Genomic DNA, 230,686 nt, shown 5'->3' on the forward strand with positions numbered 1-230,686 from the left:
GGTCCGGGCCGCCGCGGGACTCCGGCCGCCGTACTCAGCGGCGGCGGCGCATCAGCTCGGGCAGCGGCCAGCGGCGGTTGATCACGAAGACGCCGGCCGCCAGCAGCACCAGCACGGCGCCGGTGACGGCCAGGGCGACGCCGATGCCGCTCGAACCGTCCTGGTGCGTGGAGGCTGCCACCGGGCGGGAGGATGCCTTGTCCTTGTCCTTGCCCTTGTCCTTGCCCGAACCGCCCGCCTCGCCCGAAGCGTTCGCGCCCGGCTGGGCGCTCGTGTCCGCGCTCCTCGGCGGCACCAGCTCTCCCACCGGCTGGACCTTGCCGGACGCCTTGAAGCCCCAGTCGAGCAGCTTGGCGGTCTCCTTGTAGACCTGGTCGTGCTCGTTCTTCTCCGGGTTCATGACGGTGACGAGCAGCACCTTGCCGTCCCGTTCGGCGACACCCGTGAAGGTCGCGCCCGCGTTCGTGGTGTTGCCGTTCTTCACACCCGCGATGCCCTTGTAGGAGTCGAGGCCGTAGTCGCCCGTCAGCAGCCGGTTGGTGTTCTGGATCTCGAAGGACGGGCGGACCTTCTTGCCCTTCTTGTTCTTCCTGGTCTCGCCGGGGAACTGCGCGCGGACGGTCGAGCAGTACTCGCGGAAGTCCTTCTTCTGCAGGCCGGAACGGGCGAACAGGGTCAGGTCGTACGCGGACGACACCTGGCCCTTCTCGTCGTAGCCGTCGGGGCTGACGACCGTCGTGTCGAGGGCCTGGAGCTCCTCGGCGTGGTCGTTCATGTCCTGGACCGTCCGGTCGACGCCCTGGTTCATCGCGGACAGCACGTGGACCGCGTCGTTGCCGGAGCGAAGGAAGACGCCGAGCCACAGGTCGTGGACCGAGTACGTCTCGTCCTCCTTGATGCCCACCATGCTGGAGCCCGCGCCGATGCCCGCCAGGTCGGACGGAACCACCTTGTGCTCCGTCGACTTCGGGAACTTGGGCAGCAGGGTGTCGGCGAACAGCATCTTCAGGGTGCTCGCCGGGGGCAGCCGCCAGTGCGCGTTGTGGGCGGCGAGGACGTCACCGGACTCGGCGTCCGCGACGATCCACGAGCGGGCGCTGAGCCCCTTCGGGAGCACCGGGGCCCCGGCTCCCAGGTCCGCCTGGGTCCCGGGCTGTCCGAGCCGGGCGCCACCCACGGTCGACATCTCCGGAGGCGGCGTGGCCGAGGGCTCGGCGGTCGCCTTCGGACCGTCGGCCGCGGCGGCGGGCGCCACCGCTGAGGCCGCGAGTGCGAGCGACAGCGAAAGGGACAGAACAGTGGCTGAGGCGACCAACAAGGACGACTTGGCGGTCTTCTTCATGGCGGGCACGGTCGAGAACGTACAGGGCGTCGCACGGGAAGTCCCGCGCCCCCTCTCCCCACCCCGGGCGCGGGTCCCGCGGGGCGGCGGCGATACTGAACCCATGAAGCTCAGCCGTCCCGTCTCCTGGTTCCTGCTCGCCTTCGGAGTGTGGAGCTGGGTCATCTGGATCACTTTCGTCAAGAACCTGTGGAAGGACGGCAGCGGACTCGCCTTCGACGACGCGGGCGATCCGACCGGGTACTTCTGGGTGCACCTGACGCTCGCCGTCGTCTCCTTTGTCTTGGGGACGGTCGTCGGGGCCATCGGGTTGCGCGGTGTTCGAGCCATGCGTCACACGTCATCGTCATAACGGGAGAACCGCCGCGTGGTCATCGTGTTCCTGCTCCTGGCCCTGGCCGTCTTCGGCGGGCTGCACTGGTACGTGTGGCGCCGGACCGTGCGCGACACGACGGCGCGGCCGGGCAGGGCCCGCCGGCTGGGCACGGCCGCGATCGTCGGCGGTCCCGTGCTCATGTTCGCCGCGGTCACCGCCGAGCGGGCCGGCGCGCCCTTCCTGCTCCAGCAGGTGCTGGCCTGGCCGGGCTTCCTGTGGATGGCGCTGTCGCTCTACCTCCTGCTGGGCCTGCTGGCCGGTGAGTTCGTACGGCCGCTGCTGCGGCGGTTCCTGGAGCGCCGGGACGCGCGCAGCGCCGAGGCGGAGCCGGCCGGTGTCGGCGCCTCTCCCGAGGTCGTCGCCGCGGGGACCGGGCACCCCGCCCGCCCGCGCCCGGAGACGGCCGCTCCGACGCCCCCGGAAACCGCCGGCGACGCGTCGGCCCCCACGGATGCCACCCCGGCGCCCGGGGCCGCCCGCGGACCCTCGCGGCGCCTGTTCGTCTCCCGCGTGGTCGGCGGGGCCGCGGCGGCCGCCGCCGTGGGCACGGTCGGCTACGGCACGTACGACGTGCTGCGCGGTCCGGCGGTCAAGCGGGTGACGGTTCCGCTGGCCCGGCTGCCGCGTGCCGCCCACGGATACCGCATCGCCGTCGTCAGCGACATCCACCTGGGCCCCGTCCTCGGCCGCGGGTTCGCCGAGCGGGTCGTCGACACGATCAACTCGACCCAGCCGGACCTCATCGCGGTCGTCGGCGACCTGGTCGACGGCAGCGTCAAGGACCTCGGGCCCGCCGCGGCGCCGCTCGCCCGGCTGCGGGCGCGGCACGGCGCGTACTTCGTCACCGGCAACCACGAGTACTTCTCCGGTGCCGAGCAGTGGGTCGAGCACGTACGCGAACTGGGGCTGCGGCCGTTGGAGAACGCGCGCACGGAACTCGCCCACTTCGACCTGGCCGGGGTCAACGACGTGGCGGGTGAGGAGGAGGGGCAGGGCCCCGACTTCGTGAAGGCGCTGGGCGACCGGGACCGGGAGCGCGCGTGCGTGCTGCTGGCCCATCAGCCCGTCCAGATCCACGAGGCGGTGGAGCACGGGGTCGACCTCCAGCTCTCCGGGCACACTCACGGGGGCCAGTTGTGGCCCGGCAACCTCGTGGCGGAACTCGCCAACCCCACGCTCGCGGGACTGGAGCGCTACGGGGACACGCAGTTGTACGTCTCCCGGGGCGCGGGCGCCTGGGGCCCGCCGACCAGGGTGGGCGCGCCGTCCGACATCACCGTCGTCGAGCTCGCCTCGAAGCGGGCCTGACGCCGCCGCGAGCCTGCCGTCCGCCCGTACGGGGTCGAGAGCGGCGCCCTCCACGCGGCGCCCTCCACGCGACGGGCTCACCGAGGTCGCGGTGACCGTGCTCGCCGACGGGTCCCGCCTCGTCGGGGCCTCCGACGACACCCCCGTGCGGCGGCGCGGCAGGACGGTCCGGGCGCTGGTCCCCACGTTCTGAGCGCGTCCCGGGCACGCGACCCGGCGCGGGCGGTCCCGTGCGGCCGGACCGGCCCGCGGGTCACTGCCCGCTCGACCCGGCCGGCAGCGTCACCGTCACCGCGAGGCCCTCGCCCGGCGCCGTCCGCACCGTCACCTCGCCGCCGTGGGCCGAGGCCAGGCCCTGGACGATGGCCATGCCCAGGCCGCTGCCCGCTCCGCCGCCCGCCCGGAAGAAGCGGTCGAATATCCGGGCGGCGTCCTCCGCGTCGAGTCCGGGACCCTCGTCCGCCACACACAGGCGCACGAACCCGTCCTCGCGCTCCAGGCCGAGGGCGACCGGGACACCGGGCGGTGTGTGCGTGCGGACGTTCGCCACGAGGTTGCCGAGGATCTGGCGCAGGCCCGACTCGTCGGCGTGCACGAGCAGGGCGCCCTCGGCACCCACCGACACGGGCCGCCCGGGCTGCTGGGCCCGCAGGTCCTCGGCCGCGTCCCGGACGAGCCGGCTCAGGTCCACGTTCCTGAAGCGCAGTTCGGGCCGCTGGTCCAGCCGGGCCAGCATCAGCAGCTCGTCCACCAGGCGGGCCATGCGGTCCGCCTCGCCGTTCATCCGGTCCCAGGCCCGCTTCCGCTCGCCGGGCTCGGACAGCATGCCCTTGTCGTAGAGCTGGAGGTAGCCGCGGATCGCCGACAGCGGGGTGCGCAGTTCGTGCGAGGCGTCCGCGACGAACCGGCGCAGCTGGGCGGCGCTGCGCTCCCGGGTGCGGTACGCCGACTCCACCTGGTGGAGCATCGAGTTGAGGGCGAGCCGCAACTGCTCCACCTCGTGCGTCGGATGGTGGCTGGACGGCACGCGGCGGGTCAGGTCCCCCTCGGCGATGGCCGACGAGGTCTCCACCATGTCCTCCAGCGGGCGCATCCGGCGGCTCACGCTGAGCATGGTCAGCACGGCCAGGAGCCCCAGCAGCAGCACACCGGAGGTCAGGTCGAGCTTGAGGGCCTTCGCCATGCCCTTGTGCAGGGCGTCGGTGGACGTGGCCATCAGGATCGTCGTGCCGTCCGGGAGGGCGACACCCACGACCCGGAACGGGGTGCCCGAGACGCTGACGTCCCGCGGATCGGCGTCGCCGGTGAGCGAGCGCGGCTCGTCCACGGCGGCGGCCAGCGCGAGCTGGGTGCTTGTCGGCTCGAAGCCGCCGATGGTGATGGCCCTGCCCCGCGCGTCGACCGCCACGAACAGCGAGTCCGAGTTCGGCGGGCCCTGCGCCTCGGGGAACGTTCCCTCCCGGACGAGGACGAGCGCGCCCAGCGAGTCGATCTGCCGGGCGGTGAGCCGCGTACTCCCCAACGAGTCGCGGGTCTCGATCAGTTCGCTGTCGATCTGGTCGAGGAGGTAGTACCGCATGCCCATCAGGCTCACCGCCGTCGCCACGGCGATGCCGAGTGCCAGCAGGGCCACGTTGGCCAGTGTCAGTTTTCCGCGCAGTGAATGGATGCCCCGGGCCCGGCAGTTGCGCAGGATCATGCGAGCCCGTATCCGACACCCCGGCGGGTCGTGATCACCGGGTCCCCGAGGACGTCGAGCTTGCGCCGCAGATAGCTGATGTACGTCTCCACGACGGTCGACTCCGCCGGGTGCTCGTACTGCCATACGTGCCGCAGCAGTTGCTCCTTCGGCACGACGCGCCCGCCGTTGCGCACCAGGAAGCGCAGCAGCGCGTACTCGGTGGGGGTGAGTTCGACCGTGCGGCCCGCGCGGTGCACCGAGTACGTCGTCTCGTCCAGCTCCAGGTCGCCGTAGCGCAGCGGCGGGCGCTCGGGCAGGACGTCGGCCGGGCGGACGCGGCGCAGCACGGCGGTGATCCGGGCGACCACCTCGTCGATGTTGAAGGGCTTGGTGATGTAGTCGTCGCCGAAGGCGAGCGCGCCGACGACCTCCGCGGGCGCGTCCCGGGCGGTCAGGAACACCAGCGCCAGGTCCGGCCGCTGCGCGCGCAGTTCGCGGCCGAGCGCCCGCCCGTCGCCGTCCGGGAGCATGACGTCGAGGAGCGCGGCGTCCGGGCGCGTGCGCTCGCACAGCGCCAGCGCCTCCCGGACGCCTCCCGCCGTCATCACCTCGAACCGGTGGTAGCGCAGGGCGATGGCCAGCACGTCGGCGATGCTCGGCTCGTCCTCGACGACCAGGACGGTGGCCCCCTCTTGAGCGGTCATGCACCCAGTATCGGCGCGGGGGCCCGGCGGGGGGCCGGGTCGTCCTTGGGAGTTCCTTGTGAGTCATGGCCGGGTCGTGTCCGCGCGCGCCCGCCGCCCCCGATGCTGAGCCGCAGGACCCGGGGGACCGAGCGATGGACCGACTAAGGAGCGTTGAGGCGTGACGGCATTGGCACGGTGGTGCTATCGGCACCGGCTGGTGGTCCTGCTGCTGTGGCTGGGGGCCGTGTTCGGGCTGGGCTTCGCGGGCTCGGCCGCGGGCACGGACTACGCGAACACCTTCTCCCTTCCGAACACGGACTCCACCCGCGCGTACGACCTGATGGAGAAGGCCTTCCCGGAGAGTTCGGGGGACACCGACACGGTGGTGTGGAAGGTCGACGGGGGAACGGTGCGGGACGAGTCCGTACGCTCGCGGATCGAGCCGGCGCTCGACGAGATCGGGCGCATGAAGGGCGTCGGAGGGGTCAGCGGCCCGTACGGTGCCGAAGGGGCCGCGCAGATCAGCGAGGACGGGCGGATCGCCTACGCCCAGGTCACCTTCACGGAACAGGCGAACGGCGTGCCCAAGGGGCTTGTGGAGGACGTCGTCGACACCGCCCGGGGCGCCGAACGCGCAGGTCTCCAGGTGGAACTGGGCGGGCAGGCGATCACCCGCACCCAGGAACCGCCCACCGGCATCGCCGAGATGGTCGGCATCGTGGCCGCGGCGGTCGTCCTGTTCCTCGCCTTCGGCTCGCTGTTCGCCATGCTGCTGCCGCTCGTCGTCGCGGTCGCGGCCCTCGGTACCGGGCTGATGGCGACCTCCCTGCTCAGCCATGTCACCGACGTGCCCGAAGTGGCGCCGCTGCTCGGCTCGTTGATCGGGCTCGGCGTCGGCATCGACTACGCGCTGTTCATCGTCACGCGGCACCGCCGAGGCATCCTGCGCGGCATGGAGCCCGAGGAGTCGGCGGTGACCGCGCTCAACACCTCGGGCCGGGCCGTGCTGTTCGCGGGCGGGACGGTGTGCATCGCGCTCGCCGGCATGCTCGTGATGAACATGCGCTTCCTGGACGGTGTGGTCGTCGCGACCTCGCTGACCGTCGTGCTGAGCGTGCTGGCCGCGATCACCCTGCTGCCCGCGCTCCTCGGACTGCTCGGACCGCGCGTGCTGAGCCGCAGGCAGCGCCGCCGGCTCGCCGTCACGGGGCCCGAGTCCGAGGAGGCGAGCGGGCTCGCGGCGCGCTGGTCCTCGTACGTGCAGAGGCGTCCCCGGTCGGTGGCCGCCGGTGCGCTGGTCGTGATGGCCGTGCTGGCGCTGCCCGTGCTGTCGATCCGCCTCGGCGCCACCGACCAGGGCAACCACCAGGAGTCGACGACCACCCGGCAGGCGTACGACCTGCTGGCCGAGGGGTTCGGGCCGGGCTTCAACGGCCCGCTCCAGGTCGTCGTGGAGGGCGGCGACACCGACGCGCTGGTGTCCGCCATCCGCTCCACCGAGGGCGTCGCGCAGGCCGCCGCCGCACCCCCGTCCCGGGGCGTCACCGTCATCCAGGTCGTACCGACCACGTCCCCGCAGTCCGAGAGGACGGACCGGCTGATCGACCGGCTGCGGGACGACGTCATCCCGGAGTCCGGCACGGAGGCCCATGTCGGCGGTGTGACGGCCGTCTTCAAGGACTTCGCGGCCGTCACCGGTGAACGGCTGCCCTACTTCGTCGCGGCGATCATCACGCTCGGCTTCCTGCTGCTGATGGTGGCCTTCCGCTCGCTGGTGGTGCCCCTGACCGCGGCCCTGATGAACCTGATCGCGGCCGCCGCCTCCTTCGGCGTGCTGGTCGCGATCTTCCAGTGGGGCTGGGGCACGGAACTCCTCGGTGTCGGCAAGGAGGGACCGATCACGGCCTTCCTCCCGGTCATCATGCTGTCGCTGCTCTTCGGGCTCTCGATGGACTACCAGGTCTTCCTGGTCAGCCGGATGCACGAGGAGTGGGTGCACACCAAGGACAACGCGCGCGCGGTCCGGGTCGGCCTCGCCGAGACCAGCCGGGTCATCAACTGCGCCGCCCTGATCATGATCTGCGTCTTCTCGGCGTTCGTCCTCAGCGGCGACATGGAGGGCGCGATGGCCGGCATCGGGCTCGCGGCCGCGGTCGCGCTCGACGCGTTCATCCTGCGTACGGCTCTGGTGCCGGCCGCGATGCACCTGCTCGGCAACTCCAACTGGTGGCTGCCCGCGGGCCTGGAGAAGCGGCTGCCCCATCTGGCGGTCGAACCCCGGGAGGAGGCTCCCGCCGCTCCGCCCGCGGACGTGCCCGCCGCCGCCCCCGCCGGTGCCACCGTGATCCACGGCTTCGTGCGCGACGCCGCGGGCGAGCCCGTCGGGGGAGCCGTGCTGGCCCTGCTCTCCACGGGCGGCCGTCAGCTCGACCGTGTCACGTCCCTCGCCGACGGCTCGTACATCGTCGCGGCGCCCTCCGCGGGGACGTACCTGCTGGCCGTCACCGCGTCCGGCCGTCCCTCGGACGCCCGGCAGGTGACCGCCGGGCCCGAACCACTGGTGTACGACGTGGAGCTGGCCGGGGACGGGGTCGACGCCGTCGGCTGACCGCGACCCGGGCCGCACCCGGTGCCGGGTGGTTCATCCCGGTGGCACCTGATGTCACCCGTCTCCACCCGGCCTCCGCCCCGGACCGTCCGGGGCGGAGCGCTGCCCCGTCCGCCTTCTGCCGGGGTCGGGCAGCGAGCCGGTCATTCCGGGCAGGAAGTCCGTGAACAGTTCGTGCACTTCGCGGACCAGGGGGCGCAGGACCCGGAAGCGGGCCAGGGAGACGCCGAGCGAGGTGAGGCGGGCGCCGCGCTCCGCGAGCCGGTAGCTGCGCTCGCGGCCCTCGGTACGGTCGAAGATCCAGTACAGGACGAGCCCCATCTGGGAGAGCCACAGCAACTCCGGGAGCACCTCCCGCAGTTCCTCCGGGACCTTGGCCTTCGACCCCGCGAGCACCTCTCGGCAGACCGCGATGGCCTCCAGCCGGGCGTGCTCCGACTCCGCGGAGAACGGGCTGAGCGGGCTGTCCGGATCGGCGGCGTTCTTGAAGAACTGGACCGCGAACTCGTGGTACGGCGTCGCCACGTCGAGCCAGGTCTTCAGCACCCCGGCGATCCGGGCCTCCAGGTCCCCCTCCTGGTCCAGCACCTCGCGGACGGCCGCCCGGTGCTCGGCGGCCAGCCGGTCGTAGAAGCCCTGGATCAGGTGTTCCTTGCCGGCGAAGTAGTAGTAGGCGTTGCCCACGGAGACCCCGGCCTCCTGGGCGATCGCCCGCATCGTCGTCCTGTCGTAGCCCCGCTCCTGGAACAGGCGCATCGCCGTCTCCAGGATCAGGGCCCGGGTCTGCTCGCTCTTGGCGGGCGTGCGCGACCGGCCCGGCCCCCCGGGCTCCGAGGGGCTGTCCGGGCTGGGGTCGCTGTCATTCGATGCTGGCACGGACAAGAGCCTAACCAGGCCCGCAGGCGCCGCTGTCACAGGCGGGCGGCCGGTGGGTCCAGCCCGAGGCCGGGTCGTAGGTCCATCCGTCGCCCGCGGGGTACGTGCCCCCGCCCCAGGACACCTGCCCGCGCGTCCGCTGCGCCTCCCGCCACTTGGCGGCGGCCAGCACCGCGCCGCGGGCGAGACGCGACCCGGTGGGGCCGCTGAGGCGGTGGGCCGTCGCGCGGTGGTCGGCGAGCGCCCACAGGGTGACGATCCAGGCGTCGGGCCCCCGGTAGACCTGCCCCGAGTCGCCGACCACGGTGATCTCGTCCAGGGTCGCCCCGTGGTCGAGCCCGGGGAAGCGCTCCCGGGCCGCCGGTGAACCGGCGGGCACCAGGTCGAGCGGGACGAGCTGCCGCTGGCGGGCGAGCCAGTCGCGCAGGAACGCGCACAGGGAGCATCCGGCGTCGTACAGGACCGTCAGCCCGCGGACCGGGACGCGCGAGGCGTCCCGGTCCGCGGTGCCGGTTCCGGCCGTCACGGCCGAGCCCCGGTTGCCGGGGCGACCCAGCCCTGCGGCCGCACCGGCGGCTGCTCCTCGCGCTCCATGACGCTCCGCCGGCGGATCTTGTTGAGCACGTACACGTTGCCCAGGTGCATCACACCGAGCACCAGCAGCACCACGCCGAGCTTCGTCGACAGGGCCTCGAAGACGCCCCGCGCGTCGGCGATCTCGTCGTCCTGGCTCAGGTACAGGGCCACGAAGCCGAGGTTCACCAGGTAGAAGCCCACCACGAGCAGGTGGTTGACGGCGTCGGCGAGCTTCTCGTTGCCCTGGAGCACGTCCGACAGGAAGATGCGCCCGTTCGTGCTGAGCGTGCGCGCCACCCAGATCGTCAGCGCCACGCTGACCAGCAGATAGATGACATACGCGACGACCGTGAGATCCATGTCCCCACCCCATTCTCGACTGCTCGAACGTTCTTGAACACGTTCAAAAGGCTGTTGATGGAGAATGTAGACCTGTTTTTGAACACGTTCAAGCAGAGGGTGCGGGTCGGGTGTGTGACCTACGGCTCAGGGCGCGCGCGGAGGGGTCGGGCCCGGCGGGGTCGGGTCCTGGAGGGTGGAGGTGCCGCCCGGGCGTCGGCGGGGCGCCCCGCTCCGGGCGCGCCCGGAGCGGGGCGCGCGGGGGCGTGGGCGGCGCGACGCGCGGGGTCGGGCGGGGCCTCGCGGGGCCTCGCGGGGTGCGCGCCGGGGTGACGTGCCGTGGGGCGTCCCGGGGCGCGGGGTGCCGGCCTCCGAGGAGGGGGCCGGACGGTGGCGCCGCTCAGGAACTGCGCGCCAGCTCGGGCCGCTTGCTGTAGTCCGTGAACCCCATGATGTTGCCCCAGGGGTCGGCGAACTCGACGGTCCAGCCGGTGGACACGGAGGCGGGGGCGTCGAGGGGCTCGATGCCCGCCGCGGCGAGGGCCCGGGCCGTGGCCCGGGCGTCCCGGACCTCCAGCCAGACCCGGGGTGTGCCCCAGGGCGGCGTCCGGTGCCCGAGCGCCTCCTCCAGCCGCAGCAGCACGCCGGGCGTCTCGGCTCCGACCTTCAGGAGCGCGATCCCCGCGTCGTCTAGCCGGAAGCCGAGGGCGAAGCCCGCCCGCCGGTAGAAGGCCACGGCCTCGTCGAGGTCCCCGACGGGCAGGAGCACATGGTCGAAGCCCAGCAGTTCGAACGACTCTTGGTCTGACATGCCGTCAGATTAGGCCGGGGTCCGGGGAGGCCGGGGGAGGCGCCCGCCGCCCCCGGCGAATGTCACCCGGTGGCAGGGCGGGCCGCCGCCCGGCCGCCCCGGCGGTCCGGAGCGCTCAGTGGCCGAGCCCGTCCCGGACGATGCGCCGTGCCAGTACGTCCCGGGCCCCGGCCAGTTCGGCGTCCACGCGGGCAGCACGGCCGGCGTCCGCCACCACGGCCGCGGGCAGGGGCGCGCCGGTGAGCAGGCACCGGCGTCGCAGGTGGGTCGGGGGGTGCGTGGAGTCGACGCTGTGGCCCCGGGCCGCTCCCGCGCGCCGCTGGCGCTCGTACTCGCCCGGCGGGATCGACTCCATGTGGGCCCGCAGGCGCTCCCACAGCCCGTCGCCGCTCGCCCTGCCCGCCGAGCCGGGGCGTACGACCTGCCGGGCGTTGGCCTCACGGCGCAGCATGACGGTGGCGGAGTCGGAGACGAGGAAGCAGTCCATGACCGCCGCGGCGGCCCCGGTGGAGCCGGCGCGGGCGGCCATCGCGTCCGCGAGGTACTCGGCGCGCTGCGTGGCACGCAGCGTGAGCCGGTCGAGCAGCGCCGAGGTGCCCTCGATGAGCAGCCGCGGGACCAGCAGGAGCAGGTTGACCGCCCACTCGACCAGCGTGGGGTCGGCGGGCGGGGCGACGTAGTAGCGCCAGGTCGTGAGCGAGTGGAGGGCGTTGCCGACGAGCAGTCCGTGCCGGGTGTCCCCGTTGCTGTAGTGGCCGAGTTCGTGGCCCAGCAGGGCGATCCGCTGCTGCGGGGTGAGGATCTCCCAGAGCGGGAGCCCGAGGGTCAGCAGACGCCGCCCGCGCAGGTCGTACGTGGTCACGCTCGCGTTGACCTCGTCGTCGACCGCGATCACGTCGACGCCCCGGGTGCCGACCACCGCGGCCACCTCGTCCACCAGCGCGAAGAGTTCGGGCGCGTCCGCCCGGCGCAGGACGGGGCCGTCGTCCGGCAGCCCGGGGAACCGCGGCCGCAGCGTCCACGCGAGGACTCCGAGGAACACGGCGGCCACGGTTCCCGCGCCGCCCCACCCGGTCACGAGGAACCAGAGGGCGCCCGCGGCCAGCGCCACCGTCACGCCGTGCACCGCCAGGGCCAGTCCCTGGGCCGCGACGGACGCGGTGTCGCGCCGCGGCCGCAGTGATCCGCCCGCCGCCACCTCGGCGAGCAGCCTCTCGCCGTGCCGTGCCGCGAGGGACCGCTGCCACCGCTCGACCCGTCCCGGCGTCCCCTCAGGCTTCTCCGGGTCCACGTTCCAGTCGCAGGCGGCGCACCACGTGGTGAACCGGCTGTCCGTACGGATCTCGGCCCCGCACTGCGGGCACGGCCGGACCTTCTCCTCGACGGCAGCGCTCATCGGCGCGCCTCCCTTCCCCCGGCCCCTCCCCAGGGGCCGCTTCGTACGCGATCCGGCACAGCTGATCACCCCGGCGCCTCCGTGGGAAGCCCCGTGAGGAGATCGATACGCGCCGAGCCCCCAGGGCCGCGGTCGCGGGGGACCCGGAGGTCGGCGCAGGTCAGCGCCGGTGGAGTCCGGGAGCGGGGGGACGGCCCGCAGGGCTTCGGGGCCACTGGACTGCCGGGCCGCCGGGCCGCGGGGCATGCGGGCATGCGGGCATGCGAAGGGCCCCGCCCCCGGTACGTGACCGGGGGCGGGGCCCGTGCGCGGTGCGAGCCGGCCGAGCCGCACGAACCGTGCGGGCCGAACGGCGGGAGGGGTCAGAAGCGGCGCGTGATCAGCGCCCGCTTGACCTCCTGGATCGCCTTCGTGACCTCGATGCCGCGAGGGCAGGCGTCCGTGCAGTTGAACGTCGTGCGGCAGCGCCACACGCCGTCCTTGTCGTTCAGGATCTCCAGGCGCTGCTCGCCCGCCTCGTCGCGCGAGTCGAAGATGAAGCGGTGCGCGTTGACGATCGCGGCCGGACCGAAGTACTGGCCGTCGTTCCAGAACACCGGGCACGAGGAGGTGCACGCGGCGCAGAGGATGCACTTCGTCGTGTCGTCGAAGCGCTCGCGGTCCTCGGCCGTCTGGAGACGCTCGCGCGTCGGCTCGTTGGTGTCCTTCGTGATCAGGAAGGGCATCACGTCGCGGTACGCCTGGAAGAACGGCTCCATGTCCACCACGAGGTCCTTCAGGACCGTGAGGCCCTTGATGGGCTCGACCGTGATGGGCTTCTCGGGACTGAGGTCCTTGATCAGCGTCTTGCAGGCGAGGCGGTTCTTGCCGTTGATCCGCATGGCGTCGGAGCCGCAGATGCCGTGCGCGCAGGACCGGCGGAACGTCAGCGTGCCGTCCTGGTCCCACTTGATCTTGTGCAGCGCGTCGAGGACACGCTCCTTGGGGTCGATCTCCAGCTGGAAGTCTTCCCAGACCGCCTCGGCCGAGACCTCGGAGTTGAAGCGGCGGATGCGGAACGTGGCGGTGATGTACGGGGAGTCGGCGAAGCCGGCCTCCGGCGCGCCCGCGCCGTCCGCCTTGTCCAGGGTGGGGGTAGCCATCAGTACTTACGCTCCATCGGCTGGTAGCGGGTCTGGACGACCGGCTTGTAGTCGAGACGGATGGACTCGGTGCCGTCGTCGCCGACCTCGCGGTACGCCATGGTGTGGCGCATGAAGTTGACGTCGTCGCGGTTCGGGTAGTCCTCGCGGTAGTGACCGCCGCGGGACTCCTTGCGGGCGAGCGCGGAGACGGCCATGACCTCGGCGAGGTCGAGCAGGTTGCCCAGCTCGACGGCCTCCAGGAGGTCGGTGTTGAACCGCTTGCCCTTGTCCTGGACGGACACGTGCCGGTAGCGCTCGCGCAGTTCGGCGATCTTCTCGACGGCCGTCTTGATCGTCTGCTCGGTGCGGAACACCATGACGTTGGCGTCCATGGTCTCCTGCAGCTCGCGGCGGATGTCCGCCACGCGCTCGCTGCCCGTGGACGAGCGCAGTCGCTCGATCTGCGCGACGACCAGCGAGGCGGGGTCCTCGGGCAGTTCGACGTGCGCGGCGACGGTGGCCGAGTACTCGGCGGCCGCGATGCCGGCGCGCTTGCCGAACACGTTGATGTCCAGCAGCGAGTTGGTGCCGAGCCGGTTCGCGCCGTGCACGGACACGCACGCGACCTCGCCGGCCGCGTACAGGCCCGGGACCACGGTGGTGTTGTCGCTCAGCACCTCGCCCCGGACGTTCGTCGGGATGCCGCCCATCGCGTAGTGCGCGGTGGGCTGGATCGGGATCGGGTCCGTGTAGGGCTCGATGCCGAGGTAGGTGCGCGCGAACTCCGTGATGTCCGGCAGCTTGGCGTCGAGCTGCTCCGGCGGGAGGTGCGTCAGGTCGAGGTAGACGTGGTCGCCCTCGGGACCGCAGCCGCGGCCCTCGCGGATCTCCGTGTAGATGGAGCGCGAGACGACGTCACGGGACGCGAGGTCCTTCATGACCGGCGCGTACTTCTCCATGAAGCGCTCGCCGTCCTTGTTGCGGAGGATGCCGCCCTCACCGCGGGCGCCCTCCGTCAGCAGGATGCCCATGCGCCAGATGCCGGTCGGGTGGAACTGGAAGAACTCCATGTCCTCCAGCGGCAGTCCGCGACGGTAGACGGCGGCCTGGCCGTCGCCGGTCAGCGTGTGCGCGTTGGAGGTCACCTTGAAGAACTTGCCGGTGCCGCCGGACGCGTAGATCACGGCCTTCGCCTGGAAGACGTGGATCTCACCGGTGGCCAGCTCGTACGCCACGACACCGGCGGAGTGCTTGACGCCGTCGATCTCGGTGATCAGCTGGTCGAGGACGTAGAACTCGTTGAAGAACTCCACGCCTTCCTTGACGCAGTTCTGGTACAGCGTCTGGAGGATCATGTGGCCGGTGCGGTCCGCGGCGTAGCAGGACCGGCGGACCGGGGCCTCGCCGTGGTTGCGGCTGTGACCGCCGAAGCGGCGCTGGTCGATCGTCCCGTCGGGCGTCCGGTTGAAGGGCAGGCCCATCTTCTCCAGGTCGAGGACCGAGTCGATGGCCTCCTTCGCCAGGATCTCGGCGGCGTCCTGGTCGACCAGGTAGTCGCCGCCCTTGACCGTGTCGAAGGTGTGCCACTCCCAGTTGTCCTCCTCCACGTTGGCCAGCGCGGCGGCCATGCCGCCCTGCGCGGCGCCCGTGTGGGAGCGGGTGGGGTAGAGCTTCGTCAGCACGGCGGTCCGGCTGCGCTTCGTCGACTCGATGGCGGCGCGCATACCGGCGCCGCCGGCGCCGACGATGACGGTGTCGTACTTGTGGATCTTCATGATTCTCGCAGCCCCGTGCCTAGCGGATGTTCGGGTCGAAGGTGAAGATCACCAGCGTGCCCAGCAGGATGGTGAACACCGTGGCGGTGTAGAGCAGGCCCTTGAGCCACAGCCGGGTGTTCGCGCGCTCCGCGTAGTCGTTGATGACCGTGCGCAGGCCGTTGGCGCCGTGGAGCATCGCGAGCCACAGCATCAGCAGGTCCCAGACCTGCCAGAACGGGGAGGCCCAGCGGCCGGCCACGAAGGCGAAGCCGATCTTGGACACACCGCCGTCCAGGACGAGCTGGATGAGCAGGTGGCCGATGACCAGGACGACCAGCACGACGCCGGACAGGCGCATGAAGAGCCAGCCGTACATCTCGAAGTTGCCGCGGGTGGACTTCGGGGTCTTCTTCGTCCGCTTGCGCGGGGCCTCGATGAGGGGCGCCGGGTGGTCGACGTCGTAGAGGGACGCGCCCTCGACGGGGCCGATGCCGGACGTGGCCGTCTCAGTGGTGACTGTGTTTTTCGACATGCTTGCGCGTCAGCTCCCGAAGACTTCACGAGCGGCGTGACCGAGGACGGGGTACAGCGCCCCGATCATCAGGACGACCCAGATGCCGACCACGGTCCAGAGCATCTGCTTCTGGAAGCGCGGCCCCTTCGACCAGAAGTCGACGGCGATCACGCGGAGGCCGTTGAGCGCGTGGAAGAGGATGGCGGCCACGAGGCCGTACTCCAGCAGCGCGACGACCGGCGTCTTGTAGGTGGCTACGACCCTGTCGTAGTCCTCGGGGGAGACACGTACGAGAGAGGTGTCCAGGACGTGTACGAACAGGAAGAAGAAGATGAGGACGCCGGTGACTCGATGAGCCACCCAGGACCACATTCCTTCCCGGCCGCGGTACAGCGTTCCAGCCGGCACGGAAGAACCCTCCGGGAGCGGGGATTGGGGCCTGCCGGCTTCGATGTCGGTCGGCCCGGCCGGGTACGGTCCACCGGCCCTGGCCATCGTAGCGACGTGTTGTCGGAACGTTTACGGCGGGCCTACCGATGTGATCGAACTGGCAATCAAAGAGGCACGGACGGGCTATTACGGACGCCACCGACCCGGACGTCTGCTCGATCGGTCGCAAGGGCAGCCGAGGGCGCCGACCCCGGGGCCGCCGGGCGTCCCCGGCGCGCCGCCGCCTCCGGTCACGGGCGTGCGGTCGGCCCGGCCGTCCGTTCCGCCCGGTCGCGGCGGTGGTTCAGCGGGCCCGCGCGGGGCAGAGCGGGTGCCGCACCAGGCGGGACAGCCGCCCCCTGGCCAGGCGGCGCAGCTCGTCCGCGGTGACCGCGCGCTCCTCGTCGGGATCGTTCGCCAATCGTGACCGGATGCCGGCGAGGACCCGGTCGAGCGCCTCCCCCGGGGCCGCGTCGTCCAGGCAGATCACGAACACATGCCCGAAACGGCTCTCGTACGCGGCGTGCGCGGCGCTCAGGGCGGTGTGCGCCGCGGAGTACGCGCCGTCCGGCAGGACCGTGAGGGACTCGCAGGCCAGGGCCTCGGCGACGTCGGGCGGGGTGAGGTCGTACGACGCCTCGTCGGCGGCGGCCAGCAGCGCGTCCAGGTCGGGGTACGGGCGGTGGTCGGCGACACGGCGGGCCCAGCGGTGGCTGCCGCAGCAGTGCAGGAGGTCGCGCTCGGCCTCGTCGTCGGGCGTGTCGTTGAACCGCTCCAGGCCTGTCGGGCGGGGCGCGGCGGGTCCGGAGGCCGACCGGGGCTGCGCGGGCAGCTCCGGGGTGCCGGACAACTCCGGGAGGGTGACGGCCTGACCGGTGAGGCGGGACGGACGGTGCGCGGGCAGCGTGGGTTCCTCGGCGGTTCGGTGACGCTCGGACGTGCGTCACGCGTGGGTCGGCAGGGGGTCAAGTGAGAGTTGTGACACCACGCTATCGAGGTGTGGCGGGAGCTGTCCGTCGGATGCCCGATTTTCACCCGCAAGGGAGAGTTTCAGAACGGGGGGTGGACAGAGGCGCAGGACACGGGGGCTTAGGTTCGCAGCGGAGGTACAGCGTGATGAGGGTGGGCCGTACGAGCGTGGGAGGTACCCGGTGACCGGGCACAGGCGCAGGACCCCGGCGGCGAACCGCAGAAGGCCCCTGCTGATCGGCGCGGGCGCGGCGGTCGCGGCGGGCGCGGCGCTGGGCGTCGGGCTCTGGGCGAGCGGCGACTCGGACACGCCCTCGGGGCAGCGGCCCTCCGGCGGGAAGGAGGCCGTGGCGCCCGAGGCGACCCCGACCCCGTCACCCGATCGGACGTACGCGCTGTCGCGGACTCCCCGGACCATCCCGGCCGTGCGCGAGCACACCCCCGCGCGGGGGCCCGGCTGGCGGCCCGCGAAGGGCGGGCGGGTCGTCGTCGACGACAAGGAGCTGGCGGACGAGGGACGGCTGCTCGCCGGAGAGCTGGGGCTGTCCTACGCGGGCTCCGGCGCGGCGCGTGCCGGGGACGTACGGCTGGGCCTGACCGACGAGGACGCGAACCCGGAGTCGTACACGCTGACCGTGAAGGACGGGCGGGTGCGGATCACCGGCACGGCCGAGGCCGGCGTGTTCTACGGGACCCGCACGCTCAAGCAGCAGGTGCGCTCGGGCGGCACGGCCTCCGAGGGGGTCGTGCGCGACTCGCCGGCCAAGCCGCAGCGCGCCTTCATGCTGGACATCGCGCGCAAGCACTTCACCGCGGGCTGGATCGAGGACCGGATCCGGGAGATGGGGGACCTGAAGTACAACCAGTTCGGGCTGCACTTCTCCGACGACCAGGGCTTCCGCATCGCCTCGGACTCGCATCCCGAGATCGTCTCGAAGGTCCACCTGTCGAAGGCGGAGGTGCGCAGGATCATCGACCTCGCGGCGAGCCGGCACATCACGGTCGTGCCCGAGATCGACTCGCCCGGCCACCTCGGCGCGGTGCTCGCCGCCCACCCGGAACTCCAGCTCCGCAATACCCAGGGGGTCGCCACCAAGGGCGCGATCGACATCTCCAAGCCCGCGTCGGCGGAGCTGCTGGACGACCTGCTGAACGAGTACTCCGGGCTGTTCCCCGGCCGGTTCTGGCACCTCGGCGCCGACGAGTACCAGGCGCTGACCGTGGCGAACCCGGCCGCCTCGTTCCCGCAGCTGGCCGCCGCCGCGACGAGGAAGTACGGGCCGGGCGCCGGCATCGAGGACCTCGCGACCGGCTGGCTGAACGACCGGACGGCCGTGGTGCGCGGCCACGACCGGGTGCCGCGGGCGTGGAACGACGGGTTCTTCCCCGGAGGGGTCGTCAAGGCCGACAAGTCCCTCCAGGTCGCCTACTGGACCGGCAAGGAGATCGGGGCGCGCGAGCCCGTCGAGTACCTGCGGGAGGGGCGCGAGGTCATCAACTACAACGACGAGTTCCTGTACTACGTGCTCGGGCAGCCCAACGCGTTCGTCTATCCGACCGGGCAGCGCATCTACGAGCAGTGGACCCCGCTCGTGCTGCGGGGCACGGCCCCGGTCTCCCGGGAGTACGGCGACCAGATCCTCGGCGCGTCCTTCGCCGTCTGGTGCGACCTGTCGGGGTCGCAGACCCAGGACCAGGTGGCGGCGGGCGTCAGGATGCCGCTGCGGGCGATGGTGCAGAAGCTGTGGGACCCGCGCGCCCCGCAGCTGTCCTGGACGGAGTTCAAGGACCTCGCGGCGAAGCTGGGCTGAGCCGGCCCGCGGTCCGGCGGGCCCCTCGCGCGGATTGCCCGCGCCGCCCGCGCGCGGCGCGGGGAGCCCCGCGGGAGGGACCCCGGCCGCCGTGGCGCGCGAGGGGCGACTTGTCCGTTCCGGTGGCGGACAGGCGTGCCTTTGTGGTGTATTCGGCCTGGCCGAACCGATACACCGGGGGGAGCGGGATGGGCTACTGGGGGTATTTCGTCGTGGGCAGGAGCGAACTGCCGCTGGCGGAACTGGGCGCGCTGTCGGGCGCCCCGGGCATGACGCTGCATCAGACGGCGGACGGCGGCTGGCAGGTGTGGGAGTGCCCGAACGCCCCGGACGGGGCGTCCACCGGCGACGTGGGCAACATGAACGACCTGGCGGCGGAGACGGGCGCGCCGGCGCTGTTCGGGTACGTCATGGACAGCGACTGCGTGGTCGTGGAGGCGGCCGCGCCCGAGAGCGGCGCGTGGACGACGTGCCTGGCCCGGGACGCGATGGCGGGGTACCTCGGTGGGAACGAGGACGGGCTCACCGTCGACGACTTCTTCCTGGAACCGCGCGACGCCGTCGAGCGGGCCGTCGCCTGGGCCGCGGAATCCGGCCGCTCGGTGCCCGACGAACCGGTGCTGGACGTACTCACCGCGGACGCCGATCCGTCCGCGGAAATGCTTTTCTTCCGCTTCCTCGATCGACTCGGCGTCATCCCGATGTAGATTTCGGCCATCTCGCAGTGTGACGTTCCGGCCACAGTGCACGCAGTAAGGGGAAGTGCGGGCTCCGTGACCGGCGGCGGCCCCACCGAGGGAGGCGTGATGAGCCTGGTGGAACTGATCGCTCAGGCCGACGAGCGTGGTCTGGCGACCAGCGGTCTGGCGTGCCTGGACAGGTGTGTGCCCCTGTCGGGCGGTGACGACGACATGCTGCGGCCGCTGTGGGCGAGCCTCGCCGAGGGCGGTGACCAGTGGCGCCGCGACTGGGGCGAACGCGTCGAGCAGGCGCGTGCCGGGTTCGACGCCACCGGCCTCCCGGAGGGCGACGCCTCCGCCGAGGGCGAGGCCGCCGTGCTCGCGCACCGCATGCTGCTGGCCGCCCCCGCCGAGTGCACCGCGGACACCCTCCGCACCTGGGCGGACGCCTGCTCGGTCGCCGCGCTCCAGATCCACCGGCTGCTCGACGCCTCGGACGACGGGGCGTCCTCGATGACGGCCCACCGCGAGGGCGGCACGCAGGACATCCCGCCGCTCGTGGCCGCCGAACTGCGCCGCCAGATCGCCATCCTGGAACTGCTGTCGGCGCACGGCCCCACCGGGCTGCGGCAGGCCCTGGACCTCTCCACCGAGGGCCGGCGCGTGCTGCGCGCGGTGGTGTCCCGCAGGGCCCGCGGACGGGTCTGAGCGCGCCCCGCGGCCGCAGTCTCCCCACGCGGCGCGCCGAGGACCGCCGATGCGCGCCGAGAAGCACCGAGAAGCACAGACAAGCACCGAGAAGCACGGACAAGCACCGACGTACGGCAGAGGCCGGGCGCCCCGTTCGAACGGGGCGCCCGGCCTCTGCCGTGAAGCGGCGGGTCCTACGGGGTCAGGGTCTGCCCCAGACGCCCGGCCGCCGGCGTGCCGAGCTGGGTGACGCCGTAGTACACCGACGTCGCCAGGGAGACGCCCGAGGCCGTGGCCGGCAGGTACAGCAGCGTGCCGTTGCCCGCGTCCTCGCCCTCGACGCCGATCAGCAGGTCGGCGCGGCCGCGGCCGGAGAAGTCCGTCAGGGAGACGGACGAGCCCAGCTTGTCCTCCTTCTCCGTGGAGCCGGCGATGCCCGCCGTGTCCTGGGAGTAGGAGAGGGAACCCGTGCCGGTGAGGCCGGTCGAGGCGCCCTTGAAGAGCCAGACGGCTCCCGCGTTGGACTGGTTGGCGCCGCTGCGCGTGATGTCCTCGTTCGGCGCGCCGGTGAGGACGTCCGCGTAGCCGTCGGCGTTGAGGTCGCCCACGGAGACGGACCAGCCCAGCCCGTCGCCGGACTCGGCGGCGCCCGGGACACCCGCGGTGTCCTGGTGGATGGTCGTCAGGCCGGCGGTCGTGAAGCCCGTGGCGGTGCCCGGGACCATCGTGACCTGGCCGCCCGCCTTGGCGCCGGACTCCGCGGTGTACGGCTGGCCGATGACGATGTCGTCGTAGCCGTTGCCGTTCACGTCGCCCGCGGCGATGGAACGGCCGCCCTTCACGGTGAGCGTGGACACCTTCGCCAGGCCGAGGGACTTCGACCCCTTGAACCAGGTGACCCTGCCGACGCCGGACTGGTCACGGTAGTTGAGGGCCACGTCGGCGTAGCCGTCCCGGTTGAAGTCGCCGCTCGCGGCGTCCGCGTACGCGAGGTCGCCGTCCTTGCCCGTGAGGTCGCCGGCCACCTCGTGGCCGTCGCCGAAGCGGGCCGCCCAGTTGCCGCCGGTGCCGGTGGCCGCGGTGAAGACGTCCGCCCTGCCGTCGGCGTTGAAGTCGCCGACCGCGACGGCCGCGCCGAACTTCGCGGAGGCCGGCTCGAAGTCGTCGCCGAGCGCCATCGTGTCGGCGCCGGTGTCGAACTTCGGGCCGTACAGGATCGTCACCGCGCCGCGGTCCTTGTGACCGGTGCTGTCGTCCTCGCCGGGCGCTCCGATCGCGAGGTCGGCGTCGCCGTCACCGTCGATGTCGCCCGAGGCGGTGGCCGCGCCCCACAGGTCGCCCGTCTCGGACGCGCCGGGGACACCCGCGCTGGACTGGGTGAGCCGCACCTTCGCCGCGGCGACCGGGCCGGTCAGGCCGCCGGGCACGACGACCACGTTGCCGGTGTCGCCGGACGCCTTGGGCACGCCCGCGACGACGTCGTTGATGCCGTCACGGTTGAAGTCGGACGTGGGGACCGCGGAGTTCCTCGCGGGGCTGGAGGCGTACCGGCGGATCTCGCTCAGCTTCGAGTACAGGTTCTTGCCGGGGCAGGCGGTGGCGAAGCCGTCGCGGTGGCCGGAGATCGTGTTCAGCGTGGCCTGCTCGCCGGCGTCCCACACCTCCGTGTCGGCGGCGGCGGTCAGCGTGACCTGGCCGCTCGGGTTGCCGCCGTACTGGCCGAGCTTCCACGCGGCGACGCGCGCCACGGACTCCAGGGCCGCCCTGGTCGGCCTGCCGGCCGACTTGGCGGGAGTGGTGGCTGTGGCCTCCGCGCCCTCGAAGTCGCCGAGGACCGCGATGCCCGCCGAGTCGCCGTTGAAGCCGAAGGTGTGGGCGCCGCGCACCGGCAGGTCGACACCGCCGCCGCGGCCCTCGAAGATCCGGCCGCACTTGTCGACCAGGAAGTTGTAGCCGAGGTCGTTCCATTTCTCGGCCTGGACGTGGAACGCCATGATGCCGCGCACCAGCGCGGGGGACTCGGCGCAGCTGTAGTCGTTCGTGCCGACCGTGTGGTGGACGAAGACGGCGCTGACCTTCTCGATGTACTCCGGCGGGTCCTTGACCGTCGACTCGTCGGCGCCCCACTGGGCCCGGGAGATGATCGGCGGCTGCGCCACGGTGGACGGCGGCGGTGAGGGGACCGGGTCCGGGGTCTCGGACGCGGAGGCCGAGGCCGACGCGGGGGCCGACGCGCTCTCCGAGCTGTCCCCGGAGGGCGAGGCGGTGTCCTCGGCGGTGGGCTCGGCGCCGGCGGACCCGGTCGGCGCGACGGACGCCGAGGCCGCGTCGGTGGGCACCGCGGGCGCGGTCGGGTCCTCGGCGGCGAACGCGGCGTTGTCCAGGGCGATGCCCTCGGTCGTGCCGAGCGCCTTGTTCCTCGCCTCGGCGGAGGTCACTCCCGGGTCGACGAGGCTGACCTCCAGCCCCTTCGGCAGCCCGGCGCTCTCGGTGCCGTCCGCGGCCACCACGCGTGCCTCGACACCGTCGCTCGGGCCGACCCACAGCGGGTCGGAGGCGCCGCGCGCCTCCTTGGCGCCCGGCTCGGACCGGTCGACCGGGTGGAGTTCGACGTCCAGGTTCTGCCAGCCGGTCCACTCACCGGTCCCGGTGCTGCGGGTGCGGACCTGGGCCGTGCCGTCCAACTCGGTCCGCGCGCCGGTCCAGGTGACACCGAGGAGCGAGAACGGCCGGGTGTCCGTGCGCTCGACCTCGCGCCGGTCCGCGCCGTCGCTCCGCATCGCGAGTTCCTGCACGCGCACGGGCCGCTTGGTGCGCACGGCGTCGTCGGACGGGTCGGCGGCCGGGTTCGCGACGGCGTACGTCACCGCACCCGCCCCGCCCAGCACGACGGCCCCGATCGTCAGCCACGCTCTCCGTTTCAGACTCAGCGGTCTGTACGCATGCGTCGTCCGGCGACTCAATTACCCCACCCCTAGAAAGGCCTCATAAAAAACCCACCCGTCACGGGGTGGCTCATCAATTCAGCGCTACCGCAGAGCCAAACATCACCCAACTTCGGTGTGGCGTACGTCACTTCGAGGCTCCAGGACGCTCGGGGGAGGGTGATGGTTGCCCGGGTGTCCAGTGGGTTCGCGGTGACCTCCGTCACTCTGGTGGCGAGGCGATTCCGGCGGCACGCCGCCCGCTCGGTCCGGTGGGCCGGCCCCGCGTGGCACGGAGCCGGGTGGGGGATGCCCGTACGAATGGCCGGCACGCACCGGACCGCTGGGTTCCGCGGGGGTGGGCCGTGCGGCTGACGGGCTGTGACATTTCCGTGGCGCCCGACGCTGATGACCGTGGGGGCGCGTGGGCACGGCGATCCGTGGCGCGTGGCGGAAATCCGGTACGAACGCGGTACGAACTCGGTGCCGACGAGGACAGTGTTGGACCAGGGAGGGGAATCCCGCCGCGGGCGGGCGGCCGACGGGGACCTGGGCGCGGCCGTCGCGAAGGCGCAGGAGGGGGACGAGGTCGCCTTCGCCGTGGCGTACCGGATCGTGCAGCCCGCGCTCCTGGCCTACCTGCGGGGGCTGGTCGGGGACGACGCGGAGGACGTGGCGTCGGACGCGTGGCTGGAGATCGCCCGCGACCTGGGACGGTTCCGCGGGGACGGGACGGGCTTCCGCGGCTGGACCGCGACCATCGCGAGGCACCGGGCGCTCGACCACCTCAGGCGTAGACGGGTGCGTCCGCAGGCGTCCGCGCTCGAACGGGACATGCTCGAACTGCCCGGCGCGCACAGCACGCACGACCAGGCACTGGAGTCCCTCTCGACCGAGTACGCCCTCGGGCTCGTCGCGGGCCTGCCGCGCGAGCAGGCGGAGGCCGTACTGCTGCGGGTCGTCCTCGGTCTCGACGGGCCGACCGCGGCCCGGGTGCTGGGCAAGCGGCCCGGCGCGGTGCGCACCGCCGCGCACCGGGGCCTGAAGCGGCTGGCCCGCCGGCTCGGGACCGAGGGTGTGACGGATGAGGGCCCCCGGACGCTGGGGGATGCGGGACGAACGGCGGACGGGGCGGGGCCGGGGGAGGGGGAGGGGATGCGGACATGAGCGGACGACAGGCCGGTGACGGCCGTCCGGACCGCCCCGCCCGGCATCCGGCGGAAGGGGCCGGCGCGTCCGGCTCCCCGGCCGGCGGGGGCGGTTCCCGAGGTCGGGTCGCCCCGACCGGCGCCCCCTCGCGCGGGGCCGTCCTTGACCCGGAGGCCGAGGGCAGGGCGCTCGCGGCGTTCCGGTCGGCGCGGGACGCGGGCGCGCACCGGGCGGCCCGCACCCGGCGGCGGGACGACTGGCGGCCCGCGGGGGAGCGGCGGAGCCGTTGGTCGCTGCGGGCCGCCCTGGTCACGCTCGCCGCGGGCGCGACGCTCGGCGGTGTCGCGTTCGCGTCCATCGGTCCGGGCGGTGCGGCGGCCGGCGACACGCGGGAGCGAGGCGCGGATCGCGACACGCGGCGGCCGTCGAGCAGTGCCCCCGCGCAGGCCGGGCCCACCTCGGTGCCCGCCCCTCTGACGGCCTCCCCCTCCGGCGCCCCGGACGAACGGCGCCCGACGGCCGGGGACACGGCGGCCCACTGCCGCGCGTACTCCTCCGTCGAGGGGCGCGGCAGGGCCCTGGACTCCACGGCCTGGCGGCGTCTCGTGCGGGCCGCGGGCGGGGAGGAGCACGTCGAGGAGTTCTGCGCGGGCCTGCCGGCCGCGGCCGGGGGGAAGCGCGACTCGGGCGGCGGGGCGCCCGGCGAACCGTCGTCGAGCCCGGGCGGGAAACCGGCGAAGGGCGGGAAGGGTGCGAAAGGCGCTAAAGGCGTGAAAGGAATGGAAGGCGCGAAGGGTGCCGGGAGCCCGAAGGGCGCGAAAGGCACTTAGAACGCGCCGGACTTGCCAGGCGCGCGGGGCGGAACGGCCGGCGGCACAGGCCGTGCCGCGGCACCGGGCGGGCCGATGGCAACGGCCGGGGCCGCCACCCCCCACAGGAGAGGCCCCGGCCGTCGCGCGGCACGGGCCGCGCGGCGGCCCGTACTCTCTTCAGCGTCGGGGGTGCGTTTTGTGTCACACCCCACGCCGAATCGAGTTGGTTGCACGTTGTACAGACATGGACGGGCCCCGGTTTCAAGCCGTAACGTGCATTTCGCGCCGGATGCGGGGCAGGACCGCCACCATCAGGTGAGGACCACGACGGCGGGGACCCGGTCCGCGAGAGCGGCGCCGGCTTGGGCGCAAAAGGGGCGCGGTGCTGGGGGACGACGCGGAGCTGACCACCGCGGTGCTTGCGGCACAGGACGGAAACGAGACCGCGTTCCGGACTGTGTACCGAGCCGTGCATCCACGGCTCCTGGGATACGTGAGGACGCTGGTCGGCGACCCGGACGCCGAGGACGTCACGTCCGAGGCCTGGCTGCAGATAGCCCGCGACCTCGAACGGTTCAGCGGTGACGCCGACCGGTTCCGCGGCTGGGCCGCCCGGATAGCCCGCAACCGCGCGCTCGACCACATGCGCATGCGCGGCCGCCGTCCCTCGATAGGCGGCGACGAGACCGAACTGACCGGCCGGGCCGCCGAGTCCGACACCGCCGGCGAGGCCATCGAGGCACTGGCCACCGGCCGCACCCTCTCGCTCATAGCCCAGCTCCCGCAGGACCAGGCCGAGGCCGTCGTGCTGCGGGTCGTCGTCGGCCTCGACGCCAAGACCGCGGCCGAGACCCTGGGCAAGCGGCCGGGGGCCGTCCGCACCGCCGCGCACCGGGGTCTGAAACGGCTCGCGGAGCTGCTCGGCGCCGATCCGGAATCCGTCGGCTCGCTCAGTTCCGTACCCCCGCAGAGACCCCCGCACAGAGAGCCGCGTACCCGCGCGGTGACGTCCGCCGGTGTGACGCATACGCGTTCGCGGACGCAGAAGGACATGTGATGGCCGACGAGCAGTACAGGTGGCTGGACCGCGACACCGCGGAGCGACTGCTGCGAGGAGAGCCGCTCGACGGTGTCGGCAACGACTTCCGGGACCAGGCCGACCGGCTCGCCGAAGCACTCGGCGCCCTGGGTGCGCAGAGCACCGGACGGACCGCCGCGGGAGCCGAACTTCCGGGTGAGGAAGCCGCGTTGGCCGCGTTCCGGGTCGCGCGCACGGGCCCCGGCGGTGAGCCCGCCGCCCGAGCCGCACGACCGGTCCCGCGCTCGGCGGCCGTCTCGGCCGCCGTCTCCTCCGACGCCGGGCTCGTCCGCCTCGGCCGCTCGCCGGGACACCGCCGCCCGCCGTCCCGTCCGCGACGCCCCGTGCGCTACGGACTCGCCGCCGCCCTGGCCGCCGGGATGCTCGGCGGCGGGGCGATGGCCGCCGTCTCCGGCGAACTGCCGTTCGGCGGGGGCGATCCGGAACCCACGGTCTCCGTGACGGCCGCCGTCACACCTGAGCGCCCCCTCGTGTCGCCGTCACCCGACGAGACGCCCGACGGAGGCGCGGGGACCCCGCGCTCCGAGGGCGGCGCGAGCACCCCGGACGACGGGAGCCGGGACCGGCGCGACGAGGCCGGGGACCGCCAGGACGAGGACACGCCGGACGGGTCGGACGGCGACAACCGCGAGGACCGGTTCGGGCGCCTGTGGGCGGGGGCCCGTTCGGCCTGCCGCGACTACCGCGAGGGCAAGCTCCTCGACTTCGACCGCAGGCGCAGCCTGGAGGACGCGGCGAGGGGCGCCGAGCGCGTGCGGAAGTACTGCCGGGTCCTGCTGGAGGGGCGCGACGGCCGGGACGGCCGGGACGGCCGCGACGGCCACGACTCCACCGACGACTGGGACGGCCGGGGTTCGGACGGCGACGGCTCGGACGGCGACGGCGGTCACGTACGCCCGCGGCTGTTCCGGGGCGACGCCGGCCCCACGGTCTCCGCGCCGGCCCGGCCTCCCGCGACCCGGGCCCCCGACCCGGCCCCCGACGCCGGAGCGCTGCCGGCGGACCCCCTGTCGCCCGCGTACTCCTGAGTACTCCTGCGAGCACTTCTCGGGCGCGGCGGCGTACTCACGAGTACGTCCTCCCGCGGTCCCCGGCGGCCGGTGTGACATTTTCAGCCGCCCCGACGCAGTAGTAAGCGAGCCGACTGGTCATCGGCTGTCGCACGAGCCGGGGTTCCCCCCGTACCCACGGCTCTGTGCACAGAGGCGCGGGGGGGACACGTTCCCCCGGTCCCGCCCGCGCCCGCACAACCTTCCCGCCTCCCGCGTCACCAGTACACGACGACCTTGTCGCCGTTCCTCACCTGCGCGAACAGTGCGGCGATCCGGCCCTCGTCCCGTACGTTCACGCAGCCGTGCGAGGCCCCGTAGTAGCCCGTCGCCGCGAAGTTCGCGGAGTAGTGGACCGCCTGGCCGCCGCTGAAGAACATGGCGTACGGCATGGGCGAGTCGTAGAGCGTCGACACGTGGTGGCGCGACTTGAAGTAGACGTTGAAGACACCTTCCCGGGTGGGCGTGTACTGCGAGCCGAAGCGCACGGCCATCGTCGAGACGGTGCGGCCGTCGACCATCCAGCGCAGGGTGCGGCTGGTCTTGCTGATGCACAGCACCCGGCCCCTCATGCAGCGCGGGTCCGGCTTCGCGGCCGGCTGGCCGCCCGACGCGTACAGCTCCCACTTGCCCGGTTCGTGGGTCATCGCCAGCAGCCGCCGCCAGGTGACCGCGTCGGTGCTGCCGGTCCTCGGCAGGCCCCGCTTGCCCTGGAAGCCCCTGACCGCGGCGGCCGTCGTGACGTCGTACGTCCCGGTCGGGCCCTGGTAGAGCCACTGCACCTGGCGCAGCCGGGCCTGGAGTTCGCGCACCTCCCCGCCCCGGTCGCCCGGTGACCAGAGGACCTCGGGCGCCCGCGTGGGCGTGGGCGCGGGTGCCGCGGACGACCGGGTGGGGGACGGCCGGGCGGGTCTGCCGTCGTCGGGCGAGGGGTCCGGCGACGCGGGCGTGCCGGCGCGCGGCCGTCCCGTCTCCGGGTCGACCGTCTGGATCGTGCAGGCACCCGCCGCCGTGAGCGCCACCACCGCGGCCACCGCCGCCACTGAACTCCGCATGACTGGTGTACGCACCAGAACACCCCCGCCACTCACCGGTCCCGGCCGTCGCCGCACGGTCGACGTACCGTCGTGCCACCAGACATGGTGCCCGCGGGTGCCCGGTCGCGAACTACGCGGCATTGTTGTGAGCGGGGTCTCCCCCCGCCTGTGAGGAAACTCCCGGGCGGGGCCGCTCCACCGCCCGCGCGGGCGCCACTACAGTCCGTGAGAGGGCCGGTAACCACTGGCGAGCAGCACTGCACCGGGAGGCAGCACACCATGGCGCGCGAGTCGGAGTCCGGACTGCCCATCGACCCGGTCTACGGTCCTGCGGCCCTGGAGGGCTGGGACCCCGGGGAGCGCCTCGGGGAGCCGGGGGAGTACCCGTTCACCCGCGGTGTCTACCCGTCGATGTACACCGGCCGGCCCTGGACGATGCGCCAGTACGCGGGCTTCGGGACGGCCGTGGAGTCGAACGCCCGCTACAAGCAGCTCATCGCGAACGGCACGATGGGCCTGTCGGTCGCCTTCGACCTGCCCACCCAGATGGGCCACGACTCGGACGCGCCGATCGCGCACGGCGAGGTCGGCAAGGTCGGGGTGGCCGTCGACTCGGTGGACGACATGCGCGTCCTGTTCGACGGCATCCCGCTGGACAAGGTCTCCACGTCGATGACGATCAACGCCCCGGCGGCCCTCCTGCTGCTGATGTACCAGCTCGTCGGCGAGGAACAGGGCGTCCCCGCGGACCGGCTGACGGGCACGATCCAGAACGACGTGCTCAAGGAGTACATCGCGCGCGGCACGTACATCTTCCCGCCGAAGCCGTCGCTGCGGCTGATCGCGGACATCTTCAAGTACTGCCGGGCCGAGATCCCGAAGTGGAACACGATCTCGATCTCGGGCTACCACATGGCGGAGGCGGGGGCCTCGCCCGCGCAGGAGATCGCCTTCACGCTGGCCGACGGCATCGAGTACGTGCGCACGGCGGTCGCGGCGGGCATGGACGTCGACGACTTCGCGCCGCGCCTGTCCTTCTTCTTCGTCTCCCGCACGACGATCCTGGAGGAAGTGGCCAAGTTCCGCGCCGCGCGCCGGATCTGGGCCAGGGTGATGCGCGAGGAGTTCGGCGCGGAGAACCCGAAGTCGCTGATGCTGCGCTTCCACACGCAGACGGCCGGCGTGCAGCTGACGGCCCAGCAGCCGGAGGTGAACCTGGTCCGCGTCGCGGTGCAGGGGCTCGCGGCGGTGCTGGGCGGCACCCAGTCGCTGCACACGAACTCCTTCGACGAGGCCATCGCCCTGCCCACCGACAAGAGCGCCCGGCTCGCCCTGCGCACCCAGCAGGTGCTGGCCCACGAGACGGACGTGACGGCGACGGTCGACCCGTTCGCGGGCTCGTACGTCATCGAGAGCATGACCGACGAGGTCGAGGCCGCCGCCGTCGCCCTGATGCAGCGGGTCGAGGACCTGGGCGGGGCGGTGAGCGCGATCGAGCAGGGCTTCCAGAAGGGCGAGATCGAGCGCTCGGCGTACCGGATCGCGCAGGAGACCGACTCCGGCGAACGCGTCGTGGTCGGTGTGAACCGCTTCCAGCTCGACGCGGAGGAGCCGTACGAGCCGCTGCGCGTCGACCCCGCCATCGAGGCCCAGCAGGCCGAACGGCTCGCCGCGCTGCGGGCCGGACGCGACCAGCCCGCGGTGGACGCGGCGCTGGCCGCGCTGAAGAAGGCGGCCGAGGGCGAGGACAACGTCCTCCACCCGATGAAGGACGCCCTGCGTGCCCGGGCGACCGTGGGCGAGGTCTGCAACGCCCTGCGCGAGGTCTGGGGGACGTACGTGCCCAGCGACGCGTTCTGAGCCCGGCCCGTCCGGGTCCGGCTCGGCACGCGGGTCGCGCCGTCCGGTTCCGCCCGTGCGGGCCGGGGTCGCCGTGCGGGTCCTGCCGTCCGGTTCCGGCGTCCCGGCCCGTCGCGGGCGGGCGGCCGGGCCCCGCGTCTCGCACCGCGAAACCCCGAGGTGAGGTGTCGTGGCCGCGTGCGACACTCGGTCCATGCTTGGCGTAACCGACCCCCCACCTACCTCGCGGGACTTGTGCTGATCGTCCTGCTCCCCGGACCCAACTCCCTCTACGTGCTCTCCGTAGCGGCACGGCGGGGCGTGCGGACCGGATACCGGGCCGCCGCGGGCGTCTGGTGCGGGGACACCGTGCTGATGACACTCTCCGCGGCCGGCGTCGCCTCGCTGCTCCAGGCCAACGAACTGCTGTTCTCGATCGTCAAGTACGCGGGCGCCGGATACCTGACCTGGCTGGCCGTCGGGATGCTGCGGGCCGCGTGGAGCATGTGGCGCACCCGGCGGGAGCGGGTCGCCGAGGACACCGGGGCGGTCCCGGCCGGCGACGAGAGGCCCTTCCGCCGGGCCCTGGTCATCAGCCTGTTCAACCCGAAGGCCATCCTGTTCTTCGTCGCCTTCTTCGTGCAGTTCGTGGACCCGGGGTACGCCTACCCGGCGCTCTCCTTCGTCGTCCTCGGCGCGTTCGCCCAGCTCGCCAGCTTCCTCTACCTCAGCGCGCTGATCTTCAGCGGGACCCGGCTGGCGGCGGCGTTCCGGCAGCGCAGGCGGCTGTCGGCGGGCGCGACCTCCGCCGCCGGCGCCCTCTTCCTCGGCTTCGCGGTGAAGCTCTCCCTGGCGGGCTCCGCCTAGGCGGACAGCCCGGGCGCGGCGCCCACGGCCGCCGCGTAGGGCGTGAGCCCCTCGGCCGTCGCCCCCGCCCAGCCGACGTGGCCGTCCGGGCGCACCAGGAACACCCCCGTGCCGTACGCCTCGTAGGCCGGGATGCGCACCGGGCGGACGCCCGGCAGTTCGGGCAGCGGGGTGTCCGTACCGACGGCGAGCAGCGTCCAGTGCGGGCCCCGGAACGCGTCGAAGAGGCGGACGCCGCCGCGGCTGCCGTCGGGCGCGCGGTCCCCCGCGCGCAGTGCCTCCTCCGGCAGGCCGGCGCGGGTCTCGGCGGAGAGCGGCGAGTCCCGGTAACCGAGGCCGAGCTGCTGGGTGGCCGCGCCGCGCCGGACCTCGCCGCGGTGGACGCCGGTGGAGAGGCCGAGCATCCGCGCGGCGACCGGCCGCCGCTCCGCCTCGTACGAGTCGAGGAGTGAGGCGTCCGCCCCGCCGCGCAGGACCGCTCCGAGCTTCCAGCCGAGGTTGTACGCGTCCTGGACGCTGGTGTTGAGGCCCTGGCCGCCCGCCGGGGAGTGGATGTGCGCCGCGTCGCCCGCGAGGAACACGCGGCCCTCCCGGAACCGGTCCGCCAGCGCGGCCCGCGGCCGGAAGTCGGAGGCCCAGCGGACCTCGCGCACGTCGTCGGGCGACAGGTGGGTACGGGCGGCGACGAGCTTGCGGACACCCTCCGGGGAGAGGTCGGGGACGGCTTCCGGATCCGGGAAGCCGGCCACGAGCTGGAAGTCCTCGGTGTGCGGCAGGGGGCAGATGGCCAGGAAGCCCTGTCCGTCCGAGGGCGGGAACACATGCCAGTTGTCGCGGTCGAGCCCGCCGATCCGCACGTCGGCGACCAGCGTCGGACCCGGGTCCACGGTCTCCCCGGTCATCCCGACGCCGAGCGCGCGCCGCACGGCCGAGCGGCCTCCGTCGGCCGCGACGGCGTACCGCGCCCGGACCGGGGGGCCCGAGGCGAAGGACGCGGTCACCCCGTCGGAGTCCTGGGAGAGGCCCACCAGTTCACGTCCGAACGAGACGCTTTCGCCGAGCTCCGCCAGCCGGGCGAGCAGGATCTCCTGGGTCCGCCACTGCGGGACCATCCACGGACCGCCCGCGTAGGGCGCGGCCTCCGTGGCGTCCGTCTCGTCGAACATCCGGTGCTCGCCCTGCCGTTCACCGTCCTGCCAGACCATGCCGACGGGATAGGGGCCGCCCGCCGCCCGGACCGCGTCCAGCACGCCCAGGTCGTCCATGACCTCCAGGGTCCGGGGCTGGATGCCCTTGCCCCGCGAGCCCGGGAAGAGCGCGTCGGAGCGCTCGACGACGAGGGCGCGTACACCGCGGCGGGCCAGATCGAGGGCCGCGGTGAGCCCGGTGGGCCCGGCGCCGACCACCAGCACGTCCACGGACATGTCCTTAACGCTGTTAAGTTCCATGTCGCGAGAATCTCCTTAACGTCGTTAAGTTGTCAAGGGGGAAACGCCGGATAGGGTGCGGACGTGGCTGTGGGGAAGATCGACCGGACGCTGGTGGCCGACACCGCGCTGCGTCTGCTGAACGACGTCGGCCTGGACGGCCTCAGCCTGCGTGCCATCGCCAAGGAGCTGGACGTCAAGGCGCCCGCCCTGTACTGGCACTTCAAGGACAAGCAGGCGCTGCTCGACGAGATGGCGACGCGGATGTACCTGCGGATGGTCGCCGGCACCCCGCTGCCGCCCGGCACCGGCTGGCGGGAGCGCGTGCTGATCTCCAACCGCGGACTGCGCTCCGCCCTGCTGGGCTACCGCGACGGCGCCAAGGTGTTCAGCGGCTCCCGCTTCACCGGCGTCGAGCACGCCGTGCAGATGGAGGAGAACCTGCGCGTCTTCGTGGACGCGGGGTTCACCCTCAGTCAGGCGGTGCGTGCCATGACGACCGCCTACCTGTACACGCTGGGCTTCGTCACGGAGGAGCAGGGCGTACGGCCCATGCCGGGGGAGCGCCGCGAGGGCTTCGACGTCGGCGAGCGCGCCGAACGGCTCGCCGGGTACCCGCTGACGGCGGCCGCGGGTCCGGCGATCTTCGAGGAGTACGACGAGCAGTTCGAGGAAGGACTGCAGATGCTGCTGGCCGGAATCGAGGCGCGCTATGGAATCACCTGACCCGACGGCCGCCGCCCGGCCGGCCGGGACGGACCCCGCGGCGACCGTCCGGCCGGTGACGGACCCGACGGCCGCCGACGGCGCCGTGCCGGTCCCGGAGGCGGGCGGCCCGGCCGGGCCGCGGCCGCTCGACTTCGTCGACGACCCCGCGGTCCGCGCCGAACTCGCCCGCCGGATGGCGGAACTGGCCGAACTCCTCGACGAGGCGGGCGAGGCGCTGGGCGGGATCCTTCAGGACGTCCGGCGCGGCTTCGACAGCGCCGCCCGCAGCCGCGGTGCCGACGGGCCCTCGACGTAGCGGTTCAGCAGCCACGCCAGCAGCAGCATCGTCGCGACGGTCAGCAGCAGCGTCGCGTACGACGGCAGCCCCAGCCCCCGGTGGTACGCCGCGATGGCGACCCAGCCCAGATGCTCGTGGAGCAGGTAGAAGGGGTACGTCAGGGCCCCCGCGACCGTCAGCCAGCGCCAGTCGACCCTGTTCAGCGCGCCCAGGGCGATCGCGGCGACCGCGAGGAACCCCAGGGTGACGACGAGGACGATCCCGACCGAGCTGCGGTACGAGAAGTGCGCGGGGTCCTGCGCATGCCACAGCCCCTCGACCGCGCGGTTCTGCCCGATCAGCCAGCTCACCCCCACGATGCCCCAGGCGAACGCGTCCCGTGGGTCGCGGTGCACGAGGTAGAGGCCGATGCCGCCGATGAAGAACGGCGCGTGGTCGGGCATCAGGACGAGGTCGAGCAGGGGCTCCTTCGCCGCCACGGCGATCGCCGCGGCCAGTGTCCAGGACGCGCAGAACAGGATGACGCGGCGGCGGGTGGCACCCGGCAGGACGACACACAGTGCGAACAGCGCGTAGAAGCGGATCTCCGCCCACAGGGTCCAGCAGACCCCGAGCACCCGGTCGGCGCCCAGCGGCTCCTGCATGAGCGTCAGGTTGACCAGCGCGTCGCTCGGCGAGACCGCGTGGTACGCGACGGCGGGCAGCGCGAAGACCGCCGTGACGAGGACGACCGCCGCCCAGTACGACGGCAGCAGGCGTGAGGCCCGCGACGCGAAGAACGAGCGCGGTCTGCGCCCCCAGCCGCTCAGGCAGATCACGAAGCCGCTGATCACGAAGAACACCTGGACGCCCAGGCAGCCGTAGGCGAGCCACGGGTGCAGGGTGGGGAACTGCGACTGCGGCGAGGTGCCCCAGGCCAGCGAGACCTCGCCGTCCCGGCCGCCGTAGTGGTAACCGGCGACCATCAGGGCGGCCACCAGCCGCAGGGCGTCCAGCGCGCGCAGCCGCGGTACGTGGCTGCGCCCGGCCGCCGGGGGAGCGGCGTCGCCCGGCGGGACGGCGGCGGCGCGGGGGCCCGCCTCCGGCGGGAGGGCCGGGGCGGTGGAGGACTTCGGCGGGCTCATCCCAGCGCGGCCTTCTTGAAGGACCGGGCCCGGCGGGCCACCCGGCGGACCGTGGCGTTGCGCGGGATGAACGCGAGCTGCGAGGGCACCGCGCCCGGCAGCGCGAGCGAGGTGAGGCGCCGCCGTTTGAAGTAGCGCCAGGTGCTTCCGTCCAGGTGCCGGGTCAGATAGCGCTCGGCCTCCGGCCGCAGCTCCGGGTAGATCCTGGGCTGCATGGCGTAGCCCACGGCCCGTACCAGCTCGGTGAGTTCGTCCGTGCCCGTCCCCCGGTCCTGCCCGGCGACCGCCGCGTGGTCGGACAGCTCGGGGAGCAGGGCGTCCACGACGGTGACCGGGACGCGGTTGCTGTTCTCGTAGGGCGTGAGGCGTTCGAGGAGCGGCTCGGTGCCGACGCGGGCGACCGGCAGGCCGTACAGCGCCGAGGCGGTGATCAGCGCCGTGGAGAAGCAGCCGACGACCAGGGCGGGCCGCATCCGCTGGAAGAGCACCTCGGCGAGGACCGGTGTGTCCAGCACCGTGAGGTCGGCGCCGATCCTGCCCGCCTCCTTCTCCAGGGCGCGCGACCAGCGGGCCGGCGCGCTGGGGTGCGGCTTGAACACCACGCGGTGGTGGCCGAGCGCGACGGCGCCCTTGAGCATGCGGACGTGCAGGTCCTCCTCCTCCTCGGCGGTGACGATGCCGAGCGCGGAGAGGTACTGGCCGAGCAGCAGCGCCGGGGCCTCGACGGCGGGCAGGCCGTCGCCCGTGTCCACCAGGGCGGCGAGCACCTCGCGGAACGCGTCCGTCGGCACGATCTCCGGCTCCACGCCGAACTCGGTGAGCAGCAGGGGCGTCAGCCCCGGCACCAGGTCGAGGTGGAGGAGCCGGTCGACTCGGGTGCCGACCAGCGGGTCGATCTTGCTGCGGGTGGGCCCGTAGCTCATCAGGCCGTCCGCGTAGACGGTCAGGGGCGCGCCCGTGAAGATCTGCGCGACGCCGAGGGCCGGGTTGACCTGGATCGACTCGACGACCAGCTCCACGTCGTCGTCGCCGAGGTCCCAGGCGAGCCGCAGATGCCGCTCCCACAGCGGCACGTCGTCCGGCCGGGGGGCCCAACCGCCCGGGTGGAAGGGCGAGATGGTCTCGTTCCAGGAGATCACGTCGTCGAACCGGCCGCGCAGCCGCTCGAAGCCGGGCATCTCGTCGATGCCGGGTGTCGTCTCCGGCGTCGTCGAGTTGTTGGAGACGAGCAGGACGCGCCGGCCGGCGGGCCCGAAGCAGCCGGAGTCGACGGCCGCGGCCAGTGTCGCCGTGCCGTACAGCGTCGACGCCATGAAGATCTGGGTGGTCACGCGGTCACCCCCGCGGCGGCCGGACGGCGGCGCAGCCGGCGCAGCCGCGTCGCCCGCTGCACGTCCATGGAGTCGAGCGCGTCGTCGAGGACGTCCTGCGGCATGCTCCGCAGTGCCACGGCACTCATCGACTTCAATTTCCGGGCCACGGGTGCCTCGAACCTTTCGATGGATCCCAGATGATGGGAAATAATCGCGCAGTAGGTCCGCACGGCTTTCGGGAGGAGTTTGTGGGCGTCCCGGTCCTCCGCGGTTTCCCTCACCACCTGGTCGAACGCGCGAATGAAATCAAGTTGCCGCACATCGCCGATCTGGGTCAGTGAGGACGCGACCCCGCGCCGGTAGAACACACCGAGCAGTCCCACGGTGGCGAACGATTCCGCCTCGCGGTGCAGTCTCCAGATCCACGGCCGGTCCTCCGCGGTGCGCAGTCCGTCGGTGAAGTGCAGCAGGCCGCGGTCGACCAGCCGGCGGTGGTAGATGCCCGCCCAGGCGTAGGCGTAGTCGACCGAGGTCGAGCGGTCGGCGGGCAGGATCGCGTCGCGCGGATTCAGCACGACACCCCTCCTGCCGTGCGGCACCCGGTGCAGGACACGGGCCCGCGCGGTGCACTGGACATGGTCGGTACGGACGAAGTCGCAGCCCAGCCCCTCTATCGCGGCGAGCAGTTGCTCGTAGTACCCGGGGGCGAGCCAGTCGTCCCCGTCCAGGAACGTGAGGTACTCGCCGCGTGCCGCGTCGATGCCCGTGTTGCGCGCGGTGGCCAGTCCCCCGTTCCTCTCGTGTCTGACATGCACCGCGCCCGGGAGCTCGCGCTCGGCGCGCGCGAGGATGTCCGGTGTCTCGTCGCGGGAGCAGTCGTCGACCAGAATGAATTCGACGTCCGGGCCCGCGTTCGCACGGAGACTCCTCAGGGTGTCGGGCGCGTATTGCTGCACGTTGTAGAACGGCACGATGACGGAGAGCTTGACCACCCACGTGACGTTAGGCGGCGGCCCGTCATTCGTCTTGACCGCCGGTGGGATTGCAGGTGAACGACGCGTGGCGGAATGGTGAACCCAGCTTTTTAGGGGGCCGGTCCGGGGTGGACACCCCATTCGGCGATGTGCTGTTAACCCTTTGTTGCATTCCGGTTGGGTCGGCGATCGAATTGCCTTCCTAGCGTCTTGGACGTGCCAGCAAGTACCACGAAGTCCCTGCGAGTGGCCGTCCTCGCCGATTCCGACACCCGGTGGAAATGGGGCGCGCTCACCGCGAACCGCATCGCACCGGCCGATGCGGACATCAGGCTCGACGGCCACCTCCTGAGGGGCCGTGCGACCCCCACCGCCCGCCAGCTCGAAGAGGTCGGCGTGCGGGCGGACTCCCTCCGGGAGGTCACCGCCGCCGAGTTCCTGCGCGCGATGGACCCGCAGGAGTACGACGTCGTCGTCCTCGCCCTGGTCGGCGGCGCCGTCCAGGCGATGCTGCACGGGCTCTCGTACGCCTGGCAGGGGTGCGCGAGGCGGCCCGTGGTCGTCACCGGCTATGTCGGCGTCGTCTACGAGAAGCTCGCCGACGGGCTGCTGCTGCGGCACGGCGCGGACCTCGTGCTCGCCAACTCCCGCCAGGACGCCGAGCGGTTCACCGCGGTGTACGAGGGAGTCGGCGCCGACGCCTCGTCGGTGACCGAGGTGGCGCTGCCGTTCCTGGGCGGCGCCGTGCGCACGCAGGACGGCGACCCGTACACGGTCGTCTTCGCCGCGCAGCCCTCCGTGCCGGAGAGCCGCACGGACCGCGCGTACCTGCTCGACCGGCTGGTGCGGCACGCCAGGCTGCACCCCGAGCGCGAGGTGCTGCTGAAGCTGCGCTCCAGGCCGGGCGAGCACACCACGCACATCGAGGAGCAGCCCTACCAGCGGCTCGCGGAGCGCGTCCCGGGCGGCACGCCGGCCAACTTCCGTCTCGTCTACGGGCACATGGGGGAGGTGCTCGACCGCACGGACCTGCTGGTCACCGTCAGCTCCACGGCGGCCCTGGAGTCCCTGCACCGGCGCATCCCGACGGTGCTCCTCACCGACCTCGGGGTGCGCGAGTCGCTCGGCAACCACCACTTCGTGGGCTCCGGCTGCCTCGCCTCCTGGAACCAGCTCGACGACGGGCACCTGCCCGCACCCGACGAGGACTGGGTGGCACGGCAGGGCGTCGCCCCCGGCGGCACCTCCCCGACGGGGGCGGGCAACGGCTCCTACGAGACGGCGTTCGACACGGCACGTGCCCGTATCGCCGCACTGCGCGGACAGGACGAACTCCCCGCCCTCGCCCCCTACTACACCCCCGTCACCGCGCCCGGCTACCTGCCCGGCATCCTCGCCCGCCACCACCTCGGCCCGGACGGCGGGCCGCTGCCCGGCGCCCCCGCGGCCGACAGGACGCCGGGCCCGGTCCGCCAGATCGTGCGCCGCGCCGCACGCGGGGCCTACCGGCACGGCGTGCAGCGCGTGGCCCCCGTCATCCGGCGGATGGGCGAGCTGTGAGCGCCCCGCCGGCGCACCCGCGGTCCGCGGACGCCCAGAACCCTCGTCAAGGAGTACAGCGATGAACAGCTCGGAAGCGGGCCAGGCGCCACCGGTGCGCCGGGTGCTCGCCGTGATCCCCGCACGGGGCGGCTCCAAGGGCGTCCCCGCCAAGAACCTGCTGCCCGTCGGCGGAGTGCCGCTGGTGGCCCGCGCGGTGCGCGAGTGCCGGGCCGCCCGGCTCGTCACCGACGTCGTGGTCTCCACGGACGACCGTGCGATCGCGGCGGCGGCCCGCGAGGCCGGCGCCGAGGTGGTGCTGCGGCCCGCCGCCATCGCCGGCGACACCGCCACCTCCGAGGCGGCCGTCCTGCACGCCCTCGACGCCCACGAGGCGCTGCACGGGGTGCCCGTGGACGCGGTCCTCCTCGTGCAGTGCACCAGCCCCTTCCTCGTCCGCGAGGACATCGACGGGGTGGCCGGCGCGGTCGTGGAGAACGGCGCGGACACCGCCCTGACCGTGGCGCCCTTCCACGGCTTCGTCTGGCGCGACGCCGAGGACGGGCCGGCGGCCGGCGGGGGTCCCCGCGCCGAGGCCGTGGGCCCCGCCGGGGCGGACGCCACCGGCGGACACGGCGTCAACCACGACAAGTCCTTCCGCCCGCGCCGCCAGGACCGCCCCCAGGACCTCCTGGAGACGGGCGCCGCCTACGCCATGGACGCGGCGGGCCTGCGTGAGCACGGGCACCGCTTCTTCGGCCGCACCGAACTCGTGCGCACCGACCCCGCGCGGGTCCTGGAGATCGACGACCCGCACGACCTCGCCCGCGCCCGTGCCCTCGCGCCGCTCTTCGACGCGAGCAGGCCGGGCGCCCTCCCCACCGCCGACGACATCGACGCGGTGGTCCTCGACTTCGACGGCACCCAGACCGACGACCGGGTGCTGATCGACTCCGACGGACGGGAGTTCGTCTCCGTGCACCGCGGGGACGGACTCGGCATCGCCGCCCTCCGCAGGAGCGGCCTGACGATGCTGATCCTGTCCACGGAGCAGAACCCGGTCGTCGCCGCCCGGGCCCGGAAGCTCAAGATCCCGGTCCTGCACGGCATCGACCGGAAGGACCTCGCACTGAAGCAGTGGTGCGGGGAGCAGGGCATCGCGCCCGAGCGCGTGCTCTACGTCGGCAACGACGTCAACGACCTCCCGTGCTTCGCCCTCGTGGGCTGGCCCGTGGCGGTCGCCGGCGCCCACGACGTCGTACGTGGCGCCGCACGCGCGGTCACCACCGTCCCCGGTGGCGACGGCGCGATCCGGGAGATCGCCAGCTGGATCCTCGGCCCCTCTCTCGACTCCCTCGACAACTAAGGAACTTCACCACCATGAGCACCAACTCCCGTCTGCGCACGTTCGGTTCGAAGACCGCCGGCCCGGGTCACCCCGTCTACGTCGTCGGTGAGATCGGCATCAACCACAACGGCGAGCTCGAGAACGCCTTCAAGCTGATCGACGCCGCCGCCGAAGCCGGCTGCGACGCCGTCAAGTTCCAGAAGCGCACCCCGGAGATCTGCACCCCGCGCGACCAGTGGGACATCGAGCGCGACACCCCCTGGGGCCGCATGACCTACATCGACTACCGCCACCGCGTGGAGTTCGGCGAGGACGAGTACCGGCAGATCGACGAGTACTCCAAGGAGCGCGGCATCGACTGGTTCGCCTCCCCGTGGGACACCGAGGCCGTCGCCTTCCTGGAGAAGTTCGACGTGCCGGCCCACAAGGTCGCCTCCGCCTCCCTGACCGACGACGAGCTGCTGCGCGAACTGCGTGCCACCGGCCGCACGGTCATCCTCTCCACCGGCATGTCGACGCCGAAGCAGATCCGGCACGCGGTCGAGGTCCTCGGCAGCGACAACATCCTGATGTGCCACGCCACGTCGACCTACCCGGCCCAGGCCGAGGAGCTCAACCTGCGCGTCATCAACACCCTCCAGGCCGAGTACCCGAACGTCCCGATCGGCTACTCCGGCCACGAGACCGGCCTGCAGACCACGCTCGCCGCGGTCGCGCTCGGCGCCGCCTTCGTCGAGCGCCACATCACCCTGGACCGCGCGATGTGGGGCTCCGACCAGGCCGCCTCGGTCGAGCCGCAGGGCCTCACCCGCCTCGTCCGCGACATCCGCACCATCGAGGCCTCCCTCGGCGACGGCGTCAAGAAGGTCTACGAGTCCGAGCTGGGCCCGATGAAGAAGCTGCGCCGCGTCCCGGGCGTCGTCGCCGAGGCCGAGATCGCCGCGGCGGCGGGCGAGCCGGTCGCGGTCTGAGCCTCCTCCCACCGATCCGATCCAGGGAAGCGACGGTCGTACGTCGATGAGCCCCCGCGCCGGGTCCCCCGGCCCCCAGTCACCCACCACGCTGGCCTTCGTCGAGAGCCCGGTGCAGCTCCTCAACGTCCTGGAGTGGGCGCACGTCCACGGCCTCGGGGCGACGGGCGGGCGGCCCGGACCGCCGGGCACGGAGCCGGCGGCAGGGCGGCCGGGACCCGGCGCGGGGCTCGTGCTCGTCGTGCTGTCGCCGACCGACCCGATGACCCGGGGGCAGCTGCGGCGCATGTCCGAGCTGGCCCGGGACGAGGGCCACGAGGTGCGCTGGGAGGAGGCGCGGGGCGGGACCACGGCGCCCTTCCACACGGTCGGCGGCCTCGCGCCGCTGCTCCGGCGCGCCGAGCGGATCGTGATGGGCGACCCGTTCTCCCGCTACGTGCAGCTGCTGCTCACCATCACCCGGGCGCGCGACCTGGTCGTCGTGGACGACGGCACCGCGACGATGGAGTTCGTCTCCCAGCTCGCCCGGGGGGAGCGGCTGGTGCGCTGGCACCGGCGCGGCGGCCGTCCCGGGCTCCGGGACCTGGTCTTCGCCCCGGTCTCGGCACGGGCCCGCCGCCGGCTCACCCCCGGCGCCGGACGGCGCGTGGAGATCTTCTCCGCCATGCCGATCGGCGAGCGGCCCGAGGGGGTGCTCGTCACGGCCAACGAGTTCGGCTGGACCCGCGCCCGCTTCGGGCCGCCCCGGCTCACCAGGGGCGCGGACCTGGTGGGGACGTCCCTCGTCGAGACGGGTGTCGTCGACCCCGACCGGTACGTGGAGGCGGTACGGCGGCTCGCCGCGGCCCATGGCGCCACGCGGTACTTCGCCCACCGCCGCGAGAGCGCGGAGAAGCTGCACCGGCTGGCCGTCGAGACCGGGCTGGAGATCGTCCGCCCGGACCTGCCGCTCGAACTCATCGCCCGCCGCGGCCCGACCGGCCGGACGATCCTCAGCTTCCCGTCCACGGTCGTGCACACGCTGCCGCTGGCACTCGCCGGTACGGAGGTCAGGGTCGCCGTGTTCGACATCGACCCGGCCTGGCTCACGGAGACCGCCTCGCCGCGGGCGCAGGGCTTCCTTTCCGGCGTCACAGGAACCGCCAGGGACGTGCACCGGCTGCCCGCGGTCACCGCCGGCTAGATCCCCGGACCGCACGGGACGCAAGAGGGCGCGCGGGCGGCCCCGCGCGCGGACCCGCGGGGCCGGTGCGTACGCGTGTGCCCCCGGTGACCGTCCGTGGCGACACCGGTCCGCGGGATGAACAGAACCGGCCCGGGGCCCGTATGCGTGGTATGCGTAGAGAACCTGTTCCGGGAGACCCGGGAATGGGTGCCGCCGCACGGAGGTTCTCCCACGAGGAACGGCGGATCCCGGCCCGGCCGGACCGGCGCAAGATCCCCGCGCCGGAAAGGTGGGTGAGTTTACCCACGCACGTCCATGCCTATGCGCCACGCGGCCAGATTTTCTTCCCCGAATGGGTTGAACTTTTGTTGATCGTGGGTCAGTTGACCGCCGTGTCGCCCTACCCTTCAGAGGGTGAACCAACTGATGTCCCGAGAGTCCGAGGCCGTCACGCCCGGGGGAGCCGCGCTCCCCGGCACGCTGCCCGAGGCGCTGCGCGCCGAACTCGTCGCCTTCCGGCGTGACTTGCACATGCACCCGGAGCTCGGTTTCCAGGAGTTCCGTACCACCGCGGCGATCAAGGCGCGGCTGGAGCAGGCCGGTCTGCGGCCCCGTGTGCTCGCCGGCGGCACCGGGCTGACCTGCGACATCGGTGAGCCGGACCCCGCGCGGCCGATGCTCGCCCTGCGCGCCGACATCGACGCGCTGCCCATCCCGGACACGAAGACCGGGTGCGCCTACCGGTCGACCGTCCCGGACCGGGCGCACGCGTGCGGGCACGACGTGCACACGACCGTGGTGCTCGGGGCCGGCCTCGTCCTCGCCGACCTGCACGCGAAGGGCCTGCTCGGGCGGGCCGTACGGCTGGTCTTCCAGCCCGCCGAGGAGGTGCTGCCCGGCGGTGCCTCCGACGCGATCGGGTCGGGGGCGCTGGACGGCGTCGGACGGATCGTCGCCGTGCACTGCGACCCGAGGGTCGACGCGGGACGCATCGGACTGCGGCAGGGCCCCATCACCTCGGCCTGCGACCGGCTGGAGGTCTCCCTCGACGGCGCCGGCGGACACACCGCGAGGCCGCATCTGACCACCGACCTCGTGACCGCCGCGGCCCGTGTCGCCGTGGACGTGCCCGCGCTGGTCGCGAGGCGTGTCGACGCTCGGTCGGGGCTCTCCGTCACCTGGGGGCGGATCGAGTCGGGCCACGCCTGCAACGTGATCCCGCAGCACGCCGAACTCTCGGGGACCGTGCGCTGCCTGGACCTGGACGCCTGGCGGGCCGCGCCCGACGTGGTGCACGCGGCCATCGACGAGGTCGCGACCATGCACCGGGCCAAGTCCCAGATCAACTACGTGCGCGGGGTGCCGCCGGTCGTCAACGACCCGGCCGTCACCGACCTGCTGCGCGACGCCATGACGGCACGCCGGGGAGCGGAGTCGGTGGAGGGCACCGAGCAGAGCCTGGGCGGCGAGGACTTCTCCTGGTACCTGGAGCACGTACCCGGCGCCATGGCCAGGCTGGGGGTCCGCAAGCCCGGCGAGCGGACCGTGCGCGATCTGCACCAGGGCGACTTCGACGCGGACGAGTCCGCGATCGCGGTGGGCGTCGAGCTGTTCACCGCGACGGCGCTCCTCGACTCCGGACGGTGACGGACGGGGCGCGGCGAACGCTCCGCTCGCGCGCTCCGACCCTCCGCAGTAGCTTGGAGGCGAACGTCATCCGCACACGCACGACCGATCACTCAGGAGTACGCCCCGACTACGGAACGTGGCGCCCACTGTCGGGTGCTCCATCCGCAAGTGCACCTTTCGGGCCCATGGTTCACCAGGACGTAACCGGCCATCGGCACGAATGGATAACGGCCAGGCGGAACCCCGTTCCCTGAACGGTCTACGCGCGTTAATGTGCGCCGGAATCAGCACCCACTGCGGGGCTTGGAGAATGGGGAACTTCAGATGCGTCGGATATCCAGCCTGACCCGCGTCGCGGTGGGGGTCGCGTCGCTCGCGCTCGCGGCCACGGCCTGTGGCGGTACCAGCAGCGACGACAGCAGCGACACCGCCAGCGAGAGCAAGGGCGGCAAGGGTCTCGCCATCGCCTACGACGTCGGCGGCAAGGGCGACCAGTCCTTCAACGACGCCGCGTACGCGGGCCTGGAGAAGGCGAAGAAGGAGTTCGGCTACCAGACGGCCGACATCGAGCCGACCGACGGCGAGACGGACGCCGACAAGGAGCAGCGCCTGGCCTCCCTGGCCAAGCAGGGCTACAACCCGGTGATCGGCGTCGGCTTCGCCTACGGCCCGGCGCTGGAGGCCGCCTCGAAGAAGTACCCGAAGACCACCTTCGGCATCGTCGACTCCGTGGTCGAGGGCGACAACGTGGCGTCCCTGGTCTTCGCCGAGCAGGAGGCCTCGTACCTCGCCGGTGTCGCGGCCGCCAAGGCGACCAAGACCGACACGGTCGGCTTCGTGGGCGGTGTGGACATCCCGCTCATCCACAAGTTCGAGGCGGGCTTCGAGCAGGGTGTCAAGGACACCAAGCCCGACGTCAAGGTGCTCTCGCAGTACCTGACGCAGACCGCCGAGGAGGGCGGCTTCTCCAGCCCCGACAAGGGCAAGGCGGCCGCCGAGGGCCAGCTCGAGAAGAACGCGGACGTCATCTACCAGGCGGCCGGCCTCTCCGGCCAGGGCGTCATCGAGGCCGCGGCCAAGAAGAAGGCCTGGGCGATCGGTGTCGACTCCGACCAGTACAACCAGGAAGCGCTGTCGGCCTACAAGGGCTACATCCTGACCTCGGCGCTCAAGGACGTCGGCGGTGCGGTGTTCTCGCTCGCCGAGTCGGTCGAGGACGGCAAGCCGCTGTCCGGCGTGCAGACCTTCGACCTGAAGGTGGACGGCGTCGGCCTGGCGGACAGCAACCCGAAGATGGCGGAGATCCCGGGCCTCAGCGACGCGGTCGCCAAGGCGAAGGAAGGCATCATCGACGGCAGCATCAAGGTCAAGACCGAGTAGTCGGGTGACGGGCCGCCGAGGCCCGGCACCGCCCTGAAAGGGCGAGAGCGGTCGGCACCACGAAGAGCGGGCGGGCGTCCACGGACGCCCGCCCGCTCTTCGTGCTCCCCGGAACGGGCGCCGGGCCTCCCGTTCCAGGTCACCCGCCGTCGGGGGGCGTTTGCGGTCGGCAACTTCCGCACCCGGTCGAAGGGGGCGTCGGGCACAGGCGGATAACAAGGTGGACAGAAGGGTTTCTTCAGGAGGTCTACGCGCGTTAATCTGCGGCGAAGCCAGCGCCGATGCTGTTCTGCCCGGCGCTTGTACGACAGGAGCACATCTCATGCGCCGGGTTCCCCGCATCGCGCTCGCAGGCGCAGCGACCGCCTCTCTCGCCCTCGTTCTCTCCGCCTGCGGCGGGACGTCGACCTCCTCCGACTCCGGTTCGTCGGAGTCGAAGGGCGACAAGGGCCTCGCCATCGCCTACGACGTCGGCGGCAAGGGCGACCAGTCCTTCAACGACGCCGCGTTCGCGGGTCTGGAGAAGGCGAAGAAGGAGTTCGGCTACGAGACGGCCGACATCGAGCCGACCGACGGTGAGACGGACGCCGACAAGGAGCAGCGCCTGGCCTCCCTGGCCAAGCAGGGCTACAACCCGGTCGTCGGCGTGGGCTACGCCTACGCGCCCGCGGTGAAGGCCGCCGCGGAGAAGTACCCCGACACCACCTTCGGCATCGTGGACGACTCCACGATCGAGGCGAAGAACGTCGCGGACCTGGTCTTCTCCGAGCAGGAGGCCTCCTACCTCGCCGGTGTCGCGGCCGCCAAGGCGACCAAGACCGGCACGGTCGGCTTCGTGGGCGGTGTGGACATCCCGCTCATCCACAAGTTCGAGGCCGGTTTCGCGCAGGGCGCCAAGGACACCAAGCCCGGTGTCAAGGTGCTGTCCCAGTACCTGACGCAGACCGCCGAGGAGGGCGGCTTCTCCAGCCCCGACAAGGGCAAGACGGCCGCCGAGGGCCAGATCGAGAAGAAGGCCGACGTCGTCTACGCGGCGGCCGGCCTCTCCGGCCAGGGCGTCATCGAGGCCGCGGCCGCCAACAAGGTGTGGGCGATCGGTGTCGACTCCGACCAGTACCTCCAGGAAGCGCTCGGCAAGTACAAGGGCTCCATCCTGACCTCGGCGACCAAGGATGTCGCCAAGGCGGTCTACAACCTCGCGAAGTCGGTCGAGGACGGACAGCCCGAGAGCGGTATCGTCAGGGGCGATCTGAAGTCCGGCGAGGTCGGCCTCGCCGATTCCAACCCCGAGTTCAAGAGCAACACCGCGATCCAGGAGGCCGTCGAGGCCGCCAAGAAGAAGATCATCAGCGGCGAGATCAAGGTCGAGGCCAGCTGACGAGCAGTACCTCAAGAGCAGCCAGTAACCGCGGGGTTACGTCCGCTCAACGGGGTGCAGGGAGCCCGGCTCCCTGCGCCCCGTTCTCGCGACCCGTAGCCCCTTATGTTGCCGTAGGGGCGCTACGCGCGTAGACGACCCCCTTTCCTCAGGAGAGTGCGCCATCAACGCGTCCAGCAGCCCTCCGGCCGACGCGGTCGACGGTCAGGTGACCGCAGTCGAACTCGCCGGGATCACCAAGCGATTCCCGGGCGTCGTGGCCAACCACGACATCCATCTCAGCGTACGCAAGGGCACCGTGCACGCCCTCGTCGGCGAGAACGGTGCCGGCAAGTCGACACTGATGAAGATCCTCTACGGCATGCAGAAGCCGGACGAGGGCACCATCGCGGTCAACGGCGAGCAGGTCACCTTCTCGTCGCCCGCCGACGCGATCGTGCGCGGCATCGGCATGGTCCACCAGCACTTCATGCTGGCCGACAACCTCACCGTCCTGGAGAACGTCGTCCTGGGCAGCGAGAAGCTCCACGGCATCGGGTCCAAGGCGCGCCGCACGATCCTGGACCTCTCCAAGCGCTACGGCCTCGGCGTCCGCCCCGACGTCCTGGTCGAGGAGCTCGGTGTCGCCGACCGGCAGCGCGTGGAGATCCTCAAGGTCCTCTACCGCGGCGCCCGCATCCTGATCCTCGACGAGCCCACCGCGGTCCTCGTCCCGCAGGAGGTCGACGCACTCTTCGACAACCTGCGCGAGCTCAAGGCCGAGGGCCTGTCGGTCATCTTCATCTCGCACAAGCTGGGCGAGGTCCTCTCCGTCGCGGACGACATCACGGTCATCCGCCGCGGCACGACGGTCGGCACGGCCGTTCCGTCCGAGACCACCCCGCGCCAGCTCGCCGAGCTGATGGTCGGCAGCGAGCTGCCCACGCCGGAGACCTCCGAGTCGACGGTCACCGACAAGCCCGTGATCGAGGTGGAGGACCTGACGGTCCTCTCCGCGGACTCGGTCTCGACGGGCAAGGGCTCGGCGAGCCTGCTCATGGACCAGGTCGAGCGCGGCGCGGTGCGCCTCGTCCTCGACCACGTCTCCTTCACCATCCACGCCGGCGAGGTCATGGGCATCGCCGGCGTCGAGGGCAACGGCCAGACCGAGCTGATCGACGCGCTGATCGGCCTCAAGAACGCCGACGCCGGCGTCATCCGCTTCACCGGCGACGACATCACCTCCTGGTCGACCCGCAAGCGCCGCGAGCAGGGCATCGGCTACATCCCCGAGGACCGCCACCGGCACGGCCTGCTCCTGGAGTCCCCGCTCTGGGAGAACCGCATCCTCGGCCACGTCACCGAGCGCCCCAACGCGAAGGGCATCTGGCTCGACATCAAGGGCGCGCAGGAGGACACGCGCCGGATCGTCGAGGCGTACGACGTCCGTACGCCGAGCATCGACGTCACCGCAGCCTCGCTGTCCGGCGGCAACCAGCAGAAGCTGATCGTCGGCCGCGAGATGAGCCACAAGCCGCGGTTCCTGATCGCCGCCCACCCCACCCGCGGTGTGGACGTCGGCGCGCAGGCCGCGATCTGGGACCTCATCCGCGCGGCCCGGCGCGAGGGCCTGGCCGTCCTGCTGATCTCCGCCGACCTGGACGAGCTGATCGGCCTGTCCGACACGCTCCGGGTGATCTACAACGGCAAGCTGGTCGCGGACGCGGACCCCGCGACCATCACTCCGGAGGAACTCGGCTCGGCCATGACCGGCGCCGCCTCGGGACACCTCGAGAACGAAGAGCTCGCCGAGCAGGTCGAGCTCGCAGAGCAGGCAGAGAGCCCGGCACAGACCCCGGCAGACGCCCCGGAAGACGAGGCCCGCTGATGAAGAAGTTCGACAAGGAGCGTCTGCTCCTCGCGGTGGCCGGGCCGGTCATCGCGCTCGTCGTGGCCGTGGCGCTGACCTCGGTCGTGCTGCTCGCCTCGGGCAAGAACCCGTTCGAGCCGTACACGCTCATGTTCGAGCAGGCCACGTTCTCGGACATCCAGGTCCTGATCATCAACCAGGCCTCGCTGTACTACATCGCGGCGCTCGCGGTGGCCGTCGGCTTCCGGATGAACCTGTTCAACATCGGTGTGGACGGGCAGTACCAGCTCGCCGCGATGATGGCCGCGATCGTGGGCGCGCACGCCGCCCTGCCGGCCGTGCTCCAGGTCCCCCTGCTCATCCTGACCGCGGTCCTCACCGGCGCCTTCTGGGCGGGCATCGCGGGTGTCCTCAAGGTCACCCGGGGCGTCAGCGAGGTCGTCGCGACGATCATGCTCAACGCCATCGCGACCTCGGTCATCGCCTACCTGTGGCTGCCCAGCGTCTTCGGCGTCAAGGTCGGCAACAACAACACCACCGGCGAGATGCACAAGTCCGGCTGGGTGCCCGGCATCGACGTGGGCGACGCCGGTGAGATCTACGGCCTCGTGATCCTCGCCGTGCTCCTCGGCATCGGCTACTGGGTCGTCCTCAACCGCACCCGCTTCGGCTTCGACCTGCGCGCCTCGGGCGCCTCGGAGAGCGCCGCCGCGGCCAGCGGGGTGAACCCCAAGCGCATGGTGCTCACCGCCATGCTCGTCTCCGGCGGCATGGCGGGCCTCGCGGGCCTGCCGATCCTGCTCGGCGACACGCACACGTACAGCCTGAACTTCCCCACCGGCATCGGCTTCCTCGGCATCGGCATCGCGCTGCTCGGGCGCAACAGCCCGACCGGCATCGCCTTCGCGGCCCTGCTGTGGGCCTGGCTCGACAAGGCCTCGCCCGAGCTCGACTTCCACGGCTACGACAAAGAGATCGCGGTCATCATGCAGGGCCTGATCGTGATCGCGGTCGTCGTCTCGTACGAGGCCGTGCGCGAGTGGGGCCTGCGCCGCCAGCAGCGCCGCGTGGGCGCGGAGCTCGCCGCGGGCAACGTCCTGGGCGCCACCTCTGACAACAACACCACGAAGGAGGTGGCGGGCCGATGACCACCGCAACCGACGTCAACCAGCCCACGCTGGAGCCCGCGGCGCCCCGCGGCCGCAGGCTGACGCTCCCCGTCCTCCTGCTGATCATCGCGGGCGGGCTCGCGCTGACCTCGATCGTCCGGATCATCACGGGCGCCGACGGCATCACCAACGTCAGCCAGATGTCGACCGCGCTCCAGCTCGCCGTGCCGATCGGTCTCGCCGGCCTCGGCGGCCTGTGGGCCGAGCGCGCGGGCGTCGTCAACATCGGCCTCGAAGGCATGATGATCCTGGGCACCTGGTTCGGGGCCTGGGCCGGCTACCAGTGGGGCCCGTGGAACGGTGTCCTGATCGGCATCGTCGGCGGCGCCATCGGCGGTCTGGTGCACGCCGTCGTCACGGTCACCTTCAACGTCAACCACATCGTCTCCGGTGTGGCGATCAACATCCTGGCCCTGGGCGCCACCCGCTACCTGGCCCCCCTCGCCTTCGAGGGCGTCCCGGGCGGTACGGCCAAGCAGTCCCCGCCCGTCGAGTCCCTCGGCCACTTCACCGTGCCCGGACTCTCCGACTGGCTCAGCACGCTCAACGCCAAGGGCTGGTTCTTCGTCTCGGACATCGCGGGCCTGCTCGGCGGCCTGGTCACCAACGTCTCCTGGCTGACCCTGATCGCCATCGCGCTGATCCCCGCCACCTGGTGGATCCTGTGGCGCACGCCCTTCGGCCTGCGCCTGCGGTCCTGCGGCGAGAACCCCGTCGCGGCCGAGTCGCTGGGCGTCAACGTCTACAAGTACAAGTACCTGGCCGTGATCATCTCCGGCGGTCTGGCCGGCCTCGGCGGCGCCTTCCTGTCGATCGTCGCCAACCCCTTCTACCTGGAGGGCCAGACCAGCGGCCGCGGTTACATCGGTCTCGCCGCGATGATCTTCGGCAACTGGATGCCGGGCGGACTCGCCCTCGGCGCGGGCCTGTTCGGCTACACCGACAGCCTCAACCTGCGCGGCGGCTCCGAGAACGTCCACGCGCTGCTGCTGCTCGGGGCGATCCTCCTGGTGATCGGCGCGATCTGGCTGGTGATCAAGAAGAAGTACGTGTCGGCCGGCATCACCCTGGTCGTCGGCGTGCTGGTGTTCGCCTGGTACGCCTTCACCAACGAGGTCCCGAACCAGGTCGTCTCCGCCACCCCGTACGTCATCACGCTGCTCGTCCTGTCGCTCTCCGCGCAGCGTCTGCGCATGCCCAAGGCGGACGGCATGCCGTACCGGCGCGGGCAGGGCAAGTGACCTCCGCCCGGGCGGTCGACTGGGACGCGCTGCGGGAGGTGGCCCGCGAGGCCATGTCCCGTGCGTACGCCCCGTACTCGGGCTTCCCGGTCGGCGCGGCGGCGCTCGTCGACGACGGCCGGGTGGTCTCCGGGTGCAACGTGGAGAACGCCTCGTACGGACTCGGCCTCTGCGCCGAGTGCGGCCTGGTCTCCCAGCTGCAGAGCACCGGGGGCGGACGGCTGACGTACTTCACCTGTGTCGACGGCCGCGGCGAGGTCCTCGTGCCGTGCGGGCGCTGCCGGCAGCTGCTGTACGAGTTCGGCGGCCCCGACCTGCTCCTGGAGACGCCGGCCGGAGTCCTGCCGCTCTCGGAGATGCTGCCCCAGGCCTTCGGGCCCGAGCATCTCGCCAAGTAATCGTCGTGCGGCCCCCGCGTCCCGGCACGCCGGGAAGCGGGGGCCGCCGCACTTTCGGAAGGAAATCCATGGCCATGGACGCCATCTCCGTCATCCGCACCAAGCGGGACCGCGGCGAGTTCAGCGACGACCAGATCGACTGGGTCATCGACGCGTACACCCGCGGCGAGGTCGCCGACTACCAGATGGCCGCCCTCAACATGGCGATCCTGCTCAACGGCATGAACCGCCGCGAGATCGCCCGCTGGACGGCCGCGATGATCGCCTCCGGCGAGCGCATGGACTTCTCCTCGCTCTCCCGCCCGACCGCCGACAAGCACTCGACCGGCGGCGTCGGCGACAAGATCACCCTTCCGCTGGCGCCCCTGGTGGCCGCGTGCGGCGCCGCCGTACCGCAGCTCTCCGGACGCGGCCTCGGCCACACCGGCGGCACCCTGGACAAGCTGGAGTCGATCCCGGGCTGGCGCGCCCTCCTCTCGAACGAGGAGATGCTCTCCGTCCTGGACGAGGTCGGCGCGGTCATCTGCGCGGCCGGCGACGGACTGGCCCCGGCCGACAAGAAGCTGTACGCGCTCCGCGACGTCACCGGCACCGTCGAGGCGATCCCCCTGATCGCCTCGTCGATCATGTCGAAGAAGATCGCGGAGGGCACCGGGTCGCTCGTCCTGGACGTCAAGGTCGGCACGGGCGCCTTCATGAAGACGATCGAGGACGCCCGCGAGCTCGCCTCGACGATGGTCGGCCTCGGCACGGACCACGGCGTGCGCACGGTCGCCCTGCTGACCGACATGTCCACCCCGCTGGGCCTGACCGCGGGCAACGCCCTCGAAGTCCGCGAATCCGTCGAGGTGCTCGCCGGTGGCGGCCCCTCCGACGTCGTCCAGCTCACCCTCGCCCTCGCCCGCGAGATGCTCGACGCCGCGGGCGTGAAGGACGCCGACCCCGAGAAGGCCCTCGCGGACGGCTCCGCGATGGACGCCTGGCGCCGCATGATCGCCGCGCAGGGCGGCGACCCGGACGCGCCGCTGCCCACCTCGCGCGAGCAGCACGTCGTCACGGCCCCGTCGACGGGCGTCCTGACCCGCCTCGACGCGTACGACATCGGCATCGCGGCCTGGCGCCTGGGCGCCGGGCGCGCCCGCAAGGAGGACCCGGTGCAGGCCGCGGCGGGCGTCGAGCTCCACGCCAAGCCCGGCGACCGGGTGACCGCGGGCCAGCCGCTGCTGACGCTCCACACGGACACCCCGGAGCGCTTCGCGGGCGCCCTGGAGGCCGTCGAGGGCTCGTACGACGTCTCGGAGCCGGGCACGCGGTACCCGGTGAACCCGATCGTGCTGGACCGGATCGCCTGATCCGGTGGCCTGACCCGATCACGGGACGAGGGGGGACCGGCGGAGGCCGCCGGTCCCCCCTCGCGCGTGTGTGCACCGGCGGGCGCCCGCCGGTGCAGCCGAGGGTCGCCGCGTGTCGTGCGCGGGGCGCCCGCCCGTGTCACCCGAGGGTCGCCGCGACCACCACGAGCACGGGGACCGCGAGCATCGTCGAGAGCAGGATCGACTCACGGGCCAGGACCTCGCCGACCCGGTAGCGGGAGGCGTACGTGAACAGGTTCTGCGCGGCCGGCAGCGCCGCGGTGACCACGACGTCGAGCAGCGGCGCGCCGCGCAGTCCGAGGACGCCGGACGCCAGGGCCCAGGCCGCCAGCGGCTGGCCCACCGACTTCAGGGCCACGGAGAGCAGGACGGGCGCCCGCTCCGGGCCGCGGCCCGGCAGGGTGCTGCCGCACAGCGAGATGCCGAAGGCCAGCAGGACGGCCGGCACCGACATGTTCCCGATCAGCGTCAGCGGGTCGAGGACCGGGCCCGGCACCGTCAGGCCGCTCGCCGAGACGGCCACCCCGCACAGCGAGCCGACGCCGATCGGGTTGCGGACGGGGGCCGTCACCCGCTGCCACAGCGGAGCCCGCTCGCCCGGCCGGGACAGGTCGAGGACGGTCAGCGCCACGGGCGTCATCACGAGCTGCTGGAAGAGCAGTACGGGAGCGACGAGCGAGGCGTCGCCCAGGACGTACACGGCGATCGGGATGCCGAGGTTGCCCGCGTTGACGTAACCGGAGCACAGGGCGCCGATCGTCGTGCGGCCCACTCCCCACCGGCGGACCGCCCCGATCGCGACGAAGACCCCGGTCACCGCGAACGTACTGGCCGCCGTGACCAGCAGCCGACCGGAGAGGATCACCGACAGGTCGGCCTGCGCGAGCGTGGTGAACAGGAGCGCGGGCGTCGCCACGTGGAACGCGAGCCGGGTCAGCACCTCCCGGCCGTTCTCCCCCAGGTGGCCGCGGCGTCCGATCAGGAAGCCGACGCCGATGACGACCGCGATGACCGCGAAGCCGCTCAGCACCCCCTCCACGGCACCCCCTCGGGCTTCCGGACCGGTCCGACGGAGGGGCGGCCGGGGCCGGGGAGGCGCGCGGCGGGCGGTGATTCATGGGGCATACACGCAACCCTCCGGGGTGGGGCATGCCCAGGTCAATGTGACCTTTCGCGACGAGGCGTCGCGGCCCGCCGCGGGCCGGCGATGAGTTCCGCGCCGCCGCCCGGTCTACCGCACGTGGACGCCATGACACCTGCCGTACTCGTACTGCCCGGACCCGTCGCCCGCGACGAGATACCGAGGCTGTGCGAAGCCGTGCGCGCACGCCTCCGAAGCACCGGGGCCGGTGTCGTGATCTGCGACGTGGCCGGGCTGGGGCCACCGGGGCTGACCACTGTCGACGCGCTGGCGAGACTGGAGCTGACCGCCCGCCGGGCCGGCGGGCACATCAGGCTGCGCGGCCCCGACCCCGCCCTGCGCGCGCTACTTGCCCTGGTCGGCCTCCGCTTCGAGCTCGAGGGGCAGCCCGAACAGCGGGAACCACCGCTTCGTGTCGAGGAAGCAGTGGAATCCCGTGATCCGCCCTTCTGAGATCTCCAGCACCTGCACCGCCCACGCCGTGTGGCCGCCCGTCTCCGGCTCCGGCTTGTACTGGGCGAAGCCCGGCAGGCCGTTCACCGCGACCGGGACCAGACGGGAGTGCGCGCAGGCGGCGCCGAGCGTCGCCATGAAGCCCGTGATGTCCTCGGGGCCGGTCAGCCACAGGTCGAACGGCGGCATGGTCATCACGGCGTCCTCGTGCAGCAGGGCCGTCAGCGCCGTCATGTCGTACCCCTCGAACGCGGCCACATAGCGCTCCAGGAGCTTCTGCTGGTCCTCGTCCAGAGGGTCGGAGGTGGCCGCGCGGGCCGCGGCGCCGTCGCTGTCGGCGAGCGTCGCACGGGCCCGCTGGAGCGCGCTGTTCACCGAGGCGACCGTGGTGCCGAGCAGCTCGGCCACCTCGCTCGCCCTCCACGCGAGGACCTCGCGCAGGATCAGCACGGCCCGCTGCTTGGGCGGCAGTTGCTGCAGGGCGGCCATGAAGGCGAGGCGGACCGACTCCTTGGCCACCGCGGCCTCGGCCGGGTCGTCGACGGTGGGCAGCACGCGCGCGTCCGGCATCGGCTCCAGCCAGGTGTTGTCCGGGCGCGGCGTCAGCGCGGCCCGCGCGAGCGGTGTCGAGTCCGTCAGGTCCACGGGACGGGCCCGCTTGTTGCCCGCCGTGAGCATGTCCAGGCAGACGTTCGTCGCGATCCGGTAGAGCCACGAGCGCAGCGAGGAGCGGCCCTCGAACTTGTCGTAGCTGCGCCAGGCGCGCACCAGCGTGTCCTGGACCGCGTCCTCCGCCTCGAAGGACGAGCCGAGCATCCGGTAGCAGTACCCCGTCAGCTCGACCCGGTGCCTCTCCAGCCGGACGTCGAGGTCTTCCGCCGTCGCCGTGCCGTCGCTCATGAGCCAACCCACCCCTGTGGCCTTGTCCGTCACCGTCGGCACCGCCCCATTGCGGCGCCAGCACTTCGGAAGCTACCGCAGCCCACTGACAATGGCGCCCGGAGCCGGAAAAGGCGCAGGTCAGACAGGTGGTCGTGGCGCCTGGCGCCCGGGTCGTCCGGGTCCCGGGGCCGCCTCCGCGCCCGGCCCGAACCGCGATCCCACGCCCCGCCGGGCCCCGGCCCGAGCCGCGCCCGGTCCGAGCCGCGCCCGGTCCGAGCCGCGATCGGCCCGGGCCGCGATCCCGCGCCCCGCCGGACCCCGGCCCGAGCCGCGCCCCGGCGGGTGCGCGGGGCCGCCCGGGGCCGCCCGTCCCGGGGCTGGATCACCCGGGGCCGTGCGGGGCCCGGCGCCGCCGCCTCAGTGCTGAACGGCCAGCGGCCGTCGCGCGCGGGCCGCGTGCGAGCCGAGGACCGTGACGGCCACGACACCGAGCACCGCCAGCAGGCCCAGCGACACCGTTCCGGCCCAGCCGCCGGAGTGGAAGGCCACCGCGCCGAGCGTGCCGCCCGCGCTGGAGCCCATGTAGTAGGCCGACTGGTAGAGCGCGGAGGCCTGGGCGCGCCCCTGCTGCGCGGTGTGGCTGACCGACGAGGACGCGACGGCGTGGCCCGTGAAGAAGCCCGCGGTGATCAGGACCAGGCCGAGCAGCACCAGGGGCAGAGAGTCGGAGAGCGACAGCAGCAGACCGGAGGCCGCCGTCCCGCCCGCCAGGTAGAGCGCGCCGCGCCGGCCCAGACGGGCCACCACCCGGCCGGCCGTGGAGGCGGAGACCGTGCCCACCAGGTAGACGAGGAAGACCGACCCGACCACGCCCTGCGGCAGCGAGAACGGGGCCTCGGAGAGGCGGTACCCGATCACCGTGTAGACCGCGCCGAACACCGTCATGAACAGCGCGCCGATCGCGTACAGCCGGCACAGCAGCGGGTTCGACAGGTGCGCGCGGACCGTGCGGACCAGCGCGGCCGGCCGCGGCGAGGCGGCCGTGAAGTGGCGGGGCGCCGGGAGCAGCAGCCGGAAGGCCACCGCGCAGCCCACCGCGAGCAGCCCGATCGCCGCGACGGCCGCCCGCCAGCCCCACTCCTGCGCGACCCAGCCGCTGATGACCCGGCCGCTCATGCCGCCGACGCTGTTGCCCGCCACGAACAGTCCGATCGCGGTGATCAGCGCCTTCGGCCGGACCTCCTCCGCCAGGTACGCCGTGGCCGAGGCGGGCAGCCCGGCGAGCGCGGCCCCCTGCACGGCACGCAGCGCGATCAGCGCGCCGACCGAGGGGGCGAAGGGGACCAGCAGCCCGACCCCCACCGCAATCACCAGCGACGCCGTCATCAACGTACGCCGTCCGAACCGCTCCGACAGCGCGCTCAGCGGCAGCACGAACAGCGCCAGCGCGCCCGTGGCGGCCGAGACCGTCCAGCTCGCCGTGCCGGCGGTCACCCCGAAGTCCCGGGAGATCAGCGGCAGCAGCGCCTGCGTGGAGTAGAGGAGCGCGAAGGTGGCGACCCCCGCGAGGAAGAGGGCGAGGCTCATCCGGCGGTAGCCGGGCGCGCCCGGGGCCATACGGGATTCGGAGGGGACGGCTGCGGCGGGGGCACCCGCGGTGACGGGCGCCCCGGTACTGGCGGAAGGCATGCTTCGAACCTAGGCACGTGTCCTTGATCCGTCCAATGCATGGAATGCCCATAATCGTTCCTGTGATGCATGAGCAGAGGTCAGAGAAGCGACTGTCACCGTCCAGTGACACAGAAGACAGCGGGGACATGTCGAGGCTGCTCGCCCCGCGCCTCGCGTACTTCGCCGGGGTCGCCCGCACCGAACACGTCACCCGGGCCGCGCAGGAGATGCACGTGCCCCAGTCGACCCTGTCCCGGGCGATGGTCCGCCTCGAACAGGACCTCGGCATCGACCTGTTCGCGCGGCGCGGCCGCACGGTCTCCCTCACCCCGGCCGGCCGCACGTTCCTCGCCTCCGTGGAGCGCGCCCTCGCCGAGATCGAGCGGGCCGCCGACGAGGTGCGGGCCGACGCCGACCCCGCCACCGGCAAGGTGGCCTTCGGATTCCTGCACACCCTGGGCTCCGAGACGGTCCCCGGCCTGATCCGCGCCTTCCGCGCCGACCACCCGCGTGTCCGGTTCAGCCTCGTCCAGAACTACGGCGAGGCGATGATCGAGCGCCTGCGCTCCGGCGAACTGGACCTCTGCCTCACCTCGCCCGTGCCGGACGCGCCCGACCTGGTGGCCCGCCGCCTCGACGAGCAGAAGCTGCGCCTGGTCGTCCCGGCCGACCACCGGCTCGCCGGCCGCCGCCGCATCCGGCTCGCCGAGGCCGCCGACGAGACGTTCGTGACCCTCGAACCCGGTTACGGGCTGCGCCGGATCACCGACGACCTGTGCGGCAGGGCGGGGTTCCGCCCCCGTGTGGCGTTCGAGGGCGAGGAGGCCGAGACCCTGCGCGGCCTGGTGGCGGCGGGGCTCGGGGTCGCCCTGCTGCCGCCGCCGGCGGTGGCGCGGCCCGGGGTGGTGGAGCTGACCGTCACGGCACCGCGGGCGGCCCGTGAGATCGGGGTGGCCTGGCTGGACGGCCATCCCGACACGCCACCGGTGGCGGCCTTCAAGAGGTTCCTGCTGTCGAAGCGGGGCACGCTGCTGCCGAACTGAGGCCGTCAGCCGCCTCCCGCCCGCCCGCGCGGCCGGCTCCCGCCCGCGCCGCGACCGGCTCCCGCCCGCGCCGCGACCGGCGGCGCGGCAGCTCCCGCCGGCGCGGGGCCGCCCACCCGGCGTCTCAGCGGCGGAGCGAGCGTCCGAAGCCGGAGGCCAGGGGCATCCGCAGGCCCAGCGGCGGGGGAGCGGCGAGCGCGTCCTCCACGGGCCGCGAGAACGCCCGCCCGAACAGCACGCCCATCACGAAGTCCTCCGCGAGCGCGTGCACCTCGTCCCGGTGCTGGTGGAGCCCGTGCCCGTCGGAGTGGACCTCGAACCGGCAGATGTCCCGGTTGGCCTTCTTGACCCGGGCGGCCAGCCGGAACGACAACTCCGGGTCGGTGCGCTCGTCGTTGGTCCCGTGCACGATCATCACGCGCCGCCCGACGAGCTGCTTCACCGGCTCGGCCGCGATCGCGACGTCGTCCTCGGGGAGCCAGGGGGCCAGCGCCAGCACGGAGTTGACGGCGGAGTGGCCGCCGGCGCGCAGTGCGGCCCGCCCGCCCATGTCCACGCCGGCGAGGCACACGGGAACGTCCCCGTACCGGCGTACGACCTCGTCCGCGGCCCACATCGTGTCGCGGGCGAGATGCGCCTCGTCCCCGTTCCACCCCCGGAAGCGGTAGTGCACCACGTGCGCCACGAGTCCCTCGGCCCGTCCGGCGCGGGTGAGCCGGCGCCCCAACGCCCTTACGGACGCGGCCGCCAGCAGGGGTGAGGGCCTGCGCGCGGAGGTCTCGTCACCGCCCGGCAGCAGCAGCACCACGCCGCTCACCGCCGCGGGTTCCGTGCCGACCGTCCGACCCAGCCGGGCTCTGCGAACCGGCGTCGCTTGCTGTGCCATGACAGAACAGTGTCAGAAGCGATGGTGTACGCCATCCGTCCGCACGGTCACCGTTACGTATCGACGGATTCGTACAACAGGAGATCTACGCGCGTAGGCGTTAGAGTGCGCAAATGACGAGCCAGACCAGGAACACCCCGAGCTCGGACCAGATCCGCCGGGCGCCGAAGGTTCTGCTTCACGATCACCTCGACGGCGGCCTGCGCCCCGGGACGATCGTCGACCTCGCCCGTGACGCGGGCTATGCCGGCCTTCCGGAGGCCGATCCCGACAAGCTCGGCGTGTGGTTCCGTGAAGCCGCCGACTCCGGTTCCCTGGAACGGTACTTGGAGACCTTCGCGCACACCTGTGCCGTCATGCAGACCCGCGAGGCGCTGGTGCGCGTCGCCGCGGAGTGCGCGGAGGACCTCGCCGAGGACGGGGTCGTCTACGCCGAGGTGCGCTACGCGCCCGAACAGCACCTCGAGGCCGGGCTGACCCTCGAAGAGGTCGTGGAAGCGGTCAACGAGGGCTTCCGGGAGGGTGAGCGGCGGGCCCGCGAGAACGGCCACCGGATCAGGGTCGGCGCGCTGCTGACCGCCATGCGGCACGCGGCCCGGGCCCTGGAGATCGCCGAACTCGCCAACCGCTACCGGGACCTGTCGGGCGGCGGAGTGGTCGGCTTCGACATCGCGGGCGCCGAGGCCGGGTTCCCGCCCACCCGCCACCTGGACGCCTTCGAGTACCTGAAGCGCGAGAACAACCACTTCACGATCCACGCGGGCGAGGCCTTCGGGCTGCCGTCCATCTGGCAGGCCCTGCAGTGGTGCGGCGCCGACCGGCTCGGCCACGGCGTGCGCATCATCGACGACATCCACGTGGGCGAGGACGGCACCGTGAAGCTCGGCCGCCTCGCCGCCTACGTGCGCGACAAGCGCGTCCCGCTGGAGCTGTGCCCCAGCTCCAACCTCCAGACGGGCGCCGCCGACTCGTACGCCGGGCACCCCATCGGCCTGCTGCGCAGGCTGCACTTCAGGGCCACCGTGAACACCGACAACCGCCTGATGTCCGGCACCAGCATGAGCCGCGAATTCGAGCACCTTGTCGACGCGTTCGGCTATTCGCTCGACGACATGCAGTGGTTCACAGTCAATGCGATGAAATCAGCATTCATTCCTTTCGATGAACGACTGGCGATGATCAATGACGTCATCAAGCCCGGATATGCCGAGCTGAAGTCCGAATGGCTGTTCCAGCAGACCGCCTCCACCAGCGGTTCTGCGTCCTCGCGGGACTGAACGAGACCGACGGGAGGCGGCCGGGTGAGGGCGACCCGGCCGCTTTTCGATGTTTGCGGGGCGTGCTCGCACGTGATTACCGTTTCGGACCGCTCGAATCCCCGTCACAGCATGCAAGGACGAAGATGAAGCAGTCTGCTGCCAAGACCCTCGGTGTCGCCGCTCTCGGCGCCGCCTTCGCCGCCGCGGGCGTCGGCGCCGCCGACGCGGCCCCCGCGGTCCCGGACGCCACCGCGGCGCTCGGCACCGTGTCCGGTGCGCTGCCGGTGGACGGGGTCACCAAGACCCTTCCGGCGGGCGAGTCGCTGGCCCAGGGGCAGAACGCGCTCGGCGGCGGACTCGCCGCCGCCCAGCCTGCCGTCTCGAAGGTCCTCGCCGACGGCCCGACCGCCCCGGTCGCCGGCCTGCTCGGCGGCCTGCCGCTCCAGGGCCTGCCCACCAAGGGCCTGCCGGTGAACGGGATTCCGCTCGGCTGAGCCGCACCCCCGTACCCCGCACGCGCCAAAGGGGCGCACCCTCTGCCGGGTGCGCCCCTTCGGTGTGCGTGCGGTCACCAGGCCGTGCGGGCCGCCTTGCCCTCGGAGGGGAACAGGATCCACAGGGCTATGTAGAGCAGGAACTGCGGACCCGGCAGCAGGCAGGACACCAGGAAGAGCACTCGCATCGTGGTCGCGGACGTGCCGAAGCGCCGAGCCAGCGCTGCGCACACTCCGCCGATCATCCGGCCGTCGGTGGGGCGGGCAAGGCGGTTCATGTTCGGCTCCTTCACGGGCGTCGTGGTGGGTGCGGGGCTTCCGGAGCGGTTGCCTCGACTGGTTTCCACGATAGGAGCGCGAACCGGGACGAGCGTCGCTCTACGGGGCGATACCGACCCTGGGAATCGTCGGGGTCAGACCCTGAGCCGTGTCCTCCCGGGGCAGGGCGGCCCGGTGCCGGGTCTCCACCCTGCGGCGCAGCGCGGACCGGCACGCGGGCACGACGGCCGCGTGCGCCAGCGCGACACCGAGCGTGTTCAGCAGCAGCGAGTCGACGTCCACGACCTGCCCCGGCACCCCGGTCTGGAGCAGTTCGATGCCCAGCGAGAGCAGGGCGCCGGCGGCGACCGTGCGCAGCAGCGACAGCAGCGGGGAGGCGGCGAGCCTGCCGCCCGCCAGCGGCAGCAGCACACCGAGCGGCGCGAGCAGCAGCAGGCCCTTCCCGAAGGCCAGGGCCGCCGCCTCGGGGCCGAGCGCCAGATCGGCCCGGATGCTGGCGAACGGCCGCAGGTTCGCGGCGCTCACCCAGGGCACGTCGAGGGGCCGCAGCGTCACCCAGGCGACAAGCGCGAGATGCACGACGAGGAGGACACCTCCCGCCGCACGGAAGCGGATCACGGCGCTGCCGCCGTTAGAGCCTTGACGCTGCACGCCACCGAAGACGCGGGCATCGGCCGGATCGGTTCCGTATGACGGCGGTCCGTGGTCCGCACGGGTGAGGCGTGCGCCACAGGCGGGGTCCCGCGGCGGGGCTCAGGCCCCCTCGGCCTCCGTCGACGGCGGGGTGGCCGTGCCCGGACGGGACCGGACGTCCTCCGTGCACTCGTAGCGGCGGGGGGTGTCCGAGCCGGGCCCGCCCAGGGTCACCGTGCCGTCGTCGGAGGCGGCCTCCGAGTTGCTGAACGTGCAGATGATCTGGGCCAGCGTGTACGGCGTCAGATCCGCGGGCGGGGTGCTCAGCCGCAGGGTGTCGGCGGGGTCGGCGGGGTCCGGGCCCCGCGCCGTGAGTCCGCCGGGCACGTCCGTCGTGTAGTTCGCCTGCTGCTCGGCCTCGGGCGGCGGCTCGGACAGTTCGTCGAGGAGCGCCTGCGCGGCCCGTACCCGGTCCGTGTCGGCCGGTCCGGTCTCGATGCGCACGGTCCGGTCGACCGGTGCCAGCTGGGAGGAGCACAGCAGGTAGATCTGGACGAGTATGCCGCGCGAGGACTGCGTCCCGATGTCGGTCCCGGTCAGCGCGCACGGCACCCGGGAGGGCGCGGGCCCGAAGTCGGTCGGCACCTCCGTCGCCCGGATGCCGCACCCGGCCAGCGCCACCGCGAGCAGCGGCACGGCGAGCACGGCGGCCCGCAGCCGGTGTCCGGTGCCGGTCGCCCCCGGCGTACGGGCCCCGCGGGTCCCCCTCGGGCGGCGTACGGGCATCACGCGTCTCCCTCGGGGCGGGTGCCCCCGTCGTCGGGCTTGCCGGGGCCGCCGGCGGGTTCCGCGTCCGCGAGCTCCGAGGAGCCGCGGGGCAGTCGCAGGGTGAAGACGGCGCCGCCCTCGGGGGAGTTCGCGGCGGTGATCCCGCCGCCGTGGATGTGGGCGTTCTCCAGGGCGATCGACAGGCCGAGGCCGCTGCCCTCGGAGCGCGGCCGGGAGGCGCTCGCCTTGTAGAAGCGGTCGAAGACGTGCGGCAGGACGTCCTCGGGGATGCCCGGCCCGTGGTCCCGGACCTCGATGACCAGTTCGTCGCCCTCGTCGCGCACACGGACCCGCACGGGGGAGCCGCCGTGCTTGAGGGCGTTGCCGATCAGGTTCGCCAGGATGACGTCCAGGCGGCGCGGGTCCAGGTGCGCCATGATGCCGCGCGGCGCGTCCAGGTCCACCGCGTCCAGCCAGGCGCGCGCGTCGATGCACGCGGTGATCTGGTCGGCGATGTCCACGGTGTCGAGGACGAGGCGGGCCGTGCCCGCGTCGAAGCGGGTGACCTCCATGAGGTTCTCCACGAGGTTGTTCAGCCGCCTGGTCTCGCTCACCACGAGCCGCACGGCGGACTCGATCATCGGGTCGACGCTGCCGGACTCGGCGTCGAGCTCCTCCTCCAGCACCTCGCTCACCGCGGTGATCGCGGTCAGCGGTGTGCGCAGTTCGTGTGACATGTCCGCCACGAACCGCCGGGACGCCTCGTCGCGGGCGCTCATGTCCGCGACACGTTTCTCCAGCGACTCGGCGGTGCGGTTGAACGTGCGTGACAGATCCGCGAGTTCGTCCGTGCCCGACACCCGCAGCCGGGTGTCCAGCTTCCCCTCGCCGAGCCGCCGGGCGGCGATGCCCAGCCGGTGCACGGGCTTGAGGACGGTCGTCGCGGCGGCCTGCGCGAGGAGCGCCGAACCGATCAGCGCGAGCCCGGTGGCGATGCCCAGCGACCAGGCGAGCGAGTTGAGGTCCTTCGCCTCCGGCTCCAGCGACTTGAGCATGTAGCCGGTCGGCCCGCCGCCGATCACCTTGGCGCCGCCCACGAGGTACGGCTTGTCGTCCTGCACGATCCGCTGCCAGTACAGGTGGTACGTGTACTTGTTGTTCGAGGTGATCTCCTGCTCCCTGTTCACCGCCTTCCGGAGGGACGCGGGTACGTCCTCCAGCGTGAAGGTGTCCAGGTCGGAGTTGCCGCGGACCGTGTCGCCGTCGCCGTCCTCGGCGAGCAGCAGCACGCTGAAGCGCTGGCTGCTGTTGGCCATCTGCCCGGCCGCGCGCTGGAGTTCGTCCTGCGTCGGATGCGGCGGAAGGGTGCTGGCCCGGGTCTGCATCGCCTGCTGGAAGTCCCCGAGCACCGCGTCCTGGGTGCGGGTGAGCACCGCCTCGCGGTTGAGCCAGTACGCGATCCCCGACGCCGACACGGCGGCGGTCAGCGCGACGAGGCCGAACACGACGACCAGGCGCAGCCGCAGGCTCGTGAAGCGCAGGCCGGCCAGTATCGTCCGGCGTGCCGCGGCCCAGCCGCGCACCCTGCCCCGCGGTGCCGTCACCGCGTCCCGCCGTCCGTCACGGGGCACAGGGGGGCGGGTCCCCGGGCCGGACACGGCCCGGTGACCGCGTGCGCGTCGTTCACGAGGGGCTGTCCAGCCGGTAGCCGACGCCGCGCACGGTACGGATCAGCGTCGGCGAGGACGGCACGTCCTCCACCTTCGCGCGCAGCCGCTGCACGCACGCGTCGACGAGCCGCGAGTCGCCCAGGTAGTCGTGCTCCCACACCAGGCGCAGCAACTGCTGGCGGGACAGCGCCTGACCGGGACGCCGGCTCAGCTCCAGGAGCAACCGCAGTTCCGTGGGCGTCAGTTGCAGGTCCTCGCCGTTCTTCGTCACGGTCATCGCCGCGCGGTCGATCACGAGGGAGCCGAAGGCCGCGGAGTCGTTGGCCTCGCGTTCCCCGCGTCGCAGCACGGCCCGGATGCGGGCGTCCAGGACACGCCCCTGCACGGGTTTGACGACATAGTCGTCGGCGCCGGACTCCAGTCCGACCACCACGTCGATGTCGTCACTGCGCGCGGTGAGCAGGATGATCGGCAGCTGGTCCGTGCGCCGGATGCGCCGGCACACCTCGAAGCCGTCGATGCCGGGCAGCATCACGTCGAGGACGATCAGATCCGGCCGCTGCTCGCGCAGCAGCTTCAGACCGTCCTCGCCGGTGGCAGCGGTGGCGACCCGGTGTCCCTGGCGCGTCAGAGAGAGCTCCAGGGCCGTCCGGATGGCGTCGTCGTCCTCGATCAGCAACAGGGAAGGCACGGACGTCATTCTGTCCCATGACGTGGGCGGGTATCGACTGTTGGAGCGCTCCCACACATGTCCCGCATACGAGTACGTGGCCGGTGTGCCGGATGAGTAGTCGTCCGACGCTTCTGCGTGATCGTCCGGCGCCCCCGGAGGGGCCGACCCCTGTGACAGGTCTGTGACAGTCGGCGGACACCGTCATGAAGTGCTCCGGGCAAGCTTTTCGGCACAGGCAGGGAAATACCGCAGAACCGGAACTCCACGACGGGGGGCGCGAGATGAACACGCTGCACAGCACCAGCACTGGCGCAGTTGTCACGCGTCTCCACGACGTCACGAGGAGCGCGGAGAAGTCCGGTGCCGTGAGCGGGCGGGGGTGCGCTCGCGGCACCGGGCGTCAGCACACCGGGTCGTACATGACGGTGGTTGACGCACGCGGGGCGGGGGGAGCCGGCGGGGGGACGCCGGGGGGACCTCACGGGGGAGCGTCGTACGGGGAGGGCTCGGGGGAGCGTCGCCCGGAGACGGGGACGGGGGACGCCGAAGCGGCGTTCACCGCCTACGTCCAGGAGCGCCGTGCCTCCCTGTACGCGACCGCCTACCACCTGACCGGTGACCGCTTCGAGGCCGAGGACCTGCTGCAGAGCGCGCTGTTCTCGACCTACCGGGCCTGGGACCGGATCAGTGACAAGGCCGCGGTCGGCGGCTACCTCCGCCGCACCATGACCAACCTGCACATCAGCGCGTGGCGCCGCCGCAAGCTGAACGAATACCCGACCGAGGAGCTGCCGGAGACGGCCGGCGACACGGACGCGATGCGCGGCACCGAACTGCGCGCCGTCCTGTGGCAGGCGCTCGCCAGGCTTCCCGAACTCCAGCGCACCATGCTGGTCCTGCGGTACTACGAGGGCCGCACGGACCCGGAGATCGCGGAGATCCTCGACATCAGTGTCGGCACGGTGAAGTCCAGCATCTGGCGGTCCCTCCGCCGGCTGCGCGAGGACGAGGTCCTCAGCTTCGGCCGTGACGAGGAGGAGTCCTTCGGGGAGCTCGTCGCCTGAAGGCTGTGGGGGGCGTCCGTCACTCCGGGGGGAGGCGGCGGACGGCACGGGGGAAGCGGTACCGGGGGGAACCAACGGGGTCGGGGGACCGCGGGGGAACGCCGTACGGGGGAGCACGAGGAGAGCGGGACCGGAGGGCCGGGGGGTCCGTCCTGTCCCGCTCTTCGTGCTGCCCGCCTGCTTCAGGGGCGCCCGGCGCCGTGCTGAGGTCCGCCGGTCACCCGTGCGCCCTCGCCGACGGAGTCCCGGCCGGAGAGCTCCGCCGCGGCCAGCCGCTCCAGCGCCTCGTCCCGGTCGCACGCGTGGGCGCCCAGCGCGGTCTGCCGCGCCACGATCGAGCGCTCGGCGCGCATCAGCCGCCAGCCGCGCCGCAGCAGGAACGGCACCGACTTGCGGCCCTCGCGCAGATCGCGCAGGAACCGGCGGCGGAACGTGGTCGCCGCTCCGCGGCTCAGGCACAGCGCGTCCGCGAGCAGCCCGGCCTCGCGGCAGCGCCCGACGATCTCGGCGGCGAAGATGCCCTCGGCGATGAAGACCGGCGCCCCGTCGAAGTCGACGGTCTCCGAACCCGTGCGCGCGCTGAGCGAGATATCGTACACCGGAACGCTCGTACGGCCCGTCGCGCACAGTTGCGAGATCGCCGCGAGGGCCACGTCCGCGTCCCAGGACAGCGGGTGGTCCCAGTCGATGTCGGCGCTGCCCTCGACCTGCGGCAGCGTCGGGTCGTCACCCTCCTTGTAGAAGTCGTCGAGCCGCAGCACCGGAAGGCCGGAGCGGGCCGCGAGGAGGGACTTGCCGGAGCCGGAGGGGCCGCACAGCAGGACGACCCGGCAGGGGCGGGAGGCTATCGGGGGAGGGGGACTCACGAGACACCAGTGTGAGGCATCGCGGGCCCCCGGCCGAGCCCGCGGGTCGGCTTTGGAGCGCGCATCACACCTCAACTACCCTTTGCGCCGTCCCGATTACTTTGCGCAGCAGAAGGTGGCAGCAGTCATGGCACGACACTCGGCCTCCCAGAACCCGACAGCCCGGCGCGCGTTGCTGGCCCTCACGACTGCGGGGATCGCGGTGGGCGCGGGTGCCACCACGGCCGCCGCCGACACCGGCGCCCTCGGCGACGTGGTGCGCGCCCGGCCCGCCTCGACGGGCAACCTCGACCCGCAGGCCGGCCTCCAGGCCCTCACCGGGACCGTCGGGTACGTGACCGGTCCGGTGCGCGGACTCAAGCCCAACCCCCTGGCGGGCACGGGCGTCGACCCGCTCGACAACGGCCTCGGTACGCAGGTGGCCGACTTCAAGCCCGTGTCGACGCGGATGCTGACGGCGCCCCTGGCGCAGGCCGACTCCCTGGGCGGCGTCCCGGTCGTGGGGCAGGTGACCGGGCTGCTCGGCTGAGCCCCGCACGGGGCGCCGCGGACGGCGGGCGGCGCCCACGGCGCAGGAGAGAGCCGCGCCTCCCCCGGACGGAGGGGAGACGCGGCTCTCGGCCGGACGGGGCCCCGGGGACACGGTTCGGGGCCCCGGGTCTCAGTAGGAGGACCCCGCGGCGCCCAGCGCGCCCGTCGGGTGCCAGACCGTCTTCGTCTCCAGGAAGGCCGTCAGGCGCTCGATGCCCGGGGTCTCCCAGTGATCCACAGCCTGTGGACGGACGACCCGCTTGAGGTTGTCCGCGGCCGCGACCTCCAGCTCCCTGGCCAGCTCGGCGTCGGCGCCGGCGAGGTCGATCGCGTTGACGTCCTGGTGCGAGGCCAGCGGGGCCGCGATCTCCGCGGTCCTGCCGGTGAGCACGTTGACCACACCGCCCGGCAGGTCGGAGGTGGCCAGCACCTCGCCCAGCGACAGCGCGGGCAGCGGGGACCGCTCGCTCGCGATCACGACCACCGTGTTGCCGGTCGCGATCACCGGGGCGATCACCGAGACAAGCCCGAGGAAGGACGAGTCCTGCGGCGCGAGGACCGTCACCACGCCGGTCGGCTCCGGGGTGGACAGGTTGAAGAACGGGCCCGCCACCGGGTTGGCGCCGCCGACGACCTGGGCGATCTTGTCCGTCCAGCCCGCGTACCAGACCCAGCGGTCCACGGCCGCGTCGACGACCGCGGCGGCCTTCGACTTGGACAGGCCCTCCGCGTCCGCGACCTCGCGCACGAACTGCTCGCGGCGGCCTTCCAACATCTCGGCGACGCGGTAGAGGACCTGGCCGCGGTTGTACGCCGTCGCCCCGGACCAGCCGCCGAACGCCTTGCGCGCGGCGACGACCGCGTCACGGGCGTCTTTGCGGGAGGCGAGGGGCGCGTTGGCCAGCCAGTTGCCCTTGGAGTCCGTCACCTCGTACACCCGGCCGCTCTCGGAACGCGGGAACTTTCCTCCCACGTACAGCTTGTAGGTCTTGAAGACCGACAGTCGCGCGGTCCTCTCCGACTTCTCAGACATCGAGGTACGCCTCCAGACCGTGACGGCCGCCCTCGCGGCCGAAGCCCGACTCCTTGTAGCCGCCGAACGGCGAGGTCGGGTCGAACTTGTTGAACGTGTTGGACCAGATGACGCCCGCGCGCAGCTTGCCCGCGACGGCCAGGATGCGGGAGCCCTTCTCCGACCAGATGCCGGCGGACAGCCCGTACTGGCTGTTGTTCGCCTTGGCGACGGCCTCGTCGGGGGTGCGGAAGCTGAGCACGGACAGCACCGGGCCGAAGATCTCGTCGCGGGCGATGGTGTGCGCCTGGGTGACGTTCGTGAACAGCGTCGGGGCGAACCAGTAGCCGGAGGAGGGGAGTTCGCAGGCCGGGGACCAGCGCTCGGCGCCCTCGGACTCGCCCTGCTCGACGAGCGAGGTGATGCGCGAGAGCTGCTCGGCCGAGTTGATCGCGCCGATGTCCGTGTTCTTGTCGAGCGGGTCGCCCAGCCGCAGCGTCGAGAGCCTGCGCTTGAGGGAGTCGAGCAGCTCGTCCTGGATGGACTCCTGGACCAGCAGGCGCGAGCCCGCGCAGCAGACCTGGCCCTGGTTGAAGAAGATCCCGCTGACGATGCCCTCGACGGCCTGGTCGACGGGCGCGTCGTCGAAGACGATGTTCGCGCCCTTGCCGCCCAGTTCGAGCGTGACCTTCTTGTGCGAGCCCGCGACCTGGCGCGCGATGGCCTTGCCGACGGCCGTGGAGCCGGTGAAGGCGACCTTGTTCACGTCCGGGTGCTCGACGAGGGCCGCGCCCGCGTCGCCGTACCCGGGAAGGATGTTGACGACGCCCCTGGGCAGGCCCGCCTGGCGGCAGATGTCCGCGAAGAACAGCGCCGACAGCGGCGTGGTCTCGGCGGGCTTCAGGACGACCGTGTTGCCGGTGGCGAGCGCCGGGGCGATCTTCCACGCCAGCATCAGCAGCGGGAAGTTCCAGGGGATGACCTGTCCGGCCACGCCCAGCGGCCTCGGGTCGGCGCCGAAGCCCGCGTGGTCGAGCTTGTCCGCCCAGCCCGCGTAGTAGAAGAAGTGCGCCGCGACCAGCGGGAGGTCCGCGTCGCGCGTCTCCTTGATCGGCTTTCCGTTGTCCAGCGTCTCCAGGACGGCCAGCTCGCGGCTGCGCTCCTGGATGATCCGGGCGATGCGGAACAGGTACTTGGCGCGCTCGGAGCCGGGGAGCGCGGACCACTTGACGAAGGCCGTGCGGGCCGCCCGCACCGCTCGGTCGACGTCCTCGGCGCCCGCCCGGGCCACCTCGGACAGGACCTCCTCGGTGGAGGGGCTGACGGTCTTGAAGACCCTGCCGTCGGCCGCCTCGGTGAACTCGCCGTCGATGAACAGGCCGTACGACGGCGCGATGTCGACGACGGAGCGGGACTCGGGCGCCGGCGCGTACTCGAATGCGGATGACCGCTTTTCCATGGTCATGGTGATCAGTCCACCGTCACGTAGTCGGGGCCGGAGTAGCGGCCGGTGGCCAGCTTCTGCCGCTGCATCAGCAGATCGTTCAGGAGCGAGGAGGCGCCGAACCGGAACCAGTGGTTGTCCAGCCAGTCCTCGCCGGCGGTCTCGTTGACCAGGACGAGGAACTTCACGGCGTCCTTGGTGGTGCGGATGCCGCCCGCGGGCTTCACACCGATCTGGATCCCGGTCTGCGCACGGAAGTCGCGCACCGCCTCCAGCATGAGCAGGGTGTTGGCCGGTGTCGCGTTGACGGCGACCTTGCCCGTGGAGGTCTTGATGAAGTCGGCGCCCGCCAGCATGCCGAGCCAGCTCGCGCGCCGGATGTTGTCGTACGTCGACAGCTCGCCGGTCTCGAAGATGACCTTCAGGCGCGCGTCGCCCGAGACCTCCTTCACGGCGGTGATCTCGTCGTACACCTTCATGTAGTGCCCGGCGAGGAACGCCCCGCGGTCGATGACCATGTCGATCTCGTCCGCGCCCGCGGCGACGGCGTCCCGCACGTCGGCCAGCTTCACGTCGAGCGCGGCGCGGCCCGCGGGGAAGGCGGTCGCCACGGAGGCGACCTTCACGGCGGACCCGGCGACGGCCTCCTTGGCGGTGGCCACCATGTCGGGGTAGACGCAGACGGCGGCGGTCGCCGGGGTCGTGCGGTCCGTCGGGTCGGGGCGGACGGCCTTCGCGCCGAGCGCCCGGACCTTGCCCGGGGTGTCCGCGCCCTCCAGCGTCGTCAGGTCGACCATCGAGATGGCGAGGTCGATGGCGTAGGCCTTGGCGGTCGTCTTGATGGAGCGGGTGCCGAGCGCGGCGGCGCGCGACTCCAGGCCGACCGCGTCGACCCCGGGCAGCCCGTGGAGGAAGCGGCGCAGCGTGCTGTCGGACGCGGTCACGTCCCTGAAGGCAGGTGCAGTCGTGGGCATGGTCACCAGACGAGCATATCTACGCGCGTAGCTGCTGTACAGCCCCAGGGGTCCGTGAAGACGGGGGCACCGCGCACGGGAGTCCCGGGGGCCGTCGTGCAGAATCGGGAGCATGACGACCCCGGACCACCCCTCCCCCGCACCGGACGCACCGGAACCCCGGTACAACGACCGGGCCTACCGGTCGCCCTCCGGAATCGCCGGCGGCGTACTGCTGCTCGCCATCGTGTGCTGGCTCGGCATCGACGCGCTGGTCACGGGCGAGGGCCGTACCCCGTGGCTGGCGCTGGCCACGATGATCATGCTGGTGCCGCTCGTCGCCGCCTTCACCCTGCGCCCCGCCGTCTTCGCCGACGAGCGCCGGCTGCGCGTGCGCAACCCGCTGCGCGTGGTCGTGCTGCCCTGGGGAGCCGTGGAGACGTTCCGGTCCGGCTACTCCAACGAGGTCGTCGACACGGCCGGCGCCAAGTACCAGCTCTGGGCCGTGCCCGTCTCGCTGCGCGCCCGCAAGCGGGCCGCCCGCAAGGAGGCCCGCGGCGAGGCCAAGGGCGCCGCCGCGGCCCGGCGTGGCGACCCGCACCTCGGCCGGCCGGGCGAGGCGCCGGCCGTCCCGTCGCGCGACATGGGCGCGGTGGCCACCGGACCCGTGCGCGCCCACACCGACCAGATCATGGACGAACTGCGGCAGCTCCACGAGTCACGCGCCAAGGACGCGCGGTCCCAGGGCGGGGCCACCGTGCGCTGGGCCTACGAGATCGTCGGCCCCGCGGCCGCGGGCGCCGTGCTGCTCGCGGCGCTGCTCGCGGTGGGCTGACGCGCGTCCGGGGCGCCGACGGTTCCGGGTCGCCCGCGCGTCCCGTGCCGGTCGCGGCGCCCACCCCGCGCCGCGACCGGTCGTCGCAGCCGCTCCCCGGGGGACGCGGCCCCGCGGGTGCACGGTCCCGCCGGCGTACGGGATCGTGAGCGGTCCGGTCGCCGGGGGCTGTGCCCGCGCGCTGGTTGCCCCGCCGACGGTGGCGGGCGGGCGGTTCCGGGGTGGTGCGGAGGGCCTCGGCTCGGACGAGTGCTCCGGCTCGGGCCGGACGTGTGTTCCCGCTTGAGGTGAACAGTCCTCGCGACCGTACGAGAGGGTGACACCCACATCGCGGGCGGAGGCGTCCGGCGGCCGGCCCCGGCCGTCGTCGCGGCCGCCGGTGTTCCCACATGATCCAGGAGTGCATGTGTCGTACGACGAGCCGCTGAGGCTGCCCGCGGCCGCGATACCCGACGGCTGCCGCGACTGGACGGCCGGACCCGCGGCCGCCTGGTCGGCCTCGCTGGCGCCCCGCTGGACCCTTCCCGCGGTACGCAGGTCGGTCGCCGCCGCCGCGACCACGTTCGCGCTCTGCGTCGGCGCCTGGGCCGTGATGCTCGGCGGACTGTGGCCGCTCGTGGCCGCCGGGTTCGCCGTCTACACGCTGTGGGTGCTCGCCCGCCCCGAGCTGGTCTGGGCCGGAGCCCCCGCGCTGCTCGTCGCGCTCGCCGTGGAGGCCCCTTCGCTGCCCTGGGCGGTGACCTTCGCCGGGGCCCTGGTCGTCGTGGTGTCCTGGACCGCCGTGGCCGTACGGCTGCGGGCCAGGGACACCCAGCTCGAACGGGCGCTGGAGGCCGCGGGCGACGGCACCGCCCGCGTCCCGGACGAGGACGCGCCGGTGCGGCGCGGCCGGTTCCTGCGTCCGCTCGGCCTCGTGGTGCTCGCGGTCTCCGTGCTCACCGGCGCCACCGCGGGGCTGTGGGGCACGGCCGAGGACCGCGGCGGCTCCCGTGTCGTGGCCTGCTACCTCGCGGGCCTCGCCGTCACCGCGCTGGCGTCCGCGTGGCTGGGCCGCCACCGGGCCGTCGCGCTGCGCCGGGAGCCGGCGCCGGTCCTGCGGGTCCTCGTGCGCGACGACGCCCGGGGCACCACGGAGGTCTACGCGGCCGACGACACCGCCGCCGCGCGGCCCCTGTTCACCGTGGACCTGACGTCGTACGACGGTGACACCGAGGCGGCCGACGACCCCCGAGCGGCCGACGGCGGCGCCGGTGCGGCCGACACGCACGGCGACGACGAGCGCGACGACCAGCCCGCCGACCAGCGCGACGACCAGCGCGACAAGGAGCGCGCGGAATTCGAGCGCATCCTCGACACGATCAATGACGACGTGCCGGGCCCGGTCCGCGAGGCCGTGCTCTACGGAGCGCCCTTCGACGGCGCCGAGGTCGTCCTGGTCAGCGCCGACGAGGACCCGGACCAGCCGCCGCTGACGGAGTGGTCCGCGGGACCGGTCCGCCCGCTCTCGCCGGGCGCGGGCCTGCGGAGGATCACCCGGCAGAAGGCCCGCGAGGCACGCGACCGGCAGCTCGAACGGCAGGCCAGGGAGCTCGGCGCCGGACGGCCCGCCGTGCCGGTGCGGCGCTGGAGCGCGGGCTGGCTGGACTGGCTGGCCGCGGCTCTGCTGGTGCAGTGGGGCGGCTGGATCTGCGGGGCCTGGTTCACGGAGTGGGCGATGTCCCCGTGGGAGCTGGCCCTCGCCGCGGCGATCGGCCTCTACGGGGCCGTGCGCGTCCCCCTGAAGCTCGCCTGGCGCATCACGGCCGACAGCTCCGGACTGTGGCTCACCGGGCTGCGCGCCCCCCGGCACGTCCCGTGGGACGACATCCGCTCCGTACGCCGTGAGTCCTACGAGCTGAAACTCCGCTGGCGGGACGACGACTGGGCGGTCGCCGCGCCCCGCTGGGCGTGGTTCGAGCGGCGGCGGGGCCTGACCCATCCGTACGACGCGCTCGCGGCCGAACTCACGGTCATGCGCGACGACCCCGGGCTGCGGCCCACGGGCGAGAGCAGCGGGGCCGAGCGGGGGCGTCCCCTGTGGCCGCTGGCGCTGGCGCTGGCGGTGCTGTGGGTCGGCCTGCTCGCCGTACTGTCCTGAGACCCGGCAGGGGCCGTCCGGCCGTCCCGCCTCGTGAATCGGGGCCGGACACACGGCAGTCACCCGCACCCGGGGTCCTCGCGCATCGCTGCGGGCACGCACGCGTCCCGTGGCTGATCGGCCGGCGACGGCCCCGCGCGGGGCGGTCACTCGACCGGGCCGCACCCGGGCGGTCTCCGATACCCGCTGCCCCGTACGGCCGGGCATGCGGCAGGCACCCGCCCCGGCGCGCCCGCCCGCCGCGCGGGGCGGTCACCTGCCCAGGGTCCGTACCCGGGCGCGCCGATACCCGCAGCGCCCCGTACGGCCGGGGCGCCGACGCATGCGGCACCGGTCCGGGTGGGCGGGCGGACGTGGACGGTCCGCAGCGGCGCGTCCCGCGTCGGGCGGCTGCCCGCGCGAGCCCCGTACGGCCCGTACCGACGCGTGCGGGCCCCGGGCGGGTGGGCGCGCGCCCACCCGCGCGAGGCCCGTGCGGATTCCGGTGGACGTCACCCGTACGGGTGCGTCCGGGTGGGATCAGATGCCCGCCGCCGCCGACAGGTCGCGCTTGACCGCGGCCAGCAGGTCCGCGGCCTTGGCACGTGCCACCGGGAGGCCCGCGTGCGTGCCGACCGGCACCACGACCTCCAGGTAGCACTTCAGTTTCGGCTCGGTGCCGCTGGGCCGGACGATGACGCGCGCGCCGTCCAGGGTGTAGCGCAGGCCGTCCGTCGGGGGCAGGCTCGGCGTCCCCTTCGTCAGGTCCTCGGCCGCCGTGACGGGCAGCCCCGCGAGCCGCGTGGGGGGCCGCTCGCGCAGCCGCCGCATCGCGTCGGAGATCACCGAGAGGTCGTCCACCCGGACCGACAGCTGGTCCGTCGCGTGCAGGCCGTGCCGCACCGCGAGGTCGTCGAGCAGGTCGAGGAGCGTGCGCCCCTCGGCCTTGAGCACGGAGGCCAGCTCGGTGATCAGGAGCGCCGCCGTGATGCCGTCCTTGTCCCGTACGCCCTCGGGGTCGACGCAGTAGCCCAGCGCCTCCTCGTAGCCGTACCGGAGGCCCTCCACCCGGGCGATCCACTTGAAGCCCGTCAGGGTCTCCTCGTACGGCAGGCCCGCGCCGGCCGCGATCCGGCCGAGCAGCGAGGACGAGACGATCGACTCCGCGAACGTGCCGCGCGCGCCCTGGCGGACCAGGTGCTCCGCCAGCAGCGCGCCGACCTCGTCGCCGCGCAGCATGCGCCAGTCGCCGCCGTCGGGGACGGCCACGGCGCAGCGGTCGGCGTCCGGGTCGTTGGCGATGACCAGGTCCGGCCCGGTCTCGCGGGCCTTCGCGAACGCGAGGTCCATCGCGCCCGGCTCCTCCGGGTTCGGGAACGCGACCGTGGGGAAGTCCGGGTCCGGGTCGGCCTGCTCGGCGACGAGTACCGGCGCGGGGAAGCCGGCCCGCGCGAACGCCGCCGTCAGGGTCTCCCTGCCGACGCCGTGCATCGCCGTGTAGACCGTGCGGGCGGTCCGGGGGGAGTCCGCGGCCAGCACGGCGTCCGTACGCGCCAGATAGGCGTCCAGGACGCCGTCGTCGAGGGTCTGCCAGCCGGATTCGGGGCGCGGCACGTCGGCGAGGCGCGCGATCGCGGCGATCTCCGCCGCGATCTCCGCGTCGGCCGGCGGGACGATCTGGGAGCCGTCGCCCAGGTAGACCTTGTAGCCGTTGTCGCGCGGGGGGTTGTGGCTGGCCGTCACCTCGACGCCGGCCACCGCGCCCAGATGCCTTATGGCGTACGCGAGTACGGGTGTCGGCAGCGGGCGGGGGAGGAGCGCGGCGCGCAGGCCGGCGCCCGTCATGACGGCGGCCGTGTCCCGGGCGAAGTCGGCGGACTTGTGGCGGGCGTCGTAGCCGACGACCACGAGGCCGCCGGCGTGGCCCCGGGCCTTCAGGTACGCGGCGAGACCGGCGGCCGCGCGCACGACGACCGAGCGGTTCATCCGCATCGGACCCGCGCCGAGCTCGCCCCGCAGCCCCGCCGTGCCGAACTGGAGGGTGCCGCTGAAGCGTGCGGTCAGCTCCGCGACGTCCTCGGCCTCGATGAGCTTGGCGAGTTCCTCACGGGTCTCCGCGTCGGGGTCCTCGGCCAGCCACGCCTGGGCGCGTGCGATGAGTTCGTCCTGCACGTCGGGTCAACCTCTCGTTCTGTGGTCTCGTCGTCCCGCTGTCCCGCTGTCCCGCTGTCCCGCTGTCCCGCTGTCCCGCTGTCCCGCTGTCCCGCTGTGCCGGGTACCCGGAATCCCCGCGCCCGCCGTCCCCGGCCGCCGCGTGCCGGGCGGAAGCGCCGGACGTCCTGCATTCCCCGTCCCCCGGGCCCCGGCATACGTACCCCGTCCCCCGTTGTCAGCTCGCCACTCGCCGCCACCCGTGTCGGCAGCGGTGCTTCCGTCCTCGAACGCCCGGCGGGGCGGGAGGGTTCCTGGGCCGGCGGCAGCGGAGGACGGGAGGGCGGGAGGGCGGGAGGGGGCGTGAGGGGAAGCGAGGGGAAGCGAGGGGCAGGGACGGGAGGGGGAACACGGGGAGGACGAGGGGATCGCTCGGCGGTCCAGGCGTCTCCGGGGCCCTCCCGGCACTTCCCGCCCGGTGGGAACCGCCCCGCGCTCCCTAGATCCGGTCCAGGACCTTGGTCAGGAGCGCGCCCATCCGGGTGGCCGAGTCGCGGCCCGCCTGGAGGACCTCCTCGTGGTTGAGGGGCTCCCCGGTCATGCCGGCGGCGAGGTTGGTCACCAGCGAGATGCCCAGCACCTCGGCGCCCGCCTCGCGCGCGGCGATGGCCTCCAGCGTGGTCGACATGCCGACCAGGTCCGCGCCGATCGCCCGGGCCATCCGGATCTCGGCGGGCGTCTCGTAGTGCGGGCCGGGGAACTGCGCGTAGACGCCCTCTTCGAGGGTCGCGTCGATCTCCTTGCACAGCGCGCGCAGCCGCGGCGAGTACAGGTCCGTCAGGTCGACGAAGTTCGCGCCGACGATCGGGGAGGCCGCCGTCAGGTTGAGGTGGTCGCTGATCAGCACCGGCTGGCCCGGACGCATGCCCTCGCGAAGACCGCCGCAGCCGTTGGTCAGCACGATGGTCTTGCAGCCGGCGGCCACGGCAGTGCGGACGCCGTGCGCGACGGCGGCCACGCCGCGGCCCTCGTAGTAGTGGGTGCGGCCGAGGAAGACGAGCGCGCGCTTGTCACCGATCTGGTACGAGCGGACCTTGCCGCCGTGGCCCTCGACCGCCGGCGGCGGGAAGCCGGGCAGCTCGGTGACCTCGAACTCCGCGGCGGGGTCGCCGAGGGCGTCCACGGCCGGTGCCCAGCCCGAGCCCATCACGAGGGCGACGTCGTGGCTGTCGGTGCCCGTGAGTTCCCGCAGGCGCGCGGCGGCGGCGTCGGCGGCGGCGTGGGGGTCGCCCTGGATGTCGTCCGGAAGAAGAGATGCGTTCACGCGCATGAGGGTAGCCGGTCCGGGCCTACGCGCGTAGATGGTGATGGTCACTGCTTTGCGATCGTTGTCTTGTCGTTTCCGCCGGACGAGGGCGGCCGGGGTGCGCGCGACCGGGTCCGGACCGGGCGGGACAGGGGGCCGCGCGGGTCCGGGCGGACTGTCCGCGCGAGCCGGCCGGGGGCTCGGACCGGGCGTGGCGGTCCTTGGCGGTGTTCGCCCCGCGGTGGTCCTCCGCGGTGTCCGGGATTCCCCCGGCGGTGGCGGAGGGAGCGGCGGGAGCGGTGACGGGCGGACGCGGTCGGGGCGGTGGCGGACACGGTCCGTGGAGGCCGAGGCCGAGGCCGTGGCCGTGGAGGCGCGCGGAGGCCGTCCGTGGCGTGCGGCGGGCTGGGGCGGGCAGCGGCGGTCGGGGTCGTGAGCGGGCCGCTGTCCGCCGGCTCCGGGCTGAGCGTGCCCGCGCCGGGGCACGCTCAGCAGGGGCGCTTGCGCAGCTCCATCACGTAGTCGTGCGGGGCCCCGGCCGATTCCGCCGCGTCCGCGATCTCGCCGAGGTAGCGGGCCGAGGGCAGGCCGCCCTCGTACCCGTTGAGGACGTACACCCAGGCCGGCTCCTCGCCCTCCAGGGTCTGGACCCGTACGCGCATCCGCCGGTAGATGTCGAGGCCGACACCCTCCCAGCGGTCCATGGACTCCTCGTCCGGCGGCGCGATGTCGTAGAGGGCCACGAAGACCTGCGAGCGCGGGGCCTCGACGATGGTCGCCAGCGCGCCCTCCCAGCCCATGTGCTCCCCGGCGAACGTCAGCCGCCAGCCGGTGAGCCACCCCGTGGCGCGCAGCGGCGAGTGGGGGGCGCGGCGCGTCATGAGCCGCGGGTCGAGATTGCCGGCGTACGCGGCGTAGAGCGACATGGGACCGAGGGTACGGCAGCGGACGCACGCGCCTCTCCGGCAACGGGAGCACCGCGACGGACCGTCCGCCGCACCCGCGCGCGGGCCCCGGGCTGAAGCACCTTGAAGCGTGCGGGACAATGGAGTACGTGACTCGGATCGTGATCATTGGCGGCGGACCCGGCGGATACGAGGCGGCCCTGGTGGCCGCCCAGCTCGGCGCGGAGGTGACCGTCGTCGACTGCGACGGCCTGGGCGGGGCGTCGGTGCTCACCGACTGCGTCCCGTCGAAGACCCTGATCGCGACGGCGGAGGTGATGACCACCTTCGACTCGTCCTACGAAGAGCTCGGGATCATCGTCGCCGACGACACCCCGCACCTCGACACTCCGGCGCGGGTCGTCGGCGTCGACCTCGGCAAGGTCAACCGCCGTGTGAAGCGGCTCGCGCTCGCCCAGTCGCACGACATCACGGCCTCCGTCACCCGCGCGGGCGCCCGCGTGCTGCGCGGCCGGGGACGTCTCGACGGCCGGCAGGCCATGGACGGCTCGCGCAAGGTCGTCGTGCGCGCCGCGGACGGCAGCGAGGAGACCCTCGTCGCGGACGCCGTGCTCATCGCCACCGGCGGGCACCCCCGCGAGCTGGCCGACGCGCAGCCCGACGGCGAGCGCATCCTGAACTGGACCCAGGTGTACGACCTGGACGAGCTGCCCGAGGAACTCATCGTGGTCGGCTCCGGTGTCACCGGCGCCGAGTTCGCCGGCGCCTACCAGGCGCTCGGCTCGCGGGTCACGCTCGTCTCCAGCCGCGACCGCGTGCTGCCGGGCGAGGACCCAGACGCGGCGGCCGTGCTGGAGGACGTCTTCCGGCGGCGCGGCATGAACGTCATGGCCCGCTCGCGCGCCGAGTCCGCCAAGCGCGTCGGCGACCGGGTCGAGGTGACGCTCTCGGACGGCCGCGTCATCACCGGCTCGCACTGCCTCATGGCGGTCGGCGCCATCCCGAACAGCGACGGCATGGGCCTGGAGGAGGCCGGCGTCAAGGTCCGGGACTCCGGTCACATCTGGACCGACAAGGTGTCCAGGACGACGGCCCCCGGCGTGTACGCGGCCGGTGACGTGACCGGCGTCTTCGCGCTGGCCTCGGTCGCCGCGATGCAGGGCCGCATCGCCATGTACCACTTCCTCGGCGACGCGGTCGCCCCGCTCAACCTCAAGACGGTGTCGTCGAACGTCTTCACCGACCCCGAGATCGCCACCGTCGGCTACTCCCAGGCGGACGTCGACGCGGGCAAGATCGACGCCCGGGTGGTGAAGCTGCCGCTGCTGCGCAACCCGCGCGCCAAGATGCAGGGCATCCGGGACGGCTTCGTCAAGATCTTCTGCCGGCCGGGCACGGGGATCGTCGTCGGCGGTGTCGTGGTCTCGCCGCGGGCCTCGGAACTGATCCACCCGATCTCGATCGCGGTCGACAACAACCTGACCGTCGAACAGATCGCGAACGCGTTCACCGTCTATCCGTCCCTGTCGGGGTCGATCGCCGAGGTGGCGCGGCAGCTCCACACGCGCAAGACCGCGGGCGACGCCTGACGGCGAAAGGCGATTTCCCGCTGGTCACAGGGAGTTGCTGCCCATTCGCACGGCATAGGCGGCCTGGATAGGCACGTATACCACTCCACCCCATGCCGTGCGAACAACTTCTGTTATTCGGCGCAAACTGCTGAAAGCAGACGGTCGTTGGGGTTACTGTCAGTTTCGTGTTCGCTGCAGAACGTCGCCAATTGATCCTCGAAATGGTGCGAGCCAATGGGGCCGTGTCGCTCCGTGAGCTTGCCCGCGTCGTCCAGACCTCCGAAGTGACCGTACGGCGGGACGTGCGCGCACTGGAGGCAGAAGGACTCCTCGACCGCCGACATGGCGGTGCGGTATTGCCGGGCGGGTTCACGCGGGAGTCCGGCTTTCCGCAGAAATCGCATCTCGCGACCGCCGAGAAGACGGCCATCGCCGATCTCGCCGCGGGTCTCGTCGAAGAAGGCGAGGCCATTGTGGTGGGGGCGGGGACGACCACGCAGGAGCTGGCCCGCCGGCTCGCGCGGGTACCCGGTCTGACCGTCGTCACCAACTCGCTCCTGGTCGCCCAGGCGCTGGCCCACGCCAACCGCGTCGAGGTCGTGATGACCGGAGGGACCCTGCGCGGCTCCAACTACGCCCTCGTCGGCAGCGGTGCCGAGCAGTCCCTCCAGGGGCTGCGGGTCTCGCGGGCCTTCCTGTCCGGAAGCGGGCTGACCGCGGAGCGCGGCCTGTCCACCTCCAACATGCTGTCGGCGTCCGTCGACCGCGCGCTGGTGCAGGCGGCCGGGGAGGTCGTGGTCCTCGCCGACCACACCAAGCTCGGCACCGACACGATGTTCCAGACCGTGCCGACCGACGTGATCACCCGGCTCGTGACCGACGAGCCGCCCGCCCACGACGACCGCGCCGGCACCGAACTGCAGGCCCTGGCCGACCAGGGAGTGCAGATCGCGGTGGCCGGATCGGGAGGGGACGCGGTTCCCGCGGGGCGCCAACCGCCGCGCCGGGACGTGCCGCTGCCCGGTCCGCGGCGGGGTCAGGTCCAGGGCGGCGCCCCCCAGTTGCGCAGCGCGGCCGCGGTCCTGGGGGACCAGCCCCAGAGTGAGCGCGCGCGAGTCGCCGACATGCGCAGGCGCTGACGGCGCCCGCGGACGCCCCGACTCCGACGGACGGCGATCCGGTCCGCACGCGGGACCGACACCGGGTCGCCAACGGCCGTGCGGCCGCCAGGACTTCCGTGCGCGGGAGGAAGACGGGGTCGCCGCCGGCCGCGAGGGCCGCCGGCGCGCGGGCCGTCAGGCCTTGAGGCCCCGCAGGGTCAGCGTCAGCAGACGGTCCGCCAACTCCGGTTCCTCCGGGGTCTCCTCGGCGGCCAGGGCGATGGCGTTGGTGAGCTGGAGCAGATCCCCGATGGAGACGTCCGGCCGCACCGCACCCGCGGACTGGGCCCGCGCGAGCAGCGCGCTGCCCGCCTCGTGCATCGGCCCGCTGCACCGGGCGAGGGCCGATGCGTCGTCCCGCGTGGCCGACATCAGGGCGCGAGACAGGCCGCGGTACTCACCCGCGTGAGTGATGATGGCGCGCAGCCACGTCACGAGCGCCGTGCACGGCTGCGGATCGTCGAGCAGTTCGCGCGCGCGGGCCAGCAGATCGCTCACGGCGTCCGCGAAGACCGCGCCGAGCAGCGCGTGCCGGTTCGGGAAGTGCCGGTACAGCGTGCCGATGCCGACCCCCGCGCGCCGGGCCACGTCCTCCAGGGAGGCGTCCGCCCCGTACGCCGCGAAGGCGGCCCGTGCCTCGGCGACCAGCCGCGCGTGGTTGCGGCGGGCGTCGGCGCGCATGGGACGTACCGTCGCGGGGTCCTCCGCGGTCTCCTGTGAGGTCGCGACCACCATGACGTCCACCTGCCCTCTCCCGCCGTACCGGCTGCCGTCCAGGATGCCACCGCGGACGAACGGAACGCCCGGCGGACCACTGGGGTCCACCGGGCGCTCCGGATGCCGACGGCCGCGCCGCGGCGGTGTCAGTCCTTGATCTCGCAGATGGCGGCGCCCGAGGTGATGGACGCGCCGACCTCGGCGGACAGGGCCTTGACGGTGCCGGAGCGGTGGGCGTTGAGCGGCTGCTCCATCTTCATGGCCTCCAGGACGACGATCAGATCGCCCTCCTTGACCTCCTGGCCCTCCTCGACGGCGACCTTGACGATCGTGCCCTGCATCGGCGAGGCGAGGGTGTCGCCGGAGGCGGCCGGGCCGGACTTCTTGGCGGCGCGGCGCTTGGGCTTGGCGCCGGCCGCGAGGCCGGTGCGCGCGAGGGACATGCCCAGCGAGGAGGGCAGCGAGACCTCCAGGCGCTTGCCGCCGACCTCGACGACGACCGTCTCGCGGCCGGGCTCGTCGTCGGTGTCGGTGTCCGCCGGGGCGGCGAACGGCTTGACCTCGTTGACGAACTCGGTCTCGATCCAGCGGGTGTGGACCGTGAACGGGCCGGCCGAGCCGGTCAGCTCCGGGGCGAAGGCGGGGTCGGTCACCACGGCGCGGTGGAAGGGGATGGCGGTCGCCATGCCCTCCACGGTGAACTCCTCCAGGGCGCGGGAGGCGCGCTGGAGAGCCTGCTCGCGGGTGGCGCCCGTGACGATCAGCTTGGCCAGCAGGGAGTCCCAGGCCGGGCCGATCACACTGCCGGACTCGACGCCCGCGTCCAGGCGCACGCCCGGTCCGGACGGCGCGGCGAACGTGGTCACGGTGCCGGGGGCCGGCAGGAAGCCGCGGCCCGGGTCCTCGCCGTTGATACGGAACTCGAACGAGTGACCCCGCAACTGCGGGTCGTCGTAACCCAGGGCCTCTCCGTCGGCGATGCGGAACATCTCGCGGACCAGGTCGATGCCGGAGACCTCCTCGGTCACCGGGTGCTCGACCTGGAGGCGCGTGTTGACCTCGAGGAAGGAGATCGTGCCGTCCGTGCCGACGAGGAACTCCACGGTGCCGGCGCCGACGTAGCCGGCCTCCTTGAGGATGGCCTTGGACGCGCGGTACAGCTCCGCGTTCTGCGCCTCGGACAGGAACGGGGCCGGGGCCTCCTCGACCAGCTTCTGGTGGCGGCGCTGGAGGGAGCAGTCACGGGTGGAGACGACGACCACGTTGCCGTGCGAGTCGGCCAGGCACTGGGTCTCCACGTGCCGGGGCTTGTCCAGGTAGCGCTCGACGAAGCACTCCCCGCGCCCGAAGGCGGCGACGGCCTCGCGGACCGCGGAGTCGTACAGCTCGGGGACCTCTTCGAGGGTGCGGGCGACCTTCAGGCCGCGGCCGCCACCGCCGAAGGCGGCCTTGATCGCGATCGGCAGCCCGTGCTCCCGGGCGAAGGCCACGACCTCGTCGGAGCCCGAGACCGGGTCGGGGGTGCCCGCGACCAGGGGGGCGCCGGCGCGCTGGGCGATGTGCCGGGCGGCGACCTTGTCACCCAGGTCGCGGATGGCCTGCGGCGGCGGGCCGATCCAGACCAGGCCGGCGTCGAGCACGGCCTGCGCGAACTCGGCGTTCTCCGAGAGGAAGCCGTAGCCGGGGTGGATCGCGTCCGCCCCCGAGTCCTTCGCGGCCAGCAGCACCTTGGCCATGTCGAGGTAACTGGTCGCGGGCGTGTCACCGCCCAGGGCGAACGCCTCGTCGGCGGCGCGCGCATGCAGCGCGTCCCGGTCCGGGTCGGCGTACACGGCCACGCTCGCGATTCCGGCGTCTCGGCACGCCCGGGCGACACGGACAGCGATTTCGCCACGGTTGGCGATCAGCACCTTGCGCACGTTGGCTCCCTCTCCTTGAAACAAGCTGATTTTAGGGACAGCCGACACGACGTTTCGACCCGTCCCCTGTGGTGAGCTTGCCCACACGGAGCGTGATACGAGGCCCGCTCGCCCGCGAATTCCCTTGTCGCACCGCGGTACGCAGGGGGCTTCCCCAGAACCCTAGTCCTCCGATGTGGTCAAGGTCTCTGTGAGAGCGTGCTGCGGCCCACTCCGTTTTTTTGTGGAGTCCCTACCAATGGCCCCATGCCGCATTGCCCTCGGCAGATCCCTTGTCCCGCGGTTTACCCGTTAGTAGCGTTCACCTGTCTCGAACGTACTTGAGGTAACAGCAGCTTTGCTCGGGCGGCAGTCGAAAGTGGGTGGGGACCGGTGGTGCGCAGACCGGTGGCGTGGTTGACGGCGATCGTGCTCTTCGCTGAGGCGATCGGAATCGCGCTGGTGAACTGGTACATGGGGATCGTCGTCGACCGGCAGGACATGTCCCTTGCGGGGCTGGACCCCGCCGTGATGTCGACGTCCTCGAAGGTCGCCGGGCTGGTCTTCGGCCTCTACTTCGCGTTCTGCGCGGTGGTGGCGCTGCGTGTCGGCCTGCGCGGCCGCGCCCCCTCGGGGCCCGGCCGCCTGCTGCTGCTCAGCGCGGCGGTGGTGCACGGGCTGCTCGGCGCGTTCACGGTCGGCCTGGTGGGCTGGGGCGCGTTCGCGTTCATGATGGTGGTCCTCGCGCTGATCGTCCTCGTCCTCGTGTCGTACGACCCGAGGGAGACGGCCGTGTCCGACGCGAAGGCGGACGGAGGCCCGGCGGGCGACGGTCCCGCGGACGGCGGCCCGACGGACGGTGGCCCGTCGGACGCGGCGGGCGACGAAGCGGCGGGCGGCGGGAAGGGGGCGGCCCCGGTCGGGCCCCCCGCACCCACGGCCCCCTGACCCCGGACGCCCCGCGGGATCACTTCTCGCGAGGCGTCCACAGGTCGGTGATGCCGACCCCCAGGCCGGCCAGCAGACGGCGCACCAGCGGCAGCGAGATCCCGATGACGTTCCCGTGGTCGCCGTCGATGCCGTCGATGAACGGGGCCGACCTGCCGTCCAGGGTGAACGCCCCGGCGACGTACAGGGGCTCGCCCGAGGCGACGTACGCGGCGATCTCGGCGTCGCTCGGCTCGCCGAAGCGGACCACGGTGGACGCGACGGCCGAGGCGTGGCGTCCGGAGTCCGTGTCCCAGACGCAGTGCCCGGTCTGCAGGGTGCCCACGCGGCCGCGCATCGCCTTCCAGCGCGCGGTCGCCTCCTCGGCGTCGGCGGGCTTGCCGAGTGCCTCGCCGTCCAGGTCGAGCACCGAGTCGCAGCCGATCACCAGGGCGCCCCGGACCTCCGGGCGCGCCGCGACGACCGACGCCTTCGCCTCGGCCAGCGCGAGGGCGAGTTCGGCGGGCGTCGGAGCGGTCACGGCGTCCTCGTCGACCCCGCTGACGATGACCTCGGGTGCGAGTCCGGCCTGCCGCAGCAGTCCGAGCCGGGCGGGGGACTGGGAGGCGAGGACGAGCCGGCGGCGTGGCTGATCAGTCATGCCGTCAGGGTATCGGCGGAGCCGGCGCGGCTCACATCACGCCGAGCACGATCATCGCGACCACCATCGCCAGCGCCATGAGGACACCCAGCCGCCGCAACATGTCCTGCATGTCGCGCAGTTCCTTCGGCGGCTCGTTCTCCGGGTCGGACCACAGCATGCTGACGATCGTCACTCCGGCGCGGCCCCGGGCGCCTGAGTACGCGTACTCATCTTGCCCAAACGGGCCTGGGGTTCCATTAGTAGCCGAGATCCTGCTATGGTCCTGACCTCCACTAAAGGGATCGTGGTTCCGTTAGCGTGATCCCGTCAGGAAGGGAAGAGTCGTGTTCACCACCGCATGGACCGCGTCGCCCCAGCTCCCCGCCACGGGGTTCACGCCCAACTGGTCGCAGGAGGGCTTCTGGCGGCAGTCGCTGCGGCAGGTCGTCCGGCTCGGCGCGGGCGGCGAGGGCCTGCGCGTCCGCCTCTCGAACGCGTACGGACTCTCGGAGCTGCGGGTGGCCGGGGCGACGGTCGCCCGCACGGCACGGGGCGCCGCCGTCGAACCCGGCTCGCTGCGGCGGCTCACCTTCGGCGGGGAGCCCCACGCGGTGGTCCCCGCCCGCGGGGAACTGCTCGGGGACCCCGTCGGCCTCGCCCCGGCGGCGGGGGACCGGGTCACCGTGACGCTGCACCTCGACAGGGCCACCGGGCCCGCGACCTTCCACGCGCAGGCCTTCGCGACCAGCTACCGGGGCCCGGGCGACCTGCTGACGGACCCGGCGGGCGAGGGGTTCGACGAGACGACCGAGTCCTGGTACTTCCTGGCGGGCGTCGACGTCCTCGCCGGGCGGACGGACGCGGTGGCCCTCTTCGGCGACTCCGTCACCGACGGCTTCGGCTCGACGCCCGGCGCGGACCGCCGCTGGTCCGACGCCCTCGCCGACCGCACGGGGCGGCCCGTGCTCAACGCGGGCATCGGCGGGAACCTGCTGCTCAACGACTCGGCCTGGTACGGGGAGAGGGGCGTCCACCGGCTGGAGCGGGACGTGCTCGCGCACGCGGGCGTCGGCGACCTCGTCGTCCTGCACGGCCTCAACGACATCGGCTTCGCGGAGACGGACGAGCAGCCGACGTACAAGCCCGCCCCCGTCGTCGAGGCGGACGAACTGATCGCGGGCCACCGGGAGGTGATCCGGCGGGCGCGGGCCGCGGGGCTGCGGGTCGTCGGCGCGACACTGCCCCCGTTCGGCGGCTCCGACCACTGGGGCGAGCACGCCCGCCGGGTGAGCCGCGAGCTGAACGACTGGATCCGCGCCGCGGGCGAGTACGACGCCGTGGCGGACCTGAACCGGGCCCTCGCCGGCCCCGGCGAGGCGCTGCACCCGGCGTACGACTTCGGCGACCACCTGCACCCCAACGACGCCGGGTACGAGGTGATGGCGGAGGTCGCCGCCGGGGTCCTCTAGGCGGCCCGGCCCGGCCCGGAGCGGGTCCGGCCCGGAGTGGGCCGGTGGGGGCACGGATCGCCGTGCCCCCACCGGACCGCTGTCAGACGGGCCAGTACGTGCGGCCCCACGAGGTCGGCCCCGCCGCCGGCAGCCGTCGCTGCGCGAGGCGCGCCGGGTCCGCCCACGCGTCCCGTTCCGGTGCTCCGCCGGTCGGCGCCGCGGCCGCCGCCGCGGCGCGCGCCTGGACCACCGCGAGTGCGGCGGCCAACTCCTCGGGGGTCGGATTGCCCCGTACGACCTTGATCATGACCGCTCCCAACTGGCGTCCTACAGGGGGATGTTGCCGTGCTTCTTCGGCGGCAGGGACTCCCGCTTCGTACGCAGCGCCCGCAGGCCGCGCACGATGTGGGAACGGGTGTCCGACGGCAGGATCACACCGTCGATGTACCCGCGCTCGGCCGCCGTGTACGGGTTGAGGAGCGCGTCCTCGTACTCCTGGATCAGCCGGGCCCGGGTTGCCTCCTGCTCGCTCTCGGGAGTCGCCGCGATGGTGCGCCGGTGCAGGATGTTCACCGCGCCCTGGGCGCCCATCACGGCGATCTGCGCGGTCGGCCAGGCGAGGTTGAGGTCCGCGCCCAGGTGCTTGGAGCCCATGACGTCGTACGCGCCGCCGAAGGCCTTGCGGGTGATCACCGTGATCAGCGGGACCGTCGCCTCGGCGTACGCGTAGATCAGCTTGGCGCCGCGCCGGATGATGCCCGTGTGCTCCTGGCCGACACCCGGCAGGAAGCCCGGCACGTCCACGAACGTGAGGACCGGGACGTTGAACGCGTCGCACGTGCGGACGAAGCGCGCGGCCTTCTCGCTCGCGTCGATGTCGAGGCAGCCCGCGAACTGCATCGGCTGGTTGGCCACGATGCCGACCGGGCGGCCCTCCACGCGGCCGAAGCCGGTGAGGATGTTCGGCGCGAACAGCGGCTGCGTCTCGAAGAACTCGGCGTCGTCCAGGACGTGTTCGATGACCGTGTGCATGTCGTACGGCTGGTTGGCGCTGTCCGGGATCAGCGTGTCCAGCTCGCGGTCCTCGTCGGTGAGCGCGAGGTCCGCCTCCTCCGGGAACGCGGGCGGCTCGCTGAGGTTGTTCGACGGGAGGTAGGAGAGCAGCGACTTGACGTACTCGATCGCGTCCTTCTCGTCGCCCGCCATGTGGTGGGCCACGCCCGACACCGCGTTGTGGGTGCGCGCGCCGCCCAGCTCCTCGAACCCGACGTCCTCGCCGGTGACCGTCTTGATGACGTCGGGGCCCGTGATGAACATGTGCGAGGTCTGGTCGACCATCACCGTGAAGTCGGTGATCGCGGGGGAGTAGACGGCGCCTCCGGCGCACGGTCCGACCACGAGGCTGATCTGCGGGATGACGCCCGAGGCATGGGTGTTGCGGCGGAAGATCTCGCCGTACATGCCCAGCGCCGACACACCCTCCTGGATGCGCGCGCCGCCCGAGTCGTTGATGCCGATGACCGGACAGCCGGTCTTCAGCGCGAAGTCCATCGCCTTCATGATCTTCTGCCCGAAGACCTCGCCGAGGGCGCCGCCGAACACCGTGAAGTCCTGGGAGAACACGGCCACCGGGCGGCCGTCCACCGTGCCGTAGCCGGTCACCACACCGTCCCCGTACGGGCGGTTGCTCTCCAGGCCGAAGTCCGTGGAGCGGTGCTGGGCGAACTCGTCGAACTCGACGAAGGACCCCTCGTCCAGCAGCAGCTCGATCCGCTCACGTGCCGTCAACTTGCCCTTGGCGTGCTGCTTTTCGACGGCGCGCGCCGAGCCGGCATGCGTCGCCTCGTCGATGCGGCGCCGCAGATCCGCGAGTTTGCCCGCGGTCGTGTGGATGTCGATCTCGTGCTGCTGTTCCGGCTCGGACATCGGGATGCGGCTCCCTGCCTGCTCAGTGGGGACGTGAGGGTGAAGGTGTCGATGAGGGCGGTGCTCAGAAGAGGGGGGTTGCTACTCATCCGTAGCGTAGTGGCGCGCCTACCGTTCGGCAGTGCGGCGTTTACCACACCTAGGGTGGGTTGCATGACGCCGCGAGATGACTCAGACGCGAACAGCAATCGGTGGTCCGACCTGGACCGTCCCCCGCTCAACGCCGTGGCGCTGCGCCGCGCGCTCGTACGGGACGGCGGGCTCTGGTCGGACGTCCAGGTGGTGCCCCGCACCGGGTCCACCAACTCCGATCTCGTCGCCCACGCCACCGGCGGCAAGGCGGAGGAGGGCGCGGTCCTCGTGGCCGAGGAGCAGGAGGCCGGCCGGGGGCGCCTCGACCGGCAGTGGACGGCACCCGCGCGCTCGGGCCTCTTCTTCTCCGTGCTGCTGAAGCCGGGGGTCCCCGTGGAGCGCTGGGGCTGGCTGCCGCTGCTCACCGGCGTCGCGGTCGCGACCGCGCTCTCCCGGACGGCCGGCGTCGACACGGCACTCAAGTGGCCCAACGACCTGCTGGTGACGGTGGACGGCCGGGAACGCAAGACCGGCGGCATCCTCGCCGAGCGTGCAGGGGAGGACGCGGTCGTGGTCGGCATCGGCGTCAACGTCAGCCTGCGCGCGGACGAACTGCCCGTGCCCGGCGCCGGGTCCCTGGCCCTCGCTGGAGCCGTGACCACGGACCGCGACCCGCTGCTGCGGGCCGTACTGCGCTCCCTCGAGCAGTGGTACGGGAAGTGGCGGGGCGCGGACGGCGACCCGGCGGCGTCCGGCCTCCAGGAGGCGTACGCCGCGGGGTGCGCGACCCTCGGCAGGGTGGTGCGGGCCGAGCTGCCCGGCGGGCAGTCGCTCACCGGGGAGGCGGTGGCCGTGGACGGCGACGGCAGGCTGGTGCTGGCCACCGCCGAAGGCGTCCAGAAGCCGGTGGGCGCGGGGGACATCGTCCACCTGCGCCAGGACGGGGCCTGAGACCGAAGCCCTGTGGGCCGTGGCCCGTGGGCCCGTGGCCTGGGGGCCACGGGCGGTCGGGTCCGGCGGGCCGTGTCGCGGGCGGGCCCGGGCCCCGCGGGGCGCCCGGGGCGTTCCTGGTGTTCAGTGGGCCGTGTGACGGAGGAGTCCGAGGAGGAACTTCCCGCCTGGTGGTGAGCACGGGACGCGTATCGGCCGTACGACAGGGAGCGGGCCGGGGGAAGGACGCGTGGGAGGGCGCCACGCGCCGTCCGACCTCGGCACTCGGGAGTGAGCCACAGCACACCTGCCGTAGAGTTGAGGCCGGTCGATACCTGACCGTGGCAGATCGGAAGGGCAGCAGGCGTGACCGTCGACGACACGGGCTCCGGCACAGGTGAGCCCACCTCCGGTGAGCCGGGGCGCACCGCCGGGTCGACCGCCGACACGTCCGCCGCACGGACCGACCGGGCCGAGGCGCACGCGCGGCTGGAGGAGCGGGACCGAGTGGACGCGCAGGACGGCCCGACCGGGGCCCAGGACCCGGCGGACGAGCAGGACGACTCCGGCCAGGATCCGCTGGCGCTGCGGCTCGAACAGCTCATCCTCGGCGCGGAGCGGCGCTACACCCCCTTCCAGGCCGCCCGCAGCGCCGGTGTCTCCATGGAACTGGCCTCGCGCTTCTGGCGGGCGATGGGCTTCGCGGACATCGGCCAGGCCAAGGCGCTCACCGAGGCGGACGTGCTGGCCCTGCGGCGGCTCGCCGGTCTCGTGGAGGCCGGGCTGCTCAGCGAGGCCATGGCGGTGCAGGTGGCCCGTTCGACGGGCCAGACCACCGCGCGGCTCGCCGAGTGGCAGATCGACTCCTTCCTGGAGGGCCTGACCGAGCCCCCGGAGCCCGGCATGACGCGCACCGAGGTGACGTACCCCCTCATCGAGCTGCTCCTGCCCGAGCTGGAGGAGTTCCTCGTCTACGTCTGGCGGCGCCAGCTCGCCGCCGCGACCGGGCGCGTGGTGCAGGCCGCGGACGACGAGGAGATGGTCGACCGGCGGCTCGCCGTCGGCTTCGCCGACCTCGTCGGCTTCACCCGCCTGACGCGCCGCATGGAGGAGGAGGAACTCGGCGAACTCGTCGAGGCCTTCGAGACCACGGCCGCCGACCTGGTCGCCGCGCACGGCGGGCGGCTGATCAAGACGCTGGGCGACGAGGTCCTGTACGCGGCGGACGACGCGGGCGTGGCCGCCGAGATCGCGCTGCGCCTCATCGAGACGATGGCCAACGACAACACCATGCCGGAACTGCGGGTGGGCATCGCGTTCGGAACGGTCACCACGCGCATGGGCGACGTCTTCGGCACGACCGTGAACCTCGCGTCCCGGCTCACGTCGATAGCTCCCAAGGACGCCGTCCTGGTCGACGGGGCGTTCGCCGAGGAGCTGACGCGCACCGGTGACGCGCCGGCCTCCGAGGCCGATGCCGCGGAGGCGGCGGCCGCCGCGGAGAAGGAGGGCGAGGACCCGCCCGCCTACCGCTTCGCGCTCCAGCCGATGTGGCAGCGCGCGGTGCGCGGGCTCGGCGTGGTCGAACCCTGGCTGCTTAGCCGCCGCAGCTGACCCCCGGCGCTGCGCCGCCGTCGTGACCCGGCCGTCGTGACCCGCCGGGCGGATGCGTCGGGCGGCCCCGACCGATCTGGCCGACCCGGCCCGTCCCGACCGACCCGCCTGGCCCCGCAACGGGCCCTCGGGCCGTCCCGTCCCCGCTGCGGCGGGCTCCCGGGATCTGCGGTCCCGGTGCCGGCTGCCCACGAAACTGCTGTCCCCGGAGGCCGCGGGTGCGCCCGGGAGGCGGCCGCTCGTCGTCGGCGCGGGTTCTCGGCGCCGGTGGTTCGGCGTCCCGGTCCGGTGGCCGGCACGGTGGCTCGGAGACCTGGGCCGGGGGCTGAGGCCCGGGCGCGGTGAGGATCGCCGGGCCCGGGCCCGGGCCCGGGACCTTGGGGCTGTGGGGCTCCGGGGACGGCCGAACCCGGGTCGAGGGCCGCGCCGTACGGCTCGGCCGTCCTGCCGCGCGAGCCCCTGGACTGCCGCGCGAGCCCCTGGACTACCGCCCGAGCCCTTCGACGCACAGGCCCACGAGCGGTACGCACAGGGCCGGGTTCGCCGGGCGCCGGGGCGGGTCCGTACGGCCCGGCGCGGGGACCGGCGCCTGGGACGAGGGGGCGGCCACGGGGGGTTCGGGGGCCGGGTCGCGCGGGGCGGGGGGCGGCGCGTCCTCGGTGGGCGGCGCGCCCGCGGCGCGCCCGCGCTCCGGGGCGGCGGGCCGCACGGCTCCGGGCCGGGCGCCCGGCCCGCGGTCCGCGGCCCCGGGCGCGGGGGGTCCGCCCACGTGACCCCCCGGACCCGCGGGCGGGCCCGTGCGGCCCGGTGCCGGTACGGACGTCGGTGTCGGAGCGGGCTGTCCCGGGAGCGTCGCGGCGGGCGTGGCCGAGGGCGGCGTACGGGCCACGGGCACGCTGCCCGCCACCGCCTCCGTGTCGTCCCGTGCCGGGTCCCCGGCGGTCTCCGCCGCGGTGGGGTCGAGGTCCATGGCCTCGACGCCCGGGTCGCCGCCCGCGGGTTGGGGCACCGCCCGCAGCAGGCTCAACGCGCCCGCCGCCAGGGCGAGTCCTCCGACGGCGAGGACCATGCGGCGGGGGCGTGGCTTGCGGTGACGCCCACGGGCGCGGGCCGGCGCGGGCGGCACCGCGTCCGGTGTCCGCGCGACCGTCGTCGGCCTCGTCGCTGTCGCTGTGTCTGGCATCAGATCCCTCTCCGCCACGAGGGCGCTCCCGGCGCACTGTCGCGGTGCGCAGGTTATGCCGCTCCTGGGGTGGTTCGGGGGGAATCTGTCGATGCGTCACCCGAACGTGCGGGTCTTGCCGTCGGGAGGTTTCGCCCGGCGGGGGCCGACAGGGCCGGGCCCCCGCGGTCGGCCGCGCTCCTGTGCCGGAGGGGTCGGCGCACGGAGGCGCGGCGGGTCACTCGCCCGGCCACTGCGGGGGGCGCTTCTCGTTGAAGGCGGCCACCCCCTCCGCCCGGTCGCCGGAGAAGGCGACCGAGCGCCAGGCCGCGTCCTCGACCTCCAGCCCCGCGCGCAGGTCGAGTCCCTGGCCGAGCCGCAGCGCGCGCTTGGCCGCGCGCAGTCCCACGGGGGAGTTCGCGGCGATGCGGGAGCCCAGCGCCAGCGCCTCGTCGCGGTCCCGTCCCGCGTCGACGAGTTCGTCGACCAGGCCCAACTCCCGTGCCTCCGCGGCCTCCACGCGCCGCGCGGAGAAGATCAGCTCCGCCGCGCGCGCGGCACCGACCCGGCGCGGCAGCAACTGCGTGCCGCCCCCGCCGGGGATGACGCCGACCGACACCTCGGGCAGGCCCACCACGGCCGTGCCGTCCGCCACGATCACGTCGCAGGCCAGCGCGAGTTCGAACCCGCCGCCGAGAGCGAAGCCGTGCACCGCGGCGACGGTGGGCATCGGCAGCTCCAGCACCCCGGTGTACGCGGCCCGCGCGACCGGACGCTGGCGCACCAGCTCCGCGTCGGTGAACGAGTTGCGCTCCTTGAGGTCGGCGCCGACGCAGAAGGCGCGCTCGTGCGTCGAGGTCAGCACCACCGCGCGCACCTCCCGGTCGGCGGCCAGCGCGTCGCAGGCCGCGGCGATCGAGCGGGCCATCTCCGACGACACGGCGTTCATCGCCTTGGGCCGGTCCAGGACGAGCTCCGCGACGTGACCGTGGCGCCGGACCGCCACGTACTCCCCGAACCGCCGCTCCGCGTCCTGCTCCGCCATGACACCCTCCTGGTTAACGTGGGTTAACTTCCGCCCCGATCATCGCAGCCGCCCGCGCCCGGGGAAAGGCGCCCCTCGGACCCCTGTTCGCCGCTTCGATGTCCCAAAACATTACAAAACTACCTAACCTGGAGTGATGGGCGGTGACGATGTGCGGCTGAGGGCCGTGGTGGCGCTGGCGCAGGGCATGGCCGCCGCGCACACCCCGCGGGAGTCCTGGCGGGCGGCGGCGGCGGGCACCTGCCTGGCGCTGGGCGGCAGCTTCGCCGCGCTGTCCGTGTGGGAGCGCGAGTCGGGACGGCTGCGGGTCCTCGTCAACGTGGGGGAGCGGGCGCCGGACGAGGAGGAGTTCCCCGAGGGCGAGACCTACCCGGTGCACCAGTTCCCGGAGATCACGGAGTTCCTGCACGAGCGCTGGGCGGGCGGGGGCGGACCCAACGCCTGGGTCGAGACGGCTGACGGGCAGGCGGAGGGGCGTGCGGAGTACTGCCACCAGCGGGTCGCCGCGCTGCGCAGGCGGGGCCGCGGGTGCTGCGTGGTCGCGCCGGTCGTGCTGCACGGCCGGGCCTGGGGTGAGCTGTACGCGGCCCGCCCGGCGGGGGCCCCGGTGTTCGACCGCGCGGACGCCGACTTCGCGACCGTCCTCGCCTCCGTGGTCGCGGCCGGCCTCGCGCAGACGGAACGCCTGGAGGAGGCCCGCCGGCTCGCGTACACCGACGCGCTGACGGGGCTCGCGAACCGCCGGGCCGTGGACGCGCACCTCGACGCCGCCGTCGAGCGGCACCGCGCCCACGGGGTGGTGGTGAGCCTCGTCGTGTGCGACCTCAACGGGCTCAAGCGCGTCAACGACACCCGCGGCCACGCGGTCGGCGACCGGCTCCTGGAGCGCTTCGGCTCGGTGCTCTCCCTGTGCGGCGCGATGCTCCCCGGCACCCTCGCCGCCCGCCTCGGCGGGGACGAGTTCTGTCTGCTCGCGGTCGGTCCCGCCGCCGACGAGGTCGTCAGGGTCGCCGACGAACTCTGCCGCCGGGCCGCGGAGTTGGAGTTGGGCGAGGGGGTCGCCTGCGGGGTCGCCTCGACCGAGGACCCGCTGGGCCCGGTGCGTTCGGCCCGCCGCCTGTTCCGGCTCGCCGACGCGGCCCAGTACCGCGCCAAGGCCGTACGTTCGACGAAGCCCGTGGTGGCGGGCCGCGAGGGCCCCGACGACCCCGTCGTCCGGCTCGCCGACGAGCCCCAGCCCGCGGCGTCCGAGCGCCGCAGGTTCCGCGGCCGCAGGTGAGGGCCCTCGCGCCCGCGCGGTAAGGACCCAACCCGCCGTCCACTAGTGACATCGCCGCATTCACTGCGTACGCTCCTGAATATGGATATGCACACTGTGGTGGTGGGGACGACGGGTGTCACCGCGTCCGACGTTCTCGCCGTGGCGCGCGGCGGCGCCCGCGTCGAACTCTCCGACGAGGCGCTGGCGGCGCTCGCCGCGGCCCGCGGGATCGTGGAGGCCCTCGCGGCCAAGCCGGACCCGGTCTACGGGGTCTCCACCGGCTTCGGCGCCCTCGCGACCCGGCACATCAGCCAGGAGCTGCGGGCCCAGCTCCAGCGCAACATCGTGCGCTCGCACGCCGCGGGCATGGGCCCGCGCGTCGAGCGCGAGGTGGTCCGCGCCCTGATGTTCCTGCGGCTCAAGACGGTCTGCTCGGGGCGCACCGGCGTCCGCCCGTCCGTCGCGCGGACCATGGCCGACGTCCTCAACGCCGGCATCACCCCGGTCGTCCACGAGTTCGGCTCGCTCGGCTGCTCGGGAGACCTCGCCCCGCTCTCCCACTGCGCCCTGACGCTGATGGGCGAGGGCGACGCCGAGGGCCCCGACGGCACGGTGCGGCCCGCCGGCGAACTCCTCGCCGAGCACGGCATCGAGCCCGTCGAACTGCGCGAGAAGGAGGGCCTCGCCCTCCTCAACGGCACCGACGGCATGCTCGGCATGCTGGTCATGGCTCTCGCCGACCTCGACACCCTCTACAAGTCCGCCGACATCACCGCGGCCCTCAGCCTCGAAGCGCTCCTCGGCACCGACAAGGTCCTCGCGCCCGAGCTGCACGCCATCCGCCCGCACCCCGGACAGGGCGCCAGCGCCGCCAACATGCTTGCCGTGCTCAAGGGTTCGGAGCTCACCGGGCACCACCAGGACGACGCCCCGCGCGTCCAGGACGCCTACTCCGTGCGCTGCGCCCCCCAGGTCGCCGGCGCCGGCCGCGACACCATGGCCCACGCCGGCCTGGTCGCGGACCGCGAGCTGGCCTCCGCCGTCGACAACCCCGTGGTCCTGCCCGACGGCCGCGTCGAGTCCAACGGCAACTTCCACGGCGCCCCCGTCGCGTACGTGCTCGACTTCCTCGCCATCGCCGCGGCCGACCTCGGATCGATCGCCGAGCGCCGCACCGACCGGCTCCTCGACAAGAACCGCTCGCACGGCCTGCCGCCGTTCCTCGCGGACGACCCGGGCGTCGACTCCGGCCTGATGATCGCCCAGTACACGCAGGCCGCCCTGGTCAGTGAGCTGAAGCGGCTCGCCGTCCCGGCCTCCGCGGACTCCATCCCGTCCTCCGCCATGCAGGAGGACCACGTCTCGATGGGCTGGTCGGCCGCCCGCAAGCTCCGTACGGCCGTCGACAACCTGGCCCGTGTCGTCGCCATCGAGCTGTACGCCGCCACGCGCGCCGTCGAACTGCGCGCCGGACTCACCCCCGCCCCCGCGTCGCAGGCCGCGATCAACGCCGCCAGGGCCGCCGGAGTGGGCGGCCCGGGACCCGACCGCTTCCTCGCCCCGGACCTCGCGGCGGCCGACGCCTTCGTGCGCGACGGACGCCTCCTGGCTGCCGTGGAAGCCGTCACGGGACCGCTCGCCTGACGCCTCCGCCACGCCGACGGGGGCGCCGTTTGACCCACGACGTCCCCGTTGGCAGATGTGCTAGGGTTCTTAACGAAACGTTTTTGGTACCCATTAACTTTGTGCGCCTGAAAGGAATCTCCCTCAGGCGCGTTTTGTTTTTCCGGTCATTTCCGGATGGGAGCCACCTATCCAAGGAGAAATGACATGGCTACTGGCACCGTGAAGTGGTTCAACGCTGAAAAGGGCTTCGGCTTCATCGAGCAGGACGGCGGCGGCGCCGACGTCTTCGCCCACTACTCCAACATCGCCACCTCCGGCTTCCGTGAGCTGCAGGAAGGCCAGAAGGTCTCCTTCGACGTCACGCAGGGCCAGAAGGGCCCGCAGGCGGAGAACATCGTCCCCGCCTAATTCCGGGACGCGCACCACGCGAGCCGGGGCCCGCACCTTCGGGTGCGGGCCCCGGCTTGTGCTGTCCGTGTGTCCTTGAACACGGGAAAACCGTGAGGCCCAGGAAGGAATTCCAGATCCAGCATGACTCGATCCGAACGTCCTGAACGACCCGCCGGCCAACGCCCGGCGAATTCCCGGGGTTCCCGCGGCTCTCGTGGCACGCGCGGCGGAGGCCCGGCCGCCGCCGCGAACAGCGGTGGCAGGAACGCACGCAGGAAGCCGTCCCAGCAGTCGACGGCTCCGCAGGAGTTCGCCCTCCCGCAGACGCTGACGCCCGCCCTGCCCGCCGTCGAGACCTTCGACGCGCTGGACATGCCGGCGGCGCTCACCAAGACCCTCACCGCCCAGGGGGTGACCGAGCCGTTCCCGATCCAGGGCGCGACGCTCCCCAACTCCCTCGCCGGGCGCGACATCCTCGGCCGCGGCCGGACCGGCTCGGGCAAGACCCTCGCCTTCGGACTCGCGCTGCTCGCCCGCACGGCCGGCCGCCGCTCCGAGCCCAGGGCGCCCCTCGCGCTCGTCCTGGTGCCCACCCGCGAGCTGGCGCAGCAGGTCACCGACGCCCTCACGCCCTACGCCACTGCCGTGAACCTGCGGATGGCCACCGTCGTCGGCGGTCTTTCCATCGGCAAGCAGGCGGGCACGCTGCGGCGCGGCGCCGAGGTGCTCGTGGCCACGCCCGGACGCCTCAAGGACCTCATAGACCGCGGCGACTGCACCCTCGCCGACGTGCGCACCACCGTGCTCGACGAAGCCGACCAGATGGCCGACATGGGATTCATGCCCCAGGTCACGGCCCTGCTCAACCAGGTCGAGCCGGACGGCCAGCGGATGCTGTTCTCGGCCACGCTGGACAAGAACATCGACAAGCTCGTACGGATGTTCCTCACGGACCCCGTCGTGCACTCCGTCGACCCCTCGGCCGGTGCCGTCACGACCATGGAGCACCACGTGCTGCACGTCGCCGACGAGACCGACAAGAAGGCCGTCGCGCTGCGCATCGCCGCCCGGGACGGGCGCGTGATCCTCTTCGTCGACACCAAGCGTGCGGCGGACCGTTTCGCCAAGCGCCTGCTGGCCAACGGCGTGCGGGCCTCCGCGCTGCACGGCGGGCGTTCCCAGCCGCAGCGCAACCGCACCCTCGACCAGTTCAAGACCGGTCTGGTGACCGCGCTCGTCGCGACCAACGTGGCGGCCCGCGGCATCCACGTCGACGCCCTCGACCTCGTCGTGAACGTCGACCCGCCGACCGACCACAAGGACTACCTCCACCGGGGCGGCCGGACCGCCCGCGCGGGGGAGTCCGGGAGTGTCGTCACGCTGGTCCTGCCGGAGCAGAAGCGCGAGATGACCCGTCTCATGTCCGACGCCGGGATCAGCCCGCGCACGACCCGTGTCTCGTCGAGCGACGAGGAACTCTCGCGGATCACGGGAGCGCGGGAGCCGTCCGGCGTCCCGGTCGTCATCCCCGTGCCGGAACCCGCGGTGGCGCAGCCCTCGCAGTCCAAGCCCCGCGCCCGGCGTGGCGGTGGCGGCGGCGCGGGACGCGCGGCCGGTACCGGTGCGCGGTCCGGCGCGGGCACGGCGGCCAGGGCCGGATCGGGCACGCGCTCCGGTACGGTCGGCGGCTCCAGGGCCCAGGGCGCGCGGTCGGGTGCCGCGGGCGGGAACCGGGCCGCGTCCGGTGGCGCCGGCGGCTCCAGGGCGGGTGCCGGCGGCACCCGTGGACGCGGTGGCGCGGGCGCGCGCACGCGCGGCGGACAGGCCGGCGGACGCGCGTCCGCCTGAGTGCACGAGGACGGGGCGGACCGTGCCCCGTGCAGGACCTGGCCGCGGTGAACCGTCCCGCGGCCGGTCCCGCTCGCGCGGCCGGCCGTGCCCCGCGCGGGAGCCACTCCCGGCGGGGCCCTAAAGGGCCTCGCCCATGCGCTCGCGGCGCACCGAGTAGGTGACGAAGCCCGCTCCCAGGCTCAGGAACAGCGTGCCGCCGACCACGTACGGGGTCGTGTCGAAGCTTCCCGTGTCGGCGAGCCTGGTCGTTCCGGCCGGCAGTTCCGCCGAGGCCTGCTCGGCGTTCGTCCGGGAGGTCCCCGCGCCGGAGGCGGAGACCTCGGCGCCGCTCTGCAGGACCGCGGACGTCGAGGTGTGGACGGTCTGGGTTCTGACCTCCGTCGTGTTCTCCCCGGTCGCGTTCGCGGACGGGACGAACCACAGGGCGCCCAGCAGGGTCCCCGCGGCGGTGGCGGTCAGCAACGATCGACGTGCGGACACGGAATATCGATCCCCTTGTGACGCTGGCGAATTGGCCGTGTGGCCCGATGCTAATGAAAGGCGCGGGTCGTGGGAAAGTCGCGGTGGCCACGGGCCGTACTCTCCGACGTATGAGCACTCCAGAGACATCACGTTTTGTGCGGTTGCGCGTTGAATTGGTCGTCGAGGTCGACGACCAGGACGCCCTCGTCAAGGGCGCGTTGGGCCGGATCGCGGAGGATCCCGAGATCCCGGCGGACGAGCGGGCGCACGCCGAGAGCGCGGTGGCGGAGGACGCCGCCGAGGCCCTCGCCTACCTCGTGGACCCCTTCGACCTGGTCAGTGAGGTGCCCGGGGTCGAACTCGCCCAGGCCTCCTGGAGCAGTGAACAGGTCGACTACGACCCCGATTCGCCGGATTGGGATCTCGACGAGGATGATGAGGCCGGAGACGAGGAAGAAGTGGTCGGCTGACGCGGCTCGGGAGATTCGTGACCCCGGGGGGCAACCGCCACCCGGGGTTCTTTCGTCTCATGTGGCGCAGTGACCGACACCCGCACCACCCGCACCACCCGTATCCGCGAGGAACGACGTGGTGTGCCCCACATCTTCGACGGCTGTGGAACGGGACGTAGCGGTCGTAGCGTTTGGCGTAGTACGGGGACTCTCGGGTTTTCGGGGATTCGGCGACGATGGAGAAGCGTGTGATGACGGACAGTAAGCGGCGCAGGGGCCTCATGGCCGCGTCCGCACTGCTCGGCGGGGTGCTGGTGCTCTCTGCGTGCAGCGGGGGGAACGAGAACCCCAAGGGTGAGAGCGACGGTGGCAGCACGTCGCAGGCCAAGGTCGACGAGGCCGCGGCCAAGAAGACCTCCGAGGCCCAGATCAGGATCACGCCCAAGGACGGCTCCGACAACGCCTCCATCAACAGTGCCGCGACCGTGACCGTGACCAAGGGCACGCTCACCGAGGTCGCCATGAAGACCACGACGGGGACCGTCGTGCCCGGTCAGATATCCGCGGACAAGAAGAGCTGGAAGCCGACCGGCCAGCTCGAACGCGCCACCGGCTACAAGATCGCCGCCACGGCCAAGGACTCCGCGGGCCGCGCCGCCCACGAGAACGCGTCGTTCACGACCGTCTCCCCGGCCAACAGCTTCATCGGCAACTTCACGCCCGAGGACGGCTCCACGGTCGGCGTCGGCATGCCCGTGTCGATCAACTTCGACAAGGCGATCACCAACAAGGCGGACGTCCAGAAGGCCATCACGGTGTCCTCCAGCAGCGGCCAGGAAGTCGTCGGCCACTGGTTCAACGCCAACCGTCTGGACTTCCGCCCCGAGCAGTACTGGCAGGGCAACTCCACCGTCACGCTGAAGCTGAACCTCGACGGCGTCGAGGGCGCTTCCGGCGTCTACGGCGTGCAGCAGAAGACGGTCACCTTCAAGATCGGCCGCAACCAGGTCTCGATCGTCGACGCCAAGACGAAGACGATGAAGGTCACCCAGGACGGCAAGACCGTCAAGACCATCCCGATCTCCGCGGGCGCTCCGGAGAACACCACGTACGAGGGCCAGATGGTGATCTCCGAGAAGTTCAAGGAGACCCGGATGGACGGCGCCTCCGTCGGCTTCACCAAGGAGGACGGCAAGGGCGAGTACGACATCAAGGACGTGCCGCACGCGATGCGCCTGTCGACCTCCGGCACGTTCATCCACGGCAACTACTGGGGTGCCAAGTCCATTTTCGGCAGCGTGAACACCAGCCACGGCTGTGTGGGCCTGTCGGACACGAAGGGTGCCAACGACCCGAACACCGCGGGCGCCTGGTTCTTCAACAACTCGATGGTCGGTGACGTCGTGGTGGTGCAGAACACCGGGGACAAGACCATCGCCCCGGACAACGGCCTCAACGGCTGGAACATGGACTGGACCGCCTGGAAGGCCGGTTCGTCCGCCTGACCCACCGGTCGAGCCCTTCCCGCCCCGCCCGACGCCCACGGCGGCGGCAGCCCTCAACGGCTGCCGCCGCCGTCGGCGTTCCGGGCCGCGCGCGCCGGTCCCGCGGGGCTCGGGCCCGGCGCACAGGCCGACTCGGGCGCCGGCACGGCCTTCTCATGTTTCTCTTATCCGGGCCTTACCCCGCCATCACGCGGCGTCCCTAGCTTGCGACCATGTTCTTCACCTACCTCAGGCGCGAACTGCGCCGCCGCAGAAAGGCGGCGCTCGTCGTCGCCTCCGGACTCGCCCTGGGCATCGCCCTGGTCATCGTGGTCAGTTCCGTGTCGTCCGGCATGGAGAAGGCGCAGGGCAAGGTCCTCCAGTCGCTCTACGGACTGGGTACGGACATGACGGTCACCAAGGCGGCCCAGGCGCAGTCGAGCACCGGGGAGCGCCCGCGCTTCCGGTTCGACGCCCGGGGAAGCGACTCCGACGAGGAGCAGAGCAGCGACCGCGTCATGGTGCAGGGCTTCCAGACCCTGGCCACGAGCACGGTGTCCAAGGTCGCCGGACAGCAGGGCGTCGCGGACGCCGTCGGCGGACTCAGCCTCCAAGTCATCAAGGTCAGCGGCCAGTTCAGGCGCGGCGAGTTCCAGCAGGACCAGAACGGCGGCACGTCCCAGCGGGGCGGACAGGGCGGCCCGCCGCAGGGCACGGTCGAGGGCGGCGGGGCCGACTTCGACGTCAACAACTACTCCGTCTACGGCACGGACGTCACCAAGCCCGAACTCGGCCCGCTGACCTCGTCGAAGGTCACCAAGGGGCGCACCTTCACCTCCTCCGAGGCCAACGCCCGGGTGGTGGTGGCCGACGCGTCCTACGCCAAGGAGAAGAAGCTCGCCCTCGGTGACAAGGTCACCGTCAAGGGGGTCAAGTACAAGGTCATCGGCATCGCGACACCGGAGAGCGGGGACGCGGCGGCCAACCTGTACATCCCGCTCAAGCAGGCGCAGACGCTCAGCGACTCCAAGAACAAGGTCACCACGATCTACGTCAAGGCGTCCGACTCGCAGCAGATCGACGCCGTCAAGTCGACGATCCGGAAGAACATCCCGGGGACCACCGTCACCACCTCGGCCGACCTCGCCGACACGGTCTCCGGCTCCCTGTCCACGGCCTCCGACCTCGCCTCCAACGTGGGCAAGTGGCTCTCGATCGCGGTGCTCGTGGCCGCGTTCCTGGTGGCGGGCCTGCTCACGTCGTCGGCGGTCTCCCGCCGGGTGCGGGAGTTCGGCACCCTCAAGGCGCTCGGCTGGAAGTCCGGCCGGGTCACCCGGCAGGTCGTCGGCGAGGCCGTCGTCAACGGCCTGGTCGGCGGTGCGCTGGGAATCGCCCTCGGTCTCGCGGGCGCCTACGCCGTGACCGCGGTCAGCCCGACGCTCCAGGCCGAACTGGGTTCCACGGGCGGCGGCCCCATGAGCGGTCCCGGCGGCATGGGCGGGGGCCCGGGCCGCGAGGCCGCGGGCAAGGCCCTCGAAGTGGCGCTTACCGCGCCCGTCGCCGTCGGCACCATCGTCCTCGCGGTCGGCCTCGCCGTGGCCGGCGGTCTGATCGCGGGAGCCTTCGGCGGCTGGCGCGCCTCCCGGCTGCGGCCCGCGGACGCCCTGCGCCGCGTCGAGTAGCCCGGCCGCGGGACAGGCACGCGCCAACCCCACCACGTATCCCAGGAGTTGCACCATGTACGAACTCAGAGGCGTCACCAAGCGCTACAAGCGGGGCAAGGAGACCGTCGACGCGCTCGACGGCATCGACCTGACCATCGGGGACGGGGACCGTCTCGTCATCCAGGGGCCCACCGGCGGCGGGAAGTCGACGCTGCTGCAGATGCTCGGCGGACTCGACCGGCCCACATCAGGAAGCGTCACTCTCGACGGAACGGATCTCGCCAAACTGTCCGAGAGCAAGCTCACCCGAGTGCGCAGCGAGAACATCGGCTTCGTATTCCAGAGCTTCAATCTCATTCCCACACTCACCGCGCAGGAGAATGTGGAGACCGCGCTGGTACCGCTGAAACTGAAGGTCCGCGAACGCCGTGAACGGGCCGCCGCCGCACTGGAGTCGGTGGGCCTCGCCGAGCGGTCCGGGCATCTTCCGGCCGAGCTGTCCGGCGGCCAGCAGCAGCGCGTCGCCATCGCCCGCGCGCTGGTCAAGCGGCCCAAGGTGCTCCTGGCCGACGAACCGACCGGGAATCTCGACGAGTCGATGCGCGACGAGATCATGGAGGTACTGGAAACCATGTGGAAGGAGCACGGGCTCACTTTCATCATGGTGACCCACGATTCCGCCATCGCGAGGAAGGCCCCGCGACTCGCCACGATTCGCAAGGGGCGGATCACGGTCAAGGAAAACGTCAGCTCTTAACTCCTGTCCCACTGTTGAGCACGCGTTCACCCCCCGGCATACTGAGCGGTCCGGGGGGTTACACGCGATCGTTTGTGCGATCTGTCCCTCGGCCGGATGAACGGGGGTTCATTCCGGACCTGCTCTCCAGGGGGAGACTTGCGCAGACAAGTGAAGAATGCGTGCACGGCCACGATCGCCGCGGCGGCAGCCGTGGCTCTGGCGGCGGGCATGACCAGCCCGGCGTCGGCGGAGGCGGAGCGCACCGCGGCCGACGCCCCGGCCGCACAGGCCCTCAAGGCCGCACCCAAGCACCGCATCACCCTGATCACCGGTGACCGGGTGACCGTCGACGCCAAGGGCCGCGTCCTGGGCGTCGAGCACGCCAAGGGCCGCGAGGGGATACCCGTCCAGATCCGCGAGGCCGACGGGCACATCCTCGTCGTGCCGGCGGACGCCGTGCGGCTGATCGCCACCGGCAAGCTCGACCGCCGTCTGTTCGACATCACCGAACTCTCCAAGCCGGCCAACCGCAAGGCCCAGAAGCAGGGCCTCAAGGTGATCGTCGGCTACCGCGGCGCGGCCGCGACCGCGAAGGCCGGAGTCAGGGACGCGGGGGACACCGAGGTCCGCAGGACCCTCACCTCGCTGAACGCGGACGCGGTGCTGACGCCGAAGGCCGACGCGGCCGACCTGTGGTCCGCGGTGACCGACACCCCGGGCGGCAACGCGCGGACCGCGTCCGGCATCGCCCACGTGTGGCTCGACGGCGTCCGCAGGGCCAGCCTCGACAAGTCCGTCGCGCAGATCGGCGCCGACAAGGCGTGGGCCGCCGGATTCGACGGCAAGGGCGTCAAGATCGCCGTCCTGGACACCGGCGTCGACACGACCCATCCGGACCTCAAGGACCAGGTGGTCGCCGAGAAGAACTTCTCCGCCGCGGCCGACGCGACCGACAAGTTCGGCCACGGCACCCATGTCGCGTCCATCGCGGCCGGTACGGGCGCCAAGTCCGCCGGCAAGTACAAGGGCGTCGCACCCGGCGCCCGGTTGCTCAACGGCAAGGTCCTGGACGACAACGGCTACGGCGACGACTCCGGCATCCTCGCCGGCATGGACTGGGCGGCCGAACAGGGCGCCGACGTCGTCAACCTCAGCCTGGGCGGGGGTGACACCCCCGAGATCGACCCCCTGGAGGCACAGGTCAACAAGCTCTCCAAGGAGAAGGGGATCCTCTTCGCGATCGCCGCGGGCAACTCCGGCGAGCACTCCGTCGGCTCGCCGGGCAGCGCCGAGGCCGCGCTCACCGTGGGCGCCGTCGACGACAAGGACGTGCTGGCCGAGTTCTCCAGCACGGGCCCCGGCCTCGACGGGCAGATCAAGCCCGACGTGACCGCCCCCGGCGTCGACATCACGGCCGCCTCGGCCGCGGGCAGCGTCATCGCGGGCGAGGTCGGCGAGAAGCCGGCCGGCTACCTGACCATCTCGGGCACGTCGATGGCCACCCCGCACGTCGCGGGCGCCGCGGCGATCCTGAAGCAGCAGCACCCCGACTGGACCTACACCGAGCTGAAGGGCGCGCTGACCGGTTCCACCAAGGGCGGCGCGTACACGGCGTTCCAGCAGGGCTCCGGCCGCATCCAGGTCGACAAGGCCATCAAGCAGACCGTGGTCGCCGAGCCGGTGTCCGTGAGCCTCGGCCTCCAGCAGTGGCCGCACACCGACGACACCCCGGTCACCGAGAAGGTCACGTACCGCAACCTCGGCACCGCCGACGTCACGCTGAACCTGTCGGTGGCCGGCACCAACCCGAAGGGCCAGGCCGCACCGGCCGGCTTCTTCACCCTGGGCGCCAGGACGCTGACGGTCCCGGCCGGCGGCACGGCCTCGGTGGACCTGACGGCCGACACGAGGCTCGGCGGCACGCTCGACGGCGCGTACTCGGCGTTCGTGACCGCCACCGGCGGCGGCCAGAGCGTGCGCACGGCGGCCGCGGTGGAGCGCGAGGTCCAGTCGTACGACGTCACCCTCAAGTTCGTCGACCGCGACGGCAACCCGGCGAAGAACTACAACGCCGACCTGACCGGCGTCTCCGGGCTCGCCGGCGAGACGTGGCTCGCGCCGTACGACCCGTCCGGCACCGTCAAGGTCCGCGCCCCCAAGGGCGACTACATCCTCAACTCGGCGTTCTTCGTCGACCCCGAGGACTTCACGAAGGGCGCGGACTGGGTCGCCCGGCCGAAGCTCAGCATCACCGGGAACACCACGCTGACGCTGGACGCGCGGACGGCCGAGCCGGTGGACATCACGGTGCCCGACACGGCGGCCAAGTCCGAGTTCGCCTCCCCGGGCTTCACCTTCGAGACGGCCAGCAGCAGCTACACGTTCGGCTGGTGGCTCGACACGTACGACAACTTCCGCACCGCGCACCTGGGCCCGCAGGTCACCAACGGCGCCCTGTCGCAGCAGTGGGACGGCCACTGGGCCAAGCCGGCGGAGGAGTACGACATCACCACCGGCGGCACGGTCAAGCAGCTCGCCACGGGCTACACCAAGCACTACAAGGCGAGCGACCTGGCCAAGGTGAAGGTCGGCCTGGGCGCCTCCACGAGCGGCAAGAAGGGCGCGCTCGTCGCCTGGGGCTACCTCCCCGGCAGCTCCGGCGGCTCCGCGATCGGCATCCCCCAGACCCTGCCCGGTACGCGGACCCTGCACCTGTCCACCGGCGGCGGCGTGAAGTGGACCTTCGACTTCGAGCAGCAGGGACCGCTCGACGCGGACGGCTTCCCGACCACCGAGGCCTTCTACACGCTGGGCGGCGCCCAGACCTTCGCGGGCGGCAAGAGCTACGAGAAGACGTTCAACACGGCCGTCTTCGGGCCGCGCCTCGGCTCGGGCTTCGGCATCTACCGCGAGGACAACGGCATCTACGGCTACCTGCCGCTGTTCGCCGACGGCAAGACGCACGCGGGCTCGTCGCAGTTCTCGTCGGTCGCCACGACGCTCTACCGCAACGGCACCAAGGTCGGCTCGAACGAGGACCCGATGTTCGGGGACGGGATCTTCAAGGTCCCGGCCGGTGACGCCGAGTACAGGCTGACCACCTCGGTCAAGCGCAGCGTCAAGATCGCGGCGGCCTCCACCCGGGTGGACGCGAGCTGGACGTTCCGCTCCAAGAAGGCCGACCTGGCCAAGCTGCCCGCGTCCTCGGTCCGCTTCGCCGCGCCCGTCGACCTGGACAGCAGGGCCCCGGCCGGCAAGAAGGCCTCCGTCCCGGTGACCGTGCAGGGCGCGGCGGCCGGTTCGAACCTCAAGTCGCTGTCGGTGTACGTCTCGTACGACTACGGCCAGACCTGGAAGAAGCTCACCGTCAAGAGCGGCAAGGTCGAGGTGAAGAACCCGGAGAAGGGCAAGGGCATCTCGTTCCACGCGAAGATCGCCGACAAGAAGGGCAACAAGTCGACGATCTCCATCTACAACGCGTACTACGGGAAGTGAGCCGCCCGGGCCCGGTGCTCCCGGGCCCGGGGTTCGCTGAGCGCTGACATGAGCGGACGGCCCGTCGGAAGTACAGCTTCCGGCGGGCCGTCCGTGTTTGTGTGGGGGCATGAGCGCCCACACCGTCGAGTACGTCCGGTACCGCATCCCCGAGAACCAGTCCGCGGAGTTCCTCGCCGCCTACACCCGGGCCGCCACCCGGCTCGCCGCCGCGCCGCAGTGCGTCGACTACGAGCTGACCCGCTGCGAGGAGGACTTCGAGCACTTCGTCCTGCGCATCACCTGGACCTCCACCGAGGACCACCTGGAGGGCTTCCGGCAGTCGGAGCTGTTCCCCGAGTTCCTCGCCGAGGTCCGCCCCTTCGTCCCGGCCATCGAGGAGATGCGCCACTACACGCCCACGACGGTACGGGGGACCGGTTCGGCCGTGCCGACCCTCTACACCTGGGCGGGCGGCGCCGAGGCCTTCGTACGGCTGACCGAGGTGTTCTACGACAAGGTGCTCAAGGACGACGTCCTGGCCCCCGTCTTCGCCGGGCTGGCCCCCGAGCACGCGACGCATGTGGCGCTGTGGCTCGGCGAGGTCTTCGGCGGCCCGCCGGCCTACTCCGAGACGCAGGGCGGACACGGGCACATGGTGGCCAAGCACCTGGGCAGGGGGATCACCGAGGTGCAGCGCCGCCGCTGGGTGAACCTGATCCAGGACGCGGCGGACGAGGCCGACCTGCCGACCGACGCCGAGTTCCGCTCGGCCTTCGTCGCGTACGTGGAGTGGGGGACCCGGCTCGCGGTGTACTTCTCCGGACCCGACGCGGTGCCCCCGGCGGAGCAGCCGGTACCGCGGTGGACCTGGGGGGCGGCCCAGCCGTACCAGGGGTGAGCGTCCGGGAGGCGTGACCGGGGCGTGCCGGGCGCCCGCCCGGGGTGCACGGCCGGGGTCCGAGCCGGATGCGTTGCCGGGGCGCGTGCACGGGGGAGCGGCCGGGAGAGGTGGTCGGGAGGGGGGCCGTCGGACGTGAACGGGGCTGGTGCCGACCGCGGCCGGGTGCCGGGTGGGACCGCGGGGTCCACCGGGCCCGCCAGGGGGCGCGGGCTCCGCTAGGGCGTGTCCAGGGCGCCCGCCCGGGTCGCGTCCGCGCCCCAGCTCGCCAGCAGCCGCAGCGCCTCCGCCGAGGGCGATCCCGGCTCCGCGTGATACGTCACCATCGACTGCTCCTCGTCGTCCACGAGTCTGAACGACTCGAAGGACAGGGACAGTTCACCGACCAGCGGATGCCGCATCCGCTTCACCCCGTGGGTCTTCTCCTTCACGTCGTGCGTGGCCCACAGCCGCCGGAACTCCTCGCTCTTCACCGACAGCTCGCCCACCAGCGCCGCGAGCCGCGCGTCGTCCGGATGGCACCCGGCGTCCATGCGCAGCACGCTCACGATGTCCGAGGCCTTCTGCTCCCACTCCACGTACAGCTCGCGGTAGTCGGGGTTGAGGAACACCATCCGCGCCCAGTTCCGCTCCTGGGCGGGCACCTGGGACCAGTCGCCGAAGACCGCCGCGGCCATCCGGTTCCAGGCGAGGATCTCGGAGCGCCGCCCCACGACGTACGCGGGCACCCCGTCGAAGGAGTCGATGAGCTGCCGCAGGGCCACCCGCACCTGCTGCGGCCGCGCCGACGGCTTCCTCTTGTGCTGCTTCGGCTTGGCGAGGTGCGTCAGATGCGCGTGCTCGGCACCCGTCAGCCGCAGGGCGCGCGCGATCGCGTCCAGCACCTCCGCCGACACGTTCCGCCCGTTGCCCTGTTCCAGGCGGGTGTAGTACGCCACGGACACCCCGGCGAGCTGCGCCAGCTCCTCGCGGCGCAGCCCCGGCACCCTGCGGTGCCGGCCGAAGTCCGGCAGGCCCACGTCCTCGGGCTTCAGTCGGGCCCTGCGGGTGCGCAGGAACTCGCTGAGCTCGGCACGCCGGTCCAGCGGCCGCCCCGCGTCTCCCGCGGACTCCTGAGAGGGCTGATCGTCCATGCGGCCAGTATTCCCGGTCCTACGCACACGAGCCTGCCCCCGCCAGTGGTAGGACCACGGGACGTACGCAAGGCGGTGGCCTGTGTGAACCCCGGAACATGGAGCAGGCTGTACGGGTACCCGGCCGGAAGGCAGGCCGGACGCTGGACCACTCCCGAGGAGAACCCCCGGCATGACCACTGTCGCCGCATACGCCGCTCCCGCAGCCAAGGCCCCGCTGGAGCGGACCACCATCGAGCGCCGCGCGGTCCGTGAGAACGACGTGCTCATCGAGATCAAGTTCGCCGGCATCTGCCACTCCGACATCCACCAGGCCCGTGAGGGCTGGGGCGAGGCCCTCTTCCCGATGGTCCCCGGGCACGAGATCGCGGGTGTCGTCACCGAGGTCGGCCCGGCCGTCACCAAGTTCGCCGTCGGGGACCGCGTCGGCGTCGGCTGCATGGTCGACTCCTGCCGCGTGTGCGAGAACTGCGCGGCGGGCCTGGAACAGTACTGCACCGACGGCAACACCGGCACGTACAACGCCCTCGACAGGAACGGAGAGCCCACGTACGGCGGCTACTCCACCCACATCGTCGTCGACGAGGCCTTTACCGTCCGCATCCCCGACGGCCTCGCCCTGGACGAGGCCGCGCCGCTGCTGTGCGCGGGCATCACCACGTACTCCCCGCTGCGGCACTGGAACGCGGGCCCCGGCAAGAAGGTCGCGATCCTCGGCATGGGCGGCCTCGGACACATGGGCGTCAAGATCGCGCACGCCCTCGGCGCCGAGGTGACCGTGCTGTCCCAGTCGCTCCGCAAGCGGGACGACGGCCTGAAGCTGGGCGCCGACCACTACTACGCGACCAGTGACCCGGAGACCTTCACGGAGCTGCGCGGCACGTTCGACCTGATCCTCTCGACGGTCTCGGCCCCGCTGGACCTGGACGCCCATCTGTCCCTGCTCAGGTCGGACGGCGCCTTCGTGAACGTGGGCGCGCCCGAGGAGCCGGTCTCCCTCAACCTGTTCTCCGTGATCGGCGGCCGCAAGACCCTCGCGGGCTCCGGCATCGGCGGCATCGAGGAGACCCAGGAGATGCTCGACTTCTGTGCCGCGCACGGCCTCGGCGCCGAGATCGAGCTGATCAGCGCGGCCGAGATCAACGAGGCGTACGAGCGGGTGCTGGCCAGTGACGTGCGGTACCGCTTCGTGATCGACACCGCGACGATCTAGGAGCTTCGCGGCCGCCCCCGCCCGGCCGCCGTGCCGGGAGGGCCCGGCCCGACCGGGGGCTCCGACCAGACCGGGGGGTTCCGACCAGACCGGGGGGCTCCGACCAGACCGGGGGGTTCCGACCAGACCGGGGAGCCCTCTTCCGGACCGTTTCGCCGGCCGTTGCACGACAATGGTCCGATGCGTGAGAGTGCTTCGCGGGCGACGGTCCCGCCGCGGCCCCGGCTGGTCGGGGACGACGAGCTGACGGGCCACTCGGTGGTCGCCAACAGCACGATGAACCGTGAGCGGGTGCTGACCGGCGTCAACAGCTACGCCCGTGAACTCGGCCTCGATCCGGCCGAGTTCCTGGCCGGCCGCGGACCCGCCCCGTCCTGGCTGGACCTGTGCAGCGGAGAGGGGCTCGCCCTCCGCGCGGCGGCACGGCTGCTGCCCGGGGCCGTGATCACCGGAGTGGACCTCGTCGGCCCGATGCTTCCGGCGGCGCTGCCCGAGGGCCTCGAACTGGTCACCGCCGACCTCGGCGGGTGGTCCCCGGCACGCCGCCACGACCTGATCACCTGCGTGCACGGGCTGCACTACGTGGGGGACCGGCTGGGCCTGCTGGAACGGGCCGCCTCCTGGCTCACCGGCACCGGTCTGCTGGTCGCCCACCTCGACCCCTCCTCGCTGCGGCGCGCCGACGGCACGGACGCGTCCCGCCCGGTCCTCGCGGCCCTGCGCGCCGCCGGGTTCCGGTACGAGGCCCGCCACCACCGCCTCAGCCTGCGGGGCGGCCGGGAGGTGGCCCTCCCGTTCACCTACCTCGGGGCGGACCCGCACGCAGGCCCCAACTACACGGGCCAGCCCGGCGTGGCGTCGTACTACCGCACCGCGGACCGCGAGCCCGACGACGATCGGCACCTGGACCTGGACCGGGGCCGGGATCGGGGTCGGGAGGGTCGGAGCGACCGCCGGGAGGTGTGACGGGCGCCCGACTCCCCCCGTACCCCTGTCGGCCCGTGCCCGTGTCGCCCCGTGTCCGGGTGATGACCTTCCGTTAGGCTCGCGACCCCACAAGGTCCGGTCCCGATCTCTCGGAGGGCAGCACGGCGGGGATCAATCGCGAACGCCTCGTCGGGACGCTGACGTTCTGGCTGCGTCCCGCGTTCGCGTTGCGGGTCGTCGGCCGGTTCCAGAGGGTCGTGGGCTTCGACCGTTCGATGGCCCTCGCCTCCAGCGCCCTCACGGCCCTGGTCCCCATCTCCGTCCTGCTCGGCGCCCTCCTGGGCAACCTGGTGCACTACGACGCCGCCGAGCGGATCATCAGACGGTACGAGCTCACCGGCGCGGGCGCCCAGGCCGTCGACTCCCTGTTCTCACCCGCCGAGGGCGCCGGAGCGAGCGTCGGGGTCTTCGGGGTGCTGTTCCTGACCATCTCGGTGCTGAGCTTCGCGCGCGCCACGCAACGGCTCTTCGAGCAGGCGTGGGACCTCAAGCCGCTCAGTGTGCGCAACACCCGCAACGGCCTGTACTGGATCCCCACCCTCGCCGTCTACGTCGTGTCGACCACCCTGCTCTCCACGCCCTCCCGGAGCGGCGGACTGGGCGTGGTCGCCGCGGCGGGCGAGATCGCGGTGACCGCCGTGTTCCTCGTCTGGAGCGGCTGGATCCTGTCGGCGAAGCGGATCGGCGCGCGTGAGCTGCTGCCCTTCGGCGCGACCGGTGCCGTGCTGTCGGCGGTCTACTCGCTGGGCGCGTCGATCTACCTGCCGCGCCTCTTCAACTCGTACGCCTCGCGGTACGGCGTGGTCGGTGCCGTGTTCGCCATGATCTCGGCGCTGTTCGCGGCCATGCTCGTCCTCGTGGCGTCGGCGGCCCTGGGGCGCGAGGTGGCGGACGAGCTGGACCGGATCCGCCGGGGACACCGGCCCACCGACCACGAGGTCCGCCAGGAGTGGGACAGCGTGGTCGAGCAGACCCGCTCCCGCTGGCGCTCGGTCAGGAAGCAGACGGCCCGCCGGCAGGACCGGGGCGAGGAGGGCTGAGGGCGTGGCCCCCGGTGTCCGGCGCGCCGCGGCCCGCCGGGAGCGGGGCTGCTGCCGGCGGACCGTACGGTCGGCGCCGCCGGGCATGTCAGTACCAGCGGACCTGGCCCGCTGCCCCGAGACCCGTGCGGGCGGCGTGGCGCAGAACGCGGAGCGGGCCGTCGAGCAGCTCGTCCGCGTCGTGGGCCGGGTCGTCACCCAGGCCGGTCGTCCACATGTGGATTCGCTCGACGGCGTCGCGGCGTCGGGTTCCGGTCAGGGCGAGGGTCCTCTCGACGACGGGCAGTCGCGCGCGGACCTGCCCGGCGTCGAGAAGGAAGTCCCCGAACCGGCCCGGCAGCCGCAGCGTCGCGTCGGGACCCAGCGCGTGGGCCAGGGCGGAGAACGGGTCGGCCCCGCGTGCCGCGGCCATGAACAGGCCCTCTCCCGCGTCGGGCGGAAACAGGTCCATGACCGTGTCGCGCAGCCGCTCCGCGTGCTCGGAGTCGTCGTGGCAGGCGTGGAGGAACGCGCTGAGCCGGACGGCGTCCTCACCCGCGATCCAGTCGCCGGGGCAGCTCACCGACGGGGTGAACATGGGCGCGTGGGCGCGGCCGCGCCACCAGGCCAGTTCCGCGGCCTCGTCACGGGACTCCGGTGCCGGCGGCGGGTTCCCGGCCGGAGTGCTCCGCACACGCCGTACGGCCCGGTCGGGCACCGCGCCGACGATCCACGCACCCGTGACGCTCAACTCCGCCGCCTCCGCCCGTCCGTCCGTCCGATTCCGGTCATGCCTCAGCCCTCGGCGCGCGGGTCGTCCGTGGCGCGGGTCCACAGGGAGAGGTCGCTGCTCGTCGCGACCGCGATCGTCCGGCCGGAGGGGGAGAAGCCGGCCGCGCGGAATGTCGAGTGGTCCGAGTGGAAGATGTGCCACCACCCCTCGCCGTGCGGGCCCGAGTGGGGGAGCCCGCCGTCGGTCGACAGCAGGATCCGTTCGTCGGGCCGAGCCGGGGTGACGACTTCGAGGGTCCAGCCGTCCCCGGTGGTGGTGTGCAGCCCGCCGCCGAAGAGCCCGGCGATCCGTACGCGGCTCCCGGCGAGCGGCCCCGGCCCTGGGCAGGACAGGTCGGCGGCGGCGTCGGGAGTGCCGCCCTCCGGATACGGGTCAGGGTCCCTGGCGACCTTCTCGCCGGTGACCGCGTCGAAGAGGCCGTGCCCGTCGTGCGAGACGGTCATCACCAGATCGCGGCCGGTACCGGGGTCCGTCGCGAAGCCGATCCCGAGCAGTCCGCCCACGGGGACGCCGTACCCGTGGTCGAAGACGGGCCGCCACGGTCCGGGCGCGGGCACCACCGGCGCCGCGAGAAGCCGATCACGCATCGCCCGCCGGTGGTCGGGGAGTTCCGGCGCGCGCTCCGACCGCCCGAGCGGGGGCGTCCTCTTCTTCCACTTCATCACGGGAGCCATGATCCTTGCCTCGGCGGTCTGCCGACCACGGCCCCCGGGCGGTTCGTCCATCGGCGACGCGGGTGCGCGACTGGTCGCCGGCGGGGCACGGCTCCTCCCGGGTAGGTACTCGCCGCTGCGGCCCGGCGCCGCCTGGTTACCCCTCAGTCACCTTGACCTGCGGAGATGGGCTGCCCATGCTTCCGTTGACGAGTGGACGTGCGAGACGGTGATTGCTGGCTAGAGTCGTCTCGTCACACCTGGTTGTGGGGACAGCCAGGGTGCCTTTCGGCTGTGAACGTCCTGGGGAGGGCCTGCAGCACATGAGTCGTCGATCTACTGGTTTTGTCGGTGCATGGGCAGATGTGCAACGGCAGCAGCAACGCCAGATGGAAGCCGAAGCCAGGCGGCGGAGACAGCAGGAACAGCAGGCGCGGGCCTATCAGCGGCGAGCCGCCCAGAGCCACCGCGAGTACCGGCAGGCAGAAGCTCTGCGGCGCACGGAGGAGTTGGACGCGCAGGTCGCGTCCTTGCAAGGTCTCCTTGCCTCGGGTTGCCGGGCGCCGGCCTTCAGGGCCTCCTCCCTCATACGGCCCGAGGACGTGCAGCCCTTCGCACCCGGACCGTTGGCACAGCCGGTGCCCATGCCCGATTTCAGTCATTACCAGACCCAGAGCGGTTGGACTGCGAGTCGCCGGGCCCAGGCGCAGGCCGAAGCGCGAGCGCGCTTCGAGCGGGACCGGCAGAACGCCCAGGCCGCGGAGGCCCGGAGACAGCAGCAACTGGCGTCGTACGAGCGGGAGTACCGGCGATGGGTCGATACCCGGCTCGCCGATGTGCGGCGGCACAACATGGGTGTCGCCGCGACAATCGAAGGGGTGAGGCGCCGGGATCCCGATTCCGTGATCGAGTACTTCTCCGCAGCGCTCTACGCCTCGACGGCATGGCCGGAAGGCTTCCCCCGTCAGGTGGCAGCGGCCTACGACCCGCAGGCCCGGCAACTGGTCCTGGACTGGGAGTTGCCCGCCTACGGCGTTGTACCGGAAGCCAAGGCGGTCAGGTACATGTCCGGAGTCGACCAGGACAAGGAGACGCCGCGCCCGGTGGGCCGGCGCCGCGCCCTGTACAGGGAAGTCCTGGCTCAGTGCATGCTGCTCGTCCTCCATGAGCTGTTCGCCGCGGATGAGCTGGGCGCGCTCGAATCGGTGACCTTGAACGGGTTCGTCGACGGGCACGACCCCACCACAGGCCGACCGGGCGAGATCTTCCTCGCGACTGTCATGGCCTCGGGCTCCTCGTTCCGCGACTTGCACCTTGCGCAGGTGGACGCGGGCAGTTGCCTGGCTGACGCATTGCGCGGACAGCTCTCTGCCCGGCCGGACCAGCTCACACCGGTACGGCCGAGCAGGCGGCCTCAGGACGTCGGGAACCGTGTGGTCTCCCACGGCAGCGACGAGGAACCGGACCTCCTGGCCATGGACCCGATCGCCTTCGAGAATCTCGTCGCCGATCTCTTCCGGGCCATGGGTATGCAGGCGGTGACCACCCAACGCTCCAACGACGGCGGTGTGGACGTCGACGCCCTGGACCCGACACCGATCCGAGGCGGCAAGATCGTCGTCCAGGTGAAGCGCTACCGCAACACGGTGCCGCCCACCGCCGTGCGTGACTTGTACGGAACCGTGCAGGACGCCGGGGCCAACAAGGGCGTCCTTGTGACGACGTCAGGGTTCGGTCCCGGCTCACACACCTTCGCCAACGGCAAGCCGCTCGAACTCATCTCGGGCGCCGAGCTCGTGGACCTGTTGCATCGGCACGGGCTGCGCGGGCAGCTCGGTGACGGTGGACGGCAGGCCCCAGCAGCTCCCACGCCCTCAGTGCCGGACGCTCGGCTGCCGGACGACTACAACGTCCTGGGCATGTCGTGGACCGGAGGCGTCGCCTTGGACGTGTGTGCTCTCGTGTGCCGCGGCAACCGGGTTCTCAGTGACGAACACTTCGTCTTCTTCAACAACCCCCGGACTCCGGACGGCTCGGTGCGCGCTCTCCCCGCCACCGCGCCCGACAAGGCCGCGATCTGTGTCTTCTTCGACGGACTGCCCGATGAGGCCGACCGGTTCGTGCTCGTGGCGGCCATTGACCCGGAGGTCAACCCGGACGCCGACCTCTCCGGTTTCACGGACGCGTCCATCCGCCTGCTCGACCCGGAGCTGACCGAGACGGGGCGGCTCGAGGTCTCGGACGGCCGCCCGCAGGAGACCGCCTTGGTACTCGGCTCCTTCCGCCGAAGGGCGAACGGTGACTGGGACTTCGTGCTGGGCGGCAAGGGATACACGGGCGGCCTGGGCGAACTCGTTCAGGATTTCGGCATCGAGGTGGAGTAGCCCGACCCGGGTCCTGCCGGGACGCCACATGGCCGCCTGCGTGAACTCAGGCGTCCGGGCGCAGGTGCGGCACCGACAACACGCACCGTGCTGTCGCCGGCGTGCTCGGTCGGACCGGGTGGCGGGTCGAAAATCGGTGGTCACCCGAGGCGGCCGAGCCCACGCTGTACGCCATGGAAGAACCGCTCCGCACGATCCGCGCGCTCCACACGGCGTCCACGGTCACCGTCTACCAGGCGTACCGCCCGGAGATCGGCGGACCCGCCGCCCGCAAGGGCCGCTTCCCCGTCACCTGGAAGCCCGACCGCATGACGTGGATCAAGCCCAGTTTCCTGTGGATGATGTACCGCTCCGGCTGGGGCACGAAGGAGGGCCAGGAGACCGTCCTCGCCGTCGAGATCACTCGCGACGGCTTCGACTGGGCGCTGCGCCATGCCTGCCTGTCGCACTACGTCCGCGGACTGCACCCCGATCGCAGCGCCTGGCAGCGCGACCTCAAGCGCGCGCCGGCCCGCGTCCAGTGGGATCCCGAACGCGATCTGCACCTGCGCCCCTTGCCGTACCGCTCACTGCAACTCGGGCTCTCGGGTGAGGCGTCGGCGCGGTACGCGGACGAGTGGATCGTGTCGATCAGTGACGTGACCCCGCTCGCCCACGAGATCCACGCACTCGTCAAGGACGGCGAACCGGAGTCGGCCGCCCGGCTGCTTCCCGAGGAGCCGGGCTACCCCGCCGCTGAGGAACTGCTGGCCCACCTGCGGCCCTGACCTGCAGCCCCGGGGCACGGACGCGGGGACGCGTCGCCGAACGGGGCGGGGCGAGGCGGGGCGGGACGTGGCGGAACGGGACGTGGTGGGGCGAAGCCGGCCCTGCGCCTACGCGGGCCGGTGGCGCGGGCCACTCGCGCAACCGCGGTGAGCGAGGTTCCCCCCCGGCCTCCCGGCCCCCGGCCCCCCGGCCCCCCGGCCCCCGGCCTCCCGGCCCCCGGCCTCCCGGCCCCACGGCCCCCGGCCACGCGCCGGCACAGAGCGTGACCGGGCCCCGGCCGGTGCGTACGGAATCGCCGGGAGCCCTCGCGTGTTGAGGAGAGTGGCCAGGGGATTCCGGTGGTGTGCGAGCCGAGTGGCCCAGAGTGACCGAGCTGACAGAAATTGGAGGGCCGCAATGGCTGCGCAGACGCAGAGGGCAGTGCTGGCAGGAGGATGCTTCTGGGGCATGGAGGACCTGACCCGCAAGCTCCCGGGCGTGACGGCGACACGCGTCGGGTACACCGGGGGAGACGTACCGAACGCGACGTACCGCAACCACGGCACGCACGCGGAGGCCATCGAGATCCTCTTCGACCCCGAGAAGACGGACTTCCGCGCGATCCTGGAGTTCTTCTTCCAGATCCACGACCCGAGCACCAAGAACCGCCAGGGCAACGACATCGGCCTCAGCTACCGCTCGGCGATCTACTACGTGGACGACGAGCAGAAGCGGGTGGCCGAGGACACGATCGCCGACGTGGACGCCTCCGGCCTGTGGCCGGGCAAGGTCGTCACCGAGGTGGAGCCGGTCGGCCCCTTCTGGGAGGCCGAGCCCGAGCACCAGGACTACCTGGAGCGCTACCCCGACGGCTACACCTGCCACTTCCCGCGCCCCGGCTGGCGGCTGCCCGCCCGCGCGGAGGGCTGATCGGGCGGTGGGCTGCCCGTGAGGCGGCCCACCGGGAGAAGGCGGACCCCGCCCTGCGAGGGTTCCGCCGCCGCAGGGCGCGCCGCTCCCCGGATCAGGGCCGGTGGGCGGCGCTTTCGACGACGCGACCGTTCCGCTCGGTGGTCCCGACGCCGCCGGCTCCCCACGCCCGCGGACCTACTGCTCCGCAGGCCCCGGTGGGGGCGCGACCCCCACCGGGCACGAGACCCCCGTCCCGCCGATCCCGCAGTACCCCGCCGGGTTCTTGTCCAGGTACTGCTGGTGGTGGCCCTCCGCCGGGTAGAACGGGCGGCCTTCCGCGGGGAGGATCTCCGTCGTGATCGGGCCGTGGCCGGTGCGGGTGAGCACCCTTCCGTAGGCCTCGCGCGATGCCTCGGCGGCGGCCGCCTGCGCCGGGGTGTGGGTGTGGACGGCCGAGCGGTACTGGGTGCCCACGTCATTGCCCTGGCGGAAGCCCTGCGTCGGGTTGTGGGCCTCCCAGAAGTGCTTGAGGAGGCGCTCGTACGGGAGCACGGCGGGGTCGTGGACCACGCGGACCGCCTCGGCGTGTCCCGTCAGTCCCGAGCAGACCTCCTCGTACGCGGGGTGCTCGGTGAAGCCGCCCTGGTAGCCGACCAGCGTGGTGTGGACGCCCGGCAGCCGCCAGAACGTGCGCTCGGCACCCCAGAAGCAGCCCAGGGCGAAGTCGGCGATCTCCAGGCCCTCGGGGTACGGGCCCAGCAGTCGGGTGCCGAGCACGGTGTGCCGCTCGGGGATCGAGTACATCGGCTGGGAGCGGCCGCTCAGCGCCTGTTCGGCGGTGGGCAGCCGCGGGTTGCGGCCGTACGGGAACATGCGGACTCCTCGGCTGTCGGCGCCCGTGATGCGCCGGTGGTTCGCCTTCGACCGCAACGCCCCGGCGCCCGGCGGCATTCCGCAGTCCGCCCGGGCGGCACGCGGTCAGTGCGACAGGGTCGCCGGGCTGCCGCCGTTGGCCTCGTAGCCCGCGACCGCCAGCGCGCGGTAGACCGCGTAGTCCGCTGCCGGGTCGGACGTCAGCGTCCAGGGCAGGGCACCCACATGCCCGTCGATGTGCACCAGCTGGTTCATCGCCTCGGCCCAGCGCTCGCCGCGGACCAGGAAGAAGACCAGCAGGTGGCGGACATGGGCGAGCATCGGGTCGTCGGAGCGCGCCGCGTGGACCGCGAAGAGCGCCCCGTGCACGGCCTTGGTCACGACCTCGCTCTGGTAGAAGCTGCTGACCAGGTTCACCTCGGGCAGGTGCTCGAAGACCGCGAACAGGGGCATGGCCGCCAGGAGGGAACCCCGCGGGGCACGTGCCGCCGCGGCCTCCGCGAAGGAGTACGCCGTCTCCCGCGAACCGTGCCACTTCTCGCACCAGTAGTGCAGGGCCGCCAGATGCGCTCCCATGTGGGCGGGCGCGCGGTCCAGGATCTTCAGCCAGAGCTTCTCGAACTCGGCCTGCGGATAGGCGAGTCCGCGGGCCACCGACAGCTCGGTGATGTACGGGACGGGGTCGCCGGGCGCCAGCAGTGCCGCGTCGCCGCACGCCGAGGCCGCCTCCTCCATGATGATGCGGAACTCGTCGGTGCCCGGCGTCGCCGTGCGCCACGCCTGCTGGACCAGGAACTCCGCGTGCACCGCCGCGCCGCCCGCGTCCTTGGGGTGCTCCGCCCGCCAGACCCGCAGCCACTGCCCGCCGGGGCTCTCGCCCACCCCGCCGGGACGCTGCTGCAGTTCGAGCGAGGCGGCACCCGCGAAGGCCTGGACGCGCTGCCAGCGGCGCTCGCCCTCCGTCTCGGTGCCGGCCAGGAGCTGCGACGCGGCCCGGTAGTCCTGGGTGCGCTGGACCAGGTCCAGGACCTCGAGGAGGTCCTGGTCGGGGCCGGGCATGCGGATGTCCAGCTCCTCCTGGCGGAGGAAGCCGTAGTTCGCCGGGTCGGCGCCGTCCGGGTCGCCGGGGGCGACCTGCTGGACACCGGCGCGCCTGCGCATCAGGACGGGGCCCAGCACGAACCCCAGGATGAGCAGCGCCATCAGGACCCAGAGAATCTCCATGCCTCAAGCGAACCAGACGGGTCCGACAATTGGCGAACCCGGTCGGGTGCGAACCGGTCACAGCCCCGTCACGGGCCGGGACCGGACCGTCACGGCAGCCCTCCGAGCGCCCTCGCGCGGGCCCGCCCACAGGCACTCCCGTCGCCCGGGAGGACGGCCCCCGCCGCGGCGACAGCGGCCGCCCGCGCCCCCGCCGCACGGGACACGGACCCGTGCCACCCCCGCGGGCCGCCACCGGTCCCGCGGGCGCACTACGCTCGGTGCCCATGAGCGACAGGCACATCAGCCAGCACTTCGAAACCGTGGCGATCCACGCGGGCAACACCGCCGATCCCCTCACCGGCGCGGTCGTCCCGCCGATCTACCAGGTCTCGACCTTCAAGCAGGACGGCGTGGGCGGGCTGCGCGGCGGCTACGAGTACAGCCGCAGCGCCAACCCCACCAGGACCGCCCTGGAGGAGAACCTCGCCGCCCTGGAGGGCGGCAGCCGCGGACTCGCGTTCGCGTCCGGGCTGGCGGCCGAGGACTGCCTGCTGCGTACGCTGCTGAGCCCCGGCGACCACGTGGTCATCCCGAACGACGCGTACGGCGGCACGTTCCGCCTCTTCGCGAAGGTCGTCTCGCGCTGGGGCGTGGAGTGGTCCGTCGCGGACACCAGCGACCCCGCCTCCGTACGGGCCGCGCTGACCCCGGCGACCAAGGCGATCTGGGTCGAGACCCCCTCCAACCCCCTCCTCGGCATCACCGACATCGCGGCGCTCTCGCACGTCGCGCGTGAGGCGGGCGCCAGGCTCGTCGTCGACAACACCTTCGCCAGCCCCTACCTCCAGCAGCCGCTCGCGCTCGGCGCGGACGTCGTCGTGCACTCCCTGACCAAGTACATGGGCGGCCACTCCGACGTCGTCGGCGGTGCGCTCGTGGTCGCGGACGCGGCGCTCGGCGAGGAACTGGCGTACCACCAGAACGCGATGGGCGCGGTCGCCGGGCCCATGGACTCCTGGCTGGTGCTGCGCGGCATCAAGACGCTCGCCGTCCGCATGGACCGGCACAGCGAGAACGCCACCAGGGTGGCCGAGATGCTCAGCCGCCACCCGCGCGTGACGCGCGTGCTCTACCCCGGCCTGCCCGAGCACCCCGGCCACGAGATCGCCGCCAAGCAGATGAAGGCCTTCGGCGGCATGGTCTCCTTCCAGGTCGAGGGCGGCGAGGAGGCGGCGGTCGAGGTCTGCAACCGCGCCAAGGTCTTCACCCTGGGCGAGTCGCTGGGCGGCGTCGAGTCCCTGATCGAGCACCCCGGGCGCATGACGCACGCGTCCGTGGCCGGCTCGGCGCTGGAGGTGCCGGCCGACCTCGTCCGCCTCTCCGTGGGCATCGAGAACATCGACGACCTCCTCCAGGACCTCCAGCAGGCCCTGGGCTAGCCACCCGCGGCACGCCGCGCCCCGCGGGGTCCGCGACCTCCGGGGCGGGCGGTCCTCACCAGCCGGTCAGCGGTGGAGTCGTCTCCGACGGCGGCTCCACCCACGGCTGCGCCACGGACGCCCACACGGCGAAGGCCACCAGGGCCGCGACCACCAGGAACCACATCAGGCGCCGGGCCGCGCGCCTGCGCCGGAGCATCCGGCCGCCCCGGCGCACCGCCTCCGCGTACAGGTCGGGCGGCACCGGCGGCTGCGGCTCCTCCAGGAGCCGCCGGACCTCGGCCTCCCTGCGGTTCACCGGGCTCATGAGGGCGCCACCTCCGCGATCACCGCGGGGGCCTCGCGCGGCGGATGCAGCAGCGTCGCCATCGCCCGCGCGCAGACGGCCCGTACGCGCTCCGCGGGCAGGGCCAGCATCGCCGCGGCCTGCTCCTCGGCAACGCCCTCGTACATGCGCAGGACGAGGATCAGGCGCTCGTGGGGGCTCAGGCAGGACAGGGTGCCACCGGGCTTCGGGCGGCTCCACGGGTGCGCCAGGCCGAGCCCGCCGTACTGGTGCCACGCCCCGCGCGCGAAGGCCACGGCCAGATACTGCCGGGTCCTGTCGTACGGGTCCTCGCCGCGCAGCCCGTCCCAGACGGCGTACGTGTGGGCGAGGGCGGCCGTCAGCAGCCGCCGCGCGCGCGGGTTGTCGTCCGGGAGCTCCGCCGTGAGCAGCGTGGCGGCATGCATCAGCCGCCCTGCCGCGCCCGCGACGAATGCCTCGAACTCCCGGGCACGGCGGGCGTTCCGGGACGCCTGCCGCTCTCGCACCCTGCCTCCCGACGGTGGGAAACGCGGCCCTGGTGGCGTACGCGGAGGACAGCCGCGTACGACAGGACCCGGTCTCATATGAGACCGGCGGTGTGCCCCCGGTCAAGAGCCCGGCGGCACGAGCTGCCGGACGCGGCGCGGGAAGGGCCGCGGGAAGCCGTGCGGGAGGGGCGCCGGACGCGGTCGGGTGCCGGGCGGGGACGCCTGCGCGGGTGGCGCGCCGGGATCAGGAGGAGGCCGGTGCGTCCACGGACGGCGTGGCGGCCATCCGGGTGGAGAGCGCGTCGTTGAAGCGCGTGAGGAGCGCGCAGAAGGCCCGGCGCTCCTCGGGGGCCCAATCCTGGGTCAGCTCGGCCATCAACTGCCGCCGGGAGGAACGGACTTCGTCCAGCCGGGAGAGGCCGCGGGGCGACAGCTGGAGCACCACGGCGCGCCCGTCCTCTGGGTGCGAGGTGCGCTTGACGAGCCCGGTGTCGACGAGCGGGGCCACCTGCCGGGTGACCGTCGACGAGTCGATGCCCATGCTCGCGGCGAGTGCTTTCACGCCCATCGGCCCCTCCTTGTCCAGGCGGTTGAGCAGCAGGTACGCGGCACGGTCCATCGAGTTGCGTACCTGGCCGACTCCGCCGAGCCGCGTCTGTTCGGCACGGCGGGCGAACACCGCGACCTCGTGCTGGAGCGTTTCGAGAAGACCGGTGTCACCGACGGTCGTCATGTCCATCGACATTTCAGGTGTTGTGGGCATGGCCGGGGGCTCTATTCATGCGTGGGGCTGGGTTGGGGGACAGAGTACGCGGACGGGGGGCGGGCCGTACCGGCGCTGGGCAAACCCGGTCTCGGACGTTGGTCACGCCCGCTGGGGCGCGCTGCGAACTGCGAGACTGGTGGTCATGAGCTACCGCACGGCTGACTCCTTGCCGCTGGTCACCCTCGACGACGTGCTCGGCGCGCAGAAGATGCTCTCGGGTGTCGCGCGGACCACCGCGATGGAGGGCAGCAGGCGCCTGTCCGGGCTGGTGGGGGCGCCGGTGCACCTCAAGTGCGAGAACCTCCAGCGGACGGGCTCGTTCAAACTGCGCGGCGCGTACGTGCGGATCGCCGGGCTGCTTCCCGAGGAGCGGGCCGCCGGTGTCGTCGCGGCCAGCGCGGGCAACCACGCGCAGGGCGTCGCCCTGGCCTCCTCGCTGCTCGGGGTGCGCTCCACGGTGTTCATGCCGACCGGCGCCCCGCTGCCGAAGATCGCGGCGACCCGGCACTACGGGGCCGAGGTCCGGATGCACGGCACGGTGGTGGACGAGACGCTCGCGGCGGCGCAGCGCCACGCCGCCGAGACGGGCGCGGTCTTCATCCACCCCTTCGACCACCCCGACATCATCGCCGGGCAGGGCACGGTCGGCCTGGAGATCCTGGAGCAGTGCCCCGAGGTGCGCACGATCGTCGTCGGCATCGGCGGCGGCGGTCTCGCGGCGGGCATGGCGGTCGCCGTCAAGGCGCTGCGCCCGGACGTACGGATCGTGGGGGTGCAGGCGGCGGGCGCCGCCGCGTACCCGCCCTCGCTGGCGGCCGGACGGCCGGTGTCTGTGGAGAACCCGGCGACGATGGCCGACGGAATCAGGGTGGGGCGGCCCGGCGACGTGCCGTTCCGGATCATCGAGTCCCTGGTGGACGAGGTCCGTACGGTCTCCGAGAACGACCTGTCCGGTGCGCTGCTGCTGTGCCTGGAGAGGGCCAAGCTGGTCGTCGAGCCGGCCGGCGCGAGCCCCGTCGCGGCGCTGATGAGCGCGCCGGAGGCGTTCGAGGGCCCGGTCGTGGCGGTACTGTCCGGCGGCAACGTCGACCCGCTGCTGTTGCAGCGCATCCTGCGGCACGGCATGGCCGCCGGTGGCCGCTACCTGGCGGTCACGCTGCGGCTGACGGACCGGCCGGGCGCGCTCGCGACGCTCCTCGGGGTGCTGTCCGCGGCCGACGCCAACGTCCTCGACGTGAGCCACGTGCGGACCGATCCGCGGCTCGGACTCACGGAGGTGGAGGTCGAACTGCAACTGGAGACGAAGGGCCCCGAGCACCGCGCCCACGTGAACTCGGCACTCCGGCAGGCGGGATACACGGTCATCGACTGAGCCGGGCCGACTCGGGTCCGGGCGCGTACGGTGCCCGGGTGCTGCGGTGTGAAGTGCGGCGTGCGGGATGCGGAAAAGCGGTTGAGGAGACGCGATACATCGCGTTATGGTGTGTCTCTCGTCACGGCTCTTCGTGGCGCGCTGCGAAATTCGCTCGTCCGGCGTGCCGGAACAGGCAAGGATTGACCCTTTCTCAGGATCCCCGACCCTTGGGAGAACTCTCATGCCAGGCGCCATCTACGCCGAAGGCCTGGTCAAGACCTTCGGTGACGTAAAGGCTCTGGACGGCGTCGACCTCGACGTGCCGGAAGGCACGGTCCTCGGCCTGCTCGGGCCGAACGGCGCGGGCAAGACGACCACCGTCCGCTGCCTCACCACCCTGCTCCGGCCCGACCGCGGCAAGGCATTCGTGGCGGGCATCGACGTGCTCAAGCATCCGAACGAGGTACGCCGTTCGATCGGGCTGTCCGGCCAGTTCGCCGCGGTCGACGAGTATCTGACCGGCCGCGAGAACCTCCACATGGTGGGCCAGCTCTACCAGATGCGGTCCAAGCTGGCCAAGGCCCGCGCGGTCGAGCTGCTGGAGCAGTTCCACCTCACCGAGGCGGCCGACCGCCCCGCCAAGACGTACTCGGGCGGCATGCGGCGCCGGCTCGACCTCGCGGCGGCGCTCGTCGTCTCACCGCCCGTCATGTTCATGGACGAGCCGACGACGGGCCTCGACCCGCGCAACCGGCAGCAGCTCTGGGAGGTCATCAAGCAACTGGTGTCCGGCGGCACGACTCTGCTGCTCACCACCCAGTACCTGGAGGAGGCCGACCACCTCGCCCACGACATCTGCGTCGTCGACCACGGGCGGGTCATCGCCCGGGGCACCTCCGACGAGCTCAAGGCCAGGACCGGCGGAGAGCGCGTGGAGGTCGTCGTGCACGACCGCGAGCACATCGCGACGGCGTCCGAGGTGCTGCGGGGGTTCGGCAAGGGGGAGACCACCGTCGAGGAGCACACCCGCATGCTGACCGTGCCCGTCAGCGGCGGGGCCAAGCTGCTGGCGGAGGTGATCCGCGAGCTGGACACCCGCGGCATCGAGATCGACGACATCGGCCTGCGCCGCCCCACCCTGGACGACGTCTTCCTCTCGCTGACGGGCCACCTCGCCGAGCAGCGGGACGAGGAGAACGGCACGGCCGCGGACGCCAAGGGCCACCAGAAGAAGAAAGAGGAGGAGGCCAAATGAGCGCCGTCACCGATGCCGTGCGGACCGCGGTCCCCGGCGGCTCCCTGGGGCAGTCCGTCCGGGACTCCCTCGTCGTGGCCAAGCGCAATCTGATCAGGATGAGCCGCATTCCGGAGATGGTCATCTTCGGGCTCATCCAGCCGATCATGTTCGTCGTGCTGTTCTCGTACGTGTTCGGCGGTTCCATGAACATCGGCGGGACCACGGACCCCGCCACCTACCGCGAGTTCCTGATGGCCGGCATTTTCGCGCAGACCGTCACCTTCGCGACCGCGGGTGCCGGAGCGGGTATCGCCGACGACATGCACAAGGGCCTCATCGACCGCTTCCGCTCCCTGCCGATGGCACGCGGCGCGGTCCTGACCGGCCGGACGCTCGCCGACCTGGTGCAGACGGCGCTCACGCTGTTCGTGCTGGCGATCGTGGCCCTGCTCGTCGGCTGGCGCACGCACACCAGCGCGCCCGAGGTGCTGGCCGCCTTCGGCCTGCTGCTCCTCCTCGGATACGCGTTCACCTGGGTCGGCGCGCTGATCGGCCTGTCCGTGCGCACCCCCGAGGCGGCCACCTCGGGCGGGCTGATCTGGCTCTTCCCGGTCACGTTCATCTCGAACGCGTTCGTGGACTCCAGCCGGATGACCCCCTGGCTCCAGCACGTGGCCGACTGGAACCCGTTCAGCGCCACGGTCCAGGCCTGCCGTGAGCTCTTCGGGAACCCCGGCGTCTCCCCGTCCGACGCCTGGCCCATGCAGCACGCGGTCTGGGCCTCGCTGATCTACTCGGTGGTGATCGTCGTCCTGTTCCGGACGCTGGCGGTGCGCAAGTACCGCTCGGCCTCGGCCTGACCACGGCGTGAGGCCCCCGGCGCAGCGGCGCCGGGGGCCTCATCGGGCGATGTCCCGCCGGGACGGCGGGTCGGACGGAACGCTCAGGCGGCGTACGGCTTGGCCTTGAGGATCTTCACCGAGGCGAGCTTGCCGTTCGGCAGTTCGTACTCGGCGTCCTCGCCGATCTTCTTGCCGTTCACACCGGAGCCGAGCGGGGACTGCGGCGAGTACGTCTCGATGTCGGCGCTCGCGTACTCGCGCGAGGCGAGCAGGAACGTCAGCGTGTCGTCCTCGTCGCCGTCGAAGGCGATGGTCACGACCATGCCGGGCGCCACCGCGCCGCCGGCCGCCGGGGCCTCGCCCACCTTGGCGTTCTCCAGGAGCTGGGTCAGCTGGCGCACGCGGAGCTCCTGCTTGCCCTGCTCCTCCTTGGCCGCGTGGTACCCGCCGTTCTCGCGCAGGTCCCCCTCCTCGCGCGCGGCCGCGATCTTGGCGGCGATCTCCGTGCGCGCAGGACCAGACAGGTGCTCCAGCTCGGCCTTGAGCTGGTTGTACGCCTCCTGGGTCAGCCAGGTGACGTTCTCGCTGGTCTGGGTCACAGGTGCTCCTCGTAGGTACTGGGAATACAAAGCATCGCCCTACCCAGAAGAATGTTCTTTCACGGGTGGGCGAAACCACGAGCCTAACAATTCACGGCGCGAAGGGGGAGGACATAAGCCATCAGAATTACGTAGGCGCAGGCCACGGCGTGGATGGCGGAAGTGACATCCGCCGACGTCGGGCGCGGCCTCCCCGGCCCGCGCCCGCGGGCTTCCGGTCGCGCCGGGCCCGGGGTCAGTCCGCGTGGCAGCCGAGCAGCTCCGCCGTGGTGCCGGGAGCCGTCGTACGGAGGGTGACGACCTTGTCCACACGGGTGGCGTCCTGGTCGAAGCGGAAGTCCGCGCGGCCGACCTCGGTGCCGTCCTCGGCCTGCGAGCGGAGCGTGCAGTAGCCGGTCACCCCGCTGTCCTTGCGGACCTCCAGGTGCACCTCCACCGCGCCGGCCGAGGTGTCGAACGCGATGACCTCGGCGCTGATCCTGTTGCCGCCGACGTAGTGGAAGGCGAAGTACCCGATCAGGGCGAGCAGGGCCGCACCCATGACCGCGCCGATGATCCTGAGCCCGCGGTCGGCGCGCTCGTCCGGGGAACGGCCGTACCGGCCCTCGGGCAGCTGCACCGTACTCATGATCGTCCTCTCCACCGCGCGTGTGCGGGGCCGGGTCCCGGAATTTTTCACCTTCCGGTTCGGTCACTATAGAAGCCGCCGATCGCGCCGTTTCACACAGGGGCGCCGACCTACGAGGATTGAGTCTTGACTGACCAGCTGCGACTGATGGCCGTCCACGCCCACCCCGACGACGAGTCGTCCAAGGGCGCGGCGACCATGGCCAAGTACGTGTCCGAGGGGGTGGACGTGCTGGTGGTGACCTGCACGGGCGGGGAGCGCGGCTCCATCCTCAACCCGAAGCTGCAGGGCGACAAGTACGTCGAGGAGCACATCCACGAGGTGCGCAAGAAGGAGATGGACGAGGCCCGCGAGATCCTCGGCGTCGAGCAGGAGTGGCTCGGTTTCGTGGACTCGGGCCTGCCGGAGGGCGACCCGCTGCCGCCGCTCCCCGAGGGCTGCTTCGCGCTGGAGGACGTCGACAAGGCGGCCGGCGAGCTGGTGCGCAAGATCCGCGCGTTCCGTCCCCAGGTGATCACCACCTACGACGAGAACGGCGGCTACCCGCACCCCGACCACATCATGACCCACAGGATCTCGATGGTGGCGTTCGAGGGGGCCGTGGACACCGAGAAGTACCCGGAGCAGGAATTCGGCCCGGCCTTCCGGCCGCAGAAGCTCTACTACAACCAGGGCTTCAACCGCCCGCGCACCGAGGCGCTGCACAACGCCATGCTGGAGCGGGGACTGGAGTCGCCGTACGCGGACTGGCTGAAGCGCTGGGACGAGTTCGAGCGCACCGAGCGCACCCTGACGACGCACGTGCCCTGCGCCGACTTCTACGAGATCCGCGACAAGGCCCTGATCGCCCACGCCACGCAGATCGACCCCGACGGGGGCTGGTTCCGCGTGCCGATGGACGTCCAGAAGAAGGTCTGGCCGACGGAGGAGTACGAACTCGCGAAGTCCCTCGTCGCCACCGCCCTCCCCGAGGACGACCTCTTCGCGGGCATCCGCGACAATGCCTGACATGAGCGCAAGCCTGGCACTGACGCACCTCGTCCCCCTCGCCAAGGAGGTCGACGAGAACAAGGTCACCCCCGGCGTCCTCGGCTTCATCGTCTTCGCGGTGATGGCCCTGGCCGTGTGGGGGCTGATGAAGAGCATGAACCGGCACATGGGGAAGGTCGACTTCAAGGAGGCCCCCGAGCCGGGCGCCTCCGACGAGGCGGTCCCCTCCGGCGGCAAGGCCTCGCCCGCCAAGGGCTGAACGTCCGGCCGCGGCACGGCGAAGGCGCGAGGCGCCCGGCATCGGCGGCGCCGGACGCGGCGCCTCGGTCCGCCGCCGCGGACGCACCGCTCTGCCCGCCCCGCGCCCGCCCCGCGCCCGCCCCGCCCCGCCCCGTACCGACGGCGTCCGGCGCGGGCGCGGCGGCCGTGCGGCACGCCGTCGGTCCGGGGCGCGGTCGGGACCACACGTGATCCCCGACGCGGGCGCCGGCTCCCGCCGTGCCGGTCGCGCCGCCGCCCCTGACGGTCGCGGCGCCGGGAGTCCGTCGTCCGGGCCGTGGGTCGTCCGGGCCGTGGGTCGACGGGGCCGCGGGACCGACCCGTGGGCGCCGTCCGGGGCGGCCGGACCAAGGGCGCGGCCTGACCAAGGGCGCGGCCTGACCAAAGGCGTCGACGGACCGCGCCGCCGCCCGTGCGGCCTACGCTCGCCGGGCCGTCACGGGGACGCCCATGACCTCCCGGGCGTGTCGGTTCGGGACCATGCCCAGGCGCCAGGCCTGCCAGCCCGCGTCGAGGTCGACGCCGCGCGCCAGCAGCAACTGGTACGCCTGGATGCAGTCGTCGAGCTTGCCGTCACGGGCCGGATGACCGGTGCGGGACAACTGGGACAGCTCCTCCTGGGCGACGGCCCCGCCGACCTCGGCGCCACCGGGAGAGGCGTACGGCAGGAGCGTGCAGCGCAGGAAGCGCGCCCAGTCCCCGCCGCGGCGGTCGCCGTACGAGGCGAAGAGCGAGGACGCCTCGTCGCACAGGTCCAGCGCCGACTGGGTCCGGGCGTTGCCCGCGTCCACCACCGCCAGCTCCAGACAGGTCCAGGCCTCGCCGTGGGCGACGCCGATCCGCTGGAAGTCGGCCCGCGCGTCCACCAGGAGCTGCCGGGCGAACCCCGAGTTCCGCAGCGAGCCGGTCTGCGCGGCCCGCTGGTCGCGCGTCACCCGTGCCGAGTGGTGGCGTGCGCACGCCAACCCGTACACGTCCCGGATGCGCGAGAACATCGTCCGTGAGCGCTCCAGTTCACGCACCGCGTGGTCGAGGTTGCCTGTCTCCTCCAGCGCCTGGCCCAGGTAGTAGACGGTCCACGCCTCGCCGCGGGAGTCCTCGTTCTCCCGGTGGCGCGAGGCCGCCTGGCGCAGGCCGTCCACGGCGGGCGAGGGGTCCCCGTCGACCAGCCTGGCCCTGGCCAGCTGGGTCAGGGCCCAGGCCTCGCCGCGCGGGTCGCGGGTGCGGCCGTACAGATCCAGGGCCTCCCGCAGCTCGGACTCGGCGCGCGGCACGTCCCCCATCCGCAGGCCGAGCTGCCCGAGCTGGAAGTGCGCCCAGGCCTCGCCGTGCACGGACTCGCCCTCGCGGTGCAGGACCAGCGCCCGGGTCAGCAGGTCCAGGGCCTCGCCGAGACGCGCCCGGTCCCGCTCCACGGCGGCCAGCGCGTGCATCGTCCACGCGCGGTCCGCCGCGAGGCCCGGCGAGGCCTGGAGGTCCAGGGCCTCCTGGAGCCTGGCCGCCGCCTCGGTGAGACTGCCCTGGTGGTGCAGGGTGATCCCCAGGGAGCACAGGGCCCGGGCCGCGCCCGCGTCGTGATGGGCCTCGAAGTAGAGGTCGACCACCGAGGTCAGGGTCGTCCGGGCCTTGTCGAGCTCGCCGAGCTGGCGGGCCGCGATACCGGTGCGCCACTGCACCGAGCGCATCAGCAGGCCCTGGTCGACGGCCTGCGTCAGCTCGCTGATCTCGCCGAGGCGGTAGAGGTCGCCGCGCAGCAGGCAGTAGTCGCACAGCGCGCCGAGCAGATGGAGCACCGCCCCCTGGTCGACGCCCTCCGCGTGCCGCAGCGCCGCCGTGATGAAGCTCGACTCGTCGTCCAGCCAGCGCAGGGCCGCGTCCAGCGAGGTGAAGCCGTGCGGGCCGAACTGGTCGGCGCGGGTGGACGTCTTGCCGTCGACCAGGCGGATCACCGAGTCGGCGAGTTCCGCGTAGTTCACGATGAGGCGTTCCTGCGCGGCCGTGCGCTCGGACGGCTCCTCCTCGTCCAGCAGCCGCGCCTGGGCGAACGCCCGCACCAGGTCGTGCAGGCGGTAGCGGCTGCCCCGGACATGGTCGATCAGACCGGCGCGGGACAGCGCCTCCAGATGGCGGGTCGCCTCCGGCTCGTCCGTGGCGAGCAGGGCCGCGGCGGCCGCCGCGCCCAGGGACGCCCGGCCCGCGAGAGCGAGCCGTCGCAGCAGCCGTCTCGCGGTGTCCGACTGGTCCGTGTAGCGCAGCCACAGCACCCGCTCGACCGGTTCGACCGGACCGTAGGCCGCCAGGTCGGCGGCGAGCGTGCGTGGGGTGCGCGGCCCGAGGGAGGAGCCCGCCATGCGCAGCGCCAGCGGCAGGCCGCCGCACAACTCCCGTATGCGTTCGCACGATTCGGCGTCGTACGGTGACGAGGAGTCCTGCGCCGCGGCGTTCAGCAGTTCCTCGGCGCCCGGTTCGGCGAGCGGCTCGACCGCGAGCTGGTGCACCCAGGCGGGCAGATCGGCCGGCAGGTCGAGGGGCTTGCGGGCGGTGACCACGACGAGGCTGTCGGAGCGCTCGGGCACCAGGGTGCGCACCTGCTCCACATCGCTCGCGTCGTCCAGCACGATCGTCACGGGCAGGCCCGTCAGGTGCTGGTGGTACAGCTCGGCGAGGCGCCTGACCTGCTGGTCCTGCGAGGAGCGCTCACGGAACAGCAGCTGCTCACGGGGTGCGCCGAGCCGGTTGAGCAGATGCAGCAGCGCGTCGCGGGTGGACAGGGGCGACTCCTCCGGGCTGTCGCCGCGCAGGTCCACCACGCAGGCGCCGCGGAACTGGTCCTTCAGCTCGTGGGCCGCGCGTACGGCGAGCGTGCTGCGGCCGGAGCCGGGCGCGCCGTGCAGCACGACGACCGTCGGTCTGGTCTCGGTGCTCGCGCGCGCCGCGTGCACCCACTGCGTGACCCGCTGCAGCTCCTGGCGACGGCCCGCGAACGGGCCCGCCGGCTCCGGGAGTTGGCCGAAGGACTGCTCCAGGACACTGCGCCTGCGCGCCGCCGCGCTCTTGTCCGTGCGGCGCAGCTGGGGAGCGCCCTTCTTCGCGCCGGTCGTCGCGCTGAGCACGCGCTGCTGGTCGACGAACGGGCGGACACCCCGCACCTCGAGCGCGGTCAGCCACGCGAGGCGCAGCTGCTCCGGGCCGCCCGGCCGGCTCAGGGCGCCCGCCCGGCGGCTCGCCGCCGGCAGATGGGACGCGGTCACCCGGGCCACGGTGGCGGCGGCCCCCGCGACGCCGACGACCGCCGCGGCGCCCACCGCGGTGCCGGCGCCGGTGCCGAGCGCCAGGTCCGCGACACCGGCGGCGAGCGCGGCGACGGCCGCCACCAGCAGGGGGGTTCCGGCGCCCTCGCGCGCGTAGCGCTGCCCGAAGGTCAGCCGGCTGGCCTCCGCCTCGTCCAGTGCCGCCGTATAGGCCTCGTACTCCTCCGCGGCCGTCTGCGCCATCGTGTCCAGGGAGGCCCGGGCCCGTGCCAGCAGCCCGCTTCCGTCGGTCCGCCCGCCCGACCGGCGGACCTCCTCCTCCACGGCCCGGGCCAACAGCTGTTCGGCCTCGGCCCGATGGCGCTCCCGCATCTCGCGTCCCCCTCCGACGGCAACGGCTTTCCCGGTCAAGTGTCCTGCGGACGCGGGGGGAAGGCGAGAGAGCCTCCGGCCCGCCCCGAGCCCCTCACGGCGACCGCACCGACTCCTCACCTACCCGTGCCGGGAGCCGGTGATCCGCTCCGGGGCCGGGGTGTTCCGCGCGGGTCCCGGGTGATCCACGCCGGGCAGGGGCGATCCGCGCCGCCCCGCGGGTACTGCGGCAGGATGGACCCCATGCCGAACCGACTGGCCCATGAGACGTCCCCCTACCTCCTCCAGCACGCGGACAACCCGGTGGACTGGTGGCCCTGGTCGGCCGAGGCCTTCGAGGAAGCGCGCAGGAGCGGCAGGCCGGTCCTGCTGAGCGTCGGGTACAGCAGCTGCCACTGGTGCCACGTGATGGCCCACGAGTCCTTCGAGGACGAGGAGACCGCCGCCTACCTCAACGCCCACTTCGTCAGCGTCAAGGTCGACCGGGAGGAGCGGCCGGACGTCGACGCCGTCTACATGGAGGCCGTGCAGGCGGCGACCGGGCAGGGCGGCTGGCCCATGACCGTCTTCCTGACGGCCGACGCCGAACCGTTCTACTTCGGCACCTACTTCCCGCCCGAGTCCCGGCACGGCATGCCCTCGTTCCGGCAGGTGCTGGAGGGCGTGCGGAGCGCGTGGACCGACCGGCGCGACGAGGTCGCCGAGGTGGCCGGGAAGATCGTGCGCGACCTCGCCGGACGGGAGATCGGGTTCGGCGACTCCCGGCCGCCCGGCGAGGAGGAGCTGGCGCAGGCGCTGCTCGGACTCACCCGGGACTACGACGCCACGCACGGCGGCTTCGGCGGGGCGCCCAAGTTCCCGCCGTCCATGGTCGTGGAGTTCCTGCTGCGCCACCACGCCCGCACCGGGTCGGAGGGGGCGCTGCAGATGGCGTCCGACACCTGCGAGCGGATGGCCCGCGGCGGCCTCTACGACCAGCTCGGCGGCGGCTTCGCCCGCTACTCGGTGGACCGCGAGTGGCGGGTGCCGCACTTCGAGAAGATGCTGTACGACAACGCGCTGCTGTGCCGGGTGTACGCGCACCTGTGGCGGGCCACCGGTTCGGAGCTCGCCCGCCGGGTCGCCCTGGAGACCGCCGACTTCATGGTCGGCGAACTGCGCACGGCCGAGGGCGGGTTCGCCTCCGCGCTCGACGCCGACAGCGACGACGGCTCGGGACGGCACGTCGAGGGCGCGTACTACGTCTGGACGCCCGGGCAGCTCGGCGAGGTACTGGGCGACGAGGACGGGCGGCTCGCCGCCCGGTACTACGGGGTGACCGAGGAGGGCACCTTCGAGGAGGGCGCCTCGGTCCTGCAACTCCCCCAGCAGGAAGCCGTGTTCGACGCCGCCGCGCTGGCCTCGGTGCGCGGGCGGCTGCTCGCGGCGCGGGCCGGGCGCCCGGCACCCGGCCGGGACGACAAGGTCGTGGCCGCCTGGAACGGGCTGGCCGTCGCCGCGCTGGCCGAGACCGGCGCGTACTTCGACCGGCCCGATCTGGTCGACGCGGCGCTCGGCGCGGCCGACCTCCTCGTCCGGGTCCACCTGGACGAGCACGCCCGCCTCGCCCGTACCAGCAAGGACGGCCGGGCCGGCGCCAACGCGGGGGTGCTGGAGGACTACGCGGACGTGGCGGAGGGGTTCCTCGCGCTGGCCTCGGTGACCGGCGAGGGCGTCTGGCTGGAATTCGCCGGCTTCCTGCTCGACCATGTCCTCGTCCGGTTCACCGACGGGGAGTCGGGTGCGCTGTACGACACGGCCGCCGACGCCGAGCGGCTCATCCGCCGCCCGCAGGACCCGACGGACAACGCCACGCCGTCCGGTTGGAGCGCCGCCGCCGGCGCGCTGCTGAGCTACGCGGCGCAGACCGGCTCCGAGCCCCATCGCACGGCCGCCGAAAGGGCGTTGGGGGTCGTCACGGCGCTCGCGCCGCGCGCCCCGCGCTTCGTCGGCTGGGGCCTGGCCACCGCGGAGGCGCTGCTGGACGGACCGCGCGAGGTCGCCGTCGTGGGACCGGCCGACGCACCGGCCACCCGGGAGCTCCACCGGGCGGCCCTGCTGGCCACCGCGCCCGGGGCGGTCGTCGCCGTGGGCACTCCGGAGAGTGACGAACTCCCGCTGCTCGCGGACCGGCCACTCGTGAACGGAGAACCGGCCGCGTATGTCTGCCGGAACTTCACCTGTGACGCACCCACGACCGATGTCGACCGCCTGCGGGCCGCGTTGGGGCGCTGAGCAGGTGAGACAGCCCGTGTGATGACTCATCATGTGCGCACGTGTTCGGATAAGTCCCGCAAGGCGACCGACCATTCCGAAACACGCTATTTATCAGAACAGCTCCCGGACTTCACAGTTCCCACCTAGTGTCTCCACCGGACGCGACAGGAGTGACTCACTGTCGCGACAGGGGGTTTCAGGGATCTGGGGGGATCTTTTGTGCTGACGTCTGTCTTCATCGCTGCCGTTTCACTTGCGCTCTTCTGGATGGCGGCCTTCACCCTGTGGTGGCAGATGCACGCGTGGCGTACGCCCGAAGTGCTCGCCTCCACCCGGTTCGGCAGACCGGACGGGGGCGAGCAGCTCTCGTTCTCGCTGCTGCTGCCGGCCCGTCACGAACAGGCCGTGCTCGACCACACGATCCAGCGCCTGCTGGAGTCCGGGCACGACGACTTCGAGATCATCGTGATCGTGGGACACGACGACCCGGACACCGCCGAGGTGGCCCGGAGCGCGGAGGCGCGCGACCCGCGGGTGCGGGTCGTCGTCGACACCCACGAGAGGAAGAACAAGCCCAGGGCCATGAACACGGCGCTGCCGCACTGCCGCGGTGACGTCGTCGGGGTCTTCGACGCCGAGGACCAGGTCCACCCCGAGCTGCTCGCGCACGTCGACCACGCGTTCCGGTCCACCGGCGCCGACGTCGTCCAGGGCGGCGTCCAGCTCATCAACTTCCACTCCAGCTGGTACAGCCTGCGCAACTGCCTGGAGTACTTCTTCTGGTTCCGCTCCCGGCTGCACCTGCACGCGCAGAAAGGTTTCATACCGCTGGGCGGCAACACCGTCTTCGTGCGTACCGCGGTGCTGCGGGAGGCCGGCGGCTGGGACCCCGACTGCCTCGCCGAGGACTGCGACCTGGGCGTCCGGCTCTCCAGCGTCGGCAAGAAGGTCGTCGTCGCGTACGACTCCGACATGGTGACCAGGGAGGAGACCCCCGGCAGCCTCATGTCGCTGCTCAAGCAGCGCACACGGTGGAACCAGGGCTTCCTCCAGGTCTACCGGAAGAAGGACTGGAAGCAGCTCCCGGGCTTCGGGCAGCGGCTGCTGGCCCGCTACACGCTGATGACGCCGTACCTCCAGGCCGTCTCCGGCGTCATCATCCCGCTGAACGTCGCCGTCGCGCTGTTCCTCGACGTGCCGGTCGGCATCGCCTTCATCACCTTCCTGCCGGCCGTCACGGCGTTCGTCACGTTCGTCTTCGAACTCGTCGGACTGCACGACTTCGGCAAGCAGTACGGGCTTCGTGTGCGCTTCGTCCACTACCTGAAGCTGGTCGCCGGCGGCCCCTTCTACCAGGTGCTCCTCGCCGGTGCGGCCGTCCGAGCCGTGTGGCGCGAGCAACGAGGCCGCAGGGACTGGGAGTTGACCAGTCATGTCGGCGCGCATCTCACCGAAGTGACCCGAGAGGACGTTCCTGCGTGACCTCCACCCTTCCCGCGGTGACCACGTCGAAGGTCCCCGCGCAGCGGACTCCTGCACCCAAAACCGGTTCGACCCGTCGAACGCGCCCGTCGCGGCTGCGCGCCTCCCGCCCCGACCTCGTCCTGTGCGCGGTCCTCCTGGTGGCCGTCATGACCGTGCAGGGCTGGAACATCGCCGACTATCCGGCGCTCAGCGACGACGAGGGCACCTACCTCGCCCAGGCCTGGGCCGTGCAGCAGGGCGAGGGGCTCGCCCACTACACGTACTGGTACGACCATCCGCCCCTCGGCTGGATACAGATAGCCCTGCTGACCTGGATACCGTCGCTCATCAGCCCCGAGTCGATGACGGTCGGCCCGATGCGGATCGTGATGCTCCTCGTCGGCGCCGCCAGTGCCGTGCTCGTCTACGTGCTGTCCCGCCGGCTGTCGCTGCCGCGCTGGGCGGCAGGGCTCGCGATGCTGCTCTTCGGGCTGTCGCCGCTGTCGGTGGTCCTCCAGCGGGAGATCTTCCTCGACAACATCGCGGTGATGTGGACGCTGCTCGCGTTCTGCCTCGCCGCCTCCCCGAGCCGCCACCTGTGGCACCACTTCGCGGCGGGCATCGCCGCGGCGGCCGCGGTCCTCACCAAGGAGACGATGCTCGTCGTCCTGCCCGCCCTGATGGTCACCATGTGGCGCCACAGCCACCGGGACACCCGCAAGTTCGCCCTCACCGGGGCCGTCACCGCCTGCGTGCTGATCGGCCTGTCGTACCCCCTGTTCGCGCTCCTCAAGGGCGAGTTGCTCCCCGGCGCGGGCCACGTCTCGCTCTGGGACGGGCTCGTGTACCAGATGACGAGGCCCGGTTCGGGGTTCATCCTCGACCCGGGCTCCGGCTCGCACGGGGTCCTCAGGTCCTGGCTGTACTACGACCGCGTCCTGCCGCTCGGCGGCCTCGCCGGAGCCCTGCTGCTCCTGGTCACCCGGCGCAGGTCGGTCACCGCGAAGGCCCTCGCCGGACCGGCCCTCACCGTGGCGATCCTCGCCCTGGTGGCCATGCGGCCGACCGGCTACCTGCCCGCGATGTACGTCATCCAGGCCCTGCCGTTCCTCGCGATCGTCCTCGCCGCGGGCGCGGCGAGCGTCACCCACGCGGTGCTGCGCGTGCGGGGCGGCCGTGGGGCGGAGAAGGAGTACGTCACCCGGGCGCGCTACGCGGTCCTGGCGCTGCTCGTCGCGGCCTCGGCGGCGTACGTCGTCCCCCGCTGGTACGACGGCGACCGCACCGCGGTCACCGCCGACGCCAACGCGCCCTACCGGGCGGCGTCCCGGTGGCTGGCCACCGAGGTCGAACACCCCGAGGACACCCGGGTGCTGGTCGACGACGCGCTCTGGCTGGACCTCGTGCACGCCGGATACCGGCCCGGCCTCGGCGCGATCTGGTTCTACAAGGCCGATCTCGACCCCGCGGTGACCAGGACGATGCCGCGCGGCTGGCGCGACCTCGACTACGTCGTCGCCTCCCCGACGGTCCGCCGTGACGCGGTCGACCTGCCCAACGTCCGCCGGGCGATGGAGCATTCCACGCCCGTCGCCACCTTCGGCGAGGGCGAGGACCGCATCGAGATCCGCCGGATCGACAGCACGGCGGGCACCGCGCACACGAGCACCGGAGGCAACCGATGACGTACGAGTCCACCGTCCCCGGAGAACTCGGCGACCCGGCGGTACGCGCCGTCGAGGTGCCCGAGCCCGGTGCCGTCACCGTCGTCGTGCCGACCTTCAACGAGTCGGCCAACATCCGTGAACTGCTGCGCCGCATCACGGAGTCGGTGCCCGCGCGGCTGCCCTGCGAGGTCGTCTTCGTCGACGACTCCACGGACGACACCCCCGAGGTGATCCGCGACGCCGCGCGGGACTGCCCGTACCCCGTGACGGTCCTGCACCGGGACGTCCCGACGGGCGGGCTCGGCGGCGCGGTCGTCGAGGGCATGCGGGCCGCGACGTCCGAGTGGATCGTCGTCATGGACGGCGACCTCCAGCATCCGCCCTCGCTGGTGCCCGAACTGGTCGCCGCCGGTGAACGCACCCCCGCCGGACTCGTCGTGGCCTCCCGCTACATCAAGGGCGGCAGCCGCGCCGGGCTCGCGGGCGGCTACCGCATCGCCGTCTCGCGCGGCGCGACCTGGCTGACGAAGGCGCTGTTCCCGCGCAGGCTGCGGGGCATCAGCGACCCGATGAGCGGCTTCTTCGCGATCCGCCGCAGCGCCGTCACCGCCGACGTGCTGAAGCCCCTCGGCTACAAGATCCTGCTGGAGACGGCCGTACGCGCCCGCCCCCGGCAGGTCACCGAGGTGCCGTTCGTCTTCCAGGACCGCTTCGCCGGCGAGTCCAAGTCGAGCGCCAAGGAGGGAATGCGCTTCCTGCGGCACCTCGCGGGACTGCGCACCGCCTCACCCGTCGCGCGGATGGTCGTCTTCGGGCTGATCGGCGCCACCGGGTTCCTGCCCAACCTCACCGCGCTGTGGGCCCTGACGTCCGCCGGGATGCACTACCTGCCCGCCGAGATCGTGGCCAACCAGTTCGGGGTGGCCTGGAACTTCCTGCTCATCGAGCACCTGTGCTTCAGGGACCGCAGGCGGTACCGGCACTGGTGGGACAGGGCGGGCCGGTTCGCGCTGCTCGCCAACGCCGACCTGGTCCTGCGCATCCCGCTGATCGCCCTGCTCGTCGGCCGGGCCGGCCTGGACGCGCTCACCGCCACGGCCCTCGCCCTGGTGACGACCTTCGTGCTGCGTTTCGTCAGCACGGAGGCACTGGTCTACCTGCCGCGGAAGGGAGGGCGCGCCGGACACACGGCGGCCGGGGAGGGCCGTCGCGCACGGAGCCGCAGAACTGGGAGAACGAGCTGATGTTCAGACGACACACCCGCCCCGGACGCCGGACGATCCTGCTGACGGTGGGAGCCCTCACCGCGGGACTGCTCCTCACCACCCCGCAGCCGGCCTCGGCCGCCAACCTCGTGAAGAACCCCGGATTCGAGACCGCCGGCACGGACGGCATGCCCTACTGCTGGGAGAGGTCCGGCTGGGGCGACAACGACTTCACCTTCACCACCGTCGCGGACGCCCACTCCGGTTCCAGGGCGATGAAGGTCGAGCTGACCCGCCGCGCCGACGGCGACCGCAAGGCCCTCATCACGGAGTCCGCCGCGTGCGCGCCGGTCGTCTCCGTCGGCAGGCAGTACGACCTCGGGCTCTGGTACAGGTCGACGACCCCGGACACCTCGCTCACGCTCTTCCGGCACGACACGACGGCCGGCTGGCAGTACTGGACCGACCTCAAGACCCTCCCGATCAGCGCGGGCTGGTCCGAGGCGACCGTCCGCACCCCCGAGGTGCCGGCGGGCACGGACCGCATCAGCTGGGGCGTCTCCGTCTACGGCACCGGCTCCGTGACGACGGACGACTACACGATGGACCAGGTCGCGGACCCCGTGCCCGAGCCCGTCTGCACGGGCACGGCCGAGGAGTGCGCCGACGGCCGCTGGGACGTGCTGCCCACGCAGAACCCGGTGCGGTCCATGCACTCCGTCGTCCTCAGGAACGGAAAGGTCCTGCTCATCGCGGGATCGGGGAACAGCGAGGAGATGTTCGAGGCGGGCACCTTCACCTCGGCGGTCTACGACCCGGCGAACGGCACGTACAAGCAGATCCCCACGCCCGACGACATGTTCTGCTCGGGCCATGTGCAGCTCGACGACGGGCGCGTGCTGGTGATGAGCGGCAACAAGGGCTACCCGTCCGCGGACGGCACCGTCGGCTACCAGGGCTACAAGGACTCGTACCTCTTCGACCCGGTCACCGAGACGTACAGCAGGACGAACGACATGAACGACGGGCACTGGTACCCGTCGGCGACGATCCTCGGCAACGGCGACGTCATCTCCTTCGGCGGACTGAAGGAGGACTCGACCGGGTCGGTGACGGCCGAGCTCTGGTCGGACGCCGCGAACAAGTGGCTGCCGCTGTGGCAGGTGAACCAGACCTGGTCGTACTGGGGCCTGTACCCGTCGATGATCCTCATGCAGGACGGGCGGCTCTTCTACTCGGGCAGCCACACGTTCGGCAACAACATCCCCGGCACCGGCTCCGCGGTCTACGACTACGCCGCCAACACCGTCACCGAGGTGCCCGGACTGCGCCGCAAGGACGAGCGCGACCAGTCCGCGAGCGTGCTGCTGCCGCCCGCCCAGGACCAGAAGGTGCTCACCATCGGCGGGGGCAACATCGACTCGAACCCCGACGCGAACCGGCTGACCGACATCATCGACCTCAAGCAGGCAGACCCCGCGTACACGGCGGGTCCGCCGCTCCCGCAGGGCACGGTCGACCTCGGAGGCGGCGCGGTCCCGCAGACCGGCGGCCAGGGCAAGATGTACGTGTCCGCCGTGCTGCTGCCCGACGGCAAGGTCCTGGAGACCGGCGGCGCCCTGCACAACCGGGCCGACCCGGTGTACGAGACGTCGATCTTCGACCCGGCCACGGAGACCTTCGACCCGGTGGCCGCGGACCCGGAGGCACGCGGCTACCACTCGTCGGCGTTCCTGCTGCCGGACGGCCGCGTGATGGCCACGGGCGACAACCCGGGCAACGGCTCCTGGAACCACGACGTCTCCCTCTACACCCCGCCCTACCTCCTGAAGGGCCCGCGGCCCGACATCACCTCGGTGATCGACAAGGAGTGGGTGTACGGGGACACCCAGCGCATCACGGTCGACCGGCCCATCGCGAAGGCCGAGCTGATCCGCCCGGCCGCGGTGACGCACTCGTCCGACCCCAACCAGCGCTTCGTGGACCTGCCGCTGTCGGTCGACGGCGACAACGTCGACCTCAATGTGACGAGCAACCCGAACCTCGCGCCCCCCGGCTGGTACATGCTCTTCGCCGTGGACGCGAACGGGGTGCCCTCGGTCGCCGAGTGGGTCCACCTCCAGGGTCCGTCCGCCCTCGCGGCCGCCTCCGGCGACACCGCGGCGGCGCACGTCCACTCCTTCGCCGACGCCCTGGAGGGGGATGTCGACGGGCCCGGCAGGAAGCGGGCCTCCGTCGAGGTCGATCCGGCCGTCGCGGGCTGCGACCGGCACTACGGCTCCGCCAACGTCTGCGTGCCGACGGTCTTCCCGGCCGAGGTGGGGAAGACGGCGGCGTCGCGCTGCGCCTGGCTGAAGGCGAACGACTACGGCCGCCTGAGGATCAACGGGAAGGACGACCCGCTGCGCCTGGACCGCGACAGGGACGGGGTAGCCTGCGGCAAGGGGGACACCAGGAAGCGCTAGCGCCCCGCCCCGCCGCGCCCGTTCGCGCGGCGGGGCGCGCCGGCCGGGCGAGGGGCGCGGCGCGGCTCAGCGAGGGCCGAACTCCGCGACGGCGCGCTCCACGATGACCTCCAGTTGTTCGTGGTGCGCGCCCCTCCAGTACGCGCGCCCGCACTCCACGCACTGGGCGAAGACGTCGTACGACCGGCTGGTGCCCCCTTCGAGCCGGTCGGCGACCTCCTCCTTCGAGGCCTGCCGCAGCGGCCCGTTGCAGGCCGTGCAGCGCGTCCACGGCTTGAGCGCGGGCGCGAACCTGCCCAGCACGTCGCGCAGTTGCTCCTCGGGCCGGGTGCTGTAGACGAACGCGCCGGCCCACAGCTCGCGCCGCCGCAGCAGTCCGCGGTCCCGGCTGAGCAGCACGCGCCGCTCGGCCGCCGAACGCGTCGCCAGCGCCGGGTCCCCGATGTCCGTGGACTCGTAGGCGGCGTCGACGCCCAGCAGCCGCAACCGCCGGGCCAGCGTGCCCAGGTGGACGTCCAGCAGGAACCGCAGTGGGGCGCCCGGCACCTGCTGGGGCCGGGCGACGGCCCGTACCTCGACCGACTCGCCCGCCGCCGGGATGTGCGAGACGGCCACCGTGCCGCCGTCCACGACGAGTTCCCCGACCTCCGTCAGGGGCACTCCGAGCGACTCGACGACATGGCCCAGGGTGGAGGAGCCGTCGGTGACGACCGGCGTGGCGCCCGCGCGGCGTCCGTGCGGGACGAACAGTCGCAGGCCGGGGGCGAATTCGACGTGGATCTCCGGTCCGTTCACCGGGCCAGGATGCCATGGGGCGCCGACTCGGCCACGGGGATTTCCGGCGCCCGTCCCATGGCCCGGCCGCCCCGACCGCCCTCGGGCGCCCCGGACGTCCGGGGACGCGGTCGACGGGCGGGACGGGCGCGCCCCCGCCGTGGAGCCGCACATGAGGGAGGGCCCCACCGCGTGAGCGGTGGGGCCCTCCCGTCGGACCGGTCCGGTCCTACCCGTGCTGGTAGGCCACGATCGAGATGCCGATGTAGTGCGTGATGAACGCCGCGAGGGTGAGGGAGTGGAAGACCTCGTGGAATCCGAACCAGCGCGGCGACGGATCGGGGCGCTTGAGGGCGTAGATCACGCCGCCGGCGCTGTAGAGGAGTCCGCCGACGATCACCAGGACCAGGACGGCGATGCCTCCCGCCCGCATGAAGTCCGGCAGGAAGAAGACGGCCGCCCAGCCCATCGCGATGTAGCAGGGCGTGTAGAGCCAGCGCGGGGCACCGATCCAGAACACCCGGAAGAGGATGCCCGCCGCGGCGGCGGCCCAGATGCTCCACAGCAGCCAGCGTCCCTTGGACTCGGGCAGGAGCAGCATCGTCAGCGGTGTGTACGAGCCCGCGATGATCAGGAAGATGTTCGCGTGGTCGAGTCTGCGCAGCAGGCCGTCCATGCGCGGGGTCCAGGTGCCCCGGTGGTAGATCGCGCTGACGCCGAAGAGCAGGCAGGCGGTCAGCACGAAGATCCCGCAGGCGATGCGGGCGCGCGGGGTGCCGGCGAGAGCGGTGAGGACGAGGCCGGAGACGAGCGCGGCCGGGAACATGCCTGCGTGGAGCCAGCCGCGGAGCTTCGGCTTGATCGGATCCGGCAGGGAGAGCGCCTCGGAGATGCGGTCGGCGACCGGTGTATCCGTGGGCGCATCGGGGGCGGACGCAGTCATGGGCCTCATCGTATCTACGGAACCGTAAGTTACCTATCGGGTCCGCCGCCGGGATACGCGGAGTGCGCATGGTCTCACGCGGGGGCGTCCGGCGCCCTCCCGCGGCGTGGGCGGTACGGGGCCGCCGGGAGCCGCCCGCGTAAACGGCAGGCAATAAGTGGCGATGCTCACGCTGCTCAGGTGTGAGGCCCTCTGGACATATGCGCGGACCCGTCGGATGATCAAATGAGTGCGGTCGGCACCGGATGAGCGCCAGGAAGATCGATACGTACCGGAAAGATCGAATACGTGAAGCATCCGGGTCGCAGCCCCCACGGGGCATCAACAACAAAACCCCTCGACTAGGAGCAATCGTGGCGCGCGACATCGCGGCTCCCTCCCTCACCGTCCCCACCAACCATCAGGAACTGATCTCGTGGGTCAACGAGATCGCCGAACTGACGCAGCCGGACAGTGTGGTCTGGTGTGACGGCTCAGAGGCCGAATACGAGCGACTGAGCGAGGAGCTCGTCCGCAAGGGCACGTTCAAGAAGCTCGACCCGATCAAGCGCCCCCACTCGTACTACGCGGCCTCCGACCCGACCGATGTCGCCCGGGTCGAGGACCGCACCTTCATCTGCTCCGAGCGGGAGGAGGACGCCGGCCCGACCAACCACTGGAAGGACCCCGCCGAGATGCGGGAGGTCTTCTCCGGCGAGAAGGGCGTCTTCCGCGGCTCCATGAAGGGCCGCACGATGTACGTCGTCCCCTTCTGCATGGGCCCGCTGGGCTCGGACCTCTCGGCCATCGGCGTGGAGATCACCGACTCCGCCTACGTCGCCGTGTCCATGCGCACCATGACCCGCATGGGACAGCCGGTCCTGGACGAGCTGGGCTCCGACGGGTTCTTCGTGCGTGCCGTGCACACGCTCGGGGCACCGCTGGCCGAGGGCGAGGCCGACGTCCCGTGGCCGTGCAACTCCACGAAGTACATCTCCCACTTCCCGGAGAGCCGCGAGATCTGGTCGTACGGCTCGGGCTACGGCGGCAACGCGCTGCTCGGCAAGAAGTGCTACGCCCTGCGCATCGCGTCCGTCATGGCGCGCGACGAGGGCTGGCTCGCCGAGCACATGCTGATCCTCAAGCTGACGCCCCCGCAGGGCGAGTCGAAGTACGTCGCCGCCGCCTTCCCGAGCGCCTGCGGCAAGACGAACCTCGCGATGCTGGAGCCCACGGTCCGCGGCTGGACCGTGGAGACCATCGGTGACGACATCGCGTGGATGCGCTTCGGCGAGGACGGCCGCCTCTACGCGATCAACCCGGAGGCCGGGTTCTTCGGTGTCGCGCCGGGCACCGGCGAGCACACCAACGCCAACGCGATGAAGACGCTCTGGGGCAACTCCGTCTTCACCAACGTCGCCCTCACCGACGACAACGACGTCTGGTGGGAGGGCATGACGGAGGAGACCCCGGCCCACCTGACGGACTGGAAGGGCAACGACTGGACGCCGGAGTCCGGTACGCCCGCCGCGCACCCCAACGCGCGCTTCACCGTCCCCGCCTCGCAGTGCCCGATCATCGCGCCCGAGTGGGAGGACCCGAAGGGCGTGCCGATCTCGGCGATCCTCTTCGGCGGACGCCGCGCCACGGCGGTCCCGCTGGTCACCGAGTCGTTCGACTGGAACCACGGTGTCTTCCTCGGCGCGAACGTCGCCTCCGAGAAGACCGCCGCCGCCGAGGGCAAGGTCGGCGAGCTGCGCCGCGACCCCTTCGCCATGCTGCCGTTCTGCGGCTACAACATGGGCGACTACATGGGCCACTGGGTCGACGTGGCCAAGGGCAAGGACCAGTCGAAGCTCCCGAAGATCTACTACGTCAACTGGTTCCGCAAGAACGACGAGGGCTCCTTCGTGTGGCCCGGCTTCGGCGAGAACAGCCGCGTCCTGAAGTGGATCGTCGACCGGCTGGACGGCAGGGCCGAGGGCGTCGAGACACCCATCGGAGTCCTGCCCGCCAAGGGCGCCCTGGACACCGAGGGCCTCGACCTCTCCGAGTCCGACCTCGACTTCCTGCTCACGGTCGACAAGGAGGTCTGGCGCGAGGAGGCCGCCCTGGTGCCCGAGCACCTCAACACCTTCGGCGACCACACGCCGAAGGAGCTGTGGGACGAGTACCGCGCGCTGGTGCAGCGCCTGGGCTGACGCCCGCCACCACTCCGCGGCCGGACCGGGTTGCCCTGACCTGCGACGTCGTCACGGCCGGCCGCGGTGGCAGCACCACCGAACGGCGCGGGCCCCGCACAACGGCGTGCGGGGTCCGCGCCGTTCCCGCCGCCGGCCCGGGCCGTCAGCGGGAACGGTCCTCCAGATAGCGGGTGTGCGACTCCTGGCGGCGGGCCTCGGTCTCGCGCAGCGCCGCGGCCAGCCGGTCCGCCTCCTCGTGCAGAACCGCCAACTGCCGTTCCAGATGGCGTTCCGGAGGCTCGGCGCCGGGTGCCAGCCGGGTCCACCAACGGGTCCGTACGAAGGTGTCGACGGCCTCCGGGACGTCCTGCCGGACGGCCCGGGACAGGGTGTGCACCCCGTCGGGGTCGCCGGCCAGCACCTCGGCGACCCAGCCCGGATCGAGCAGGGCGGCGAGCAGTTCCGTCAGCTCGGCCAGCCGGCCCGAGGCCGCGGGCGGCAGGTCGATCCCGCCGAGGTGGTCGCACAGGCGGGCGAAGTCCTGCCGCAGTTCGTCCAGCCGGTCGGAGGGCTCGGCGAAGTCCGGCGGCGGGCGGCGCTCCGGCGGGGCGATCAGCGCGCCCGCCCCGTACAGCCCGGCGACCACGACGGGCCAGTACGGTCCCGCCACGCCCGCGAAGGTGAGCGCGAGACCGGCGATCCCGCAGGCGCTGCCCGTGAGGTTCTTGCGGGACTCCAGGTAGCCGGTGAACCTATTGGTAGCCACGGATCTCCTCGAAGGCGCCGTCGAGCGAGCCCTTCAGGGCATCGAAGAGACGGCCGCCCGTCAGGTCGGCGATGTGCTCCAGTTCGCCGCGGTCGGACTCCCCGAAGAGGACCGGGAAGACCGGGATCTCCCGCTGAGCGCGCGGCAGCCGCGCGTGGAACCGGTCGAACTCCGCCGCGCTCGCGCCCGTCGTGTTCTCCCCGTCCGTCATCAGCACGATCGACGTGAACGCGTCCTCGTCGCTGCCCAGATGCCCGTACGCCTTCTCCAGCGAGGTGTAGACGGCGGTGTCGCCGTCCGCGGTGAGCGCCGCGGTGTCGCGGCGGATGCCGTCGAGCCCGCCCCGCGGGTTCCCGGGCCGCACCACGTGCGTCCGTACGCTCTTCACCGCCGAGCCGAACGGCATCAGCGTGACCTCCTCCCGCTCCCGGAAGCCGCCGGTCAGACCGGTCAGCGCCTTCTTCAGCCGGTCGAGCCGCCCCTCCTCGCCCATCGACCCCGAGGTGTCGAGGACGTACACCGTGCGGGACGGCCGGCGCAGCTTGTTCTCGTACGCGTCCAGCAGCCCGTCGGCCACGGACCCGGTGCCGGGGAAGGGCAGTTCGCGGCGGCGGCCCGGGTCGAGGGCCGCCGCGGGAGGCACACCCGCCACCACCGGGCGGCGCAGCGTGCTGTCCGTGATCAGCCGCTGGACGGCCGGGGACCGCAGCGCCGCGGTGAGGCGGCGGACCGTACCGCGGGTGCTCCGGTCGGCGGAGGCGAGCGCGGCCAGCGGGTAGTCGGCGGTGACCACGCCGTCCTTGGGACGGATCACGGTCAGGTCGTCCATGCCCAGCAGCACCGACTCGTAGTTGAGCAGGGCGTCGACGCTCCCTCGCCGGGTGTACGCGGAGGCCAGCCAGCCCGAGGACCCCGAGGTGAGCCGCTGGCCCGCGAAGAACTCCCGGAGCCTCGGAGCCGCCCGGTCCACGTCGGCGCGGGTCAGCGCGGACTGCGCGCCGGACAGGCCCGAGGCCACCGAGATCAGCGCGGAGAAACCGGAGTTGGAGCGGGCCGGGTCCGTCATGCCGTACGTCAGCTCACCGGCCGCCACCGCCGCGTGCACCTGCGACCAGGTGACCTCCCGGGGATTCCAGCCGAGCCGGCGCACCGTCCGCGGACGGACGCCGACGGCCACCGGGCTCGACATGACCGGGGTCTGCGACACGACCTTGCGCGCCGCCGCCGGATCGAGCCGCAGATACGCGGCCGAGGACAGCCAGACGGCGTCGTACGCCCCGTCGGCCCGGCCGGACGCCAGCCGGTCGACGGCGTCCCGGGTGCCCGTGTAGGTCGGGACGACCTCGATGCCGGTGTCCTCGCGGATCCGGTCGAGGACGGGGGCCATGTCGCCCAGTTCGCTGGAGGCGAGGACGCGCAGTCTGCCGGCACCCGGTGCGTGGGGCGCGGCCGCGCCTCCGTCGGCTCCCTCGGTGCACGCGGTGACCGCGACGGCGAGGACCGCGGCGAGGACCGCCGTGAGCGCCGTACGGCGTGCCGGGCGCCCGCGGACCCGGCCCGGCGCCGGGGCTCTCACGCGAGCCCCCCTTCGAGCGCGCCGGCGGACCGGGACCGCTCCAGGCGGGTGGTGGCCTGCTGGAGTTCGGACGTCAGGGACTCCACGGTGGCGGCCATGGTCTGGGTGGCCTGGGCCTTGAACGTGTCGATGGTGTCCAGGGTCCGGTAGATCTGCTGGAACGCCGAGCGCAGGGTCTCCGCGCCGACCGCGGGATCGGCGGCGATCCGCTGGATCTCGCCGCTCTGGGTGGCCAGCATCTCCGCGTTGCCCCTGATCAGGTCCTCCGTCGTGCCCCGCAGGGCGTCCACCTGCTCGACGACCTTGCGCTGGTTGTCCAGCGCGGCGGCGAGCATCACGGAGATGCGCAGGGCGGAGACCGTGGTGGTCGCGGCCCGGTCGACGCCCTTGATCAGTTCGTCGTTGCTGCGCCGGACCACGTCCATCGCCAGATAGCCCTGCGCGCACACGGCGAGCTGGGTCAGCAGGTCCTGGTGCTTCTGGCGGACCGGGAACAGGACGTCCGCGCGCAGGGTGTCCGCCTGCGCGGGGTCGCGGGCCTCGGTCTCGGCCACCTGCCGCTCGACCGCCGCGTCGAGGGCCTCGGTCAGCACGACGTACTCCTGGAGCTTGCCCATGGACTCCCACAGGCGGACCCGCTCGGTCTGCAACGCGGCGTTGTCGCGGCGCAGTTCGTCCTGCCCGCCGCGCAGCGAGCCGACGATCCTGTTCAGGGTGCCCTGGGCGGAGGCGTACGCGGCGACGTGGTCGCGGAGCCGGTTGCCGCCGGGCAGCCGGGACAGCAGCCTGCGGGCCCGGCCGCCGGGCACCTCGCGCGGGTCCAGGTCCTCCACCGTGCGGCGGAGTTCGAGGAGCGAGGACGAGACCCGGGACCCGGCGTCGTCGCCGTTCGCGGGCAGGCTGCGGACGGTGCGCTCCAGCATGCGGTTCGACTGGGCGGCCGCGCCCCGCATCTCTCCCGAGCCCAGGGCGACGATCTCCCCGATCCGCCCCGCGAACTCGGGGGAGCGGGCGTCCAGGGCGGCGAGTCCGCCGACGTACTCCGCGGCCCTGCGCTCCATCTCGGTGCGGACCGCGGCGTCCACCGGTACGAGTCCGCCGGCCTTCTCCCGCGGCACGGGCGCGACGGCCTCGGGCGGCGTGAGGACGAGTTCCTGTTCTGCGGCGCTCACGTGCGGTCTCCCTCTTGGTCCCGGGCCCGGCGGGCCATCTCGCGCAGTACCTCGGAGGCGGGCACGGGCACTTGCCGGACGCCGGTCAGCTTCTGGTCCAGATAGGTGGTGCGGCCGGCGGTGGCCGCCGTGAACTCGGCGGCGGCGCCCTGCGGCCGGAAACCGTGCCGTATCGCCAGCCGCCGCAACTCCTCGTCCTCGCCCAGCAGTTCGCCGAGGGCCCGGCCCTCCTCGGTGAGGGGCACCACGGTGTGGTCGCTGTTCGCGGTGGTGTCCGGGTAGAGGACCGTCAGGTCGCCGACGTCCTCGCCCCGGGTGAGCAGCGCGGCCACCTGGGACTCGTAGACGAGGACCAGCGGATTGCCGGCCCCGCTGACGAAGTCGCCGAACGCCGCGTCCGTACTGGTCTGCTGGGCGCCCTGGACGCTGATCAGCTTGCGCATCAGGGGCGCGGTGCGGTCGACCGCCGCGCGGCCGTCGGCGACCCGGCCGCCGTCGGCCACGTACGAGGCGGCGGCCAGGTAGAGAGCGCCCGAGCTCGAACTGGTGGGGTCGGTGCTGGAGATGAAGAGCGTGCCGCTCAACTCGCCGTGCCCCCGGGAGCCCTTGAGCTGCTGCCAGGTGCGGTCGTCCCCGGCCGCGTCGAGGAAGGCGGCCATGTCCAGGGTGCCGCTGCGCTTCGCCCCGAGGGCCGCGAGTCCGTTGCCCGCGAGCACCTCGGCGGCGGCGCGGTGCGCCACGACGACGAGGGGCGAGTAGAAGGGGCGGGGCAGGGGCCGGCGCACGCGGTGCGCCCTCGCCAGTTCCTCGGCGGGCGCCCGGCTGGACGGGAAGGCGAAGTCGTACCCCTTGAGGTCGAGCCCTTCCATGGCCCAGGACCCGGAGGTCTCCGTCTCCACGGTGTAGCCCCTGGCAGCCAGGGCCTCCACCACATCCGGATCCCCGAAGAACTCGGCCTTCTCGGATCCGATCACTCCTCGCACGGTCTTCGTTGCCGTGCTGCTGTCCTGCTCTTCGCGGCCCGCGACGACGGCTGCTGCCACTCCGCCGATCAGGAACACCGCCAGGACGATGGCGAATATTCGTCTCACACCCGGAGGGTGCTCCCGGAACTCCACGTTCCTGGGCCATCGGGGTGAACGGAGGGTGTCCGGACGATCCCAGTACGAAACCGGATCGGATTCCTCCGTCCGGGGCACGGCGGAGGCCGTACCCGGCAGGGCGGCGACCGCACCCGCCACGGCGAAGGCCGCACCCGGGTGGGTGCGGCCGTCCGGGACGCTGTGGCGCCCGGTCCGCACGTCGCTGCGGGTGCGCGCGGACCGGGGCCGATCGGGGGAGCCCGCAGGCTCAGCGGGAGGTGAGGGTCCGGGTCCCGGCGGCCGCGGTGTGCGCGTCCATGCGCTCGGCGGCCAGGATCGCGACGGCGGTGTCCGCGCGGGACGCCGCGACGACCAGGGCGCGGCCCGCGAGGGCGTGCGCCCGCAGGTGCAGCGTGCTGTCCCGCGGCGCGTGCTCGGTCGCCGTGACGGTCACGCGGACCGGCGGACGGCCGCCGCGCAGCCGGGTGATCTGCTCGGTCAGCCGCTCGGCGGCGGCGTCGAGGTCCGCGGACGGCTCCGGACCGCGGAGCTCGTCCGTCACGGCGAGCAGCGCGGTCAGATGGCCGGCGAGCTGGATGTCCAGCTCTTCCTCGCGCGACCGGTGGGGAAAGTCGGCGGTGCCGGCCGTCGTGTGGACCGACTTCGTGCGGATCGGTTCGTACATGGGGGACGGCCTCCAGTGCTCTGACAGGAAACCATCCTAGCTTGGATTTCGTCTAAAGTTGAGCTTGTTCGGAAAAAGCGGTGCGGGCGGGCACGGAGGGTGAGGGGCCGGCGGTCCGCCCGGGGGTCAGGGCTGGCTGTACCCGTCCAGGAAGGTGCCGATCCGAGTCACCGCGTCCCGCAGGTCCTGCTCCGAGGGCAGCGTGACCACGCGGAAGTGGTCGGGTTCCGGCCAGTTGAAGCCCGTCCCCTGCACCACCATGATCTTCTCGGCGCGCAGCAGGTCGAGCACCATCCGCCGGTCGTCCTTGATCTTGAAGACCTTCGGGTCGAGCCGCGGGAAGAGGTAGAGCGCACCCTTCGGCTTCACGCACGTCACGCCCGGGATGCCGGTCAGCAGTTCGTGCGCCACGTCCCGCTGCTCACGCAGCCGCCCGCCGGGCAGGACGAGGTCCTGGATCGTCTGGCGTCCGCTCAGCGCGGCCACCACGCCGTGCTGGCCCGGCATGTTCGCGCACAGGCGCATGTTCGCGAGGACGGTCAGTCCCTCGATGTACGAGTCCGCGTGCGCGCGCGGTCCCGAGATCGCCATCCAGCCGACCCGGTAGCCGGCCACCCGGTACGCCTTCGACATCCCGTTGAAGGTCAGGGTCAGCAGGTCGGGGGCGATCCGCGCGGTCGGCGTGTGCGTGGCGTCGTCGTAGAGGATCTTGTCGTAGATCTCGTCCGAGCAGACCAGCAGGTTGTGGCGGCGGGCGATGTCGGTCAGGCCGCGCAGCATCGTCTCGTCGTAGACCGCGCCCGTCGGGTTGTTCGGGTTGATGATCACGATCGCCTTGGTGCGGTCGGTGACCTTCCGCTCCACGTCCGCCAGGTCGGGCATCCAGTCGGACTGCTCGTCGCAGCGGTAGTGCACGGCCGTGCCCCCGGAGAGGGAGACCGCCGCCGTCCACAGCGGATAGTCCGGCGCCGGTACGAGCACCTCGTCGCCGTCGTCCAGCAGCCCCTGCATCGCCATCACGATCAGCTCGGAGACGCCGTTGCCGATGAAGACGTGCTCGACGTCCGTCTCGATGCCGAGGGTCTGGTTGTGCATCACCACGGCCCGCCGGGCGGCCAGCAGGCCCTTCGCGTCCCCGTAGCCGTGCGCCGTCGAGACGTTGCGGAGGATGTCCTCCAGGATCTCGGGCGGGCACTCGAAGCCGAACGCCGCCGGGTTCCCGGTGTTCAGCTTCAGGATGCGGTGCCCGGCCGCCTCCAGCCGCATGGCCTCCTCGAGCACCGGTCCGCGGATCTCGTAACAGACGTTGGCGAGCTTGGTCGACTGGATCACCTGCATGTCCGTGAGCTTACGGCCGGGTGGCGCGTACCGCGCCGTGTTTCCCACCACGTGGGACGGGGTGTCCCGGGGCGCCGACGGTGACGACCGTCCTCCGGGGCCCCTCGCGTCCCGGCGTCCCCTGGCGTCCCCTCGCGTCCCCCGGCGTCCAGGGGGCCGGGCCTCCGGCGTGCCGGAAGGGGGGGCGGGCGGCGCGAACGCCGCCCGCCGCGCGGCCTGAATGGACTCCTTGTCGGCCTGTCGCGCTCGATTGAGAATGCGCATGACAAACGAACGGCGGCCGGAAGACCTCCGGCCGCCCACGTCACAAGAGGGGACCCCCACATGAAGAAGCCTCTCGTCGCCGCGCTGCTCGCCCTGGTGATCGCCGGGGCCGGCGCGGCACCCGCGGTCGCGGCCACCGAGCCCGAGGCCGCCCCGCCGGCCGTGCAGGCGGTCGACTTCGCCGGCACCGTCTCGCTCAGCAACTGCTCCGGCTCCGTCGTGCGCATGCCGGGCTCCGAGGACGACGACCCCGCGCTGGTCATGTCCAACGGGCACTGCCTGGAGACCGGGTTCCCGGCTGCGGGCCAGGTCATCGTCGACCGCGCCTCCTCCCGCACCTTCGGGCTGCTCAACGCGGCGGGAACGCGCGTCGCCACCCTGCGGGCCGCCAAGATCGCGTACGCCACCATGACCGACACGGACGTCTCGCTGTACCAACTGACGACCACGTACGCGCAGATCCGGAACTCCTACGGGATCGGCGCGCTGACCCTCGGCGACACCCACCCGGTGGCCGGCACCGCCATCACCGTCGTCTCCGGCTACTGGAAGCGGACGTACACGTGCGGCATCGACGGGTTCGCGTACCGGCTGAAGGAGGGCCAGTGGACCTGGAAGGACTCGGTCCGCTACACCTCCGCCTGCCGGACCATCGGCGGCACCTCGGGCTCGCCCGTCGTCGACAACGCCACCGGCAAGGTCGTGGCCGTCAACAACACCGGCAACGAGGACGGCGGGCGCTGCACGGACAACAACCCGTGCGAGGTCGACGCCAACGGCACCGTGACGGTCCGCGCGGGCATCAACTACGGCCAGGAGACCTACCAGATCGTGCCGTGCTTCGGACTCGACAACAAGCTCGACCTGAGCCGCAGCGGGTGCACCCTGCCCAAGCCGTAGCCCCGGCCGCGGCGTGCGGTCACCGGGCGTTCCCGCGGACCGCGCGCCCCGCCAGCACATCGGTGCGGCGCCCGTCCTCGATCACGAACCGGCCGTCGACCAGGACGTGCGGGATGCCGGTCGGCAGGGTGCGCGGCGCCTCGAAGGTGGAGCCCGCCGCGACCGTCGCCGGGTCGAACAGGACGAGGTCGGCCCGGTACCCCTCGCGCACCAGCCCGCGGTCCGGCAGCCGCAGCCGGGCCGCCGGGCGCGAGGTGAGGTGCGCGACGCACTCCTCCAGCGACAGCACGCCCAACTCCCGCACGTAGTGCCCCAGATACCTCGGGAAGGTGCCGTAGGCCCGCGGGTGCGGCTTGGCGCCCTGGAGGATGCCGTCCGAACCGCCGGTGTGCACCCGGTGGCGCATGATCGCGCGGACGTTCTCCTCGTGGCCCACGTGCTGGAGGATCGTCGTGCCGAGCCGGTCGCCGAGGAGCAGCCCGCGGGCCGTCGTCCAGGGGCTCTCGCCGCGCAGCCGCGCGGACTCGAGGACCGTACGGCCGACGAAGTCCCCGAGCGCGGGATCGCTCACGCCGGAGACCTCGATCGTGTCCCAGTCGACGGGGACGCCGTGGCAGCCGTCCGCGCCCACGACCTCCATGTGGTGGCGGACGCGTTCCGCCGTGGCGTCGTCCGCGAGGCGCTCCAGGAGCGCCTGCGGGCCGCCCTCGCCGGCCCAACTCGGCAGCGTCGCCGCGAGCGTGGTGCAGCCGGGCGTGTACGGGTACGTGTCCAGGCTGATGTCCGCGCCCTCGTCCAGCGCCTTGTCGAGCAGCGCCAGCAGTTCCGGCGCCCGGCCCTCGTTGACCCCGAAGTTCATGGTGGCGTGGGCCAGATGGAGCGGGCAGCCCGCCTCACGGGTGAGGTCCACCATCTCCCGGTACGCCTCGATGGCCCCGGCGCCGTACGAGCGGTGGTGGGGGCAGTAGTAGCCGCCGTGCTCGGCCACCACCCGGCACAGCTCGGTGAGTTCGGCGTCCTTGGCGTACATGCCCGGGGTGTAGGTCAGCCCGGACGACATGCCGACGGCGCCCTCGCGCATCCCGTCGGCCACGAGCTCCCGCATCCGGTCCAGCTCGCGGGGCGTCGCCTCACGGTCCTCCCAGCCCATCGCGAGCATCCGGACCGTGCCCTGGGGGATCAGGTACGCGGCGTTGACCGCGATGCCCCGGTCGAGCCGGTCCAGGTACTCGCCGACGCTCCGCCAGTCGATGTCGACGTCGTCCCCGGCGCCGTTCCACCCGGTGATCGCCCGGCGCACCTCGGCGAGCGTGCGGTCGTCGACCGGCGCGTACGACAGCCCGTCCTGGCCGACGACCTCCAGGGTCACGCCCTGGGCGGCCTTCGCGCTGTGGTCGGGGTCGCGCAGCAGCGCGAGGTCGCTGTGCGCGTGCATGTCGATGAAGCCGGGCGACAGGACCAGCCCCTCCGCGTCCAGTTCACGCCTGGCCACCGGGCGCTGGCAACCCGCGGCGGCCGCCTCCTTCACGACGGACACGATCCGGCCGCCGTCCACCACGACGTCGGCGCGGTAGGAGTCGCCGCCGCTGCCGTCGACGACGTCCGCGTCACGGATGACGAGCTCTGCCACGGGAGCCTCCTAGAAGAACGTGCGGATGTACTCGACGACCGTGCCGTCGGCCTCGACCAGCGGAATGAGCTGCCACTTGTCGAACGACGTGCAGGGGTGGGACAGGCCGAGGCCCAGCCAGTCGCCGACCCCGAGGTCGGCCTCGCCGGTGGTGCTCAGCCAGGCGTGCTGGTCGGACAGCTTGACGACCGAGACACCGTCGGCGGGCCGCTCCCCGCCGTCCCGCCGCACCACCTGGGCCACGGGCAGGTCCAGGTCGTACGCGGCGTCGCGCTTGCCCGCGTTGGCGAAGGCCTGGTCCGCCGAGGGCCGGGAGACCACCTGGGCCCAGAGCCGGAACGCCGGTTCCAGAGTGCCCTCCTCGGGGACGCGGGTGAAGGGGGTCACCTCGCTGTAGTGGCCGTCGTCGTGCGACACGTACGCCCCCGAGCGCAGCAGCTTGAGCACGGGACGGGAGAGCGCGGGGACGTCCGCGAAGACGTCGGCCACCGCGTCGAACCAGGCGCTGCCGCCCGCGCTGACGACGATCTCGTCGGCCGCCGAGAAGCGCTCCGACTTGTCGAACTCCACGGCCAGGGAGACCAGTCGGCGCAGCCACGCGCGCACCCTCCCGGGGTCGGCGTCCGGCACCTCGCCCTCGTACCCGGCTACGCCGACCAGCCGCAGGGTGTCCGCGGCGGCCACCGCGTCGGCGACCGCCGCGCACTCCTCCTCCGTCCGGACGCCGGTGCGCGCGCCCTCGCCGGCGGCCAGTTCGACGACGACGTCCACCGGGCGGGCGGTGCCGCGCAGCGCGGCGTCCATCAGCCCGACACCGCGTACGGAGTCGACGTAGCAGACGAAGCGGAATTCCGGGTCGGCCGCCAGTTCCGCGGCGATCCAGGCGAGCGCCGAGGGGTCGGTCAGTTCGTTGGCCAGGAAGACGCGCCGCACGCCGAAGGCGCGGGCCACCCGCACCTGGTGCGGCACGGCGAGCGTGATGCCCCAGGCGCCGTGCTCGATCTGCCGCTGGAAGAGCCGGGGAGCCATCGAGGTCTTGCCGTGCGGGGCGAACGCGAGGCCGTGACGGGCCGCGTACGTCTCCATGAGCCGCAGGTTGTGGTCCAGGCGCTCGGCGGACAGCGCGAGGACGGGGGTGGTGAACCCGTCGGTGAACAGATTGCGGCGCTGGGCGGCCAGTTCGCCGACGGTCAGCCCGTCGGCGTCCGGCGGGAGGCCCTTGAAACGGTGGTCGACGCGTTCGTCCGCGAGTGCCGCGACGCGTTCCCGGGCGGTCGCTGCGGAGGAGTCGGCGGCCATGGAACCTCCCTGATGAGGGCCGTTGCGCTGAATGCAACGGTCATTGCGTATGACGCTTACTGCTGTCTAACATCTCGGCCAACGCCGGGTCAACGGAGCCGCCCAGACCCTCCCCGCGCTCCCGACGCCCCGGAGCAGAGGACCCCCTTCGACGAGGAGCCCCCGTCATCGTGACCCCCACCGGACCCGCCCCCACGGACGCCGCGCAGACCGTCGACGTCGTCGCGCTCGGCGAGTCCATGGTCACGTTCCTGCCGTCCGGCCCGGGCCGCCTCGCCGACGTGCCGTCGTTCGAGCGCGGGATCGGGGGCGCCGAGTCCAACGTGGCGTGCGTCCTGGCCGCCGCCGGGCACCGGGCGGCCTGGGTGAGCCGGGTCGGCGACGACGGGTTCGGCGACCACCTGGTCGAGGCGATCGGCGCGTACGGCGTCGACACCTCCGCCGTGACGCGGGACCCCGAGCGGCCCACAGGCATCTACTTCCGCACGGCGGGGGACCGGGCCACCGACGCCCACGAGGTGGCGTACTACCGGGCCGGCTCCGCCGCTTCGGCGATGTCGGCCGGCACCGTGGACCCCGCGGTCGTCCGCTCGGGACGCGTGCTCCACCTCTCCGGCATCACCGCCGCGCTCTCCGAGGGCTGCCTCGGCCTGCTGCGCGAACTGACCGAGCGGCGTCCCGGGCGCCCAATCGTCTCCTTCGACGTCAACCACCGCCCCGGGCTGTGGAACACGCCCGAGGGGCCCCGCGTGCTGCTCGACCTGGCGCACGGCGCCGACATCGTGTTCGTCGGCGACGACGAGGCACGGGCCGCCTGGGGACTGCACGGCGCGCACGCCGTCCGCGCGGCCCTGCCCGAACCGGACGTCCTGGTCGTCAAGCACGGCCGGGCGGGCGCGACGGCCTTCGCCCGGGAGCCCGCTCCGGAGGACGTCCACGCGGTCCCGGGCGGCGAGCCCGCGGGACCCGTGGGCGTCCGCGCGGACCGGAGCCGTGCCCGGCGGGGAGGCGGGCGCGCGGACCGGGGCGGTGCCGAGCGGGGAGGCGAGCAGGCGGCGGAGGCCGCCGTCTTCGTCCCCGCGCTGCGCGTCGACGTCGTCGCGGCCGTCGGCGCGGGTGACGCCTTCGCCGCCGGGTTCCTCTCCGCCACCCTGCGCGGACTGCCCGTCCGGGACCGGCTGCGGCACGGCCACCTCATGGCCGCCGCCGCGCTCACCGTGCCGGGCGACCTCGCGGCACCGCCCGCGCGGGAGCACGCCGACCGGCTCGCGGCCCTGGACGACGACGCGTGGGGGACACTTCGACTCGGCCCCGGCTGGACGCAAGCCGCTGATCGAACCGCTGATCGGGCCCAGGAGGAGGTACGCACCCCATGAGCCAGACCGTCGACCGCGCGCTGAGCATCCTGCCGCTGCTGGCCGAGGGCCCCGCCGACCTCGGGCAGGTCGCCGAGCGGCTCGGTGTCCACAAGTCCACCGCGCTGCGGCTGCTGCGCACCCTCCACGAACACGGCCTGGTCTACCGCCAGTCCGACCAGCGCTACCGCCTCGGCGCCCGGCTCTTCGCACTGGCCCAGGAGGCGGTCGAGAACCTCGACGTCCGGGAGATCGCGCACCCCCACCTCGTCCGCCTGAACGAACTGTGCGGCCACACGGTCCACCTCGCCGTGCACGAGGAGGGCGAGGTGCTCTACATCGACAAGGTCGAGAGCCGCTACCCGGTGCGCATGTACTCGCGCATCGGCAAGCCCGTCGCCATCACCGTCGCGGCCGTCGCCAAGCTGCTCCTCGCCGACCTCCCCGAACCGGAGCGGCGCGCTTTCGCGGACAAGCTCGACTACCCCATGTACACGGCCCGCTCGACGCCCAACCCTTCCGCCTTCCTGCGGGAGTTGGAGAAGGTGCGCGACCAGGGCTGGGCCACCGACCTCGGTGGCCACGAGGAGTCCATCAACTGCGTGGCCGCACCCGTCCGGGGGGCCGACGGGCGTGTCGTCGCCGCCATGTCCGTCTCCGCCCCGAACGTCGTCGTCACCGCCGACGAACTCCTCACACTGCTCCCCCTGGTGCGCCGCACCGCGGACGCCATCAGCGGCGAGTACTCCGGCAAGACCCCTGCGAAGGACAACGGTTCATGACAGACAAGACCGCTCTCACCCCCGCGACCCACACCGCCCCGCCGGCCAGGTTCTCCCACGGTGTCCGCAAGGGCAACATCCTCCAGGTCGCCGGCCAGGTCGGATTCCTGCCCGCCGAGGAGGGCAGGCCCCCGACGCCCGCCGGGCCCACCCTGCGCGAACAGACCCTCCAGACCCTCGCCAACGTCAAGGCCGTCCTGGAGGCGGGCGGCGCCTCGTGGGACGACGCGATGATGATCCGCGTCTACCTCACGGACGTCGACCACTTCGCCGAGATGAACGCGATCTACAACACGTACTTCGAGGAGCAGGGGCTCACCGCGCCCCCGGCCGCCCGCACCACGGTCTACGTCGGGCTGCCCGCCGGACTCCTCGTCGAGATCGACGCCCTGGCCGTCCTCGGCTGACGACGGACGTCCCGCGCAGGGCCCGGGCCCGGACCGGGTTCCGGCTCTGGTTCCGGCCCCCGATCCGGGCCCGGTTCCGACCCTCGACCCAGTCCCGGACGCGGACCCAGTCCCGGACCCGGACCTGACCCGACCCCGGCCGCCGCACCGACCGGCCGCCGCACCGACCGGTCGTCGCACATGCCGGCCGAGGGCTGACGGCGGTCGCGGCGGGTGACCGGTGGTCGTCCCCGCACCGTCAGCCGACCAGCCCCGCAGCCCCTCACCCACCCGCGGCCCGAACCGCCACCCCGTCCGCCGGCGCACCCCGCGCACCCGGCACCCGATTCCCGCACCCCGAACTCCCGCACCCCGTACCTCCCGTACGTCCTCACGGTGCGGCGCCCACCGACCCCGACCCCGGACCCGCCGGGCGGGGGCACCCACACCCCGGGCGCCGTTCCGCGATCCCCCCTGCCCGAAAAGCGTCATGCACGTGAAGAGGCCCCCTCATGGCACATCCGCTCGCAGCCGCACCCGTCGCCGAGACGCCACCCCACACCGGTGGTCTGCTCCTGCTCATCGACGGCACCGCGGGACTGCTCACCGTCGCGGCCCTGGGCATCGCCCTCCTGCTCGTCCTGATCATCAAGGTGCGGCTCCAGCCGTTCGTCGCGCTGCTGGCCGTGTCCATAGCCGTCGGCCTCTCGGCCGGCCTCTCCGTCACCGAACTCTTCGGCACCGTCCAGCGCTCGACGTCCGTCTCACTCATCGAGTCGGGCATGGGCGGCATCCTCGGCCACGTCACGATCATCATCGGGCTCGGCACGATGCTCGGCGCGATCCTGGAGGTGTCGGGCGGCGCCGAGGCGCTCTCCGCCCGGCTGCTCAACCTGTTCGGGGAGAAGCGCGCGCCCCTCGCCATGGGTCTGACCGGCCTCATATTCGGTATACCGGTCTTCTTCGACGTCGGCATCTTCGTCCTCGCGCCGATCGTCTACGCGGCCGCCAAGCGCTCCGGCAAGTCGATCCTGCTCTACTGCATGCCGCTCCTCGCGGGCCTGTCGATGACCCACGCCTTCCTGCCGCCGCACCCCGGACCCGTCGCCGCCGCCGGTCTGTTCAAGGTCGACCTCGGCTGGGTCATCCTCATGGGTGTCGTCGTCGGCGTCCCGGCCGTCCTCGCCGCCTGGGTGTACGCCGCGTGGATAGGCAAGCGCCTGTTCGTCGCCGTACCGCAGGACATGGTCGAGGCCGCGGAGGAGGCGCGGGCCGCCGTCGCGGCGGAACAGGCCGCGGCCGGGCGCACCGCCCCCGAGCAGCCCGTCGCCCTCTCCACCGTCTTCCTCATCATCGGTACGCCGCTGCTGCTGATCCTCGCGGCGACCTTCTCCTCCATCGCCCTGGACCCGTCCACCCCGCGCTCGGTCGTCGAGTTCTTCGGGCACCCCTTCGTGGCGCTGACCATCGCGCTGCTCATGGCGTACTACCTGCTGGGAATCCGGCGCGGCTGGTCCCGCAAGTCCCTTGAGCAGGTGTCCACTTCGTCCCTCAAGCCGGTCGGCAACATCCTGCTGGTGGTCGGCGCGGGCGGTGTCTTCGGCGCCGTCCTCAAGGGGTCGGGCATCGCGGACGCGCTCGCGGACGCGTTCCACGACGTCGGCCTGCCGGTCGTCCTGCTCGCCTGGCTGATCTCCGTCGTCCTGCGGGTCGCCCAGGGTTCCGCGACCGTCGCGATCGTCACCACGGCCGGCATCGTCGTGCCGCTCGTCGAGGGTCAGGACCTGTCGCAGGCGCACCTGGCGCTGATCATCATGGCGATCTCGGCCGGCTCCATCTTCGCCTCGCACGTCAACGACGGGGGCTTCTGGATCGTCGCCAAGTACTTCGGCATCACCGAGCGCGACACCCTCAAGTCGTGGACGGTGCTGGAGACGGTGCTCTCGGTGGCCGGCTTCGTCGTGGCGGCGGTCCTCAGCGTCTTCATATAGCGGGACGAACCGGGGGTTGGCTGTTCCCGGCACAGGATCGTCGACCATACTGCCCGCGTGGAGCAGCGCATAGGTTCGAAGAGCCAGCCCCTGGACGTCGCCGCGGTCGACCCGGCGTACATCCCCGGACTCACTCCGGCCCGGTCCGCCGAGCCGGAGGACGCGGCCGTCCCCGAGGAGGAGTCCTCGGCCGGGACCACCGCCGACGAGGCAGGGGCCGAGAAGTCCGTGACCGGGGAGAAGTCCCCGGCGCGGTCCGCCGGAGCCGACGCCGCAGCAGGCGGCGGCTCCGGCACCGAAGCCGCAGAGGACGGTGACGCCGAAGCCGATCAGGACGCGAAGCGCGCGGAGAGCGCAGCGGATCCGGAAGCCGCGGAGGACGCCGACGGCTCCGGCGACGAGGGGCCCGTCTTCGAGGCCTCCGACCGCCGGGCGAGGGTCGTGGCCGACCGCAGCGGCGTACGACTGCGCCTGGACGACCAGGAGGCGGAGTTCCGCTGGGACGAGATCGGGGCCGTCGAGACGGAGTCCCCGAGGTTCGGGAAGCGGTTCACCGTGACGGTGCACACCCCCGACCGCCGCTGGTACCCGCTGGAGATCGAGGCGACGGCGAAGTCCCTGCACAAGGAGTGGGAGGCCGGCCTCGACGAGGTCTTGGACGCCTACTTCGAGGACGGCGCGGAGGACCCCGCGGACACGGACGCGCCGGACACGGACGCCGCGGACGCGTCGGACGCGTCGGACGCGTCGGACGCGACCGACTCGACCGACACAGCCGACACCGCGGAAGCGGCGGCGGGGCCGGAGGGCGGGGCCGCCGAGGGTGACGCCGGGGCCGACGCCGGTGCCGAGCCGGCAACGAAGTCCGAGGCCGCCGGGCAGCCGGGGAGCGGCAAGGGCGCCAAGGGTGTCGCGGACGCCAAGGGTCTCAAGGACGCCAAGTAGCCGACGGGGCGACCGCGGGGCCGGTTACGGCGGCCCCGCGGTCCCCCTCACCCGTACTGCTCAGACGCAGTACTGGGCGGCCTTGCCGATGGACCGGTACATGCAGTCGGCGTTCTCCAGCAGTTGCAGCACCGCGTCCCGGTTGCGGGACGTCTCGCGCTCGATCACCTCGTCGGGCGGATAGAAGCCGCCGCCCCCGCTCGACGACGGATACATCTCGAAGGTGTAGCCGAAGATCTTCTGACTGCCCCACAGGTAGTCGTCGATCGACCCGTCGGTGATGTAGAGGTCACTGGACTGCTCGGGCGTGTAGCCGTTGCTCGCGGCCATCTTCTGGCCCACGGCGGCGAAGGCGTTGCGGTCGTCCGCCGTCATGCCGGTCGCCGTGTCGGCGGTGGTGTAGCCGAAGGGCCACAGGACCAGCTCGCTGTAGGTGTGGAAGTCGACGCCGGCCTTGATCTGCTGCTTGCCGCCGACGACCCGGCTGCGCACGAAGTCGGCCACGACCTTCACCTCGGGCGCGGACTCGGCCGCGGGGCCGCGGTAGGTCTCGGAGGACGTCGAGCCCGAGGAGCCGCCGCAGCAGCCCCAGCGGTAGTTCCAGTTGCGGTTCAGGTCGGTGCCGACGTACGAACTGCCGGTGTTGGGCTGGCGGTTCTTGCGCCACGAGCGGTAGGCGCCGGTCGCGATGTCGTACTCGCCGCCGTCCGGGTTGAGGTCCGGGACGATCCAGATCTCCCTGTTGTTCACCATGTTGGTGACGCGGGAGTCCGAGCCGTATCCGGCGCCGAGTTCGCGCAGGAGGTAGAGCGCCATCTCCACCGTGAGGTGCTCGCGCGCGTGCTGGTGGTGGGTGAACAGGACCTCGGGCTCGGACTCGTCGGTCGCGACGTTGTCGCTGATCTTGATGGCGATGATGTCCCGGCCCTGGTACGACTTCCCGATCACGCGCTTGCTCATGATCGAGGGGTAGGCGGCCAGGCGCTGGTTGATCTCCGTGTTCATCTCGGCGTAGTTGTGGTAGCGCGAGTCGGCGTTGGGGAAGTCGAGTACACCGACGTCGGCGGCGCTGGACCGGTCCGGGGCCGAGCCCAGCGGCGAGACCTCGTAGCCGAGTTGGCGCAGCTTCCTGGCCTGGGCCGCCCGACCCGACACGACGACGGTCTCCTCGTCGGCCTCGTCGATCGACACCCCGGTCCGGGCGATCGCCGTACGGGTGGCCGTGGTGCTGCCGTGGACATGGATCTCGTACTGCCGGATCTCGTCCGTGTCGGCCGCGGGGGCCGAGCCGGGGGCGCCGGTCGCGGTCGTCGTGGCGGCGACGGGGGCGGCGAGGGCGAGCGCGAGCAGTGCGGCGAAGACGGCGGTGCGCCGGCCGCGTCTGCCGGGGGCGGCAGGCAGTCCGCCGCTTCCTCTGGTGCGAAGTCGCATGGATTCTCCTCGTTTCTCCAGAAATTCCGGGATCACCGGAAGTGTGGGGAGTGGAGCGGGGGGTGGATCGGTGCGACGTGCCGGGACCGCCCTGGAGGTACCGAACGGCCCTGTGTGCGGGTGTGGCGCTCATCGTGGGGCTATGGCATGTTCGGGTCAATAGCAGGCCGGAAGCCGACCCGTGAACCGGCCGAAAACGCGCCAGGACGGTGGCGCGGGGGGCGGGCGGTGCGTGCGGGGCGACCGGCGGCGGTGTGCCGGGCGCGTGTGCGTACGCCCGGCGGACGCGCCCCTCCGCACCTCTTTCGCGCCCCGTTCCTTCACCGCATGCCCCCTTGTGCCCGCAGGGGCTTTGCGCTTTCTTGATCGGCATGGCGGACACCAGGGACACCACGGGCAGCGCGGGGATCGGTGGCACCGGCTCACGTACGCGCAGATCCAGTTGGCGCCACATCGGCCCCGGCATCGTGGTCGCCGCGACCGGTGTCGGCGCCGGAGACCTGGTCGCCACCCTCATCGCGGGATCGAACTTCGGCTACACCCTCCTGTGGGCGGCCGTCCTCGGCTGTCTCGTGAAGATCTCCCTCGCCGAGGCGGCGGGGCGCTGGCACCTGTCGACCGGCCGGACCCTCTTCGACGGCTGGGCCGACCTGGGCCGCTGGACGAGCTGGTTCTTCGTCGCCTACGTCGTGGTCTGGGGCTTCGTCTACGGCGCGGCGGCCATGTCCTCCTCGGGGCTGCCCCTCCAGGCGCTCTTCCCGGACGTCATGGACCTGGAGTGGTGGGCGATCCTGACCGGTCTGGTCGGCCTGGTCTTCGTCTGGTTCAACCGGTACGCCGTCTTCGAGAAGGTCATGACGGTCCTGGTCGGCGTGATGTTCGTCGTCACGGTCTACCTGGCGATCAGGGTCACCCCGAACCTCGGCGAGGCCTTCGCGGGTCTGCTGCCGGTGCTGCCCGACGAGAAGGACTCCGTCCTCAACACGCTCGGCCTGATCGGCGGGGTCGGCGGCACCATCACGCTGGCCGCGTACGGCTACTGGGTCAACGCGAAGGGCTGGACGAACACCGGCTGGATGAAGGTGATGCGGCTGGACAACCGGGTCGCCTACGTCACCACCGGCATCTTCGTCGTGGCCATGCTCTTCGTCGGCGCGGAACTGCTGCACTCCGCCGAGGTGGCCATCGCGAGCGGCGACAAGGGCCTCGTGCAGCTCGGCGACATCCTGGAGGAGGAGTACGGGACGGCGACCGCGAAGTTCTTCCTGATCGGATTCTTCGCCACGTCGTTCACCTCGCTCATCGGCGTCTGGCACGGCGTGAGCCTGATGTTCGCGGACTTCGTGGAGCGCTTCCGCGGCGACCGGGCCGCCGCGTCCGCGGGCTCCGGCGGGCGGGGCGCGAACCCGGCCTCGGGCGAGGAGGTGGCGTCCGGCACCCACGAGAGGTCCTGGCCCTTCCGCGGCTACCTGCTGTGGCTGACCTTCCCGCCCATGGTCCTGCTCTTCCAGGGCCAGCCGTTCCGCCTGATCATCCTGTACGGGGTGCTGGGCGCGGCGTTCCTCCCGTTCCTCGCCCTGACGCTGGTCTGGCTGCTCAACTCGTCCCGCACACCGCCGGAATGGCGCAACGGCCTGCTGAGCAACGCCATGCTGACGCTCGCGGGCCTGCTGTTCGTCGTCCTGTGCGTGAAGCAGGTCTGGGACCAGCCGTGGTCGGAGTTCTTCTGACCCGGCGTCGAGCGGCGACCGGCTCGGGCGGCGTGGCAGCGCCGCCCCCACCGGAGTGGGGGCGGCGGCGCGGCCCGGGAGGGCCCGGTCGGCGACGTGTCGGTGCTAGGGGAGCGCGTGCACGTGCGGTCCCACCGCGTTCGACCACGCGTTGCCCGCCGTGGCGTCCCAGTTCGTCGACCAGGTCATGGCACCGCGGAGGTCCGGGTAGGTCCTGGACGGCTTGAACGAGCCGCAGGACGTGCCCCTGGTGAGGCAGTCGAGGGCGCTGTTCACGATGGACGGCGCGACGTAGCCACTGCCCGCGCCCCTCGTCGAGGCCGGCACTCCGAGGCCCACCTGGGACGGTGCGAGGCCGCCCTCCAGCTGGATGCAGGCCAGCGCGGTCAGGAAGTCCACCGAGCCCTGCGAGTAGACCTTGCCGTCGCAGCCCAGCATCGAACCGCTGTTGTAGTACTGCATGTTGACGACGGTGAGGATGTCCTTGATGTTCAGGGCCGTCTGGAAGTACGTGTTGGACGTCGACTGCATGTCGATGGTCTGCGGGGCCATCGTGATGATCAGCGAGGCGCCCGCCTTCGCGGAGAGGGACCGCAGCGCCTGCGTCATGTACGTGGCGTTGAGGCCGTTCTCCAGGTCGATGTCGACGCCGTCGAAGCCGTAGGTCTGCATCAGGGCGTGGACGGAGTCGGCGAAGTTCGCCGCCGAGGCCGGGCTGTTCACCGCGACCGTGCCGCGCTCACCGCCGACCGAGATGATCACCTTCTTGCCCGCGGCCTGCTTGGCCCTGACGTCCGCCTTGAACTGGTCGACGGTGTAGCCGCCCAGGCCGGCCGAGTCCAGGTTGAAGGTCACGGCACCGGGGGTCGCGGTGGCGTCGGCGAACGACACCGCGATGATGTCGTACTGGGACGGGACGTCGGAGATCCGCTGCACGGTTGCGCCGTTGTTGAAGTTCTGCCAGTAGCCGGTCACCGCGTGCCTGGGCAGGTTCGTGCCGCCGCCCCCGGTCGCCCTGGTGGTGCCGGTCACCGCGGTCGAACGGGCCGACTCGCCCGCCGAGTTCGTCGCGCTGACCTGGAAGGAGTAGGACGTGGACGCGGCCAGGCCGGTGACGGTCGCCGAGGTGCCGCCGACCGCGAGGACCTTCGTGCCGCCCCGGTACACGTTGTAGCCGGTGGCGCCGGAGACCGGGTTCCAGGCAAGGGAGACGGAGGAGGAGGTCGTGGAGGGCACGTTCAGGCCGGCGGGCGTGGCCGGGACGACCGGATCGGGGTCGCCGCCCCCGCCGCCGTCCGGGCCGAACACGGACACGTCGTCGGCGAAGTAGGCGCTCTGCCCGTACCAGCCGTGCGTGTACACCGTCACGGACGTGGTGCCGGCGCCCGTCGTGAAGGACGTCGTGAGCTGCTTCCAGGAGGAGGAGTCGGGTGTCCAGGTCGACACGTCCGTGGTACCCGTGCCGGTCGCGCCGAGGTACGCGTACCCGCCCTGCACCCAAGCGCTCAGCGTGTAGGTGGAGTTGGGCCTGACCGCGACCGTCTGGGTGCACCTGGCGTTGTCCTGCCCGGCGGGCGTGGCCTTCAGGGCGGCGGCACCGCCGTGCACGGGGGAGGAGACGGTGGCGCCGCTGCCGGCCGAACAGGTCCAGTTGGCGAGGCCCGACTCGTAGCCGGCGTTCCTGGCGTTGTTGACGTCGGCCGCCGAGGCCTGACCGGCTCCCGCGAGGGAGAGGAAGGAGGCGGCGAGCACGGCGGCGAGACCACCCGCCCATGTCCGTCTGCGTCTGGGCATGCCTGCTGCGCGGTCCACTGGTGCCTCCGGTGGGGGAGTGGGGGAGTGGGGATGAGGAACGGTGGCCACCGCCGTATCCCAAAACTGGTCCAGACCAATTGCGTTGTCAAGACCTCTGGCAGGCTCAACCTCCGTGCGGCAGGCAGGAGTTGGCGCACCGTACGGATCACTCTGTGTCGATCACGCTCGCACCTTGTGTGAGGTGATCTCGCGGATCAGGTGTTGGGCGGCGCACGCCGTGGATAAGGTGCAGATACAGAAAGACGCCACAGTGGCACTGTGCGTCGTTCCGTGAACGTTTCATGGCGCAATCAGGGGCGATCTACGGCAGTGGTTGACCACCTCCGCCGCAGTGAACGGGGTGGTGTGCAGCGTGCCGACCGCGATAGCCGTCACCAGTTCCGATCTGGTGCTGCCGGCGCACGACCGGCAGACCCCGCCCGCCGTCGTCCAGCCGCTCGACAGCCTCGAAAGCTCCCTCACCGGGATGTACACGCTCATCGAGCAGCACGGCTACGTGATCGCCCTGTACCCGACGTCCGCCCCCGCCGCCGTCGTCCGGCGGCTGCACACCGTGCGCTCGGTCCTGGAGAGCGATCGCATCGCCCTCCTCGGCCTCGACCTGCCGCCGCTCGGACTCGCCCTGCTCGCACAGCAGTTGCGCCAGCTCTCGGTCTGCGACTTCAGTCCGGGCGTGCTCGCCTCCTCCGCGCGGCTGCTCGCCCACTACATCTACGCGGGCGCCCTGCTCGGCTCGGTGTCCAGGCTCGACCGGGTGCCCGTCTCGCTGAAGTCGCACGCCAAGTCCTGGGTGCCCGGGGCCCAGTTCGCCGTCCTGGCCAACCCGCGGCCGCAGATCGTCCGCGTCGGCCACGAGGAGCTGCCCGGGCCCGAGTTCGGCACACGGCTGCTCGTCGCCCCGGGCCAGCTCCCCGCGGACTGGCTCGTGACGACGCTCGCCCCCGCCTGGCGGGTGCAGGGCGTCGCGACCGTGAACCAGCCCGCCGAGTCCGCCCGATGGTGGGGCACGGGCCGGCTCGCCGAGTTCGCCGCGGGACTGTACGACGTGTCCGTGCTCTACCAACTGGTCACCTCCGTAAGGCGCGAGGCGTGCCACTGGTGCGGACTGGAACTCATCGGCGACCGCTGCGGATTCTGCGCGGCCCCGCTGGCGCCGGCCGCGTCCCGCGAGCTTCCGGACACCGCGGGGCGGGCAGCCTCTCCGGTACGCGCCCTGCCCCACGGCGTCACGTAGACCCCGCACGTCACGCACCCGGCACGACCCGTACGACCCGCACGCACACCTGAACAACGGTGCACAGCCAGGTACGACCCGCCGTCCCCGCCCCGATCGAGGTTGCCCGCGCCATGCCGAACCATCCCGGGGAACGCCCACCGGACCCCCGGCAGACCAGAAGACCAGCTCCGATACCCGGTACCGCCCCCACGAGGTGAGATGTAGTGAACTCGCGCCAGCGCCGCGGCGTCGTCCTGCTGGCCCTCTCGGCCCTGTGCGCCCTCGGCGCCTTCGCCGGAGTGCTGTCGGTGATCCGTGACGTGAACTCGAAGGTCGGCCCCGAGGTCGCGGCGTACCGCCTCAAGAGCGACATCGCACCGTACAAGGAACTGTCCGCCGCCCAGTTCGAGAAGGTCTCGATGCCCGAGCGGTGGCTCTCCGACACCGCCGTCACCGACCTCTCCCAGATCCGGGGCAAGATCGCGGTCACCCGCCTGCGCGAGGGCTCACTGCTCCAGAGCGACATGATCGTGGACCGTCCCGCACTGGAGGCGGGCCAGCAGGAGATCGCCATCCTCATCGACGCGTCCACCGGAGTGGCGGGCAAGATCAACCCCGGCTCCCGGGTCAACATCTACGCCACCTTCAAGGACGAGTCCGACAAGGGCAGGGACCAGTCGAAGGTCATCGTCGAGAACGCGCGCGTCATCGACGTCGGCAAACTGACCGCCCTCGACCCCGGCCAGTCCGGCAACGACCGCCGCCGGACCGCGAACGAGGCCGTACCGATCACCTTCGCGCTCGGCACCGCCGACGCCCAACGCGTCGCGTACGCCGAGTCGTTCGCCGAACACGTCCGCCTCGCCCTGATCGCCGGCGGGACCGACGCCGTCGTCGCGCCGGGCGACCGCACGTACACCCTCGACGAGGACAAGTAGGAGGCCGTGATGCGCTCAGCCCCCACGAGGCCCCGGCGCCGAACTCCCGCCCGCCTCGCCGAGCCGGGCACCCGCCCCGCCCCCGCCGGGGCGGCGGACCGGACGGACCACCGGGGACCGACACCCCGGCCGGGGCCGGGCCCGAGGACCGGCCGATGACCATCCGCATCCTGCCCGCCGTCGGCGACATCGACTCGGCCCGCGCGGTCACCACCCTGCTGAGCCGGCTCGCCGACGCCGAACCCGCCCCGCCGGTCCCCGACACCACGGCCCTCCTGGACACCCTGGCCCGGCTCGCCGCCGAGTCCCTGGACGAACTGCCCGAGGTCGTCCTCGTCCACGAGCGGATCGGCCCCGTCCCCGCGCTCGACGTCATCCGCGACCTCGTGCTGCGCTTCCCGGCCGTCGGCGTCGTCCTCATCACCGCCGACAGCAGCACCGGCGTCCTCACCGCCGCCATGGACTCCGGCGCCCGGGGCATCGTCGCGCTGCCCCTCGGCCACGAAGCCCTCGCCGAACGCGTCCAGGCCGCGGCCGCCTGGTCCACCGGCATGCGGCGCCACCTCGGCAGCGGCGTCCCCGAGGTGTACGCCGGCCCCGGCGGCACGGTCGTCACCGTGACCGGCGCGAAGGGCGGCGTCGGCGCCACCGTGGCGGCCGTCCAGCTCTCCCTGGCCGCGAGCGCCTCCGGCCGGTCCGTGGCCCTGCTCGACCTCGACCTCCAGTCCGGCGACGTGGCCTCGTACCTCGACGTGCAGTTCCGCCGCTCCATCGGCGACCTCGCCGGCATCAGCGACATCACCCCGCGGGTGCTCCAGGACGCCGTCTACACCCACGATTCGGGACTCGCCCTGCTCCTCGCCCCCGCCGAGGGCGAGCGCGGCGAGGAGATCACCGACCGGGTCGCCCGGCAGGTGCTCGGCGCCCTGCGGTCCCGCTACGACATCGTGGTCGTCGACTGCGGCGCCCAGCTCAACGCGGCCAACGCCGCAGCCGTCGAACTGGCCGACCGGGCCCTGCTGGTCGTCACCCCGGACGTGATCGCCGTCCGCGCCGCCAAACGCATGGTCCGCATGTGGGACCGCCTCCAGATCCGCAAGGCGGAGGAGACCCTCACCGTCGTCAACCGCTTCGGACGCGGTACGGAGATCCAGCCCTCCCTCGTCGAACGGGTCACCGGCACCAAGGTCGCCCGCTCCACCGTGCCGGCCGCCTTCAAGGAGCTCCAGTCCGTCGTGGACGCGGGCCGCATGCAGGACCTGGACGCCCGTTCCACGGTGAAGCAGGCACTGTGGGCCCTGGCCGGGGAACTGGGCCTCGTCGCCCCGCAGGAACCCGCGGGAGGCAGGCGCCGCAAGGCCTCCGCCGACCGGGGGGCCCTCGCCCTGCGCAGAAGGGGCGGCGACCGGGGCGCGGTCACCCTGGAGTTCGCCGGCATGTTCCCGCTGCTGCTCGTCGTGATGACGATCCTGTGGCAGTGCGTCCTGTACGGCTACTCGTACTCGCTGGCCGGCAACGCGGCGGACGAGGCGGCCAGGGCGGCCACCGCCGCGAACGCGCTGACACCCGGCGCGTACGACGGCGCCTGCCACCAGGCGGGCAGCGAACACCTCCCGGGCGCCTGGGACGCCGCCGCGATCGACTGCGCCGCGGGCGGCCAGGTCATGAAGGCCACCGTCACGGTCCAAGTACCGCTCTTCTTCCCGGGCTTCGACGCCGGCTGGACCGTGGAGGGCGAGGCGGGGGCCGCACTGGAGGGGGACGACTGATGAAGCGGCTGCTCACGCGCCTTCGGAAGCGACTGCGCGACGACCGGGGCGTGTCCATGCTGGAGTTCGCCGGGTTCCTGCCCGTCCTCCTCGTCATCGGCATGGCCGCCATCCAGCTCGGCCTCATCGGCTACGGCATCAACCAGGCCGGAACGGCCGCGCGGGCCGCCGCGCGGGCGGCCTCCCAGGGCGAGGACGGCGCCGCCGCCGGCCAGGCCGCGGTCAGCGGCTGGCTCGACCCCGAGATCGCGGCAGGCGAGGGCGCCGACCTCAGCACCGCCACGGCCACCCTCCAAGTCCCGTCCGTCATACCGTTGTTCGAGCCGGTGACCGTCCAGCGCGACGCGACCATGCCCACCGACGACTGACCGGGAGGAGCCGACCCATGAGCCTGCGAGCCCGTATCGCCGCCCCCGACGAGGGCGGAGCCGGACGCGAGGACGGACACCTCGTCGCCGTCTACCGCGCCAAGCTGCTGGAGGAGATCGACCTCGCGGAGATGTCGAGCCTCGCGGCGGCCGAGCGGCGCCTGCGCCTGGAACGCGTACTCGGGCACATCATCAGCCGCGAGGGCCCGGTGCTGTCCTCCGCCGAACGCTCCCAGCTGATCCGCCGGGTCGTGGACGAGGCACTCGGCCTCGGCGTCCTCGAACCGCTGCTCGCCGACGCGTCCATCACCGAGATCATGGTCAACGGACCGGACTCCATCTTCGTGGAGCGCGCCGGACGCGTGGAGCAACTGCCGCTGCGCTTCGCGTCCGACGAGCAGCTCATGCAGACCATCGAGCGCATCGTGTCGACCGTCAACCGCCGGGTGGACGAGTCGAATCCCATGGTCGACGCCCGCCTGCCCACCGGGGAGCGCGTCAACGTCATCATCCCGCCGCTCGCCCTGACCGGCCCGACCCTCACGATCCGCCGGTTCCCCCGGGCGTACACCCTCCCGGAACTCATCGGCCTCGGCTCGCTCGACGAGCAGATGCTGATGCTCCTCGCCGCGTTCGTCCGCGCCCGCTTCAACGTCATCGTCAGCGGCGGTACGGGCAGCGGGAAGACGACACTGCTCAACGCGCTCTCCGGGCTGATCCCCTCCCACGAGCGCATCATCACCATCGAGGACTCCGCCGAACTCCAGCTCCAGCAGGAGCACGTGATCCGGCTGGAGTCCCGCCCCCCGAACGTGGAGGGCAAGGGCCAGATCACCATCCGCGACCTGGTCCGCAACTCGCTGCGCATGCGTCCCGACCGCATCATCGTCGGCGAGGTCCGCGGCGGAGAGACCCTCGACATGCTCCAGGCCATGTCCACCGGCCACGACGGCTCCCTCGCGACCGTGCACGCCAACTCCGCGGAGGACGCCCTGATGCGTCTGCAGACGCTCGGCTCGATGTCCGAGGTGCAGATCCCGTTCGAGGCACTCAAGGACCAGATCAACTCCGCGGTCGACGTCGTCGTCCAGCTCACCCGGCACGCCGACGGCTCCCGCAGGGTCACCGAGATCGCCCTGCTGGTCTCGCACGGCCGCGAGCAGTTCCGCATCGTCCCCGTCACCCGGTTCGTGCCCCGCCCCTCCGGCCCCGACCGGGTCGTCCACGGGTACTTCGAGCACCTGCCGCTGCCGCGCCCGGTCGCCGAGAAGCTGTACGTGGCCAACGAGCCGCTGCCGCCGGCGTTCGGCGTCGCGGAGGCGCTCGACGTCCGCCAGACGAGGCAGGCCATCGGATGAGCCCCGGACCCGCGGCCCCGCCCCGCCCCTTCCCGAGCCCCGTCCCGGGCCCCCGTCCGGGAGGCGGCCTCCGCACCCCCACCGGGACCCGCACCCCCACCGGGACCCGTGCCCCCACCGGGACCCGTGCCCCCGGGACCCGTACCCCTGGACCCCGTACTCCCGGACCCCGAGCCCGGACCGGGACGATCCGGGCCGGCACCGTCCGGACCGGGACCACCAGGACGAAGACCATCCGGACGAAGACCACCCGGACCGAGACTGAGAGGAGCGAGCCGTGAACGACCCGGCCCTGCTCGCCCTCGGCGCCACCGTCCTGTGCGGCACCCTCGCCGTCGCGGGAGCGCACACCTACGTGTCGGGCCGCGCCCAGCGCCAGGCACTGGTCGACCGCCTCTCCGGCGGCGGCCCCCTGCGCACCGCGGCGGGCCGCGCCCGCCGCTTCGCCGCCGTCGACCGCCGCCTGCGCCGCACCCGCCTCGGCCGCACCATCCATCTGCGGCTCTCGGCCACGGGACTCGATCTGACCGCGGGCGAGTTCTTCACGTACGTCGCCGCCGTGGTCGCCGCCCTCTGGCTGGTCGCGGCCGCCGTCCTGGCCCCCTTCTTCGGCCCCATCGCCGCTCTCGTCGGCGTCTGGAGCGCCGCGATCTTCCTCAACTGGCAGCGGCAGAAGCGCATCGAGGCGTTCATCAACCAACTCCCCGACGTGGCACGCCTGCTGGCCAACGCCGCCGCCGCAGGACTTGCCCTGCGCACCGCGCTCGCCATGGCGGCGGAGGAGCTGGAGGCCCCGGCGGGCGAGGAGCTGGCCCGGGTCGCCGACCAGCTCACCCTGGGCCGCTCGGTCGACGACGCCCTCGGCGAACTCGCCGAACGCCTCCCGTCCCGCGAACTCGTCGTCCTGGTCACCACCCTCGTGCTCTCCAACAAGGCCGGCGGCACCGTCGTCAGCTCCCTGCGCAACCTCACGCAGACCCTGGAGGACCGCAAGGAGACCCGCCGCGAGGTCCGCACGATGCTCTCCGAGGTCAACGCGACCGCGTTCACGGTCCCGCTCCTCGGGCTCGGCTCCCTCCTCCTGATCAACTCCTCGAACGAGGGAGCCCTGGCCCGAGTGACCGGCTCGCCCCTCGGCCAGACCCTGGTGCTCATCTCCGTGGGCCTCTACACCGTGGGCTTCTTCGTCATCCGCCGACTCGGCAAGATCGAAGTGTGAGGGAGGAATGACCGTGCAGGCCCTGCTCCTCGCCGCCCTGGCGGGCTTCGCCGTCGCGGGTGTCCTCCTCGGTGTCCGCATGTACCGGGCGGAGGCCAGACTGCCGAGCGACCTCGCCCTCGCGCTGGAGGTCGGCGCGACCCGCGTCTCGAAGGCGGATTCGGCCGTCGACCGCCTCGGCATGCGCTTCGCCCCGCTCGTCCTGCGCCTGATGGGCCCCCGGCGCGTCGACGCCAAGCGCCGCCGCATCGACATGGCCGGAAACCCGGGCGGCCTGACCCTGAACCGCTACGCGGCCCGCCGGGCGGTGTACGGGGTCTTCGGCGTCCTGCTGTTCCTGGTCTTCCTCACCAACGACCAGCTGCTCTTCGCCGTGCTGGCCCTTGCCTTCGGCCTGCTCGCCGCCGACGCCCTCATCTGGCAGGCGATCCGGGACCGCAAGGAGGTCATCGACCGCACGCTCCCCGACTTCCTGGACGTCCTCGCCGTCGTGGTGTCCGCGGGCCTCGGCTTCCGCCAGGCCCTGGACCGGGTCGCCGAACGGTACGAGGGCCCGTGGGCGGACGAACTGCGGATCACCCTGCGCCAGATGGACATGGGCGTCAGCCGCCGCCAGGCCTTCGACGAGCTGCGCAGGCGCAACTCCTCGGAACAGGTGGCCCAGTTCGTCTCGGCCCTCCAGCAGGGCGAGGAACTCGGCTCCCCCATCGCGGACACCCTGATCCAGCTCGCCACGGACATGCGCCGCACCGACGCGCAGAACTCCCGCCGCAGGGCCGCCAAGACCATCCCCAAGGCGACGATGGTCACGCTGGTCTTCATGCTCCCCGCCACGATGATCCTCATCGCCACGGGCATGTTCCTGGGCGCCGGCACGAACTTCGGCTCCATTCTGGGGCGCTGACATGGCCGCGGGCGGGGACCGGGCGGGCGCGGCGGCGCCCCGCGAGGGGTGCGGGGAGCCGCGCGGGCGGCCACCGCGGACCCGCCGGCTCCGGGCGGCCCTGCCCGCCGGCCTGCTCGGCGCCAGGGCCACCGGATACTTCGCGGACGACGCGGCGGCGCCCGGCAGTGTCCGCCTCCAGCTCAACGCGCTCCAGGCCCTGTGCCGGCAGGCCTTCGCCGTCCGGCTGACACTCGTGGCGATCGGCGCGCCCTTCGCCACCGCCAACGCCGCCGACGGGCTGTCCCGCCACGGGGTCCTCGCCGCCGCGGTGCTCGGCGTCATGGGCTCCTACGCCATGCTCAGGGACTGGGACCGCTTCGCCCCCCGCCTGCTCGCCCACCCCGGCCTCATGGGCGTGGACCTGGTGTTCGGCGCGGTCCTCCTGCTGACCGCGTCCCCCGCCTCCCCGCTCGCCTACGCCGCCGTGTGCACCCCGCTCCTGTCCGGGCTGCTCTACGGATGGCGCGGCTCAGGGGTCTTCACCGGCCTCCAACTCGTCGTCCTGCTCATGGTGTTCAGAGCCTGGGAGCACCACCCCGGCGGCGGCGCCAGCACACTCCTCGTCGCCGGCTTCTGCGTCGCGGCCGGCATCATCGGCGTCACCCTCCGCAATCTGATGTTCCAGTTCGGCACGGCGGGCCAGGCCCTCGCGGAGGCCAACTCGCGGCTCGCCGTCGCGGAGGCCGTCGAGTCGGAGCGGGCCAGGCTCGCCCGCGAGATGCACGACTCCGTGGCGAAGACCCTGCACGGCCTCGCCCTGTCCGCCGACGCGCTCGCGGTCGCGGCGGACCACGGCACGGACCCGCGAGCCCTCAAGGAACAGGCGGCCGTCGTGGCGGCCGCCGCCCGCCGGGCCGCGGCCGAGTCGCGCGACCTGCTGACCGACCTGCGCCGCCACACCGAACTCACCGGTCCGCCGCTCGACCTGGCCACCGAACTGGCGGACCGGCTTGCGGACTTCACCTGCCGCACGGGTGTCGACGCGGCGCTGCACGTGCCGTCCGCCGCCCCCGTGCTCCCGCCCGAGGAGTCCCACCAGCTCCTGGCGATCGCCTCCGAGGCCCTGGAGAACGTCCACCGGCACGCGCACGCGAACCGGGTCGACGTCCGTCTGCGCACCGAGGGCTCCACCCTGTGCCTCTCCGTGCGGGACGACGGAACCGGTACGCCCGTGTCCCTCGACGACGTACGGCTCCTGGCGAAATCAGGCCACTTCGGCCTGCTGGGCATGCTGGAGCGCGCCACCTCGATCGGGGCCGGCCTGGGCCTGCACCGGATCGACCGCGGGGGCACGGAGGTCACCGTGGACCTTCCGTGCCGGGTTCCGCTGCCCGCACCCCACCCACTCACTCCACACGAGGAGGCCGCACATGCCTGACCAGGCACTTCACGGCCCGCCCCTGAGCGTGCTCGTGGCCGACGACAACCCGGTGGTCCGGGCGGGGCTCTCGGCCCTGCTCGACGCCCACCCCGGTGTCCGGGTCGCGGCCCTGGCGTCGAACGGCGCGGAAGCGGTGTCGGCCGCGACCCGCCACCGCCCGGACGTGATCCTCCTGGACGTCCGTATGCCCGGCACCGACGGGCTGACCGCCCTCCCGTCCCTGGTACGCGTCGCCCCCGTGATGATGCTGACCTACAGCCGTGAACCCGAGGTCGTGGCCGAGGCGTTGCGTCTGGGAGCGGTCGGCTACCTCGTGCACGGCGAGTTCACGGCCGCCGAACTGGTCGATGCGGTCCGGGAGTCGAGCGGCGGGCGTTCCGTCTTCACGCCGTCCGCCGCCCATGTCTCGGATTCGCTCGGCGTTTCGTACGAACCGAACGAAAAACCTTCGCATCTGCAATCTGTTGTGGGACAGTCTTCGGAGGCTCATCCCGCCTACGCGCCGGGGCTCCACCGGCGCGGCCCCAACCGACTGGAATTCGGACTGAGTTCACGGGAGGTGGAGGTCATGGATCTCATCGCGGCCGGCATGAACAACCAGCAGATCGCCGCCACGTGCTTCATCAGCGAGAAGACCGTCAAGAACCACATCAACCGCATCTTCGCAAAGCTGCACAGTTCCTCGCGCAGCGAAGCGATCGCCCACTGGCTGGGCACGGCCCACGGGGGGTGGAACCGGTGACTCCGACCTCGGGAAGTTGGGCCCCTGGGCCCACCCGCAGTAGGCGACTTCTCACGTACGGTGCGCGGGAAGGCAGTGGGACTGGGTGGGAGGGATGGGATGACTGTGACCAAGAACCTGGAGCCGGAGACGTCCGTGAAGGCCGAGCGGACCGTGCGGAAGTGGGCCGCGACGGTCTCCTCCCGTATGCGTGGCCGGGAGCGGGACGCGGGAGCGGGCTTCGTGGAGTACGCGGGGCTGATGATCCTCATCGCGGGGATCTTCACGCTGATAGACGGTCTCGGACTGGACGGCCTGATCTCCGGCGCGATCCTCGACGCCGTCAATCAGGTCATCGGAGGCTGACCCCCGGCCGCGTTCGCGGCGACTGCGGCCAGACCCTGCCCATCTACATATGGCTGACAGGGATTCTGCTCTTCGCCGCGTTCGCCTTCTTTGCGTTCGCCCAGGCAGCGTCCGCGCGGAACGGAGCACAATCCGCGGCGGACGCTGCGGCGTTGGCGGCCGCGCAGGACGCCAGGGACGAGCTGGTGGAAGGCCTCGGAAAGACCATCGGTGTGGACGACACCTGGCTGGACTGGCTGGAGGGCGACCTCTTCGAGGGCGCCGGAGCCGCAGCGGCGGCGCAGCAACTCGCCGCGGAGAACGACTCGTCGGTCACCGCCACCGAACCCACCGCGGTCGGGGGCCTGCCCGGTTTCAGAGTGGCCGTGGAGACCAACTACACGGTCGGTGACTCGATCATCCCGGGCACGGAGACCAAGCACGCCAAGGCCGACGCCACCGCCGTCATCGAACCGCGGTGCGACTTCGACGTGGACGCCGACCCCGCGGAACCCGTGTCGCTGGACTGCGACGGCGAATCGGTGGACATCGACCCCGAAGATTTCGAATTGGACGACCTTCCCGACGCGTCCGTGCTGTTCTCTGTGCATCTGGTCGAGTGAAAGGAAGCCGTACCGATGAGCATTCGGCACACCACGAAGGGCCGCACGGTACTGACCGCGGTGGCGATCACGACTGGGCTGGTCCTGACGGTGGCCGGCTGCGGTGGGGGAGACGGGGACAAGGACAAGGACGCGTCCTCCTCCTCGTCGTCACCGGCGAAGGGCGGGGAGGGCGAGGACGACAAGCAGGAGTCCGGCGCACCGCCCGCACAGCAGGTGCTTGCCGAGGTCAAGGGCGGTGGCCTGACCCTCGCGGTCACCTCGGCCACCCGGGACGGCGGCGGCTTCGTCACCGTCGAAGGCACCGTGACGAACGGCAGCGGGAAGTCGTGGGTGGCCGCTGACTGGAGGGGCGACGAGCGTGAACTGGCGGGCAACGGCGGGTCCATCGCCGGTGCCGGCCTGATCGACAAGACCGGCAGGAAGAAGTACCTCGTTCTGAGGGACACGGAGGGCCGCTGCCTCTGCACGCGGTTCACCGGTGGCGTCCAGCCCGGTGAGACCACCGAATGGTTCGCACAGTTCCCGGCTCCACCGGAAGGGACGAACGAGGTCGATTTCCAGGTAGGCGCCATGCCCCCCGCCTCCATCGACCTCTCCGAGGGCGAGTAGCCATGCCCCTCACCCGCCGCGGTGCGGCCACCACGGTCACGGCCTTCCTGTTCCTCGCCACCGGGATGCCGCTCGTTCCCGCCCAGGCCGACGACGGAGACCCGAGCGCGCCACCCGGCAGCGTCACCACCTCGCCGCCCCCGGAGGTCGACGCGAACAGTCCGGGCCTCAAGCTCGCCGACGGCGCCACGCTCGCCTCCGCGCGCGTGCTCGACATCAAGTCGGTCGTCGAGGACCTCGGCGGAGAGGAGCGCCGCGAGGACACCAACGAGGACGTGAAGTTCGCGCTCCAGGCGGAGGTCCTCTTCCCGAAGGACAGCTCGAAGCTGAACCCGGAGGCGCGCTCCCGCATCAAGGCGATCGCGGCGGAGATCAAGGCCCAGAACGCGACCAACGTCCGCGTCTTCGGCTTCACCGACAACCTCGGCTCGTACGCCCACGGCCTGACCCTGTCCAAGAAGCGCGCGGAGTCCGTCCACGAGCAGCTGGCCGCGAACCTGGGCGGTGTGAACGTCACGTTCGAGGTGCGGGGCTACAGCGAGGACTACCCGATCGCCGACAACACCTCGGAGCAGGGGCGCCGCAAGAACCGGCGGGTGGAGGTGACCTTCCCGAAGGGCACGGAGGGTGGTTCCGGCCCGAGCGGGTGAGGGAGCGGCGGCCGACCTGGGTAGGAAGGCTGCATGACTGCACTCGGTGCCGTGTTCCGGCCTCAGCTGCCCCCCGAACGCCTACGGACGATCGCCCGTGTGGCGGAGGAGACGGGGCTGGAGGAGTTGTGGCTCTGGGAGGACTGCTTCCTGGAGGGCGGCGTCTCGGCCGCGGCGGCCGCCCTGGCCTGGACGGATCGCCTGCGCGTGGGAGTGGGTTTGCTCCCCGTGCCGTTGCGCAACGTGGCGGTGACCGCGATGGAGGCGGCCACCCTCCACCGTCTCTTCCCCGGCAGGGCCGTCCTCGGTGTGGGCCACGGCGTCCAGGACTGGATGGGCCAGGTCGGGGCACGCGCCGAGTCCCCGGTGACCCTCCTGCGGGAGCATCTGACGGCACTGCGGGCACTGCTGCGCGGTGAACGCGTCAGTACCGAGGGCAGGTACGTCAGGCTCGACGACGTCGCGCTCGACTGGCCGCCGACCGTCCCCGTGGAGGTCTTCGCGGGAGCCACCGGGCCGCGCACGCTGCGGCTCTCGGGCGAGGCGGCGGACGGCACGATCCTCACGGCGTCCACCCCGCCGGAGGGAGTGCGGCAGGCCCGACGGCTCATCGACGAGGGACGCGCGACGGCCTCCCGCGGTGCCGATCCGCACACCGTCGTCGTCTATCTCCTGACGGCCACGGGGCCCGGTGCCGCGGCGCGGCTGGGGGCCGAACTGGAGGCGGAGGGCCGCGCGTCGGTGCCGGACCTGGGCGTGGCGGGCGACGCGGAGGCGGTCGCGGGGGCCGTCCGGCGTCTCGCGGACGCCGGCGCCGACACCGTCGTGCTCCAGCCGACCGCCGACGAACCGGACCCCGAGGGCTTCGTCCGCTTCGCGGCGGAGGCCGTACGCCCGCTCGTGCCCCGCACGCGGTAGGGCGGTCCCGCGGACGGCGTCCGGCACATGCCCCGCACACGGCGGGCCCGCGCGGGCCCGCCGTCGTCGGTCCCCGCTGTCAGTGGCCGGTGCCAGACTCTCAGGTATGAGTGACGACGTACGTGTGGGGCTGCGAGCCGTACGAGAAGCCGACCTGGACGTCTTCTTCGAGCAGGAGCAGGACGCCGAGGCGACGAGACGGTCGCGTTTCGCCGCCCGGCCGCGCGAGCGGTTCATGAGCCACTGGGCGACCCGGATCCTCGGCGACGACACCGTGCTCGTCCGGACGGTCACCGCGGACGGCGATCCGGCGGGCCACATCGTCGCCTGGTGGGAGGGGGACCGCCGCTTCGTCGGCTACTGGCTGGGCCGCTCCCACTGGGGCCGGGGCGTGGGCAGCGCCGCGCTGGCCCTGTTCCTGCGCGAGGAGCGGACCCGGCCGCTGCACGCCGACCCGTTCGCCGGGAACACCGCCTCGGTGCGCCTCCTGGAGCGCAACGGCTTCCGCCCGGAGGGCACGGTCCGGCACGGCGAGGACGTCCACACCCTGCTCGTCCTCGGCGAGGACCCCGCCACCGGCTGATCCGGCCCCGCCACCGGCCCCGCCACGATCCCAGCCGGAGCCGGAGCCGGAGCCAGAGCCAGAACCGCAGCCGCGGCTGCGGACACACAGGCACAGGCACCGGAGGCGGGCGCGACGCCGCAACTCCCGCCGGGCGCCGCCCGCGACGGAAACCGGTCGCGGACCGGACCTCCGGCCTGCCACCATCACCCGGTGACCAGAACCTTCGAGGAACTCGTCGCCGAGGCGGAAGCGGTACCCACCGAGGGATGGGACTTCTCCTGGTTCGACGGCCGGGCCACCGAGCAGCGCCCCTCATGGGGTTACGCGCGTGCCATGGGGGAGCGGCTGGCCGGGGCGGACTCCGCGCTCGACGTGCAGACCGGTGGGGGCGAGGTCCTCGCGTCCGCGCGCAGGCTGCCGCCGCTCACCGCGGCCACCGAGGGCTGGCCCCCGAACGTCGCCAGGGCCACCGCCCTGCTCCACCCGCGCGGCGCGGTGGTCGTCGCCTCTCCCGAGGACGCCCCGCTGCCCTTCGGGGACGCGGCGTTCGGCCTCGTCGTGAGCAGGCATCCGGTGACACCGCACTGGACGGAGATCGCCCGCGTCCTCAGGCCAGGGGGCACCTACTTCGCCCAGCACGTGGGTCCGGCCAGCGCGTACGAGGTCGTCGAGCACTTCCTCGGACCGCAGCCCGGGTCGAGCCGCGCCACCCGGCACCCCGACCGTGAACGGGCCGGCGCGGAGGCCGCCGGTCTGGAGGTCGTCGACCTGCGGGCCGAGCGGCTGCGGATGGAGTTCCACGACATCGGGGCCGTCGTGCACTTCCTGCGGAAGGTGGTGTGGATGGTTCCGGGGTTCACCGTGGAGCGGTACCGGCACCAGCTCGTGAGCCTCCACGAGAGGATCACGGCCGAGGGCCCGTTCGTCGCCCACAGCTCCCGCCACCTCGTTGAGGCCCGCAGACCGCACGCGTAGCCGGGATGCCCCTACGCGTGCGGCCCCGTGGTCACCTTCCCGACCACCAGCTCCGGCCGCGCCTCCAGCACCTCGCCCACCCGTGCCACCACGGCCGCCAGTTCCCGTTCCTGTGCCGCGGTCAGCCGGTCCAGCGGCTCCACGGTCACGGTGGTGCGCCGCCCCTGCCGCCGCTGGTGCCAGACCCCGGCGACCACCCCGTCCACGAGCAGCACGGGATGGTTCCCCGCCTGGCCGCGCGCCAGCGCCCGAGTGGACGCGGCTCCGGGGAACATCCGCTCACGCGGCTGGGCGGCGACGGCGTACGCGTCGAAGTACGGCAGCAGCCGCACCCCGCGTACGGGCTCTTCGGGGAAGGCGGTGTCGCCCGCCGCGACCCAGGCGGGAGTGCCCTCGAAGTCGACCTCCTCGATCCCGCCGGCGGAGGCCTCGGAGGCGAAGAGGTCCGCGGCCCAGCCGCGCGGCGCGGCGGTCCACCGGGCGAAGTCCCGTGAGGTCACGGGTCCGTAGGCGTGCGCGTAGGCGCGGACGAGCACGCCGAGGGCCTCGGCCGCGGGCAGCGGGTCGAACCGCGGCGGGCGGGTGTAGGCGGCCTTTCGGCCGTGGTCGGGCGCGAAGCACAGCGCCCCGGCCTGGCCGGCGCGGTGCATCACCTGACGCCAGCGCGGCCACTTCTGCTGGAAGGCCTCCATCACGAGGTCCCCGGCCCAGGGCCCGGTGCGGGCCACGACCTCGTCGGTGAGTTCGTCGACGGTCAGACGCCGGCCGTCGAGGGCGTCGCCGACCGCGGCGACCACCTCGTCCTCCTGCTCAGGAGTCATCCGGACGTCCGCCCGCACGGGGCTCGGCCCGGTCGGGACCGAGGTCAGCGCGGCACTCCAGAAGGGGAGCGCCGCCGCGGGCAGCAGATGGATCGTGCCGCGCGGGCCGTACGTCTTGACCAGGCCGCGCTCCTCCCAGAGCGCCGCCCGCACGTCCTGGCGGGTGGCGCCGTCGAGCCGCAGGGCCACCGACAGCTCGGCCGCCGACAGCACCTGGGCGTGCACGGCGAGCAGCGCCCCGACGACCTCGGCGGCCGGAGTGCCCGCCGGTGCCGGGGTGCCCAGCAGCTGCCGTCCGTACCGCCGGGCGCTCGCCTCGTCCCACGTGATCCTCGGTGTCATGCCGACGACGCTAGAGCCCCAGTAGGTCGGATCCTGTCCGCCTTCGCACCTGGACTCCGTAGAGGGACGCGGTCGGCCGAAAGGGGCTTATGGGGTGCAAGGTCGGAATCCCTGCCGGATTGGCGGTGCGGGCCTCACGAGATCCCGGAAATGCTCACAGGTTGTCCACATCGTTATCCGGAATCGCTCGATCCGCTCCTCCGGCTCACGTAAATTCTTCACGAGGCAATTCGCGTGAGCAAAGCTGCGCGGGAAGGCACCGCGCGGAGGAGGGGGCTGCGCGGTGCCTGCTGCCGTTTCCCGTCCGGCCCCGGGGTCTCAGCCGTGCGGCCCCTGCCGCCCGTACCGCTCGCGGGGCCCGTCGGGTCCGTACGCGGACTCCTGGACGGAGACCGCCACTCCGCGCCGCAGGCCCCAGGCCTCCATCGCTCCGGCCTCCGCCTCCAGTACGTGGCGCGCCCGCGGCCTCGGTCTGCCGATCCGCCCGGGGCGCATGGTCCGTACCGCGAGCACGCGGTACGCCCGGTCCAGGTGGGCGACGTCGATCGCGAACCGCATCCCCACCGTGTGCACCGTGCCGGCCGGTGTCAGCAGCAGGGCCCCCTCGATCCGGTCCCGGCCCAGCAGTCCGCGCCGCCGCTCCCGTGCGGACCGCGCGAACTCCAGTGGTACGGGCACCCGCGTCGTGGGCGTCGTGAAGGCCGCCCGGGCCGCCGGACGGCCGCCCCGACCGGCTTCGGCGTCAAGCGGGCGTTCCTCGACCGCATCACCCGTGCGGCGTACGCCCCCACCGGGCGGCCGAATGCCCCACCAGCGCACGCAAACCCCCTGTATCCCTTGGGATTCGCCGGCCACGCCTTGGAATCCGCTGCGATTCGGCCATGATCCGACCTCGAATCAACCCCTCCGCACCCACCCGGGCGTCGCCGGGCGACTCCGGAGAGTAGTTGTGGCACGCCGATGCACCCAGCATCACTTACGAAGGGTTATGGTGGAAACCCCCCCTCGGGCCGGTCCGTCTCCCCCCCACGGACCGGCCCGTTTTTTTGCGCTCTTCCGGGCGCCCGGCGTACGCCCGCCCTCCCCCGCTCCTCCGCCGTCCGCTCGGAGCGGTCCGTACCCCGCCGAGGAACCTGTCGGCACTCGGCGCCCGGAGTCCGGTCCGCCAGTCCGCCTCCGTGTTCCGTCCGCGTTCCGTCCGCGTTCCTTCGGGGATCCTTCCGGCTTCCTTCCGCGTCGGCCCGGCGTCCGGTCCGGGCCTGCCCGGACCGGGGCGCGCGGCGGGCAGGGCTCCGACCGGCAGGTCGTCGCGAGCGGTCCGCCGGCGGGCGCCGCGGGCCCGCACCCCGAAGGGGCACGCCGCCGGCACGGGGGTAGGGTGTCGCCCTCGGGGGACCGCCATCTGCACGGAGGGGCTGACAAAGACGTGAACCTGCGCGACAACCTGCGCCGCTTGCTGGTCAGGTTCTATGCACGCAGGGTGGAAGGCCACCTTGACCACGACCAGGTGCCCAAGCACATCGGCGTCATCATGGACGGCAACCGGCGCTGGGCGAAGGCGGCGGGCAGCACCACCGCCCAGGGCCACCGTGCCGGAGCCGACAAGATCGAGGAGTTCCTCGGCTGGTGCTCGGAGACGGACGTCGAGGTCGTCACCCTCTGGCTGCTGTCGACGGACAACTTCGACCGCCCCGAGGAAGAGCTCGTCCCCCTGCTGGGCATCATCGAGAACGTCGTGAGCTCCCTGGCCGCCGACGGCCGCTGGCGTGTGCAGCACGTGGGCACGCCGGACATCCTGCCTTCGCGGATGCAGACCGTCCTGAAGGAGGCCAAGGAGTCCACCGCGCACGTCGACGGGATAGTCGTCAACGTGGCCATCGGCTACGGAGGCCGCGAGGAGATCGCCGACGCCGTGCGCTCGATGCTCCTCGACCACGCCGAACGCGGCACCTCGATGGAGGAGCTGGCGGAGAACGTCGACGTCGACATGATCGGCAAGCACCTCTACACGAGCAACCAGCCCGACCCCGACCTCGTGATCCGCACCAGCGGCGAGCAGCGGCTGTCCGGATTCATGCTCTGGCAGACGGCCCACTCGGAGTACTACTTCTGCGAGGTCTTCTGGCCGGCCTTCCGCAAGGTCGACTTCCTGCGCGCCCTGCGCGACTACGCGGCGCGGCACCGGCGTTTCGGAGGCTGAGCCCTCCCCCGCCGGGGGCGCGGGTCCGCTCCGGCGGGTCCCCCCGGCGGACGCGTGCCGTCCGAGCGGCGGCCCGTGCCACCCCTCTGGGGCGGAAGTAACAAGGAGTTCACCAGGGCGTCGTCCCATGCCTTGGCATGGCTGCGGGCGTTCGAGGGCATAAGCCTTGCAGGTCGACGCCCGAACCACGGGTGTCGTATCTCAGCGGACGGCACGGGGCCGTCCGCCCGGGAGGCCCTTTGCACCAGCGCGACCGTGCGGTCAGTACGGACGAGGCGGAGGGCCGGTCACCGGCCCGTGCATCGGCGCCGAAGACCGGTCCAGCTCTCCTCCGTCGCTCCCCGACCTCATCCGAGGGGGTACGTCCTTCCGTGGTGACCAGCACAAAGCGCCGTATGCCAGACCGGCGCACCTATGTTCTCGACACCAGCGTCCTGCTGGCCGACCCGCACGCCATGAACCGCTTCGACGAGCACGAGGTCGTGCTCCCGATCGTGGTGGTCACGGAATTGGAGGCCAAGCGGCACCATCCCGAACTCGGCTATTTCGCCCGGCAGGCACTGCGCCTGCTCGACGACTACCGGGTGAAGTACGGCCGTCTCGACGCGCCCATCCCCACGGGCGAACTGGGCGGGACCGTGCGTGTCGAGCTCAATCACTCGGACCCCAGCGTGCTGCCGTCCGGCTATCGACTGGGGGACAACGACTCCCGCATCCTCGCGGTGGCCCGCAATCTGCAGGCCGAGGGTTTCGACGTCACGGTCGTGTCGAAGGACCTGCCGCTCAGGATCAAGGCCTCCTCCGTCGGTCTCCTCGCCGAGGAGTACCGCGCGGAACTGGCCATCACGGGATCCTCCGGATGGACCGGAATGTCCGAACTGACGCTCTCGGGCGAGCAGGTGGACCTCCTCTTCGAGGAGGAGACCCTGTACGTCCCCGAGGCGTCCGACTTCCCGGTGCACACGGGTCTGATGATCCAGTCCGAGCGCGGCAAGGCGCTGGGGCGCGTGACGGCCGAGGGCAACATCCGCCTCGTACGGGGCGACCGTGAGGCGTTCGGCATCAAGGGCCGCAGCGCGGAGCAGCGCATCGCGCTGGATCTGCTGCTCGACCAGGACGTCGGGATCGTGTCGATGGGCGGCCGGGCCGGCACCGGCAAGTCCGCGCTCGCGTTGTGCGCGGGCCTGGAGGCCGTCCTCGAACGCCGCCAGCACCAGAAGGTGATGGTCTTCCGGCCGCTGTACGCGGTCGGCGGGCAGGAGCTCGGATACCTGCCGGGCTCCGAGTCCGAGAAGATGAGCCCCTGGGCGCAGGCGGTCTTCGACACCCTGTCCGCGGTCACCAGCCGCGAGGTCATCGAGGAGATCACCGGTCGGGGCATGCTGGAGGTCCTGCCGCTCACCCACATCCGCGGGCGCTCGCTGCACGACGCGTTCGTGATCGTGGACGAGGCCCAATCGCTGGAACGGAACGTCCTGTTGACCGTTCTGTCCAGGATCGGTGCGAATTCGCGGGTCGTTCTCACCCATGATGTCGCCCAGCGGGACAACCTCCGGGTCGGACGGTACGACGGTGTCGTGGCCGTCGTGGAGAAGCTGAAGGGTCATCCCCTGTTCGCGCACGTCACGCTCACCCGCTCCGAGCGGTCCCGGATTGCGGCGCTTGTGACCGAAATGCTGGAGGACGGACAGATCTGAGACCACCTGGCACCACCCATCCCGTCTGTCCAACGGGTGGTGGCTACACACTGATTGATGCCGCCCGGCAAAGGCGAAGAGCCTAGCCGGGCGGCATCTTCATGCGCGCTCGTTTCCGAAAAACTCCGGAGGCAAACGAGGTGTGAGCTTTCACACTGGGCACAGAATTGCCTCCCGGTGTCGGGTTACGGCAGAGTCTCATTCCTGTCAGGCCCCGCATACGACACACCTGTACCCCCAGCGGTACAGCACAGCAGAATCACCAGAACTCCATAACGCAGTCGTATGCCGCCCGAGCACCACGCGGCGCTTCCCCCTGGGGAGTTGCCCACCGGGCCCGTGCCTCCCGTGACCCCGCAGTTGGGAGGCCAGCGTCGAGGGCACGATTGCGTCCGCGAGGGTCACCTGTAGCGGGCGATGCTGGAAGGAAACCGTGTGAGCCGGATTTCGGTCCGGGGACTGGCAGTGGCTTCGGCCACCGCGGTCACCGCTGTCGGCGCCGTCACCGGTGTTGCCTCGGGCAACACCGCTCCTGCGAACGACGCCGAGGCAACGGCCGGCGACGCCACGCTCCTCGCGGACATACCCGCGGGTCAGCAGGCGCAGGTGCAGACCGCCTCCCTGACACAGCAGGCAGATTCCCAGGCCATTGCCGCGGACGCGACCGCCAAGAAGGACGCGGAGGAGTCTGCCCGCAAGCAGGCCGCCGAGGACGCGATCGCCAAGCAGAAGGCCGCCGAGAAGGCGGAGAAGCTCGAGAAGGAGCGCAAGGAGGCCCTGGCCGCCAGCCGTTCCGCCTCGCGCGACGCCTCGACGCTCACCGCCGTGCCCGGCAAGTCGTACACCGTGGCCGAGATCCAGGCGATGGCGCGCCAGGTGGTGGCCGCCGACCAGTGGACGTGCTTCAGCAACATCGTGAACCACGAGTCCACCTGGAACTACAAGGCGGTCAACCCGTCCTCCGGTGCCTACGGCCTCTTCCAGGCGCTGCCCGGCTCCAAGATGTCGTCCGTCGGCTCCGACTGGCAGACGAACCCCGCCACGCAGATCAAGTGGGGCCTCAACTACATGGAGAGCCGCTACGGCAGCCCGTGTGGAGCCTGGGACTTCTGGCAGAGCAACCACTGGTACTGAGCCACTCCGCTCAACTTCACGGAGCCCCCCACCGTCCTACGGTGGGGGGCTCCGCCATGTACGGTCGAGCCCGGACGGCTCCAGGGGGGAGTGGTGGGGCGCAACGGGGGAAGAGGACGGATCATGTCAGGAGTGCCAGGGTGGCTCGGCCGACTCGGCGCCGGAATCACCGAGATGGGCAGGAAGCTGGAGGCCCGGCGTGCCGAGGCCGAGGCCGCCGACGAGGCGGAAGCGGCTGAACCGGTGCCCGAGGCCGGCACCGGTGTGCCCGCCGCGGACACCCCGGCCGCCGACCGGCCGTCGCCCGCGCCGTCCGAGCCGTCCGACCGCGACGCGGCCCCGCTGCACACGGTTCGTCCCGACCCCGCCGCCGCCGTGCCGTGGGGTGTGCGCGTCGCCGCCGAGGCCGGGTGGCGGCTGCTCGTCCTCGCGGGCACCGTCTGGGTGCTGATGCGCGTCATCAGCGCCGTACAGCTCGTGGTGCTCGCCTTCGTCGCCGCCCTGCTCATCACCGCGCTCCTCCAGCCCACCGTGGCCCGCCTGATGCGGTACGGAGTGCCGCGGGGTCTCGCCACCGCGCTCACCGCGATACTCGGCTTCGTCGTCATGGGGCTGGTCGGATGGTTCGTGGTCTGGCAGGTCATGGAGAACATCGGCAACCTCTCCGACCAGATCCAGGACGGCATCGACGAGTTGCAGCGCTGGCTGCTCAACAGCCCGTTCCACGTGACCGAGGACCAGATCAAGGACATCGCCAAGAGCCTGCGCGAGGCGGTCGGGGCGAACACCGACGAGATCACCTCGGCCGGACTCGAAGGCGTCACGGTCATCGTCGAGGCCCTCACCGGCATCCTCCTGACGATGTTCTCCACGCTCTTCCTGCTCTACGACGGCAGGCGCATCTGGCAGTGGACGCTGAGGCTGGTCCCGGCGGCGGCCCGCCCCGGGGTCGCCGGAGCCGGGCCCCGCGCCTGGCGCACCCTCACCGCCTATGTGCGGGGCACGGTGATAGTGGCCCTGATCGACGCCATCTTCATCGGACTCGGCATCTTCTTCCTCGATGTGCCGATGGCCGTCCCGCTGGCCGTGTTCATCTTCCTGTTCGCCTTCATCCCGCTCGTCGGAGCCGTGGTCTCGGGCGCGCTGGCGGTGGTCGTCGCGCTGGTGACCCAGGGCGTCTTCACGGCCGTCATGACGCTGGCCGTGGTGCTCGCCGTCCAGCAGATCGAGGGCCACATCCTGCAGCCCTTCATCCTCGGCCGCGCGGTGCGGGTGCACCCCCTGGCCGTCGTCCTGTCGGTCGCGGCGGGCGGCGTGATCGCCGGGATCGGCGGCGCGGTCGTGGCGGTGCCGCTCGTCGCGGTCACCAACACGGTGGTCGGCTATCTGCGGTCGTACTCCCAGGAGCCGGCGGTCCGCCAGGCGCCCCAGCCCCGCGGGGCGACGGCACTGGGCGCCGCCCCGGTGGAGCGTCCACCCGTCTGACACCCCCGCCCTCCGGCCCGGGCGGAACGGTTCGCCCGACCGTCCGCGTCGGACGGCACGCGCGGAACACCCCCGGTCGAAGCGCGCGTACGGAACCGGCCCGTCGTACGGCTCGTGGCGGGCCGTTGGCACGGAACCGCCCTCGGCGCACGGCTCCTGGCGGGCCGCCCCGTCCGGGCCGGGGCGTCGTCGTACACGCCGGAGCCCCGCCCACCGTGAACGGACGGTGGACGGGGCTCCGGTGTGCGTGGCCCGGCGCGGCTACTGCGCGAGGACGGCCTCAGCGTCGAGCGTGACGCCCACGGCCTGGATGACCGAGGCGATCTTGAACGCCTCCTGCACGGTCTCCCGGTCGACGCCGGCCTTGCGCAGCACCTGCTCGTGCGAGTCGAGGCACTGACCGCACCCGTTGATCGCGGAGACGGCGAGCGACCACAGTTCGAAGTCCGTCTTGTCGACACCGGGGTTGCCGATCACGTTCATCCGCAGACCCGCGCGCAGGTTCCCGTACTCCGGGTCGGAGAGCAGGTGGCGCGTGCGGTAGAAGACGTTGTTCATCGCCATGACGGCCGCGGCGGACTTGGCCGCCGTGTAGGCCTCCGGCGACAGCTTCGCGTTGGCCTCCTCCTCCAGCTCACGCAGGACGCGGGGCGAGCGCGAGGCGATCGCGCAGGCGAGGACCGTGCCCCAGAGCTGCTGCTCGGGGAGCTCGGAGTTGCCGATCACCGAACCCAGGTTCAGCCGGAGGTCCTTGGCGTAGTCCGGGATCGCGGACTTCAGGGCGTCGAGGGACATCGTCACTCACCGGCCAGCAGCTTGACCGGGTCGAGCGTGCTCTCGCCCTTGGTCCAGTTGCAGGGGCACAGCTCGTCGGTCTGCAGGGCGTCGAGGACCCGCAGGACCTCCTTGGGGTTACGGCCGACGGAACCGGCGGTCACCATGGAGAACTGGATCTCGTTGTTCTGGTCCACGATGAAGACGGCGCGCTTGGCGAAGCCGTCCTCGCCCTCGATGCCCAGGTCGCGCATCAGCTCGTGCTTCGAGTCGGCGAGCATCGGGAACGGCAGGTCCCGCAGGTCGTCGTGGTCCTTGCGCCAGGCGTGGTGCACGAACTCGGAGTCGCCGGAGAAGCCGAGCACCTGGGCGTCACGGTCGGCGAACTCGTCGTTCAGCTTGCCGAACGCCGCGATCTCGGTCGGGCACACGAAGGTGAAGTCCTTGGGCCACGCGAAGATGACCTTCCACTGACCCTCGTAGGTCTTGTGGTTGATCTGCTCGAACTCCGCGCCCTTCTCCAGCGAGACGCAGGCGGTCAGATCGAACTGGGGGAACTTGTCACCAACAGTGAGCACACGCTCTCCTTGCAGCGAGGAAAGCCCCGGTTTCGGGGACTTTCCCATGGGTTGGACGACCTTGATCGTGGCACAGGGTGTATTGATTCGTGAAATAGCTACACTCGGTCGTGTTGATCGGAGGTGGCTATCAGTGGCCCCCAGTAAGAAGAGGCAGCCGAGCCTCGCCCAGCTGCGCGCCTTCGCGGCCGTCGCCGAGCACCTGCACTTCAGGGACGCCGCCTCCGCCATCGGCATGAGCCAGCCCGCGCTGTCCGGTGCCGTCTCGGCGCTGGAGGAGGTCCTCGGCGTGACCCTGCTGGAGCGCACGACCCGCAAGGTGCTCCTCTCGCCCGCCGGGGAACGGCTCGCCGTCCGCGCCGGGGCGGTGCTCGGGGAGGTGGGCGCGCTGATGGAGGAGGCGGAGGCGCTGCGGGCCCCGTTCACCGGGGTGCTGCGGCTCGGGGTGATCCCGACCGTGGCGCCCTACCTGCTGCCGACCGTCCTGAAGCTGATCCACGACCGCTACCCGGCCCTCGACCTCCAGGTCCACGAGGAGCAGACGGCGAACCTGCTGGAGGGCCTCGCCACCGGCCGGCTCGACCTGCTGCTCCTCGCCGTGCCGCTCGGGGTGCCCGGAGTCGTCGAACTACCGCTCTTCGACGAGGACTTCGTCCTGGTGACCCCGCTCGGGCACGCGCTCGGGGGCCGCGAGGGCATCCCGCGCGCCGCACTGCGCGAACTCAAGCTGCTGCTGCTGGACGAGGGGCACTGCCTGCGGGACCAGGCCCTCGACATCTGCCGGGAGGCGGGCCGCGAGGACGCCCCGGTCACCACGACGGCAGCGGGCCTCTCCACCCTCGTCCAGCTCGTCGCGGGCGGTCTCGGGGTGACCCTGCTGCCGCGCACGGCCGTCAGGGTCGAGACCACCCGGAGCAACCAGCTGCTCACCGGGTACTTCGCGGAACCGGCGCCCACCCGGCGCATCGCGCTCGCCATGCGCGCGGGCGCGGCACGGGGCGCGGAGTACGAGGAACTCGCGTCCGCCCTGCGCGCGGTACTGCCGTCCCTGCCGGTTCGCGTGGTGGGCCCGGAAGCCTGAACTGCCATACAGAGTCGGTCAATCGGGCGTCGGATCACGGCACCGGTACGGCGGGAGATTTCATCTTCCGTCATGTAGTGCGACTCCCGCAGACGTGTGTGCCCGCGCTGATACACATGCTCCCTCAGTGCTACACGTCACCCGTTCGTGCGACAGGCGTGTGCGCTGCCACGAGGTGACGGGCGGACGAGGGCAAGGGGAGTGATGTCGGGCAGTCGGATCTCTCTCGACAGGGCCGGGTACGGCCTGCTGTCCCGCACCCTCGCGGAGTGCGGCCAGGGCGCGGTCACCGGGGTGCTCCAGGTGTCCGGCAAGCCCGGCGGGGTCTTCCACCTGCGGGACGGGTTCGTGGTCGCCGCCGAGAGCCCGGGCTCTCCCGGCCCGGAGGCCCTGCTGCTGCGCTCCGGCCGGATCAGCGAGGAGCAGTGGGACGCGTTGCTGTTCGAGGCGGGGGCCGGCCGGTGGCCCCAGGCCGGGCTGGTCGCGCACGAGTACGCGGGAGCCGCCCAGCTCAGGGTCATCTGCATGCAGGCGCTCCAGGACGCGGTGTTCGCGGTCGTCGCGGGCCGGGTGGACGGCTGCGAACCGCTGGCGGCGTGGGCCGACCCGCCCGCTTCGGTCGCCGTCGGCGAGGCTCCGCTGCGGCTGCTCCAGGAGGCCACCAGGAAGCTCACCGCCGTCGCCGGGCTGCCCTGCCCGGTACTGCCGGACCGCGAACGTCCGTACCCCGCGGCGGGAGTCGACCCGCAGGACGGCGCACTGCCCGTACTGCGCCGGGAGTTGCTGACGCACGCGGACGGCCGGCGCACCGTGCGCGACCTGGCGTTCCGGACCGGCCGGCCGCTCTACACCGTCACGGTCGAGACGGGCCGGATGCTCGGCGAGGGGCTCCTGGACTGCTCGGAGGAGAGCGCTCCCGAGCGCCCGCCCGTGGTGCGCACCCAGCTGACCGGGCCGCTGCGCCCGCTCCGGCCGGGCACGCCCGGCCCGGAGGACGAGGCCGCGGGCCGGCGGGCGGCGGACACGGGCGCCGGGCCGTCCGGCGCCGGGGACGGAGCGGGCGACGGGTTGCCGGAGGGCGCCGGTTCGGGGGACCGTCCGGCCGGAGACGGTTCCCCGTCCGGGGACAGCGAGTCCGGGGACAGCCCGTCCGACGACAGCCCGTCCGACGACAGCCCCGACGACGCCTCGGACCCGGACGACCCCCCGTCGACCGGTGCGGCGCGGTCCGACGCGACGGAGTCCGCCGACTCGCACGCGGACGGCACCTCGAACGGCTCGTCTCCGCAGTCCGGTTCACCCCCCGACAGCTCTCCGCCGGCAGGACCGGTGCCCGACGCCCCGCCCTCCGACGCCCCGCCTTCAGACGCCCCGCCCTTCGACGCGACGGAGTCCGGGACCGCGCGCGGCGACTCTCCGCCCCCTGACGTGCCTGAGTCCGGCGTCCACGAGCCCGAGGTCCAGGAGTCCGGCGTCCACGAGCCCGGCAAGGCGTCCCCGGACCGGGAAGCGCCGGGCCCCGATCCCGAGCAGGACGACGACACGCCCGCGGGCGACGCGTACCGGGGCGACGCGCCCGCGGAGGACGCGTACCCCGAGGACCCGCACGCGCAGGACGCTTCTCCCGAGGACGCCCCTGCCGGGGAACCGTCGGCCGAGGACGCCCCTCCCGAGGACGCGCGGACGCGGGAGGCGTCCCCGGAGGGACCGCACGCCGAGGACGCGCAGCCCGAGGGACCGTCCCCCGAGGACGGGCGTCCGGGGGAGGCGCCCTTCGAGGTCACCTGGCCGGGCGCCACCCCGCCCGGCGCCCGGCCCGACGTCCTGAACTCCGACGCCCCGCCGTTCGACGCCCTGTCACCCGGCTGGACGTTCGACGCCGCTCCCCTCGACGTCACCCCCTTCACCGCCCCCTTGACCCCACTCACCCCGTTCGGGGGTACGCACGACGACGTCCCACCGCCCGGTGGCTCCCCGTGGGACGTCCCGCGGACCGAGGACCCGAGGGCCTGCACCCCGCTGCCGTACTCCCCCTCGTCCGACGCCGCGTGGCCCCGGCCCGCGGAGGCGGACGGACCCGGGCCCGGCCGCCCGCGGCCCGAGGGCTTCCCTCCGTACGTACCGCTCCACCCGACACCGGCCCCCGAACCGGCACCGGAGGCGCTCGGGGCCGACTCCGCGTCCGGGCCGACCGACCGCGAACTCCCGCGCCGCGAGCCGGGAGCCAGTGGCATCACCGAGAGTCTCGACTCCGCGCAACGCGGGGCGAGTTGGAAAGGGTTCTTCCGCCTGCGCAACCGGATCTGGACGCCGGACTCCGGCACCTGACCCACGCGGGGGACCACGATCACGTCAGGGAGCTCTGTACATGGATCACGAGGCTTTGGCCATGGAAATGCGAGGCCTGCGGGAGCGGGTGACGGGAATCACCGACACGGCGGTGGCCGCCGCCGACGGACTGCTCATCGCCGCGGACACGGCGGACATGATCGACCCGGAGGGCCTCGCCGCGATCGCCGCCGCCGGACTGGGCCTCGCCCGCCGCGCGACCGCGGCCACCGGCCGGGGCCCGCTGCGCCAGACGGTGGCCTACGGCAGCCACGGGTGCGCCGCCTTCTACGCGGTGGGGGACTCCGCCCTGATGGTCGTCGTGGGGGACGAGGGGATCGACGTCAACCGGCTCCACGAGCAGACCAGGCCCACCATCGCCCGTATCGGGTCGATCCTCACCGGCACCGCGGTCCCCGCCGTGTCGGCCACCGGGGCGGGAACGGCCGCGACCGTCGTCCCCGTACCCCTCAAGAACCAGGCGGTGTGACGGATGGCGACGAAGCGATTGGCCTCCGGGTTCTCGGAGCAGGTCATGGGCATGGTCAAGGCCCTGCGCAGCGACGCCCCGGACTGCGTGGCGGCCGGGGCCGTCGACATGTCCACCGGCATGCTGCTGTCGTACGAGACGGTGGACAACCATCCGCCCGAGGTCCTCGACCTGCTGGCGGGCGCCACTCTCGACCTGTTCCAGGGGCGCACGGTCGTCATGATCGAGGACGTCTTCAAGGAGCGCCGGGGGATCACCAGCGACCAGCACTTCTTCCAGGAGATCCTGGTCAACAGCGACAACCTCACGCACCTGTTCGTGCGGATGAACGACCAGCAGGACATCGTCGCGGTGGTCGTCTGCCGCAAGTCGGTCAACGCGGGCATGCTCTTCGCCCAGGTCCGGCGCGTGGTGCGGGAGTACCGGTTCTGAACGCGCGGCGGGCCCCCACCGGCAACCACCGGAAGGGGCCCGCCGCACGTCCGCGGTCCCGGACTACTCCGTGCGCAGCCCGTCGGGCCGCATCAGCCGCAGCAGGGGCGGCACGCTGAGCGCCGTCACCGCCAGGACCACCGCCGCGCCGATGCCCGCCATCGACAGGACGCCCGGCCAGTCCACCGCGACCGACGTGCCCGTCATCTTCAGCAGCACGGCTCCCAGGGTGAGACCCACCGCGGAGGCGAGCAGCAGGCCGAGGGCCACCGGGATCGCGGTCTGCCACAGCACCGACAGGCTCAGCGTGCGGCGACGGGTGCCGAAGGCCACCAGCGCCGACAGGAGCTTGCGGCGCTCGCGGAGCTGTTCGAGCTGCGAGACCAGCAGACTCGCCCCGATGAGCGCGAGGACGCAGGCCGCGCCGACGAACAGGCCGGTGCGGATCGACGTGAACCGTCCGGACTGCTCGCTGGCCGCGTAGAACATCGGCTGCGTGTACGGGTCCATGCGCGCCGCGATGTTGAGGACGTGCTCGCGCGCGTCGGGCGCGGACGGGTCGAGCCGCAGGTAGACCAGGCCCGTGACCGCCGGCGCCGCCTTCGCGGGCAGCGCGCCCGGAGTGATCAGGAAGCCGCCGCGCTCCCAGCCGGTCGGGTCCTCGCGGGTGTCGGCCTTCCTGAGGTCCCGGGGCACGGTCCACGCCACCTCCGCGCCCTTCTCGGAGTCGGAGTAGCCGGGGTCGAGATAGAGCGTCCGGGCCTTGGCGAGCCGGGCGGTGTCCGTGTCGTACTCGGCGTGCCGGACGGCGAACACGTCACCGTCCCGGCACGAGGACAGCCTGGCCACCTCGCGCAGCGCGTCGCAGTCGCCGACGGTGACCGTCGCGGTGCGCTCGGGATCCGTGCGGCGCTCGCCGAGCGTGCCGCTGGAGATCGCCGTCGTGCCCCGTACACCGGGGGTCGCGCCGAGTTCCTCCGCCGCCTTCGCGAGCGGAATCCTGGCCGGCACGGTCACCTCCATCTGTGCCCGGGAGACGTCCTGACCGGTGGCCCTGGTGTAGTCGCTCTCCACCCCGGCGAACAGCATCTGCATGGCGATCGCGCCGGCCACGGCCACGGCGATGCCGTTGACCATGCGGGCGGCGGTGCCGCTGCTGAGCTGGAGCCTGCGGACGGCCAGTTGCCAGGAGACCGGGCCCGAGTTCAGCCGGGCCACCACCGCCTCCACCACCCACGGCAGCAGCGCGGTGACGCCGACCAGCAGCAGGACGACGCCACCGGTGACCATGTACGCGTTGAAGTCGCCGTTCTCGCTGCCCTTGCCGATCATCGGGGCGAGCAGGGCGAGCCCGCCCAGCGGCAGGAGCAGGCGCCACCACAGCCGGCGGCGGGCCGGCCGGGCCGTGCGGACCACCCCGAGCGGCTCGATGACGACCCCGCGCAGCGCGAACAGGGTCACCGCGACGGCGGCCGCCGGGACCGCGAGGGCGATGAGGGCGGCCAGCGCGGGGGTCGGGTCGAGATAGCTCGGGAACACGCTGATGCCGAAGAGTTCGACCGTGCCCGCGATCTGACGGCCCAGCAGGAAGAACACCGTGCCGAAGAGCAGGCCGAGGAGGGCCCCGGCCAGTGCCTCGCCCGCGGCGATGCGCCGGGTCATCCGGCCGTCGGCGCCGACCAGGCGCAGCGCGGCCAGGCGGCGGTCGCGGCGTTCGCCGCCGAAGCGGACGGCCGCGGCGATGAAGACCCCGACCGGCATCAGCAGCACGACGAAGACGACGAGGACCAGCAGGAGCAGGACCGGGTCCATCTCCTCGGAGGGCGCATCCACCCCCTGGAACGTGTCGAGCCGGTTCACCGGGGAGTCGCCGATGCGTGCGGCGAGCCCGTCGGTGCCCGCGTAGAAGGCGAGTTCGGCCGGGCCGATGAGACCGATCGAGCCGATGGTGCCGGTGTCGCGGTACGGGATGCGCTCGCGCAGCAGCTTCCCGTCAGGCGAGTCCAGCAGCTTGCGCAGCGCGGGCGACACGAACATCTCGCCGGGCGCCGGGAACTCCGACAGCCCCGGCGGCAGGGGGGCGCGCAGGCCCTCGGGCTCCAGCTCGCGCCCGCGGACGTCCTGGCCGCGGAAGTCGCTGCCGACGTTGCCGACGAGCACGGTGTTGTCGGCCTTCGGGATCACCTCGCTGCTCATCCGCAGGTCGGTGCGCGAGTACTCGCGGTCGGACCGGGCCTGCATGGCGCTCGGTATCGCGGTGGTGAGCAGCAGCAGCGCGACGCCGAGGCCGACGCCGACACCGGTCAGCAGGACGCGTATCCAGCCCTCGCGGCCGCCCGTGAACGCGAACTTGGTGCCCATGGCCAGGTCTCTCGACCACTGGCGAGCGGTCATACGACGCGCTCCATGTCCCGGGACCGTCCGTCGCGCACGACGACCTCGCGGTCCGAGTACGCGGCCACCCGGGTCTCGTGGGTGACGAGGACGACGGCGGCGTTCGTGGAGCGGGCGGCGTCCGTGAGGAGTTCCATCACGCGCTCGCCGTTCAGCGAGTCGAGGGCGCCGGTCGGCTCGTCGGCGAACAGCACGCGCGGGCCGGTGACCAGCGAGCGGGCCACGGCGACCCGCTGGCCCTGGCCGCCGGAGACCTCGCCCGGCCGCTTGGCCGCGAGGTCGTCGACCTCCAGGCGCTCCATCCAGGTCAGCGCGGTGCGTTCGGCCTCCTTGCGGGAGGTGCCGTTCAGCCGCAGGGGCAGCGCCACGTTCTCGACGCAGGTCAGCTCGGGCACGAGCTGGCCGAACTGGAAGACGAACCCGAACTCCGAGCGGCGCAGCGCGCTGCGCCGGGAGTCGTTCATCGTGGCCATTTCGAGGCCGTTGTACGTGATCGAGCCCGAGTCCGGGGTCACGATGCCGGCGAGGCAGTGCAGGAGCGTCGACTTGCCGGAGCCCGAGGGTCCCATGACGGCGACGATCTCGCCCGGGTGGATCGAGAAGCCCGCGCCGTCGAGGGCGTGGGTGGGGCCGTACGCCTTGTGCAGGTCGTGGGCCGCGAGCAGGGAGCCTGCGGGGGTCATCGGGTCACCGCCTCGGCGAGCTTGCCGAGGCGGGCGGCGGTGAGTTCGAGCCACCGCAGGTCCGCCTCGAGGTGGAAGAGGGCGTGGTCGCAGATCAGCTGGTCGGCGAGGTCGCCCTTGCGCTTGCGGTCGGTGAGGATGCGCATCATGCGCAGGTGCTCCGAGCGCTGTGTGTCGAGGATGCCGGACGCGTCCCGGTGCGTCAGGAGCGCGAGGACGACCTTGGTGTAGAGGGTCGACTGGAGGTACGGCTCCGGCTTCTCGGGTGTCGCGAGCCACTGCTGGACGTCGGTGACGCCGGCCTCGGTGATCGCGTACCGCTTGCGCTCGGGGCCGTCGCCCGCCTCGATGCCGTCGACCTCCACGAGGCCGTTCTTCAGCAGCCGGGACATCGTCGAGTAGACCTGGCCGTAGTGGAGCGGCCGGTCGTGACCGAACTTCGCGTCGAAGGCCCGCTTGAGGTCGTAGCCGTGGCGGGGCCCGGACTCCAGGAGCCCTAGGAGTGTGTGACCGATGGACATGCGGAGCACTCTACACACGGCGTATACACCCCGTGTATACGCACGGTGTAGACCCGACCGCCGAGGGTACGAAGGCGCAGGTCGGGCGGCATTGTCACGGTTCTGCGACACAGGCCGGGCCGTCTAGCGCGCGGGCGGCTCCGGCTCCTCCTCGCCGGGCGCGGGGGGCCGTCCGCGCCGGGGGATCGGGCCCGTCCCGCCCGGCAGGCGGCCCGCCTCCGACAGCGCCCTGCGCAGCAGGAACTCGATCTGCGCGTTGGCCGAGCGCAGTTCGTCGCCCGCCCAGCGCGCCAGGGCCTCGTACACGAGCGGGTCGAGCCGCAGCAGCACCTGCTTGCGCTGCTGCCGCGGCCGCCGCTGGGGGGAAGCCCCCTCGGGAGAAGGGGTCACTGGTAGAGGGACCCCGTGTTCAGGACGGGCTGCGGGGCGCGGTCGCCGCACAGCACCACGAGCAGGTTCGACACCATGGCCGCCTTGCGTTCGGGGTCCAGCTCGACGATGTCCTGCTCGGCGATCCGGGCGAGCGCGGCCTCGACCATGCCGACCGCCCCGTCCACGATCTGCCGCCGCGCGGCCACGACCGCGCCGGCCTGCTGCCGCTGGAGCATCGCCGAGGCGATCTCGGGCGCGTACGCGAGGTGGGTGAAGCGCGACTCGATGATCTCGACCCCGGCGGCCTCCACGCGCGCGTGCAGTTCGACGGCCAGCTTCTCGGTGATCTCCTCCGCGTTGCCCCGCAGCGACAGGCCCTCCTCGTCATGGGCGTCGTACGGGTACTCGATCGCGATGTGGCGCACCGCGGCCTCGGTCTGCGTGGCGACGAACTCCAGGAAGTCGTCCACCTCGAAGGTCGCCTGCGCGGTGTCCTCCACGCGCCACACCACGACCGCGGCCAGCTCGATGGGGTTGCCGTAGGCATCGTTGACCTTCAGGACGGCCGTCTCGTGGTTGCGGACCCGCGTCGAGATCTTCGTACGGGAGGTGAGCGGGTTCACCCAGCGCAGGCCGTCCTCGCGGATCGTCCCGCGGTAGCGCCCGAAGAGCTGGACCACCCGGGCCTCGCCCGGTGCCACGGTGTTGAGGCCGCACATGGCGACGAAGGCCGCGAGGCCGATCAGGACCCCCGCCACGACGAGCGTGGCCTTGGCGCCGGTCGGGCCCACCGCCGTGGCGGTGACGACCAACCCCGCGCCCAGCAGCAGTCCGACGAGTCCGAGCAGCAGCGCGAGCCCCCCGCCGATGCTCTGCGCGGTGAACTCGCGCACGCGGGGAGCGGGCATCTGCGGTACGTCGGCGATGTCCGGAGAGTCGTGCGTGGACATGGTGATCCCCCGTTTCGTGGTGCCGTGGCGCACCGCGCGGATGCGGGGCGCCGACCTATCCAAGTGATATCACTTTTTTCGTCACGGCAACCTTCCGCCCGCGTGGTTCGTCGGTTCCAGTGGGACGGGTGCTGATTCTCACGTCCTGAAAAGGCCGGATCGGCCGACCTTTGTCCCCAGGTGCGGTGTTAGTTTGCTGAGCTGACCCGAGCGATGGACCTGTGAGACACGAGAGACGGAAGCGGAGCGGATCGGACCCATGGGAAGAGCGGAAGAGAGACGAGCGCGCCGGCGCGGTGGCCACCGCTCCGAGTCGAAGAGCTCGTCCGGTGCCGACGGCAAGGGCTTCATACGCCGGCTCTTCACCTGGAAGAGGATCCTCGGCACGTTCTTCGGCCTCTGCCTGCTCGGGCTGGGCGCCTTCGTCGTGCTGTACGTGATGATCGACATTCCCAAGGGCAACGCCGCCGCCAAGGAACAGAGCAACATCTACAAGTACAGCGACGGCACGACACTCGCCCGCGACGGCGAGGTCAACCGCGAGGTCGTCGACCTGGCGCAGGTCCCCAAGAAGGTCCAGCGGACCTTCGTCGCGGCCGAGAACAAGTCCTTCTACCGGGACTCCGGCGTCGACCTCAAGGGCACCACCCGCGGTGTGATCAACACGCTCTCGGGCAAGGGCAAGCAGGGTGGTTCGACGATCACCCAGCAGTACGTCAAGAACTACTACCTGACCCAGGACCAGACGGTCACGCGCAAGCTCAAGGAACTGGTCATCTCGCTCAAGGTGGACCGCCAGTACTCCAAGGACGAGATCCTCGCGGGCTACATCAACACCAGCTACTACGGACGCAACGCGTGGGGCATCCAGGCCGCCGCGCAGGCGTACTACGGCGTCGACGCGGACCGGCTGAAGGTCGAGCAGGGCGCGTACCTCGCCGCGCTGCTCCAGGCGCCGAGCCAGTACGACTGGGCGGTCGCCAGTGACACCAGCAAGAAGCTGGTCAAGAACCGCTGGAACTACGTCCTGGACAACATGGTCGAGGAGAACTGGCTCGACGCCACCGAGCGCGACGGCATGAAGTTCCCCGTGCCCGAGGACCCCAAGGGCGCCCCCGGGCTGGAGGGCCAGGCCGGCTACCTGGTGGAGGCCGCCAACGCCACGCTCCAGAGGCAGCTCGTCGCCGACGGCGCCGCCGCGGACATCGACGAGGCCCAGGCGATGGTCAAGGCCGGCGGCTGGACCATCACGCTGAACATCGACCCGAAGAAGCAGGCACTGCTGGAGAAGGCCGTCAAGGCCAAGCTCACCAGCAAGCTCGACGGCAAGAAGCGCAAGGTCGACGCCGACGTGCAGGCCGGAGCGGTGTCCGTCAGCCCGAAGACCGGCAAGGTCGTCGCGATGTACGGAGGCGTGGACTACGTCAAGCACTTCACCAACAACGCGACGCGCCGCGACTACCAGCCCGCGTCCACGTTCAAGCCGCTGATCCTGGCCGCGGCCGTCGACCGGAACGCGGTGACGCAGGACGACGACCCGATCACCGCGAACACGATCTACGACGGCACGAGCCGCCGGCCCGTCGTCGATGACGGACGCAAGGTCGGCTTCTCGCCGCCCAACGAGGACCAGGTCGACTACGGCGACGTCACCGTGCAGACGGCCATGAACAAGTCCATCAACTCCGTCTTCGCCCAGATGGGCGTCGACGTCGGCATGGACCAGGTCATGAAGACCGCCGGCGAACTCGGCATGGACGTCGAGGGGGTCAAGTCGGTGCCGGCCCAGACCCTGGGCACCATGGGCGCGAGCCCGCTGGAGATGGCCGGCGTCTACGCGACCCTCGACAACCACGGGAAGAAGGTCACCCCGGCCCTCGTGAAGTCGGCCGACCACAAGGACCGCCCGGTGAAGTTCCCCGACCCGGTCGGTGAGCAGGTCATCAGCCGCGAGGCCGCCGACACGGTCACCTCGGTGCTGACCGGCGTGGTCGACGACGGTACGGCCAGGACCTCCGTGCGCGACAACCCGGCCCGCGACGGCCAGCAGGTCGCCGGCAAGACGGGTACGTCCGACGAGAACCGGTCCGCCTGGTTCACCGGCTACACGCCGGACCTGGTGACCTCGGTCGGCCTGTTCGGCGAGGACGACAAGCCCCCGCACAAGCAGGTGTCCCTGTCCGGCGCCACGGGACTCATCCCGGGCAAGGGCCGCATCAACGGCGGTGGCTACCCGGCCCAGATATGGGCGACGTACACCTTCGGCGCGATGGGCGCCGTCGACAAGTTCGACCTGGAGACCGACCAGGGCGCGGCCGTCCAGCCGACCGTGCGGCCGAGCCGCAGCGAGACGCAGGAGCCGACCGAGGAGCCCACCGAGGAGCCGACGACCAGCGCCCCGCCGACGACGGAGGAGCCGACCGAGGAGCCCACCGAGGAGCCCACCGAGGAGCCGACGACGGAGGAGCCCACGGACGAGCCGACGGATCCGACCACGTCACCGCCGGTCGACCTCCCCGACGGCGGGACCGTGAGATCCGGCAGGCCGTGACGGAGGCATGACGTGCGGAGGGCGCCCGGGGCGACTGCCCCGGGCGCCCTCCGCACGTCGGCGGGTCAGTCGCCGTCGACCTCGTTGGCGATGCGGTCGCCGATCTGCTTGTCGACCGAGCGCCAGTACTGGAACGCGCGCTCCAGCACCGGGCGGGAGACGCCGTCCAGCAGATGGCCGCTGACGTTGGACACGAGCCGGTCGCGGGCCGCGTCGTCGAAGACCTGGCGCACCATCGTGCCCGCCTGGCCCCAGTCGTCGTCCTCGCGGTGCGGCTTGTACGCCTCGCGCACCAGCTCACCGGCCGTCCGCCAGCTCGCCGGGTCCCCGAACCGGCCGTCGTAGTCCGCCGCCGGGCCGCCGTAGGAGTTGGGCGCGTAGGGGCGGGCCGTGTTCGACGGCTCGTAGCGCATCGGACCGTCCTTGGCGTACGAACTCACCGGCGAGTGCGGCCGGTTGGGCGGCAGCTGCGCGTAGTTCGGCCCGATCCGGTACCGGTGCGTGTCGGGGTACGAGAACAGCCGGCCCAGCAGCATCTTGTCCGGCGAGGGCCCGATGCCCGGCACGAGGTTGGACGGCTCGAAGGCCGCCTGCTCGATGTGGACGAAGTAGTCCTCGGGGTTCCGGTCGAGGGTCATCCGCCCCACGTCGATCAGCGGGTAGTCCGCGTGCGGCCAGACCTTGGTCAGGTCGAAGGGGTTGAAGCGGTAGTCCGCCGCGTCCTCGAAGGGCATGATCTGGACCTTCAGCGTCCAGCTCGGAGCGTTCCCCGACTCGATCGACCCGTACAGGTCCCGGCGGTGCCTGTCGGGGTCCGAACCCGCCAGCTCGTCGGCCTCGGCCTGGGTCAGGAAGTCGATGCCCTGGTCGGTCTTGAAGTGGTACTTCACCCAGAACCGCTCACCGGCGCCGTTGATCCACATGTAGGTGTGCGACGAGTAGCCGTTCATGTGGCGGTACGTCTTCGGGATGCCCCGGTCGCCCATCAGCCAGGTCACCTGGTGCGCCGACTCGGGGGAGAGCGTCCAGAAGTCCCACTGCATGTCGTGGTCGCGCAGCCCCGTCGCCGGGTGGCGCTTCTGGGAGCGGATGAAGTCCTGGAACTTGATGGTGTCACGGACGAAGAAGACCGGGGTGTTGTTGCCCACCATGTCGTAATTGCCGTGCTCGGTGTAGAACTTGAGCGCGAAACCGCGGGGGTCGCGCCAGGTGTCCGGCGAGCCCTGCTCGCCCGCCACGGTGGAGAAGCGGGCCAGCATCTCGGTCCGCCTGCCCGGCTGGAACAGGTCGGCCCTGGTGAACTGGCTCACGTCGTTGGTGACTTCGAAGAATCCGTACGCGCCACTGCCCTTGGCGTGCACCACCCGCTCGGGCACCCGCTCCCGGTTGAACTGCGCCATCTTCTCGATGAGGTAGTGGTCCTGGAGCAGGATCGGGCCGTCGGGGCCGACGGTGAGCGAGTGTTCGTCGCTCTCCACCGGAATTCCGACGTTGTTCGTGGTGTACGGAGCCTTCTGGGGTTCCTGCGTCACGAGCGTCCTCCCGTCGAGAAGAGAGTGGTCAGGTCGCTTCGATCACCCCAGCAGTCAACTCCGCCGACACCGTGTCGGCAACATTTGGACGCGGTCCAAGGCCGGTACGGGTCCGGGGAGCGGCCCCGGGGTGCGCCCGACGGGTACCCCTCAGTTCCGGTTCAACTCGAACCAGACCACCTTTCCCGTGCTCAACCGGGTCGCACCCCACCGCCTGGCCAGCCTGTTCACCAGATACAGGCCCCGGCCGCCCTCGTCGGTGGCCCGCGCCTGCCGCAGCCGCGGCAGCTGCGGCACGTCGTCGCCCACCTCGCAACGCAGCACGTCCGTACGGAGCAACCGCAGGGTGACAGGGCGTGACGCGTAGCGCACGGCGTTCGTCACGACCTCGCTGACCAGCAGTTCCACGGAGTCCGTGAGGTCCTCCATGTCCCAGCGTGCGAGCGCCTTGCGGGCCAGTCGACGGGCCTTGCCCGGGGCGGAGTCCTCCGGGTCCAGATGCCAGAACGCCACGTCACTGGGCGCGATCCCGTCGAAGCGGGCCGCGAGCAGCGCGATGTCGTCGTCCCGGTCGCCAGGACCGAGCATGTCCAGCACCTCGTCGCAGAGCGCCTCCAGCGGCGGCGGATGGTCCGCGCCGGTGAGCTGCGCGGTCGCGGCGAGCTTCTCCCGCAACTGCTCTATCCCGGTCCACACGTCGCGCAGCCGCGACTCGACCAGGCCGTCGGTGTACAGCAGCAGCGTGGCCCCGGCCGGCGCGTCCAGCTCGACCGCCTCGAAGTCCACTCCGCCCACACCGATCGGGGCGCCCGGCGGCACCCGCAGCACCTCGGCCCGGCCGCCCAGGTGCAGCAGGACGGGCGGCGGATGGCCCGCGTTGGCGATGGTGATCCGGTGCGAGACCGGGTCGTACACCGCGTAGAGGCAGGTCGCCATGCGGTCGGTGCCCAGCCGCTGCGCCTGCTCGTCGAGGTGGTGCAGCACCTCCTGCGGAGGCAGGTCCAGCCCGGCCAGGGTCTGCGCCGTCGTGCGCAGCTGGCCCATGATCGCGGCCGAGGTCATGGAGTGGCCCATGACGTCACCCACCACGAGGGCCACCCGGCTGCCCGGCAGCGGGATCGCGTCGTACCAGTCGCCTCCCACCCGGGCCGTCTCGGCCGCCGGGAGGTAGCGGGACGCCAGCCGGACACCGGTCGGCCGCGGCAGGGTCTCGGGCAGCATCGTGCGCTGGAGTTCGTCGGCGATGTACGCCTCGCGCCCGTACAGCACGGCCTTGTCGATGCCGAGCGCGCTGTACGTGGCGAGCTGGGCCGCCACCAGCAGGTCGTCGGCCTCGAAGGCCGGCCGGTCGGGGCGGCGCAGGAACAGCGCGGCCCCGATCACCCGCCTGCGGCCGCGCAGCGGGGCGAGGATCGCCCGCTGCCCGCCCGGCACGGTCAGCTCGTCGCCGATCAGCTCGGGCAGCGCGGCACGCGCGGCGGGCGCGTCCGCGAACACGGGCCGTACGCCCCGCAGCACCTCGTTGAGCGCGCCGCCGGGCCGCACCGTGCACAGCTCCGCGGTGATCCCGAGGTCCGGCTCGGGCTGGAGCGCGGGCAGCAGGAAGCCCTCGGTGTCCCGGTCCTCCGGGATCCGGTCGGTGCGCCGCAGCCGCAGGACGACGGGCCCCGTGGGGCGCTCGTCGCCGACGGGCAGCGGATCGCGCAGATAGACGAGGATCGCGTCCGAGAAGGTCGGCACGGTGGCCCGGCACAGGCCCATCACGATCTCGTCGAGGTCGATGCCGCGGGCGATCCGCCGGGTGGCTGCCCCCACGAAGCGCAGCCGGTCGCCGTCACGGCGCATGGGCATGGGTGTGCCGGGTGCGGGTCCCATGCCCTTGCGCCGCTCCTTGCCGCTCTGGGCGGCGGAGGTCTCCCCGCCGGACTGGACCGGGATGCCCTCGGGCGCCGGGCGAGGGCGGTGCTGGTCGGGCTGCGCCGCCGACGGCTGGGAGTGCTCGGACCCCGAGGCGTCCGGACCGCGGCCCCCCGGCGGGGCGGACGGGCCCTGGCCGCCCGTGGGCGCGGGCGTCCCGGTGGCGGCCGTACGGGTGCCCTTGGGGGGCTGCCCGTCGGCCGGCGGCCCGGCGGCGCCGGACGAGGCGGGCGCCTCGGCTGGCCGGCCCTGTGCCGGTAAGCCGGGGGAGCCCTGCGGCCCCGGCTCCGGGGTACGCAGCAGCGCCCCGCGGGGATCCGCGGGGGCGGTGGGCCGGGCAGCGCTTGGCTGGCGGCGCTCGTGTGAGGTGGGGTGCTCCGTCACGCGTGTCGAATCCATCCGTCCGGTGCTGCGCGCCGTGCGTGCAGTTCGTCCCGCAGAAAACCCGATACCCGGAATGCGTGCCCCAGGAACGGAATCCCCGCGTGGTCAGACAGCCTCTCAGAAGAGGGCCCGTTGGGCACCGGCGGGAACGGCCCGTCCGGACGTCTCCAGACCGCGATGCGGCCCTCGTACCCCTCGATCACGTCCTGCCGCCCCTCGGTGACGTTCGGTCAAGCCCGGCGTGCGCCCCGGGAGTTGCCCCGTCGCGCCCACCCGCCACCCGACCACCGCTCCCCAACGTCGGTGCTGCGCACCGGCCCTGACTGTTCGTTGCGGAGGACGATCCTACGGTTCTACCACGGGGGCGCATCAAGGGTCTCATGTGGACACGTGCGCGGGCGTACGATCCCAGTCGTCCGGCAGTGAGGGTACCGACCAGGACGGATCGGGGCGCCAGTGCTGCCAGCCGTCCGAGAACGGCGCCCCCCAGGCGGTGATCACCTCCACCGCCGCCCGGCCCGCCTCCCGCACCCGGGCGGCGAGCCCGGCGTCCATCAGGCCGTCCCGCTGGGCCTGCGCGAACTCGTCCTCGTCGCGCCAGTCCCAAGTCCGGTCGGGAGAGACCGTGATGTCGAGGAAGTGGTCCTCCGAGTCGACCCCGCCGGACCATCTGGCCAGCGGTTCCTCCAAGTTGACGTACCAGTTCTTGAACCGCCAGCCGGGCTCCCAGAACAGCCACACCGACCACGGCTCGCCGGGCCGGGCCAGCTTCAGCACGCCCGTGCCGAACCAGCGGTCCCGCACCACCGACCGCGGCTTGGTGTAGCGGGACTCCAGCGGCTCCACGTGCACGGGCGTGCCGTCGGCGAGGACCGGTTTCACGCACTCCGTCCCGGGGGCCATCCACACGGCGAGCACCTCGGCGTCGTCCCGCACGACGGTCACGGGACGCACGATGTGGAAGCGCTCTCCGGCGTTCTCCCGGTAGCGCCACAGGACCTGGCTCCCGGGGTTCCAGTACGCCGCCGGCCCGCCCGCTTCCACCCGTCTCACCGCTCCACCCTCTGCCATGGAGAGATATTAGGTGCCCTCGGCACCGGACGCTGCGGTACGTGCCACGGTGCGCCCGATGGCCTGATCACGTCACGGGCGCGTCATCCGCAGGACATCCAGCGCCTCGTCCAACTGCTCCGCGGTCAGGTCGCCGCGGTCCACGTGGCCGGACTCCAGGACGACCTGGCGGATCGTCTTGCGTTCGGCGAGGGCCTTCTTGGCGACCTTCGCGGCCGCCTCGTACCCGAGGTACTTGTTCAGGGGGGTCACCACCGCGGGGGAGGACTCCGCGTACTCCCGCGCGCGCTCGCGGTTCGCCGTGATCCCGTCCACCGTGCGGTCCGCGAGCAGCCGCGAGACGTTCGCGAGCAGGCGCACGGACTCCAGGACGTTCTTCCCGATGACCGGCAGCATCACGTTGAGCTCGAAGGAGCCGGACGCCCCGGCGACCGCGATCGTGGTGTCGTTCCCGGTCACCTGGGCGGCCACCATCAGCACGGCCTCGGGAATGACCGGATTCACCTTGCCCGGCATGATCGACGAACCCGGCTGGAGGTCCGGCAGATTGATTTCGGCCAATCCTGTGCGGGGTCCGGACGCCATCCACCGCAGATCGTTGGCGATCTTGGTCAGTCCCACGGCGACGGTCCTGAGCTGCCCGCTGGTCTCGACGATCCCGTCCCGCGCGCCCTGGGCCTCGAAGTGGTCGCGCGCCTCGGTGAGCGGCAGCCCGGTCGCCCGCGCGACCTCCGCGATCACGGCCGCCGAGAACCCGGGCGGGGTGTTGATGCCGGTCCCGACCGCCGTGCCGCCCAGCGGCAGCTCGGCCAGCCTCGGCAGCGAGGACCGCAGCCGCTCCACTCCGTGGCGCACCTGTGCCGCGTAGCCGCCGAACTCCTGGCCCAGCGTGACCGGCGTCGCGTCCATGAGGTGGGTCCGGCCGGACTTCACGACGTCGGCGAACTCCCGCGACTTGCGCTCCAGCGAGGCGGCCAGGTGCTCCAGCGCGGGGATCAGGTCGCGGGTGACGGCGGCGGTGGCCGCGATGTGGATGCTCGACGGGAACACGTCGTTGGACGACTGGGAGGCGTTCACGTGGTCGTTGGGGTGGACGTCCCTGCCGAGCCGCTCCGTGGCCAGCGTCGCGATGACCTCGTTGGCGTTCATGTTGGACGAGGTCCCGGACCCGGTCTGGAAGACGTCCACGGGGAAGTGGGCGTCCCACCGCCCCTCCGCGACCTCGGCCGCCGCGTCCTCGATGGCCCGCGCCACGTCCTCGTCGAGCACGCCGAGCCGGGCGTTGACCGTGGCCGCGGCCGCCTTGACGCGGGCGAGCGCCTCGATGTGGGCGCGCTCGATCCGCTGCCCGGAGACCGGGAAGTTCTCGACGGCGCGCTGGGTCTGGGCCCGCCACTTCGCGTCCGCGGGGACCCGGACCTCGCCCATGGAGTCGTGCTCGATGCGGTAGTCGCTCATGACCGGTACAGCGTCCCCGCCGCCCCCGCCCATTCCCGGCCGGGCGTGCCGGCCGGGAACGGGCGGGGGGGGCGGGCGTGCGAACCGGCGGGACGCGGCTCAGCCGAGGCCGAGCCCGGGGCCCCGCACCGGGATGGACGTGAAGGTCGGAGCCGGGGCGGGGTCCTTGAAGAAGTCGTTGCCCTTGTCGTCGACCACGACGAACGCCGGGAAGTCCTCGACCTCGATCCTCCAGACGGCCTCCATGCCGAGCTCCTCGTACTCGACGACCTCGACCTTCTTGATGCAGTCCTGGGCGAGACGGGCCGCGGGGCCGCCGATCGAGCCGAGGTAGAAGCCGCCGTGCGCCCCGCACGCGTCCGTGACCTGCTGCGAGCGGTTGCCCTTGGCCAGCATCACCTTGGAGCCGCCCGCCGCCTGGAACTGCTCCACGTAGGAGTCCATGCGCCCGGCCGTGGTCGGTCCGAACGAGCCCGACGCGTACCCCTCGGGCGTCTTCGCGGGGCCCGCGTAGTACACGGGGTGGTCCTTCAGGTACTGCGGCATCCCCTCGCCCGCGTCCAGCCGCTCCTTGATCTTGGCGTGCGCGATGTCGCGTGCCACGACGAGCGGGCCGGTGAGCGACAGCCGGGTCTTCACGGGGTACTTGGTCAGCTCGGCGAGGATCGCGTCCATCGGCTGGTTCAGGTCGATCCGGACGACGTCGGCGGACTCGTCGAGGTGCTCGTCCGTGGTCTCCGGCAGGAAACGCGCCGGGTCGGTCTCCAACTGCTCCAGGAAGACGCCCTCGGCGGTGATCTTCGCGACGGCCTGGCGGTCGGCCGAGCAGGACACGGCGATCGCGACCGGGCAGGACGCGCCGTGGCGGGGCAGCCGCACCACGCGCACGTCGTGGCAGAAGTACTTGCCGCCGAACTGCGCGCCGATGCCGATCCTCTGGGTCAGCTCGAAGACCTTCTCCTCCAGCTCCTTGTCCCGGAAGCCGTGGCCGAGTTCCGAACCCTCGGAGGGGATCTCGTCCAGGTAGTGCGCGGAGGCGTACTTCGCGGTCTTCAGGGCGTACTCGGCGCTGGTGCCGCCGACGACGATCGCCAGGTGGTACGGAGGACAGGCGGCCGTCCCGAGGGAGCGGATCTTCTCCTCCAGGAACTTCATCATGGAGCCCTCGTTGAGGACCGCCTTGGTCTCCTGGTAGAGGAACGACTTGTTGGCGGAGCCGCCGCCCTTCGCCATGAACAGGAACTTGTAGGCGCCGCCGTCGGTCGCGTACAGCTCGATCTGCGCCGGCAGGTTCGAGCCCGTGTTCTTCTCGTCCCACATGGTCAGCGGGGCCATCTGCGAGTACCGCAGGTTGAGGTTCAGGTAGGCGTCGTAGATGCCCCGGCTCAGGGCCGCCTCGTCGCCGCCCTCGGTGAGCACGTTCTGCCCGCGCTTGCCCATGACGATCGCGGTGCCGGTGTCCTGGCACATGGGGAGGACGCCGGCGGCCGCGATGTTCGCGTTCTTCAGCAGGTCCAGCGCCACGAACTTGTCGTTGTTCGACGCCTCGGGGTCGTCGATGATCCGGCGGAGCTGCGCGAGGTGGGCCGGCCGCAGATAGTGCTGGATGTCGTGGATCGCCTCGGCGGCGAGCTTGCGCAGCGCCTCCGGCTCGACCTTGAGGAACGTCCGCCCGTCGGCCTCGAAGGTGGAGACGCCCTCGGAGGTCACCAGCCGGTACGGAGTGGTGTCCTCTCCCTGGGGGAGCAGATCGGTGTACGCGAACTCAGGCATCTCGCCCATTCCTCACTCGACAGACAGCGGCTGGCCTCCATTGGCAGCGTCCACCAGCGTAGGACCTGGTCCGGTGAGCGGGTCTGTGAGGTAAGGCTCAGTTCGGTTTCCGGACGCGGGCGCGGCGGGTTTTCCACAGGGCGCGGACGAGGGGTAGTCGCGATCTATCGCGTTTGGGTACTCTGCTGCCGTGGACCTTCAGAAGCACAGCGAACCCGGCCTTCGCAAGCACACCGAGCTGCGGGCCTCCGACGCCGACCGCGACCGGACCGCGGACATCCTGCGCGAGGCCCTGGCCGAGGGCCGCCTCACCGCGGACGAGCACGCCGAGCGGGTCGAGGAGGTCTTCCGCGCGAAGACCGTGGGCGAGCTGGAGCCGCTCGTCGGCGACCTGCCGGGTGCCCACCAGCGGCGCTCGGGGGCGGCCTTCAGCCCGGCGCCGAACCGCCCCGCCCCCGGCACGGTCCCGCCGGTCGCCGACGAGAACGTGGTGGCGGTGTTCAGCGCCGCCGTGCGCAGGGGCCGCTGGCGCGTGGGCCGCCGCACGCACGCGTACGCGGTCTTCGGCAGTGTGGAGATAGACCTCAGCGAGGCCGTCTTCGAGCACCAGCAGGTCGTCATCAAGGCCGTCTCGGTCTTCGGCAACGTGGAGATCCGCGTCCCGGAGAACGTGTCGCTCAGGGGCAGCGGCGGCGGCGTCCTCGGCAACTTCGAGGTGGACACGCTCGATTCGGGCGATCCGGACGCGCCCGTGGTCTACGTGGACGGACTGGCCGTCCTCGGCAACATCGAGGCAAAACCCAAGCGGGGCAGGCTGATCGAGGATCTGCTCGACCGGGTCGGCGGCCGCGTGCACTCCTCGCTGCGCAAACACCTGAGGCATTGACGGTCGCGAATTCCCCGGTGCCCGGAGGGAGTTGCTCCGGCGTCACCGTGCCCTGCCGACGGAGAACGGCCGCGCTTCGGAACCGAGTGCATAGGCGTGCGCACAGCGGGTAGGCCTTGCTGCATCGTCTCTCGCTCGCGAAGCCGTCGTCAGGAGTAGACCGTGCTGCATCCGCCGCATCAGTCCCTGCAGGTCGCCGCCGTTCCGCCCCAGCCGGTGCCGGTGCGCGGGCGGGACCAGGACGCCCCCTGGCACACGGAGGCCGTGTGCCGCCGCGACGAGGCCGGGCTGTTCTTCGCGCCCTCCAAGGAACCCACCGCGGCCCGGCTGTCCCGTGAGGAGGCGGCGAAGCGGGTCTGCGCCCGCTGTCCGGTGATGATCGAGTGCCGGGAGCACGCGCTGCTGCAACCCGAGCCCTACGGCGTCTGGGGCGGCCTGACCGCCGCCGAGCGCCGCGTGGTGCTCGCCCGGCGCCGCCGGCGCGATCTCGAACTGCAGAAGGCCGCCCACTCGACCGGGACGATAGCCGCGGCCGGGTAGGCGTTCCGCCCGGCCGGGACCGCGCGCACGAGAAGCCGGGCCGCGCGCACGCGAAAGGGGCGCCCCTCCGCACAGGGGACGCCCCTTCCTCGCTCCGGGTCGGCCGGGAGCCGGGTTACTTCGCCCGGTCGAAGTCGATCGCGCTGTAGGCGCGCAGCTTCGACAGCCGGTGCTCCGAGGTGATCTGCCGGACGGTGCCCGACTTGGAGCGCATGACGATCGACTCGGTCGTCGCGGTCTCCGAGCGGTAGCGCACACCGCGCAGCAGCTCGCCGTCCGTGATGCCGGTCGCGACGAAGAAGACGTTCTCGCCGGAGACCAGGTCGTCGGTGAGCAGGACCCTGTCGAGGTCGTGGCCCGCGTCGACGGCGCGGGCGCGCTCCTCGTCGTCCTTCGGCCACAGCTTGCCCTGGATAGTGCCGCCCAGGCACTTCACGGCACAGGCCGAGATGATGCCCTCGGGCGTGCCGCCGATGCCGAGCAGCAGGTCGATGCCGGTGCCCTCGCGCAACGCCAGGATCGAGCCCGCGACGTCGCCGTCCGAGATCAGTTTGATGCGCGCGCCGGTCTCCCGGATCTCCTTGATGATCCCGTCGTGCCGGGGCCGGTCGAGGATGACCACGGTGACGTCCTCGGGCGTGACCCGCTTGGCCTTGGCGACCCGGCGGATGTTCACCGAGACGGGGGCGTTGATGTCCACGAAGTCGGCGGCCTCGGGGCCGGTGACCAGTTTGTCCATGTAGAAGACCGCCGACGGGTCGAACATGGTGCCGCGGTCGGCGGCGGCCAGCACCGCGATCGCGTTCGTCATGCCCTTGGCGGTGAGCGTGGTGCCGTCGATCGGGTCGACGGCGATGTCGCACTCGGCTCCCGTCCCGTCGCCGACCTGCTCCCCGTTGAAGAGCATCGGGGCTTCGTCCTTCTCGCCCTCGCCGATGACGACGACGCCGTTCATCGAGACGGTGGAGACGAGGGTCCGCATGGCCCGTACGGCCGCTCCGTCGGCGCCGTTCTTGTCGCCGCGGCCGACCCAGCGGCCGGCGGCCATCGCGGCGGCCTCGGTGACCCGGACGAGCTCCAGGGCGAGGTTTCGGTCGGGGGCCTCGGAGGGGACCTCGAGTTCGGACGGCAAGTGATGCTCGGTCATCGGAGCGCACCTTTCTGATACGACGACGGCCGGATGAGGGTTCTGTTCGACTCTATCGTCAGTCCGACAAAATGAGCAGGGGGCCCCACGGATGAGCGGACCAGTGCACCTGCGACGATAGGGACGTGGCAGGTATGAAAGGCAAGCAGACGGTCCGGGACATGGTTCTCTCCCTGGGCCTGATCGGCATCGTCGCGGGTTTCGTCTACATCTTCATTCCCAATGACGACTCGGAGCCCCCTCTCAAGCGGGTGGACTACCGCGTGGAACTCCTCACGGCACGGCGGGCGGCCGCCTATCCGGTGGCGGCACCCGAGGGGCTCCCCACGGAGTGGAAGGCGACATCGGTGCGGTTCCGCGGCGACGACTTCGACGCCTGGCACCTCGGCTACCACGACCCCGATGGTGAGTACGTGGCGGTCGAGCAGTCGACTCAGCGGCCCGTGACGTTCATCGAGGACGTCAGCCAGGGCGCCGAGGACGCGGGCACCACGCAGCGCATAGAGGGCCGGACCTGGCAGCGGTACGAGGGCGGGCGGTACGACGCCCTGGTCCTGCGGGAGAAGGGCACCACGACGGTCGTGACCGGCACGGCGTCGTTCGCGCAGCTGGCGAGGATGGCCGGGGCGCTGGAGACCGAGTGAGCAGCGGGTGAGCACCGGGTGAGCCGAGTGCGGGCTGCCCCGGGCAGGCGCCGCCCGCGCGCGGCCGGCGGGCCCAGGGCACCGGACCGGCCGCGCCGACGGCAGCGGCGGCGCTCGCGACGGTGACGCCGCTCACGGCACCGGTGGCGGCCGTGGCGCCGGTGACGGCGGTGACGACGAATGCGCGAAGGGCCCTCGGCGGTGTGCCGAGGGCCCTTCGTGATGTGTGCGCCGACCGTCGTGACCGACCGCCGCCGTGAGCGCCTTGAGCGCCGCGAGGCGGACCGCCGGGACGGTCGCCGGTGGTCAGACCGTCGTGATGACCTGGTCGAACGTGAGGCGCGGGAGCCGCGGGAGCCAGGCGTCCTCGGCGGGCCTGCCGATGTTGACGACCATCAGCGGGGTGTGGTCGTCGTCCAGGAACTCCTTCTGGACGCCCCGGAAGTCGAAGCCCGTCATCGGACCGGCTGCCAGGCCCGCGGCGCGGACGCCGATGATGAAGTACGCGGCCTGCAGCGCGGCGTTCATCGCGGCCGGGCCCTCACGGGACGGGCGCTCGGCGAAGAACACGTCCTTGGCCTGCGGGAAGTGCGGGAACAGGTGGGGAAGCTCCTCGTGGAACTCGTTGTCCGCGGAGAGGATCGCGACCAGTGGGGCGGTCGCGGTCTTCGGCTGGTTGCCCTCGGCCATGTGCTGCACGAGGCGCTCGCGGGCCTCGGCGGAGCGGACCAGGGTGATGCGCAGCGGGGACTGGTTGAACGCGGTCGGGCCGTACTTGACGAGGTCGTAGATCGCCTGCACCTGCTCCTCGGTCACCGGCTCGTCGGTGAACGTGTTGGCGGTGCGGGCCTCGCGGAAGAGCAGGTCCTGGGCGGTGGGGTCGAGAACGAGGGACATCAAGAGCCTTTTCGGGTGTGCGTCCGGTCCGTGGGGGACCGACTGGCACGACTGACGATACGACCATTAGGTTTAAGTTTCAACCAAAAACGGAACATGGTGATCCTCTTCACAGGTCCGGCCCGCGCGTCCACCTCTCCGGCCCGCGCGTCCGCCTCTCCGGCCCCGGCCGGACGCCCGGTCGCGTCCGCGCCGCCCACCCGGGCACGCCGCCGCCCGGCCCGGGTGACGGCCCCGCCCCGCCCGGGCACGACGAAGCCGCCGTGACGGGTACGGAACCGGTCGCGGCGGCTTCTGTGCCAAGAGGTGGAGGGGGAGTCCCCCGGGGTGCGCCCTTCCCGGGGAGCGCACCCCCGGGGTGCGCCCTTCCCGGGGAGCGCACCCCCGGGGTGCGCCCTTCCCGGGGAGCGCACCCCGGGGAGGGCGGGCTACTCGGAGCCGGCGTCCTCCGCCTGCGCGGACGACGCCTCCTCGGCGAGCGCCGCGTCGAGACGGGCGCGGGCGCCGTCCAGCCAGCGGCGGCACACCTTCGCCAGTTCCTCGCCCCGCTCCCACAGCGCGAGCGACTCCTCCAGAGTCGTACCGCCCGCCTCCAGGCGTCGTACGACCTCGATGAGCTCGTCCCGGGCCTGCTCGTACCCGAGGGCCTCGTCCGTCGTGCTGGTCATGCGTCCACCCTAAACATCGACTCGTACCGTGAATTCGCCCTCGGCGACCCGTGCCCGCAGGGACTCGTCCGCCGTCACCTCGTCGGGGGACCTGACGGCGTGGCCGTCGGACCTCTGCAGGACCGCGTAGCCCCGCTTGAGGGTCGCGGCCGGGGAGAGGGCCACCACGCGCGCGTGCGTGTGCGTCAGCTCCGAATCGGCCCGGTCCAGGAGATGGCCGAGCGTCCGCCTGCCTCGGCCGAGCAGCGCGGAGACCTCGTCGCCCCGCCCGTCGACCATCCGGTGCGGGTCCTGCATCGAGGGGCGGGCCAGCGCGTGCGCGAGGCCGCGCTCCTCCCGGTCGACGTGGGACTCGACGCAGCGGCGGGCGCGGTCCCGGAGGAACTGGACGCGCTCGTACTCCTCCCCGACGTCCGGCACGACCTTCTTCGCGGCGTCCGTCGGGGTGGAGGCGCGCAGGTCCGCCACGTGGTCCAGCAGCGGGTTGTCGGGTTCGTGGCCGATCGCGGAGACGACCGGCGTGCGACAGGCGGCCACCGTCCGGACGAGCTCCTCGTCCGAGAACGGGAGCAGGTCCTCCACGCTGCCGCCGCCGCGCGCGACGACGATCACGTCGACGTCGTCGCGCGCGTCGAGCTCCTTGACCGCCCGGACCACCTGGGTGACCGCGTGGACGCCCTGCACCGCGACGTTGCGCACCTCGAAGCGGACGGCCGGCCAGCGGTGGCGCGCGTTCTCCAGTACGTCGCGCTCGGCGGCCGAGGCGCGGCCGCAGACGAGGCCGATGAGCTGGGGCAGGAACGGCAGGGGCTTCTTGCGGTCCGCGGCGAACAGGCCCTCGCTCGCCAGGGACTTCTTCAACTGCTCAAGCCGTGCGAGGAGTTCACCGACCCCGACGGGCTTGATCTCCACCGCCCGCAGCGAGAGCTGGCCGCGGGGCGCGTACCACTCGGGCTTCGCGTGGACCACGACGCGGGCGCCCTCGCTCACCACGTCGGCCACCGCGTCGAAGACCTGGCGGTAGCAGGTCACGCTCACGGAGATGTCGTGCGACGGGTCGCGCAGCGTCAGGAAGACGACGCCCGCGCCCGGACGGCGCGACAACTGCGTGATCTGCCCTTCGACCCACACGGCCCCGAGCCGGTCGATCCATCCCCCGATGAGCCGGGACACCTCGCCAACGGGCAGCGGGGCGTCCGCGGACGTGTTGAGAGCCATGCGGCGAGCGTAGCCGCAGGCTCAGACATCCCCCTCGCGCGCCGCCGCCTCCCGCGACGGCCGGGACCGGACCCGCAGCCCCGCCCCGCAGCAGGCCACGTACGGCCGCCGGCCCGGGGCCCGCCCCAGACATCCCCCATGTCCCCTACTTCCCCGACGCCCCGTCCGTCCCCGAAGTCCCGTCCGTCCCCGCCGGCCCCTGCGTCTTCGTGCGTCCCCGCTGGGCCGCCAGGACGGCGAAGCCCACCGCGAGCCACACCGCGCCCACCGACTGCGCCGTCCCGGAGGCCTCGACGATCACGGCCACGGTGATCGCCGCGCCGAGGACCGGCACGAGCACGTGCCGCCACCACACGACGGGACCGCCCAGCCGACGCACGGCGAACCAGCCGACCACGCTCGCGTGCAGCAGCGTGAACGCCGTCAGCGCGCCGACGTCGACCACCGACACCAGGTGGTCCATCCCGTCGTCGCGACGGGCCGCCCACACCGCGGCGGCGAGCGTGACGGCGGCCGCGCACAGGAGGGCGGCCCGGGGCACCCCGGAGTCCGTCCTCGACAGCATCCGCGGCAGCCGCCGGTCCCGGGACATCGCGAACAGCAGCCGCGCCGCGGCGGCCTGCCCGGCGAGCGCGGCGAAGGCCGCCCCGATCGCCTTGCTCGCCGCCACCAGGTCGTGGAGCCACGTCCCGACGGACGCGTCCACGGCGTCGTAGAACGCGGACCCCTGAAGGGCCGGGTCGGCGGCGAGCTCCGCCGACGACAGCGGCTCCAGCAGGGCGACGAGGTACGTCTGCGCCACGAACAGCACACCGGCCAGGGCCAGGCAGAACAGCACGGCCCGCGCCACCTTCTCCGAGCCGCCCGTCACCTCCTCGGCGAACGACACGATCGCGTCGAAGCCCAGATAGGAGAGGACGGCGATCGACACGGCGCCGACGACCGCCGACAGGGCGAACGCGCCCTGCGAGCCGTCGCCCGACAGCGGCGACAGCCAGCCCCGCCGCGCGCCGTCGTCCGCGAGGACGACGACCGCCGACACGACGAGGACGAGGAGCACCACGATCTCCATCGCCAGCACCAGGAAGCCCACGCGCGCCGCCGCCCGGACGCCCCACAGGTTCAGCAGGGTCGTGACGAGCACGGCGACCGCCGTCCACACCCAGCGCGACACCTCCGGCACCAGGGCGTTCATCGCGATCCCGGAGAAGAGGTACGCCACCGCCGGGATGAGGAGGTAGTCGAGCATGGCCATCCACCCGGCGACGAACCCGGCACCCTCACCGAGCCCCGCGCGCGCGTAGGCGAACACCGACCCCGCCCGGGGGACCACCCGCACCATCTGGGCGTAGCTGAAAGCGGTGAACGCCATCGCGACCGTGGCGACGACGTAGACGAGTGCCACCGCCCCGTGGGACCTGGCGTCGAGCGTCCCGTAGACACCGACCGGAGCCATGGGGGCGATGAACAGCAGCCCGTAGACCACCAGGTCCCGGAAGCCGAGGCTGCGCCGCAGCCCGGACTCCTCCGCGGCGGCGCCGTCCGCCGCCCGCGTGTCCGCCATCCGTGCCTCCCGAGGGTCGTCCCGGGCCCCGGCCCTCCCGAGCCCCCACCAGTCTCCCCAAGGAGGCGATCTTCGACCTGCCGGGCGCGGCCTTACGATGGGGTGCATGACTGCTTCGACTGGCCGCCGTGTCCTCCTCGCCGCCCCCCGTGGCTACTGCGCGGGTGTCGACCGTGCCGTGATCGCCGTCGAGAAGGCCCTTGAGCAGTACGGGGCCCCGATCTACGTCCGCCACGAGATCGTCCACAACAAGTACGTGGTGCAGACCCTGGAGAAGAAGGGCGCGATCTTCGTCGAGCGGACGGCCGAGGTCCCCGAGGGGTCCATCGTCATGTTCTCCGCGCACGGCGTCGCCCCGGTCGTCCACGACGAGGCCGCGGCCGGCAGGCTCGCCACCATCGACGCCACCTGCCCGCTGGTCACCAAGGTCCACAAGGAAGCCGTCCGCTTCGCGAGCGAGGACTACGACATCCTGCTGATCGGCCACGAGGGCCACGAGGAGGTCATCGGCACGTCCGGCGAGGCGCCCGACCACATCACCCTGGTCGACGGCCCCTCGGACGTCGCCAAGGTCGAGGTCCGCGACCCGTCCAGGGTCGTCTGGCTCTCGCAGACCACCCTCTCGGTCGACGAGACGATGGAGACGGTCGACGCCCTCAAGGAGAAGTTCCCGCAGCTCATCTCGCCGCCCAGCGACGACATCTGCTACGCCACGCAGAACCGCCAGCTCGCGGTGAAGCAGATGGGCGAGCAGGCGGACCTCGTCATCGTCGTCGGCTCCCGGAACTCCTCCAACTCCGTACGGCTCGTCGAGGTCGCCAAGCTCGCCGGAGCGCGTGCGGCCCACCTCGTGGACTTCGCCGACGAGATCGACGAGAGCTGGCTGGAGGGCGTCACCACGGTGGGCGTCACCTCCGGGGCCTCCGTGCCCGAGATCCTCGTCGAGCAGGTTCTCGAATACCTCACGCAGCGCGGCTACGGGGACGTCGAGCTGGTGAAGGCCGCCGAGGAGTCGATCACGTTCTCGCTCCCCAAGGAACTGCGCCGCGACCTGCGCGCGGAGGCGGCCGCCCTGGTGGCGGAGCGCACCGGCAGGACCCCCTCGGCGGAGTGACTGTCCGTCGTACGACGTAACGTAGAGCCATGCAGATCTTCGGTGTGGACATCGGCGGTTCAGGGATCAAGGGCGCGCCCGTGGACCTGGACCGCGGCGACCTGGCGGAGGAGCGCTACAAGGTGCTCACGCCGCATCCCGCGACCCCAGAGGCGGTCGCCGACGGCGTCAAGGAGGTCGTCGGGCACTTCGGCTGGACCGGTCCGGTCGGCATCACCTTCCCCGGCGTGGTGACCGGCGGCTCCACGATCCGTACCGCGGCCAACGTGGACAAGAGCTGGATCGACACGGACGCGCGCGCCCTGTTCGGGGAGCGGCTGGACGGACTTCCGATCACCGTCCTCAACGACGCGGACGCGGCGGGCGTCGCCGAGATGCAGTTCGGCGCGGGCCGGGACCGGCGGGGCACCGTCTTCCTCCTCACCTTCGGTACGGGAATCGGCAGCGCCCTCTTCATGGACGGCCTGCTCGTGCCGAACACGGAGCTGGGCCACCTGGAGCTGAACGGCCACGACGCCGAGAAGCACGCCTCCACCAAGGCCAAGGAGGACCACGACCTCAGCTGGGAGCACTGGGCCCACCGCGTCCAGAAGTACCTGGCCCATCTGGAGATGCTCTTCTCGCCCGAGCTCTTCATCATCGGCGGCGGTGTCAGCCGAAAGGCCCAGAAGTTCCTGCCGCTGATCGAGGGGATCAGGGCGGAGATCGTGCCGGCGCAGCTCCAGAACAACGCCGGGATCGTGGGCGCGGCGATGCGGGCGGCCAAGGCGGAGTAGCGGTGGCGACCGGGTCTCCCGGTCGCTCCCGGCGGTTCCGTCGGGACGGTCGGGGGTCCGTGGGCTTGCGGGGCCGCAGGCCCCGTGGCCGTCCGAGGCCCGTGGCCGTCCGGAGCCCGGGGCTCCTGAGTCGGCTGTTGGCCCGTGTGCACCCGGGGCTTCCGGTTCTGTCCGCCGGTGGGCCCCGGACCGGGGCCCGCGCCGCCGCCGCGCTCAGGCGGTCCGGCGGCGCGGCTGGGCCACCGAGGCCGCCGCGCGGCGCTGGGCGGCACGGCGGCGGCTCATCTGCCGCACCTTCCGGACGACCACGATGAGCCCGGCGACCAGCGTGCCGCCGTACAGCCAGCCCGCGTGCGTCGCCAATGCCGTGACCAGCCCCATCAGCCGGCCGCCGACGCCTCCCGCGCCGTCCGCGAGGGGCAGCAGGCCGACGGCGAAGGCGATCGGAACGGCCACGACGGCCGTGACGAGGTCGGCCCGCCGCACCCATACCGCGGTGAGCGCGCAGACCGGCAGGAACAGCACGCCGTAGACGACGAGCGAACCCCCGAACAGCAGCAGGTCGAGGCAGGCCAGCGCGACCATCGACGCGGCGCTGAACAAGCCGCCGCCGAGCCCTGTCAGCCGGGGGTTGGGGAATCTGCGCACCGCGTTCGCGAGCGGTGATCCGGTGGGCGCGGTCCGCGGGGCGCCGGCGCCGCTCTGCCGGGCGGTGCGGGCTCCGTCGCGCCCTGCCTGCGGGGGGAGGGGCGTGCCGCGTCGCTGCGGCTGTGACTGGGGGGGACGCGTCCTGTGTTGCTCCACCGGTCCAACTTAGGTCGGGTTATGTGGGTAATGGCCCGCGAGACACGCGCTTTGGCCGACCTTGGCCAAGCGTTCGATACGTCGCCGGTGCGAGGCGCGGCACGCCGTAGACTGGTGGATCGGCCCGCGCATCACGCAGAAGGCCCCCGGGCCCACCCCGCCCCAGTCCTCCCACCTCACTCACGTACGGGAAGTCGCAACGTGTCGCTCACGATCGGAATCGTCGGACTGCCGAATGTCGGCAAGTCGACCCTGTTCAACGCCCTGACCAAGAACGACGTGCTGGCGGCCAACTACCCGTTCGCCACGATCGAGCCGAACGTGGGCGTGGTCGGTGTCCCCGACGCCCGTCTCGCGACGCTGGCCGGGATCTTCGGTTCGCAGAAGGTCCTGCCCGCCACCGTGGACTTCGTCGACATCGCGGGCATCGTGCGCGGCGCCAGCGAGGGAGAGGGACTGGGCAACAAGTTCCTCGCGAACATCCGCGAGTCCGACGCGATCTGCCAGGTCATCCGTGCCTTCAAGGACGAGAACGTCGTGCACGTCGACGGCAAGGTCTCGCCGAAGGACGACATCGAGACGATCAACACCGAGCTGATCCTCGCCGACCTCCAGACGATCGAGAAGGTCCTGCCGCGCCTCCAGAAGGAGTCGCGCATCAAGAAGGACATCGCGCCCAAGGTCGCGGCGGTCGAGGCGGCCCAGGCGATCCTGGAGAAGGGCGACACCCTGTTCTCCGCCGGCATCGTCCAGGGCTCCGGCAAGGAGGAGCTGCTGCACGACCTGCACCTGCTCACCACCAAGCCGTTCCTCTACGTCTTCAACGTGGACGAGGACGAGCTGGTCGACGAGGACTTCAAGACCGAGCAGCGCGCCCTCGTCGCCCCCGCCGAGGCGATCTTCCTGAACGCCAAGCTGGAGCAGGACCTCGCCGAGCTCGACGAGGCGGACGCCCTGGAGCTGCTGGAGTCGGTCGGCGCCCAGGAGCCCGGCCTCGCCACGCTCGCGCACGTCGGCTTCGACACGCTCGGCCTCCAGACCTACCTGACGGCAGGCCCCAAGGAGACCCGCGCCTGGACCATCAAGAAGGGCGCCACCGCTCCCGAGGCCGCCGGTGTCATCCACACCGACTTCCAGAAGGGCTTCATCAAGGCCGAGGTCATCTCCTTCGAGGACCTCGTCGAGATGGGCTCGGTGGCCGAGGCCCGCGCGAAGGGCAAGGCCCGCATGGAGGGCAAGGAGTACGTCATGCAGGACGGCGACGTCGTGGAGTTCCGCTTCAACGTGTGAGCGGGTTGGTTGCCGCGAACCGGCCGCTTCATCGAAGAGGCCGGTCAAGCGGGTCGGACTCGGGTGAGTCCGGCCCCTGCCGCGTCTCCTTGCCGGCCTGGTGCCGACTCGGCCGCGGCGGGGTGGAGCAGGCTTCTCCGGGTCGGGGCCGTGTGCTGCCGACCGTGCGCGTCGCCGTGGCGCATCGGGTGTCGTCAGTCGCCGGCCGCCCCGCCCGGTGAGGGTGCCGGCGCGGGCGTGGGCGTGGGGCGCCGCGGAGGAGGGGGGACCGGTGCCGGGGCGGCGGCCAGTGCTCGGAGCATGTCCCGGCGGACGGCCGCGATCCTGGGGTCACGCCGGTAGCCGTTGTGCCGTTCCAGCGGCCAGAAGACGGGCTGGGCGCGGGTGCGGGCGTGCGAGCCCTCCGCGTCGGGGTCCAGCGGGTCCACGCCGTCGGCCCACTCCCTGTCCACGCCCTCGACACCGGTCGGGCCGGCGAGCAGGTCGGTCCCGCGGTGGATGTTGACCCAGGCGCCGAGCCGAAGGGTGCCGCTGCCGCCGGAGCCGTCGCCGTGGACGAGCGCGTCCAGCGACTCGGCCGTGACATAGCCCGGGTAGTGGCGCGCGAACACCGTGCCGATCGGGCTGCCGGTCGTCAGCAGGGCGATGCGCGGGCGCAGTTCCGCCGGGATCTGCCACAGCGCGGCCACGGCGATCACCGACCCCATGGACTGCGCGTGCAGCAGGACCCGCGTACGGCTGTCGGACGCGAGCAGGTACTCGATGCGGTGCACGAGTTCGGGTACGGTCCGCACGGTCCAGGCGGCCGGTGCGAACGGGTGGGCGGCGCGCGGCCAGAAGACGCCGAAGGCCCAGGCGATGCCGGTGTTCCGGCGCATCTCCGGGCGGAGCGCGACCGCGCGTACGGCGAGCACCGCGACCGCGACGAGGGCGATCAGGGCCAGGGCGCCCAGGGTGGTGAGCTGCTTGAGCGTGTCGCTCGTGGTCCGGCGGACGCTCGTCGTCAGTGAGCCGTCGCCGACCCAGTTCGCCAGATACATCGTCACGACGAGGGCCACGATGAGGGAGGCCAGCGCGGCGAGGCCCTGGTCGTACCAGTCCAGCCCGTCTTCGCCCACGTTCCGGGCCCATTTGATCTCGCTCCGATGCTGCCGGTCCTCGTCCTCCTCGCCCGGCCGCGCGGCCTCGGCCCCGGGCCTGCGCCTCCAGGCCTTCCACGACGCGTTGACCGCGGCGGCGCAGCCGCCCAGCACCACGACCAGCGGGAAGGCCGCGGCGATCACGCGTACGGCCCGGGGGAGTTCGGTCGCGTACGGGTCTCCGTCAGGGGTGAGCCAGCCCTGCGCCCACAGGGAGAAGGCGGCCGTGTAGAGCCACCCGATGAAGCACGCCAGGACGGCGACCACGGGTCCCAGGAGCCCGTACAGCGACGTCCTGCCCGCGCGGTCGCGGTCCCTGAGGTACATCACCAGGCACGCGACGACCATCAGGAGCACCCCCACGCCCTGGGCGATCACGACGTCGTTCGCCTCCGCGCCCATCCCCGGCAGCATCCGCGAGAGGCCGCGCGCCGCCTGCCAGTCCCGTTCGAGCAGCGCGCAGTAGAGCATCGCGGACCCCGTCACCGCGAGGCACACCGAGAGGGTGGTGCGCCGGTGGTTCAGCGGCCACCACCTCGACCACGCCCGCCCTCTGAACCAGGGCCCGTCGGCCACCACCAGCGCCGCGAGCAGCAGGATCAGCACGAAGAGCACCAGGCCGGCCGCCGCCGCGTCCCGCCGCAGGTCGTACTGGAGCGCGGGGACGATCACCAGCATCGCGACCGTGAGCAGCCCGGCGCACAGGTGCTGCGAAGTCAGGCCCTCGGCCCGCCGGTTGTACTCCCAGAAGCCGCGCACCTCCAGCGGCCGGCGCACCCTGCCGGGCTCCCGGGCCCGCGACTCGTCCTCCCGGTCCAGTCTCCGGTGGGCCGCGCCGTCCACGGTCTTCAGGACAGGCCGGTACTCCTTCTTGGCGTCCCGCGCGCTGAAGGCCATCACCGCTCCGACGAGCAGCGGCACCAGGGCCGCGAGGGTCAGCCCGGGTCCCGTGCCCACGTCGCGGGCGGCCACGACCATCGGGTTCTCCGCACCGCACGCGGAGTGCTCCGGCGCCCCGCACTGCCACACGACCTGGTCCATGGCGGCCTGCCCGAACACGCCCACCAGCATCACCGTCAGCGAGAGTCCGAGCAGGCGCGCGCCGAAGTCGTACAACGCGCCCGGCACCCTGCTGTGCCGAGGAAGCCTGGGCTGCATCCAGGTCACCAGGTTGATCAGCAGGAAGGGCAGCAACAGCAGCCACATCGCGCGGCCCGCGCCACCGATCGTCAGGCGGTTCCAGTCGTAGACCTGGCGCTCCACGTGAGGCCCGGGGGCACGGCCCGTCCCGCCGGACCCGTCCGCCCCGCCGGACCCGTCCGGCTCGTCCCCGTCGTCCGCCCCGGCCGTGCCGTACCAGCCCGCGCCCTCGTCCCCGCTGATCCGCCGGACGTCGGGCGGTTCCAGCGCCTCCGCCCGGTCCACCAGGCCGATGCCCGGCACGACCAGCTCGACCAGGCGGGTCTCCGGGGCCTGTGATCCGTTGTCCATGGCAGATCACAGTGAGGGGCGCGGACGCCGCTCACAATGCGTCAAAAGTACGAGACCTGGAGTGACGGCCGCCGTTCCGGTTCCCGGGGTGCTGTCGGTGCCTCGTGGAAGGATGTCCGCTCATCGCGGCGTACGGCACACGAGGGGCGTCATGGCGCAGGGCGGAAGGGCCGAAGGAGCCGACCGAGCCGTCGAGGCCGACGAGGCGCGCGGGCCCGTACCGGTGGGGCGCGGGGCGCGTCGGCTGGTCACGCGGGCCGAGCGGCTGCACGGGATGGCGCGGGACGTGCTGGCCGACCACGCCCGGGCGGTGGACGAGGTGCGCACGGCCCTCGCGCCGCTCGTGGCGGACCTGGTCCGCGAGGAGCTGGAGGGCATCCCGGTCGCCCGCCTGAAGGACGTGACGGAGGGGCGGCTGCGGCTCGGAGCGCTGGAGACGGCGGGACTCGGCAGCGTACGAGCGGTGTTCGAGGCGGGCCGCCACGAGTTGCGGCAGATACCGGGTGTCGGGGCGCAGACCGCGGACCAGGCGCTCGCGGCCGCCCGGCAGATCGCGCGGGCGGTCGAGGAGACCGTGTCCGTGCGGATCGACGTCGACCGGCCGGAGCCGCGGACCACCGCCCTCGTCGTCGCCCTGCGCCGGCTGGTCGAGGCCGGCCCGGAGCTGCGCCGCGCGGTGGACGCCGCGACGGAGATCGACCGGAGGGCCAAGGCACTGCTCCCGGCGGCCGGGCCCGCCACGGGGCGGCTGCGGATGCTCCTCGCGGGCGGCGCCCGGCGCGCGGGCGCCCTCGCCGCCGTCGGCGAGCTGCGCGCCCTCACCGCCGGCGCCTTCGCCCGCGGGGTGCCGATGCTGCTCGCCCAGGCCTCCACCGACCTGCTGCGGGAGTCGGCGTCCCACGCCGAGGCGTGGGTGGACTTCGAACTGCGGTCCACCGAGTACTACAGCCAGCTCGCCGAGGTCGCAGGCAGCGTGCCCGACACCGCGGCGGCCGAGGGCTTCCTGCCGGCCGAGGTCGCAGAGCGCGTGCACGCGCAGGGCCTGGACGACACCCACCGCCGGGTGTCGCTGCGCGGCTACCAGTCCTTCGGCGCGCGATTCGCGCTGGCCCAGCGCAGGGTCGTCCTCGGCGACGAGATGGGCCTCGGCAAGACCATCCAGGCCGTCGCGGTGCTCGCCCACCTCGCGGCCGGCGGCCACCGGCACTTCATCGTGGTGTGCCCCGCGAGCGTCCTGATCAACTGGACGCGGGAGATCCGCGCCCGCAGCACCCTGCGCCCGGTGCCCGTGCACGGGCCCGGCCGGCAGGACGCGTACGCCGAGTGGCGCGAGCGCGGCGGGGTCGCGGTCACCACGTTCGACGTGCTGCACAGCCTGCCCGCCCCCACTCGCGGATCCGCCGGCGCCCCGGCCGCGCTCGTCGTCGACGAGGCCCACTACGTCAAGAACCCGCAGGCCCGCCGCTCCCGCGCGGTCGCGCGGTGGGCCGACGGCTGCGAGCGCGTCCTGTTCCTCACGGGGACCCCGATGGAGAACCGGGTCGAGGAGTTCCGCAGTCTCGTCCGCTACCTCCGGCCCGAGCTGGTGCCGACGATCCAGGGCAGTGACGCGGTGGCGGGGCCGGACACGTTCCGCCGGTCCGTCGCCCCCGCCTACCTGCGGCGCAACCAGCAGGACGTGCTCACCGAACTGCCCGCGCTCGTCCAGGTCGACGAGTGGGAGGAGTTCGGCGCCGCCGACCGTGCCGCGTACCACGAGGCGGTCGCCGCGGGGAACTTCATGGCGATGCGCAGGGCCGCGTACGCGCACCCCGGGAGCTCGGCCAAGCTCCAGCGGCTGCGCGAACTGGTCGCGGAGGCGGCCGCGAACGAGTTGAAGGTCGTCGTCTTCTCCTACTTCCGGGACGTCCTGGCCACGGTTCAGCAGACGCTCGACCCGGGGGCGCCCGGCGACGGGACGGACGGCACCGCGACGGACGGCACAGGGGCGCCCGGCGGAGGGGCGCCCGGCGGAGGAGCCGGCGGCACCGGGTCGGCGGGCGGCGGCGGGCACGCTACCGGGGCGGACGGCACGAAGGCGGACGGTGCCCCGGCACACGCCACGGGGCCGCACGGCACGCAGGCGGACGCCGCGGAGGCGCACGCCACGGAGGCGCACGCCACAGAGGCGGACGCCACGGAGGTGCACGACGCGGAGGCGGACGGCACCGGGGCGGAGGGCGCGGGAGCGCGCGGTGCGGCCGTGCGGGGCGCGAAGGTGCTCGGGCCGCTGGCCGGAGGTGTCCCGGCCGGCCGCAGGCAGCAGTTGGTCGACGAGTTCACGGCCGCGCCCGGCCACGCCGTGCTGCTGTGCCAGATCGAGGCCGGTGGCATCGGCCTCAACCTGCAGGCCGCCTCCGTGGTGATCCTGTGCGAACCGCAGGTCAAGCCCACTCTGGAGCACCAGGCCGTGGCCCGCGCCCACCGCATGGGCCAGGTCCGCCCGGTGCAGGTGCACCGCCTGCTCGTCACGGACAGCGTCGACGACAGGCTGCTCCACATCCTGGAGAGCAAGACCCGGCTCTTCGACGTGTACGCCCGCCGCAGTGATGTCGCCGAGGCGACACCGGACGCCGTCGACGTGTCGGACGGCACCCTGGCGCGCCGGATCGTCGAGGAGGAGCAGCAGCGCCTGGCCGCCGCGTCCCCGCCCGCCGGAGGCTGACGCGCGCCCGCGGCGACCGCCCGCGCCCCGACCGCCGGAGGCTGACGCGCGCCCGCGGCGACCGCCCGCGCCCCGCCCGCCCCCGGCCCAGGCCTCCGCGGGGTCGTCTTCGCCCGGATCGGCACACCCCGCCCCGCTCAAGCCCTCGGCTCAAGCTCCTGGCTCAAGCCCCCGCGAGGCCCGTCTTCGCGCCGGCCCCGCACAACGGCACCACCGCGGTGCGCGACCCCAGCACGCCGTCGCGCACCGCGGCCCAGCACGCCACGCCCGTCGACTCGACGTACAGCCCCTGCGAGGCCAGGTCGCTCTGGGCGTGCCGGATGCGGTCCTCGGTCACCGTGAGGAAGGTGCCTCCCGACTCGCGCACCGCCCGCAGGATCTGCCGGGCGCGCGGCGGGCGCGGGATCGCGATGCCCTCGGCGAAGGTCGGCGCCGCCGGGGTGACCCCGACGAGGTCGTCCGCGCCCTCGTCCCAGGCATGGGCGAGCGGGGCGACGGCGGCGGCCTGGACCGCGTACAGCGCGGGGCGCCGGTCGATGAGGCCGGCCGCGTGCAGTTCGGCCACCGCGAGTGCCGCGCCGAGCAGCAGCGTGCCGTTGCCGACGGGCAGGACGAGCACCTCGGGCAGGCGTCCGCCGAGGTCCTCCCACACCTCGTGGACGTACGTCTTCGTGCCGTGCAGGAAGTAGGGGTTGAAGACGTGGCTGGCGTAGAAGGTCCCCTCCTCGTCGGCCGCCTCCCGGGCCGCCAGGGCCGCCGCCTCCCGGTCGCCCCCGACCACTTCCAGCCGGGCGCCGTGCGCCCCGATCTGCTCCAGCTTCTTCGCGGAGGTCCCCTCGGGAACGTAGACGGTGCACGGGAGTTGGGCCCGCGCGCAGTACGCGGCGACCGCCGTGCCCGCGTTGCCGCTGCTGTCCGCGACGACCTGCCGGGGTCCCAGCCGCAGGGCGAGTCCGGCGAGCAGGACGGCCCCGCGGTCCTTGAAGGACAGCGTCGGCATGAGGAAGTCGAGTTTGGCCGAAACCCCGTCCTTCAGCGGGACCAGTGGAGTGCGCCCCTCGCCGAGCGACACCGGGGGAGCGGGCAGCGGCAGGCACTCCGCGTACCGCCACAGTGAATTCACGCGTCCGGCAAGGGACTTGAGGGAGGCGGGAGTCGGCGCGAAGTCCAGGTCGAGCGGGCCGCGGCAGACCGGGCAGCACCACGCGAGCGATTCCGCGGAAACGCGCGTGCCGTCCACCGGGCAGAAACAATCCGGCAATGGAGTCATATCCGCAGGTTAGATGCACCGGTTCATGACGGACTGTCATGACTGCGGCATGGCGGGCGCGTTACGTCTGCGCACGGCTCTTGTGCAATTCCTCTGGAAGCCCCAATCTTTCGGCTGAGCGCAGGGATCGGTTCCGTGCTCATTTGGCATGGACCTGCCATTTCTGCGCGTGTGCGACCGCACGACCCACGGCCCACGGCCCCGTACCGCTCCCGAGCGGTCGTGCCGTGCCCGTGAGTGCCCCGTCCGCACCACCCCCCACCAGCGCACCACCGATCGAGAAGGATCCCCAGATGGCAGTGATGCGTCATGCCCGGCGAAGACTTGCCGGAATCGGCACGGCGGCCCTCGTCGCCGGCCTCGTCTCCGCGATCCCCGTGACCTCCGCGAACGCCGCGGACCCCCAGGGCCGGATCCAGTACGCGGGCGCGCCCGACACGATCGCCGACAGCTACATCGTGACGCTCCGCGCGGACGCCGCGAAGGCCGGTTCGGCCGAGGGCAGGGCCCTCGCGAAGGAGTACGGCGCCACGATCGAGCGCACCTACAGGAAGGCGCTGAACGGCTACGCCGTCGAGGCCACGGCGGCCGAGGCGGGCCGGTTCGCCGCCGACCCGGCCGTCGCCTCCGTCGTCCAGAACCGCGTCCTGTCCATCGACACGACCCAGCCCAACCCGCCCTCCTGGGGCCTGGACCGCATCGACCAGGCCGCGCTTCCGCTGAACCAGAGCTACACCTACGACGACACCGCGGGCGAGGGCGTCACCGCGTACATCATCGACACCGGCGTCCGCATCACCCACACCGACTTCGGCGGCCGGGCCGTCTACGGCTACGACGCCGTCGACAACGACAACACCGCCCAGGACGGCCACGGCCACGGCACGCACGTCGCCGGCACGGTCGGCGGCACGGCGTACGGCGTCGCCAAGAAGGCGAAGATCGTCGGTGTCCGGGTGCTGAACAACTCCGGCCAGGGCACCACGGCCCAGGTCGTCGCGGGCATCGACTGGGTGACCGCCAACGCGGTCAAGCCCGCCGTCGCCAACATGAGCCTCGGTGGCGGCGCCGACACCGCCATCGACACGGCCGTACGCAACTCCATCGCGTCCGGCGTCACCTACGCCGTCGCGGCGGGCAACGAGACGACCAACGCGAGCACCCGCTCGCCCGCCCGCGTCACCGAGGCGATCACGGTCGGCGCCACCACCAGCACCGACGCCAAGGCCAGTTACTCCAACTACGGAACGGTCCTCGACCTCTTCGCCCCCGGATCCTCGATCACGTCCTCGTGGGGCACCGGGGACTCGGCGACCAACACCATCTCCGGCACGTCGATGGCGACCCCGCACGTGGCCGGAGCCGCAGCGCTCCACCTGGCCGACAACCCCACCGCCACCCCGGCCGCCGTCCAGGCCGCGCTGGTCGACGCCGCCACCACCGGGGTGGTCACCAGCCCCGGCACCGGCTCGCCGAACCGGCTGCTGCGCGTCGGCAGCGGCGGCACGACCCCGCCGCCCACCGGTCCGGCCTTCGACAACACCACGGACTACGCGATCGCCGACAACTCCACGGCGAACTCACCGATCGCGGTGACCGGCGTCACGGGCAACGCGCCCGCCGCCCTGAGCGTGCCCGTGAACATCGTCCACACGTACATAGGCGACCTCCAGGTGCAGCTCGTCGCCCCCGACGGGACGGCCTACACCCTCAAGGCGTACGGCACGGGCGGTTCGACCGACAACATCAACACCACGTACACCGTCAACGCCTCCTCCGAGGTGGCCAACGGGACGTGGACCCTGCGAGTGAGCGACAACGCGTCGCTCGACACCGGCTACATCAACTCCTGGGGCCTGAGGTTCTGACAGCCCCGTGAGGACGCCGCCGACCCGCGGCCGCACTCCGGTGCGCGCGGGTCGGCGGCCCTTCTCGTCGTATCCGTCGTATCCCCTCGTATCCCGTTGCATCCCGTTGCATCCCGTCGTACCGCGCCCGTCCGCGCGGTACGACCGCGGTGCGTCACGAGCCCGCAGCGGGGACCGGGTCGGCACCGCCCGAACCGTGGCGGCCGCACCCTCACCCGCACCCGCACCCGTCGGCTCGTCCCCCGCGTTCCGCCGCCCGTGGCCGCGCGCCTACCATGCGCCTGTCGCACGTCAGTTCCTGCGCCACGGGCGCGCATCACTCGGACGAGGAGCACCGGACCAGTGGAGACACCCCCGCCCCCCGGGCCCCAGGGGCAGCCGCCCCAGGGGCAGTTCCCGCCGCCGGGAGGCCCCCAGGGGCCGTACGGCACGGTACCGGGACAGGCGCCGGGGCCGTACGCGGGCCAGGGGCAGGGTCCCCACCCCGGCCCGCCGCCGGGCCCGTACGGCTACCGGCCCTGGGGGAACGGCTACTCCCCGTACACCAGTCCGGCCCCCGTCAACGGTCTCGCGATCGCCGCACTCGTGCTGGGCATCCTGTGCTTCCTGCCGCTCGTCGGACTGGTCCTCGGGGTCGTCGCGCTCGCGCAGATCAGGAAGCGGGGCGAGCGGGGCAAGGGCATGGCGGTCGCCGGGGCGGTCCTGTCCGGGGCGGGGGCGATCCTGCTCGTCGCGGGTCTCGTCGGCGGCGTCGCGGGCGACTTCTGGGAGGGCGTCAAGGAGGGGGCGCGCGGGGCGGGCGGGAACGGCGTCACGTTCTCCGTGCACGAGGGCGAGTGCTTCGACGTGCCCGGCGGCTCCCTCGAAGGCATGGCCTACGACGTCGACACGGTGTCCTGCGAGGGTGAGCACGACGGCGAGGTCTTCGCGAACTTCACCCTGCCGGAAGGCCGTTACCCCGGCGACGACGGAATCACCGACGCCGCCGACGAGAGGTGCCACACCCTTCAGTACGAGTACGCGATGGACACCTGGGCCGTCCCGGAGAACGTCGACATCTACTACTTCACGCCCACCCGGGAGAGCTGGGGGCTCGGCGACCGCGAGATCAGCTGCCTGTTCGGCAACATGGACGAGAAGGGCGGGCTGACCGGCTCGCTGCGCCAGGACGGCACGACCCTCGGCCCCGACCCGTTCGCCTACCTGCAGGCGGCCCACGTCCTGAACGAGGCCATGGAGTCGGCCCCCGAGGAGGCGTACGTCGAGGACGACCTGCCCGGTCACCGGAAGTGGGCGACCCGCATGTCGGAGGGCATCGCCGAGCAGGTCGGCATGTTGCGCGGCCACACCTGGCCGGCCGACGCGAAGGCCCCCGTCGCCGCACTCGTCGAGGACCTGGAGAAGGCGCGCAAGGAGTGGGCGAAGGCGGCCCGGTCCGAGGACGCGGACGCCTACTACGAGCACTACGAACTGGCGATGGACCTGATCGACGGCAAGAACACGGTCCCGGCACGCGAGGCCCTGGGGCTGGAGACCACCCCGCCGGTCCAGGAGGAGGACGCAGACGGGGGCGGGGGCGCCGGAGACGGTCCGGGGGCGGGCGCCGAGGTGTGACGGCGGCTGTCGGGGGCAGAAAGTGCCTGGTTATGCCCCCGGCGCCGCAGAGTCATCACATCGAGTGATTCTTTGGCCTGCGCTTGCCCCGTACAACCCACGGTTGCCACCCTGTTGCTGTCTGTACAACTCGAACGGGAGTGGCCAGTGACATTCGGTGAGCAGCCGGCGTATCTGCGCGTCGCGGGTGATCTTCGCAGGAAGATCACCGACGGATCGCTGCCACCGCACACGCGGCTCCCGTCCCAAGCCAGAATCCGCGAGGAGTACGGAGTCTCGGACACCGTCGCCCTGGAGGCCCGCAAGGTGCTCATGGCCGAGGGGCTGGTCGAGGGCAGGTCGGGGTCGGGGACGTACGTGCGCGAGCGCCCCGTGCCGCGCAGTGTCGCCCGCTCCGGCTACCGTCCGGACAGCGGCGCGACGCCGTTCCGTCAGGA

The 230,686-nt window shown here is 72.4% G+C and carries 197 protein-coding genes and 1 pseudogene (1 of these 198 cut by a window edge); 109 read left to right on the top strand and 89 right to left on the bottom strand.

What is annotated here, in order from left to right:
• Nucleotides 1-34: 34 nt before the first annotated feature.
• Entirely contained in the window at nt 35-1,342 is a 1,308-nt protein-coding gene (locus IE265_RS00675) for a D-alanyl-D-alanine carboxypeptidase family protein (RefSeq protein ID WP_373302897.1), read from the bottom strand.
• A gap of 103 nt (nt 1,343-1,445) precedes the next feature.
• Here IE265_RS00675 and IE265_RS38100 point away from each other — a divergent pair, with 103 nt between their 5' ends.
• Together IE265_RS38100 and IE265_RS00680 are read left to right on the top strand one after the other, a co-directional pair.
• Entirely contained in the window at nt 1,446-1,694 is a 249-nt protein-coding gene (locus tag IE265_RS38100; protein ID WP_229915955.1) for an SCO4848 family membrane protein, read from the top strand.
• Nucleotides 1,695-1,709: 15 nt separating this feature from the next.
• The gene (locus IE265_RS00680; RefSeq protein ID WP_190033270.1) at nt 1,710-3,026 is read left to right on the top strand and encodes a metallophosphoesterase; all 1,317 of its coding nucleotides are present in this window, start codon (nt 1,710-1,712) and stop codon (nt 3,024-3,026) included.
• A 253-nt stretch (nt 3,027-3,279) separates the two neighbouring features.
• Here IE265_RS00680 and IE265_RS00685 read toward each other — a convergent pair whose 3' ends face one another.
• The gene (locus IE265_RS00685) at nt 3,280-4,725 is read right to left on the bottom strand and encodes a sensor histidine kinase (RefSeq protein WP_190033271.1); all 1,446 of its coding nucleotides are present in this window, start codon (nt 4,723-4,725) and stop codon (nt 3,280-3,282) included.
• Nucleotides 4,722-5,411, bottom strand: coding sequence for a response regulator transcription factor (locus IE265_RS00690; protein WP_190033272.1), 690 nt, complete (start codon nt 5,409-5,411; stop codon nt 4,722-4,724). Before IE265_RS00690 ends, IE265_RS00685 begins: the two co-directional genes overlap by 4 nt.
• Before the next feature lie 169 nt (nt 5,412-5,580).
• Between IE265_RS00690 and IE265_RS00695 the strand changes: the two genes are divergently transcribed.
• The gene (locus IE265_RS00695) at nt 5,581-8,001 is read left to right on the top strand and encodes an MMPL family transporter (protein WP_190033726.1); all 2,421 of its coding nucleotides are present in this window, start codon (nt 5,581-5,583) and stop codon (nt 7,999-8,001) included.
• Between the two features lie 54 nt (nt 8,002-8,055).
• Here the strand turns inward: IE265_RS00695 and IE265_RS00700 are convergent, their stop codons facing one another.
• The 10 genes from IE265_RS00700 to IE265_RS00745 all read right to left on the bottom strand — a co-directional run bounded on the left by IE265_RS00700 (nt 8,056) and on the right by IE265_RS00745 (nt 16,673).
• Nucleotides 8,056-8,877, bottom strand: coding sequence for a TetR/AcrR family transcriptional regulator (locus tag IE265_RS00700; protein WP_229915956.1), 822 nt, complete (start codon nt 8,875-8,877; stop codon nt 8,056-8,058).
• Between the two features lie 10 nt (nt 8,878-8,887).
• Nucleotides 8,888-9,403, bottom strand: coding sequence for a thiol-disulfide oxidoreductase DCC family protein (locus IE265_RS00705; protein WP_190033273.1), 516 nt, complete (start codon nt 9,401-9,403; stop codon nt 8,888-8,890).
• Entirely contained in the window at nt 9,400-9,813 is a 414-nt protein-coding gene (locus IE265_RS00710; protein ID WP_190033274.1) for a hypothetical protein, read from the bottom strand. Before IE265_RS00710 ends, IE265_RS00705 begins: the two co-directional genes overlap by 4 nt.
• 379 nt (nt 9,814-10,192) lie before the next feature.
• Nucleotides 10,193-10,603 carry a VOC family protein gene (locus tag IE265_RS00715; protein WP_190033275.1) on the bottom strand — a complete coding sequence of 137 codons (411 nt, stop codon included), beginning with the start codon at nt 10,601-10,603 and terminating at the stop codon, nt 10,193-10,195.
• Nucleotides 10,604-10,718: 115 nt separating this feature from the next.
• The gene (locus IE265_RS00720; protein ID WP_190033276.1) at nt 10,719-11,999 is read right to left on the bottom strand and encodes a M48 family metallopeptidase; all 1,281 of its coding nucleotides are present in this window, start codon (nt 11,997-11,999) and stop codon (nt 10,719-10,721) included.
• 362 nt (nt 12,000-12,361) lie between these two features.
• Nucleotides 12,362-13,141 (bottom strand): succinate dehydrogenase iron-sulfur subunit, encoded by a 780-nt coding sequence (locus IE265_RS00725; RefSeq protein WP_190033277.1) that lies wholly within the window; start codon nt 13,139-13,141, stop codon nt 12,362-12,364.
• A complete protein-coding gene (gene sdhA, locus IE265_RS00730) occupies nt 13,141-14,898 on the bottom strand; it encodes a succinate dehydrogenase flavoprotein subunit (protein WP_190033278.1) in 1,758 nt (585 codons plus the stop codon). The genes IE265_RS00725 and sdhA overlap by 1 nt, the downstream gene beginning before the upstream one ends.
• 19 nt (nt 14,899-14,917) lie before the next feature.
• The gene (locus IE265_RS00735; protein WP_190033279.1) at nt 14,918-15,412 is read right to left on the bottom strand and encodes a succinate dehydrogenase hydrophobic membrane anchor subunit; all 495 of its coding nucleotides are present in this window, start codon (nt 15,410-15,412) and stop codon (nt 14,918-14,920) included.
• A 9-nt stretch (nt 15,413-15,421) separates the two neighbouring features.
• Entirely contained in the window at nt 15,422-15,802 is a 381-nt protein-coding gene (gene sdhC / locus IE265_RS00740) for a succinate dehydrogenase, cytochrome b556 subunit (RefSeq protein ID WP_190033280.1), read from the bottom strand.
• A 325-nt stretch (nt 15,803-16,127) separates the two neighbouring features.
• A complete protein-coding gene (locus tag IE265_RS00745) occupies nt 16,128-16,673 on the bottom strand; it encodes a 2-oxo-4-hydroxy-4-carboxy-5-ureidoimidazoline decarboxylase (protein ID WP_190033281.1) in 546 nt (181 codons plus the stop codon).
• A gap of 301 nt (nt 16,674-16,974) precedes the next feature.
• Here IE265_RS00745 and IE265_RS00750 point away from each other — a divergent pair, with 301 nt between their 5' ends.
• The 3 genes from IE265_RS00750 (at nt 16,975) to IE265_RS00760 (ending at nt 19,991) form a co-directional block, all read left to right on the top strand.
• Nucleotides 16,975-18,603 carry a beta-N-acetylhexosaminidase gene (locus tag IE265_RS00750; RefSeq protein WP_229915957.1) on the top strand — a complete coding sequence of 543 codons (1,629 nt, stop codon included), beginning with the start codon at nt 16,975-16,977 and terminating at the stop codon, nt 18,601-18,603.
• A gap of 188 nt (nt 18,604-18,791) precedes the next feature.
• Nucleotides 18,792-19,310 carry a hypothetical protein gene (locus IE265_RS00755; RefSeq protein WP_190033282.1) on the top strand — a complete coding sequence of 173 codons (519 nt, stop codon included), beginning with the start codon at nt 18,792-18,794 and terminating at the stop codon, nt 19,308-19,310.
• 99 nt (nt 19,311-19,409) lie between these two features.
• The gene (locus IE265_RS00760) at nt 19,410-19,991 is read left to right on the top strand and encodes a hypothetical protein (RefSeq protein ID WP_190033283.1); all 582 of its coding nucleotides are present in this window, start codon (nt 19,410-19,412) and stop codon (nt 19,989-19,991) included.
• A 176-nt stretch (nt 19,992-20,167) separates the two neighbouring features.
• Here IE265_RS00760 and IE265_RS00765 read toward each other — a convergent pair whose 3' ends face one another.
• The gene (locus tag IE265_RS00765) at nt 20,168-22,840 is read right to left on the bottom strand and encodes an FG-GAP-like repeat-containing protein (protein ID WP_308434761.1); all 2,673 of its coding nucleotides are present in this window, start codon (nt 22,838-22,840) and stop codon (nt 20,168-20,170) included.
• Nucleotides 22,841-23,398: 558 nt separating this feature from the next.
• On the opposite strand from IE265_RS00765, the gene IE265_RS00770 reads away from it, so the two are divergent.
• From IE265_RS00770 to IE265_RS00780, 3 genes are all read left to right on the top strand, one after another.
• Complete coding sequence (locus IE265_RS00770) at nt 23,399-24,064, top strand: RNA polymerase sigma factor (RefSeq protein ID WP_190033285.1); 666 nt, start codon at nt 23,399-23,401, stop codon at nt 24,062-24,064.
• A gap of 1,176 nt (nt 24,065-25,240) precedes the next feature.
• Entirely contained in the window at nt 25,241-25,915 is a 675-nt protein-coding gene (locus tag IE265_RS00775; protein WP_190033286.1) for an RNA polymerase sigma factor, read from the top strand.
• Entirely contained in the window at nt 25,915-26,985 is a 1,071-nt protein-coding gene (locus tag IE265_RS00780) for a hypothetical protein (RefSeq protein WP_190033287.1), read from the top strand. The genes IE265_RS00775 and IE265_RS00780 overlap by 1 nt, the downstream gene beginning before the upstream one ends.
• 239 nt (nt 26,986-27,224) lie before the next feature.
• Here the strand turns inward: IE265_RS00780 and IE265_RS00785 are convergent, their stop codons facing one another.
• On the bottom strand, nt 27,225-28,061 hold the full coding sequence (locus IE265_RS00785) for a L,D-transpeptidase family protein (protein WP_190033729.1): 837 nt from the start codon (nt 28,059-28,061) through the stop codon (nt 27,225-27,227).
• Between the two features lie 261 nt (nt 28,062-28,322).
• Here IE265_RS00785 and IE265_RS00790 point away from each other — a divergent pair, with 261 nt between their 5' ends.
• Both IE265_RS00790 and leuE read left to right on the top strand, forming a co-directional pair.
• Nucleotides 28,323-29,903, top strand: coding sequence for an acyl-CoA mutase large subunit family protein (locus tag IE265_RS00790; protein ID WP_190033288.1), 1,581 nt, complete (start codon nt 28,323-28,325; stop codon nt 29,901-29,903).
• Nucleotides 29,904-30,096: 193 nt separating this feature from the next.
• Nucleotides 30,097-30,749: pseudogene (gene leuE / locus IE265_RS00795) on the top strand (leucine efflux protein LeuE).
• Here leuE and IE265_RS00800 read toward each other — a convergent pair.
• Nucleotides 30,746-32,173, bottom strand: a complete 1,428-nt coding sequence (locus tag IE265_RS00800) for an FAD-dependent oxidoreductase (RefSeq protein WP_190033730.1) — start codon at nt 32,171-32,173, stop codon at nt 30,746-30,748. The pseudogene leuE and the gene IE265_RS00800 sit on opposite strands and share 4 nt — an antisense overlap.
• 87 nt (nt 32,174-32,260) lie before the next feature.
• Here IE265_RS00800 and IE265_RS00805 point away from each other — a divergent pair, with 87 nt between their 5' ends.
• Entirely contained in the window at nt 32,261-32,902 is a 642-nt protein-coding gene (locus IE265_RS00805; RefSeq protein WP_190033289.1) for a TetR/AcrR family transcriptional regulator, read from the top strand.
• A gap of 55 nt (nt 32,903-32,957) precedes the next feature.
• Complete coding sequence (locus IE265_RS00810) at nt 32,958-33,200, top strand: hypothetical protein (RefSeq protein ID WP_190033290.1); 243 nt, start codon at nt 32,958-32,960, stop codon at nt 33,198-33,200.
• Here the strand turns inward: IE265_RS00810 and IE265_RS00815 are convergent.
• From IE265_RS00815 to IE265_RS00825, 3 genes are read right to left on the bottom strand one after another with little or no spacing between them, the layout of a single operon-like run.
• A complete protein-coding gene (locus tag IE265_RS00815) occupies nt 33,134-34,306 on the bottom strand; it encodes an acyltransferase family protein (protein ID WP_190033291.1) in 1,173 nt (390 codons plus the stop codon). The genes IE265_RS00810 and IE265_RS00815 overlap by 67 nt on opposite strands.
• On the bottom strand, nt 34,303-35,637 hold the full coding sequence (locus tag IE265_RS00820) for a polysialyltransferase family glycosyltransferase (protein ID WP_190033292.1): 1,335 nt from the start codon (nt 35,635-35,637) through the stop codon (nt 34,303-34,305). Before IE265_RS00820 ends, IE265_RS00815 begins: the two co-directional genes overlap by 4 nt.
• The gene (locus tag IE265_RS00825) at nt 35,634-36,611 is read right to left on the bottom strand and encodes a glycosyltransferase family 2 protein (RefSeq protein ID WP_190033293.1); all 978 of its coding nucleotides are present in this window, start codon (nt 36,609-36,611) and stop codon (nt 35,634-35,636) included. Before IE265_RS00825 ends, IE265_RS00820 begins: the two co-directional genes overlap by 4 nt.
• 198 nt (nt 36,612-36,809) lie before the next feature.
• On the opposite strand from IE265_RS00825, the gene IE265_RS00830 reads away from it, so the two are divergent.
• From IE265_RS00830 to IE265_RS00885, 12 genes are all read left to right on the top strand, one after another.
• Nucleotides 36,810-38,153, top strand: a complete 1,344-nt coding sequence (locus IE265_RS00830) for a DUF6716 putative glycosyltransferase (protein WP_190033294.1) — start codon at nt 36,810-36,812, stop codon at nt 38,151-38,153.
• A 61-nt stretch (nt 38,154-38,214) separates the two neighbouring features.
• The gene (locus IE265_RS00835; RefSeq protein ID WP_190033295.1) at nt 38,215-39,498 is read left to right on the top strand and encodes an N-acylneuraminate cytidylyltransferase; all 1,284 of its coding nucleotides are present in this window, start codon (nt 38,215-38,217) and stop codon (nt 39,496-39,498) included.
• 14 nt (nt 39,499-39,512) lie between these two features.
• On the top strand, nt 39,513-40,451 hold the full coding sequence (locus IE265_RS00840; protein WP_190033296.1) for an N-acetylneuraminate synthase family protein: 939 nt from the start codon (nt 39,513-39,515) through the stop codon (nt 40,449-40,451).
• A 46-nt stretch (nt 40,452-40,497) separates the two neighbouring features.
• Nucleotides 40,498-41,634: a hypothetical protein gene (locus IE265_RS00845; protein WP_190033297.1), complete on the top strand. Its 1,137-nt coding sequence runs from the start codon at nt 40,498-40,500 to the stop codon at nt 41,632-41,634.
• A gap of 408 nt (nt 41,635-42,042) precedes the next feature.
• Nucleotides 42,043-43,263: an amidohydrolase gene (locus IE265_RS00850; protein WP_190033731.1), complete on the top strand. Its 1,221-nt coding sequence runs from the start codon at nt 42,043-42,045 to the stop codon at nt 43,261-43,263.
• A 306-nt stretch (nt 43,264-43,569) separates the two neighbouring features.
• Nucleotides 43,570-44,625 (top strand): BMP family lipoprotein, encoded by a 1,056-nt coding sequence (locus IE265_RS00855; protein ID WP_190033298.1) that lies wholly within the window; start codon nt 43,570-43,572, stop codon nt 44,623-44,625.
• A gap of 322 nt (nt 44,626-44,947) precedes the next feature.
• Nucleotides 44,948-46,003: a BMP family lipoprotein gene (locus tag IE265_RS00860; protein ID WP_190033299.1), complete on the top strand. Its 1,056-nt coding sequence runs from the start codon at nt 44,948-44,950 to the stop codon at nt 46,001-46,003.
• Nucleotides 46,004-46,211: 208 nt separating this feature from the next.
• Complete coding sequence (locus tag IE265_RS00865; protein WP_190033300.1) at nt 46,212-47,870, top strand: ABC transporter ATP-binding protein; 1,659 nt, start codon at nt 46,212-46,214, stop codon at nt 47,868-47,870.
• Nucleotides 47,870-49,000 (top strand): ABC transporter permease, encoded by a 1,131-nt coding sequence (locus tag IE265_RS00870; protein ID WP_190033301.1) that lies wholly within the window; start codon nt 47,870-47,872, stop codon nt 48,998-49,000. The genes IE265_RS00865 and IE265_RS00870 overlap by 1 nt, the downstream gene beginning before the upstream one ends.
• Nucleotides 48,997-50,262, top strand: a complete 1,266-nt coding sequence (locus IE265_RS00875) for an ABC transporter permease (protein WP_190033302.1) — start codon at nt 48,997-48,999, stop codon at nt 50,260-50,262. The genes IE265_RS00870 and IE265_RS00875 overlap by 4 nt, the downstream gene beginning before the upstream one ends.
• A complete protein-coding gene (locus IE265_RS00880; RefSeq protein ID WP_190033303.1) occupies nt 50,259-50,660 on the top strand; it encodes a cytidine deaminase in 402 nt (133 codons plus the stop codon). Before IE265_RS00875 ends, IE265_RS00880 begins: the two co-directional genes overlap by 4 nt.
• A gap of 68 nt (nt 50,661-50,728) precedes the next feature.
• A complete protein-coding gene (locus IE265_RS00885; RefSeq protein WP_190033304.1) occupies nt 50,729-52,012 on the top strand; it encodes a thymidine phosphorylase in 1,284 nt (427 codons plus the stop codon).
• A 139-nt stretch (nt 52,013-52,151) separates the two neighbouring features.
• On the opposite strand, the gene IE265_RS00890 is transcribed toward IE265_RS00885, so the two are convergent.
• Nucleotides 52,152-53,072 carry an AEC family transporter gene (locus IE265_RS00890; protein ID WP_190033305.1) on the bottom strand — a complete coding sequence of 307 codons (921 nt, stop codon included), beginning with the start codon at nt 53,070-53,072 and terminating at the stop codon, nt 52,152-52,154.
• 168 nt (nt 53,073-53,240) lie between these two features.
• On the opposite strand from IE265_RS00890, the gene IE265_RS00895 reads away from it, so the two are divergent.
• Nucleotides 53,241-53,627 (top strand): STAS domain-containing protein, encoded by a 387-nt coding sequence (locus IE265_RS00895; RefSeq protein ID WP_190033306.1) that lies wholly within the window; start codon nt 53,241-53,243, stop codon nt 53,625-53,627.
• On the opposite strand, the gene IE265_RS00900 is transcribed toward IE265_RS00895, so the two are convergent.
• Both IE265_RS00900 and IE265_RS00905 read right to left on the bottom strand, forming a co-directional pair.
• Complete coding sequence (locus tag IE265_RS00900; protein ID WP_190033307.1) at nt 53,520-54,527, bottom strand: sigma-70 family RNA polymerase sigma factor; 1,008 nt, start codon at nt 54,525-54,527, stop codon at nt 53,520-53,522. The genes IE265_RS00895 and IE265_RS00900 overlap by 108 nt on opposite strands.
• A 399-nt stretch (nt 54,528-54,926) precedes the next feature.
• Nucleotides 54,927-56,198, bottom strand: a complete 1,272-nt coding sequence (locus IE265_RS00905) for an MFS transporter (protein ID WP_190033308.1) — start codon at nt 56,196-56,198, stop codon at nt 54,927-54,929.
• Between the two features lie 65 nt (nt 56,199-56,263).
• Between IE265_RS00905 and IE265_RS00910 the strand changes: the two genes are divergently transcribed.
• A complete protein-coding gene (locus IE265_RS00910) occupies nt 56,264-57,223 on the top strand; it encodes a LysR family transcriptional regulator (RefSeq protein ID WP_373302874.1) in 960 nt (319 codons plus the stop codon).
• A gap of 124 nt (nt 57,224-57,347) precedes the next feature.
• Here IE265_RS00910 and IE265_RS00915 read toward each other — a convergent pair whose 3' ends face one another.
• A complete protein-coding gene (locus IE265_RS00915) occupies nt 57,348-58,109 on the bottom strand; it encodes a prolyl oligopeptidase family serine peptidase (protein WP_190033310.1) in 762 nt (253 codons plus the stop codon).
• 113 nt (nt 58,110-58,222) lie between these two features.
• Here IE265_RS00915 and IE265_RS00920 point away from each other — a divergent pair, with 113 nt between their 5' ends.
• Nucleotides 58,223-59,386 (top strand): adenosine deaminase, encoded by a 1,164-nt coding sequence (locus tag IE265_RS00920; RefSeq protein ID WP_190033311.1) that lies wholly within the window; start codon nt 58,223-58,225, stop codon nt 59,384-59,386.
• 125 nt (nt 59,387-59,511) lie between these two features.
• Complete coding sequence (locus IE265_RS00925; protein WP_190033312.1) at nt 59,512-59,862, top strand: ATP-binding protein; 351 nt, start codon at nt 59,512-59,514, stop codon at nt 59,860-59,862.
• Between the two features lie 74 nt (nt 59,863-59,936).
• On the opposite strand, the gene IE265_RS00930 is transcribed toward IE265_RS00925, so the two are convergent.
• From IE265_RS00930 to afsQ1, 5 genes are all read right to left on the bottom strand, one after another.
• Nucleotides 59,937-60,140: a PspC domain-containing protein gene (locus tag IE265_RS00930; RefSeq protein ID WP_190033313.1), complete on the bottom strand. Its 204-nt coding sequence runs from the start codon at nt 60,138-60,140 to the stop codon at nt 59,937-59,939.
• Nucleotides 60,141-60,240: 100 nt separating this feature from the next.
• Nucleotides 60,241-60,792, bottom strand: a complete 552-nt coding sequence (locus IE265_RS00935; protein WP_190033314.1) for a VanZ family protein — start codon at nt 60,790-60,792, stop codon at nt 60,241-60,243.
• 102 nt (nt 60,793-60,894) lie between these two features.
• A complete protein-coding gene (locus IE265_RS00940) occupies nt 60,895-61,560 on the bottom strand; it encodes a hypothetical protein (RefSeq protein WP_229915959.1) in 666 nt (221 codons plus the stop codon).
• Nucleotides 61,560-63,146, bottom strand: a complete 1,587-nt coding sequence (locus IE265_RS00945; RefSeq protein WP_190033315.1) for an ATP-binding protein — start codon at nt 63,144-63,146, stop codon at nt 61,560-61,562. Before IE265_RS00945 ends, IE265_RS00940 begins: the two co-directional genes overlap by 1 nt.
• Nucleotides 63,147-63,225: 79 nt before the next feature.
• On the bottom strand, nt 63,226-63,903 hold the full coding sequence (gene afsQ1 / locus IE265_RS00950) for a two-component system response regulator AfsQ1 (RefSeq protein ID WP_190033316.1): 678 nt from the start codon (nt 63,901-63,903) through the stop codon (nt 63,226-63,228).
• 263 nt (nt 63,904-64,166) lie between these two features.
• On the opposite strand from afsQ1, the gene IE265_RS00955 reads away from it, so the two are divergent.
• A complete protein-coding gene (locus IE265_RS00955) occupies nt 64,167-64,949 on the top strand; it encodes a SigE family RNA polymerase sigma factor (protein WP_190033317.1) in 783 nt (260 codons plus the stop codon).
• A gap of 182 nt (nt 64,950-65,131) precedes the next feature.
• Here IE265_RS00955 and IE265_RS00960 read toward each other — a convergent pair whose 3' ends face one another.
• Complete coding sequence (locus tag IE265_RS00960) at nt 65,132-65,815, bottom strand: uridine kinase family protein (protein ID WP_229915960.1); 684 nt, start codon at nt 65,813-65,815, stop codon at nt 65,132-65,134.
• A gap of 127 nt (nt 65,816-65,942) precedes the next feature.
• Here IE265_RS00960 and IE265_RS00965 point away from each other — a divergent pair, with 127 nt between their 5' ends.
• Nucleotides 65,943-66,344, top strand: coding sequence for a hypothetical protein (locus IE265_RS00965; protein ID WP_190033318.1), 402 nt, complete (start codon nt 65,943-65,945; stop codon nt 66,342-66,344).
• A gap of 132 nt (nt 66,345-66,476) precedes the next feature.
• Here IE265_RS00965 and IE265_RS00970 read toward each other — a convergent pair whose 3' ends face one another.
• Genes IE265_RS00970 through deoC form a run of 3 tightly spaced genes read right to left on the bottom strand, consistent with a single transcriptional unit; the run spans nt 66,477 to nt 69,776 of the window.
• A complete protein-coding gene (locus IE265_RS00970; RefSeq protein WP_190033319.1) occupies nt 66,477-67,379 on the bottom strand; it encodes an aldehyde dehydrogenase family protein in 903 nt (300 codons plus the stop codon).
• Nucleotides 67,372-68,823 (bottom strand): aldehyde dehydrogenase family protein, encoded by a 1,452-nt coding sequence (locus IE265_RS00975; RefSeq protein ID WP_190033320.1) that lies wholly within the window; start codon nt 68,821-68,823, stop codon nt 67,372-67,374. The genes IE265_RS00970 and IE265_RS00975 overlap by 8 nt, the downstream gene beginning before the upstream one ends.
• A gap of 5 nt (nt 68,824-68,828) precedes the next feature.
• The gene (deoC, locus tag IE265_RS00980; RefSeq protein ID WP_190033733.1) at nt 68,829-69,776 is read right to left on the bottom strand and encodes a deoxyribose-phosphate aldolase; all 948 of its coding nucleotides are present in this window, start codon (nt 69,774-69,776) and stop codon (nt 68,829-68,831) included.
• A gap of 112 nt (nt 69,777-69,888) precedes the next feature.
• Here deoC and IE265_RS00985 point away from each other — a divergent pair, with 112 nt between their 5' ends.
• Together IE265_RS00985 and IE265_RS00990 are read left to right on the top strand one after the other, a co-directional pair.
• Nucleotides 69,889-70,590: a PH domain-containing protein gene (locus IE265_RS00985; RefSeq protein WP_190033321.1), complete on the top strand. Its 702-nt coding sequence runs from the start codon at nt 69,889-69,891 to the stop codon at nt 70,588-70,590.
• A gap of 406 nt (nt 70,591-70,996) precedes the next feature.
• Nucleotides 70,997-72,727 (top strand): hypothetical protein, encoded by a 1,731-nt coding sequence (locus IE265_RS00990; protein ID WP_190033322.1) that lies wholly within the window; start codon nt 70,997-70,999, stop codon nt 72,725-72,727.
• A 519-nt stretch (nt 72,728-73,246) separates the two neighbouring features.
• Here IE265_RS00990 and IE265_RS00995 read toward each other — a convergent pair.
• The 3 genes from IE265_RS00995 to IE265_RS01005 all read right to left on the bottom strand — a co-directional run bounded on the left by IE265_RS00995 (nt 73,247) and on the right by IE265_RS01005 (nt 77,089).
• Complete coding sequence (locus tag IE265_RS00995; protein ID WP_190033323.1) at nt 73,247-74,878, bottom strand: phospho-sugar mutase; 1,632 nt, start codon at nt 74,876-74,878, stop codon at nt 73,247-73,249.
• A 478-nt stretch (nt 74,879-75,356) separates the two neighbouring features.
• Nucleotides 75,357-76,181 carry a purine-nucleoside phosphorylase gene (locus IE265_RS01000; RefSeq protein WP_190033324.1) on the bottom strand — a complete coding sequence of 275 codons (825 nt, stop codon included), beginning with the start codon at nt 76,179-76,181 and terminating at the stop codon, nt 75,357-75,359.
• Between the two features lie 470 nt (nt 76,182-76,651).
• Nucleotides 76,652-77,089, bottom strand: a complete 438-nt coding sequence (locus IE265_RS01005) for a gamma-glutamylcyclotransferase family protein (RefSeq protein WP_190033325.1) — start codon at nt 77,087-77,089, stop codon at nt 76,652-76,654.
• A gap of 119 nt (nt 77,090-77,208) precedes the next feature.
• Here IE265_RS01005 and IE265_RS01010 point away from each other — a divergent pair, with 119 nt between their 5' ends.
• Together IE265_RS01010 and IE265_RS01015 are read left to right on the top strand one after the other, a co-directional pair.
• Nucleotides 77,209-78,657, top strand: a complete 1,449-nt coding sequence (locus IE265_RS01010) for an NAD(P)H-quinone dehydrogenase (RefSeq protein ID WP_190033326.1) — start codon at nt 77,209-77,211, stop codon at nt 78,655-78,657.
• Nucleotides 78,658-78,860: 203 nt separating this feature from the next.
• A complete protein-coding gene (locus tag IE265_RS01015) occupies nt 78,861-79,778 on the top strand; it encodes a DeoR/GlpR family DNA-binding transcription regulator (protein WP_229915961.1) in 918 nt (305 codons plus the stop codon).
• A gap of 156 nt (nt 79,779-79,934) precedes the next feature.
• Here the strand turns inward: IE265_RS01015 and IE265_RS01020 are convergent, their stop codons facing one another.
• Together IE265_RS01020 and IE265_RS01025 are read right to left on the bottom strand one after the other, a co-directional pair.
• Nucleotides 79,935-80,534 carry a TetR/AcrR family transcriptional regulator gene (locus IE265_RS01020; protein WP_229915989.1) on the bottom strand — a complete coding sequence of 200 codons (600 nt, stop codon included), beginning with the start codon at nt 80,532-80,534 and terminating at the stop codon, nt 79,935-79,937.
• A gap of 128 nt (nt 80,535-80,662) precedes the next feature.
• Entirely contained in the window at nt 80,663-82,435 is a 1,773-nt protein-coding gene (locus IE265_RS01025) for an acetyl/propionyl/methylcrotonyl-CoA carboxylase subunit alpha (RefSeq protein ID WP_190033328.1), read from the bottom strand.
• A gap of 372 nt (nt 82,436-82,807) precedes the next feature.
• Between IE265_RS01025 and IE265_RS01030 the strand changes: the two genes are divergently transcribed.
• Nucleotides 82,808-83,362 (top strand): hypothetical protein, encoded by a 555-nt coding sequence (locus IE265_RS01030; protein WP_190033329.1) that lies wholly within the window; start codon nt 82,808-82,810, stop codon nt 83,360-83,362.
• Between the two features lie 19 nt (nt 83,363-83,381).
• Here IE265_RS01030 and IE265_RS01035 read toward each other — a convergent pair whose 3' ends face one another.
• The gene (locus IE265_RS01035) at nt 83,382-84,002 is read right to left on the bottom strand and encodes a Maf family protein (protein ID WP_190033330.1); all 621 of its coding nucleotides are present in this window, start codon (nt 84,000-84,002) and stop codon (nt 83,382-83,384) included.
• A gap of 31 nt (nt 84,003-84,033) precedes the next feature.
• Nucleotides 84,034-84,162 carry a morphogenic membrane protein MmpB gene (mmpB, locus tag IE265_RS38915; protein ID WP_268255775.1) on the bottom strand — a complete coding sequence of 43 codons (129 nt, stop codon included), beginning with the start codon at nt 84,160-84,162 and terminating at the stop codon, nt 84,034-84,036.
• A 166-nt stretch (nt 84,163-84,328) separates the two neighbouring features.
• Here mmpB and IE265_RS01040 point away from each other — a divergent pair, with 166 nt between their 5' ends.
• The gene (locus IE265_RS01040; RefSeq protein ID WP_190033331.1) at nt 84,329-85,453 is read left to right on the top strand and encodes an SGNH/GDSL hydrolase family protein; all 1,125 of its coding nucleotides are present in this window, start codon (nt 84,329-84,331) and stop codon (nt 85,451-85,453) included.
• Nucleotides 85,454-85,535: 82 nt separating this feature from the next.
• Here the strand turns inward: IE265_RS01040 and IE265_RS01045 are convergent, their stop codons facing one another.
• Both IE265_RS01045 and IE265_RS01050 read right to left on the bottom strand, forming a co-directional pair.
• Nucleotides 85,536-85,742, bottom strand: coding sequence for an acyl-CoA carboxylase epsilon subunit (locus tag IE265_RS01045; protein WP_190033332.1), 207 nt, complete (start codon nt 85,740-85,742; stop codon nt 85,536-85,538).
• A 20-nt stretch (nt 85,743-85,762) separates the two neighbouring features.
• On the bottom strand, nt 85,763-87,361 hold the full coding sequence (locus tag IE265_RS01050) for an acyl-CoA carboxylase subunit beta (RefSeq protein WP_190033333.1): 1,599 nt from the start codon (nt 87,359-87,361) through the stop codon (nt 85,763-85,765).
• Between the two features lie 153 nt (nt 87,362-87,514).
• On the opposite strand from IE265_RS01050, the gene IE265_RS01055 reads away from it, so the two are divergent.
• Both IE265_RS01055 and IE265_RS01060 read left to right on the top strand, forming a co-directional pair.
• Nucleotides 87,515-88,384: a biotin--[acetyl-CoA-carboxylase] ligase gene (locus IE265_RS01055; RefSeq protein WP_190033334.1), complete on the top strand. Its 870-nt coding sequence runs from the start codon at nt 87,515-87,517 to the stop codon at nt 88,382-88,384.
• A 345-nt stretch (nt 88,385-88,729) separates the two neighbouring features.
• Entirely contained in the window at nt 88,730-89,977 is a 1,248-nt protein-coding gene (locus IE265_RS01060) for an adenylate/guanylate cyclase domain-containing protein (protein WP_190033335.1), read from the top strand.
• Between the two features lie 484 nt (nt 89,978-90,461).
• On the opposite strand, the gene IE265_RS01065 is transcribed toward IE265_RS01060, so the two are convergent.
• A complete protein-coding gene (locus IE265_RS01065; RefSeq protein ID WP_190033336.1) occupies nt 90,462-91,160 on the bottom strand; it encodes a hypothetical protein in 699 nt (232 codons plus the stop codon).
• A 217-nt stretch (nt 91,161-91,377) separates the two neighbouring features.
• Nucleotides 91,378-92,184, bottom strand: a complete 807-nt coding sequence (locus IE265_RS01070) for an enoyl-CoA hydratase/isomerase family protein (protein WP_190033337.1) — start codon at nt 92,182-92,184, stop codon at nt 91,378-91,380.
• Nucleotides 92,185-92,320: 136 nt separating this feature from the next.
• Between IE265_RS01070 and IE265_RS01075 the strand changes: the two genes are divergently transcribed.
• The 4 genes from IE265_RS01075 (at nt 92,321) to IE265_RS01090 (ending at nt 97,309) form a co-directional block, all read left to right on the top strand.
• Nucleotides 92,321-93,463: a GGDEF domain-containing protein gene (locus IE265_RS01075; RefSeq protein ID WP_229915962.1), complete on the top strand. Its 1,143-nt coding sequence runs from the start codon at nt 92,321-92,323 to the stop codon at nt 93,461-93,463.
• Nucleotides 93,464-93,550: 87 nt separating this feature from the next.
• Nucleotides 93,551-95,089 carry a histidine ammonia-lyase gene (gene hutH / locus IE265_RS01080; RefSeq protein WP_190033736.1) on the top strand — a complete coding sequence of 513 codons (1,539 nt, stop codon included), beginning with the start codon at nt 93,551-93,553 and terminating at the stop codon, nt 95,087-95,089.
• A gap of 186 nt (nt 95,090-95,275) precedes the next feature.
• The gene (locus IE265_RS01085) at nt 95,276-95,479 is read left to right on the top strand and encodes a cold-shock protein (RefSeq protein ID WP_053661143.1); all 204 of its coding nucleotides are present in this window, start codon (nt 95,276-95,278) and stop codon (nt 95,477-95,479) included.
• 123 nt (nt 95,480-95,602) lie between these two features.
• Nucleotides 95,603-97,309 (top strand): DEAD/DEAH box helicase, encoded by a 1,707-nt coding sequence (locus IE265_RS01090; RefSeq protein WP_190033338.1) that lies wholly within the window; start codon nt 95,603-95,605, stop codon nt 97,307-97,309.
• Nucleotides 97,310-97,429: 120 nt separating this feature from the next.
• Here IE265_RS01090 and IE265_RS01095 read toward each other — a convergent pair whose 3' ends face one another.
• A complete protein-coding gene (locus tag IE265_RS01095; protein ID WP_190033339.1) occupies nt 97,430-97,792 on the bottom strand; it encodes a hypothetical protein in 363 nt (120 codons plus the stop codon).
• 110 nt (nt 97,793-97,902) lie between these two features.
• Between IE265_RS01095 and IE265_RS01100 the strand changes: the two genes are divergently transcribed.
• The 6 genes from IE265_RS01100 to IE265_RS01125 all read left to right on the top strand — a co-directional run bounded on the left by IE265_RS01100 (nt 97,903) and on the right by IE265_RS01125 (nt 106,488).
• Nucleotides 97,903-98,244 (top strand): hypothetical protein, encoded by a 342-nt coding sequence (locus tag IE265_RS01100; RefSeq protein ID WP_190033340.1) that lies wholly within the window; start codon nt 97,903-97,905, stop codon nt 98,242-98,244.
• A gap of 233 nt (nt 98,245-98,477) precedes the next feature.
• The gene (locus IE265_RS01105) at nt 98,478-99,731 is read left to right on the top strand and encodes a L,D-transpeptidase (RefSeq protein WP_229915963.1); all 1,254 of its coding nucleotides are present in this window, start codon (nt 98,478-98,480) and stop codon (nt 99,729-99,731) included.
• 212 nt (nt 99,732-99,943) lie between these two features.
• A complete protein-coding gene (locus IE265_RS01110) occupies nt 99,944-101,392 on the top strand; it encodes an ABC transporter permease (RefSeq protein WP_190033342.1) in 1,449 nt (482 codons plus the stop codon).
• Nucleotides 101,393-101,447: 55 nt separating this feature from the next.
• The gene (locus IE265_RS01115; RefSeq protein ID WP_190033343.1) at nt 101,448-102,131 is read left to right on the top strand and encodes an ABC transporter ATP-binding protein; all 684 of its coding nucleotides are present in this window, start codon (nt 101,448-101,450) and stop codon (nt 102,129-102,131) included.
• Nucleotides 102,132-102,281: 150 nt separating this feature from the next.
• Nucleotides 102,282-105,608 (top strand): S8 family peptidase, encoded by a 3,327-nt coding sequence (locus IE265_RS01120; RefSeq protein WP_190033344.1) that lies wholly within the window; start codon nt 102,282-102,284, stop codon nt 105,606-105,608.
• 109 nt (nt 105,609-105,717) lie between these two features.
• Nucleotides 105,718-106,488, top strand: a complete 771-nt coding sequence (locus tag IE265_RS01125; protein WP_190033345.1) for a group II truncated hemoglobin — start codon at nt 105,718-105,720, stop codon at nt 106,486-106,488.
• Nucleotides 106,489-106,706: 218 nt separating this feature from the next.
• Here the strand turns inward: IE265_RS01125 and IE265_RS01130 are convergent, their stop codons facing one another.
• The gene (locus tag IE265_RS01130; RefSeq protein ID WP_190033346.1) at nt 106,707-107,621 is read right to left on the bottom strand and encodes a helix-turn-helix domain-containing protein; all 915 of its coding nucleotides are present in this window, start codon (nt 107,619-107,621) and stop codon (nt 106,707-106,709) included.
• A gap of 172 nt (nt 107,622-107,793) precedes the next feature.
• On the opposite strand from IE265_RS01130, the gene IE265_RS01135 reads away from it, so the two are divergent.
• The 3 genes from IE265_RS01135 (at nt 107,794) to IE265_RS01145 (ending at nt 110,861) form a co-directional block, all read left to right on the top strand.
• Nucleotides 107,794-108,834 carry an NAD(P)-dependent alcohol dehydrogenase gene (locus IE265_RS01135; RefSeq protein ID WP_190033347.1) on the top strand — a complete coding sequence of 347 codons (1,041 nt, stop codon included), beginning with the start codon at nt 107,794-107,796 and terminating at the stop codon, nt 108,832-108,834.
• 180 nt (nt 108,835-109,014) lie between these two features.
• A complete protein-coding gene (locus IE265_RS01140) occupies nt 109,015-109,800 on the top strand; it encodes a class I SAM-dependent methyltransferase (RefSeq protein WP_229915964.1) in 786 nt (261 codons plus the stop codon).
• A 188-nt stretch (nt 109,801-109,988) separates the two neighbouring features.
• The gene (locus IE265_RS01145; protein WP_494486016.1) at nt 109,989-110,861 is read left to right on the top strand and encodes a YhjD/YihY/BrkB family envelope integrity protein; all 873 of its coding nucleotides are present in this window, start codon (nt 109,989-109,991) and stop codon (nt 110,859-110,861) included.
• 88 nt (nt 110,862-110,949) lie between these two features.
• On the opposite strand, the gene IE265_RS01150 is transcribed toward IE265_RS01145, so the two are convergent.
• Both IE265_RS01150 and IE265_RS01155 read right to left on the bottom strand, forming a co-directional pair.
• Nucleotides 110,950-111,591, bottom strand: coding sequence for a hypothetical protein (locus IE265_RS01150; protein WP_190033348.1), 642 nt, complete (start codon nt 111,589-111,591; stop codon nt 110,950-110,952).
• Between the two features lie 44 nt (nt 111,592-111,635).
• Nucleotides 111,636-112,307, bottom strand: a complete 672-nt coding sequence (locus tag IE265_RS01155; protein ID WP_373302876.1) for a hypothetical protein — start codon at nt 112,305-112,307, stop codon at nt 111,636-111,638.
• 302 nt (nt 112,308-112,609) lie between these two features.
• On the opposite strand from IE265_RS01155, the gene IE265_RS01160 reads away from it, so the two are divergent.
• The 3 genes from IE265_RS01160 (at nt 112,610) to msrA (IE265_RS01170) (ending at nt 116,347) form a co-directional block, all read left to right on the top strand.
• The gene (locus tag IE265_RS01160) at nt 112,610-114,670 is read left to right on the top strand and encodes a restriction endonuclease (protein ID WP_190033350.1); all 2,061 of its coding nucleotides are present in this window, start codon (nt 112,610-112,612) and stop codon (nt 114,668-114,670) included.
• Nucleotides 114,671-114,843: 173 nt separating this feature from the next.
• On the top strand, nt 114,844-115,437 hold the full coding sequence (locus IE265_RS01165) for a DUF4291 domain-containing protein (RefSeq protein WP_190033351.1): 594 nt from the start codon (nt 114,844-114,846) through the stop codon (nt 115,435-115,437).
• Nucleotides 115,438-115,834: 397 nt separating this feature from the next.
• Nucleotides 115,835-116,347, top strand: a complete 513-nt coding sequence (gene msrA / locus IE265_RS01170; protein WP_190033352.1) for a peptide-methionine (S)-S-oxide reductase MsrA — start codon at nt 115,835-115,837, stop codon at nt 116,345-116,347.
• A gap of 177 nt (nt 116,348-116,524) precedes the next feature.
• On the opposite strand, the gene msrA (IE265_RS01175) is transcribed toward msrA (IE265_RS01170), so the two are convergent.
• Nucleotides 116,525-117,202, bottom strand: coding sequence for a peptide-methionine (S)-S-oxide reductase MsrA (msrA, locus tag IE265_RS01175; protein WP_190033353.1), 678 nt, complete (start codon nt 117,200-117,202; stop codon nt 116,525-116,527).
• A gap of 105 nt (nt 117,203-117,307) precedes the next feature.
• Nucleotides 117,308-118,426, bottom strand: a complete 1,119-nt coding sequence (locus IE265_RS01180; RefSeq protein WP_190033354.1) for a hypothetical protein — start codon at nt 118,424-118,426, stop codon at nt 117,308-117,310.
• Between the two features lie 266 nt (nt 118,427-118,692).
• Here IE265_RS01180 and IE265_RS01185 point away from each other — a divergent pair, with 266 nt between their 5' ends.
• Nucleotides 118,693-119,847, top strand: a complete 1,155-nt coding sequence (locus IE265_RS01185; RefSeq protein ID WP_190033355.1) for a cystathionine gamma-synthase — start codon at nt 118,693-118,695, stop codon at nt 119,845-119,847.
• A 55-nt stretch (nt 119,848-119,902) separates the two neighbouring features.
• On the opposite strand, the gene IE265_RS38105 is transcribed toward IE265_RS01185, so the two are convergent.
• The 3 genes from IE265_RS38105 to IE265_RS01195 all read right to left on the bottom strand — a co-directional run bounded on the left by IE265_RS38105 (nt 119,903) and on the right by IE265_RS01195 (nt 121,387).
• Nucleotides 119,903-120,154, bottom strand: coding sequence for a hypothetical protein (locus IE265_RS38105; protein WP_373302877.1), 252 nt, complete (start codon nt 120,152-120,154; stop codon nt 119,903-119,905).
• Nucleotides 120,151-120,660 carry a sigma factor-like helix-turn-helix DNA-binding protein gene (locus IE265_RS38110; RefSeq protein WP_229915966.1) on the bottom strand — a complete coding sequence of 170 codons (510 nt, stop codon included), beginning with the start codon at nt 120,658-120,660 and terminating at the stop codon, nt 120,151-120,153. The genes IE265_RS38105 and IE265_RS38110 overlap by 4 nt, the downstream gene beginning before the upstream one ends.
• A gap of 226 nt (nt 120,661-120,886) precedes the next feature.
• Nucleotides 120,887-121,387, bottom strand: coding sequence for a MarR family winged helix-turn-helix transcriptional regulator (locus IE265_RS01195; protein WP_190033356.1), 501 nt, complete (start codon nt 121,385-121,387; stop codon nt 120,887-120,889).
• A gap of 163 nt (nt 121,388-121,550) precedes the next feature.
• Here IE265_RS01195 and ilvA point away from each other — a divergent pair, with 163 nt between their 5' ends.
• The 3 genes from ilvA (at nt 121,551) to IE265_RS01210 (ending at nt 124,859) form a co-directional block, all read left to right on the top strand.
• Nucleotides 121,551-122,780 carry a threonine ammonia-lyase gene (gene ilvA, locus IE265_RS01200; RefSeq protein ID WP_190033357.1) on the top strand — a complete coding sequence of 410 codons (1,230 nt, stop codon included), beginning with the start codon at nt 121,551-121,553 and terminating at the stop codon, nt 122,778-122,780.
• Nucleotides 122,781-123,003: 223 nt separating this feature from the next.
• Nucleotides 123,004-124,017, top strand: a complete 1,014-nt coding sequence (locus IE265_RS01205; RefSeq protein WP_190033358.1) for an ATP-binding cassette domain-containing protein — start codon at nt 123,004-123,006, stop codon at nt 124,015-124,017.
• On the top strand, nt 124,014-124,859 hold the full coding sequence (locus IE265_RS01210; RefSeq protein WP_190033359.1) for an ABC transporter permease: 846 nt from the start codon (nt 124,014-124,016) through the stop codon (nt 124,857-124,859). The genes IE265_RS01205 and IE265_RS01210 overlap by 4 nt, the downstream gene beginning before the upstream one ends.
• Nucleotides 124,860-124,942: 83 nt before the next feature.
• Here the strand turns inward: IE265_RS01210 and greA are convergent, their stop codons facing one another.
• Together greA and IE265_RS01220 are read right to left on the bottom strand one after the other, a co-directional pair.
• A complete protein-coding gene (greA, locus tag IE265_RS01215; RefSeq protein ID WP_190033360.1) occupies nt 124,943-125,440 on the bottom strand; it encodes a transcription elongation factor GreA in 498 nt (165 codons plus the stop codon).
• A gap of 235 nt (nt 125,441-125,675) precedes the next feature.
• On the bottom strand, nt 125,676-126,068 hold the full coding sequence (locus tag IE265_RS01220; RefSeq protein ID WP_190033361.1) for a DUF4307 domain-containing protein: 393 nt from the start codon (nt 126,066-126,068) through the stop codon (nt 125,676-125,678).
• A 126-nt stretch (nt 126,069-126,194) separates the two neighbouring features.
• On the opposite strand from IE265_RS01220, the gene mca reads away from it, so the two are divergent.
• Entirely contained in the window at nt 126,195-127,076 is an 882-nt protein-coding gene (gene mca, locus IE265_RS01225; RefSeq protein ID WP_190033362.1) for a mycothiol conjugate amidase Mca, read from the top strand.
• Nucleotides 127,069-127,317: a hypothetical protein gene (locus IE265_RS01230; protein ID WP_190033363.1), complete on the top strand. Its 249-nt coding sequence runs from the start codon at nt 127,069-127,071 to the stop codon at nt 127,315-127,317. Before mca ends, IE265_RS01230 begins: the two co-directional genes overlap by 8 nt.
• A gap of 439 nt (nt 127,318-127,756) precedes the next feature.
• Here IE265_RS01230 and IE265_RS01235 read toward each other — a convergent pair whose 3' ends face one another.
• Nucleotides 127,757-130,960: a tetratricopeptide repeat protein gene (locus IE265_RS01235; protein ID WP_190033364.1), complete on the bottom strand. Its 3,204-nt coding sequence runs from the start codon at nt 130,958-130,960 to the stop codon at nt 127,757-127,759.
• Nucleotides 130,961-131,203: 243 nt separating this feature from the next.
• Here IE265_RS01235 and IE265_RS01240 point away from each other — a divergent pair, with 243 nt between their 5' ends.
• From IE265_RS01240 to IE265_RS01260, 5 genes are all read left to right on the top strand, one after another.
• Nucleotides 131,204-133,234: a thioredoxin domain-containing protein gene (locus tag IE265_RS01240; protein ID WP_190033365.1), complete on the top strand. Its 2,031-nt coding sequence runs from the start codon at nt 131,204-131,206 to the stop codon at nt 133,232-133,234.
• Between the two features lie 201 nt (nt 133,235-133,435).
• Nucleotides 133,436-134,698, top strand: coding sequence for a glycosyltransferase (locus IE265_RS01245; RefSeq protein ID WP_190033366.1), 1,263 nt, complete (start codon nt 133,436-133,438; stop codon nt 134,696-134,698).
• Nucleotides 134,695-136,365, top strand: coding sequence for an ArnT family glycosyltransferase (locus tag IE265_RS01250; protein ID WP_190033367.1), 1,671 nt, complete (start codon nt 134,695-134,697; stop codon nt 136,363-136,365). The genes IE265_RS01245 and IE265_RS01250 overlap by 4 nt, the downstream gene beginning before the upstream one ends.
• Nucleotides 136,362-137,591 carry a glycosyltransferase gene (locus IE265_RS01255; protein WP_190033368.1) on the top strand — a complete coding sequence of 410 codons (1,230 nt, stop codon included), beginning with the start codon at nt 136,362-136,364 and terminating at the stop codon, nt 137,589-137,591. Before IE265_RS01250 ends, IE265_RS01255 begins: the two co-directional genes overlap by 4 nt.
• Nucleotides 137,591-140,017: a galactose oxidase early set domain-containing protein gene (locus tag IE265_RS01260; protein ID WP_190033369.1), complete on the top strand. Its 2,427-nt coding sequence runs from the start codon at nt 137,591-137,593 to the stop codon at nt 140,015-140,017. The genes IE265_RS01255 and IE265_RS01260 overlap by 1 nt, the downstream gene beginning before the upstream one ends.
• 66 nt (nt 140,018-140,083) lie before the next feature.
• On the opposite strand, the gene IE265_RS01265 is transcribed toward IE265_RS01260, so the two are convergent.
• A complete protein-coding gene (locus tag IE265_RS01265) occupies nt 140,084-140,812 on the bottom strand; it encodes a Mut7-C RNAse domain-containing protein (RefSeq protein WP_190033370.1) in 729 nt (242 codons plus the stop codon).
• Nucleotides 140,813-141,020: 208 nt separating this feature from the next.
• Complete coding sequence (trhA, locus tag IE265_RS01270; protein WP_190033371.1) at nt 141,021-141,734, bottom strand: PAQR family membrane homeostasis protein TrhA; 714 nt, start codon at nt 141,732-141,734, stop codon at nt 141,021-141,023.
• A gap of 353 nt (nt 141,735-142,087) precedes the next feature.
• On the opposite strand from trhA, the gene IE265_RS01275 reads away from it, so the two are divergent.
• Nucleotides 142,088-143,914, top strand: a complete 1,827-nt coding sequence (locus IE265_RS01275; protein ID WP_190033372.1) for a phosphoenolpyruvate carboxykinase (GTP) — start codon at nt 142,088-142,090, stop codon at nt 143,912-143,914.
• Between the two features lie 145 nt (nt 143,915-144,059).
• Here the strand turns inward: IE265_RS01275 and IE265_RS01280 are convergent, their stop codons facing one another.
• From IE265_RS01280 to IE265_RS01305, 6 genes are all read right to left on the bottom strand, one after another.
• Nucleotides 144,060-144,662, bottom strand: coding sequence for a hypothetical protein (locus tag IE265_RS01280; RefSeq protein WP_190033373.1), 603 nt, complete (start codon nt 144,660-144,662; stop codon nt 144,060-144,062).
• Nucleotides 144,649-146,238 carry a substrate-binding and vWA domain-containing protein gene (locus IE265_RS01285; RefSeq protein WP_190033374.1) on the bottom strand — a complete coding sequence of 530 codons (1,590 nt, stop codon included), beginning with the start codon at nt 146,236-146,238 and terminating at the stop codon, nt 144,649-144,651. Before IE265_RS01285 ends, IE265_RS01280 begins: the two co-directional genes overlap by 14 nt.
• Nucleotides 146,235-147,410: a toxic anion resistance protein gene (locus IE265_RS01290; RefSeq protein WP_190033375.1), complete on the bottom strand. Its 1,176-nt coding sequence runs from the start codon at nt 147,408-147,410 to the stop codon at nt 146,235-146,237. The genes IE265_RS01285 and IE265_RS01290 overlap by 4 nt, the downstream gene beginning before the upstream one ends.
• The gene (locus IE265_RS01295; RefSeq protein WP_190033376.1) at nt 147,407-148,501 is read right to left on the bottom strand and encodes a substrate-binding domain-containing protein; all 1,095 of its coding nucleotides are present in this window, start codon (nt 148,499-148,501) and stop codon (nt 147,407-147,409) included. Before IE265_RS01295 ends, IE265_RS01290 begins: the two co-directional genes overlap by 4 nt.
• A 259-nt stretch (nt 148,502-148,760) precedes the next feature.
• Complete coding sequence (locus IE265_RS01300) at nt 148,761-149,177, bottom strand: SCO4983 family protein (RefSeq protein WP_190033377.1); 417 nt, start codon at nt 149,175-149,177, stop codon at nt 148,761-148,763.
• Between the two features lie 126 nt (nt 149,178-149,303).
• A complete protein-coding gene (locus IE265_RS01305) occupies nt 149,304-150,515 on the bottom strand; it encodes a pyridoxal phosphate-dependent aminotransferase (RefSeq protein ID WP_190033378.1) in 1,212 nt (403 codons plus the stop codon).
• Nucleotides 150,516-150,839: 324 nt separating this feature from the next.
• Between IE265_RS01305 and IE265_RS01310 the strand changes: the two genes are divergently transcribed.
• The gene (locus IE265_RS01310; protein ID WP_190033379.1) at nt 150,840-151,679 is read left to right on the top strand and encodes a S1 family peptidase; all 840 of its coding nucleotides are present in this window, start codon (nt 150,840-150,842) and stop codon (nt 151,677-151,679) included.
• Nucleotides 151,680-151,698: 19 nt separating this feature from the next.
• On the opposite strand, the gene IE265_RS01315 is transcribed toward IE265_RS01310, so the two are convergent.
• Together IE265_RS01315 and IE265_RS01320 are read right to left on the bottom strand one after the other, a co-directional pair.
• The gene (locus IE265_RS01315) at nt 151,699-153,309 is read right to left on the bottom strand and encodes an N-acyl-D-amino-acid deacylase family protein (RefSeq protein WP_190033380.1); all 1,611 of its coding nucleotides are present in this window, start codon (nt 153,307-153,309) and stop codon (nt 151,699-151,701) included.
• 9 nt (nt 153,310-153,318) lie between these two features.
• Nucleotides 153,319-154,608, bottom strand: coding sequence for an amino acid deaminase (locus tag IE265_RS01320; RefSeq protein ID WP_190033381.1), 1,290 nt, complete (start codon nt 154,606-154,608; stop codon nt 153,319-153,321).
• A 170-nt stretch (nt 154,609-154,778) separates the two neighbouring features.
• Between IE265_RS01320 and IE265_RS01325 the strand changes: the two genes are divergently transcribed.
• The 5 genes from IE265_RS01325 (at nt 154,779) to IE265_RS01345 (ending at nt 160,067) form a co-directional block, all read left to right on the top strand.
• Entirely contained in the window at nt 154,779-155,984 is a 1,206-nt protein-coding gene (locus IE265_RS01325; protein WP_190033382.1) for a sugar kinase, read from the top strand.
• The gene (locus IE265_RS01330) at nt 155,981-156,745 is read left to right on the top strand and encodes an IclR family transcriptional regulator (protein WP_190033383.1); all 765 of its coding nucleotides are present in this window, start codon (nt 155,981-155,983) and stop codon (nt 156,743-156,745) included. Before IE265_RS01325 ends, IE265_RS01330 begins: the two co-directional genes overlap by 4 nt.
• Nucleotides 156,742-157,152 (top strand): RidA family protein, encoded by a 411-nt coding sequence (locus IE265_RS01335; protein ID WP_190033384.1) that lies wholly within the window; start codon nt 156,742-156,744, stop codon nt 157,150-157,152. Before IE265_RS01330 ends, IE265_RS01335 begins: the two co-directional genes overlap by 4 nt.
• Nucleotides 157,153-157,643: 491 nt before the next feature.
• Nucleotides 157,644-159,122, top strand: a complete 1,479-nt coding sequence (locus tag IE265_RS01340; protein ID WP_190033385.1) for a GntP family permease — start codon at nt 157,644-157,646, stop codon at nt 159,120-159,122.
• A gap of 57 nt (nt 159,123-159,179) precedes the next feature.
• Nucleotides 159,180-160,067 carry a hypothetical protein gene (locus tag IE265_RS01345; RefSeq protein ID WP_229915967.1) on the top strand — a complete coding sequence of 296 codons (888 nt, stop codon included), beginning with the start codon at nt 159,180-159,182 and terminating at the stop codon, nt 160,065-160,067.
• 60 nt (nt 160,068-160,127) lie between these two features.
• Here the strand turns inward: IE265_RS01345 and IE265_RS01350 are convergent, their stop codons facing one another.
• Entirely contained in the window at nt 160,128-161,498 is a 1,371-nt protein-coding gene (locus IE265_RS01350; RefSeq protein WP_190033386.1) for a M14 family metallopeptidase, read from the bottom strand.
• Between the two features lie 371 nt (nt 161,499-161,869).
• Here IE265_RS01350 and IE265_RS01355 point away from each other — a divergent pair, with 371 nt between their 5' ends.
• Nucleotides 161,870-163,228, top strand: a complete 1,359-nt coding sequence (locus IE265_RS01355; RefSeq protein ID WP_190033387.1) for an Nramp family divalent metal transporter — start codon at nt 161,870-161,872, stop codon at nt 163,226-163,228.
• Between the two features lie 105 nt (nt 163,229-163,333).
• On the opposite strand, the gene IE265_RS01360 is transcribed toward IE265_RS01355, so the two are convergent.
• Nucleotides 163,334-165,022, bottom strand: a complete 1,689-nt coding sequence (locus tag IE265_RS01360) for a chitinase (protein WP_190033388.1) — start codon at nt 165,020-165,022, stop codon at nt 163,334-163,336.
• Between the two features lie 373 nt (nt 165,023-165,395).
• Here IE265_RS01360 and IE265_RS01365 point away from each other — a divergent pair, with 373 nt between their 5' ends.
• The 16 genes from IE265_RS01365 to IE265_RS01440 all read left to right on the top strand — a co-directional run bounded on the left by IE265_RS01365 (nt 165,396) and on the right by IE265_RS01440 (nt 179,647).
• Entirely contained in the window at nt 165,396-166,277 is an 882-nt protein-coding gene (locus IE265_RS01365) for a hypothetical protein (RefSeq protein ID WP_229915968.1), read from the top strand.
• A 206-nt stretch (nt 166,278-166,483) separates the two neighbouring features.
• Nucleotides 166,484-167,197, top strand: a complete 714-nt coding sequence (gene cpaB, locus IE265_RS01370) for a Flp pilus assembly protein CpaB (RefSeq protein WP_190033389.1) — start codon at nt 166,484-166,486, stop codon at nt 167,195-167,197.
• Between the two features lie 155 nt (nt 167,198-167,352).
• On the top strand, nt 167,353-168,966 hold the full coding sequence (locus tag IE265_RS01375) for a CpaE/TadZ family protein (protein WP_190033390.1): 1,614 nt from the start codon (nt 167,353-167,355) through the stop codon (nt 168,964-168,966).
• Entirely contained in the window at nt 168,966-169,334 is a 369-nt protein-coding gene (locus IE265_RS01380) for a TadE/TadG family type IV pilus assembly protein (RefSeq protein ID WP_229915969.1), read from the top strand. Before IE265_RS01375 ends, IE265_RS01380 begins: the two co-directional genes overlap by 1 nt.
• A 17-nt stretch (nt 169,335-169,351) precedes the next feature.
• On the top strand, nt 169,352-170,692 hold the full coding sequence (locus IE265_RS01385; RefSeq protein WP_190033391.1) for a TadA family conjugal transfer-associated ATPase: 1,341 nt from the start codon (nt 169,352-169,354) through the stop codon (nt 170,690-170,692).
• A gap of 277 nt (nt 170,693-170,969) precedes the next feature.
• Nucleotides 170,970-171,911: a type II secretion system F family protein gene (locus IE265_RS01390; protein WP_190033392.1), complete on the top strand. Its 942-nt coding sequence runs from the start codon at nt 170,970-170,972 to the stop codon at nt 171,909-171,911.
• 7 nt (nt 171,912-171,918) lie between these two features.
• Nucleotides 171,919-172,815 (top strand): DUF5936 domain-containing protein, encoded by an 897-nt coding sequence (locus IE265_RS01395; protein WP_190033393.1) that lies wholly within the window; start codon nt 171,919-171,921, stop codon nt 172,813-172,815.
• A 1-nt stretch (nt 172,816) separates the two neighbouring features.
• Nucleotides 172,817-174,235, top strand: coding sequence for a sensor histidine kinase (locus IE265_RS01400; RefSeq protein ID WP_190033394.1), 1,419 nt, complete (start codon nt 172,817-172,819; stop codon nt 174,233-174,235).
• Nucleotides 174,228-174,980, top strand: coding sequence for a response regulator (locus tag IE265_RS01405; RefSeq protein WP_190033395.1), 753 nt, complete (start codon nt 174,228-174,230; stop codon nt 174,978-174,980). Before IE265_RS01400 ends, IE265_RS01405 begins: the two co-directional genes overlap by 8 nt.
• Before the next feature lie 99 nt (nt 174,981-175,079).
• Nucleotides 175,080-175,325, top strand: coding sequence for a hypothetical protein (locus tag IE265_RS01410; RefSeq protein WP_190033771.1), 246 nt, complete (start codon nt 175,080-175,082; stop codon nt 175,323-175,325).
• A 41-nt stretch (nt 175,326-175,366) separates the two neighbouring features.
• On the top strand, nt 175,367-175,927 hold the full coding sequence (locus IE265_RS01415) for a pilus assembly protein TadG-related protein (RefSeq protein WP_466567189.1): 561 nt from the start codon (nt 175,367-175,369) through the stop codon (nt 175,925-175,927).
• A gap of 15 nt (nt 175,928-175,942) precedes the next feature.
• Nucleotides 175,943-176,539 (top strand): hypothetical protein, encoded by a 597-nt coding sequence (locus IE265_RS01420; protein WP_190033396.1) that lies wholly within the window; start codon nt 175,943-175,945, stop codon nt 176,537-176,539.
• Between the two features lie 65 nt (nt 176,540-176,604).
• Nucleotides 176,605-177,189: an OmpA family protein gene (locus tag IE265_RS01425; protein WP_229915995.1), complete on the top strand. Its 585-nt coding sequence runs from the start codon at nt 176,605-176,607 to the stop codon at nt 177,187-177,189.
• Between the two features lie 33 nt (nt 177,190-177,222).
• Entirely contained in the window at nt 177,223-178,107 is an 885-nt protein-coding gene (locus IE265_RS01430) for an LLM class flavin-dependent oxidoreductase (RefSeq protein ID WP_190033398.1), read from the top strand.
• A 106-nt stretch (nt 178,108-178,213) separates the two neighbouring features.
• Nucleotides 178,214-178,690 (top strand): GNAT family N-acetyltransferase, encoded by a 477-nt coding sequence (locus IE265_RS01435; protein ID WP_190033399.1) that lies wholly within the window; start codon nt 178,214-178,216, stop codon nt 178,688-178,690.
• A 192-nt stretch (nt 178,691-178,882) separates the two neighbouring features.
• Nucleotides 178,883-179,647 carry a class I SAM-dependent methyltransferase gene (locus IE265_RS01440; RefSeq protein WP_190033400.1) on the top strand — a complete coding sequence of 255 codons (765 nt, stop codon included), beginning with the start codon at nt 178,883-178,885 and terminating at the stop codon, nt 179,645-179,647.
• A gap of 11 nt (nt 179,648-179,658) precedes the next feature.
• Here IE265_RS01440 and IE265_RS01445 read toward each other — a convergent pair whose 3' ends face one another.
• Nucleotides 179,659-180,810, bottom strand: a complete 1,152-nt coding sequence (locus IE265_RS01445) for a winged helix DNA-binding domain-containing protein (RefSeq protein ID WP_190033401.1) — start codon at nt 180,808-180,810, stop codon at nt 179,659-179,661.
• 318 nt (nt 180,811-181,128) lie between these two features.
• Nucleotides 181,129-181,629 carry a DUF192 domain-containing protein gene (locus IE265_RS01450; RefSeq protein WP_373302879.1) on the bottom strand — a complete coding sequence of 167 codons (501 nt, stop codon included), beginning with the start codon at nt 181,627-181,629 and terminating at the stop codon, nt 181,129-181,131.
• Between the two features lie 607 nt (nt 181,630-182,236).
• On the opposite strand from IE265_RS01450, the gene IE265_RS01455 reads away from it, so the two are divergent.
• The 4 genes from IE265_RS01455 (at nt 182,237) to IE265_RS01470 (ending at nt 187,326) form a co-directional block, all read left to right on the top strand.
• Entirely contained in the window at nt 182,237-183,010 is a 774-nt protein-coding gene (locus tag IE265_RS01455; RefSeq protein WP_190033403.1) for an isoprenyl transferase, read from the top strand.
• Between the two features lie 371 nt (nt 183,011-183,381).
• Complete coding sequence (gene phoH2, locus IE265_RS01460) at nt 183,382-184,707, top strand: RNA 5'-3' helicase PhoH2 (protein ID WP_190033404.1); 1,326 nt, start codon at nt 183,382-183,384, stop codon at nt 184,705-184,707.
• A gap of 435 nt (nt 184,708-185,142) precedes the next feature.
• Complete coding sequence (locus tag IE265_RS01465) at nt 185,143-185,841, top strand: aggregation-promoting factor C-terminal-like domain-containing protein (protein ID WP_455431666.1); 699 nt, start codon at nt 185,143-185,145, stop codon at nt 185,839-185,841.
• Between the two features lie 123 nt (nt 185,842-185,964).
• A complete protein-coding gene (locus IE265_RS01470) occupies nt 185,965-187,326 on the top strand; it encodes an AI-2E family transporter (protein ID WP_190033406.1) in 1,362 nt (453 codons plus the stop codon).
• 261 nt (nt 187,327-187,587) lie between these two features.
• Here IE265_RS01470 and IE265_RS01475 read toward each other — a convergent pair whose 3' ends face one another.
• Together IE265_RS01475 and IE265_RS01480 are read right to left on the bottom strand one after the other, a co-directional pair.
• Complete coding sequence (locus tag IE265_RS01475; RefSeq protein WP_190033407.1) at nt 187,588-188,121, bottom strand: alkyl hydroperoxide reductase; 534 nt, start codon at nt 188,119-188,121, stop codon at nt 187,588-187,590.
• 2 nt (nt 188,122-188,123) lie between these two features.
• On the bottom strand, nt 188,124-188,678 hold the full coding sequence (locus tag IE265_RS01480; RefSeq protein WP_190033408.1) for a peroxiredoxin: 555 nt from the start codon (nt 188,676-188,678) through the stop codon (nt 188,124-188,126).
• 133 nt (nt 188,679-188,811) lie between these two features.
• Between IE265_RS01480 and IE265_RS01485 the strand changes: the two genes are divergently transcribed.
• From IE265_RS01485 to IE265_RS01500, 4 genes are all read left to right on the top strand, one after another.
• Complete coding sequence (locus tag IE265_RS01485; RefSeq protein WP_229915970.1) at nt 188,812-189,759, top strand: LysR substrate-binding domain-containing protein; 948 nt, start codon at nt 188,812-188,814, stop codon at nt 189,757-189,759.
• A gap of 204 nt (nt 189,760-189,963) precedes the next feature.
• Nucleotides 189,964-192,087, top strand: coding sequence for a hypothetical protein (locus IE265_RS39080; protein ID WP_308434762.1), 2,124 nt, complete (start codon nt 189,964-189,966; stop codon nt 192,085-192,087).
• 40 nt (nt 192,088-192,127) lie between these two features.
• Nucleotides 192,128-192,577, top strand: coding sequence for a roadblock/LC7 domain-containing protein (locus IE265_RS01495; protein WP_190033410.1), 450 nt, complete (start codon nt 192,128-192,130; stop codon nt 192,575-192,577).
• 3 nt (nt 192,578-192,580) lie between these two features.
• The gene (locus IE265_RS01500; protein WP_190033411.1) at nt 192,581-193,009 is read left to right on the top strand and encodes a hypothetical protein; all 429 of its coding nucleotides are present in this window, start codon (nt 192,581-192,583) and stop codon (nt 193,007-193,009) included.
• Between the two features lie 63 nt (nt 193,010-193,072).
• On the opposite strand, the gene IE265_RS01505 is transcribed toward IE265_RS01500, so the two are convergent.
• From IE265_RS01505 to IE265_RS01525, 5 genes are all read right to left on the bottom strand, one after another.
• On the bottom strand, nt 193,073-195,403 hold the full coding sequence (locus IE265_RS01505; protein ID WP_190033412.1) for an ABC transporter permease: 2,331 nt from the start codon (nt 195,401-195,403) through the stop codon (nt 193,073-193,075).
• A complete protein-coding gene (locus IE265_RS01510) occupies nt 195,400-196,086 on the bottom strand; it encodes an ABC transporter ATP-binding protein (protein ID WP_190033413.1) in 687 nt (228 codons plus the stop codon). The genes IE265_RS01505 and IE265_RS01510 overlap by 4 nt, the downstream gene beginning before the upstream one ends.
• Nucleotides 196,083-196,607, bottom strand: a complete 525-nt coding sequence (locus IE265_RS01515; RefSeq protein ID WP_190033414.1) for a PadR family transcriptional regulator — start codon at nt 196,605-196,607, stop codon at nt 196,083-196,085. The genes IE265_RS01510 and IE265_RS01515 overlap by 4 nt, the downstream gene beginning before the upstream one ends.
• 123 nt (nt 196,608-196,730) lie before the next feature.
• Nucleotides 196,731-196,997 (bottom strand): type II toxin-antitoxin system antitoxin, encoded by a 267-nt coding sequence (locus tag IE265_RS01520; protein ID WP_190033415.1) that lies wholly within the window; start codon nt 196,995-196,997, stop codon nt 196,731-196,733.
• Complete coding sequence (locus IE265_RS01525; protein WP_190033416.1) at nt 196,994-197,929, bottom strand: SPFH domain-containing protein; 936 nt, start codon at nt 197,927-197,929, stop codon at nt 196,994-196,996. The genes IE265_RS01520 and IE265_RS01525 overlap by 4 nt, the downstream gene beginning before the upstream one ends.
• A gap of 259 nt (nt 197,930-198,188) precedes the next feature.
• Here IE265_RS01525 and IE265_RS01530 point away from each other — a divergent pair, with 259 nt between their 5' ends.
• The gene (locus IE265_RS01530; RefSeq protein WP_190033417.1) at nt 198,189-200,480 is read left to right on the top strand and encodes a transglycosylase domain-containing protein; all 2,292 of its coding nucleotides are present in this window, start codon (nt 198,189-198,191) and stop codon (nt 200,478-200,480) included.
• A 65-nt stretch (nt 200,481-200,545) separates the two neighbouring features.
• On the opposite strand, the gene IE265_RS01535 is transcribed toward IE265_RS01530, so the two are convergent.
• The 5 genes from IE265_RS01535 to IE265_RS01555 all read right to left on the bottom strand — a co-directional run bounded on the left by IE265_RS01535 (nt 200,546) and on the right by IE265_RS01555 (nt 208,624).
• Nucleotides 200,546-202,012, bottom strand: a complete 1,467-nt coding sequence (locus IE265_RS01535) for a catalase (protein ID WP_190033418.1) — start codon at nt 202,010-202,012, stop codon at nt 200,546-200,548.
• A 150-nt stretch (nt 202,013-202,162) separates the two neighbouring features.
• On the bottom strand, nt 202,163-204,328 hold the full coding sequence (locus IE265_RS01540; RefSeq protein ID WP_190033419.1) for an ATP-binding SpoIIE family protein phosphatase: 2,166 nt from the start codon (nt 204,326-204,328) through the stop codon (nt 202,163-202,165).
• A 363-nt stretch (nt 204,329-204,691) separates the two neighbouring features.
• Nucleotides 204,692-205,384, bottom strand: a complete 693-nt coding sequence (gene fomD, locus IE265_RS01545) for a cytidylyl-2-hydroxypropylphosphonate hydrolase (RefSeq protein ID WP_190033420.1) — start codon at nt 205,382-205,384, stop codon at nt 204,692-204,694.
• Between the two features lie 72 nt (nt 205,385-205,456).
• Complete coding sequence (locus IE265_RS01550; RefSeq protein ID WP_190033421.1) at nt 205,457-206,842, bottom strand: class II fumarate hydratase; 1,386 nt, start codon at nt 206,840-206,842, stop codon at nt 205,457-205,459.
• 99 nt (nt 206,843-206,941) lie between these two features.
• Complete coding sequence (locus IE265_RS01555; RefSeq protein WP_308434763.1) at nt 206,942-208,624, bottom strand: fumarate hydratase; 1,683 nt, start codon at nt 208,622-208,624, stop codon at nt 206,942-206,944.
• 181 nt (nt 208,625-208,805) lie between these two features.
• Here IE265_RS01555 and IE265_RS01560 point away from each other — a divergent pair, with 181 nt between their 5' ends.
• Together IE265_RS01560 and IE265_RS01565 are read left to right on the top strand one after the other, a co-directional pair.
• On the top strand, nt 208,806-209,501 hold the full coding sequence (locus tag IE265_RS01560; RefSeq protein WP_190033423.1) for a DUF1707 SHOCT-like domain-containing protein: 696 nt from the start codon (nt 208,806-208,808) through the stop codon (nt 209,499-209,501).
• Between the two features lie 162 nt (nt 209,502-209,663).
• Complete coding sequence (locus IE265_RS01565) at nt 209,664-210,041, top strand: WhiB family transcriptional regulator (protein ID WP_190033424.1); 378 nt, start codon at nt 209,664-209,666, stop codon at nt 210,039-210,041.
• Nucleotides 210,042-210,156: 115 nt separating this feature from the next.
• Here the strand turns inward: IE265_RS01565 and glpX are convergent, their stop codons facing one another.
• Entirely contained in the window at nt 210,157-211,188 is a 1,032-nt protein-coding gene (glpX, locus tag IE265_RS01570; RefSeq protein ID WP_190033425.1) for a class II fructose-bisphosphatase, read from the bottom strand.
• Between the two features lie 125 nt (nt 211,189-211,313).
• On the opposite strand from glpX, the gene IE265_RS01575 reads away from it, so the two are divergent.
• Nucleotides 211,314-211,832: a DUF4245 domain-containing protein gene (locus tag IE265_RS01575; protein ID WP_190033426.1), complete on the top strand. Its 519-nt coding sequence runs from the start codon at nt 211,314-211,316 to the stop codon at nt 211,830-211,832.
• A gap of 306 nt (nt 211,833-212,138) precedes the next feature.
• Here IE265_RS01575 and IE265_RS01580 read toward each other — a convergent pair whose 3' ends face one another.
• The 4 genes from IE265_RS01580 to IE265_RS01595 all read right to left on the bottom strand — a co-directional run bounded on the left by IE265_RS01580 (nt 212,139) and on the right by IE265_RS01595 (nt 216,179).
• Entirely contained in the window at nt 212,139-212,729 is a 591-nt protein-coding gene (locus tag IE265_RS01580; RefSeq protein ID WP_190033427.1) for a malonic semialdehyde reductase, read from the bottom strand.
• 428 nt (nt 212,730-213,157) lie between these two features.
• Nucleotides 213,158-213,397: an exodeoxyribonuclease VII small subunit gene (locus tag IE265_RS01585; protein ID WP_190033428.1), complete on the bottom strand. Its 240-nt coding sequence runs from the start codon at nt 213,395-213,397 to the stop codon at nt 213,158-213,160.
• 9 nt (nt 213,398-213,406) lie between these two features.
• Complete coding sequence (gene xseA, locus IE265_RS01590) at nt 213,407-214,615, bottom strand: exodeoxyribonuclease VII large subunit (protein ID WP_190033429.1); 1,209 nt, start codon at nt 214,613-214,615, stop codon at nt 213,407-213,409.
• 145 nt (nt 214,616-214,760) lie between these two features.
• Nucleotides 214,761-216,179 (bottom strand): APC family permease, encoded by a 1,419-nt coding sequence (locus IE265_RS01595; protein WP_190033430.1) that lies wholly within the window; start codon nt 216,177-216,179, stop codon nt 214,761-214,763.
• Between the two features lie 97 nt (nt 216,180-216,276).
• Between IE265_RS01595 and IE265_RS01600 the strand changes: the two genes are divergently transcribed.
• Both IE265_RS01600 and ppgK read left to right on the top strand, forming a co-directional pair.
• On the top strand, nt 216,277-217,293 hold the full coding sequence (locus tag IE265_RS01600; RefSeq protein WP_190033431.1) for a 4-hydroxy-3-methylbut-2-enyl diphosphate reductase: 1,017 nt from the start codon (nt 216,277-216,279) through the stop codon (nt 217,291-217,293).
• Between the two features lie 29 nt (nt 217,294-217,322).
• The gene (gene ppgK / locus IE265_RS01605; protein WP_190033432.1) at nt 217,323-218,069 is read left to right on the top strand and encodes a polyphosphate--glucose phosphotransferase; all 747 of its coding nucleotides are present in this window, start codon (nt 217,323-217,325) and stop codon (nt 218,067-218,069) included.
• 213 nt (nt 218,070-218,282) lie between these two features.
• On the opposite strand, the gene IE265_RS01610 is transcribed toward ppgK, so the two are convergent.
• Entirely contained in the window at nt 218,283-218,717 is a 435-nt protein-coding gene (locus tag IE265_RS01610) for a DUF6542 domain-containing protein (protein ID WP_373302885.1), read from the bottom strand.
• Between the two features lie 357 nt (nt 218,718-219,074).
• Between IE265_RS01610 and ychF the strand changes: the two genes are divergently transcribed.
• Nucleotides 219,075-220,163: a redox-regulated ATPase YchF gene (gene ychF / locus IE265_RS01615; protein ID WP_190033434.1), complete on the top strand. Its 1,089-nt coding sequence runs from the start codon at nt 219,075-219,077 to the stop codon at nt 220,161-220,163.
• Nucleotides 220,164-220,357: 194 nt separating this feature from the next.
• On the opposite strand, the gene IE265_RS01620 is transcribed toward ychF, so the two are convergent.
• The gene (locus IE265_RS01620; protein ID WP_190033435.1) at nt 220,358-222,793 is read right to left on the bottom strand and encodes a hypothetical protein; all 2,436 of its coding nucleotides are present in this window, start codon (nt 222,791-222,793) and stop codon (nt 220,358-220,360) included.
• 274 nt (nt 222,794-223,067) lie between these two features.
• On the opposite strand from IE265_RS01620, the gene IE265_RS01625 reads away from it, so the two are divergent.
• Complete coding sequence (locus IE265_RS01625; RefSeq protein WP_229915996.1) at nt 223,068-225,497, top strand: DEAD/DEAH box helicase; 2,430 nt, start codon at nt 223,068-223,070, stop codon at nt 225,495-225,497.
• A gap of 163 nt (nt 225,498-225,660) precedes the next feature.
• Here IE265_RS01625 and IE265_RS01630 read toward each other — a convergent pair whose 3' ends face one another.
• On the bottom strand, nt 225,661-226,767 hold the full coding sequence (locus IE265_RS01630) for a pyridoxal-phosphate dependent enzyme (RefSeq protein WP_190033436.1): 1,107 nt from the start codon (nt 226,765-226,767) through the stop codon (nt 225,661-225,663).
• Nucleotides 226,768-227,060: 293 nt separating this feature from the next.
• Between IE265_RS01630 and IE265_RS01635 the strand changes: the two genes are divergently transcribed.
• The 3 genes from IE265_RS01635 to IE265_RS01645 all read left to right on the top strand — a co-directional run.
• Nucleotides 227,061-228,635, top strand: a complete 1,575-nt coding sequence (locus IE265_RS01635) for a S8 family peptidase (protein ID WP_190033437.1) — start codon at nt 227,061-227,063, stop codon at nt 228,633-228,635.
• A 342-nt stretch (nt 228,636-228,977) separates the two neighbouring features.
• Nucleotides 228,978-230,249, top strand: coding sequence for a DUF4190 domain-containing protein (locus IE265_RS38920; RefSeq protein ID WP_190033438.1), 1,272 nt, complete (start codon nt 228,978-228,980; stop codon nt 230,247-230,249).
• Between the two features lie 147 nt (nt 230,250-230,396).
• A protein-coding gene (locus IE265_RS01645; protein ID WP_190033439.1) for a GntR family transcriptional regulator crosses the window boundary here: on the top strand, nt 230,397-230,686 show its 5' end (the start). The gene runs 463 nt beyond the window's last position; only the first 290 of its 753 coding nucleotides appear in the window; it begins with the start codon at nt 230,397-230,399; its stop codon lies beyond the right edge, outside the window.

It is taken from the genome of Streptomyces fructofermentans (assembly GCF_014651055.1).
GTDB lineage: Bacteria > Actinomycetota > Actinomycetes > Streptomycetales > Streptomycetaceae > Streptomyces > Streptomyces fructofermentans.

Bases quoted from the DNA above. Each gene is read 5' to 3' on its own strand.
- IE265_RS00675 (WP_373302897.1), bottom strand. From the start codon at position 1,342: ATGAAGAAGACCGCCAAGTCGTCCTTGTTGGTCGCCTCAGCCACTGTT.
- IE265_RS38100 (WP_229915955.1), top strand. From the start codon at position 1,446: ATGAAGCTCAGCCGTCCCGTCTCCTGGTTCCTGCTCGCCTTCGGAGTG.
- IE265_RS00685 (WP_190033271.1), bottom strand. From the start codon at position 4,725: ATGATCCTGCGCAACTGCCGGGCCCGGGGCATCCATTCACTGCGCGGA.
- IE265_RS00690 (WP_190033272.1), bottom strand. From the start codon at position 5,411: ATGACCGCTCAAGAGGGGGCCACCGTCCTGGTCGTCGAGGACGAGCCG.
- IE265_RS00710 (WP_190033274.1), bottom strand. From the start codon at position 9,813: ATGGATCTCACGGTCGTCGCGTATGTCATCTATCTGCTGGTCAGCGTG.
- IE265_RS00715 (WP_190033275.1), bottom strand. From the start codon at position 10,603: ATGTCAGACCAAGAGTCGTTCGAACTGCTGGGCTTCGACCATGTGCTC.
- IE265_RS00720 (WP_190033276.1), bottom strand. From the start codon at position 11,999: ATGAGCGCTGCCGTCGAGGAGAAGGTCCGGCCGTGCCCGCAGTGCGGG.
- IE265_RS00725 (WP_190033277.1), bottom strand. From the start codon at position 13,141: ATGGCTACCCCCACCCTGGACAAGGCGGACGGCGCGGGCGCGCCGGAG.
- sdhA (WP_190033278.1), bottom strand. From the start codon at position 14,898: ATGAAGATCCACAAGTACGACACCGTCATCGTCGGCGCCGGCGGCGCC.
- IE265_RS00735 (WP_190033279.1), bottom strand. From the start codon at position 15,412: ATGTCGAAAAACACAGTCACCACTGAGACGGCCACGTCCGGCATCGGC.
- IE265_RS00755 (WP_190033282.1), top strand. From the start codon at position 18,792: ATGGGCTACTGGGGGTATTTCGTCGTGGGCAGGAGCGAACTGCCGCTG.
- IE265_RS00760 (WP_190033283.1), top strand. From the start codon at position 19,410: ATGAGCCTGGTGGAACTGATCGCTCAGGCCGACGAGCGTGGTCTGGCG.
- IE265_RS00780 (WP_190033287.1), top strand. From the start codon at position 25,915: ATGGCCGACGAGCAGTACAGGTGGCTGGACCGCGACACCGCGGAGCGA.
- IE265_RS00785 (WP_190033729.1), bottom strand. From the start codon at position 28,061: ATGCGGAGTTCAGTGGCGGCGGTGGCCGCGGTGGTGGCGCTCACGGCG.
- IE265_RS00790 (WP_190033288.1), top strand. From the start codon at position 28,323: ATGGCGCGCGAGTCGGAGTCCGGACTGCCCATCGACCCGGTCTACGGT.
- IE265_RS00800 (WP_190033730.1), bottom strand. From the start codon at position 32,173: ATGTCCGTGGACGTGCTGGTGGTCGGCGCCGGGCCCACCGGGCTCACC.
- IE265_RS00815 (WP_190033291.1), bottom strand. From the start codon at position 34,306: ATGAGCCCGCCGAAGTCCTCCACCGCCCCGGCCCTCCCGCCGGAGGCG.
- IE265_RS00835 (WP_190033295.1), top strand. From the start codon at position 38,215: ATGAACAGCTCGGAAGCGGGCCAGGCGCCACCGGTGCGCCGGGTGCTC.
- IE265_RS00840 (WP_190033296.1), top strand. From the start codon at position 39,513: ATGAGCACCAACTCCCGTCTGCGCACGTTCGGTTCGAAGACCGCCGGC.
- IE265_RS00845 (WP_190033297.1), top strand. From the start codon at position 40,498: ATGAGCCCCCGCGCCGGGTCCCCCGGCCCCCAGTCACCCACCACGCTG.
- IE265_RS00850 (WP_190033731.1), top strand. From the start codon at position 42,043: ATGTCCCGAGAGTCCGAGGCCGTCACGCCCGGGGGAGCCGCGCTCCCC.
- IE265_RS00855 (WP_190033298.1), top strand. From the start codon at position 43,570: ATGCGTCGGATATCCAGCCTGACCCGCGTCGCGGTGGGGGTCGCGTCG.
- IE265_RS00860 (WP_190033299.1), top strand. From the start codon at position 44,948: ATGCGCCGGGTTCCCCGCATCGCGCTCGCAGGCGCAGCGACCGCCTCT.
- IE265_RS00870 (WP_190033301.1), top strand. From the start codon at position 47,870: ATGAAGAAGTTCGACAAGGAGCGTCTGCTCCTCGCGGTGGCCGGGCCG.
- IE265_RS00875 (WP_190033302.1), top strand. From the start codon at position 48,997: ATGACCACCGCAACCGACGTCAACCAGCCCACGCTGGAGCCCGCGGCG.
- IE265_RS00885 (WP_190033304.1), top strand. From the start codon at position 50,729: ATGGCCATGGACGCCATCTCCGTCATCCGCACCAAGCGGGACCGCGGC.
- IE265_RS00895 (WP_190033306.1), top strand. From the start codon at position 53,241: ATGAGTTCCGCGCCGCCGCCCGGTCTACCGCACGTGGACGCCATGACA.
- IE265_RS00900 (WP_190033307.1), bottom strand. From the start codon at position 54,527: ATGAGCGACGGCACGGCGACGGCGGAAGACCTCGACGTCCGGCTGGAG.
- IE265_RS00905 (WP_190033308.1), bottom strand. From the start codon at position 56,198: ATGCCTTCCGCCAGTACCGGGGCGCCCGTCACCGCGGGTGCCCCCGCC.
- IE265_RS00910 (WP_373302874.1), top strand. From the start codon at position 56,264: ATGCATGAGCAGAGGTCAGAGAAGCGACTGTCACCGTCCAGTGACACA.
- IE265_RS00915 (WP_190033310.1), bottom strand. From the start codon at position 58,109: ATGGCACAGCAAGCGACGCCGGTTCGCAGAGCCCGGCTGGGTCGGACG.
- IE265_RS00920 (WP_190033311.1), top strand. From the start codon at position 58,223: ATGACGAGCCAGACCAGGAACACCCCGAGCTCGGACCAGATCCGCCGG.
- IE265_RS00925 (WP_190033312.1), top strand. From the start codon at position 59,512: ATGAAGCAGTCTGCTGCCAAGACCCTCGGTGTCGCCGCTCTCGGCGCC.
- IE265_RS00930 (WP_190033313.1), bottom strand. From the start codon at position 60,140: ATGAACCGCCTTGCCCGCCCCACCGACGGCCGGATGATCGGCGGAGTG.
- IE265_RS00940 (WP_229915959.1), bottom strand. From the start codon at position 61,560: ATGCCCGTACGCCGCCCGAGGGGGACCCGCGGGGCCCGTACGCCGGGG.
- IE265_RS00955 (WP_190033317.1), top strand. From the start codon at position 64,167: ATGAACACGCTGCACAGCACCAGCACTGGCGCAGTTGTCACGCGTCTC.
- IE265_RS00965 (WP_190033318.1), top strand. From the start codon at position 65,943: ATGGCACGACACTCGGCCTCCCAGAACCCGACAGCCCGGCGCGCGTTG.
- IE265_RS00970 (WP_190033319.1), bottom strand. From the start codon at position 67,379: ATGTCTGAGAAGTCGGAGAGGACCGCGCGACTGTCGGTCTTCAAGACC.
- IE265_RS00975 (WP_190033320.1), bottom strand. From the start codon at position 68,823: ATGACCATGGAAAAGCGGTCATCCGCATTCGAGTACGCGCCGGCGCCC.
- deoC (WP_190033733.1), bottom strand. From the start codon at position 69,776: ATGCCCACGACTGCACCTGCCTTCAGGGACGTGACCGCGTCCGACAGC.
- IE265_RS00985 (WP_190033321.1), top strand. From the start codon at position 69,889: ATGACGACCCCGGACCACCCCTCCCCCGCACCGGACGCACCGGAACCC.
- IE265_RS01005 (WP_190033325.1), bottom strand. From the start codon at position 77,089: ATGTCGCTCTACGCCGCGTACGCCGGCAATCTCGACCCGCGGCTCATG.
- IE265_RS01010 (WP_190033326.1), top strand. From the start codon at position 77,209: ATGGAGTACGTGACTCGGATCGTGATCATTGGCGGCGGACCCGGCGGA.
- IE265_RS01015 (WP_229915961.1), top strand. From the start codon at position 78,861: ATGGTGCGAGCCAATGGGGCCGTGTCGCTCCGTGAGCTTGCCCGCGTC.
- IE265_RS01020 (WP_229915989.1), bottom strand. From the start codon at position 80,534: ATGGTGGTCGCGACCTCACAGGAGACCGCGGAGGACCCCGCGACGGTA.
- IE265_RS01035 (WP_190033330.1), bottom strand. From the start codon at position 84,002: ATGACTGATCAGCCACGCCGCCGGCTCGTCCTCGCCTCCCAGTCCCCC.
- mmpB (WP_268255775.1), bottom strand. From the start codon at position 84,162: ATGCTGTGGTCCGACCCGGAGAACGAGCCGCCGAAGGAACTGCGCGAC.
- IE265_RS01045 (WP_190033332.1), bottom strand. From the start codon at position 85,742: ATGATCAAGGTCGTACGGGGCAATCCGACCCCCGAGGAGTTGGCCGCC.
- IE265_RS01050 (WP_190033333.1), bottom strand. From the start codon at position 87,361: ATGTCCGAGCCGGAACAGCAGCACGAGATCGACATCCACACGACCGCG.
- IE265_RS01055 (WP_190033334.1), top strand. From the start codon at position 87,515: ATGACGCCGCGAGATGACTCAGACGCGAACAGCAATCGGTGGTCCGAC.
- IE265_RS01065 (WP_190033336.1), bottom strand. From the start codon at position 91,160: ATGCCAGACACAGCGACAGCGACGAGGCCGACGACGGTCGCGCGGACA.
- IE265_RS01070 (WP_190033337.1), bottom strand. From the start codon at position 92,184: ATGGCGGAGCAGGACGCGGAGCGGCGGTTCGGGGAGTACGTGGCGGTC.
- IE265_RS01075 (WP_229915962.1), top strand. From the start codon at position 92,321: ATGGGCGGTGACGATGTGCGGCTGAGGGCCGTGGTGGCGCTGGCGCAG.
- hutH (WP_190033736.1), top strand. From the start codon at position 93,551: ATGCACACTGTGGTGGTGGGGACGACGGGTGTCACCGCGTCCGACGTT.
- IE265_RS01085 (WP_053661143.1), top strand. From the start codon at position 95,276: ATGGCTACTGGCACCGTGAAGTGGTTCAACGCTGAAAAGGGCTTCGGC.
- IE265_RS01090 (WP_190033338.1), top strand. From the start codon at position 95,603: ATGACTCGATCCGAACGTCCTGAACGACCCGCCGGCCAACGCCCGGCG.
- IE265_RS01100 (WP_190033340.1), top strand. From the start codon at position 97,903: ATGAGCACTCCAGAGACATCACGTTTTGTGCGGTTGCGCGTTGAATTG.
- IE265_RS01105 (WP_229915963.1), top strand. From the start codon at position 98,478: ATGACGGACAGTAAGCGGCGCAGGGGCCTCATGGCCGCGTCCGCACTG.
- IE265_RS01110 (WP_190033342.1), top strand. From the start codon at position 99,944: ATGTTCTTCACCTACCTCAGGCGCGAACTGCGCCGCCGCAGAAAGGCG.
- IE265_RS01115 (WP_190033343.1), top strand. From the start codon at position 101,448: ATGTACGAACTCAGAGGCGTCACCAAGCGCTACAAGCGGGGCAAGGAG.
- IE265_RS01125 (WP_190033345.1), top strand. From the start codon at position 105,718: ATGAGCGCCCACACCGTCGAGTACGTCCGGTACCGCATCCCCGAGAAC.
- IE265_RS01130 (WP_190033346.1), bottom strand. From the start codon at position 107,621: ATGGACGATCAGCCCTCTCAGGAGTCCGCGGGAGACGCGGGGCGGCCG.
- IE265_RS01135 (WP_190033347.1), top strand. From the start codon at position 107,794: ATGACCACTGTCGCCGCATACGCCGCTCCCGCAGCCAAGGCCCCGCTG.
- IE265_RS01140 (WP_229915964.1), top strand. From the start codon at position 109,015: ATGCGTGAGAGTGCTTCGCGGGCGACGGTCCCGCCGCGGCCCCGGCTG.
- IE265_RS01155 (WP_373302876.1), bottom strand. From the start codon at position 112,307: ATGGCTCCCGTGATGAAGTGGAAGAAGAGGACGCCCCCGCTCGGGCGG.
- IE265_RS01160 (WP_190033350.1), top strand. From the start codon at position 112,610: ATGAGTCGTCGATCTACTGGTTTTGTCGGTGCATGGGCAGATGTGCAA.
- IE265_RS01165 (WP_190033351.1), top strand. From the start codon at position 114,844: ATGGAAGAACCGCTCCGCACGATCCGCGCGCTCCACACGGCGTCCACG.
- msrA (WP_190033352.1), top strand. From the start codon at position 115,835: ATGGCTGCGCAGACGCAGAGGGCAGTGCTGGCAGGAGGATGCTTCTGG.
- msrA (WP_190033353.1), bottom strand. From the start codon at position 117,202: ATGTTCCCGTACGGCCGCAACCCGCGGCTGCCCACCGCCGAACAGGCG.
- IE265_RS01180 (WP_190033354.1), bottom strand. From the start codon at position 118,426: ATGGAGATTCTCTGGGTCCTGATGGCGCTGCTCATCCTGGGGTTCGTG.
- IE265_RS01185 (WP_190033355.1), top strand. From the start codon at position 118,693: ATGAGCGACAGGCACATCAGCCAGCACTTCGAAACCGTGGCGATCCAC.
- IE265_RS38105 (WP_373302877.1), bottom strand. From the start codon at position 120,154: ATGAGCCCGGTGAACCGCAGGGAGGCCGAGGTCCGGCGGCTCCTGGAG.
- IE265_RS01195 (WP_190033356.1), bottom strand. From the start codon at position 121,387: ATGTCGATGGACATGACGACCGTCGGTGACACCGGTCTTCTCGAAACG.
- ilvA (WP_190033357.1), top strand. From the start codon at position 121,551: ATGAGCTACCGCACGGCTGACTCCTTGCCGCTGGTCACCCTCGACGAC.
- IE265_RS01205 (WP_190033358.1), top strand. From the start codon at position 123,004: ATGCCAGGCGCCATCTACGCCGAAGGCCTGGTCAAGACCTTCGGTGAC.
- IE265_RS01210 (WP_190033359.1), top strand. From the start codon at position 124,014: ATGAGCGCCGTCACCGATGCCGTGCGGACCGCGGTCCCCGGCGGCTCC.
- IE265_RS01220 (WP_190033361.1), bottom strand. From the start codon at position 126,068: ATGAGTACGGTGCAGCTGCCCGAGGGCCGGTACGGCCGTTCCCCGGAC.
- IE265_RS01230 (WP_190033363.1), top strand. From the start codon at position 127,069: ATGCCTGACATGAGCGCAAGCCTGGCACTGACGCACCTCGTCCCCCTC.
- IE265_RS01235 (WP_190033364.1), bottom strand. From the start codon at position 130,960: ATGCGGGAGCGCCATCGGGCCGAGGCCGAACAGCTGTTGGCCCGGGCC.
- IE265_RS01240 (WP_190033365.1), top strand. From the start codon at position 131,204: ATGCCGAACCGACTGGCCCATGAGACGTCCCCCTACCTCCTCCAGCAC.
- IE265_RS01255 (WP_190033368.1), top strand. From the start codon at position 136,362: ATGACGTACGAGTCCACCGTCCCCGGAGAACTCGGCGACCCGGCGGTA.
- IE265_RS01260 (WP_190033369.1), top strand. From the start codon at position 137,591: ATGTTCAGACGACACACCCGCCCCGGACGCCGGACGATCCTGCTGACG.
- trhA (WP_190033371.1), bottom strand. From the start codon at position 141,734: ATGACTGCGTCCGCCCCCGATGCGCCCACGGATACACCGGTCGCCGAC.
- IE265_RS01300 (WP_190033377.1), bottom strand. From the start codon at position 149,177: ATGTACGAACCGATCCGCACGAAGTCGGTCCACACGACGGCCGGCACC.
- IE265_RS01305 (WP_190033378.1), bottom strand. From the start codon at position 150,515: ATGCAGGTGATCCAGTCGACCAAGCTCGCCAACGTCTGTTACGAGATC.
- IE265_RS01310 (WP_190033379.1), top strand. From the start codon at position 150,840: ATGAAGAAGCCTCTCGTCGCCGCGCTGCTCGCCCTGGTGATCGCCGGG.
- IE265_RS01320 (WP_190033381.1), bottom strand. From the start codon at position 154,608: ATGGCCGCCGACTCCTCCGCAGCGACCGCCCGGGAACGCGTCGCGGCA.
- IE265_RS01330 (WP_190033383.1), top strand. From the start codon at position 155,981: ATGAGCCAGACCGTCGACCGCGCGCTGAGCATCCTGCCGCTGCTGGCC.
- IE265_RS01335 (WP_190033384.1), top strand. From the start codon at position 156,742: ATGACAGACAAGACCGCTCTCACCCCCGCGACCCACACCGCCCCGCCG.
- IE265_RS01340 (WP_190033385.1), top strand. From the start codon at position 157,644: ATGGCACATCCGCTCGCAGCCGCACCCGTCGCCGAGACGCCACCCCAC.
- IE265_RS01350 (WP_190033386.1), bottom strand. From the start codon at position 161,498: ATGCGACTTCGCACCAGAGGAAGCGGCGGACTGCCTGCCGCCCCCGGC.
- IE265_RS01355 (WP_190033387.1), top strand. From the start codon at position 161,870: ATGGCGGACACCAGGGACACCACGGGCAGCGCGGGGATCGGTGGCACC.
- IE265_RS01360 (WP_190033388.1), bottom strand. From the start codon at position 165,022: ATGCCCAGACGCAGACGGACATGGGCGGGTGGTCTCGCCGCCGTGCTC.
- IE265_RS01375 (WP_190033390.1), top strand. From the start codon at position 167,353: ATGACCATCCGCATCCTGCCCGCCGTCGGCGACATCGACTCGGCCCGC.
- IE265_RS01380 (WP_229915969.1), top strand. From the start codon at position 168,966: ATGAAGCGGCTGCTCACGCGCCTTCGGAAGCGACTGCGCGACGACCGG.
- IE265_RS01385 (WP_190033391.1), top strand. From the start codon at position 169,352: ATGAGCCTGCGAGCCCGTATCGCCGCCCCCGACGAGGGCGGAGCCGGA.
- IE265_RS01395 (WP_190033393.1), top strand. From the start codon at position 171,919: ATGACCGTGCAGGCCCTGCTCCTCGCCGCCCTGGCGGGCTTCGCCGTC.
- IE265_RS01400 (WP_190033394.1), top strand. From the start codon at position 172,817: ATGGCCGCGGGCGGGGACCGGGCGGGCGCGGCGGCGCCCCGCGAGGGG.
- IE265_RS01405 (WP_190033395.1), top strand. From the start codon at position 174,228: ATGCCTGACCAGGCACTTCACGGCCCGCCCCTGAGCGTGCTCGTGGCC.
- IE265_RS01410 (WP_190033771.1), top strand. From the start codon at position 175,080: ATGACTGTGACCAAGAACCTGGAGCCGGAGACGTCCGTGAAGGCCGAG.
- IE265_RS01420 (WP_190033396.1), top strand. From the start codon at position 175,943: ATGAGCATTCGGCACACCACGAAGGGCCGCACGGTACTGACCGCGGTG.
- IE265_RS01425 (WP_229915995.1), top strand. From the start codon at position 176,605: ATGCCGCTCGTTCCCGCCCAGGCCGACGACGGAGACCCGAGCGCGCCA.
- IE265_RS01430 (WP_190033398.1), top strand. From the start codon at position 177,223: ATGACTGCACTCGGTGCCGTGTTCCGGCCTCAGCTGCCCCCCGAACGC.
- IE265_RS01435 (WP_190033399.1), top strand. From the start codon at position 178,214: ATGAGTGACGACGTACGTGTGGGGCTGCGAGCCGTACGAGAAGCCGAC.
- IE265_RS01445 (WP_190033401.1), bottom strand. From the start codon at position 180,810: ATGACACCGAGGATCACGTGGGACGAGGCGAGCGCCCGGCGGTACGGA.
- IE265_RS01470 (WP_190033406.1), top strand. From the start codon at position 185,965: ATGTCAGGAGTGCCAGGGTGGCTCGGCCGACTCGGCGCCGGAATCACC.
- IE265_RS01475 (WP_190033407.1), bottom strand. From the start codon at position 188,121: ATGTCCCTCGACGCCCTGAAGTCCGCGATCCCGGACTACGCCAAGGAC.
- IE265_RS39080 (WP_308434762.1), top strand. From the start codon at position 189,964: ATGTCGGGCAGTCGGATCTCTCTCGACAGGGCCGGGTACGGCCTGCTG.
- IE265_RS01495 (WP_190033410.1), top strand. From the start codon at position 192,128: ATGGATCACGAGGCTTTGGCCATGGAAATGCGAGGCCTGCGGGAGCGG.
- IE265_RS01500 (WP_190033411.1), top strand. From the start codon at position 192,581: ATGGCGACGAAGCGATTGGCCTCCGGGTTCTCGGAGCAGGTCATGGGC.
- IE265_RS01505 (WP_190033412.1), bottom strand. From the start codon at position 195,403: ATGACCGCTCGCCAGTGGTCGAGAGACCTGGCCATGGGCACCAAGTTC.
- IE265_RS01510 (WP_190033413.1), bottom strand. From the start codon at position 196,086: ATGACCCCCGCAGGCTCCCTGCTCGCGGCCCACGACCTGCACAAGGCG.
- IE265_RS01515 (WP_190033414.1), bottom strand. From the start codon at position 196,607: ATGTCCATCGGTCACACACTCCTAGGGCTCCTGGAGTCCGGGCCCCGC.
- IE265_RS01525 (WP_190033416.1), bottom strand. From the start codon at position 197,929: ATGTCCACGCACGACTCTCCGGACATCGCCGACGTACCGCAGATGCCC.
- IE265_RS01530 (WP_190033417.1), top strand. From the start codon at position 198,189: ATGGGAAGAGCGGAAGAGAGACGAGCGCGCCGGCGCGGTGGCCACCGC.
- IE265_RS01540 (WP_190033419.1), bottom strand. From the start codon at position 204,328: ATGGATTCGACACGCGTGACGGAGCACCCCACCTCACACGAGCGCCGC.
- fomD (WP_190033420.1), bottom strand. From the start codon at position 205,384: ATGGCAGAGGGTGGAGCGGTGAGACGGGTGGAAGCGGGCGGGCCGGCG.
- IE265_RS01550 (WP_190033421.1), bottom strand. From the start codon at position 206,842: ATGAGCGACTACCGCATCGAGCACGACTCCATGGGCGAGGTCCGGGTC.
- IE265_RS01555 (WP_308434763.1), bottom strand. From the start codon at position 208,624: ATGGGCGAGATGCCTGAGTTCGCGTACACCGATCTGCTCCCCCAGGGA.
- glpX (WP_190033425.1), bottom strand. From the start codon at position 211,188: ATGACCGAGCATCACTTGCCGTCCGAACTCGAGGTCCCCTCCGAGGCC.
- IE265_RS01580 (WP_190033427.1), bottom strand. From the start codon at position 212,729: ATGTCCCTCGTTCTCGACCCCACCGCCCAGGACCTGCTCTTCCGCGAG.
- IE265_RS01585 (WP_190033428.1), bottom strand. From the start codon at position 213,397: ATGACCAGCACGACGGACGAGGCCCTCGGGTACGAGCAGGCCCGGGAC.
- xseA (WP_190033429.1), bottom strand. From the start codon at position 214,615: ATGGCTCTCAACACGTCCGCGGACGCCCCGCTGCCCGTTGGCGAGGTG.
- IE265_RS01595 (WP_190033430.1), bottom strand. From the start codon at position 216,179: ATGGCGGACACGCGGGCGGCGGACGGCGCCGCCGCGGAGGAGTCCGGG.
- IE265_RS01600 (WP_190033431.1), top strand. From the start codon at position 216,277: ATGGGGTGCATGACTGCTTCGACTGGCCGCCGTGTCCTCCTCGCCGCC.
- ppgK (WP_190033432.1), top strand. From the start codon at position 217,323: ATGCAGATCTTCGGTGTGGACATCGGCGGTTCAGGGATCAAGGGCGCG.
- IE265_RS01620 (WP_190033435.1), bottom strand. From the start codon at position 222,793: ATGGACAACGGATCACAGGCCCCGGAGACCCGCCTGGTCGAGCTGGTC.
- IE265_RS01625 (WP_229915996.1), top strand. From the start codon at position 223,068: ATGGCGCGGGACGTGCTGGCCGACCACGCCCGGGCGGTGGACGAGGTG.
- IE265_RS01630 (WP_190033436.1), bottom strand. From the start codon at position 226,767: ATGACTCCATTGCCGGATTGTTTCTGCCCGGTGGACGGCACGCGCGTT.
- IE265_RS01635 (WP_190033437.1), top strand. From the start codon at position 227,061: ATGGCAGTGATGCGTCATGCCCGGCGAAGACTTGCCGGAATCGGCACG.